The organism is Nannocystis bainbridge (assembly GCF_028368995.1).
Lineage (GTDB): Bacteria > Myxococcota_A > Polyangia > Nannocystales > Nannocystaceae > Nannocystis > Nannocystis bainbridge.
Genome location: NZ_JAQNDL010000004.1, coordinates 114676 through 345361 on the forward strand (window position 1 = coordinate 114676; position 230686 = coordinate 345361).

General features: G+C 72.3%; 185 protein-coding genes (1 of these 185 cut by a window edge). 77 read left to right on the forward strand and 108 right to left on the reverse strand.

All coding sequences use genetic code 11. The annotated features are described in order from the left end of the window. The 8 genes from POL25_RS37835 to murE form a co-directional block, all read left to right on the forward strand. A protein-coding gene (locus POL25_RS37835; RefSeq protein WP_272091253.1) for a serine/threonine-protein kinase crosses the window boundary here: on the forward strand, nt 1-2280 show its 3' portion. 717 nt of this gene lie to the left of the window's left edge; 2280 of the gene's 2997 nt are visible here — the last part of the coding sequence; its start codon lies beyond the left edge, outside the window; the stop codon is at nt 2278-2280. A gap of 225 nt (nt 2281-2505) precedes the next feature. Beyond that, complete coding sequence (locus POL25_RS37840) at nt 2506-3141, forward strand: hypothetical protein (RefSeq protein ID WP_272091254.1); 636 nt, start codon at nt 2506-2508, stop codon at nt 3139-3141. A 171-nt stretch (nt 3142-3312) separates the two neighbouring features. Next, nucleotides 3313-4908: an anthranilate synthase component I family protein gene (locus POL25_RS37845; RefSeq protein ID WP_272091255.1), complete on the forward strand. Its 1596-nt coding sequence runs from the start codon at nt 3313-3315 to the stop codon at nt 4906-4908. Between the two features lie 68 nt (nt 4909-4976). After that, nucleotides 4977-5615, forward strand: coding sequence for an anthranilate synthase component II (locus POL25_RS37850; protein WP_276594762.1), 639 nt, complete (start codon nt 4977-4979; stop codon nt 5613-5615). Then, nucleotides 5612-6679, forward strand: a complete 1068-nt coding sequence (gene trpD, locus POL25_RS37855) for an anthranilate phosphoribosyltransferase (protein ID WP_272091256.1) — start codon at nt 5612-5614, stop codon at nt 6677-6679. The genes POL25_RS37850 and trpD overlap by 4 nt, the downstream gene beginning before the upstream one ends. A gap of 8 nt (nt 6680-6687) precedes the next feature. Further along, nucleotides 6688-7494: an indole-3-glycerol phosphate synthase TrpC gene (gene trpC, locus POL25_RS37860; protein ID WP_272091257.1), complete on the forward strand. Its 807-nt coding sequence runs from the start codon at nt 6688-6690 to the stop codon at nt 7492-7494. 16 nt (nt 7495-7510) lie between these two features. Then, nucleotides 7511-8185, forward strand: coding sequence for a phosphoribosylanthranilate isomerase (locus POL25_RS37865; RefSeq protein WP_272091258.1), 675 nt, complete (start codon nt 7511-7513; stop codon nt 8183-8185). 383 nt (nt 8186-8568) lie between these two features. Continuing rightward, nucleotides 8569-9804: a UDP-N-acetylmuramyl-tripeptide synthetase gene (gene murE, locus POL25_RS37870; RefSeq protein WP_272091259.1), complete on the forward strand. Its 1236-nt coding sequence runs from the start codon at nt 8569-8571 to the stop codon at nt 9802-9804. Nucleotides 9805-10053: 249 nt separating this feature from the next. Here the strand turns inward: murE and POL25_RS37875 are convergent, their stop codons facing one another. The 7 genes from POL25_RS37875 to POL25_RS37905 form a co-directional block, all read right to left on the reverse strand. Further along, nucleotides 10054-10671, reverse strand: coding sequence for a hypothetical protein (locus POL25_RS37875; protein WP_272091260.1), 618 nt, complete (start codon nt 10669-10671; stop codon nt 10054-10056). Between the two features lie 78 nt (nt 10672-10749). Next, complete coding sequence (locus POL25_RS37880) at nt 10750-11250, reverse strand: hypothetical protein (protein ID WP_272091261.1); 501 nt, start codon at nt 11248-11250, stop codon at nt 10750-10752. A 74-nt stretch (nt 11251-11324) separates the two neighbouring features. Further along, nucleotides 11325-12413 (reverse strand): aldo/keto reductase, encoded by a 1089-nt coding sequence (locus POL25_RS37885; protein ID WP_272091262.1) that lies wholly within the window; start codon nt 12411-12413, stop codon nt 11325-11327. A 378-nt stretch (nt 12414-12791) separates the two neighbouring features. After that, complete coding sequence (locus POL25_RS37890) at nt 12792-13394, reverse strand: TetR/AcrR family transcriptional regulator (RefSeq protein ID WP_272091263.1); 603 nt, start codon at nt 13392-13394, stop codon at nt 12792-12794. Between the two features lie 122 nt (nt 13395-13516). Further along, the gene (locus tag POL25_RS37895) at nt 13517-14860 is read right to left on the reverse strand and encodes a hypothetical protein (RefSeq protein WP_272091264.1); all 1344 of its coding nucleotides are present in this window, start codon (nt 14858-14860) and stop codon (nt 13517-13519) included. Between the two features lie 237 nt (nt 14861-15097). Then, the gene (gene typA, locus POL25_RS37900; RefSeq protein ID WP_272091265.1) at nt 15098-16963 is read right to left on the reverse strand and encodes a translational GTPase TypA; all 1866 of its coding nucleotides are present in this window, start codon (nt 16961-16963) and stop codon (nt 15098-15100) included. 102 nt (nt 16964-17065) lie between these two features. Then, nucleotides 17066-17383 (reverse strand): hypothetical protein, encoded by a 318-nt coding sequence (locus POL25_RS37905; RefSeq protein ID WP_272091266.1) that lies wholly within the window; start codon nt 17381-17383, stop codon nt 17066-17068. A 682-nt stretch (nt 17384-18065) separates the two neighbouring features. Here POL25_RS37905 and POL25_RS37910 point away from each other — a divergent pair. Next, a complete protein-coding gene (locus POL25_RS37910) occupies nt 18066-18275 on the forward strand; it encodes a hypothetical protein (protein ID WP_272091267.1) in 210 nt (69 codons plus the stop codon). Between the two features lie 96 nt (nt 18276-18371). Here POL25_RS37910 and POL25_RS37915 read toward each other — a convergent pair whose 3' ends face one another. The 4 genes from POL25_RS37915 to POL25_RS37930 all read right to left on the reverse strand — a co-directional run bounded on the left by POL25_RS37915 (nt 18372) and on the right by POL25_RS37930 (nt 21407). Then, complete coding sequence (locus POL25_RS37915; protein ID WP_272091268.1) at nt 18372-18992, reverse strand: SAM-dependent methyltransferase; 621 nt, start codon at nt 18990-18992, stop codon at nt 18372-18374. A 97-nt stretch (nt 18993-19089) separates the two neighbouring features. Continuing rightward, on the reverse strand, nt 19090-19761 hold the full coding sequence (rplC, locus tag POL25_RS37920) for a 50S ribosomal protein L3 (protein WP_272091269.1): 672 nt from the start codon (nt 19759-19761) through the stop codon (nt 19090-19092). Nucleotides 19762-19928: 167 nt separating this feature from the next. Then, a complete protein-coding gene (locus POL25_RS37925; RefSeq protein ID WP_272091270.1) occupies nt 19929-20741 on the reverse strand; it encodes a TatD family hydrolase in 813 nt (270 codons plus the stop codon). 3 nt (nt 20742-20744) lie between these two features. Further along, entirely contained in the window at nt 20745-21407 is a 663-nt protein-coding gene (locus tag POL25_RS37930; protein ID WP_272091271.1) for a class I SAM-dependent methyltransferase, read from the reverse strand. 88 nt (nt 21408-21495) lie between these two features. On the opposite strand from POL25_RS37930, the gene POL25_RS37935 reads away from it, so the two are divergent. After that, nucleotides 21496-22299: a YIP1 family protein gene (locus POL25_RS37935; RefSeq protein WP_272091272.1), complete on the forward strand. Its 804-nt coding sequence runs from the start codon at nt 21496-21498 to the stop codon at nt 22297-22299. Nucleotides 22300-22417: 118 nt separating this feature from the next. On the opposite strand, the gene POL25_RS37940 is transcribed toward POL25_RS37935, so the two are convergent. Then, nucleotides 22418-23119 carry a hypothetical protein gene (locus tag POL25_RS37940; protein ID WP_272091273.1) on the reverse strand — a complete coding sequence of 234 codons (702 nt, stop codon included), beginning with the start codon at nt 23117-23119 and terminating at the stop codon, nt 22418-22420. A gap of 290 nt (nt 23120-23409) precedes the next feature. Here POL25_RS37940 and POL25_RS37945 point away from each other — a divergent pair, with 290 nt between their 5' ends. Then, the gene (locus POL25_RS37945) at nt 23410-24087 is read left to right on the forward strand and encodes a hypothetical protein (RefSeq protein WP_272091274.1); all 678 of its coding nucleotides are present in this window, start codon (nt 23410-23412) and stop codon (nt 24085-24087) included. 67 nt (nt 24088-24154) lie between these two features. Here the strand turns inward: POL25_RS37945 and POL25_RS37950 are convergent, their stop codons facing one another. Continuing rightward, complete coding sequence (locus POL25_RS37950; protein WP_272091275.1) at nt 24155-25567, reverse strand: NHL repeat-containing protein; 1413 nt, start codon at nt 25565-25567, stop codon at nt 24155-24157. Between the two features lie 546 nt (nt 25568-26113). Here POL25_RS37950 and POL25_RS37955 point away from each other — a divergent pair. The 3 genes from POL25_RS37955 (at nt 26114) to catB (ending at nt 30081) form a co-directional block, all read left to right on the forward strand. Then, the gene (locus POL25_RS37955; RefSeq protein WP_272091276.1) at nt 26114-27745 is read left to right on the forward strand and encodes a TldD/PmbA family protein; all 1632 of its coding nucleotides are present in this window, start codon (nt 26114-26116) and stop codon (nt 27743-27745) included. Next, nucleotides 27742-29091, forward strand: a complete 1350-nt coding sequence (locus POL25_RS37960) for a TldD/PmbA family protein (RefSeq protein ID WP_272091277.1) — start codon at nt 27742-27744, stop codon at nt 29089-29091. Before POL25_RS37955 ends, POL25_RS37960 begins: the two co-directional genes overlap by 4 nt. A 363-nt stretch (nt 29092-29454) precedes the next feature. Further along, nucleotides 29455-30081 carry a type B chloramphenicol O-acetyltransferase gene (catB, locus tag POL25_RS37965; RefSeq protein WP_272091278.1) on the forward strand — a complete coding sequence of 209 codons (627 nt, stop codon included), beginning with the start codon at nt 29455-29457 and terminating at the stop codon, nt 30079-30081. A 7-nt stretch (nt 30082-30088) separates the two neighbouring features. On the opposite strand, the gene POL25_RS37970 is transcribed toward catB, so the two are convergent. The 9 genes from POL25_RS37970 to gcvT all read right to left on the reverse strand — a co-directional run bounded on the left by POL25_RS37970 (nt 30089) and on the right by gcvT (nt 40542). Next, entirely contained in the window at nt 30089-30490 is a 402-nt protein-coding gene (locus POL25_RS37970) for a DUF6841 family protein (RefSeq protein WP_272091279.1), read from the reverse strand. Between the two features lie 566 nt (nt 30491-31056). Then, nucleotides 31057-32358, reverse strand: a complete 1302-nt coding sequence (locus tag POL25_RS37975) for an RNA polymerase sigma factor (protein ID WP_272091280.1) — start codon at nt 32356-32358, stop codon at nt 31057-31059. Further along, entirely contained in the window at nt 32355-33419 is a 1065-nt protein-coding gene (locus POL25_RS37980) for a hypothetical protein (protein WP_272091281.1), read from the reverse strand. The genes POL25_RS37975 and POL25_RS37980 overlap by 4 nt, the downstream gene beginning before the upstream one ends. A gap of 265 nt (nt 33420-33684) precedes the next feature. After that, nucleotides 33685-36282, reverse strand: coding sequence for a cytochrome c peroxidase (locus POL25_RS37985; RefSeq protein WP_272091282.1), 2598 nt, complete (start codon nt 36280-36282; stop codon nt 33685-33687). A gap of 206 nt (nt 36283-36488) precedes the next feature. Continuing rightward, a complete protein-coding gene (locus tag POL25_RS37990; RefSeq protein WP_272091283.1) occupies nt 36489-36809 on the reverse strand; it encodes an MGMT family protein in 321 nt (106 codons plus the stop codon). Between the two features lie 6 nt (nt 36810-36815). Further along, a complete protein-coding gene (locus POL25_RS37995; RefSeq protein ID WP_272091284.1) occupies nt 36816-37985 on the reverse strand; it encodes an aminotransferase class V-fold PLP-dependent enzyme in 1170 nt (389 codons plus the stop codon). Beyond that, nucleotides 37982-38953, reverse strand: coding sequence for a hypothetical protein (locus POL25_RS38000; RefSeq protein ID WP_272091285.1), 972 nt, complete (start codon nt 38951-38953; stop codon nt 37982-37984). The genes POL25_RS37995 and POL25_RS38000 overlap by 4 nt, the downstream gene beginning before the upstream one ends. A 5-nt stretch (nt 38954-38958) precedes the next feature. Then, on the reverse strand, nt 38959-39345 hold the full coding sequence (gene gcvH, locus POL25_RS38005) for a glycine cleavage system protein GcvH (RefSeq protein ID WP_272091286.1): 387 nt from the start codon (nt 39343-39345) through the stop codon (nt 38959-38961). An 81-nt stretch (nt 39346-39426) separates the two neighbouring features. Continuing rightward, complete coding sequence (gcvT, locus tag POL25_RS38010; RefSeq protein ID WP_272091287.1) at nt 39427-40542, reverse strand: glycine cleavage system aminomethyltransferase GcvT; 1116 nt, start codon at nt 40540-40542, stop codon at nt 39427-39429. Between the two features lie 158 nt (nt 40543-40700). Between gcvT and POL25_RS38015 the strand changes: the two genes are divergently transcribed. Beyond that, the gene (locus POL25_RS38015; RefSeq protein WP_272091288.1) at nt 40701-41732 is read left to right on the forward strand and encodes a hypothetical protein; all 1032 of its coding nucleotides are present in this window, start codon (nt 40701-40703) and stop codon (nt 41730-41732) included. Between the two features lie 511 nt (nt 41733-42243). After that, a complete protein-coding gene (locus POL25_RS38020) occupies nt 42244-42513 on the forward strand; it encodes a hypothetical protein (protein WP_272091289.1) in 270 nt (89 codons plus the stop codon). A 985-nt stretch (nt 42514-43498) separates the two neighbouring features. Here POL25_RS38020 and POL25_RS38025 read toward each other — a convergent pair. The 6 genes from POL25_RS38025 to POL25_RS38050 form a co-directional block, all read right to left on the reverse strand. Continuing rightward, nucleotides 43499-44032, reverse strand: coding sequence for a carboxymuconolactone decarboxylase family protein (locus tag POL25_RS38025; RefSeq protein ID WP_272091290.1), 534 nt, complete (start codon nt 44030-44032; stop codon nt 43499-43501). Nucleotides 44033-44241: 209 nt separating this feature from the next. After that, a complete protein-coding gene (locus POL25_RS38030) occupies nt 44242-44943 on the reverse strand; it encodes a protein-L-isoaspartate(D-aspartate) O-methyltransferase (protein WP_272091291.1) in 702 nt (233 codons plus the stop codon). A gap of 462 nt (nt 44944-45405) precedes the next feature. Continuing rightward, nucleotides 45406-47382 carry an NAD(+) synthase gene (gene nadE, locus POL25_RS38035; protein WP_272091292.1) on the reverse strand — a complete coding sequence of 659 codons (1977 nt, stop codon included), beginning with the start codon at nt 47380-47382 and terminating at the stop codon, nt 45406-45408. Nucleotides 47383-47404: 22 nt separating this feature from the next. Beyond that, complete coding sequence (gene prs / locus POL25_RS38040; RefSeq protein ID WP_272091293.1) at nt 47405-48352, reverse strand: ribose-phosphate diphosphokinase; 948 nt, start codon at nt 48350-48352, stop codon at nt 47405-47407. After that, entirely contained in the window at nt 48349-50217 is a 1869-nt protein-coding gene (locus tag POL25_RS38045) for an IucA/IucC family protein (protein ID WP_272091294.1), read from the reverse strand. The genes prs and POL25_RS38045 overlap by 4 nt, the downstream gene beginning before the upstream one ends. Nucleotides 50218-50373: 156 nt before the next feature. Beyond that, a complete protein-coding gene (locus POL25_RS38050) occupies nt 50374-51165 on the reverse strand; it encodes a sulfite exporter TauE/SafE family protein (protein WP_308477918.1) in 792 nt (263 codons plus the stop codon). 587 nt (nt 51166-51752) lie between these two features. Between POL25_RS38050 and POL25_RS38055 the strand changes: the two genes are divergently transcribed. From POL25_RS38055 to POL25_RS38065, 3 genes are all read left to right on the forward strand, one after another. Then, the gene (locus POL25_RS38055) at nt 51753-52541 is read left to right on the forward strand and encodes a potassium channel family protein (RefSeq protein ID WP_272091295.1); all 789 of its coding nucleotides are present in this window, start codon (nt 51753-51755) and stop codon (nt 52539-52541) included. A 122-nt stretch (nt 52542-52663) separates the two neighbouring features. Then, a complete protein-coding gene (locus tag POL25_RS38060) occupies nt 52664-54988 on the forward strand; it encodes a TAXI family TRAP transporter solute-binding subunit (RefSeq protein ID WP_272091296.1) in 2325 nt (774 codons plus the stop codon). A gap of 139 nt (nt 54989-55127) precedes the next feature. Then, nucleotides 55128-56252 (forward strand): CAP domain-containing protein, encoded by a 1125-nt coding sequence (locus POL25_RS38065; protein ID WP_272091297.1) that lies wholly within the window; start codon nt 55128-55130, stop codon nt 56250-56252. Nucleotides 56253-56360: 108 nt separating this feature from the next. Here the strand turns inward: POL25_RS38065 and POL25_RS38070 are convergent, their stop codons facing one another. Beyond that, nucleotides 56361-56810, reverse strand: coding sequence for a DUF1579 family protein (locus tag POL25_RS38070; RefSeq protein WP_272091298.1), 450 nt, complete (start codon nt 56808-56810; stop codon nt 56361-56363). Nucleotides 56811-56881: 71 nt separating this feature from the next. Here POL25_RS38070 and POL25_RS38075 point away from each other — a divergent pair, with 71 nt between their 5' ends. Next, the gene (locus POL25_RS38075) at nt 56882-58009 is read left to right on the forward strand and encodes a M28 family metallopeptidase (protein WP_272091299.1); all 1128 of its coding nucleotides are present in this window, start codon (nt 56882-56884) and stop codon (nt 58007-58009) included. A 45-nt stretch (nt 58010-58054) separates the two neighbouring features. Here the strand turns inward: POL25_RS38075 and POL25_RS38080 are convergent, their stop codons facing one another. After that, nucleotides 58055-59020 (reverse strand): gluzincin family metallopeptidase, encoded by a 966-nt coding sequence (locus tag POL25_RS38080; protein WP_272091300.1) that lies wholly within the window; start codon nt 59018-59020, stop codon nt 58055-58057. 126 nt (nt 59021-59146) lie between these two features. Between POL25_RS38080 and POL25_RS38085 the strand changes: the two genes are divergently transcribed. Continuing rightward, on the forward strand, nt 59147-59992 hold the full coding sequence (locus tag POL25_RS38085) for a hypothetical protein (protein ID WP_272091301.1): 846 nt from the start codon (nt 59147-59149) through the stop codon (nt 59990-59992). A 10-nt stretch (nt 59993-60002) separates the two neighbouring features. Here the strand turns inward: POL25_RS38085 and POL25_RS38090 are convergent, their stop codons facing one another. From POL25_RS38090 to POL25_RS38100, 3 genes are all read right to left on the reverse strand, one after another. Continuing rightward, nucleotides 60003-60539 (reverse strand): methyltransferase family protein, encoded by a 537-nt coding sequence (locus tag POL25_RS38090; RefSeq protein ID WP_272091302.1) that lies wholly within the window; start codon nt 60537-60539, stop codon nt 60003-60005. 142 nt (nt 60540-60681) lie between these two features. Next, nucleotides 60682-62778 carry a hypothetical protein gene (locus tag POL25_RS38095; protein ID WP_272091303.1) on the reverse strand — a complete coding sequence of 699 codons (2097 nt, stop codon included), beginning with the start codon at nt 62776-62778 and terminating at the stop codon, nt 60682-60684. Between the two features lie 113 nt (nt 62779-62891). Next, on the reverse strand, nt 62892-63761 hold the full coding sequence (locus POL25_RS38100; protein ID WP_272091304.1) for an acyl-CoA desaturase: 870 nt from the start codon (nt 63759-63761) through the stop codon (nt 62892-62894). A 186-nt stretch (nt 63762-63947) separates the two neighbouring features. Between POL25_RS38100 and POL25_RS38105 the strand changes: the two genes are divergently transcribed. Both POL25_RS38105 and rpiA read left to right on the forward strand, forming a co-directional pair. Further along, nucleotides 63948-65135 (forward strand): hypothetical protein, encoded by a 1188-nt coding sequence (locus POL25_RS38105; protein ID WP_272091305.1) that lies wholly within the window; start codon nt 63948-63950, stop codon nt 65133-65135. A gap of 4 nt (nt 65136-65139) precedes the next feature. Continuing rightward, nucleotides 65140-65784 carry a ribose-5-phosphate isomerase RpiA gene (gene rpiA, locus POL25_RS38110; protein ID WP_272091306.1) on the forward strand — a complete coding sequence of 215 codons (645 nt, stop codon included), beginning with the start codon at nt 65140-65142 and terminating at the stop codon, nt 65782-65784. Nucleotides 65785-65862: 78 nt separating this feature from the next. On the opposite strand, the gene POL25_RS38115 is transcribed toward rpiA, so the two are convergent. From POL25_RS38115 to POL25_RS38125, 3 genes are all read right to left on the reverse strand, one after another. After that, on the reverse strand, nt 65863-66816 hold the full coding sequence (locus POL25_RS38115; RefSeq protein ID WP_272091307.1) for a hypothetical protein: 954 nt from the start codon (nt 66814-66816) through the stop codon (nt 65863-65865). A 116-nt stretch (nt 66817-66932) separates the two neighbouring features. Then, nucleotides 66933-67313, reverse strand: coding sequence for a GFA family protein (locus POL25_RS38120; RefSeq protein WP_272091308.1), 381 nt, complete (start codon nt 67311-67313; stop codon nt 66933-66935). Between the two features lie 155 nt (nt 67314-67468). Further along, the gene (locus POL25_RS38125) at nt 67469-67897 is read right to left on the reverse strand and encodes a tetratricopeptide repeat protein (protein ID WP_272091309.1); all 429 of its coding nucleotides are present in this window, start codon (nt 67895-67897) and stop codon (nt 67469-67471) included. 541 nt (nt 67898-68438) lie between these two features. On the opposite strand from POL25_RS38125, the gene POL25_RS38130 reads away from it, so the two are divergent. Then, nucleotides 68439-69068, forward strand: coding sequence for a hypothetical protein (locus tag POL25_RS38130; RefSeq protein WP_272091310.1), 630 nt, complete (start codon nt 68439-68441; stop codon nt 69066-69068). Nucleotides 69069-69102: 34 nt separating this feature from the next. Here the strand turns inward: POL25_RS38130 and POL25_RS38135 are convergent, their stop codons facing one another. Continuing rightward, complete coding sequence (locus POL25_RS38135; RefSeq protein WP_272091311.1) at nt 69103-70377, reverse strand: site-specific DNA-methyltransferase; 1275 nt, start codon at nt 70375-70377, stop codon at nt 69103-69105. A gap of 110 nt (nt 70378-70487) precedes the next feature. Continuing rightward, the gene (locus POL25_RS38140; RefSeq protein ID WP_272091312.1) at nt 70488-70994 is read right to left on the reverse strand and encodes a hypothetical protein; all 507 of its coding nucleotides are present in this window, start codon (nt 70992-70994) and stop codon (nt 70488-70490) included. 80 nt (nt 70995-71074) lie between these two features. Between POL25_RS38140 and POL25_RS38145 the strand changes: the two genes are divergently transcribed. From POL25_RS38145 to POL25_RS38155, 3 genes are all read left to right on the forward strand, one after another. Next, the gene (locus tag POL25_RS38145) at nt 71075-72145 is read left to right on the forward strand and encodes a phosphatidylethanolamine N-methyltransferase family domain-containing protein (RefSeq protein WP_272091313.1); all 1071 of its coding nucleotides are present in this window, start codon (nt 71075-71077) and stop codon (nt 72143-72145) included. A gap of 31 nt (nt 72146-72176) precedes the next feature. Continuing rightward, nucleotides 72177-72911, forward strand: coding sequence for an ATP-dependent Clp protease adaptor ClpS (locus POL25_RS38150; RefSeq protein WP_272091314.1), 735 nt, complete (start codon nt 72177-72179; stop codon nt 72909-72911). Nucleotides 72912-73125: 214 nt separating this feature from the next. Then, a complete protein-coding gene (locus tag POL25_RS38155; protein WP_272091315.1) occupies nt 73126-74649 on the forward strand; it encodes an alpha/beta hydrolase family protein in 1524 nt (507 codons plus the stop codon). 165 nt (nt 74650-74814) lie between these two features. Here POL25_RS38155 and POL25_RS38160 read toward each other — a convergent pair whose 3' ends face one another. The 3 genes from POL25_RS38160 to POL25_RS38170 all read right to left on the reverse strand — a co-directional run bounded on the left by POL25_RS38160 (nt 74815) and on the right by POL25_RS38170 (nt 77705). After that, nucleotides 74815-75624, reverse strand: a complete 810-nt coding sequence (locus POL25_RS38160) for an SDR family NAD(P)-dependent oxidoreductase (protein ID WP_272091316.1) — start codon at nt 75622-75624, stop codon at nt 74815-74817. A 185-nt stretch (nt 75625-75809) separates the two neighbouring features. Continuing rightward, nucleotides 75810-77183 carry a hypothetical protein gene (locus POL25_RS38165; RefSeq protein WP_272091317.1) on the reverse strand — a complete coding sequence of 458 codons (1374 nt, stop codon included), beginning with the start codon at nt 77181-77183 and terminating at the stop codon, nt 75810-75812. Between the two features lie 138 nt (nt 77184-77321). Continuing rightward, on the reverse strand, nt 77322-77705 hold the full coding sequence (locus tag POL25_RS38170; protein WP_272091318.1) for a hypothetical protein: 384 nt from the start codon (nt 77703-77705) through the stop codon (nt 77322-77324). Here POL25_RS38170 and POL25_RS38175 point away from each other — a divergent pair. After that, entirely contained in the window at nt 77700-78500 is an 801-nt protein-coding gene (locus POL25_RS38175; RefSeq protein ID WP_272091319.1) for a hypothetical protein, read from the forward strand. The two genes, POL25_RS38170 and POL25_RS38175, sit on opposite strands and share 6 nt — an antisense overlap. 100 nt (nt 78501-78600) lie before the next feature. On the opposite strand, the gene POL25_RS38180 is transcribed toward POL25_RS38175, so the two are convergent. The 3 genes from POL25_RS38180 to POL25_RS38190 all read right to left on the reverse strand — a co-directional run bounded on the left by POL25_RS38180 (nt 78601) and on the right by POL25_RS38190 (nt 81975). Further along, nucleotides 78601-80244 carry a hypothetical protein gene (locus POL25_RS38180; RefSeq protein ID WP_272091320.1) on the reverse strand — a complete coding sequence of 548 codons (1644 nt, stop codon included), beginning with the start codon at nt 80242-80244 and terminating at the stop codon, nt 78601-78603. Between the two features lie 178 nt (nt 80245-80422). Further along, nucleotides 80423-80572, reverse strand: a complete 150-nt coding sequence (locus POL25_RS38185) for a hypothetical protein (protein ID WP_272091321.1) — start codon at nt 80570-80572, stop codon at nt 80423-80425. 71 nt (nt 80573-80643) lie between these two features. Next, nucleotides 80644-81975: an erythromycin esterase family protein gene (locus POL25_RS38190; RefSeq protein ID WP_272091322.1), complete on the reverse strand. Its 1332-nt coding sequence runs from the start codon at nt 81973-81975 to the stop codon at nt 80644-80646. Nucleotides 81976-82172: 197 nt separating this feature from the next. On the opposite strand from POL25_RS38190, the gene maiA reads away from it, so the two are divergent. Beyond that, nucleotides 82173-82805 (forward strand): maleylacetoacetate isomerase, encoded by a 633-nt coding sequence (gene maiA, locus POL25_RS38195; protein ID WP_272091323.1) that lies wholly within the window; start codon nt 82173-82175, stop codon nt 82803-82805. Nucleotides 82806-83088: 283 nt separating this feature from the next. After that, nucleotides 83089-83475: a hypothetical protein gene (locus tag POL25_RS38200; RefSeq protein ID WP_272091324.1), complete on the forward strand. Its 387-nt coding sequence runs from the start codon at nt 83089-83091 to the stop codon at nt 83473-83475. A gap of 173 nt (nt 83476-83648) precedes the next feature. On the opposite strand, the gene POL25_RS38205 is transcribed toward POL25_RS38200, so the two are convergent. The 6 genes from POL25_RS38205 to POL25_RS38230 all read right to left on the reverse strand — a co-directional run bounded on the left by POL25_RS38205 (nt 83649) and on the right by POL25_RS38230 (nt 88532). Then, complete coding sequence (locus POL25_RS38205; protein ID WP_272091325.1) at nt 83649-84401, reverse strand: hypothetical protein; 753 nt, start codon at nt 84399-84401, stop codon at nt 83649-83651. After that, nucleotides 84398-84961, reverse strand: a complete 564-nt coding sequence (locus tag POL25_RS38210; protein WP_272091326.1) for an RNA polymerase sigma factor — start codon at nt 84959-84961, stop codon at nt 84398-84400. Before POL25_RS38210 ends, POL25_RS38205 begins: the two co-directional genes overlap by 4 nt. Before the next feature lie 33 nt (nt 84962-84994). Further along, nucleotides 84995-86380 (reverse strand): hypothetical protein, encoded by a 1386-nt coding sequence (locus POL25_RS38215; protein ID WP_272091327.1) that lies wholly within the window; start codon nt 86378-86380, stop codon nt 84995-84997. Between the two features lie 173 nt (nt 86381-86553). Further along, entirely contained in the window at nt 86554-87453 is a 900-nt protein-coding gene (locus POL25_RS38220) for a hypothetical protein (protein ID WP_272091328.1), read from the reverse strand. A gap of 228 nt (nt 87454-87681) precedes the next feature. Then, complete coding sequence (locus POL25_RS38225) at nt 87682-88026, reverse strand: hypothetical protein (RefSeq protein ID WP_272091329.1); 345 nt, start codon at nt 88024-88026, stop codon at nt 87682-87684. A gap of 158 nt (nt 88027-88184) precedes the next feature. Beyond that, nucleotides 88185-88532 (reverse strand): hypothetical protein, encoded by a 348-nt coding sequence (locus tag POL25_RS38230; RefSeq protein ID WP_272091330.1) that lies wholly within the window; start codon nt 88530-88532, stop codon nt 88185-88187. Nucleotides 88533-88984: 452 nt separating this feature from the next. Between POL25_RS38230 and POL25_RS38235 the strand changes: the two genes are divergently transcribed. Beyond that, complete coding sequence (locus POL25_RS38235; RefSeq protein WP_272091331.1) at nt 88985-89620, forward strand: response regulator; 636 nt, start codon at nt 88985-88987, stop codon at nt 89618-89620. A gap of 93 nt (nt 89621-89713) precedes the next feature. Here the strand turns inward: POL25_RS38235 and POL25_RS38240 are convergent, their stop codons facing one another. The 4 genes from POL25_RS38240 to POL25_RS38255 all read right to left on the reverse strand — a co-directional run bounded on the left by POL25_RS38240 (nt 89714) and on the right by POL25_RS38255 (nt 95280). Beyond that, nucleotides 89714-91498 carry a chemotaxis protein CheB gene (locus tag POL25_RS38240; protein WP_272091332.1) on the reverse strand — a complete coding sequence of 595 codons (1785 nt, stop codon included), beginning with the start codon at nt 91496-91498 and terminating at the stop codon, nt 89714-89716. 57 nt (nt 91499-91555) lie between these two features. Beyond that, complete coding sequence (locus POL25_RS38245; protein ID WP_272091333.1) at nt 91556-92563, reverse strand: chemotaxis protein CheB; 1008 nt, start codon at nt 92561-92563, stop codon at nt 91556-91558. A gap of 217 nt (nt 92564-92780) precedes the next feature. Beyond that, on the reverse strand, nt 92781-93374 hold the full coding sequence (locus POL25_RS38250; RefSeq protein ID WP_272091334.1) for a hypothetical protein: 594 nt from the start codon (nt 93372-93374) through the stop codon (nt 92781-92783). Nucleotides 93375-94113: 739 nt separating this feature from the next. Beyond that, a complete protein-coding gene (locus tag POL25_RS38255; RefSeq protein ID WP_272091335.1) occupies nt 94114-95280 on the reverse strand; it encodes a glycosyltransferase in 1167 nt (388 codons plus the stop codon). Nucleotides 95281-95664: 384 nt separating this feature from the next. Here POL25_RS38255 and POL25_RS38260 point away from each other — a divergent pair, with 384 nt between their 5' ends. After that, entirely contained in the window at nt 95665-95988 is a 324-nt protein-coding gene (locus POL25_RS38260; protein WP_373372143.1) for a KGG domain-containing protein, read from the forward strand. 156 nt (nt 95989-96144) lie between these two features. Here the strand turns inward: POL25_RS38260 and POL25_RS38265 are convergent, their stop codons facing one another. Continuing rightward, on the reverse strand, nt 96145-96648 hold the full coding sequence (locus tag POL25_RS38265) for a hypothetical protein (RefSeq protein ID WP_272091337.1): 504 nt from the start codon (nt 96646-96648) through the stop codon (nt 96145-96147). 424 nt (nt 96649-97072) lie between these two features. Continuing rightward, nucleotides 97073-98392: a cytochrome P450 gene (locus POL25_RS38270; RefSeq protein WP_272091338.1), complete on the reverse strand. Its 1320-nt coding sequence runs from the start codon at nt 98390-98392 to the stop codon at nt 97073-97075. A gap of 125 nt (nt 98393-98517) precedes the next feature. Between POL25_RS38270 and POL25_RS38275 the strand changes: the two genes are divergently transcribed. The 4 genes from POL25_RS38275 (at nt 98518) to gntA (ending at nt 101519) form a co-directional block, all read left to right on the forward strand. Next, the gene (locus POL25_RS38275; RefSeq protein ID WP_272091339.1) at nt 98518-98688 is read left to right on the forward strand and encodes a hypothetical protein; all 171 of its coding nucleotides are present in this window, start codon (nt 98518-98520) and stop codon (nt 98686-98688) included. Between the two features lie 516 nt (nt 98689-99204). After that, on the forward strand, nt 99205-99396 hold the full coding sequence (locus POL25_RS38280; protein ID WP_272091340.1) for a CsbD family protein: 192 nt from the start codon (nt 99205-99207) through the stop codon (nt 99394-99396). Nucleotides 99397-99575: 179 nt separating this feature from the next. Next, nucleotides 99576-99851: a hypothetical protein gene (locus POL25_RS38285; RefSeq protein ID WP_272091341.1), complete on the forward strand. Its 276-nt coding sequence runs from the start codon at nt 99576-99578 to the stop codon at nt 99849-99851. Nucleotides 99852-99953: 102 nt separating this feature from the next. Next, nucleotides 99954-101519 (forward strand): guanitoxin biosynthesis heme-dependent pre-guanitoxin N-hydroxylase GntA, encoded by a 1566-nt coding sequence (gene gntA, locus POL25_RS38290; protein WP_272091342.1) that lies wholly within the window; start codon nt 99954-99956, stop codon nt 101517-101519. Nucleotides 101520-101594: 75 nt separating this feature from the next. Here gntA and POL25_RS38295 read toward each other — a convergent pair whose 3' ends face one another. Next, complete coding sequence (locus POL25_RS38295) at nt 101595-102485, reverse strand: hypothetical protein (protein WP_272091343.1); 891 nt, start codon at nt 102483-102485, stop codon at nt 101595-101597. 98 nt (nt 102486-102583) lie between these two features. Between POL25_RS38295 and POL25_RS38300 the strand changes: the two genes are divergently transcribed. Both POL25_RS38300 and POL25_RS38305 read left to right on the forward strand, forming a co-directional pair. After that, the gene (locus POL25_RS38300; protein WP_272091344.1) at nt 102584-103063 is read left to right on the forward strand and encodes an SMI1/KNR4 family protein; all 480 of its coding nucleotides are present in this window, start codon (nt 102584-102586) and stop codon (nt 103061-103063) included. A gap of 24 nt (nt 103064-103087) precedes the next feature. Continuing rightward, nucleotides 103088-103768: a NusA N-terminal domain-containing protein gene (locus POL25_RS38305; protein WP_272091345.1), complete on the forward strand. Its 681-nt coding sequence runs from the start codon at nt 103088-103090 to the stop codon at nt 103766-103768. A gap of 105 nt (nt 103769-103873) precedes the next feature. On the opposite strand, the gene POL25_RS38310 is transcribed toward POL25_RS38305, so the two are convergent. The 5 genes from POL25_RS38310 to POL25_RS38330 form a co-directional block, all read right to left on the reverse strand. After that, nucleotides 103874-105043: a zinc-dependent alcohol dehydrogenase gene (locus tag POL25_RS38310; RefSeq protein WP_272091346.1), complete on the reverse strand. Its 1170-nt coding sequence runs from the start codon at nt 105041-105043 to the stop codon at nt 103874-103876. Between the two features lie 98 nt (nt 105044-105141). Continuing rightward, on the reverse strand, nt 105142-106614 hold the full coding sequence (locus POL25_RS38315) for a hybrid sensor histidine kinase/response regulator (protein WP_272091347.1): 1473 nt from the start codon (nt 106612-106614) through the stop codon (nt 105142-105144). Next, a complete protein-coding gene (locus POL25_RS38320) occupies nt 106611-107207 on the reverse strand; it encodes a chemotaxis protein CheB (RefSeq protein WP_272091348.1) in 597 nt (198 codons plus the stop codon). The genes POL25_RS38315 and POL25_RS38320 overlap by 4 nt, the downstream gene beginning before the upstream one ends. A 3-nt stretch (nt 107208-107210) precedes the next feature. Next, nucleotides 107211-108029: a CheR family methyltransferase gene (locus POL25_RS38325; protein ID WP_373372144.1), complete on the reverse strand. Its 819-nt coding sequence runs from the start codon at nt 108027-108029 to the stop codon at nt 107211-107213. Then, the gene (locus POL25_RS38330) at nt 108029-111442 is read right to left on the reverse strand and encodes a response regulator (protein WP_272091350.1); all 3414 of its coding nucleotides are present in this window, start codon (nt 111440-111442) and stop codon (nt 108029-108031) included. Before POL25_RS38330 ends, POL25_RS38325 begins: the two co-directional genes overlap by 1 nt. Nucleotides 111443-111918: 476 nt before the next feature. Between POL25_RS38330 and POL25_RS38335 the strand changes: the two genes are divergently transcribed. Next, on the forward strand, nt 111919-112119 hold the full coding sequence (locus POL25_RS38335; protein ID WP_272091351.1) for a CsbD family protein: 201 nt from the start codon (nt 111919-111921) through the stop codon (nt 112117-112119). A 1117-nt stretch (nt 112120-113236) separates the two neighbouring features. Further along, nucleotides 113237-115150: a choice-of-anchor L domain-containing protein gene (locus POL25_RS38340; RefSeq protein WP_272091352.1), complete on the forward strand. Its 1914-nt coding sequence runs from the start codon at nt 113237-113239 to the stop codon at nt 115148-115150. A 151-nt stretch (nt 115151-115301) separates the two neighbouring features. On the opposite strand, the gene POL25_RS38345 is transcribed toward POL25_RS38340, so the two are convergent. Next, entirely contained in the window at nt 115302-117389 is a 2088-nt protein-coding gene (locus POL25_RS38345; protein WP_272091353.1) for an ATP-binding protein, read from the reverse strand. 224 nt (nt 117390-117613) lie between these two features. On the opposite strand from POL25_RS38345, the gene POL25_RS38350 reads away from it, so the two are divergent. Next, nucleotides 117614-118438, forward strand: coding sequence for a helix-turn-helix transcriptional regulator (locus tag POL25_RS38350; protein ID WP_272091354.1), 825 nt, complete (start codon nt 117614-117616; stop codon nt 118436-118438). Between the two features lie 200 nt (nt 118439-118638). Here the strand turns inward: POL25_RS38350 and POL25_RS38355 are convergent, their stop codons facing one another. Continuing rightward, a complete protein-coding gene (locus POL25_RS38355) occupies nt 118639-118971 on the reverse strand; it encodes a hypothetical protein (protein ID WP_272091355.1) in 333 nt (110 codons plus the stop codon). 401 nt (nt 118972-119372) lie between these two features. On the opposite strand from POL25_RS38355, the gene POL25_RS38360 reads away from it, so the two are divergent. From POL25_RS38360 to POL25_RS38370, 3 genes are all read left to right on the forward strand, one after another. Further along, nucleotides 119373-120638, forward strand: coding sequence for a lipase family protein (locus POL25_RS38360; RefSeq protein ID WP_272091356.1), 1266 nt, complete (start codon nt 119373-119375; stop codon nt 120636-120638). Between the two features lie 160 nt (nt 120639-120798). After that, nucleotides 120799-121617, forward strand: a complete 819-nt coding sequence (locus POL25_RS38365; RefSeq protein ID WP_272091357.1) for a hypothetical protein — start codon at nt 120799-120801, stop codon at nt 121615-121617. 139 nt (nt 121618-121756) lie between these two features. Then, entirely contained in the window at nt 121757-122722 is a 966-nt protein-coding gene (locus POL25_RS38370; RefSeq protein ID WP_272091358.1) for an alpha/beta fold hydrolase, read from the forward strand. 90 nt (nt 122723-122812) lie between these two features. Here the strand turns inward: POL25_RS38370 and POL25_RS38375 are convergent, their stop codons facing one another. Next, nucleotides 122813-123052, reverse strand: a complete 240-nt coding sequence (locus tag POL25_RS38375) for a hypothetical protein (protein ID WP_272091359.1) — start codon at nt 123050-123052, stop codon at nt 122813-122815. Nucleotides 123053-123332: 280 nt separating this feature from the next. Between POL25_RS38375 and POL25_RS38380 the strand changes: the two genes are divergently transcribed. The 3 genes from POL25_RS38380 to POL25_RS38390 all read left to right on the forward strand — a co-directional run bounded on the left by POL25_RS38380 (nt 123333) and on the right by POL25_RS38390 (nt 124032). Further along, nucleotides 123333-123467, forward strand: a complete 135-nt coding sequence (locus tag POL25_RS38380; RefSeq protein ID WP_272091360.1) for a hypothetical protein — start codon at nt 123333-123335, stop codon at nt 123465-123467. 100 nt (nt 123468-123567) lie between these two features. Beyond that, nucleotides 123568-123894: a glycosyltransferase gene (locus POL25_RS38385; RefSeq protein ID WP_272091361.1), complete on the forward strand. Its 327-nt coding sequence runs from the start codon at nt 123568-123570 to the stop codon at nt 123892-123894. Nucleotides 123895-123903: 9 nt separating this feature from the next. After that, complete coding sequence (locus POL25_RS38390) at nt 123904-124032, forward strand: hypothetical protein (RefSeq protein WP_272091362.1); 129 nt, start codon at nt 123904-123906, stop codon at nt 124030-124032. Nucleotides 124033-124180: 148 nt separating this feature from the next. Here the strand turns inward: POL25_RS38390 and POL25_RS38395 are convergent, their stop codons facing one another. The 3 genes from POL25_RS38395 to POL25_RS38405 all read right to left on the reverse strand — a co-directional run bounded on the left by POL25_RS38395 (nt 124181) and on the right by POL25_RS38405 (nt 127953). Continuing rightward, nucleotides 124181-126076: a DUF4215 domain-containing protein gene (locus POL25_RS38395; protein ID WP_272091363.1), complete on the reverse strand. Its 1896-nt coding sequence runs from the start codon at nt 126074-126076 to the stop codon at nt 124181-124183. A 270-nt stretch (nt 126077-126346) separates the two neighbouring features. Next, nucleotides 126347-126592 (reverse strand): hypothetical protein, encoded by a 246-nt coding sequence (locus POL25_RS38400; protein WP_272091364.1) that lies wholly within the window; start codon nt 126590-126592, stop codon nt 126347-126349. A gap of 452 nt (nt 126593-127044) precedes the next feature. Then, nucleotides 127045-127953 carry a LysR family transcriptional regulator gene (locus POL25_RS38405; protein ID WP_272091365.1) on the reverse strand — a complete coding sequence of 303 codons (909 nt, stop codon included), beginning with the start codon at nt 127951-127953 and terminating at the stop codon, nt 127045-127047. 101 nt (nt 127954-128054) lie between these two features. Here POL25_RS38405 and POL25_RS38410 point away from each other — a divergent pair, with 101 nt between their 5' ends. Together POL25_RS38410 and POL25_RS38415 are read left to right on the forward strand one after the other, a co-directional pair. Beyond that, on the forward strand, nt 128055-128384 hold the full coding sequence (locus tag POL25_RS38410; RefSeq protein WP_272091366.1) for a nuclear transport factor 2 family protein: 330 nt from the start codon (nt 128055-128057) through the stop codon (nt 128382-128384). Further along, the gene (locus POL25_RS38415) at nt 128381-129169 is read left to right on the forward strand and encodes an SDR family oxidoreductase (protein WP_272091367.1); all 789 of its coding nucleotides are present in this window, start codon (nt 128381-128383) and stop codon (nt 129167-129169) included. The genes POL25_RS38410 and POL25_RS38415 overlap by 4 nt, the downstream gene beginning before the upstream one ends. A gap of 138 nt (nt 129170-129307) precedes the next feature. Here the strand turns inward: POL25_RS38415 and POL25_RS38420 are convergent, their stop codons facing one another. Then, nucleotides 129308-130093, reverse strand: coding sequence for a hypothetical protein (locus tag POL25_RS38420; RefSeq protein ID WP_272091368.1), 786 nt, complete (start codon nt 130091-130093; stop codon nt 129308-129310). 1083 nt (nt 130094-131176) lie between these two features. On the opposite strand from POL25_RS38420, the gene POL25_RS38425 reads away from it, so the two are divergent. Then, entirely contained in the window at nt 131177-131542 is a 366-nt protein-coding gene (locus tag POL25_RS38425; RefSeq protein ID WP_272091369.1) for a hypothetical protein, read from the forward strand. Here POL25_RS38425 and POL25_RS38430 read toward each other — a convergent pair. From POL25_RS38430 to POL25_RS38445, 4 genes are all read right to left on the reverse strand, one after another. Next, nucleotides 131529-132107: a DUF6892 domain-containing protein gene (locus tag POL25_RS38430; protein ID WP_272091370.1), complete on the reverse strand. Its 579-nt coding sequence runs from the start codon at nt 132105-132107 to the stop codon at nt 131529-131531. The two genes, POL25_RS38425 and POL25_RS38430, sit on opposite strands and share 14 nt — an antisense overlap. 137 nt (nt 132108-132244) lie before the next feature. Next, entirely contained in the window at nt 132245-137245 is a 5001-nt protein-coding gene (locus POL25_RS38435; RefSeq protein ID WP_272091371.1) for a tetratricopeptide repeat protein, read from the reverse strand. Beyond that, entirely contained in the window at nt 137242-142071 is a 4830-nt protein-coding gene (locus POL25_RS38440) for a tetratricopeptide repeat protein (protein WP_272091372.1), read from the reverse strand. Before POL25_RS38440 ends, POL25_RS38435 begins: the two co-directional genes overlap by 4 nt. Nucleotides 142072-142113: 42 nt before the next feature. Further along, a complete protein-coding gene (locus POL25_RS38445) occupies nt 142114-142770 on the reverse strand; it encodes a hypothetical protein (protein WP_272091373.1) in 657 nt (218 codons plus the stop codon). 49 nt (nt 142771-142819) lie between these two features. Between POL25_RS38445 and POL25_RS38450 the strand changes: the two genes are divergently transcribed. Both POL25_RS38450 and POL25_RS38455 read left to right on the forward strand, forming a co-directional pair. Next, on the forward strand, nt 142820-146830 hold the full coding sequence (locus POL25_RS38450; protein WP_272091374.1) for a hypothetical protein: 4011 nt from the start codon (nt 142820-142822) through the stop codon (nt 146828-146830). Continuing rightward, complete coding sequence (locus POL25_RS38455) at nt 146830-147564, forward strand: metallophosphoesterase family protein (protein WP_272091375.1); 735 nt, start codon at nt 146830-146832, stop codon at nt 147562-147564. The genes POL25_RS38450 and POL25_RS38455 overlap by 1 nt, the downstream gene beginning before the upstream one ends. Before the next feature lie 66 nt (nt 147565-147630). On the opposite strand, the gene POL25_RS38460 is transcribed toward POL25_RS38455, so the two are convergent. Further along, nucleotides 147631-148053, reverse strand: coding sequence for a hypothetical protein (locus tag POL25_RS38460; protein ID WP_272091376.1), 423 nt, complete (start codon nt 148051-148053; stop codon nt 147631-147633). A gap of 86 nt (nt 148054-148139) precedes the next feature. Between POL25_RS38460 and POL25_RS38465 the strand changes: the two genes are divergently transcribed. Continuing rightward, the gene (locus POL25_RS38465; protein WP_272091377.1) at nt 148140-148598 is read left to right on the forward strand and encodes a protein-tyrosine phosphatase family protein; all 459 of its coding nucleotides are present in this window, start codon (nt 148140-148142) and stop codon (nt 148596-148598) included. A 262-nt stretch (nt 148599-148860) separates the two neighbouring features. Here the strand turns inward: POL25_RS38465 and POL25_RS38470 are convergent, their stop codons facing one another. The 4 genes from POL25_RS38470 to POL25_RS38485 all read right to left on the reverse strand — a co-directional run bounded on the left by POL25_RS38470 (nt 148861) and on the right by POL25_RS38485 (nt 150791). Continuing rightward, entirely contained in the window at nt 148861-149727 is an 867-nt protein-coding gene (locus POL25_RS38470) for an MBL fold metallo-hydrolase (protein ID WP_272091378.1), read from the reverse strand. Next, a complete protein-coding gene (locus POL25_RS38475; RefSeq protein ID WP_272091379.1) occupies nt 149724-150140 on the reverse strand; it encodes a DUF6691 family protein in 417 nt (138 codons plus the stop codon). The genes POL25_RS38470 and POL25_RS38475 overlap by 4 nt, the downstream gene beginning before the upstream one ends. 85 nt (nt 150141-150225) lie before the next feature. Continuing rightward, the gene (locus tag POL25_RS38480) at nt 150226-150360 is read right to left on the reverse strand and encodes a hypothetical protein (protein ID WP_272091380.1); all 135 of its coding nucleotides are present in this window, start codon (nt 150358-150360) and stop codon (nt 150226-150228) included. Further along, nucleotides 150360-150791, reverse strand: coding sequence for a YeeE/YedE family protein (locus tag POL25_RS38485; protein WP_272091381.1), 432 nt, complete (start codon nt 150789-150791; stop codon nt 150360-150362). Before POL25_RS38485 ends, POL25_RS38480 begins: the two co-directional genes overlap by 1 nt. Before the next feature lie 152 nt (nt 150792-150943). Here POL25_RS38485 and POL25_RS38490 point away from each other — a divergent pair, with 152 nt between their 5' ends. Both POL25_RS38490 and POL25_RS38495 read left to right on the forward strand, forming a co-directional pair. Further along, nucleotides 150944-152008 carry an SMP-30/gluconolactonase/LRE family protein gene (locus tag POL25_RS38490; RefSeq protein WP_373372145.1) on the forward strand — a complete coding sequence of 355 codons (1065 nt, stop codon included), beginning with the start codon at nt 150944-150946 and terminating at the stop codon, nt 152006-152008. Between the two features lie 415 nt (nt 152009-152423). Next, nucleotides 152424-153050 carry a hypothetical protein gene (locus POL25_RS38495; RefSeq protein WP_272091383.1) on the forward strand — a complete coding sequence of 209 codons (627 nt, stop codon included), beginning with the start codon at nt 152424-152426 and terminating at the stop codon, nt 153048-153050. A gap of 135 nt (nt 153051-153185) precedes the next feature. Here the strand turns inward: POL25_RS38495 and POL25_RS38500 are convergent, their stop codons facing one another. Next, nucleotides 153186-153719 (reverse strand): hypothetical protein, encoded by a 534-nt coding sequence (locus POL25_RS38500; protein ID WP_272091384.1) that lies wholly within the window; start codon nt 153717-153719, stop codon nt 153186-153188. 217 nt (nt 153720-153936) lie between these two features. Between POL25_RS38500 and POL25_RS38505 the strand changes: the two genes are divergently transcribed. Next, the gene (locus tag POL25_RS38505) at nt 153937-154287 is read left to right on the forward strand and encodes a hypothetical protein (protein WP_272091385.1); all 351 of its coding nucleotides are present in this window, start codon (nt 153937-153939) and stop codon (nt 154285-154287) included. A 301-nt stretch (nt 154288-154588) separates the two neighbouring features. Here POL25_RS38505 and POL25_RS38510 read toward each other — a convergent pair whose 3' ends face one another. The 4 genes from POL25_RS38510 to POL25_RS38525 all read right to left on the reverse strand — a co-directional run bounded on the left by POL25_RS38510 (nt 154589) and on the right by POL25_RS38525 (nt 160432). Beyond that, nucleotides 154589-155746, reverse strand: coding sequence for an RAD23 family protein (locus POL25_RS38510; protein WP_272091386.1), 1158 nt, complete (start codon nt 155744-155746; stop codon nt 154589-154591). A 5-nt stretch (nt 155747-155751) separates the two neighbouring features. After that, the gene (locus POL25_RS38515) at nt 155752-156357 is read right to left on the reverse strand and encodes a hypothetical protein (RefSeq protein WP_272091387.1); all 606 of its coding nucleotides are present in this window, start codon (nt 156355-156357) and stop codon (nt 155752-155754) included. A 49-nt stretch (nt 156358-156406) separates the two neighbouring features. Continuing rightward, on the reverse strand, nt 156407-158341 hold the full coding sequence (locus POL25_RS38520; protein WP_272091388.1) for an SDR family oxidoreductase: 1935 nt from the start codon (nt 158339-158341) through the stop codon (nt 156407-156409). 531 nt (nt 158342-158872) lie between these two features. Continuing rightward, complete coding sequence (locus POL25_RS38525; protein WP_272091389.1) at nt 158873-160432, reverse strand: hypothetical protein; 1560 nt, start codon at nt 160430-160432, stop codon at nt 158873-158875. Nucleotides 160433-160884: 452 nt separating this feature from the next. Between POL25_RS38525 and POL25_RS38530 the strand changes: the two genes are divergently transcribed. Then, nucleotides 160885-162663 carry a glycoside hydrolase family protein gene (locus tag POL25_RS38530; protein ID WP_272091390.1) on the forward strand — a complete coding sequence of 593 codons (1779 nt, stop codon included), beginning with the start codon at nt 160885-160887 and terminating at the stop codon, nt 162661-162663. Nucleotides 162664-162709: 46 nt separating this feature from the next. Here POL25_RS38530 and POL25_RS38535 read toward each other — a convergent pair whose 3' ends face one another. Further along, entirely contained in the window at nt 162710-164911 is a 2202-nt protein-coding gene (locus POL25_RS38535; RefSeq protein ID WP_272091391.1) for a beta-propeller domain-containing protein, read from the reverse strand. Between the two features lie 495 nt (nt 164912-165406). Between POL25_RS38535 and POL25_RS38540 the strand changes: the two genes are divergently transcribed. From POL25_RS38540 to POL25_RS38550, 3 genes are read left to right on the forward strand one after another with little or no spacing between them, the layout of a single operon-like run. Continuing rightward, nucleotides 165407-165991: an RNA polymerase sigma factor gene (locus POL25_RS38540; protein WP_272091392.1), complete on the forward strand. Its 585-nt coding sequence runs from the start codon at nt 165407-165409 to the stop codon at nt 165989-165991. Nucleotides 165992-165999: 8 nt separating this feature from the next. Continuing rightward, a complete protein-coding gene (locus POL25_RS38545; protein ID WP_272091393.1) occupies nt 166000-168819 on the forward strand; it encodes a protein kinase domain-containing protein in 2820 nt (939 codons plus the stop codon). Between the two features lie 23 nt (nt 168820-168842). Further along, on the forward strand, nt 168843-170090 hold the full coding sequence (locus POL25_RS38550) for a hypothetical protein (RefSeq protein WP_272091394.1): 1248 nt from the start codon (nt 168843-168845) through the stop codon (nt 170088-170090). Nucleotides 170091-170151: 61 nt separating this feature from the next. Here the strand turns inward: POL25_RS38550 and POL25_RS38555 are convergent, their stop codons facing one another. From POL25_RS38555 to POL25_RS38595, 9 genes are all read right to left on the reverse strand, one after another. Continuing rightward, nucleotides 170152-172125 (reverse strand): CotH kinase family protein, encoded by a 1974-nt coding sequence (locus POL25_RS38555; RefSeq protein ID WP_272091395.1) that lies wholly within the window; start codon nt 172123-172125, stop codon nt 170152-170154. Nucleotides 172126-172395: 270 nt separating this feature from the next. Continuing rightward, nucleotides 172396-173235, reverse strand: coding sequence for an HAD family acid phosphatase (locus tag POL25_RS38560; protein WP_272091396.1), 840 nt, complete (start codon nt 173233-173235; stop codon nt 172396-172398). A gap of 148 nt (nt 173236-173383) precedes the next feature. Continuing rightward, a complete protein-coding gene (locus POL25_RS38565; RefSeq protein ID WP_272091397.1) occupies nt 173384-174232 on the reverse strand; it encodes a patatin-like phospholipase family protein in 849 nt (282 codons plus the stop codon). A 742-nt stretch (nt 174233-174974) separates the two neighbouring features. Further along, nucleotides 174975-175778 carry an MnmC family methyltransferase gene (locus tag POL25_RS38570; RefSeq protein ID WP_272091398.1) on the reverse strand — a complete coding sequence of 268 codons (804 nt, stop codon included), beginning with the start codon at nt 175776-175778 and terminating at the stop codon, nt 174975-174977. Then, nucleotides 175775-176920 carry a tRNA guanosine(34) transglycosylase Tgt gene (tgt, locus tag POL25_RS38575; protein WP_272091399.1) on the reverse strand — a complete coding sequence of 382 codons (1146 nt, stop codon included), beginning with the start codon at nt 176918-176920 and terminating at the stop codon, nt 175775-175777. Before tgt ends, POL25_RS38570 begins: the two co-directional genes overlap by 4 nt. 150 nt (nt 176921-177070) lie before the next feature. Then, nucleotides 177071-177853 (reverse strand): hypothetical protein, encoded by a 783-nt coding sequence (locus tag POL25_RS38580; protein WP_272091400.1) that lies wholly within the window; start codon nt 177851-177853, stop codon nt 177071-177073. A gap of 311 nt (nt 177854-178164) precedes the next feature. Continuing rightward, nucleotides 178165-178767 (reverse strand): glutathione S-transferase family protein, encoded by a 603-nt coding sequence (locus tag POL25_RS38585; protein ID WP_272091401.1) that lies wholly within the window; start codon nt 178765-178767, stop codon nt 178165-178167. Between the two features lie 19 nt (nt 178768-178786). Continuing rightward, entirely contained in the window at nt 178787-183913 is a 5127-nt protein-coding gene (locus tag POL25_RS38590; RefSeq protein ID WP_272091402.1) for an AAA family ATPase, read from the reverse strand. A gap of 336 nt (nt 183914-184249) precedes the next feature. After that, a complete protein-coding gene (locus tag POL25_RS38595) occupies nt 184250-185752 on the reverse strand; it encodes an FG-GAP repeat domain-containing protein (protein ID WP_272091403.1) in 1503 nt (500 codons plus the stop codon). 134 nt (nt 185753-185886) lie between these two features. Here POL25_RS38595 and POL25_RS38600 point away from each other — a divergent pair, with 134 nt between their 5' ends. After that, on the forward strand, nt 185887-187338 hold the full coding sequence (locus POL25_RS38600) for a carotenoid oxygenase family protein (RefSeq protein WP_272091404.1): 1452 nt from the start codon (nt 185887-185889) through the stop codon (nt 187336-187338). 89 nt (nt 187339-187427) lie between these two features. Here the strand turns inward: POL25_RS38600 and POL25_RS38605 are convergent, their stop codons facing one another. Together POL25_RS38605 and POL25_RS38610 are read right to left on the reverse strand one after the other, a co-directional pair. Next, nucleotides 187428-188291 carry a sulfurtransferase gene (locus tag POL25_RS38605; RefSeq protein ID WP_272091405.1) on the reverse strand — a complete coding sequence of 288 codons (864 nt, stop codon included), beginning with the start codon at nt 188289-188291 and terminating at the stop codon, nt 187428-187430. A 94-nt stretch (nt 188292-188385) separates the two neighbouring features. Beyond that, nucleotides 188386-189522: a hypothetical protein gene (locus tag POL25_RS38610; protein ID WP_272091406.1), complete on the reverse strand. Its 1137-nt coding sequence runs from the start codon at nt 189520-189522 to the stop codon at nt 188386-188388. Between POL25_RS38610 and POL25_RS38615 the strand changes: the two genes are divergently transcribed. The 5 genes from POL25_RS38615 (at nt 189521) to POL25_RS38635 (ending at nt 199235) form a co-directional block, all read left to right on the forward strand. After that, entirely contained in the window at nt 189521-189709 is a 189-nt protein-coding gene (locus POL25_RS38615) for a hypothetical protein (protein ID WP_272091407.1), read from the forward strand. The genes POL25_RS38610 and POL25_RS38615 overlap by 2 nt on opposite strands. Nucleotides 189710-190649: 940 nt before the next feature. Continuing rightward, nucleotides 190650-193424, forward strand: coding sequence for a S8 family serine peptidase (locus POL25_RS38620; protein WP_272091408.1), 2775 nt, complete (start codon nt 190650-190652; stop codon nt 193422-193424). 643 nt (nt 193425-194067) lie between these two features. Beyond that, nucleotides 194068-194979 (forward strand): FHA domain-containing protein, encoded by a 912-nt coding sequence (locus POL25_RS38625; RefSeq protein WP_272091409.1) that lies wholly within the window; start codon nt 194068-194070, stop codon nt 194977-194979. A 529-nt stretch (nt 194980-195508) separates the two neighbouring features. Further along, nucleotides 195509-196270, forward strand: coding sequence for an alpha/beta fold hydrolase (locus POL25_RS38630; protein ID WP_272091410.1), 762 nt, complete (start codon nt 195509-195511; stop codon nt 196268-196270). Nucleotides 196271-196553: 283 nt separating this feature from the next. Beyond that, nucleotides 196554-199235 carry a serine/threonine-protein kinase gene (locus POL25_RS38635; RefSeq protein WP_272091411.1) on the forward strand — a complete coding sequence of 894 codons (2682 nt, stop codon included), beginning with the start codon at nt 196554-196556 and terminating at the stop codon, nt 199233-199235. A gap of 319 nt (nt 199236-199554) precedes the next feature. Here POL25_RS38635 and POL25_RS38640 read toward each other — a convergent pair whose 3' ends face one another. Beyond that, complete coding sequence (locus tag POL25_RS38640; protein ID WP_272091412.1) at nt 199555-200103, reverse strand: TlpA family protein disulfide reductase; 549 nt, start codon at nt 200101-200103, stop codon at nt 199555-199557. 749 nt (nt 200104-200852) lie between these two features. Further along, nucleotides 200853-201155: a putative quinol monooxygenase gene (locus POL25_RS38645; protein WP_272091413.1), complete on the reverse strand. Its 303-nt coding sequence runs from the start codon at nt 201153-201155 to the stop codon at nt 200853-200855. A 104-nt stretch (nt 201156-201259) separates the two neighbouring features. On the opposite strand from POL25_RS38645, the gene POL25_RS38650 reads away from it, so the two are divergent. After that, entirely contained in the window at nt 201260-202204 is a 945-nt protein-coding gene (locus POL25_RS38650) for a GlxA family transcriptional regulator (protein ID WP_272091414.1), read from the forward strand. Nucleotides 202205-202463: 259 nt separating this feature from the next. On the opposite strand, the gene POL25_RS38655 is transcribed toward POL25_RS38650, so the two are convergent. The 3 genes from POL25_RS38655 to POL25_RS44720 all read right to left on the reverse strand — a co-directional run bounded on the left by POL25_RS38655 (nt 202464) and on the right by POL25_RS44720 (nt 206096). Beyond that, a complete protein-coding gene (locus tag POL25_RS38655) occupies nt 202464-203180 on the reverse strand; it encodes a hypothetical protein (protein WP_272091415.1) in 717 nt (238 codons plus the stop codon). Nucleotides 203181-203356: 176 nt separating this feature from the next. Then, nucleotides 203357-204787 (reverse strand): RNA polymerase sigma factor, encoded by a 1431-nt coding sequence (locus POL25_RS38660; protein ID WP_272091416.1) that lies wholly within the window; start codon nt 204785-204787, stop codon nt 203357-203359. Nucleotides 204788-204821: 34 nt separating this feature from the next. Then, nucleotides 204822-206096, reverse strand: coding sequence for a hypothetical protein (locus tag POL25_RS44720; protein WP_272091417.1), 1275 nt, complete (start codon nt 206094-206096; stop codon nt 204822-204824). A 533-nt stretch (nt 206097-206629) separates the two neighbouring features. On the opposite strand from POL25_RS44720, the gene POL25_RS38670 reads away from it, so the two are divergent. The 7 genes from POL25_RS38670 (at nt 206630) to POL25_RS38700 (ending at nt 211326) form a co-directional block, all read left to right on the forward strand. Then, nucleotides 206630-207232, forward strand: coding sequence for a hypothetical protein (locus POL25_RS38670; RefSeq protein WP_272091418.1), 603 nt, complete (start codon nt 206630-206632; stop codon nt 207230-207232). 321 nt (nt 207233-207553) lie between these two features. Then, entirely contained in the window at nt 207554-207952 is a 399-nt protein-coding gene (locus POL25_RS38675; RefSeq protein WP_272091419.1) for a hypothetical protein, read from the forward strand. A gap of 96 nt (nt 207953-208048) precedes the next feature. Next, entirely contained in the window at nt 208049-208714 is a 666-nt protein-coding gene (locus tag POL25_RS38680; protein ID WP_272091420.1) for a histidine phosphatase family protein, read from the forward strand. Nucleotides 208715-208794: 80 nt separating this feature from the next. Continuing rightward, entirely contained in the window at nt 208795-208929 is a 135-nt protein-coding gene (locus POL25_RS38685; RefSeq protein WP_272091421.1) for a hypothetical protein, read from the forward strand. 153 nt (nt 208930-209082) lie between these two features. After that, on the forward strand, nt 209083-209484 hold the full coding sequence (locus tag POL25_RS38690; RefSeq protein ID WP_272091422.1) for a MerR family transcriptional regulator: 402 nt from the start codon (nt 209083-209085) through the stop codon (nt 209482-209484). Continuing rightward, entirely contained in the window at nt 209481-210413 is a 933-nt protein-coding gene (locus POL25_RS38695) for an alpha/beta fold hydrolase (RefSeq protein ID WP_272091423.1), read from the forward strand. Before POL25_RS38690 ends, POL25_RS38695 begins: the two co-directional genes overlap by 4 nt. Nucleotides 210414-210537: 124 nt before the next feature. Further along, the gene (locus POL25_RS38700) at nt 210538-211326 is read left to right on the forward strand and encodes an alpha/beta fold hydrolase (RefSeq protein ID WP_272091424.1); all 789 of its coding nucleotides are present in this window, start codon (nt 210538-210540) and stop codon (nt 211324-211326) included. Between the two features lie 148 nt (nt 211327-211474). Here the strand turns inward: POL25_RS38700 and POL25_RS38705 are convergent, their stop codons facing one another. From POL25_RS38705 to malQ, 8 genes are all read right to left on the reverse strand, one after another. Further along, on the reverse strand, nt 211475-211933 hold the full coding sequence (locus POL25_RS38705; RefSeq protein WP_272091425.1) for a hypothetical protein: 459 nt from the start codon (nt 211931-211933) through the stop codon (nt 211475-211477). Nucleotides 211934-212935: 1002 nt separating this feature from the next. Beyond that, the gene (locus POL25_RS38710) at nt 212936-214765 is read right to left on the reverse strand and encodes a hypothetical protein (RefSeq protein ID WP_272091426.1); all 1830 of its coding nucleotides are present in this window, start codon (nt 214763-214765) and stop codon (nt 212936-212938) included. A 58-nt stretch (nt 214766-214823) separates the two neighbouring features. Next, on the reverse strand, nt 214824-216269 hold the full coding sequence (locus POL25_RS38715; protein WP_272091427.1) for a hypothetical protein: 1446 nt from the start codon (nt 216267-216269) through the stop codon (nt 214824-214826). A gap of 296 nt (nt 216270-216565) precedes the next feature. Continuing rightward, nucleotides 216566-217660, reverse strand: a complete 1095-nt coding sequence (locus tag POL25_RS38720) for a hypothetical protein (protein ID WP_272091428.1) — start codon at nt 217658-217660, stop codon at nt 216566-216568. A 17-nt stretch (nt 217661-217677) separates the two neighbouring features. Then, nucleotides 217678-219477 carry a bifunctional metallophosphatase/5'-nucleotidase gene (locus tag POL25_RS38725; protein ID WP_272091429.1) on the reverse strand — a complete coding sequence of 600 codons (1800 nt, stop codon included), beginning with the start codon at nt 219475-219477 and terminating at the stop codon, nt 217678-217680. Between the two features lie 456 nt (nt 219478-219933). After that, the gene (locus POL25_RS38730; RefSeq protein WP_272091430.1) at nt 219934-220878 is read right to left on the reverse strand and encodes a ribulose phosphate epimerase; all 945 of its coding nucleotides are present in this window, start codon (nt 220876-220878) and stop codon (nt 219934-219936) included. A 399-nt stretch (nt 220879-221277) separates the two neighbouring features. After that, a complete protein-coding gene (locus POL25_RS38735; RefSeq protein ID WP_272091431.1) occupies nt 221278-222330 on the reverse strand; it encodes a DUF6263 family protein in 1053 nt (350 codons plus the stop codon). 82 nt (nt 222331-222412) lie between these two features. Further along, a complete protein-coding gene (gene malQ, locus POL25_RS38740; protein WP_272091432.1) occupies nt 222413-224047 on the reverse strand; it encodes a 4-alpha-glucanotransferase in 1635 nt (544 codons plus the stop codon). Between the two features lie 190 nt (nt 224048-224237). On the opposite strand from malQ, the gene glgX reads away from it, so the two are divergent. From glgX to POL25_RS38755, 3 genes are all read left to right on the forward strand, one after another. Further along, a complete protein-coding gene (glgX, locus tag POL25_RS38745) occupies nt 224238-226385 on the forward strand; it encodes a glycogen debranching protein GlgX (protein WP_272091433.1) in 2148 nt (715 codons plus the stop codon). A gap of 662 nt (nt 226386-227047) precedes the next feature. Beyond that, nucleotides 227048-229021, forward strand: coding sequence for a 1,4-alpha-glucan branching protein GlgB (gene glgB / locus POL25_RS38750; protein WP_272091434.1), 1974 nt, complete (start codon nt 227048-227050; stop codon nt 229019-229021). 274 nt (nt 229022-229295) lie between these two features. Then, a complete protein-coding gene (locus POL25_RS38755; protein ID WP_272091435.1) occupies nt 229296-230684 on the forward strand; it encodes an alpha/beta hydrolase in 1389 nt (462 codons plus the stop codon). The last annotated feature ends 2 nt before the right edge of the window (nt 230685-230686 follow it).

A 230686-nucleotide genomic window follows, 5' to 3' on the forward strand; every position in this document is an offset into this window, starting at 1 on the left:
CCGGGGGCGTCGGCCAGCCTGTCGCCGTTCGCGACCACCGACCGGGGCAACGAGCTGGCGCCGCTGGCTGACACCGACCCGGGGGCGGCGCGGCTGCAGGCGGCCGCGCTGGCCCCGCCGAAGCCGGAGCAGGGGCTCGAATCGGCGATCGCGGGGCTGTCGTCGCTGCGATTGACGCGGACCGGGGCGCTGGTCGGGACGCCGGCCTACATGGCGCCGGAGCAGCACATGGGCGCCCGCGTCGACGCGCGCGCCGATCAGTTCGCGTTCGCGGTGGCGCTGTTCGAGGCGCTGTTCAAGGCCCACCCGTTCCCGGCCAAGAATTACGTGCAGCTGACGACCAGCGTGCTCGGCGGCAAGATCGACGCGACGCCGGTGCGCACGTCGGTGCCGCTGCACGTGCGGCGTGCGATCCTCCGCGCGCTGTCGGTCGAGCCGAACCACCGGTTCGAGTCGATGGACGCGATGCTGGTCGCGCTGGTGCCGGCGGATCGGCGGCGGCGCACGATCGCGGGGGCGGTGGCGGTCGCGGGCGTGGCCGCGGCGGTGACCGGCGGGATCGTGTGGGCGCAGGTCAAGCCGCCGGGCTGCGAAGGCGCCGATCGTCACCTCGTCGGCGTGTGGGACGAGGCGATCAAGGACCGCACGCGCCAGGCGTTCCTCGAGACCGGGCAGCCCTACGCCGCGCGCGCGGCCGAGACGGCGAGCGCGGCGCTCGACCAGTACGCGGCGAGTTGGGTCGACATGCGCCGCGAGGTGTGCACGGCGTCGCTGGTGCACCACGAGCAGTCGCCGCTGCTGCTCGACCGCCGCATGGCCTGCCTCGATCGCCACCTCGAGCAGCTGCAGGCGACCGCGGCGGTGTTCGCCGAGGCCGACCGCGAGGTGGTGCAGCGGGCCGCGGTCGCGGTCGAGGCCTTGCCGGATCTGCGGGCCTGCGCCGACGCCGAGCAATTGATGCTCGGACCGAACCGCTCGCTGGCCAGCCGCGAGGAGGTCGCGCGGCTCGACGGCATCCTCGCCCACGCGGTGGCCAAGCGGCACGCGGCCAAGTACGCGGCGGCGCAGGGGCTGGCCGAGCGCGCGCTGCAGGAGGGCAAGGCGATCGGGGCGGCGGCGATCGAGGCGCGCGCGCTCGTGACTCTCGGGCAGATCGCCGCCGATCAGGGGCGGTTCGCCCAGGCGGTCGAGCTGCACACGCGGGCGATCGCGGCGGCGGAGGCCGGGGCGATCGACCCGGTGCGCGGGCTGGCGATGGCCGAGCTCGGGCTGGTGCTCGGGGCGCTGCAGCAGCGCCACGCGGAGGGCGAGCGCCTGCTGCTGCTGGCGGCCGCGACCGACATGCGCGTCGGGGCCGGTGCGACCGAACAGGCGCGAAGGGACATCTCGCTCGGCATCGTCCAGACCGCCCGCGGCCAGCACGACGTGGCCCGCCAGACGCTGCTGGCCGCGGTCGAGGTGCTGCGCGCGGCGCCGAATTCATCGCGGCTCTTGCAGCTCGCGGCCTTCAACGCGCTCGGCTCGCTCGAGGACAAGAGCGGGCGCGACGAGGCGGCCCGCAAGTACTTCGGCGACGCGCTGGCGCTGGCCGAGGATCGCCTCGGGCCGGACCATCCTGACGTCGCGTCGGTGCTCAACAACATCGGCGTGCTCGAGTGGCGGGCCGGTCGCGGCAGCGAAGCGGTCGCGGCGCTCGAGCGGGCGCTCGACATCCGCGTGCGCACCCTCGGGCCCGACCACCCGGAGATCGCGTCGTCGCGGATGAACCTCGGCAACGCGCTGCTGGCGATCGGCGACTACGCGCGCGCGAGCGGCTACTTCGAGGCGGCCGCGGGCGTGCTGCGGCGGGCGTCGGGGCTCGAGCCGCGGCTCGTCGACGCGCTCTACAACCTCGCCAACAGCCACCACCTGCAAGAGGACTACGCGCGGGCGGTGCCGATCTACGAGGAGGCGCTGGCGCGCAGCCAGGCCGTGTTCGGCGCCGAAGATCCCGAGGTCGCGTATCCGTTGCACGGCCTCGGCGTCGCGCTGGTCGAGCTGGGTCGGCTCGAGGAGGCCAGGCCGCTGCTCGAGCGAGCGTTGACGATCCGGACCCGCAAGGACGTGCAGCCGCTCGACCTCGGCGAGCTGCGGTTCGCGCTGGCCCGTGCGGTCGCCGGCCGCGACCGTCCGCGTGCGCTGACGCTGGCCTCGCAGGCGCGGGCCGACTACGCCGTGGAGCAGATGGACGACGAGGTGTCGCGGGTCGACGCCTGGCTGCTGGCCCACGTCGCTCGCTGAGGCTGCGTGGTTCGAGGACATGTCGCATGAGACATGTTCGATAGAGCATGTTCAATGGGTCATGGGACAGCGCCACGGGCGCCTCGCGCGGGCGATCCTGCGCCGGCGCGCCAGCGCGCGCGCGACGTAACGCGATTGTATGGACGCGCGACTGATCCATTCCCCGGTCGAGTTACGCTCAATCGGTGGGGGATCCGGGCGACGAACACCCGGGCGATAGACACCATGCCGACACCGAAGATGAGGCGAGATCTGGTCCTGAAGACGGGGGTCACCGCGGGTAACGTGGCCCAGCTCGACATCGACATGATCGGGTCGTTCACGACCGCGCTGACCGGGACGACGATCAAGTGGGAAGACGAGAGCTCGGGCAACCCCGAGGAGAAGTCCAAGTTCAAGATGGCCTTCCTCAACGTCGGCGGCGCCAACGTCGGCGCGCTCACCGTCAGGCTGGTCGGCAACCCGTGCCCCGACGTGCCGGCGACGGTGACCAAGACCGCCCGCCAGGCCTGCGACCCGACGGCCACCACCGGCAGCGTGACCCTGCTCGACCCGGCCGATCACAGCTTCGAGCGCGTATGGCGGCAGGCGGTGAGCAACGCGCGGGTGCAGGTGCTCGACAACGTGGCCAAGATCGACGTCCGCGTGAAGGCCGAGACCGGCTACACGGTGAACCAGTCGGTCGGGACCGCCACCGACAACCAGCTGATCGTCAACTACGCGTTTGTCGACGCGACCGGGACTTCGGTGGTGGCGGGTAGCGTCCGGTTCGACACCGTGGCCACCGCCGCCGCGGGCTACACGCTCGGCAACATCCGGATCGTCGACACCGACTCCGGCCAGCCCACCCGGCGCCGCTAGCGTCGGCGCGGGCGGACCTCGGCGGCTGCGCGATCGGACAGGCTCCGATGCGCGGCCGCGCGAGGGCGCCTGGGCGGCGAGGACACGTGTCCTACCTCGGGGCTCGATCTGCGCCGTCGATCGCGTCGGCCCGCGCGGTGTATCCTTGCCGGGATGATCGCGGGCCCGCCCTTGATTGAGCCAGCGTCCCCGCGGCTGGTGCCGGTGTGGCGCGAGCTGCTGTGTGACGGCATCACCCCCATCGAGGTCTACGCCCGCTTGCGGGCCTACGCGCGCGGCGGCGGCTCCGGGCCGCCCGACCTGCCGGGCGTAAGCTTCTTGCTCGAGAGCGCGGGCGGGGCCGGCGAGCGGTGGGCCCGCTACAGCGTGGTCGGCGTCGGCGCGCGGGCCCACGTGCGCGGGGTGTGGAACGGCTACGACCTCGACGTGACGATCACCCCGGGGCCGGGCTTCTCGCTGCCGCCGGGGGTCGAGGCCAAGAGCCGCGGGCTGGCCGGCATCGCCGCGCTGCAGCGGGCCTACGAGAGCCCGCCGCGGCCCGATCTGCCGCGCTTCTGGGGCGGGCTCGTCGGCGTGTGGGGCCACGACGCGGCGCGGGTGTTCGATCCGATCCCGGCCGTACCTGGCCTTTCGGTCATGTCGAGCGATCTGCCGGCGGTCGAGCTGGTGGCGAGCGACACGCTGGTGGTGTTCGACAACTTCTCCAACCGCGTGCGCGTGCTGGCGACCGCCTGCGCCGACAGCGAGGGCGGGCCGGAGGCGGCCGAGGCGGCGGCGCGGGCCCGCGTCGACGCGGTCGCGCGGGCGCTGCACGGGCCGACGGTGCTGGGGCCGCGGCGCGTGCCCGAGGTGGCGGCGCCGGCGACCGAGGTGGCGGCGCCGTGGTCGCGCGAGAAGTACCGCGCCTCGGTGGCGGAGGCGCGCGAGCACATCATGGCCGGCGACATCTTCCAGGTCGTGCTGTCGCAGCGGTTCGTCAGCCGGCGCGACGGCATCGACCTGCTCGACGTCTACCGCATGCTGCGGGTCGGCAACCCGGCGCCGTACATGTACCTGTTCGACCTGCCGGCCGCGGCGCTGACGGGCGCGTCGCCGGAGGTGCTGGTCCGCTGCGACCGCGACGCGCTGGCGCCGGCGGTGACGGGGGCGGCGAGCGGCGAGGTGCCGCCGCAATCGGGCCTGCGCGTGACCGTGCGGCCGATCGCGGGCACGCGCCGGCGCGGCGCCGACGCGATCGAGGACGAGGCGCTGGCCAGCGAGCTGCTCGCCGATCCGAAGGAGCGCGCCGAGCACCTGATGTTGGTCGACCTCGGGCGCAACGACCTCGGGCGCGTCAGCGTGGCCGGCAGCGTGCGGGTGTCGGAGTCGTTCTCGATCGAGCGCTACAGCCGGGTGATGCACATCGTCAGCGAGGTGCAGGGCGAGCTGCGGCCGGAGCTGACGGCGCTCGACGCCCTGCGCGCGACCTTCCCGGCGGGCACGCTGAGCGGGGCGCCGAAGATCCGCGCGCTGCAGATCATCGACGCGCTCGAGCCGGCGCCGCGCGGCTGGTACGGCGGCGCGGTGGGCTACCTCGGCTACGACGGCGGAGCCGACTTCGCCATCTGCATCCGCTCGCTGGTCGCCGTCGGCGAGGAGTTCCGGGTCCAGGCCGGCGCGGGGGTCGTGTACGACTCGTCGCCCGAGGGCGAGGACAACGAGTGCCACGTCAAGGCGAGCGCGGTGCTGCGCGCGATCGCGGCGGCGGCCGAAGGAGGTGCAGCGTGAGCGCGAGCGACAACACCGCGGGCCCGGCCGTCGACACCGCCGCCCCGCCGCTGCCGGGCGGCCAGCGCCTGCGCCCCGGCGGCGCGGCGCGGCCCGGCTGCCGCGTGCTGGTGATCGACAACTACGACTCGTTCACCTTCAACCTGGTGCAGTACCTGCTGCAGCTGGGGGCGGTGGTCGATGTCCACCGCAACGACGCGGTCCAGCTCGAGCAGGTGCTGGCCGACGCGCCGAGCCACATCGTCCTGTCCCCGGGGCCAGGTACGCCGGCCGACAGCGGGGTGTGCCAGGACCTGTGCCGCCGGCTGGCCGAGGCAGACGCGCCGGCGATCCCGGTGCTCGGGGTGTGCCTCGGCCACCAGACGATGTGCGAGGTGCTGGGCGCGCGGGTCGAGCGGGCCGGGCGGATCATGCACGGCAAGCTGTCGCCGATGCTGCACGACGGCACCGGGGTGTTCGCCGGGCTGCCGTCGCCGTTCATGGCCACGCGCTACCACAGCCTGGTCGCGGTCGAGAGCACGCTGCCGGCCTGCCTGATCCCGAACGCGCGCACCGACGCCGGCGAGCTGATGGGCGTGCGCCACGCGACGCGGCCGATGCACGGGGTCCAGTTCCACCCGGAGTCGGTGCTCAGCGAGCACGGTCACGCGATGCTGCGCACCTTCCTCGAGATACATGTCCCATCGAACATGGCGGTAAAGACATGACCGAAGGGGCAGGGGCAGGGGCGCTGCGGCGCGGGCTGGGCCGCCTGACCCGCGGCGAGGCGCTGGACGAGGCCGAGGCGCTGGCGATCTTCCGCGAGATCGTGGCCGGCGCGGCCGACCCGGCGCAGATCGGCGGGCTGCTGGTCGGACTGGCGATCCGCGGCGAGACGGCGGCGGTGATCGCGGGCGCGGTGCGGGCGATGCGAGAGGCGGTGGTGCCGGTGCCGCTGCGCGAGGCCGGGGCGATCGACACCTGCGGGACCGGCGGCAGCGGGGTGGCCCGGCGCAACGTGTCGACGGCGGTGGCGATCGCGGCGGCGGCGTGCGGGGTCCGGGTGGCCAAGCACGGCAACCGCGGGATCTCGAGCCCGTGCGGCTCGGCGGACGTGCTGGCGGCGCTCGGCGTCGACATCACGGCCCCGCCCGAGCGCGTCGGCCGGTGCGTCGACGAGGTCGGCGTCGGCTTCATGTTCGCGCCGAACCTGCACCCGGCGATGCGCCACGCGGCCGGCCCGCGCAAGGCGCTCGGGCTGCGCACGCTGTTCAACCTGGTCGGGCCGATGTGCAACCCGGCGGGGGTGCGCCGGCAGGTGATCGGCGTGTTCGACCCGGGCAAGGTCGAGGCGATGGCGGCGGCCCTGGGCGCCCTCGGCAGCGAGCGGGTGTTCGTGGTCCACGGCCGGTTCGGGGGCGCGGACCGGCCCGGGATCGACGACCTCAGCCCCGAGGGCCCGAGCACGATCGCCGAGTGGCACCGCGGCGCGCTGCGCACGTACACGCTGCGCCCGGCCGACGCCGGACTGCCGGAGGTGCCGATCGCGGCGATCGCCGGCGACGACGCGGCCGGCAACGCGAGCGCGCTGCGGGCCCTGCTGGCCGGCGAGCCGGGGGCCTACCACACAAGTGTGCAGTACAGCGGCGCGCTGGCCCTGCTGGCGGCCGGGGACGACGATATCTCGACGCTGCCGGCCAAGGCGGGGGCGATCGGCGCGGCGCTCGAAGACGGGCGGGCCGCGGCGGTGCTCGACCGACTCGTCGCCGCCAGCCGCGCTGCGCTACCCTGAGGCAGGTCATGAGCGACAAAGGCAGCACGTACCTCGACAAGATCCTGGCCGCCAAGCGGGCCGAGCTCGCCGCCCCCCGGGCGACCCGCTCGGGGGCGCTGACCGACCGCGAGCTGCTCGAGCTCGGGGCCCGGCTGCCGCGCCCGCGCGACTTCATCGGCGCGCTGCGCGAGGGCCCGCGACCGGGCATCATCGCCGAGTTCAAGCGCGCGTCGCCGAGCGCGGGGGCGCTGCGCGAGGGCGCCGACGCGCGCCAGATCGCGATGCTCTACGCGGCGGGCGGCGCGGCGTGCATGAGCGTGCTGACCGACAAGCACTTCCAGGGCTCGCTCGACGATCTCCGGTCGGTGCGCCAGAGCGTGTCGCTGCCGCTGCTGTGCAAGGACTTCATCCTCGAGAAGACGCAGATCGTCGAGGCCAAGCGGGTCGGGGCCGACTGCGTGCTGCTGATCGTGGCCGCCCTGCCGGTGCCGCAGCTGCGCCAGCTGATCGAGTTCGCCCACACGCTCGAGCTGCAGGTGCTGTGCGAGACCCGCGACGAGGCGGAGATCGATCGCGCGATGGCGGCCGGGGCCAAGCTGATCGGGGTCAACTCGCGCGACCTGCAGACGTTCGAGCTCGACCCGGACCGCGCGGCCAAGCTGCGCAAGTACGTGCCCAAGAGCTTCACGTACGTGGCCGAGAGCGGGGTGCGCAGCATCGACGACGCGCTCCGCCTGCGCGACTCGGGCGCCGACGCGCTGCTGATCGGCAGCTACTTCATGACAGCCGAGGAGCCCGGCGAGGCGCTGCGCGAGCTGGTGATGGCGCTGTGAGGCTGGCGCTGGGGACATGTTCGCAAGGACAGGCCCTGCGGGACAGGTCGGTGCCGGCGTGGCGGTGAAGCTCAAGGTGTGCGGGGTGACCCGCGCCGAGGACCTGGCCGCCTGCGTCGAGCTGGGGGTCGACGCGGTCGGGATCAACCTGTGGAGTGGGTCGCGCCGCGGGCTGACGCTGGCCGAGGCGCAGGCGCTGCTGCAGGCGGTCGATCCGCCGCGCTCGCTCGAGCGGGTCGGGGTGTTCGTCGAGCCGACCGCGGAGGAGGTGCGCCGCGCGGCCGAGACGCTGGCGCTCGACCTCGTGCAGATCGTCGGAGCGCAGGAGGTCGCAGGCTTCGGGCTGCCGTACCTGTGGGTGGTCCGCGGGACGCCAGCGCTGGCAGAGCTGCTGCCGCCGTCACCAGGCCCGGCGCGGGCGCTGCTCGACGCCGCGGTGCCGGGGTACGGGGGCGCGGGCCAGACGACCGACTGGGGCTGGGCCGCGGCGGCGGTGCAGCAACTGGCAGGGCTCGAGGTGTGGCTAGCGGGCGGGATCACGGCCGAGAACGCGGCGCAGGCGATCGCGCAGGTCCGCCCGGCGGGGCTCGATGTGGCCAGCGGGACGGAGCTGCCAGGAGCCCGCCGCGGTGAGAAGGACCGCGTCGCCATCGCGGCGCTGCTGGCAGCCTGTCGCGGCGAGACGGGCTGAGCGCTGGACATTCTTTAAAAAGGGGCATGCCCGAAAGGGAATGTCTGAATGAGCATGTCTGAAAGGGAATGTCTGAAAGGGCATGTCTGAAAGGGCATGCTCGTCTGCACATGTCCGGATGGGCATGAGGTTTGAACTGGGCGAGGGTCGGTCGTGGCGCGAGGCGAGTGGCGAGGTGCGATCGCGCGATGTGAACCACGAGCGAGGCGCCGAGTGCCGAGCGCCGAGGTGCGGTCGCGCGACATGAGCGGCGCGGGCGAGCGAAGGAGCCGCGAGCGAGGGGCGGGCTGCCGTTGTTCGAGGCGCCACGAGTCGATTGCAGGCGCGCTCGGCGGTCTGGGCCGCGCGAGACGGGCGGCGGGGGCTCGGGCTATGATCGGCGGGTGACGAGCTTCTCGCGACCGATCGCGGCGGCGGCTCCGTGGGCGGAGTCGATGTTCTCGTTCGGGGTCACCGGCACCAACGGCAAGACCTCGACGACGTGGATGATCGCGGCGGCGGTGCGCGCGGCCGGGCTGTCGGTGCTGCGGGTGTCGACGCTCGGGGTGGCGTTCGACGACGAGGCGTGGCCGCGCGGCAAGCGGTTCGCCGACTTCGTCGCCACGCTCGAGCGGGCGGCCGCGCGCGGGGCGAGGCACGCGGCGATCGAGACGACCAGCCACGCGCTGGCGCAGGGCTACGCACGCAGCTGGCGGTTCGACCTCGGGGTGTTCACCAACCTGTCGGTCGACCATTTCGGCACGCACGGCAGCTGGGAGCACTATCTGGCGGCCAAGGCCCAGCTGTTCATGCACCTGGGCCCGGGGCACACGGCCGTGCTCAACGCGGCCGACAAGCACGCGCTGTTCATCGACCAGGCGATCCCCGCCGATGTCGAGCGACGGTGGTTCGCGGCGCCGGGCCGCGGGCCGCGGCTGCGCGCGGCGGACCTCGAGGCGGAGGCGATCGAGGTCGGGCCGACGGGGACGCGGGTGACGCTGCGGCCGTCGCCCGTGGCGGCGGCGCTCGGCGGGCAGCTGACGACGCGCATGGTCGGCGAGGTGTTCGCCGAGAACGCGCTGGCGGCAGCGCTCGCGGGGCTGTCGGCGGGGCTGCCGGGCGAAGCGGTGGCGCGCGGGATCGCGGCGTGCCCGGTGGTGCCGGGAAGGTTCGAGGTGCTGGCGCATGGCGAGGGCCGGCCGACGATCGCCGTCGACTACGCGCACTCGCCCGACGCGCTGACGCATACGTGCGCGACGGCGCGGCGGCTGGCAGGGCCGCAGGGGCGCGTGCTGGTGGTGTTCGGCGCCGGCGGCAACGCGACGCCGGAGAAGCGCGCGCCGATGGGCGCTGCCGTGGCCGCGCTGGCCGACGTGGCAGTGGTGACGAGCGACAACCCGCGCGACGAGGCGCCGGAGGCGATCGCGGCGGCGGTGGTGGAAGGCTTGCGCGGGGGCCGAGCGACGTGGACGACGGAGCTCGATCGCGGGCGGGCGATCGCGGCGGCGATCGCCGGGGCGCGGGCGGGCGACGTGGTGGTGATCGCCGGCAAGGGACACGAGGAGGGGCAGACGGCCGGCGGACAGACGCGGCCGTTCTCCGACGTGGCCGAGGTGCGGCGGCTCGTCGGCGACGCGTAGAGCCCAGGGCCGCGGTGGCAGGGTGAGCGGAGGCGGCGGGACGCGAGCGGCACGGATGGGGCAGGTCCCCGGCACTGGTGACGCGGAGGACGCCGGCGGGCGACAGGCGCAGGGCTGCGGAACAGATCGGACCGGCCGCGCGGGACATTTTCGAGAGGACATGTCCGCGAACTAGTCATAAAGGACATGCTCGAGAGGACATGCTTTTACGAGCATGTCCTCTCGAGCATGTCCGAAACTGAAAAGAGGTCAGCAGTCGAGCTCGTCGGAGCCGTCGGGGCAGTCCGGGGCCATGTCGCACTTCCAGGACGCCTGGATCTCGGTGCCGTCGGTGCAGGTGAAGGCCTCGAGGCCGCAGCCGGTGACCTCGTCGGAGCCGTCGGCGCAGTCGGGGACCTCGTCACAGGCCCACGCCTCGGGGATCTCCTTCTTGTTGTCGCCGGTGCAGGTGAAGGCCGCGAGGCCGCAGCCGCTGACCTCGTCGGAGGCGTCGGGGCAGTCGGGGTTCTCGTCGCAGACCCAGGCGGGGTTCTCGAGCAGGGTGCCGTCGCTGCAGACGAAGCCCTCGCCAGTGGTGCCGGCGGTCGCGTCGGTGGAGGAGTCGGTCGCCTCGCTGGTGCTGGTCGGCGCGTCGGTGGTGGTCGGCGCGCTGGTGCCCGAGTCCGTGCCGGTCGAGTCGTCCGTATCGGCGCTGGTGCCGGTGGTCGCTTCGTCGGTGGTGCCGGAGGTGCTCGTGGTCGTGCTGGTCTGCGGGCCGATGTTGGTATCGGTGAATCCGTCACCGAGGTTGATCGTGCACCCGGCTGTCGCGAGGCCCTGGCTCATGAGGGCGGCGACGGACAAAAATTTGGCGAGGTCGATGTTCATCGTGGCGGGGAATGTGCCACGGGCCGGCGCGCAGGGGCGCGCGCGGCCCACGAGCACACGCCCGCACGCGCGCGCGATTCAGGCCGGTACGAGGCGGACGGTGACCTCTGCGCTCGGATCGAACGGCGAGCCCTTGACGTCGGCGATGCACTTGACGACGAGCCGCACGCCCGGGTCGCGCGTGGCAGCGTTGGGGTCGGGGAAGCCGTTGCTCGCGAGGATCTTGGCGAGGTCGACGTCGCTCACCAGCCACGGCTGGGTGATGACCTGGCCAGGCTTGAGGTCGCACGGCATCTTGAGGCAGCCGTCCGAGTAGCTGACCTTCGGATCGGGATCCTTCTCGGCGACGGCGAGGAAGGGCGACTCGACGTCGTCCTTCTTGATGTACAGCCACACCTCGTATTTGGTCGCCAGCAGGGTGCAGTCCTGCTGGGCGGTGATCACCATCGTGCCCTTGAGCACCGAGTCGGTGACCGGGAAGGTGGCGGTCGCCGCGGGTTGACGCTCGATGACGGTGATGGCGACGCTCGCCATGTTCTTGCCGCCGAGGAACTGCTTGGCCTTGTCGAAGAATCCCATGGCGCCGAGAGGTACCACGCGGGACGATTCCGCGCCGCGGCCAGGCAGCGCGCTTCGCCGCGGTCACGCGCCGCTCAGCCGAGGGCCACGCGGATCGGCGGGGCGTAGGCGGGCGATCGGTCGCGGACGTCAGCGCCGTGCAGGAAGCCCTGGTAGCGGTCGCCGAACATCGTGTAAGGGGCGAGCACCGCCGGTGCGCTGGCCTCGTCGAGCCGCTGCAGGAGCGCGGCGGGGATCTGGAGATCGAGGGCGCCGAGGTTGTCGTCGAGCTGCTCGGGCCGGGTGGCGCCGACGATCACCGAGGTGACGCCGGGTCGCGTGAGCAGCCACTGCAGCGCGACCTGGGCCATGCTGCGCCCGAGCTCGGCGGCGACGCCCTCGAGCGCCGAGACGATCCGCCACTCGCGTTCGCCGACGCCCTCGACGGTCGGGCCGACGCCGGAGGTGAGCCGGCCGGTAGCGGTTTGGCCGGTGGAGGGGCGGTACTTGCCCGAGAGCAGGCCGCTGGCGAGCGGACTCCAGGCGGTGATGCCCATGCCGAGGTTGGTAGCGAGGCCGGAGAACTCGGCCTCGATGCCGCGCTCGATCAGCGAGTACTGCAGCTGCAGGTTGACGAAGGGCGTCAGGGCGTGCGCCTCGGCGAAGGTCTGCGCCCGCGCGGCGTACCAGGCGGGCACGTCGGAGAGGCCGGCGTAGCGGATCTTGCCGGCGCGCACGAGGTCGTCGAAGGTGCGCACGACCTCCTCGGCGGGGGTGATCCGGTCCCAGGTGTGCAGCAAGTAGAGGTCGAGGTAGTCGGTGCCGAGCCGCCGCAGCGAGGCCTCGACGGCGCGGATCATGTTCTTGCGCCCGTTGCCGCCGGCGTTGGGATCGCGCTCGGCGAGGTTGTAGCTGTACTTGCTGGTGAGCACGAGGCGGTCGCGGCCGGACTCGGCGATGAACTCGCCGAGCAGCGACTCGCTGGTGCCGCGGGTGTAGAGGTCGGCGGTGTCGATGAAGTTGCCGCCGGCGCCGACGTAGCGGTCGAACACGGCGCGCGCGGCCTGCTTGTTGGAGCCCCATGCGCCGTGCGTGCCGTCGGTGCCGAAGGTCAAGGTGCCGAGCGCGAAGGGGCTGACGCGCAGGCCGGAGCGGCCGAGCAGATAGTATCGATCGAGAGACATGACGAAGGACTCCTGACGACGACGGCCATGAAGGTCGTCGCGGGCTTGCATGCGGATGGAAGGACGACCGCGCAGGTGCGGGCGTCGCAGGTTGCTGACGAGGCGAGGATGACGACGGCCGCGTAGGGGCGGACGTCGCGGGTTGATTTGAGTCGTGGATGACGACGGCCGCGTAAGTGCGGAAGTCGTAGCGGGGACGGCCGCGAAGTCGCGGACGCCTGGTGCTGTCAGAAGGGTGGACGACGACGGCCGCGCAGGTGCGGCTGTCGCGGGATGCTATGGGCCGCGCACGACCGCGAAGTTGCGGCGCGTCGGCGGGGAAGTCGTGGCCGGGGGCCGCGGACTGCGGGCGTCGAGGACGAGTTCAGGACTACGCAGTCAAGAACTGGCGGAGGGCGGTGTGGGCCGGAGGGCGGCGATGGCGAAGCCGGCGACGGCGCGCAGAGACTCCGGCGCGGCCCCGGTGCGGGCGCTGATCCGCAGGCCCTGCAGGGTGGTCAGGAGGAAGCGGCCGGCGTTGCGCTCGTCGACGTGCGGGCCGACCTCGCCGCGGCGCTTGGCCTCGGCGACCATGCGCTCGAAGGCGGCCTCGCACAGGGCGGTGCCGCTGCGCGCCAGCAGCACGACGTCGGGGTCCCGGCCGGCCATCTCGACGATCGACTGGATGCCCATGCAGCCGCGTGCGCGGCCCTCCGGGGCGTCCGCGGCCACGGCGAGCAGGATGTCCTCGATAGCGGCGAGCGGCGAGCTGACGGCGCGCAGCCGCTCGAGCAGGGCGGCGTTCTGGCGCGCCTGGTAGCGCTCGAGCGCGGCGAGGTAGAGGCCGTGCTTGTCGCCGAAGGCGGCGTACATGCTCTGACGACCGATGCCCATGGCCTGGAGCAGCTGCTCGGTCGAGGTGGCCTCGTAGCCGTGCTCCCAGAACACGCCCATGGCCCGCTCGATGGCTTCGTCTCGATCGAACTCTCGCGGGCGGGGCATGGAGAGGTTGTAGTTATTCTTGACTGACCTGTCAAATATAAATAGACGACGCGGAGAATGCGCGGACGCGTCGCGGTGACGCGGAGGTCGCAGCGTCGACGATGGGGCGCGACGAGGTCGGCTCAGCGAGGGACCGGGCCGGGGCGGAACGAGTCGACGAAGCGGCGGAGCTCGGCCGCGGACTCGCGGGCGCGGGCCAGCGGGACCTCGATGACGACGACGCAGGTGCTGTCGCCGACGGCGACGACCCGCACGAGGGCATGGGCGCGATCGGTGGTGAGGGCGCCTTCGAGGCCCCGGGCGCCGCCGACTTCGATCGCGCGCGGGGCTTCGAGGTGCATGGTGTCGGCGATCTGGCGCACCTCGTCGGCGGGGGTCCGGCCGGCGATCGGTCGGGCGCGGGCGCTGCAGGTGACGAGGCGCGAGGCGTCGCCGGGCAGCTTGAGGGCGAGCATGCGGGTGGTCATGGCGACGCCGTCGGCGGTGACGAGGCCCTGGCGCTGCGCGTTGGGCCGGCGAGGAAACACGGCGGAGAAGCCGGCGTCGGGGAAGGCCCAGCGGACCTGGCCGCCCTCGCCGCCGACCTCGAGCGGCTCGACCGCGCCGGCCGCGACGGCGGCGAGCAGCTGTTCCTGGCGCTCGGCGTGCTCGCGGATGTCCTCGGCGAGGGCCTCGACGCGCGGGGCGGGCTCGCGGTCGGGGGCGAAGGCGGTGCGCACCGCGCCGAGGTCGGCGGGCGCGACGGGGACGGCGGCGAGGCGATCGGCGAGGTCGAGGATCCGGTCGCGCTCCTCGGGCAGGAACCACGGAGCGAGGCGGTCGGCGATCGGGGCGAAGGTGGCGGCGGCGAGCGCAGGGCGGACGACGGCGGGCAGCGAGAGGGCGCTGGCGAGGACGTCGTGGACGCCGCGGGCGAGGTGGTAGCGGGCAGGGATGAAGGCGTCGCGCGAGGCGTCGTCGCCGCTGAGTCGCTCGAGGCGCACGCGGGAGAGGACAAAGAAGGCGGCGGCGACGGCGAGGTACTCGGGGCCGCGATCGCCGGGGCCGAGGGCGCGGCCGGTGTAGAGCTGGAGGATGTCGGCGACGGCGAGGTGGAAGGCGCCGAGCAGGTCGAGGTCGTCGGTGCGGCGGGCGGCGGCCTCGATGTCGGTGAGCGAGACGAGCCGCTGCATCCAGGCGGCGTCAGGCCCGGCGAGCCGCGGGAGCAGGTCGGGTCGCTCACGCTCGAGGCGGACGAAGACGTCGCGGGCCTGCTGGTAGTCGTGGGCCGTCCAGGCGGCCTCGTCGGCGGGCAGGTCGTAGGTGGCTCGCAGCTCGCTCGGAGCGGCGTGGGCGGGCGCGTCGGCGGTCGGAGGGGAGGTCTCGGCGCTGCGGCGACAGGCGGCGAGCAAGGCGAGGAGGAGCACCAGGCCGCGACGCGCGGCGAGCGAGCGATGACGCGGAGCGAGCGAGGGCGAGGCGATCATCTGCGCATGACGATACCTCGGGGCGCACTGCGGCGCACGGCGCGGCGACCGAGGACGGAGCGACGAGGTTACGTGCAGCGGACACAATCAGCGCGACTGACGAGGACGGTCGCGTCGCGCGGCGGGAGAGAGCAAGGAGCGCGACGAGCGAGGTCGGTCGCGGGGCGCGGCGGGAGAAAGCAAAAAGCGCGACCATCGAGGATGGTCGCGCTTCGTCGCGGGGTCAGGCGGAGCGGCTCAGCCGGCGACGGCCTTGGCCTCGCGCTTGCGGCGGTTGTGGTCGAGGTCGCGCTTGCGCAGGCGCAGGCTCTTCGGGGTGACCTCGAGCAGCTCGTCGTCCTCGATGTATGCGAGCGCCTGCTCGAGGCTGCGCTCGAGCGGCGGGGTCAGGAAGATCTTCTCGTCCGCGCCGGCGCTGCGGATGTTGGTGAACTTCTTGGCGATGCACGGATTGACGACGAGGTCGTTCTCGCGGCTGTGCTCGCCGAGGATCTGACCGGCGTAGACCTGGACGTGATCGCCGATGAAGAGCACGCCGCGGTCCTGCAGGCGACCGAGGGAGTAGGCGAAGGTCTCGCCGGACTCCATGACGATGAGGACGCCGCGCGGACGGGTCTTCCGCGGGCCGAGGTAGGGGCCGTAGCCGGCGAAGGTGGCGGCCATGATGCCGGTGCCGCGGGTGTCGGTGAGCATCTCGCTGCGGTAGCCGATGAGGCTCCGCGTCGGGGTGCGCATCTCGAGGCGAGTGCGGCCGGGGCCGGCGCTGTCCATGGCCCGCAGCTCGCCGCCGCGCTGGCTCAGCTTGTCGATGATGGAGCCGCTGTAGTCCTGATCGCACTGGAGGATCAGGTTCTCGTAGGGCTCCTCGAGCTCGTCGTTCTCGTTGCGGCGGAGGATGACCTTGGGCCGCGAGACGCACAGCTCGTAGCCCTCGCGCCGCATGGTCTCGATGAGGACGCCGAGGTGGAGCTCGCCGCGACCGGCGACCTCGAACTCCTCGGCGGTCTCGCCGGGGCTGACGCGCAGGGCGACGTTGGACCGCACCTCGCGCTCGAGCCGCTCGGCGAGCTTGCGCGAGGTGACCCACTTGCCCTCGCGGCCGGCGAACGGGCCGTCGTTGACGCGAAAGCGCATGGTCATGGTCGGCGGGTCGACGTCGAGCCGCGGGAACACGTGCCGCGTGGAGGGATCCTCGGTGGTCAGCGTGTCGCCGACCTGCAAGGACTCCATGCCGGCGACGGCGATCAGGTCGCCCGCCTCGGCGTACTCGCGCTCGAGTCGACGCAGGCCCTGGAAGCCGAGCAAGCGACGGACGCGGAACACCTCGGCGACGACGGGCGGACCGGCGGTCTCGCCGAGCGCGGGCCGGGGCGGGTGACGCAGCTGAGCCAGACGATCGCCGACGGTGAGCCGACCGCTGCGGATCCGGCCGATGGCGACGAAGCCGAGGAACGGATCGTAGTCGAGGGTCGAGACCCACAACGCGGCGCCGCCCTCGTGCACCACCGGCGGCGGGGCGTGCTGGACGATGAAGTCGAGGATCCGCGACATCGGACCCTTCTCTTCGTCCGGGTCGCTCATCGCGTAGCGCTCGCGCGCGCTGCAGAAGATGACCGGGAAGTCGAGCTGGTCCTCGCTGGCGCCGATGCCCGCGAGCAGGTCGAAGGTGGCGTCGACGGTCTTGTGCGGCTCGGCGCCGGGACGGTCGATCTTGTTGACGACGAGGAGGATCTTGAGCCCGAGCCCGACGGCCTTCTCGGTGACGAACCGCGTCTGCGGCATCGGCCCCTCGAAGGCGTCGACGACCACGAGCACGGCGTCGACCATGTTGAGCACGCGCTCGACCTCGCCGCCGAAGTCGGCGTGTCCGGGCGTGTCGACGAGGTTGATCCGCACGTCCCCGTAGGTGACGCTGGTCGGCTTGCTGGTGATGGTGATGCCGCGCTCTTTCTCGAGATCGCCGCTGTCCATCGCGCGCTCGAGCTGACCTTCTCCGCGGTCGAGCGCGCCTGCTGAAGTGAGTAGGGCGTCGACAAGCGTGGTCTTGCCGTGGTCGACGTGGGCGATGATCGCGAGGTTACGAATCTGCTGCGGGGCGGCCATAGACGCCGTTTTGGGCGGCGGCGGGAAGTAAACCCGGCGGCGACGCGCTGGCAAGTCGCGCCGATGTGAGCGGCGCGGGCTTATTCGCGAGCGACAGGCCGGTCACAGGAGTGAATCGGCGGCGAACACGGGGCGGTTCGGCGGCCGTGCGGCCAGGTAGGCGGCCCTCCGGCGGCGATCGGCGTCGACCTTGGCCCGGATGGCCGCCCACAGGTGAGGCTCGGTCCAGGACGAGGCGAGGCAGTCGCGGGGATCGCGCGGCGGGACGGGGGCGGGAAGATCCGGCCCGGTCGGCTCCGGCGGGGCGCGCGGCGGGTCGGAATCCGGCCTCGGAGCCACGTCCGGCAGCCCCGGGTCGTCCGGAGACGGGAATTCACGGACCGGTGTGGGGGTGATCCGCAGTCGGCGACGGCGTTGCATGGGTTCGGATCTGCACTGAACACCCAATCAGTGTCCAGCGATCACCGAGCTTGCCCTGAACTCTTGATCAGAGGCGGATAAACCAAATCGCGCGGCGCAGAACTGCGCGGAAGGCCAGATAGAGGGCTGTAGCGGCCCGCGGGCCGTTCTGTCGGCCGGGCGAAGACGCACGCGGCGCGGCGCGGAGGGCGACGGGCGGCAGCGCGCGAGGCTGGCCTTTCGGACAGGGAGATCGCGTCACCGGCGAGGGCGACGCCGGGCCAAAGAGGTGCTCGGTGGGGCGACTCCGAAGCGGCGTCAGGCGAGACGAAATTCGCGTCTGTGAAGCCCGTAGCGGCGAGGGCGCCGGGCCCGGTGAGCATCGCGGCGATGGTGATGAAGAAGGTAGGGAAGGTGATGGGCAGGTCGGGGACGGCGGTGGCGATGGCGGCGGCCTGGCTGGTGCTGGGCTGCGGCGACGACGGGCGGGCCGACAGCGGGACCGCGGGGAGGCCAGCTCCACCGTGCCGGCGACCGCCACGGGGGAGTCGACGGGGCCGACGAGCGCGGCGACGACGAACCCGACGACCTCGGCGGGCTCGGAGAGCCTCTCGGCGAGCGAGGCGACGAGCACGACGGAGACGACGACGCCGACGACCACGGAGGCGATCGGCTGCCAGGCGTGCACGCAGCCGCATCAGCAGTGCGTCGACGGCGAGTGTGTGAGCGGCTGTCAGGGCCAGGCGGAGACGGCGGCGACGGCTGCACGCTGGCGGGGCCGAGCACGAGCTGCGGCGAGGCCGAGTGCGGGCCGGGCAGCGCGGTCAGCCCGAGCGGGGCGCTGTGGTTCACGCCGGTGAAGTACCTGAACCCCGGCGCGCTGCAGTCGTGGCCGCTGCCGAGCTCGTTGTGAGCGGCGGGCCTTCGGGACATGTCGTGGAGGACATGTCCTGAGGGCGAGGTGCTCGAGGACATGTCGCAGCGGACATGTCCTGAGGGACAGTCGCGGTCAGGGCCGGGGGACGATGGCGTTGGACCGGAGGCCGCGGCCGACCAGGTACTGCTCGGTGCTGGTGGTCCGCGAGTTCTTGGCGTGGTACGGGCGGGCTTCCTGGAAGCTGGAGCGGAAGCGCTTGAGCAGCTCGCCGAAGCCGCCGCCCTGGAACACCTTGACGACGCAGTGGCCGCCGGGGCGCAGGACCATGCAGGCGATGTCGAGGGCGCGCTCGGCCAGGCCCTCGCTGCGGACGACGTCGGTGTGCCGGTCGCCGGTGGTGTGCGGGGCCATGTCGCTGAGGACGACGTCGAACGGGGCGAGCGCCGGGTCCGGGGTCCACTCGAACACGTCGGCGACGCGGTGCTCGACGTGGGCCGGGAAGCTGAGCACGACCGGCTTGAGGTCGATGCCGAGGACGTAGCCGCTGTCGGTCACGCGGTCGCCGGCGTACTGGATCCACGAGCCGGGCCAGCAGCCGAGGTCGAGCACGCGCGCGCCCTGACGCAGGATGCGGAACTTCTGGTCGATCTCCTCGAGCTTGTAGACCGCGCGCGCGGCGTAGTTCTCCTGCTTGGCGCGGAGATAGGCGGCGTCGTTGCGGTGGGTCTTGTCGCTGAGGCGGTGACGGGTCATGTCGTGCGGCTTAAGCAGCCGAGCCGGCGCGTGGCCGGCTCGAGCGTGGTGGCTTTAAGGGCATGTCTCGAAGGACAGGGCCTTCGAGACAACGACCTCAGGCCTTGTTCTTGCCGGCCTTGATGGCGGGCTTGACGGCGGCGCGGATGGTCACGAAGCCGTTGTTGGGGCCGGGGATCGGGCCGCGCACGAGGACGAGGCCGCGCTCGGCGTCGATCTTGACGACCTCGAGGTTCTGCAGGGTGACGCGCTCGTGGCCCATGTGGCCGGTCATGCGCTTGCCGCGGTGGACGCGGCCGGGGGTCTTGCGGCAGCCGATCGAGCCGCCGTGGCGGAAGAACTCGTGCTGGCCGTGGCTGTTCTTCTCGCCCTCCATGTTGTGGCGCTTGATGACGCCCTGGTAGCCCTTGCCCTTGGAGGTGCCGGTCACGTCGACGCGGGTGCCTTCCTTGAACACGTCGGCGCCGAGCTGGCTGCCGACGGGGTGGGCGGCGAGCGCGTCGACGGGGACGCGGAACTCCTTGTGGACGTAGAAGGTGCCGACCTTGGCGGCCTCAGCGGCGCCCTTCTCGGGCTTGCTGGCGCGGTTGGCCTTCTTCTCGGCGAACCCGACCTGCAGCGCGTTGTAGGTGTCGCGCTCGGTGGTGCGGTGGGCGGTGACGGTGTTGCCGGTGACCTGCAGGACAGTGACGGGGACGCGGTCGCCCTCGTCCTTGAACACCTGCGTCATTCCAAGCTTTTTGGCGATGAGACCGATCTGGAAATTCATCTGGCTCTCCAGGCCCGAACGGGCCGTGCTGTGGCTTTCTCCGGCGCGGCTTCCTTCACGTTGGAATCAGCGAAGAGCGAGGCGCCGCAGGGACGGGGAAGGTGCCCGCGATCGCGCCGGGCGTCAACCTGCGGGGGCGCCGGGGTCAGGCAGGCGGCGGATTTGCCTCACGCGCCGGCAGGCGCGGGCAGGCGGAAGAAGGCGCGGGCGTTGGCGCCGGCCTGCACGGCCAGGACGGCGGGATCGTCGCCGCGCACGCCGGCAAGGTGGGCGCAGGTGAAGGCGACGTTGGCCGGCTCGTTCTTGCGGCCGCGCACGGGCACGGGGGCGAGGTAGGGGGCGTCGGTCTCGAGCAGGATGCGATCGGCGGGGCACAGCCGGGCCGCCTCGCGCAGGCCGTCGGCCTGGGGGAAGGTGGCGATGCCGGAGAAGGACAGGAGGTAGCCGCGCGCGAGCCACTGCTCGGCCTCGGCGGGGGTGCCGGTGAAGCAGTGGACGACGCCGCGGCGAGGCAGCGGCGGGGCGTCGTCGAGGACGGCGAGGGCGTCGGCGTGGGCGTCGCGGATGTGGAGGACGAGCGGCTTGCCGAGCTCGCGGGCGATCTCGCGTTGAGCGGCCAGGGAGCGCTTTTGCGCCTCGGGCGGGCTGCGGTTGTAGTGGTAGTCGAGGCCGGTCTCGCCGACGGCGACGACCTTGGCGTCCGCCGCGAGGACGGCGATCTCGGCCAGAGCGGCGTCGTCGGCCTCGCTGGCGTCGTGCGGGTGGATGCCGACAGCGGCGAACAGGTGGGCGTAGGGGGCGACCAGGGCGACGGCCCGCGGGGCGCTGACCCGCGAGCAGCCGATGTGGATCATCTGCTCGACGCCGGCGTCGGCGGCCCGCTGGAGGGTGGCGCCGAGGTCGTCGCTCATCGGCGCGTAATCGAGGTGGCAGTGGGTGTCGACGAGGCCGGGGAAGCGAGGCGGGCGCGGCGAGGGCATAGGTCAGGGCTTCATGGCGAAGATGAGGAAGTACTGGTGCGGGAGGAAGTCCTCCTCGCGCTCGAGGGTGAAGCCGGCCTGGGCCAGCTCGGCGACGATGGCCTCGCGCGAGAGCCTGTACTTCGGGTCAGGTGCGAACTTCGGCGGCGGCTCGGCGTCGGGCCGGAAGTCGACGATCGCCAGGCGACCGCCGGGCTTGAGCGCGTCGTGGACGTGCTTGAAGTAGCGCACGCGGTCGCGCAGATAGGCGTAGGTGTTGGCGACGAACACCAGGTCGACGGCCTTCTCGGGCAGCGCGGGGTCGTCGTAAAAGGCGAGGTGCGGCTGGATGTTGGGGGTGCCCCAGCCCTCGCGCTGCGACTCGATGTGGGCCCGGAACTCGTCGTCGATGTCGACGGCGTAGACGGTGCCGGTCGGGACCTGCTGGGCCAGGCGGCGCGAGAAGTAGCCCGAGCCGGCGCCGATGTCGGCGATCACGGCGCCCTTGTCGGGGATCGGGAGGCTGCGCACGATCCGGTCGGGCATCTCCCACGACTCGCGGCCCTCGCTCTCCATGGTGGCGATCGCCGCCTTGGGGTCGTCGTAGTCCATGTCGGCGACGACCTCGCGCTTGCGACACCCGACGGCAGCGACCACGAGCACGGCGGCGAGGAGGGGGCGGTACATGTCCGTCAGCTTACGCGCGAGCGCGGCTCCGCGGGAAGTGGCGGCGGCCAGTTCGACGCCGGCCCGAGTCGGCTACACTCCGCGGCCGATGGCTGAGCCCGGAACAGCGAGCGCGGCGCGCGTCCGCCAGGAAGCGAAGGGTCGCGAGCTGCTGGCCGATTCGGGCGTGCTGTGGAGCGCGCTGCCGGTGGAGTGGCCGCGCGAGGCAGAGGGCGGGTCGGCCGCGGCGCTGCCCGGGTGGGGCTGGCGGGTGCGTCGCTCGCTGGCGGCGCTGCTGGTGCGGCCGCGACGAAGCTTTCAACACGTCCATGAGCCGGTCGACCACGGAGCGGCGCTGCGGCTGCTGCTGACGGTGCGCTTGCCGTTGTGGGCGGCGCTGCTGGTCGCGCTGGGTGTTGCAGGCCCGACAGGCGCGGCGCTGGAGGGGATCCCGCTGTTCGACGCGCACCTGACCGAGGCGCTGTCGCTGTGGTTGTTGCTGATGGTGCCGGTCGGGGTGCCGCTGCTTTACGCGAGCCTGGGGGTCGCCACGCACGTGGCGCTGGCGCTGACCGGCGGGGCGCCGCGCTCGGTGGCGGCGACGATGCGGGCGGTCGGCTACGCGGTGGCGCCGGCGCTGCTCGGGGTGGCGCTGCTCGACCTGCCGCTGTTCCTCGGGGTGCTGCCGCTGGCGGCGTACCTCGGAGGGCTCGGGGCGCTGACGCTGCTGACGTTCGTGGTCGCCGGCAACGCGCTGACCGGGACCCACCAGATCCCGGCGATCCGCGGGTTCGTGGTGGCGCTGGTGCCGGCGGTGATGTTCGCGGCGACGCAGGTGCTGCGCGGGGTGCTGGCGCTCGGCGAGCTGCCGGGCTATGCGCCGCCGCCGGGGCTGCCGTACCTGGTGCCGTGAGGCTGTCCCTCGTGGCATGTCCGTGGGGGCATGTCCAAAGGGGCATGGGTTAAACGACATGTCGCCAGGGACAGGGCCCCGGCGACATGTCGTGGAGAGCAGCCTGGCGGCCGCGCGGTCAGCCGGCCTTGGGCGCGGCGGCGGCGTCGGCGGGCACGCCGAGGACCTCCTGGATCGCGGTGTTGAGGCCGGCGAGGTCGGCCGGGGCGACGCCGGAGTACTTCACGGCGTTGCGGCCGTCGGCGAACATGACGGTGCGGCTCTTGGTGATGTTGTACCAGCCGTCGAAGGCGTCGTTCTTGCCGCCCTCGTCGGCGGGCACGACCAGCGGGATGGTGACGCCGAGCTCGGCGCGCAGGGCCTTGACCTTGGCCTCGAGGGCGGCGCGGTCGGCCGTCGGGGTGGTGGCCTTGCCGTCCTTGATGTCGGTGATGACGGCGAACGCCTTGAGCTTGTCCTCGCCGTACTTCTGGACCAGGGCGTCGAGGTTCTTGAGGTCGTTCTTGAAGGCCTCGTCGTCGATGGTGCCGACGGCCATGATCTTGGGGCTGCCGCCGAACTTGCAGACCTGGCAGTACTTCTCGCCGCTGTCGCAGTTGACGATCTCGAACGGCTTGAACTTGCCGCCGACCCCGAGGCCGCTGTCGGCGAGCACGGGCGCCTCGGCGGGCTTGGCCGGGGCGGCCTCGACGGCTTTGTCGGCGGGCGCGGGCGCGGCCGGCTTGGCGACCTCGGCGGGGGCAGGCTTGGTGGCCGCCTCTCCGCCGCAAGCTGCGGCGAGGATCACGGCGAGGGCGAGGCTCGAGCGAGTGGTGAGCATGGCGGCCATTCTGGCCGCCCGCGCCATGCAGCGCCAGCCGCTCGCCGGCAATTCGCGGCCTGGCGCCGGGCACGCGCGGGGGCCCGGGGCCTCGAGTCGCATCGCGCGGTTCGTGGCGGGCGGGCCTCGATTCGCATCGCGCGGTTCGTGGCGGGCGGGCCTCGATGTGGGGACCCGGCGGCTCACGCGGGCGATCGCGGGGCTGCCCCCTTCACGGACACAGCGGTCTCGACGGGTCGGCGCCCGACGATCTCGACGCGACGGTGGACGCGCGGCAGATATTGTGGGGCATGCGTCGCTCTTGGTTCGTCGGGGTCTTCGTGGCGATCGGTTGCACGGGAGGGTCGGGGTCGTCGGGCGGGAGCGAGGCCACCGGCGCGGACACGACGAGCACCAGTGAGGCGACGACGGGCAGCGGGACGAGCGCCGAGCCGACGACCGAAGCGCCGACGAGCGCGACCGGCGAGACCACGTCCGTGTCGTCGACGACGGAGGCGCCCGCAGAGTACTGCCATGGCTTCGACCGCGACGCGCCGGCGCCGTTCTTCGAGCTGACGGTGAAGGGCGGGGCGCCGCTGGCCGACGGGGTGACGTGGCCGCTCGAGTGCGGCGGGCAGGGGCTGTGGATGTTCGGGCTGTACCCGTCGCTCGGCGGCTTCGAGCCCGGCGGGGACTACACGCTGGTGAAGGTGGTGGTCGACGTCGCGGGCCTCAACATCGGGCCGAGCGGGTACTTCTATCTCCGCGAGGACGAGGCGTATTACATCGGCTGCGAGGAGCTGGACGGCGGGGTGCCCGGGGTGGTGCCGGCGTTCCCGCCCGACGAGCTGGCCGAGCTGTCGGCGGTCGACGGGCTGCCGGCGCAGGTCCACGTCGAGGTCGAGACGCCCGACGGCCCGCTGGCCGTCGACGCGACGGTGATGCTGGCGGCGCCGCCGGACGTGGTGGCGCTCGGGTGCGGGCTGTGATGCGTGCTTTGAGGGACATGTCCCGGGGGGCATGTCCCTCGATGCAGGCGCGCGCGGGCGCGGTGGATCAGCCCGGCGGGGGGGTGACGCTCTTGAGCTGGCCGCCGGTCATGTCGCTGTAGACGTAGTGGTCGCCGGCGACGGGGATGTTCTGCATGGCGGGCACGTTGAGCGGGTCGATCTTCCAGGCCCAGCCGCCCTGGTCGACCAGCCAGACGAAGCCGTCGACGTCGACGCTGACGCCGATCGGGGTCGAGCACTGGGCGAGGGTGTGCTGAGCGACGAGGGTGCGGGTGGGGACGTCGATCTCGACGAGGCCGCAGGGGCCGTTGGAGGCGACCCAGGCGTGGTCGTCGTGGTCGATGGCCATGCCGCGGTGGCAGGCGTTGGTGCCGGGCACGGAGATCCACTGGTTGGTGGCGACGTCGTAGGTCGAGACCGGGCCCGAGCAGCCGGCCAGCCACGGGTTGCCGTTGCGGTCGACGGTCATGCCGTAGCTCTGGATGTTGCTGGGCTGGGGGATCCGCGTGAGGGTGATCGGGTTCTCGTTGGCGTTGACGCGCACGAGCTCGCCGCGCAGGCCGGTGAACCAGGCGTTGCCGAGCGGGTCGAGGGCGCCGCCGTAAGGGGCGTAGCCGCTGCCGTCCCAGGCGACGGCCTCGAGCGACTGCTCCATCACGCCGGTGGCGCCGTCGACCCGGACCATGTTGGCAGAGCCGGGCTGGAGGGCGCCGAAGCCGAGCCAGACCTTCTGGTTCTTGTACGTGCAGGTGGCCTTGTCGTAGTCGCCGATGGTCCAGGTGATGCCGCGCGGGCCCTCGGTGTAACTGCCGGACCAGTTGGCGTGGACGAGGGTCCAGACGACGCACTCGTCGCTGCCCCAGGGGAGGATGTCGGCGACGCCGGTGGAGGTGGTGATCTGGCCGTCACCGTTGGCGTCGATGCAGTCGGCGATGTTGGCGGCGACGGCGGTGGAGCGACCGGTGCCGCGGGCGTTGACGACGACGAAGCGGCCGTCGCCGGAGACGGCGGTGCGGGACACGCTCTCGGTGGCGCCGCTGGGGCCGGTCAGGTAGCGCGCCTCCTCGACGAGGGTGCGGGTGTTGATCTTGGAGACGAGGCCGTCGCTGGTGGCGGGGATCCAGATGAAGCTCTCGTCGATGTCCATGTCGCCGGCGCAGCCAGTGCCGCCGTCGGGCGTGACGCCGAGGTCGAACTTGGGGCCGCCGTTGGTGGTCACGGAGGTGACCGTGGGGTTGCTGGTGGTCGGCGGGTCGCTGCTGGCGCTCTCGGTCTGACTGGCAGTGCCGTCGGTGCCCTCGGTGGCGCTGGCCGTACCCTGGGTCGGGTCGGTCATGGTGGTCTCGGGCAGGGTGAGGCTGCCGACGCTGGCCGTGACCGTGGTCGGGGCGGTGGCAGTGGCGCTGGCCGAGTCGGCGCGACCGCTGTCACCGCAACCGACGAGGAGACAGACGGCCATGGACGCGCCCGAAAACCGAGGGGAAACCATGGGGCGATGAACGCACGGTTCCACGCATGAGGGCAAGTCCCCGACGGCGAGGGAACCCCGGGGGGTCGGTGCGAGCGTCGGGGGAGCGCCGAGGGCCTCGCATGCGGGGGTCCAGCGCGTCGCGGCGAACGCGGGAGCGAGCGAGGCGCGGGAGTGACAGCGGAGGCATGGGGTCGGGCGAATGCGCGGAGCGGCTCGATCGGGTCGTGTGAGGGTCGTGGGGGCGTCGCGGGTCGATGGTGAATGCAGGGAGCACGGGCGGGCGATGCTTCGCGGGGGCGGCGTCGGGGGCGCGTCGAGACTGCGGGGATCTCCGCAGGGACTGCTGCCGGCGTGAGGGGGCGCGCGGGGAGAACACCCGCAGGACGGTCGGAGAGCCCCGCGGCTGGAGAAGCGGGGGACAGCGACCCGGGGCGGCTCGAGTCGATGGCGGGCCCGGAGGCGCGAGGCGGGGGCGCCGGCGAGGTCATGCATTTCCGGCGCGGCGCGGGAGGCGGGATGGGTATCATCGCGCCGATGTCGAGCTCTCGCCGCTCCTTCCTCGCGCTCACGGGGCTCTGTGGCGCCGAGGCGCTCCTCCACGGCCCGCCCGCGGCGTGGGCCGGGCAGCCGCCGAGCCGGATCCCGGCGCCCAGGTCGGCGCCCGCGAGCGCGGACGCGGGCATGGCCCTGCTGGCGGCGAGCCGCCTGCTGGCCGACGAGCACCTGCTGCGCACGGCCCTGGCGGCGGCGACGAAGGCGGGGGCGAGCTACGCGGACGCGCGCCTGGTGTCGATGCGGCGCGAGCGGGTCGGCGTGCGCGACGATCACGTGAGCGGGATCGGTCGCAGCGAGGATTACGGCGTCGGTCTGCGGGTGATCGCGGACGGCGGCTGGGGCTTCGCGGCGACGGCGGAGCGCAGCGCGAAGGCGGTCGAGGGGATCGCCCGGACCGCGGTGGCGATGGCCCGCCAGAGCGCGCTGCTGATGCCGCAGCCGGTGACGCTGGCGCCGGCGCCGGTGCTGCAGGGCGGGTGGGTGTCGCCGTTCGAGATCGATCCGTTCTCGGTCGCGCCGGCCGAGAAAGCGGAGCTGCTGCTGGCGGCGGCCCGGGCCGCGCTGGCGGTGCCCGGGGTGGCGCACGTGGACGCGAACGTGGCCTGCGTGCGTGAGGAGAAGCTGGTGATGACGAGCGAGGGCTCGCGGGTGCACCAGATCTTCTTCCGCGTGGTCCCGGGGCTGACGGCGACGGCGATCGATCGCCGGCGCGGTCGCTTCGCCGGCCGCGACCACGAGGTGGCGGCGATGCTGGCCGGGTGGGAGCACGTGAAGGCGGCCGACCTGGTGGGCAGCGCGCCGAAGATCGCCGAGGAGGCGCTGCAGAAGCTGCACGCGGCGCCGGTCGAGCCGGGCAAGAAGCACGCGATCCTGGCGCCGTCGAACCTGTGGCTGACGATCCACGAGAGCATCGGCCACTCGACGGAGCTCGACCGGGCGCTCGGCTACGAGGCGAACTACGCCGGGACGAGCTTCCTCGGGCCGGACAAGGCGGGCAAGTTCACGATCGGCAGCGAGATCGTCAACCTCGCGGCCGACCGCACGCAGCCGGGCGGGCTGGCGACGACGGCGTGGGACGACGAGGCGGTGGCGAGCCAGCGCTGGGACCTGGTGAAGAAGGGGAAATTCGTCGGCTGGCAGACCACGCGCGACCTGGCGGCCGCGGCCGGGGAACAGGCCAGCCGCGGCTGCAGCTACGCCGACAGCTACGCCAGCGTGCCGTTCCAGCGCATGCCGAACGTGAGCCTGCAGCCGGGCAGCGAGGGCTACACGACCGAGGACCTGATCGGCGCGACGGAGGACGGCGTGCTGATCACGGGCCGCGGCAGCTGGTCGATCGATCAGCAGCGCTACAACTTCCAGTTCTCGGGCCAGTTCTTCTGGGAGATCAAGAAGGGGCGGCTGACGCGGCCGCTGCGGGACGTGGCGTATCAGGCCAACACGGTCGAATTCTGGAGCTCGTGTGACATGCTCGGAGGGACAGACACGTACCGCCTCGGCGGCAGCATGAGCGACGGCAAGGGTGAGCCGTCGCAGAGCAACTCGGTCAGCCACGGGTGCCCGCCGGCGCGCTTCGTCGTCAACATCCTCAACACCGGGGGTGACAAGTGAGCGCGACGTCTCCGCTGAGCCCGGCCGAGGCGCGGGCGCTGGTCAAGTCGGCGCTGGCGGCCGCGAGCTTCGAGGACGTGAGCCTGCGGGTATCGGCCCGCCGTTCGGCGTACCTGCGGTTCGCCGCGGGCGCGCCGACGACGTCGGGCGAGGCGGCGCGCTTCGAGGTGGCGGTGACGGCGGCGAAGGACGGCCGGGTGGCGACGGTGTCGGGCACGGGCCGCGACACGGCGTCGCTGCAAGCGCTGGTGCGCGAGGCGGAGGCGCTGGCCAAGCTGGCGCCGCAGGACCCGGAGCACGAGCCGCCGCTGGGGCCGCAGCAGTACGCGAAGGTGGCGGCCCGTGACGCGAAGACGGCCGAGGTCGGGCCCGAGGGCCGCACCGAGGTGGTGGCGCGGGTGCTGAAGGTCGCGCGCGAGGCCAAGCTGATCGCGTCGGGGTTGGTCGAGCACGAGGACGCGGTGACGGTGCTTGCAAATCGCAAGGGGCTGTTCGCGCTGCACGCGGCGACCGAGGCGTCGCTGACGACGACGATGCGCACGGCCGACGGCAAGGGCAGCGGCTGGGCCGGTGGGTCGTCGTACCGGCTGGCCGACCTCGACGGGCCGACGCTGGCGCGGCGAGCCGCCGACAAGGCGACGATGTCGAGCCAGGGCGCGGAGACGCTGGCGCCGGGGGCCTACACGGTGGTGCTCGAGGCGCAGGCGGTGGCCGACCTGCTGGGCTTTTTGGTGTCGACGCTGCAGGCCCGCGCGGCCGACGAGGGCCGCAGCTTCTTCAGCCGGCCCGGCGGCAACGCGATCGGCGAGGCGCTGTTCGACCCGCGGGTGACGCTGCGCTCCGATCCGGCCGACGCGCGCTTTCCTTCGAGCCCGTTCGCGGGCGACGGGTTGCCGCTGCCGACGACGACGTGGATCGATCACGGGATCCTCAAGGCGCTGGCCTACAGCCGGTTCTGGGCCCGCAAGCAGGGCAAGTCGCCGCTGCCGGGGCCGCGCTCGATCTTCCTCGCGGCCGCCGATCCGGGCGAGGGCAAGGACCTGCTCGAGCTGATCCGCGGGGTCGAGCGCGGGGTGCTGGTGACGCGGTTCTTTTACAACCGCATGCTCGATCCGCGGCAGATCCTGGCGACGGGGCTGACCCGCGACGGCACGTTCCTGATCGAGCAAGGGAAGGTGGCGCGGCCGGTGAAGAACATGCGCTACAACGACAGCCCGGCGGCGCTGCTGAAGAACCTGGTGGCTCTCGGCAAGCCCGAGCGCACGGCCGGCGACGGGATGGTCACGGTGGTGCCGCCGCTGGTGGCCAAAGACTTCCACTTCGCCAGCGTCAGCGACGCGGTGTAAATTCGGGTGTCCTCGCGGACATGTCCGGAGGGGCATGTTTGCGGGGGCATGTTCGTTCGGGCATGTCTGTTCGGGCATGTCCGTGCGAGCATGTGAGACCACGCGCCGATCGGCTATGCTCGCGGGCATGTTCGTGATCTCGAGCGCGCTGTTCTTCACGGCGAGCCTCGGCGCGAGGCGGCTCAGGCGGAAGCGGGTGCAGTGCGACCCGGGCGGCTGCGCGCTGCGGTTCTGAGGCTGAGGGGTCGACGCGGCGCGAGCGGCAGCCGTCGGTGCGGGGCGAGCGGAGGCAGGTTCGGTGCGAGCCGTGCCGCGCCGACCCGTGATTGCGGCGAGGCCGGGCGGCGGGCAGACTGCGCGCCCATGCAAAATTACTTCGAGAGCCCGTTCAAGGGCCGACTGCTGGCGGAGCAGGTCACCAACCGCAACATCGTCGTCGGCCGCTTCAGCTACTACTCGGGGTATTACCACGGGCACTCGTTCGACGACTGCGCGCGGTTTTTGATGCCGGACCGCGACGACGTCGACAAGTTGATCGTCGGCAGCTTCTGCTCGATCGGCAGCGGCGCGGCCTTCATCATGGCGGGCAACCAGGGCCACCGCAGCGACTGGGTGTCGACGTTCCCGTTCCACTACATGCCCGAGGTCGCGGCCTTCGCCGGGGCCCGCGACGGGTTCCGCGGCGCCGGTGACACGGTGATCGGCAGCGACGTGTGGATCGGGTCCGAGGCGATGATCATGCCGGGGGTCCGGGTCGGGCACGGGGCGGTGATCGGCAGCCGGGCCCTGGTGGCCAAGGACGTCGAGCCGTACACGATCGTCGGCGGCAACCCGGCCCGGCCGATCCGCAAGCGCTTCGCCGACGAGCAGATCGCCATGCTGCTCGAGATGGCGTGGTGGGACTGGCCGCTCGAGCGGCTCCACGAGGCGATGCCGCTGCTGTGCGACGGCGACATCGCGGCGCTGTATCGGTTCTGGAAGGCCGCGTGAGCGCGGCTCAGTCGCGGTGGGGCAGGACGACGCGGATCCGCAGGGCGCCCTCGTCGTCGCGCCGCAGCGCGTAGGTCGAGCGCTCGAGGCCGACCTCGCGGCCGTCCTTGTCGACGAAGGGCCAGCACACGCGCACCAGCACGACGCGGTCGCCGACCCACTCGCGCGACTCGACCTCGGGGCGCGTCATCGTCACCCCGCGGTCGAGGTACTGCGCCCGCGCGGCCGCGAAGAAGCGCTCGATCTCCTCGCGCCGGGCCACCGCCTGCGCCCCGGAGTCGGCCAGCACGAAGGCCGGCGTCTCGTACAGCGTCGCCACCGTGAGGGCGTCGCCTTCCACCAGCGCCCGCCCGAGGAGGTTCAGGAACGCGTCGACCTCGCGGTCTCGCTCGGGGTTCGTCGTGGTCATGATCGAGGCATTGAGGGTGCTCCTGGACGGGGCAAGCTCGGGCGGGCCTGCGCGGGCGGCAGGGCGGCTATATTGCCGCGGAGCGCGGTTCTGGGGGGCCGAGCGCAAGGGGCGCGGGGCGGACCAGCGCGCCGCGAGCGAGGTCGTCGGGGCGCGCGGCCGGGGTCGCTGCGGGGGGCGTGTCCGCGAGGACATGAGGGGGAGGTGCGAAAGGACATGTCGTGGTGGACATGTCGTGATAGACATGTCGTGATGAACATGCCTGATAGGGCATGTCTGAGAAGACGTTCTCGTGACGATGCGTTCTGCGGCCGGGGGCGGGCGGCTTCACGGCTCGCCGAGACCGAGCCTGGCGGATTCTTCCGGGCAGGCGAAGCGGCGAAGGGGACGGCTTCACGACTCTCGGGGCCGGGCCTGGCTGAATCTTCGGCAGCTGAAGCGGGCGAAGCGGGCGGCTTCACGGCTCGGCGCCGGGCCTGGCGGGTTCGTCGGGCACGCGAAGCGGCTGACTTCACGGCTCGGTGGGGCCGGGCCTGGCGTTCTACGGCCGGGCGGAGCGGGCGACTTCACGGCTCGGCGGGGCTGGTCCTTGCGGGTTCGTCCGGGCAGGCGAAGCGGGCGAAGCGGCGGGTGAGCACCGAGTCGGGCAGGCGGGCGGTCAGGCGGGCGGCGGCGGCGGCGGCGTCGGCCGGGCGGCCTTGCAGGCACAGCAGCTCGATCGCGGCGGCCTCGCGGGCGTCGACGAGGGCGCCGCGCGGGAACTCGCGGGCGTGGCTGTCGAGCAGCAGGGCGGCGGCGGTCGGGTCGCGGGCGTCGAGGCGAGCGCGGGCGCGGTCGAGCAGGCCGACCTCGCGGGCGAGGTCGTCGCGGGCCCGCGCGCGGGCGGCTGGCCCGGGGGACAGGTCGGATCCCGTGGCTGTCCCTGCGGACAGGTCTCGCGCGGCTGTCTCTGCGGACAGGTCTCGCGCGGCTATCTCTGCGGACAGGTTCGACGCTGCTGTCTCTTCGGACAGGTCGGAGGGCGCAGGGTCCTTCGCGGCGGGCTCGTGGGCACGGTCCTTCGCGTCTGTCTCGTGGGACAGGTCCGAGCGCGCCGGGGCGCCGCGGCCGGGGGCCTGGCGCGGGGCGGCGACGACGACCGCGGCGGTCCCGGCGACCAGGAGGGTCGTCATCACCCCGGTGCGGGCGGCGGTCCAGGCGGCGGCGACGGTGGCGAGCTTGCCGTGGCCGAACAGCGGGACGATCGCGGCCCAGTTGCGCGGGGCGGCCTCGGGCGGGGGCTCGGCGCGGCGGCGGTCGGCGGCGATCTCGGCGACCAGCGGCTCGGGGCCGGCGGCCAGCTCGAGCAGGCGGGCGCGGGCCAGGCGGAGCCGCGAGTAGACGGTGTTGAGCGGCAGCTCGAGCTCGGCGGCGATCTCGGGGCCGTTCATGCCGAGCAGCTCGGTCATCTCCCACACCTCGCGGGCGCCGCGGGGCAGGCCGGCGAGCAGGCGCTCGACCTGGCGGGCGGCGTCGTGGCGCTCGTGCGGGGCCTCGCCGACGTGGCCGGTGAGGTCGCCGAGAGCGGCGATCCGGCGGGTGCGGCGGGCGACGCCGCGGTGCCAGTGCGAGGCGACGCGGCGGGTGACGCCGTACAGCCAGGCGCGCGCGGACACCTGGTAGTGGACCTGCTCGAAGCGGCGGTAGGCGGTGAGGAAGACGTCCTGGATCACGTCGTCGCGGGCGGCCGCCGGGACGCCGAAGTAGCGGGCGGCGGACCAGACGAAGTTGAACTCGCGGTCGTAGATGGCGCGGAAGCGCGCTTCGCGGTCGGTGGCGAGCAGCATGGGGCCGGAGGTGGTGTCCCCGGTCGAGATGGATTCCGTCATCGCGGGTCTCCGAGGTGCAATTCGAGGCCGAGGAGCAGGCGCAGGCTGACCGGGGCGCTGTTGAAGAGGCCGACCGGCTCGACCGGGTCGGCGAGGTCGAAGCGGGGCGAGGTCAGGCGGACGAGGCCCTGGGCGGCGAGCAGGAGGCCGAGGCGGGGGTGAAAGCGCCAGGTGGCGCCGGCGGACACGAGCGCGGCCGCCCACAGGCCGGTGGCGGCGCGGGCGCCAGGGCCACGGCCCTCGCCGCGCAGGCCGCCGAGCTCGAGGCCGCCGCACAGCGGGAACTCGAAATCGCCGCGAAACAGGCGCGCGCAGCCGCGGACGCCGCCGCCGAGCAGGTAGACGCGGACCGCGTGGGGCGGGCGCGACTCGGTCTGGGGCACCAGGTGGAGGCCGTGGAACTCGAGGCGGGCCCGCCGCCACAGCACGCCGAGCGCGAGATCGACGGTCGCGGTGGGCGCCGGCAGGGTGCCGACCTCGAGGCCGCCGGCGAGGCGGAGCAGCATCCCGGGACCGCGCCGGCGCGGCGGTGAGGGCGGGGCCAGCGGGGCCTCGGCGGTGACGGCCGGGTCGGGCGGCGGCGGCGATGGGGCGGGCGCGGGCGGTTCGAGGCTGGCCTCGGGGCGTGGTGCGAGATCGGGCGCCGGGTCGATCGCGGCGTCGCCAGGTACCGGGTCGGGCGCGAGCTCGCCGGCTTCGGGCGCTTCGAGGTCGACCGGTTCGCCGCGGGCGGCGACCGTGGGGTCGAGCGCGAGGGCGGCCAGCAGCGCCGCGGCGTCGACAAGGGCGTCGCAGCGGCGGGCGCCGAGGCGGCGGGCCTGCGTGTGGCCGGCGACGGTGAGGCGCAGGTCGAGGCGGAAATGGGTCGCGCCGGACCGCTCGACGCGGCCGTCCAGCGCGAGCTCGTCGGGGCCCGGGTCGCGGCCGAGGCGGCGGGCGATCGCCGTGGCGAGCGCGTCCCGGTCGGGGCAGCCCGCCGGGGCCTGCCACACGGCCGCGGACGCGGACGGGGGCGGGGGCACCTGGAGCGCGAGCGCTGCGGCGAGGAGCGCGGACGGCATCGACGGCTGCATCCTAGCGCAGGAGGTGTCGGCCGGCTCCGGACCGATCGCGTCGCGCGGCGTGCGCTCGGCGAGAGGGCGCGCGGGCTCGACCGGGCGGCCGATGAGCATGACCGAACGGACATGTCTCGAAGGACGTGTCCGATCGGTCATGCTCGATCGCGGGGTCGCATGTCCTCGGGGACAGGCGCCCCGCGATTCCGAGGATCGCTCGCATGTCCTCAGGGACAGGCGGAGTCAGAACCGCGCGGCGCGGCAGGCCCTGTCACGGCTTGGGCAGGTCGTTGCCCTCGAGGTTGAGGAAGGTGCGGATCGGCTTGTTGCTGCCGCCAGCGCCGACCGCGGGGATCTCGAGTCCGTCCTTGATCGGGTCGTCGTCGGCGCGGCCGTCGGCGGGGGCGACGTCGACGACCTTGTCGAGGCCGTTGGGGACGAACAGCTGCGGGTGGTCGAAGGGGGCCCGCTGGAAGACGACGTCGGGGTCGGTGAGCGACTGCAGGAACAGCACCAGGTCGGCGCGCTGCTGGGCGTTCAGCTCGAGGCGGGTGATGTCCGGGTCGAGCTCGCGGTTGCGGTGGAAATCACCGCCGCGGTTGTAGAACTCGACCACCTGCTCGAGGGTCGACATGCCGCCGTTGTGCATGTACGGGGCCGTGAGCTGGGAGTTGCGCAGGGTCGGGACCTTGAAGGCGCCGTTGACGGCGGTGCGCAGGTTCTTGATGAAGCGCTCGTTGGCCTTGTTGTCCTTCGGCTCGCCGGTCGCGGTCTTGAGCTTGCCGTCGCATTTGGTCTTGTCCCTGAACCCGCCGGGGAACAGCGGGCCGTCGACGACGACGCTCCACGGGACGTCGAAGGTGCACGGGTCGACCTCGAACGGGTCGCGCACGTCCTTGCCGAGCAGCATCTGCACGTACTGCTCGGTGAACGACAGCGGGTTGCCGAACGGGTCCTCGCCGCCGACGCCGATGTCCTCGGCGGTCGGCCGCACGCCGATGTTGTAGAAGCCGTTGTCGTAGAGGGCCGGCTCGCGCAGGTCGAGCAGGCTGCTGGGGCCGTAGCCGACGAACTCGAGCTCGCCGCCGCCGTCCTGCACGAGCACGAAGTCGAGGAACTCGCCCTCGACCTTGAAGTCGTCGCGCAGGAAGATCCGCAGCTTGGACGGGCAGCCGCTGCCGCTCTTGCGCTCGGCGTCGATCCGGATGTCGCGCGAGGGCGAGTCGTCTACGCCGAAGGTCATGGACTCGGGGTCGTAGACGCAGCTGTCGTCGTCGTCGACCTTGCTGAGGACGATCTGGCCGATGGCGGCGCCGGGCACGATCTTGTCGCCCTTGGCGGTCGGCGTGGCCTCGACGTCGAGCGAGAGGGTCCGCTCGCCCTTGCCCTTCTTCCACAGGGTGAACGGGCGCACCTTGAACGGCGGGTCGGTGCGGACGCCGTAGTTCTGGTCCTCCTCGGTCATGAGCATGCGCTCGACCAGGCCCTCCTCCTCGAACTCGTCGATGAGGTGCAGCGTGGAGGCGCTGGTGAACATGGCGGTCTTGTGGCAGTTGACGCACTTGCCCTGGTTCAGGAAGATGTCGAGCCCGGCCAGCTGGTGCTTGCCGAGCGCGTTCTTGTCGCGGCCGTCGCGGAAGCGGTCGAACGGGGTGTTGGCGGACACGAGGGTGCGCTCGTAGGCCTGGATGGCGAGGCCCCAGAACAGGCTGAAGTTGGTCTCCATCAGGGTGAAGCGCTGATCGGCGGGGACCTTGTTGGGGTCGGCGAGCACGTTCTTGTCGGCGTCGAAGTAGAGGTCGGACTTCCACAGCTTGGCGGCGAAGGCGGCCTCGATCATCTTGGCGTAGGTGGTCTCCAGGCCCTTGTTCGGGGCGGCCAGCGGGCCGAGCACCGAGTCGTCGGGCAGGACCTTCTGGAACCCGAGCGGGATGGTGGGCGCGCGCACCAGCTTGCGGCCGACGTCGGTCAGGGTCCGGCCCTGGCACGAGGCCTCGAACGGGCTGACCACCGGGCCGGTGGCCTGCGAGGCGAGCGAGCCGTTGACGATCTCGAGCTTGCGCTTGACCGGCTTGTTGCCCTTGACCTCGAGGATGAAGGCGTCCTTGTTGCGGCGGCCGAACGGGTCGACGCCGTTGAACCAGCGATTGGCCCGACCGTCCCAGAAGTTGCGGAAGTTGAAGGCGGCGTTGATCACGGTCGGGGCGTTGCGCGGCTCGACGCGGCGCACGTTGATGCCGTCGACCTGGAACGGCGGGTCCGGCACGGTCTCGCACTTGTCGTTGATGAAGCCGGGCTTGACGGCGATGAAGTCGGCCCGCCGCACGCCCTGCGAGGAGGTGACGTCGTCGCTGTCGAACAGCACCTTCGAGTTGCGATCCTCGGGGTCCTTGAGGACGTGGAAGGGATAGTCGGCGGCGACGAGCTGGAGGTTCGGCCCCTTGCCGCCGGTCCGGGTCTTGTCGAACTTGCCGTTGCCGCCGAGCAGGCCCGGACTCAGCTGATTGCGCGAGCGGTTGTCGGCGCCGGCCGAGAAGTGACAGCTGGCACAGGCCTGACCGTCGCTGCCGCTCTGCATGTCCCAAAAGAGGGCCTTGCCGAGCGCGATCGCGGCGTCGTTGTCGACGATGAGGTCCGGCTCGATATCCTTGCCGGTGATCCGGTCGAACAGCGGCGGGAGCTTCTCCAGGGCCAGAGAGCCGGGGATGTCGTGCTTCTCCTCCTCGACGCCGCTCGGCGGCGGGACGACGCCAGGGTCCGAATCTCCGCCCCAGATGAACTCATAGTCACATCCGGCCGCCGACAGGACACCGAGCCCTATGCCCATGCCCGCGAGCGTGGCGAACCATTCACAAAGGCGATTGTGCATGGCCTGGTTCATTGATTGCGCGGCCCACGGGTGTTGTGATCCCGTCGATGTCGGCGAATCCCCCCAGGGCGGTCGCAGGGTGAACGACGTAATCGGCCATGCGTCCGCGGCGACGCGCGCACGGAAACGTGGATTGCGGCCCCGGCGCCACGTTCGGCAGGATCAGGGCCGGGGCGCGGCGGGAACGGGATGTCCCGAAGGACAGGTCAGCGGCGCCGCGGCGGGCGTGGGCGCCACTGGTACTCGCCGAGATCGATGCGGCCGTCGTCCTTGAACTCGACGCCCTCGGCGGTCAAGAGGGCGCGCTGGCGGTCGCCGGCGTGGCCGGGCAGGCTGATCTCGCCGCGGGCGTTGAGGACCCGCTGCCATGGCACGGGGGCGCCGCCGGGCAAGGCGTGGAGGGCGTAGCCGACCTGGCGAGCGCGCCCGGGCAGGCCGGCGAGCTCGGCGATCTGGCCGTAGGTGGCGACGCGGCCGCGAGGGACCCGCTGGATGGTGACGTAGATCCGCTCGTAGTCGGGGTGCATGGCCGACTACGAGCGACCGGCGAGGGCGACGACGCGGTCCATCAGGCGCTCGACCTCGGCCTCGGTGTTGTAGAAGTGAGGGCCGAGCCGCAGGCCGCAGTTGGGCCGCCAGTCGAGCTTGTAGCGCTCGTCGATGAGCCGCTTGCTGGCGTCTTCGCTGCCCTCGAAGTCGACGGCGACGAAGCCGGTGCGGCGCTCGTGCTCGATCGGCGAGTGGACGACGAGGCCGGCCTCGTGGGCGCGGTCGATGATCCGCTGGCACAGGGCGAGGTTGTGGGCCCGGATCCGCTCGACGCCGATCTCGTGCAGGTTGTGGTAGGCGGCGAGGGCCACGTAATAAGCGGGGATCGAGGGCGTGCCGGCGAGGAACCGGCGGTGGTCGTCGGCGTAGCGGATCGGCGGCGGCTCGAAGGCGAACGGGTCCTGGTGGCCCATCCAGCCGGTCATGCGCGGGCGCAGGCGCTCGCGCAGCTCGGGCTTCATCCACATGAAGGCGGTGCCGGGCCCGCCGCACAGCCACTTGTGGCTGCCGCCGACGACGATGTCGGCGTCCCACTCGGCGACGTCGATCGGGACGGCGCCGGCGGTCTGGTAGACGTCGACCATGACGAGCGCGCCGACCTCGTGGGCGCGGCGCGTGATGGCGGTGATGTCCTGCAGCGCGCCCGAGACGTAGATGCCGTGCGACAGCGGGACGATGGCGGTCCGCTCGTCGATGGCCGCGAGCATGCGCTCGGTCGGGATGGTCATGCCGTCGTCCGACGGCACCAGCGCGAGCTCGGCCCCGAGCTCGCGGAAGCGCTCCCACACGTAGAGCACGTTGGGGAACTGCAGCGACTCGACGACGACGCGGTTCTTGCCGCCTGTGTAGTCCAGACAGGAGGCGATGGCGGCCTGGAAGTAGGCGACGTTCTGGTTGAGGATCGTCTGCCCGGGCGGCGCATTGAGGAAGCGCGCGGCGCTGTCGGCGGCTTCACGCATGACGTCGAGCCAGCGCGGCCACACCTCGACGCCCTCGCTGGCCCAGTCGTCGGCGTACTTCTGCAGCGCTTCGGCGGCCTGCCGCGGCATGGCCCCCATGCTGTTGCTGTTCATGTAGGTCGAGTGGGCGAGGATCGGGTAGTCGTCGCGATAGCGAGCCAGCTGCGGCTGGAGTTCGGGGCGGATCGAGTTCACGGGGCGGTCCTCTTGGTCGCTTGGATGTCGTAGGGGCGGAACTCTTGCCGGCTGGTGCGGCGACCGTTCATGTCGGTCAGCTCGCGCTTGCTGTAGCCGTTGGGGCCGGACCGCGGCAGCTGGCGGCGCACGAACGTCTCGATGATCCGGCGCGCCTGCTCGGCGACGTCGGCGCGGGTGCGATCGATCTCCGACATGGCCTCCTCGGGCACCTCGCCGGCGAACTCGACCCGGTAGGTCTCGTCGCACTCGTCCCAGCGCTGGAACAGGAGCTCGCGCCGCTTGGCCGGCTCGCCGCCGGCGCTCCACAGCTCGAACAGCTCGCGCTCGAGAGTGCCGAGGCGGTAGGTCAAGACCTGCAGGGTCCACTCGATCGCCAGCTGCGTCCGCAGCTCGCGCGTGCGGTTGAGGAACTCGCGCTTGGCGGCGGCATCGGTCTCGGGGCCGCCGAGCAGGTCCTGCAGCTTGACGAGCCACTCCGACGGGCCCGACATGCCGAGCCCGGACATGTTGATCTGGCGCAGGGCGGCGCGCGAGCCCTTGACCTTGTTGCCGTTCTGGTCGCGGTTCCAGCGGTCGCCGAAGCGCACGCTGCCGTCGGCGTTGAACACCGCGGTGAAGCGCTTGCCGGCGTCGACGTACATCATGGTGCCGTCGCGCTGGCGCTTCAGGCCGAGCGAGCCGAGGGTGTCCTCGGAGACAGGTTTGAAGGCCCCGGTCCCGTAGGTCCGGAGCGAGCGCGGCGACGGGATCTTCGGCACGCCGCCGGGCGCCTCGGCGCGCTCGTTGCCCTCGGCCTCGACCTCCTCGGGCACGGCGACGGTCGGCGGGGCCGGGCTCGCGGGCGCGGGCCGCGGGCCCTCGGGCGCGGTGGTCGGGCGCGGGTCCGCCGGCGCCGGGCCCTCGGGGCCGGACACCGCGGGCGGCGCGAGGCCGATCGCCGCGACGAGGGCGAGCCAGGCGACCACGGCGACTACTCCTTGATGAGCTCTTCGTACTGCTCGGCGGTCAGCAGGCGCTCGAACGCGGCCGCGTCGGTCGGACGGATCTTGACCATCCAGCCGTCGCCGTAGGGGTCGGTGTTGACGTCCTCGGGGGAGGCGTCGAGCTCGCCGTTGACCTCGACCACCTCGCCGTCGAGCGGGGCGTACAGCTCGCTGACAGCCTTGACCGAGTCGACCGTGCCGAACTCCTGGCCCGCGGTGAGCTGGGTGCCGCCGGTCGGGAGGGTGACGAGGGTGACGTCGCCGAGGGTGTTGCTCGCGTGCTCGGTGATGCCGACGACGATGGAGCCGTCATTCTCGAGGCGGGCCCACTCGTGGTCTTTGGTGTAGCGGAGGTTGCTCGGGATCTTGCTCATGGTGAATCTCGGGACAGGTTGTCGGAGACAGGTGCTTCGGGACAGGCGCTTCGGGACAGGTTCTCGAGGACAGGCGAGAGATCAGGCCTCGGGGCGGCGGTAGAACGGGCCCTTGACGACCTCGGCGGTGAAGGTCTTGCCGCGCTGGGAGATCGTGAGGGCGGTGCCGGGGGCGGACAAGCCGACCGGGACGTAGGCGATGCCGACGGCGCCGCCGACGGTCGGGGCCGGGCCGCCGCTGGTGACCTTGCCGACCCCGGCGCCGCCGGCGTCGACGATGTCGGCGCCGGGGCGGGCGATGCTCTTGGCCTCGGTGACGCGGAAGCCGACGAGCGCGCGCTGGAGGCCGGCGGCCTTGATCCGCGCCAGCGCCTCGCCGCCGACGAACTCGTCGCCGCGGGCCCGCTTGTCGAGCTTGACGACCCACCCGAGCCCGGCTTCGAGCGGGTTGGTGGTGGCGTCGATGTCGTTGCCGTAGAGGCACAGCTTGGCCTCGAGGCGCAGGGTGTCGCGGGCGCCGAGGCCGATCGGGGCGGCGCCTTCAGCCAGCAGGGCGTCCCACACGGCGACGGCGCGGGCCGGCTCGACGAACAGCTCGAAGCCGTCCTCGCCGGTGTAGCCGGTGCGCGCGGCGACGATCGAGGCGCCGGCGACGGTGGCCGAAGCGAAGCCGAACGAGGGGACCTGGAGGAGCGCGTCGTCGCCGGCGAGGCGGGCGACCAGGCCGCGGGCCTGCGGGCCCTGGACGGCGATCAGCGCCACGTCGTCGGAGTGGTTCTCGATCGCGCACAGGCTGCCCGCGTGCTCGCGGAAGTGGGCGAAGTCCTTGGCGATGTTGGCGGCGTTGACGACGATCCGGTACCACTCGGGGCCGTGGCGGTAGACGATGCAGTCGTCGACGATGCCGCCGTCGGGGTAACAGACGGCGGTGTACATGGCCTTGCCGTCGGTCAGCTTGGCGGCGTCGTTGGTGATGAGCTTCTGGATGGCGGCCAGAGCGCCCGCGCCAGTGAAGTCGACCTCGCCCATGTGAGAGACGTCGAAGATCCCGACCGCGGTGCGCACGGCGCGGTGCTCGGCGAGGATGCCCTCGTACTGCAGCGGCATGTGCCAGCCGCCGAAGTCGACCATCTTGGCGCCGCGGGCGACGTGGGCGTCATGAAGCGGTGTGTGCTGGAGCGAAGACGTTTCGGCCATGGTGCTGCCCCGTTCCCATAGCCAACTTCGGCCGCCGCGGGAAGGGCCGCGCCGTGCTACACCCCGGGGCGATGCGCTCCGAGAGGGAACCCGGAAGCAAACCGCGTCGCGGCGCGGCGCATTTCGCGCCAGTCGCGCTGGCGTCCTGCCTGGCCCTGGTGGCCCCCGCGTGCGCGGCTCGCAACAAGGGCGCCGCGCCGACCGGCCATAACTCGTTCGGGCAGGGCACGCGCTACATCCAAAAGGCGGTCCGCAGCAGCAGCGAGGGCGTGATCATCCTGCCCTCGAAGCGCGCGGAGAACCTGTTCGACCTGGCGCGCCTCAACGAGATCGCCCAGGCCCTGCGGCCGCCCGCCGCGGCGTGCTTCGTCAACCGGGCGATCGACACGATGAAGCGAGGCAAGCGCGACGGCGAGGACGCGTACGTCGACGTGCCCGAGGGCCAGGTCAAGATCCGCACGCGGCTGTCGCCCGACGGCGAGGTGCTGCGCACGGAGGTGCTCGACACCGGCTTCAAGGACCCGGAGATCGAGCCGTGCATCATGGAGGCGATCCAGGCCCGCAAGTGGATCAAGAACCGCAGCGGGGTGGTGCAGTACCTCGACGTGATCTACTGGGTGAGCCTCGGCGACGGCTCGGAGGACAAGTCGCCGGAGGCGAAGGCGGAGCTGCGCCGGCAACAGGCGATGGTGGCGATCCGCGGCAAGGGCTGCCTCGAGCGCCGCGTCGGCGCCGGGACGTACCCGGTCGAGGGCCTCAACCTGGTCGACCGCGACGGCAATACGCTGGTCAGCCGCGTCGAGCCGAGCTCGCTGCCGCAGAAGGTCCAGGACTGCCTGTCGGTGGTGCTGCGCGAGATCCAGATGCCGCGCGCGCCAGGCTCGTTCGTGCGCCCGATCTCGCCGCAGGTCGAGTACACGGTGGCGACCGACGGCACGGTGTCGTTCGCCGACGAGCGCTGGATTAATTTGATTCTGATGGAAGAGAAGGCGGCCCGCGAGGACCGCCTGGCAGAGGTCGACCGCGGGCTCGGGATCGCGGAGCCGAAGCCGGAGCCGACGATCGAGACCACCGAGCCGCCGGCCGGTGAGGAGCCGGCGAGCGAGCCGGAGACGCCGGCGCAGGACCCAGGGCAGGGCGGGATCAAGCTCAAGCTCGGCGGGCACCGGCGCGCTGGTTCGCCGCGCTGAGCGGGGCCGCGAGCGGGTGGCGCTCGGGACATGTCGTGGCGGGCATGTCCGATGCGGCATGTTCGAGTGGACATGTTCGATGGGACATGGCCTGGACTGCGGGTGCGCGGCGACGGGTGCCCGTCGAGGAAATCGCGCGGCCGAGGACGCGGGGCCTGGAGAGCTGGGTGACGGCGGGCACGGCCTGTCCAGGAAATCGTGCGGCCGAGGACGCGGGGCCTGGAGAGCTGGGTGACGGCGGGCACGGAGCGGCGGAGCGGGTCCCTCGCCACGGCGGGGCCCTCCCAGGCAACGTGCTCGGCGCCCTCGGGCTTCGATGGTGTTCTGTCTCTTGAGACAGGTGTGTGTGCTTCGCGGACGATGGCGCCTGCGCGCGGTTGCCTGCGGCCCCTCCCGCCTGCGTCCCACTCCGCCGCTCCGTGCCCGCCTGAGGAGAGCGTCGCCGGCCCCGCTTGTCGCCCCGCGAGTTCGTTGCAACGCATGGCGCGGGTAGCCGCCGTTCCACCCGGCGATGATGACCGCGCGGCTCCTGGACGCGTACTCGCAGGGCGTGTTCTCGTCGTGGAAGAGCGAGCCGCGGGTCGACTTCATAGCCGTGACGGCGCGCCAGCGATCGGCCCACCGTACGATCGACGACTTTCGCCGCCGGCACCTGGCAGTCCTCGGCGGTCTCTTCGGACAGGTGCTCGAGCCAGGCCAGCGCGCCGGGCCGGTGAGGCTCGGACACGTCGCGCTCGACGGACGAAGATCAAGCGAACGCCTCGAAGCACAGGCGATTTAGCTGCGCGCGGATGAAGGAGGTCGAGCCGGAGCTCGCGGCCAAAGGCCGGCGCGCTGGTTTGCCGAGGCCGACGACATCGATCGCCGCGAGGACGACCGGCACGCTGATGCTCGCGGCGACGAGATACCGGCATGGGTGCAGAGCAAGCAGGAGCGCCTGGCGAAGAGCCACGCGGCGATGGCGGCCCTCGAGGCCGAGGCTGCCGCCGAAGCCGCTGGCCGTGAAAAGGACCGGCGCGCCGCCGAGGAGTCCAGGGCGCGCGACGAGGCGCGGCCGATGCCCACGGGTCGAGACCTCGTCACATAGCCGATGGGACACCTTCCGAAAGTCGCAGCGCAACTTCGCCGATCCTGAGAGCAAGCTGATGATGACTACGGACGGCTTCGTACAGGGCTACGACGCCCAGGCCGTGCCTCACAGATGATTATCGCCGAGATGGTGATCCGCGAGCAGAACGACTTCCAGGTGCTCACAACCTGCGAAAGAGAGTGTCCACAGTCGGTCGAGCCGCACTCGCCGCTGCTCGGTGAGGCTCCCCGCGCGGCGACGAGCGGGGCCGGCGACGCTCTCCGCAGGCGGGCTCGGAGCGGCGGAGTGGGACGCAGGCGGGAGGGGCCGCAGGCGACCGCGCGCAGGCGCCATCGTCCGCCAAACACACCCACCTGTCTCAAGAGACAGAACACCATCGAAGCCCGAGGGCGCCGAGCACGTTGCCTGGGAGGGCCCCGCCGTGGCGAGGGACCCGCTCCGCTGCTCCGTGCTCGCCGTCACCCAGCTCTCCAGGCCCCGCGCCTTCGGTTGCGCGATTTCCTGGACAGGCCGTGCTCGCCTCTCCAGGCCCCGCGTCCTCGGTTGCGCGATTTCCTGGACAGGCCGTGCCCGCCGTCACCCCGCGTCCTCGGTTGCGCGATTTCCTGGACAGGCCGTGCCCGCCGTCACCCAGCTCTCCAGGCCCCGCGTCTTCGGACGCATTTATCACAGGCTCCTACGCCGTCTCGGCGAGCGCGGGCTCGAGGTCCACGTCCGTCGTCTCCATGATGCGGGCGAGGGTCATGTAGAGGCCGATGGTCACCAGCAGCTCGAGGACCTCCCGCGCGGTGAACCGCTGGACCATGGCGGCGAAGGTGAGATCCGTGGCTCGCACGTCGCGCAGCACCTCGGTGGTGAATCGCAGCACCAGCTGCTCGCTCTCGTCGAAGCATGGGACCTCGAATTCGCCGCGCTCGAGCGCTTCGATCTGCTCGCGCGCGACGCCGGCATCGAGGGCGATCTGCACGTGGTGGGCCCACACGTAGCGCGCCGGCGACAGCCGGGCGACGCGGAGGATCGCCAGCTCGCGCAAGCGGGCGTCGAGCACCTGCTGGACGAGCACCGCGTCGCCGAGGGCGACGAGCGGGCCGAACAGGGTCGGCGCGTGGGCCACGATGCCGAAGATGTTGAGCCGCCCGGACAGACCCGCGAACACCTGGCGAACGACCTCGGGCGCAGTCTCGGGATCGACGTACGGGAGGCGGGCCATCTCCCAGCGATATCCATGGCGCGAGTACAGCGTCAAGCCACGGGCTGCGCCAGCGTCCGACATGGACCTTCGATGCGCTGACTGTGTTCCTCTGGCCGCAGAGGGGTTTTCGCAAGGCGGGCCCGGAGCTCCGGATCACGGCCTGGCCTGAGCCGCGGGCTTTCGCAGGGGCGGCATTTCGCTGCGAGCGTTGCGGCGCGTGCTGCCCGTCAATGGCGCGGCTGCGTCTCGACCTCGCCGACCATCGGCACGAAGCGGACGGGCAGGATCGTCTCGACATGGAGGTCGCCGCGTGGGCCCTTTTCGAGCACCTTGAGGTCCTGCACGAATTGGCCGACGGGGATCACCAGGCGGCCGCCGGGCGCAAGCTGTTCGGTGAGCGGGCGCGGGAGGGTCGGGGCGGCGGCGGCGACGATGATGGCGGAGAACGGGCCGGCCTCGGGCCAGCCGCGGTAGCCGTCGCCGGCGCGCACGTGGACGTTGTCGTAGCCGAGCTCGTCGAGGAGCGCGGAGGCCTGCTCGGCGAGGTCGGTGACGACCTCGATGCTGTAGACCTCGGCGCCGAGCTCGGCGAGCACGGCGGCCTGATAGCCGGAGCCGGTGCCGACGTCGAGGACGCGGTCGCCGGGCTTGACGTGCGCGAGCTGGGTCATGAGCGCGACGATGTAGGGCTGGCTGATGGTGGCGCCGTGACCGATCGGCAGCGGGTGATCGCCGTAGGCCTGACGCTGGTCCTCCTGCGGCACGAAGCGCTCGCGCGGGACCCTGCGCATGGCGGCGAGCACGTGCTCGTCGGTGATATCGCGGGCGACGAGCTGCTGCTCGACCATCCGGCTGCGGGCGTGTGACGGTTCATCCATGGCGGCAGCGCACGCGACGACCGTGCACAGCAGGAGGCTCGCTCGACGCATGACGAGAAGGTAGCGCCGTGGTCGAGTCAGGCCCGCGCAGAGCCGGGAGCGCGGCCAGGCTCAGGCGTGGCGGGTCGAGGCAGCGGCGGTCGGACGGCGGGTCCCCGGGGACATGACGGAGAGGGCAGGCAGGCTCGGCCGTGACCCGCGGCGGGGCGCGCGAGCAGGTGGCTCGGCGTGGGCAGGCGGGCTCGAGCGCGCGCCCGCGCCATGGGTCTGTGCGGCCCTGAAGCGCGCGTCGGCTTCGCGGCGGGCTCTTCCGCGTGACGGGCCTGCGCAGCCCTGAAGCGCGTGGCTTCGCAGCGAGACCCTCGAAGCGCTGCGCCACCGCGAAGGGCGGCGACCGGTGGGAGCGCTCCGACGGCGAGGTGGCTCGCCGTGCTGCCGTGTGTCCTCGAGGACATGTCTCCGGGAGCATGTCCTCGAACCCATGTCCCCGGGGACATGCCCCGGGGGCCAGGCTCACTTGCCGCCGACCGCGGCCTCGAGCTCGGCGAGCTCGTGGGAGAAGCCGCCCGAGAGGATCGGGAAGCGGCACCCCGTCTTCGGGTCGAGGTTCTGGTCGTCGAGGTGGAAGCTCGGGGCGTAGCGCTCGCGCTTCCACTGGTTCTGGCTCCACAGGCGGAAGAACCGCTTGACCCACAGGAGTAGCTGGGCGCGGCCGTGCTCGGGGTAGCGGCTGGCGAGGACGCGGAAGACGTCCTTGGGCGTGAGCTTGTCGCGGATGGCGGCGCGCTCGATGACGTCGAGGATCGGGTACGGCATCAGGTCGTCCTCGTCGGTCTGATGGGCGCTGGCGGGCCGCAGCTCGGCGGTCGGGGCCTGGACGTTGACGGCGCTCAGCTCGGGGGTAGGGCCGACGCCGGCGGGGCCTTCGAGCTCGACCCACCGCAGCCACTGGCGCAGGAAGGCCTTGTCGATGCCGGCGATCGGCGACAGGCCGCCGCAGGTGTCGCCGTCCATGGTGGCGTAGCCGACGGCGGCCTCGCTGCGGTTGCTGGTGGCCAGCAGGAGGGCGCCGCGCAGGTTGGCCAGCAGCCACACGCCGGGGGCGCGGGCGCGGGCCTGGATGTTCTGCAGGGCGATGTCGTCGCCCTTCCAGCCGAGCTCGCGGCCGATCGCGCCCTCGACCGTGCGCACGTAGGCGCGCACGAGCGGGTCGACGTCGAACTCGAGGAACTCGGCGCCGACGGCCCCGGCGACGGCGCGGGCGGCGTTGCGCGTGGTGTCGGAGCTGTTGTGCGTCGACTGATAGACGCAGGTGAGCAGCGAGCCCACGATCGCCCGCGTGGTGGTGCAGGTGCCCTCGGCCAGGCCGAGGCGGGCGCAGGTGGCCTCGACGCCGAGCTCCTGCACGGCGAGGGTGACCATGAGGTGCACGAGGTAGGCGACGGCGGCCGAGTCGGCGCCGCCGCTGAGCGAGACGACGAAGCCGCGCGACCGGCTCTTGCGCAGGTAGTCGAACAGGCCGAGAGCGACGGCCCGCGAGAACTCCTCGCGCTTGTCGCCGGGCCACGGCGGGGTCGGCAGCGGCTGGTGCGGCGGCAGGTCGGCGACCGGCAGCTGCATCTCGAAGCGGGTGATCCGGCGCAGGTGGTCGTCGACGGTCGGGGCGGCGGTCCGGCTGGCGTGGATCATGCGCGCGAGGTCGACGTCGATCACGGCGCTGGTGAGGTAGACGTCGTCGTAACCGAGCCGCGGGCCCTCGGCGATGAGGTGGCCGGAGGCGGCGATCATGCACTCGCCGTCGTAGATGACGCGGCCGGCCTCGTTGCCGATGAAGTTGGAGTAGACGTAGGTGGCGCCGAAGCTGCGCGAGGCGCCGATGACGATCTGCTTGCGCACCTCGTGCTTGCCGAACGCGAAGTGGCTGGCGCTCGGGTTGCAGATGACGTCGACGCCCTGGGCGGCGAGCTCGACGCCGGGGCGGTTCGGGACCCACGCGTCCTCGCAGATCTCGAAGCCGATCCGCAGGCCGCCGACCTCGAAGATCTGGTCGCCCAGCGGGTAGCTGTGGCCGTCGTGCTCCCACTGCACGAACTTGCCGGCCGGCCAGCCCTTGAACCACCGCGGCTCGTAATGGATGCCGTCACCGGCGAGGAAGCGCTTGCCGACCAGGCCGACGATCTGGCCGTCGGCGACCAGGCAGACGGCGTTGTAGTTGGCGGCGCGGTGCATGATCGGGACGCCGAGGGCGACGATCATGCCCTTCGTCTCGGGCAGCAGCTCTTGCAAGATCCGCCACGATTCGAGCACGGTGCCGCGGCTGAAGAACGCGTCCTCGCAGCCGTAGCCGGGGATGCAGAGCTCGGGCAGGCACAGCACGGCGACGCCCTGCTGGCGGGCCAGGCGGATCGCCTCGAGGATCCGGGCCTGGTTGCCGTCCCAGTCGAGCGGCGTCTGGTTGAGGGCGGCGGCGGCGACGCGGACGAGGTGCATTCAATGTCTCCGGGGACAGGGTCTAAAGGACATGTCCTGTGAGGTGAGGCGCGAGCAGCGGGGCGATCGAGGCGACCTTCAGCGGCGGGGCGGCGCCGGCGTCGATGCTGGCGAGGGCGCGCGCGCGCGGGTGGCTGTCGGTGCAGGCGATGGCGGAGAACAGGCCGGTGGCTTGCAGCTTGTGCAGGGCGTCGCCGGGGAACACGCCGTGGGTGGCGACGGCGGCCAGGCCGACGGCGCCGGCGCGCTGGTAGGCCCGGGCGGCGCCGATCAGCGAGCCGCCGGTGCGGATCATGTCGTCGTAGAGGATGACCAGCTTGCCGGCGACCTGGGCGTCGATGGCGGTGATCTCGGTGCGCTCGCCGTCGTGGCGGCGCTTGAACACGAAGGCGGCGGTGACCCCGAGGTCGTTGGCCAGCGACTCGACCCACTTGGCGCGGCCGGCGTCGGTGCAGGCGAGCACGAAGGGCCGGCCGCCGGCGATGTCGAGGATCATGTCGCGGATGACCGGCTTGGCGTAGACGTGGGTGGCGACCAGGCCGGCCTCGAAGTAGTGCGGGATGCCCTCGGCGTGGAGGTCGAGCAGGAGCACGCGGTTGCCGTAGGAGGCCGGCGGGATGGCCGAGAACAGGGCGGCGCGGGTCTTGGCGGTGACGACCTCGCCCGGCTTGGTCGCGCGCTCCATGGTCGCGTAGCCGTAGTACGGGACGACGAGGGTGAGGCGGCGGGCGCCGTAGTGGACGGCGCCGCAGGCGAGGTCGAACAAGGTCAGCGAGGCGGCGTCGTCGACGGAGCCGCCGATCAGGACGACGTCGCGGCCGTCGACCGGGGTGACGAGCCGGAGGTAGCGCTCGCCGTCAGGGAAGGCGAAGGTGTCGATCTCGCCGCCCTCGAGCGCGGCCGAGCCGCACAGCGCGGCCTGCAAGTAGCCGTACTCCGGGGTGGCGAACACGAGCGGGCGAGTCGTCATGCGGGGGAGGAAGAGTACCCCTCGGCGAGCGCGTTGGCGACCTCGGTATAGGCGTAATCGCTGACGCGTTCGTCGATGCGCATGCGCAGCAGCGCCTTGCTGCGGCAGGCGGCGGCGAAGAAGAACGCGCGATCGTCGGCGCAGGCGCGCGCGAGCGCGGGGACGGCGGCCCAGCGATCGAACAGGCGCTGGCAGATCCGCCGCACGCACGGCCACAGCTCGGCCTGGTCGGGCCCGCCGGCGTCTTCGATCCAGGCGATGACGGCGGCGAGGTGGGCGTGCACGAGGGTGTGGAGCAGCTTGCCCTGGGCCTCGGCGAGGTCGGCGGTGAGGGTGAAGGAGTCGGAGGCGAGCGCGGGTGCGTGACCGGCGGCGGCGAGCCGGCCGCGGTGGAGCCGGATGCCGCCGAGGTCGCGCACGATGAAGCCGCAGGGGCGGCCGGCGTGGACGAGCAGGGTGTTCTGCAGGTGGGCCTCGAGGGCGACGCCGTGGGCGGTCAAGAGGCGCAGGGCCGGCGGGACGAGGACTTCGAGGTAGTCGCTGAAGAAAGCGGCGAGGCGGGCGCGCAGGTCGCCGGGGTAGTCGGCGGCGAGCTCGCGCACGAGGAGGTCGCCGCCGGGGCGGCGCTCGCCGAGCGCGGCGCAGACGAGGAGCTGCGGGCTGCGCGAGGGGACATGTCCGTGAGGGAAGGTCCTCGGGGACATGTCGTCGGGGGCATGTCCGGAGGGGAATGTCTCAAGGGACATGTCGGCGGGGCGGGACGGAGCGAGGCGCGGGTCGGCTGTCGCGAGGGACAGGTCGGCGTGGAGGTCGCGGGCGAGGGCGGCGGGGTCGGGGCGCAGCACGACGCCGAGCTGGCCGGCGCGGTCGCCGTGGCGCGGGTGCATGCCGGCGGCGGCCACGTCGGCCTGGATCCGCAGGCCGCGGCGCGTCTCGGGATCGGCGGCCTGGATCGCGGCCAGCAGGGCGGCGATCGGCGGGCCGTTGTGGACCGAGGCGGGCGAGACCTGGCGGCGCGCGCTGGTGGTGTGGATGTCGACGGCGAGCTTGAGGTGCAGGGCCGGGGCGGCGAGGGCGACGGTGCGCAGGCTCAGGAGGGCGCGGGCGGGCAGCGGGGGCAGGTCGACGGGGTGGGCGACGCTGCGCCACAGCGGGCCGAGCAGGCGCGGCAGGCGGCGCAGCTGGAGGGCGTGCACGGGCAGGCGGACCAGGCCGGCGGGCGCGGGCGGGAACAGCTCGCGGGCGAGGTCGGCGTAGAGGTCGGGCGCGGCGAGCTGGGCGTGGTCGGCGGCGAGGTCGACGGCGTGCACGGGGGCCTGGGCCAGCAAGTCGGGGCCGTGGCGCAGGTTCTCCCAGGCGCGCAGGCCGAGCCGGGTCTTGCTCATCGGGTGCCAGGGGTGACCGTCGACGACGAGGTTCTCGGGGTCGAGCGGGGCGGGCCACGCCTGGCCTTCGGAGCATGTCCGATGGCGCAGGTCGGCGACGAGGCGGGCGAGGGCGAGGTTCCAGCGGCTGTCGTCGAGCTCGCGGGCGAGCCGGGCGCGGGGGGCCGGGGCGAGCGCGGGTAAGAGGCGCGGGAGGAGCTGGGGGAGGTCGGGCAGGTCGCTGGCTTCGAGGTCGGGGGCGTGGAGCTCAAAGGCGCGGCGGCGTCGCAGCGGGAGACTCAAGGAACATGTGCGAAGGGACATGTCCTGAAGGTCAAAGGCGAGGAGCCGCTCGCGGGCGCAGGCGAGGAGCAGGCGGGCGCCGATGGCCTGGGTGGCGGCGCGCCAGTGACAGGCGAGGTCGGCGGGCTCGGGCCGGACGCGGAAGGCGAGGGGGAGGGCCCGGGCGGCGAAGGCGAAGAAGCGGTCGCGCTCGGGCACGCCGCGAAAGGTAGCGCGCGGATCGGGAGGGCGAAAGCTCGGGGCTGTAGTGGCGATGAGCTCGCCGACCGTGGAGCTCGCTGAGGGAGCGGGCAGGGTCGACGAGGCCGACGAGCGTGCGGGCGCCGAAGGCCCCGGTCGGGGACGGCGAGAGGCTCAGCCGGCGCGCCAGTGGGCCACGGCGAGCTCGCCGAGCATGAGGGTGGCGGACAGGAGGAGGACGGCGGCGATCCAGCGGCGCAGGCTGTCGGGGTCGAGGCTGCCGGTGCGGCGGGCGCCGAGGTTGGCGCCGAGCAGGGTGAGCGGGGTGACGATGGCGAAGGCGGTGAGGTCGACCTGTCCTTGGAGGAAGGTGGCGACGCCGGCCGACAGCCCGGTGACGGCGCCGATCGCCATGTTGGTGCCGATGGCCACGGGCGGGGCGACGCGGGCGTAGCGGATCATGGCGGGCAGGCGCAGGCTGCCGAGCAGGAGGCCGACGAGGCCGGAGATCGCGCCGAGCACGGCGCCGACGACGACCTCGGCGAGGACGGCGAAGGTGCGCGAAGGGACATGTCCGGAAGGACTGGTCGGATCGGGCGGGCGGCGCAGCATGCTGGCGCCGGTGAGCAGGAGGACGCCGGCGATGACGGCCTTGAGCAGGCGCGCGTCGACGCTGCCGGCCCAGCGAGCGGTGGCGAAGGCGGCGAGGGCGGAGGGGAGGCCGACGCTGGCGAGCAGCCACAGGTCGACGCGGCCGTCACGGGCGTGCCGCCAGGTGCCGGTGAGGGTGCCGGCGGTGGAGATGGCGAGGCTGGTGGCGGCGCCGGCGACCGGGCTGCCGAGGACGTAGACGAGGAGGGCGACCCGCAGCTGGCCGAGCACGAGCCCGACGGTGGCGCCGATGTAGCTGAGGCCGAAGGAGACCAGCGCAATGAGCGCTAGCGCGAGGATCTCGGTGGAGCGCAGGCGCCGACGCTAACACGCGTGACGGGGGAGTGAGCCTGGAGGGATCGCCGCGCGGTGGCGCGAGGGCGCGCGGTCGCGGAGGACCACGAGAGAGGTGGTGCGGGGGCGATGCGTGAGGGGGCCGCTGCGAGGGCTCGGTGATGCTCTCGCGCGGTGCTGTCTCGCGGATGCGGCGGCGATCGCAGGGGACGAGTCGACGGCGATGGCCGGGCAGTTCGAGGCAAAGTGGGTGGCACACGCGGCGCGGCGATGTTGGCGAGGGCCTCGCTGTCGCGGTGTCGATGGCCGCGTCGCGGATGTGGCGGGGATGGTGCTGGTGGCGGTCCGGCGAGTCGTGGCGATGCTGCCCTGCGTGTCGGATGGTTTGCGAGGCGCGAGCGATCGCTTCGTCGGGCCTCGGGCGTGCGGGCTGTCGGAGGGCCGCGAGGATCGGCGGTGTGAACGTGAAGGTTCGTTCATCACGGTGCGCTGGGTCGGACGGTGATGGTCGGCTCGAGTCGGCGAAGGTGTCGCGGGCGAAGGTGTCGCGGGCGAAAGGCGGGGCGGCGCTTGACAGGCGGGCGGGCCGGGGCGGACGCTGCGGCGGCGTGATGGAGCGCGGGGACACGACGGCGGCGGAGGCGCTCGCAACGGGGCTTCCGGGGTCGCCGCGGCCGCGCTGGGTGGTGATTCACTGGACGCTCGAGGCGCTGGGGCTGGTGCGCGCGATCGCGGCGGCCGACGGCTCGCCGGAGCTGACGCTGATCGGGCCGGCGGCCGCGGACGAGGTCGCGGGGGCGCTGGCCGAATTGCCCGAAGGACATGTCCACAAGTACTGGCAGGGCTCGGCGAGCGGCGGGGTCGAGGCGCTGGCGCGCTTCTTCGCCGAGACGGCCGGGCTGCCGGCGGCCGACGCGATCATCGTGCTGCCGCTGCGCGGGCACGGCGAGACCGACGCGTTCTCGCGCCTGGTGTGCACGGCGATCCAGCGGGCCTGCAAGGGCAAGCCGCCGCACGTGGTGGTGGCGGTCGAGGACCCGGAGGCGACCCACGAGTTCGAGGGGCTCGGGGTGGCGACGATCTTCTATCCGGGCTTCCTGCGCGCGGCGCTGCTGGCCCACGCGTGCGTCGATCTGGGGGCGTTCCGCTTCATGCTGGCGCTGCTCGGCGGGCGCCTGCGGGTCGAGACCTGGCCGGTGCCGCCGGAGCTGCGGGCGGGGACGTTCCGCGAGGCGTGCCTCGGGGTGGAGGTCGATCGCCGCGGGCGGCCGGTGACGCTGATCGGGCTGTTCGCGCCGGCCGAGGGCGGGCAGGACTCGATGCTGCTGAGCCCGCCGCCGGGCCGTGCGCTGCGCGACGCGAGCGCGCTGCTGGTGCTGACGGGAGAGGCCGAGTGAGGCGAGGGGCGCGTGCGGCCCGCGCGGGGGGCACGATCGGCAGCGCTGCCGGCGAGGCGGAGCGGGTCTTCGGCGAGGCGGCCGCTGTGACGCGGCTCGCAGGAGGATCTGGCTTTTGGGGCATGTCCGTGCGGACATGGCTGATCGGGCCTGTACTCCTGGGCATGTTCCTGCAGACAGGTGCCGCGCGGGCCGGCGAGCCGATCACGATCCGGTTCGGGTCGGGGGCCAAGAAGGGCGGGTTCGACGTGACCGCCCACGCGCTGGCCGAGGTGGTGCGCGGCGAGGGGCGAGTGACGATCGCGCCGGAGTCGACGCGGGGCTCGTGCGAGAACGTGCACAAGCTGCTGTCGGGCGAGCTCGACGCGGCGCTGGTGCAGTACGACGTGGCGGCCGAGGCGTTCAAGGCCGGGCAGGCCGACGCGGCGGCGGTCGACAGCAAGACGCCGCGCGGCGGGTGGATGTGCAAGCTGTCGCCCGAGGAGGCCGACAAGGCGGAGCTGCGGGTGATCGCGGCGGTGTCCGACGCGGCGGTGCACGTGCTGGTGCGCCGGCCGGTGCGCCTCGACGAGTTCACCGACATCGGCCGCGAGCCGCTGTTCATGGGCAAGGACGGGTCGGGCAGCTACGAGACGGCGAAGGTGATCCTCGGCGCGGCCGGGCACACGGCGGAGCATCTGCCGCTGTTCATGGGCACCGCCGACGAGGCGCTGGCGGCGATGAGCCGGCGCGAGCTGCTGACGATGCTGCGGACCACCGAGCCCGGGCACGCGGAGATCGGCGCGGTGCTGGCGTCGGGCCTGGCGACCCTGAACCCGCTGCCGGAGGAGGTGCTGAACCGGCTGATCGACGGCTATCCGTATTACCGGATCTGCCCGATCGAGCCCGGGACCTACGCGGGGCTCGAGTTCAGCATCCCGACGGTGTGCGTGAGCTCGGTGGTGCTGGTGGCGACGCCGCGCCAGCGGCTGGACGACGAGGGCTTTTTGGCCGACCGCCGGCTCGCGGTCGAGGCGATGATCGTCGGGCTGCAGAAGCTGGCGCGCGAGGAGCAGCACGCGAGCCTCGGGGTCCGCGTCGAGTGGCGCGGGTTCGCCGAGCGCGAGCCGATCCCGCTGCACCCGGTGGCGGAGGTGCACGAGACCCGCGAGCGGCGGACGGCGTGGCTGCAGGCAGGGGCGGCCGCGGCGGCGCTGGCGGTGGTGCTGCACCTGGTGCGCCGGGCGCTGCGGCGGCGGCGGGTCCCGGGGGCCGGGATCGAGACCCAGCTGTCGAACCCGCTGGTGCCGTTCGCGGCGTTCGCGTGCGTGGTGACGCTCTCGACGTTCATCGTCTGGTCTTTGGAACATGACTCGAACGCCAGGTTGCGGACGCTGAACGACTCGTTCTGGGAGATGAACACGTTCGCCACCGGCAACTTCACCACCGAGACGCTGAAGACGCCGACGGCGCGGGTGGTCGGGGCGGCGGCGACGATCCTCGGGCTGGGGCTGCTGGCGTGGTTCACGGCGACGCTCACCAACATCTTCGCGCAGGAGCAGACGCGGCTGTGGCGGCGGCTGAACCGGCACCTGGTGGTGCTGAACTTCCGCGAGGACATGCTGCCGCTGATCCGGCTGCTGCGCAGCCCGGGGCCGACGCGCCACCGGCCGCTGCACGTGGTGGTGTCCGACGCGCTGCCGCGGCGCGTGCGGCTGCAGCTGGCGCGGGTCAAGGCGCTGACGATCCACAACGCCAACCCCGAGGTGCCGGAGGACCTGGCGGGGCTGCGGCTGCCGCGGGCGTCGCGGGTGATCGTGCTCGGCGACGGCGAGGCGGCGGGGGCCAGCTACGATCCGCTGCGGATCGCCCGCGCGGTCCATCAGGCGTGCGCGCGCGACCCGATCGGCGGCGGGCAACGGGCGCGGCCGCTCGGGGTGGCGGCGACTTCGGTCGAGATCGCCCGGACCGCGCCGGCGCTGCCGGTGACGCTGGTCGAGACGTCGGAGGGCGAGCGCGACGAGGTGTTCTCGCCGTTCGCGGCCTGGCTGGTGCCGGTCGACTGCCAGACGCTGGCGCACCGCTGGCTGGTGATGGCCTGCCGCGACCGCGCGTTCGCGGAGCTGTTCAACCGGGTGGTCGCGTTCGCCGACGACAACGCCGAGGTCTACACGGCGACGGCTCCGACCTGGCTCATCGGACAGCCGTGGCGATCGGTCCGCCGCGCGCTGCTCGAGGTCCAGGGGCGCGGGGGCGCGGTGCCCCTGGGGCTGTATCGCACCGCCGATCCGGGCGGCAAGACGCCGGTGGGCGGGACCTCGCACGCGGAGCTGCGGCGGCGGCTGATCGTCAATCCGCGGCCGGACGAGCCGGTGGCGCCGGGCGACCTGATCGTCGCGCTGTGCGAGGATGAGGCGGACCTGGTGCGCATCGTCGCCGAGAGCCGCAAGGCCGTGCCGATCGGCTGACGCGGCCGCGCGCAGCGAGGACGCGGCCGCGCCCGCGAGGGGCTCGATTGTGGCTTCAAAGCCACGGCCGGCCCGGTTGACGGCGAGGGGCGGTGAATCGTATTCGGGCGAGATGCGGTCCCGTCGTGTCGTCCTCGCGTTGTCTTCCGCGCTCGTCGCCGGCTGTTATGCGGGTGGAGCGCAGATGACCGAAAGTACAGGTGAGACCGGGACCGCGAGCGAGGCGACGACGGGCGGTCCGGGCGAGACGACGGTCGAGCCCGCGACCGGGGACACGGGCGCGCCGACGACGGCGGCGACGACGACGACGACCGGGGTGGGGCCGACGAGCACGGAGCCGGCGGGGCCGACCAGCACCGGGCCGGACGCGACGACCGCGGAGCCGGAGACGACGCTGGGGCCGGAGACGACCGACGCGACCACGAGCGAGACCACGACCGGGGCGCCGATCGACCCGGTGGCGGAGGTGTGCGCGCGCTGGACGGCGGACCGTTCGGACATGTCCGAAGGGACATGGAGCGGGGCGGTCGCGGGCTGTCAGGCGGGCGACACCGGGGCGCCGGGCCGCGACAACGCGCTGCGGCTGATCAACCTCTATCGCTGGCTGGCCGGGCAGCCGGCGGTCGGGCACGACGCGGGCCTCAACGCCAAGGCGCAGCAGTGCGCGCTGATGATGCAGGCCAACGGGCAGCTGTCGCACAGCCCGGGCATGGGCTGGGACTGTTACACGGCCGACGGGGCGCAGGCGGCGATGAACAGCAACATCTCGTCGACGCCGGGGGTGGTCGCGGTCGACCTCTACATGGTCGACCCCGGCAACGCGACGACGTTCGGCCACCGGCGCTGGATCCTCTCGAACAAGCTCGGTCCGGTCGGGCTCGGCTCGTCGGCGGTCAACTCGTGTATGTGGGTGATCGGCGGGCAGGGCGGCGGCGATGCGGCGTGGACGGCCTGGCCGCCGCCCGGGGTGGTGCCGATCGAGGCGCTCCACGTGCCCGAGGTGCCGTGGGCCAACGTCGACGAGACGGGCTGGACGATCCAGAGCGACAGCCTCGACCTCGGCGGGGCGCAGGTCTCGATCACCGAGAGCGGGATCGAGATGCCGGTCAAGCTGACGCCCCTGATGGGCGGGTTCGGCTCGGCCAGCGCGATCGCCATGACGCCGCAGGGGTGGGAGTCGGAGGCGGGCAAGACGTACGCGGTGCAGGTGAGCGGGGTGCCGCAGCCGTTCAGCTACGAGGTGCAGGTGGTCGGCTGCGAGTGAGGGGTGGTCACGCGCCGGCGTGGACGCGGCGCGTCGCCGCGCGGAGGTATCTCGGGACATGCTCTCCAGGACATGCTCGGACGGGCATGTCCTATTGAGCATGTGCGATCAGCCAGCCGAGGTCGCGCGGCTGAGGCGGACCTCGACGGCGTGGTCTTCGCGGCCGGAGGGGAAGATGTTGGTCGCCTCGATCACCAGCAGGTCGCCGTCGCGGCGGAAGGTGGTGCGCCAGCCCCAGGTCTCCGGGCCGGCGCGGTAGCTGCCGCGGACCGCGATGTCGGGGCCGGCGGGCCCGGTCGACCACAGCGCGGAGGCGCCGGTGTGGAAGCTGTCGATCCAGTACATGGTGTGCTCGTGGTCATCGAGGCCGAGGGTCATCTCGCCGTGGTGCGGCTTGCCCATGCAGGTGCCGTCGTAGCGGAGGCGCGTGTAGCGGCCGTCCAGCAGCGGCTCGATCTCGACGCGCCAGGTGCTCTCGTCGGGCGCGCCCGAGGGGTCGAGCCAGGTGCGTGCGGGGCCGGTCCATGAGCCTGTGAGTTCGCTGAGGGGGTGCGCCATGGCGGGTGTCATAGGTCATCGGCGGCGAGCGGTCCACCGGTGACGGGCGCGGCGGGTGCTACAGTGCGGCGATGCGAGCGGTCCGCGGGGCGGTCTTGGTGGGGCTCGGGCTCGCGGCGTGTTCGGCGGCGACGAACGCGGGTGGCGGCAGCGAGGCCACGACGTCGAGTGGTTCGGGCGAGAGCGGCGGGCCGGGCAGCACGGGCAGCACGGGCGGCACGAGCGGCGGGACGACGGCCGCGCCGACGACGACGACGGCGATGCCTGCGCCGGATCTCGGGGTGATGAACGACTGTCGCCACGACAGCCCCGAGGCGTTGATGGATTGCATCGATCCGGGGCGGTGGGCGGAGGAGGTCGCCTTCATCGCCGCGTCGCGGCCGCCCGGGTCGCCGCACTGGCACAAGGTGCAGGACCGTTGCGCGGCGCGGCTCGAGCAGGCGGGCTTCGTGGTGCAGCGGCAGGACTACGGCTCCGGGGTCAACGTGATCGGCACGCGCGAGGGGGTGACCGATCCGGGCGAGGTGGTGTTGCTGGCGGCCCACTACGATCACATCAGCGGGTGCCCCGGCGCCGACGACAACGCGAGCGGGGTGGCGGGGGCGCTCGAGGTGGCGCGCGTGCTCGGGCAGGCGTCGCTGCCGCGCACGCTGGTGGTGGCGTGCTGGGACGAGGAGGAGCTCGGGCTGCGGGGCTCGCGGGCGTTCGCGCAGACGTTCACGGGGGCGAAGCTGGCGGTGGCGTTCAACTTCGACATGATCGGCTACGCGAGCGCGGCGGAGCAATCGCAGGTGTTCCCGGGGCCGCTGGCGGAGCGCTTCCCCGGGCTGGCGGACGAGCTGGCGGCCAACAAGGGGCGCGGCGACTTCATCGCGGTGGTGGCCGACGCGTCGGCCGAGCCGTTCGCGCTCGAGCTCGAGGCGCAGGCGGAGGCGCTGGGCCGGCTGACGGGGGTGATGACGCTGACGGCGGTCGAGAAGCTCGACGACGACGCGTTCGGGGTGCTGAGCATGTCGGACCACCGCAGCTTCTGGGAGCTCGGTCTGCCGGCGCTGCACGTGTTCGACACCGGGCTGTTCCGCAACCCGACGTATCACTGCACGCTCGGGCTCGACACGGCCGACACGCTCGATCACGCGTTCGCCACCGATGTGCTCAAGGCGACGGCGGCGGCGGTGGCGGCCGCGGCGGGGCTGTAGCGGCGGTTTTCAGGAGGATATGTCCCGAGGGACATGTGCCGCGCGTCAGCTCCACTGCAGGTCGAGCACGAAGCGCCGCCACTCGCGCTCGAAGCGGGGCATGTCGCGGTGGCCGAGGATCTTCTGCAGGGTGGTGTAGCCGCCGGGATCGAGGTCGGCGCCGGCGACGAAGGCGTGATAATAATCGCGCAGGCGATCCTGCTCCTGCAAATAATAGCAGAGGTAGCGCGCCTGGGCGTAGTTGAGGCCGGAGCGGGCGCCGTAGAATTCGTCGGAGTCGGTGGCGCACAGCTCGGCGAACGAGCGCAGGCGCCGGGCGCGGATGGCGGCCTGCAGGCCCGGGAGGCGCCAATTGGGGTAGCCGACGATCCGGCCGGCGTGCTCGCCACATTGCTCGTAGAGCGAGGCCAGGCCCTCATTGAACCACGCCGGACAGGCGGGGAAGTTGCTGGCCATGAACGGGTGGACGATCTCGTGGACGAGGGTGCCGCCGCCGGTGCCGATGTTCATGATCAGGGCGGCGTGGCGCGGCGAGTAATAGCCGTAGGGCGTGTCGGGCTCCTCGCCGAAGATCTCCTGGGTGTTGCGGCCGTAGCTCAGGCGATCGGCGAACAAATAGACGTCGATGATGCGCGCGGGATCGCGGGCGAAGTAGTCCTGCCGCAGCCGCAGCACCGACCAGTGGATCGTGCGATCGGCCCGGCGCTGGACGTCGGCGGCCGGCTCGTCGCCGAGGATGACGAACGGCGGCTCGACGAGGACGGTGAAGCCGCGATCGGCGTGGCGCTGGCGCAGCGCGTCGGCGCGGGCGTCGAGGGCGGCGCGGGGGATGCGAGCGGCGGCGAGCTCGGAAGCTGCGACCGGCGGGGGTGGCGGTCCGGGCGAGGGCAGGTCGGGCTCGGGCTCGAGCGAGAGGCGCGGGGCAGGACGGGGCGGCGCGGAGGCGGGGCGATCGCCGCAGGCCCACATTCCGGCGGCGGCGAGCCCGAGGGCGAATTCTCGGCGGTGCATGCAGCGGTGGAGACGCGCGTGGGCCGGGGACGGGTCTGGCGTGCGTGCTGGCTCGCGGCGGGAGCGTAGAGCCTGGTGTGGGTGCCGGCTTGCGGCGCGGGGGCGGGTAGTCCATGGTCGCCGCCCATGGCCCGCAAGCCGCTTCGCCGCCTCGTGGTCGACGGTCGACTGTACCTGTACTCGATGGGGTGGACCTACGACCTCGACGGCGAGCGCGTGGTCGCGGTGGCGCTCTATCACGCGGAGACCGGGCAGGAGAACCGTCCGCGCGGTCAGCCGATGCGGGCCAAGTTCCTCACGCGCGAGGCGGCGGTGGTCGACACCTCGATCGCGTTTCCGGCCGACGCCCGCGCCGTGCTCGAGCGGGCGCTGACCCTCGGCTGGGACGGTCGGCGCGAGGGCTGGCTGCTGCCGGCGAGCGGGCTGGAGCGGCCGGGGCTGGTGCTCAGCGGGCCGACGCGGCTGCGCGAGTGGGCGGCGGGAAAGCCGGCCTATGTGCTCCACTTCGAGGACACGACGCTGGCGGAGCGCATCGCGGGCGACCTCGGGATCCCGGCGGTGCCCGCCGCGCGCGGGGCCGCCGAGGCGCAGTGGCGCGACGAGACGCGCTATGTGCTGCGCTCGCGGTGGGGCCGACTGGTGCACGTGTACACGCGCAGCGTCGCCGAGCTGGTGGCGGCGCTGGCCGCCGTGGCGCGCCGGGCCCCGCGGCTCGGCGGGTCGGTGGCGGGGCTGGCGAGCGTCACGCCCGAGGCGGCCGGCGAGGTCGTTCCGCCCGAACACTGGGCGACGCAGCCGGAGGCGCGCCAGTTCCCGGGGGTTCGTGAGCGGGACGTGGTGTGGACATACGCCGGACCCGACGGCCCGCGCGTCGAGGCCTACGAGTACCACCCGGACGCGCCGGAGCATCTGTGGCGCTGGACCAGCCTGCACGAGGGCGGATCGGTCGAGCGCCGGTTCCCGCGCGCGTGAACCGGGCCGGCTAACGGCGCGGCCACCAGCAGGGCACGGAGTCACGGTAGCGCGCGTAGGGCTCGCCGAATCGGGCGTGTAGATCGCGCTCCTCGATCGGGCGGACGAAGCGGTCCCAGAGCACGCCGCCGGTGATCGCGTAGAGCATGGTGAAGCTCGAGCCGAGGTAGAGGCCGATGGCGAACGCCGCGCCGAGGCCCCCGATCGCCATCGGGTTGCGCACGCGGCGATAGGGGCCGACGACGACGAGCGCGTTGGCCATGTCGAGCGGGAGCGGGGTGCCGCGGCCGTGGCGGGCCATGGCGAGGCCGCTCGCCAGGTTGAGGGCGGCGAACGCCGCGAACAGCACGAGGGCCGCCGCGGTCTGCCCGGGGAGCTGCCAGGGGCTCATGCCCAGCGCGCGCTCGAGCTGGACCAGCAGCCACGGGCCCGCGACGAGGAAGACGAGCCAGAAGACCGCGGTCTGGCAGGCGGTCTTGGTGAGGTTCCAGGCGGCGCTCGCGGGTCGGGCGCTGCGGAAGGCAGGGTGTCGGGACGGCGCGCCCACGCGCGCACGGTCGCACGATTCGCGCGCCGCGGGAAGGTCGGGCGGGCCGCGAAATCGACCGGTCGAAACGAGATGTCCCCGGGGACAGATGATTCTGTCTCCGGGGACATGTCCTAACGTGGCTGTCCCGAGGGACAGGCCATCAGCCGGGCTGGATCGAGCAATAGCCGGCGATGCAGGTGCCCTCGCCCTCGCAGCAGGCGGCGTCGACCTCGCAGGAGTCGCCGATGTGCGAGCAGGTGTCGGGCTTGTCGGAGCAGACGGCGGGCTCGCCGTAGCAGAAGCCGTCGCAGCAGTCGAAGCCGGCGTTGCAGCCCTCGCCGAGCTGCTTGCACGGGGACAGGGCCCACTCGCCGCGCATGTTCTGGTTGTTGAGCTCCTGGCCGGGGAGCCAGAAGGCCGGGTGGCTCGGGTCGGTGCCGGGGGTGATGTTGCCGTCGATGGCGGTCACCCACAGCTGCTTGGTCCGCGTGGCGGGGTTGGTGTCGGTGAGCGTGTTGCCGTACTTGCGCTCGGAGCCGATGATGAGCCACGAGTAACCGCCGACCGAGACGGGCAGGAAGGTCGGCTCGTAGGTGGTCTGGTCCTGGCCGGGCTCGACGATGCCGAGGCCGTTGGCCTTGTCGAGGCGCACGACCGCGGCGCCGTCGAGGCTGGTCAGCCAGACCTCGGTGATCGCGGCGCGGGTGCGGGCCTGGTTGAGGCGGTTGAACGCGATCCACTGCGAGTCCGGCGAGAAGGTCGGGAACGTGGTGGTCGTGAGCCCGGGGATCTTGTCGACGATCTGGTGGGCGTTGGCGAACGAGTTGGTCATCAGGTCGATGTCGACCAGCCACAGCTCGCTGTTGTTGAAGTCGAGCCAGTTGCCGTCGGTCTTGCGGGCGAACGCCAGCTTGGTGCCGTCGCTCGACCACACCGGGTGCTGCGGCTTGCCGCCGGGGACGGTGAGCTGCGCGAGCGTGACGGCGCTGTCGAAGGTGGTCAGCTTGAGCGCGCCGCTCTCGTCGGACTGACCCCACACCACGTGCGAGCCGTTGGGCGCGATGGCCTGGAAGCCCGAGGCGATGTCGGGGTAGTAGAGGACGCTGCCGGAGGCGGCGTCGATGGTGCTCCACGGGCTGTAGCCGCCGTGGAAGCTGGCGGCGATGCGCGAGCCGTCCTTGGACACGCTGTGACAGGCGACGCACTCGACGCCGGGCGGCTTCTGCACGAACGGCTCGGGCGCGGTGGCGCCGATGTTGAGGCGCACGACGTTGCCGTTGTTGACCTCCCAGTAATAGACGGTGCCGGTCAGGTTGGCCGGGGCGATCGTCCAGGTCTGGGTCTTGGCGAGGTAGGCCTTTTGCCCGTCGAAGCGGGCGATGTCGACCTTGACGTCACCCTCGGTCGAGGCGGTCAGCTTGAGCCAGACGTCGGTCGGCAGCTTGGGGAAATCGAAGCGCGAGGGCGGCGGGACGTTGTGATAGCCCTTGTACTCGAAGAACTCGCTGTAGGCGTGGACGTAATAGAGGTCGTTGGCGCCGCCGCCGTCCCATTGAATGGTGGGACCGATGAGGCCGCGCGGGAACACGGTCTTGTCGTACGGGTAGAGCAGGACCATCGCCGGATCGGGGTCGACGGCCATGCCGAACAGATCCTTGGTCTCGGGCGGGACGGGGACCGGCTCGGCGTTGAAGATCAGCTTGACGGTGGCGTTGGTGGTGGCCGCAGGCAGCGGGCCGGCGCCCTCGAAGGTGACGGTGCCGACGCCGCCGGCGAAGCCGGTCGCGCTGAAGCTGCCCGAGAGGCCGCCGATGCCGGCGAGGTCGAGCTTGTCGTACGACCAGGTGCCGTCGACGGGGATCTTGATGCCCTTGTCGGTGATGCCGACGGCGGTGTACTGCGTCGGCGCCGGGATGACGCCGTCGATCACGGTGACGGTGGCGTCGAGCGGATCGATCTCGATCGAGACGACCATGCCCGGGTCCTCGCCGGTGGTCGCGGTGGTGGCAGGATCGACGGTGGTGCCCTCGGAGGTGCCGGTGACCGGACCGGTCGGGTCGCCCGCCGTGCCGCTGCCGCTCGCCTCGGTGGTCGTCGGGGCAGCGGTGTCGGTGGAGTCGCTGCCGTTGCCGGTGTTGCCGGCGGTCAGCGTGGTGGAGGCGGAGATGACGGAGCTGTCGCTGTCGGCCGGTCGATCGGGGTCGCCACAGGCGAGCAGGCCGACGACCGGGAGGAGCGCCACAAAATTCCAACGCATGGCCGCGATTACAGCGAAGTTCGCCGGTCGCGACTAGACGGAAATCCCTGGTGCGACGCGAGCCCACGCCAGGCCCGGCGGCCGGCGCCGTCTGCAGGCGCGCACGCGGCTGCTCAGGACTTCAGCGGCTCACGCGGGGCGACGATGTCGCGCGCGAGGCCGACGCGCGCGAGGCCGCGGATCATGAGGTAGGTGAGGTCGAGCTCGAACCACCGCCGACCGTGGGCCGCGGCGCGCTGATGGGCGTGGTGGTTGTTGTGCCAGCCCTCGCCGAAGGTCAGCAGGGCGACCCACCAGTTGTTGCGCGAGTCGTCGCGGGTCTCGTAGTTGCGGTAGCCCCAGCGGTGGGCGGCGGAGTTGACGAGCCACGTCGCGTGATACGTGAAAACGAGGCGCACCGGGACGCCCCACACCAGCCAGCTCAAGCCCTGGCCGGCCCACGCCTCGCCGACGACGTAGAGCAGGGCGGCGAGCACGAACTGCGGGATGTAGTGCCAGCGGTCGAACCACCGCATCACGGGGTCGCGCAGGAGGTCGCGGGCGAACGCGCGCTCGGTGTCCTCGTCGGCGCGCATGAAGACCCACAGCATGTGGGACCAGAGCAGGCCGCGACGCGGCGAGTGCGGGTCGTGCTCCTGATCGGACCAGCGGTGATGGAGGCGATGCTTGCCGACCCACAGCACCGGGCTGCCCTGCCAGCTGAGGGTGCCGAGCAGGACGATGACGTACGACAAGAGCCGCGGGACCGCGAAGCTGCGGTGACACAGCAGGCGGTGATACCCGAGGCAGATGCCGACGCCGCCGGCGAGCCACCACAGCGCGAGGGCGACGCCGAAGCCGCTCCACGAGAAGGTGAAGGGGGCGGCGACGCAGGCCAGGTGCATCAGCCCGGCGCCGATCACGTGACTCCACATCAGGCCGCCGACCTCGGGCGTGCGGGTGACCGGCGGGGCGCTGTCTTCGAAATCGATGGCCGTGGACAAGACCTGAGCAGGCTACCAGCGAGGCGCGCAGGTCCAGAGACGGGGTCCCCGGCGAGGGTGCGCGTCGACGCACGTCGGCGCCCCCGCCCCGGCGCGCCGGCTCGGGCGCGCCGGCGATGAGGGACCTCCGCCGCGGCCGACGCCTCGCGCGCCCGATGCCCGCGTCGGCGGGTTATCGTGCCGTTCATGCGAACTTTGCCCTTGCCCGCGATCGCCCTCTCTTGCCTGCTCGCTTGCGGCGACGACGGCGCGGCCCAGACCGACGGGGCCTCGATGTCGGCCAGTGACACAACCATGACGAACACGTCGTCGACCTCGACGAGCGCCGGACCGACGAGCGCGACCTCGGAGGACGGGACGATGGGCGAGTCGGAGTCGGGCACGCCGACGACGACGACGCCGACGACGAGCACGAGCACGAGCACGAGCACGAGCACGAGCACGACGGAGCCCGGCACGAGCACGAGCACGAGCACGACCGACCCGATCGACACGACGACGACCGACACGAGCACGAGCACGAGCACGACCGATCCGATCGACACGACGACGACCGACACGACCACCGGCGATCCGGAGCCGTGCGCCTGTCCCGACGACATCGAGGTCCCGCTCGACGACGGCATCTTCGTCCTGTCCGACGACGCCGAGCTGTGGAAGTACTTCCCCGAGAGCAACAGCTTCACGATGCTGGGCCAGATCGGCTGCGGCATGACCAACACGTTCTCGATGGCGGTCGACCGGCTCGGCTACGCGTGGGTCCAGTTCAACGGCACCGGCCAGCTGCGCAAGGTCGACGTCACCAACGTCGCCGACTGCAGCGACCCGGGCTTCGTGGCGGCCCAGAACGGGGTCGTCAACTTCGGCATGGCGTTCGTGTCGAACAGCGCCAGCGACAAGTGCGACCGCATCTACGGCAACACGTACAGCGGCTTCGGCGGCTACTCGGAGGGCCCGAACGCCGGCGACTTCGTCACCATCGATCCGAACAACCTGGCGCTGTCGAAGCTCGGCAAGACCAACTTCGACGGCGCCGAGCTGACCGGCACCGGCGACGGGCGGGCGTTCATCTTCGGCGGGGCGTTCCCGTCGAAGCTGGTCCAGGCCGACAAGGACACCGGCGCGGCGCTCGAGGTGCTGCCGCTCAACGGGCTCGAGATCAACAACGGCGCGTTCGCGTTCGCCTTCTTCGCCGGCGACTTCTACTTCTTCACCGACAGCGACAACGACCTGTTCAACTCCGAGGTGACCCACCTCGACTACGACGACAGCGACATGAACGGGATCCAGGACCTGACGGTGCTGACTCAGGACGCGCCGCTGCTGGTGGTCGGCGCCGGGGTGTCGACGTGCGCCCCGGTGCTGCCGATGTGAGCCGATGACGGAGGACGCGAAGCGACGGGCGGCCCGGGCGGCGCTGGCGTACGTGACGCCGGGGGCCGTGATCGGCGTGGGCACCGGCTCGACCGTGGCCCAATTCATCGCCGAGTTAGGGCCGTCGCAGGTCGCCGGCGCGGTCGCCAGTTCGGAGCAGACCGCGGCGCGCCTGCGGGCCCGCGGGATCGCGGTGCTCGACCTCAACGAGACCGGGCCGCTGCCGCTCTACGTCGACGGCGCCGACGCCTGCGACCCGCAGCGGCGCCTGGTCAAGGGCGGCGGGGCGGCGCTGACGCGCGAGAAGATCGTCGCGGCGGCCAGCGAGCGGTTCGTCTGCATCATCGACCCCGGCAAGCGGGTCGACCGGCTCGGCGGGGCGCCGCTGCCGATCGAGGTGGTGCCGATGGCGCGCGAGCTGGTGGCGCGCACGATCGCCAGCATGACCGGGGGCACGCCCGTGTGGCGCGCGGGCGTGACCACCGACAACGGCGGGTGGATCCTCGACGTCCACGGGCTGGCGATCGGCGAGCCCGAGGCGCTCGAGGCGGCGCTCGACCAGATCGCCGGGGTCGTCAGCGTCGGGCTGTTCGCCCGCCGGCCGGCCGACGTGGTCATCGTCGGCGACGACCCGCCGTGGTCGTGGTGAGGCGGCTGTCCGTTCGGGCATGCGCGAACAGACAGGTCCTCCGGGACATGCCCCATGCGGCATGTCCCCGGGGGCATGTCAGTCGGGGTTGGCCTTGCGCCAGCGCTCGTACTCCTTGAGGTCGACGTCGCAGACCTTGGCGTACTCGCCGGTGACCTGCTTGCGCTCGTAGGCGCGGTCGCTGTCGGCGCGGTTCTGGCCCTCGCGCAGGGCCTCGAGGGCCTCGAGCACGTTGCGGAAGTAGATCCACCGCTTGGGCTGCTCGGCGGTCGGCGGCGGGGTGCCGTTGCAGTAGCGGCCCAGCCAGGCGTGGGCCTCTTCGACCTTGCCCTGCTCGCGCAGGGCGGTGGGCATGGCGGGCAGGCAGCTCTGCATCATCAGCGTGACGCGGTCGGGGCCGCGGGCCTGCTCGGCGAGGCAGCGCTCGCTGAAGCGGGCGTGGTCGCCGGCGAGGAAGGCGTCGCGCACGTAGGTGTCGCGCTCGAACTCGGAGCGCGACGGCTGGGCGCGGTCGCAGGCGTACATGTCGACGAAGACCTTCTTGGCGCCCTCGGGGCACGGGACCTCGTACAGGTCGATGACGTGGCCGTCCTTGTTGGGGCCGACGTTGCCGCGGCGGGCCTTCATGCCGCTGGGGATGTCGCCGTCGAACGGGCGGGTGCCGTCCTCGCACTCGCTGTCGGCGACGGCCACGTAGGAGCCGGTGGTGCCGCAGGCGGCGATCGGGCGGTCCTTGGACGAGCCCGGCGGGCCGGCCGGCGCGGTGGTTTCGGGGGCGCGCACGTCGCCGATCCGCGGGCGATCGCCGGCGCGGGCGTCGTGGCCGGGCCGCGGACCGCCGGGGTTGGCGAAGGCGCCGGAGGAGGAGGTCTTGAGGTCGAACGGCGAGGCGCCGGCATCGGAGCCGGGGCCGGCGATCGGGGTGCCAAAGGCGCCTGACTCGGTCGCTGCGGGGACCCTGGGCCGGCCCGACGTGGTGGTCTTGCAGGCGAACAGGCCGGCGAGGGCGAGGAGCAGGAGCGGACGGCGCATGCGCGAGGCGAACGTATCACGGGGCCGGGCGGTTGGTCGTGATGCGCTTCGAGGTCGGGGACGCGGTCCCGCGGCCGGGCAGGCGCTCGGCGAGGCGGTCGCGCCCGGCGGCCGGCTCAATGGGGGTGCTGCGGCAGGTCGTCGGCGATGTCGTAGTAATCGCCCTTGTCGGCGACATGGATGTGCATGGCGAGCCGGACGTGGGTGGGGGCATCGAAGGCGCCCATGGCGACGGCGATGGTGCCCTTGCCGATGGGGTCCCAAAACAGCCACGAGCCGCAGGTCGAGCAGAAGCCGCGGCGCACCTTGGCGGAGGCGTGGAACCATGTGAGGCGGTCGTCGCCGGCGATCGTCAGGGCGGCGCGCGCGACGTCGGTCGAGGCCCAGTAATGGCCCGACTGCTTGCGACACTGCGAGCAATGACAGGCGTTCGGCGGGGGCAAGGGGCCGGTGACCTCGAAGGTGACGGCGCCGCACAGACAAGAACCCTTCGGCATGGCGAATCCTCGCGGGCGACGCTAACACGGGGGGCGTGTTAGCGAAGCGGTGGACCGCCGTCGGCAGAGCGGTCGAGATCCGTCACGACGCGAGGATAAGGATCTCGGCCGGGTGTCCGTGACACGCCGCGCGCGAGGTTCGCCTGGCCTCGACCTCAGCCTCGTTCGACGCGCGCGCAGGCGGGCGCGTGGTCCAGCTTGCAACCCTTGTGGAAGCTGACCTTCGCCGCCTTGTCGTCCCGCCCGGTGCCGCGTCCCTCGGCCTGCATCACGCCCAGGTTGAAGCAGCCCTGGCCCACGCCGGCGCCGCAGGCCTTCTTGTAGAGCGCCACGGCGCGCTCGACGTCGTGCTCGACGCCGAGGCCGCGCTCGACGGCCCACCCGAGGTTCAGGCAGCGGCTCCCGAAGTTCGGGCCGCCCTTGTCGCAGACGTCGCGCAACCTCACCACCGTGCGCGACAGCTCGTCGCAGCCATCTTCGTCCGCGAGCACGCACGCTTTGTAGAACAGCTCGATCGCGTTCGCCTCGTTGACGCCGGGCTGTCGGCCATCGAGCCAGCTGCGCCCGAGGTTGAGGCAGCCCACGGATGCGAGACGCTCATGGAGCGCGCGCCAGCGCTTGTGACAGTGAGGCTCACGCTCGCGCTCTCATCGGCCGGGCTGGGTGTGGTGCCAGTACGACTCCATGATCTCCGCATGCCGGGGCTGGTCGAGGCGCCGGTCAGCGAAACACCTGGCTCTTCGGACAGGTGTAGGACGAGCCAGCGCGGGCCGCGAGCCGGCAGGTTCGGCGCCGGACCAAGCCGCGGGTACCAGCGATCTCCGTCGGGCGAGCACGAGATCGACGCCGGTTTCGACGGCCCGGAGGGAGAACACCTGCCCGATTCGCGGACACCCCGGACAGGCGGTCGAGGAGGTTCGCGGCCGCCATTTCGTCCGATCGTCGGCCGATCCGCGCCGCCGCGGGCAGCCGAGGGCGCAGGCACGTGTCCGCGGACCGGGGCCCAGGAGACGCCGGGTGCGGGCGCAGCCCTGTCCCTTATCCGGCGAGCGCACTCGGTCCCGCGGCGCGGGCAGGCTGGCGGGTCTGGCCAGGCGGTCTTCGTTTCTTTAGTGTCCGCGCCGCGTGACCCCCCGCATTCCATTCCTTTCATGCATCGCTCTGGCCGCGTGCCTGGGCCTCGCCTGCGCCGACGACAAGGACCCGCTCGACTCGGTGACCAACCCGACGGCCGCGAGCGACGCGAGCAACGCGTCGAACGCCTCGAACGCGTCGAACGCGAGCAACGCGTCGAACGCGACCAACGCGAGCAACGCGACCGACGACGGCACCGACACCGGTGAGACCAGCGACACCGGCGTCGACGAGACGACCGGGCCGACGTCGGGCGAGCCGACCACCAGCACGACGTCGGCCGAGACGACGTCGGCCGACACGACCGCGGCCGAGACGACCAGCACGACCGAGCCGCCGCCGACCGACGGGCCCGGGGTGCTGCCCGGCGAGGACGGGATGCAGGCGTTCTGCCGCCGCTACAAGGAGTGCGGCGGGACCTACTACGGCGATCAGCAGGAGTGTCTGGACGAGACGTACGGCTACTGGGGCGACTGCCCGTCGCGCAAGGCGGCGCTCGACGAGTTCGGCGCCTGCATGTCGGAGCTCGACTGCGGCGAGTGGAACCCCGACGCCTACAACCCGAACAGCACGCCGTGCGCGCGGCAGTGGGCCGGCGTCCAGCAGGCCGAGTCCTGCTGAGTTGCTGAAGGGACATGTCCCCCGGGACCTGCCCTCAAGGGCATGGCTCCGGGGACATGTCCGATAGATCCTCTTCGACGCTGAAGTAGCGGAACCCGCCGCCGCCGGTCCAGCCGGCGGCCGCGGTGACGCCGCTCGGATCGCGGCCGTCGACGACGGCGCGCAGGCGGGCGGCGACGAGGCCCTCGCAGTGCTCGCCGCGCTCGACGAGGATCCACGGGCGCCGCAGCTTGTGGGCGACGGCGCCGGTGGTGCCCGAGCCGGCGTAGACGTCGAGGACCCAGTCGCCCGGCCGGGTCGAGAGCTCGAGCACGCGCCGCAGCAGGGCCTCGGGCTTCTTGCCCTTGGGGAAGGCGACGCCGCCCTCGGCGTGCAGGTTGTTCGAGAGCAGGTCGTCCCAGATGGTGGTGAGCGGCTCGCCGGCGATCCGCTGGCCGTCGATGAGCTTGAGCTTGGCGGCGTAGAAGAGGATCCGCTCGCCGCGCACGAAGTAGAAGTCGTCGTGGTCGTCGCGCTCGAGGCGGTGGACGACGTCGGGCTCGGCCTTGCTGCGATCGATCATGGCCCGCGCGGCGGCGCTGACGGCGTTGTAGTCGGGCCGCGCGAGGCGGACGACGGCGTCGGCGCGGGCCAGCACGAACTCGTCGAGGCGCGCCGGCTCGGCCCGCGCCAGCCGCTGGGCGGCGCGCTCGCCCAGGCCGCAGGCGTCGGCGAAGGCGCGCAGCAGGCTGACGAGCCGCCACTCGCGGAAGGGGGCGGCGCGGTCGACGATGAACTGGGCGTACCGGGGGTCGCGCTCGCGGGCGGTGTAGAGCCGCTGCGGGGCCCAGTGCGCGCGGTCGCGGGCGTAGATCAGGACGAAGTTGGAGGTGCTGACGCAGCCGGGGTTGATCGCCTTGTGGCCGGTCGGAGCGCCCTGCTTGAAGGTGACGACGGCGGCCCGGTTGGCGCGGCCGAAGATGTCGTCGAGCAGGACGATCAGGTAGCCGAGCTCGTTGTCGTCGATGTGCACGAACAGGGTGCCGTCGGCGGCGAGCAGCCGGCGCAGGACCTCGAGGCGGGCGCGCATGTCGGCGAGCCAGCGCGCGTGCTCGATGCCGTCGTCGTAGTGGGCGAAGGCGCGGCCGGTGTTGTACGGCGGGTCGATGTAGACGCAGCGGATCCGCCCGGCGAACTCGGGCTCGAGCGCGCGCAAGGCGTCGAGGTTGTCGCCGCGGATCAGGCGGTTGTCGTAGAGGTCACCCGCGACCGCGGGGCCGGCCGCGCGGTGCGACAGCGCGGGCTGCTCGACCAGGCGGCGCGGGTCCACCGGGCGACGCTAGCGCCCCGCGGCGGGAATTTTCAAGCCTCTCGCGCTGGCGCCGCGGCGGGGCGCTCCGCGGGCGTCGGGGCCGGCATGGAGCTGGCCTTGAAGACAGGTCAGGGGATGACGACCTGCGCGGTGGCGCCGCGGCAGACCGGCTCGCAGCCGGGGCCGTTGGGCTGCGACTCGACGTAGGTCGGGGTGATGTTGCCGGCGTAGACGGCCTCCTCGCCGCGGCGGATGGTCAGCTCGACGACCGCGGGGCTGCTCGGGATCAGGACGTCGGCGAAGCCGTGCTGCTCGGGCGGCAGGGCGCAGCCGGACTCGCCGATCTGCACGCGGTCGGCGACGTCGCAGGTCACCGAGGGGCCGGCGTCGCAGGCCCGCAGCGGCAGCGCGCCCTTGCAGGTGACGGGGACGCCGTCGAGCGCGAAGCCGAACGTGTAGTCGCCCGCCGGCCAGCCGCTGCTCGGCTCGAGCGAGATCCGCAGGCCGCCGATGCAGCCGATCTCGGTGCACACCTTGCCGCCGCCGCCGGGGTCGGTGGGCTCGACCTGACCTTTGGAGCATGCTCCAAGGAACAGGCCGAGGGCGAGCTGGACGGGGGCGCGGAGTCGGAGCATGCCCGAGCTTGGCACGGTTCGCGGCGGTGCGCGCGCGGCGAGGCTTTACAGGCGCGGGGCCGGTCCCGTAGCCTCTCGCGGTGCTGCCCGCGTTCGCGCTGATCGCCCTCTACGGGCTGGTGTTCGTGCTCCACCTGATCGTGCCGGCCCGCCGCGTGACCGGCTACGTGCGCGACGAGGCCAGCGGGGCGCCGCTGCGCTACCGCCTCAACGGGCTGCGGGTGATGGCGCTGATGGTCGCGCTGTACTTCGTCGCCGGCGCGACCGGGCTGGTGGCGTGGGACTGGCTGTACGTGCACCGCTGGGACACGCTGGCGACGGCGTGCGGGCTGGGGCTCGCGTTCACGCTGGCGATCGTGCTGCCGGCGGCATCGCGGCGCGGCCTGCTGGCCGATCTGTACCTCGGGCGGCTGGCCAACCCGCAGTGGATCGAGGGCCACGTCGACGCCAAGATGTTCTTGTATCTGATCGGGGCGGTGATGCTGCAGCTCAACCTGCTGTCGTTCGCGGCCCATCACCTGCTGCTGTACCCGGGCGATCCGTCGCCAGGGGTGCTGCTGCACGTGGCGCTGTTCTCGTTCTTCCTGTGGGAGTACCTCAACTTCGAGGAGGTCCACCTCTACACCTACGACTTCGTGGCCGAGCGCGTGGGCTTCAAGCTCGGGTGGGGCTGCCTGACGTTCTATCCGTTCTTCTACGCGGTCGGCCTGTGGACGACGGCGGCCCTGCCGAACCCGCACACGCCGGGGCCGCTGCTGGGCCTGTGCGCGCTGCTGTTCTTCACCGGCTGGACGCTGGCCCGCGGGGCCAACCTGCAGAAGTTCTGGTTCAAGACGCAGCCGAACAAACTGGCGTTCGGATCGATCAAGCCCGAGGTGCTGACGGACGGCGAGAAGACGATCCTGGTCAACGGGTTCTGGGGGCTGTCGCGGCACATCAATTATCTCGGCGAGATCGCGATGGCGTCGGCGCTGGCGCTGTCGCTCGGGCACCCGGGACAGTGGGGGCCGTGGCTTTATCCGCTGTATTATTTGGTGCTGCTGGTGCCGCGGCAGATCGACGACGATCGCCGCTGCCGCGCCAAGTACGGGGCGCTGTGGCATCAATACGAGCGGCGGGTCCGCTGGCGCATCGTGCCCGGGATCTATTGAGGCAGGGGGCGCGGGGGTGGATCCGCTGACCGTGGCCTATGTCGTCGGCGCCGGCATGTCGGCGTGGCTGCTGCATCGCTATCAGCGTGCGGCGGCGCGGCAGCGGCTCGGGCTGGCGCCGCGCTTCGCCGAGGACGCGGAGAGGGTGATCGCGGCGGCGAGCGGGGCGAGTCGCGCCCGCGGTCACCGCTTCCTGGGGTCGCTGCACGTGCTGTACGGGCTGCTGCAGGACCCGCGGATCGCGGCGGCGCTCGGGTCCGCGAGCGCGGCGATCGAGGCGGCGGTGGTGGCGGCGCTCGATCGCGCCGAACCATCGCGGGCGGACGCGGAGGCGCTGGCGCAGACGCTGGCGCAGGCGGCCGCGGTGGCGCGCGCGCGCAGGCGGAGGGTCTCGAGCGTGGACCTGTGGGCCGCACTGACGCGCGCGGACACGGCGGCGTCGCGCATGCTGGCCGACCGGGCGGTCGAGGTGCTGACGATCCTGTGCCACGGGGCGGCGGTGGCGGACTTCGAAGGGCCGGCGAGCTCGATCGTGGCGGTGTTGCGCGACGACGATTACACGCCGCAGGAGTTGGTGGTCGAGGTGCTGACGCGTCACTTCGCGCTGTCGCGCGAGAACGCGGTGGCATGCATGCAGGCGGCCGAGGCGGACGGTCGCGTGATCGTGGGGCGGTTTCCGTCGGCGGAAGGACGGCAGCGGGTCGCGGCGGCGCGGCGATTCGCGCGACAGCAGCGGGCGCCGCTGTGGATCGCGTCCGAACCCTGACGGGGCGGGCGGAGAAACCCGCGAGGTCTCGCGGGTGATGGCGAGGCGTGCGTGCGACGGGTCGTGGTTCGTCGACCTCGCCACGGGGCGATGCGCACGTGGGCCCCAGGGTGCTTGCAGTCGTCCTGTGAAAGCGAGCGATCGTCGGCGCGAACACGTCGGTTGACGGCCGCGATCGGGCCTCGCTAGCGTGGCCGACGGGATGGGATTGTCCGTGAAAAACAACGTATTCGGCCGCGTCGCGCGGCTCTGTCTGCTCTTGCCGGTGGGCGCGTGCGTGTGGACGCCGAACAGCCGCACGTCCCACGAGTCGAGCGCCGCGATCTCGATGCAGGGCTACGCGGCGACCTCGGGCTCGGCGGTGCAGCTGCTGGCGAGGAACTGGAACTCCGGGGCGTTCGAGCTGGTGGACACGGCGACGGCGTCGACCTCGGCGTCGTTCACGGGGCCTGACATGTACGCGTGGTCGAAGACGCTGTCCCTGGCGGCGAAGTTCTGGCGGCCGGATCAGGCCGGCTGTTCGGCGGGGCGCGCCGAGATCCGGGCGGTGGCCGGCGGCGATCCGTTCAGGACGTTCACGGACCCGGCGGGGCGATGCGCGTTCGATAAGGTCGTCATCGACGGCGAGCACCCGGCCGCGGCCGGCAACGCGTGCTCGGACGGCGACGAGGTGATCCTCTTCGACAACAACGGGACCTGCGGGGTGGCCGAGACGGGCGGGCTGGCGACGGTGTACGGGCCGGTCACGGGACCGATCGACGGGGTTTCGGTGACTTGGGAGGTCGTCAGTTATCCGGTGCAGGGCAACACGATCTACGGGCTCATCTGTCGCCCGAGCGCGGCGGGGGCCCATCCGGTGCAGATCTTCAACCACGGCGGTTGGTGGGGCCTCGGCTACGGCGGCGAGCCGGAGGCCTGCGGCAAGTGGGCGGCGAAGGGCTGGGTGGTGGCGATGTCGAGCTACCGCGGCGAGCGCCTGCACCTGGGGCCGAGTCACAGCTGGAAGTCGGGCGGCAGCGTGGAGCTCTGCAACGGCGAGGTGACCGACGTGCTGCGCATGACGGATCTGGTGCTGGCCAAGCCGTACGCCAATTCGTCGAAGGTGTTGATGCACGGGCTGTCGCACGGCGGCTGCATCACGACGCGGGCGGTCCAGCGCGGGGCGCCGGTGCAGGCGGCGATCGACGTCGCCGGGCCGAGCGAGTGGGCGTCGCTCTACGCGTCGCTCGGGTGGTGGCTGGTCGGGGCGTTGCCCACCGATCCGCCGACGACGCCGTTCCCGACGCTGATGGCGGGCTGGGTCGGGACGCCGTCGCTGGTGCCGCGCGCGTACGAGTGGCGCTCGAGCAAGTTCGTCGCGGAAGACCTGGCGGCGCGGACCGACGTCAAGTACCTGCGCATGCAAGGGACGGCCGATACGATCGTGCCGCCGGAGCACGCGTGCAAGCTGGCGAAGGCGGCGTTCGGCTCGGCGGGCAGCAAGAACTGGCACTTTAATAATGCCGCCGGGGTGACGCCGGTGGCGCCGACGGGGTGCACGGCGACGGACGCGAGCCTGACGTGGCAGAGCGGGGCGAAGCCGACGACGAGCTGGCCGGACAACCGCTATGTGTTCGTGTACGACGCGCTGCCGCACGTGGTGGTGCCGGGCGACGGCACGCCGCCGGCGGTGGCGAACGCGTTCGGGGTCGATTACACCAACTTCGTCAATGCGCTCAATTGGGGCGTGGTGTACTGATTCGCGCGAGATGAGCGATCGCGGCGCGGCGCGCGAGCGGAGCGTGGGCCGCGAATCGTGTGACGGCATGATGCATGCGACCACGAGGCGCGGCGAGGGCTGCTGATCCGTGGGCTGCTCGAGCTTCGCAGTCCTCCGCGTCCGGCGGATCCTTGCCGTACGGTGCTAGGATTCGCGGCCGGTCAGGCGGGCCGTCTGCGAGCCCATGAGGGCGACGGCGCGCCGGCGCGGGAACAGGCGCCCGAGCACGAACGCGGCCACCTTGTTGAGGCCGCCGGGCACGGCGCTGGGCGGGCCGCCGAGGGCCTCCAGGGCCTCGGCGACGACGGCGTCGGGCTCCATCGCGCGCGGGCCGTCGGGGCCGCTCGAGCGCTCGAAGCCGGGGGTGCGGGTGGCGCCGGCGCAGCAGACGAGGACGTCGACGCCGCGCGGGCCCAGCTCGTACCACAGAGCTTCCCCGAGAGACAGGTTGAAGGCCTTGCTGGCGCCGTAGGTGGCGACCAGCGGCGAGCCCCAGAAGGCGGTGAGCGAGGACATGAGCAGGAGGCCGCCGCGACCGCGCTGGACGAGGCGCTCGCCGAACACGTGGGCGGCGATCAGGGGGCCGCGACAATTGACGTCGACGATCTTGAGCTTGTCGGCGAGCGGGACGCCGAGGAACGGGCCGACCTGCGACAGGGCGGCGTTGTAGACGCAGAGGCCGACGTCGAGGTCGCGGGTGAGGGCGGCGAGGACCTCGGCGAGGTCGGGGGCGGCGAGGTCGAGGGCGGCGGTGCGGACCTCGACGCGGGCGCGCAAGGGCGAGGCGACGGCCTCGAGGGCGTCGGCCCGGCGCGCGAGCAGGAGGAGGTTGAGGCCGCGCTCGGCGAGGCCGCGGGCGAAGGCGGCGCCGAGGCCCTCGGAGGCGCCGAGCACGACCGCCCAGGGGCCGTACTTGAGGGCGAAGGCGGAGTGGTCGATGGTCGGGTCGGACACGCGCGGGCAGGAGAACACGCCGAGGGGAGGCAGGGCAAGCCGGAACGCGTGGCTTCGAGGATATGTCCCGAGGGACAGGTCATCGCAGGTCGATTGGCTTCAAGGTCATGCCCTGAGAGACATGTCCGTGCGGCGCGAATCGCGTAATGACATGTCTTGAGGGACATGTCCTTCAGGGCTAGCCGTCAGGTCGAGACGACGACGAGGAGGAACATCTGCTCGGTGACGCCGCCGTTGCCGTCGTCGACGCTGAGGACGACGGGGTGCTCGCCGATGTCCTCGCTGGTGACCGACCACGAGAGCACGTTGGAGACGGGGTCGAGGAGCATGTCGGGCGGGCCGGACACGAGGGCGTAGGTGAGCGGGTCGCCGTCGGGGTCGGAGGCGACGAGCTGGTAGAACCACGAGACGGGCGGGTCGCCGGCGAGCACGGTGCCGGAGATGGCGAGGCCGAACGGGCCGAACAGGCCGGGGTCGTTGGCCGAGGTCAGCGGCTGGCCGTCGGGCGCGAACTTGAAGATGTCGGCGGGCAGGGTGCCGCCGCCGTTCTCGTAGTCGGAGGTGTAGATGTTGCCCTCGTTGTCGACGCGCAGCGGGACAGGGAAGGCGTCGTTGGGCTGGTCGAAGGTGCCGAGCTTCTCGGCGGTGGCGACGTCGTAGCGCACGAGGTCGCCGGCGGCGGCGACGAGCTCGCCGTTGGCGTTGAACTGTAAGCCCTCGAAGTTGCCCGGGTTGCCGGCGCCGCTGAGCGTGCCGATCCACGGGAACTGATCGAAGTCGGCGAAATCGGCGACGTGGATGGTGTTGTCGGTCTGGCTGGCGAGGTAGAGCCGACCCTTGCCGTCGAAGGTGATGCCGGTCAGCTGGCCCGCGCCGGGCGGCAGCGGGATCTGCTGGGCGAACGCGTAGTCCATCGCGTCGTATTGATTGAGCTTGTCGGTGCCGCCGGTGGCGGTGGTGGTGTAGAGATTGCCGCGCGGGTCGAAGATGACGTTCTCGGTCGCCTCGCTGGCGACCTTGGGGTACACGGCGTATTCGACGCCGTAGTCGCTGAACTCGACGAAGCTGCTGTAGCCGGCGACGACCAAGTTGCCGCGCGAGTTGAAGGAGGCGCCGTTGGGGCCGTAGGTGTAGAGGTCCGAGTCGACCTCGCTGAAGGCCGGGTGAGTGAAGGCCTGGATGAAGGCGAGGCTGTTGCCGTCGTAGACGCGGATCTCGTCGGTGCGCGAGGAGGCGAGGAAGATCTGGCCCGGGGCGAAGTTGCTCTGGAACAGCTCCTCGATCACGATCTCGGGGACCGGCTCGGACTCCCACACCGGCGGTTGATTGACGCCCGGCTCGGTGGCAGTGCCAGGATCGGTGGTGACGGTGCCCGTGGTGCCCGGATCGGTGGTGCCGGTCATCGTCTCGCCGGCGGTGCCGGTGGGCGCTTCGGTGGTGGTGGGCGCGTCGGTGGACGCTTCGCCGGTGGTGGTCGGGCCGGGCGGCGACGTGGTCGCCATGGTCGCGGTCCCGCTGTCGCTGGTGCGGCCGCCGTCGTCACCACATCCGCCGAGCATCACGCCTGCACACACCCACGTTCCGATCGATCGCCTCACCATCACGAGTCCCTCCGCGGTCGGCAGGGTACAGCATCGTGCGCGAGGGCGGCTGCGCAGCGGCTTGCGCGACCCGCATGCTGGGGCTCAGGAGCAGGCCTAGGCGGTCGGTGGCGCGAGGTCGCCGAGCGGGGCGTGGTCGAGCCAATTTTCGATGCAGGCCAGCAGCTCGGCGAAGCTGTCGGTGGCGAAGCTGGCGAGCTGGTGGTCCCAGTCGGGATCGAGCAGGACGAGGCGGTAGCCGGTGCGATAGAAGCCGGCGTCGAGGTGGAGCTCGCGCGCGGGATCGTCGGGACCGGGCGGGTAGGCGCCGTCGAGCGGCGGCAGCCGGACGAGCCACAGGAGGTCCTCGCTGTCGTTGATGTCGAGGCTGCCGTCAGGCAAGCGCCGGGCGAGGAGGGCGTTGTGGCGCACGGCCCATCCGCTCGGGATCCGCAGAGGAACGAGATGCCACTCGGGGCCGACGAGGTCGAGGACGTGCACGCGGCGAGCGTAGGGCGCCCGGCGGCGCGCGGCGAGGAGCCTGCGCCCGCGCCGGGCCCGGCGGCGGTCGTCGAGGGCCGCGCGGGCGCGGAGGTGCGCGCGGCGATCGAATGCGCGACACTGCGGTCCGGAGGCCCGATGACGCTCATCACCCCACGCGTACGTGCGCGCGGCCGGCGGCTCGGCACACGCTGGCCGCGGAGCATGGGGGTCGAGAGCTGCGATGTTACGATGGCGGAGGAGATGGCGCGGTCGGGCATTCGCGGTCGCCGTGAGGTGGATGGAATGACCAGGAAATTTTTCGGCGTGATCTGCTTCCTCGCGCTCGCGTGCCGGGGTGAGGCGCCCCGCGAGCCCGCGACGGCTGACGGGCGGGCGGGGCGCGGGCAGGCGGCGGCGCCGGGAGCGAGTCGCGCCTCGATCTGCCCGCTGGTGCCCGCGCGCACCGAGCCTCACGGTGTCGCGGGGGACTACCAGCGCCGGCGAGACGAAGTGAGCGGGACGGAGATCTGGGAGCACCGCGCCACGGGGGCGCGGCCGACCGGTCCGGAGCTGACGGCGCGCCTCGACGACGCGCAGCGGGATCGTCTGAGCGCGGTCCAAGGGGTCAACGGGCACGGGATCGCGATGTGCTGCGAACCGGGGCTGCAGGTCGGCTATGCGTGCCTGCTGGTGACGGCGGAGCCGGCCGAGCTCGACGCGGAGGAGCTGGCGCGCGAGCTGGCGGCCATGTTCGCGCGGGCGAGCGACCTCGACTACGAGGTCATCGTGTTCCCCGAAGGGCTGGGGCGCTGAGGGGCGGTGGCTTCCCGAAACAATGGCCCTTGGGTCATGTCCAGTCGGACATGTCTTTTTTGACATGTCCTGAGGGGCATTTCTTTTCGGACATGCGGCGTCACTGCCCGAGGAACCACGGGGTGGCGACGGCGGAGCGGCACTGCCAGTTGAAGCTGCGCATGTGCGGGACCTCGGCGTTGTCGCGGAAGCCGAGCACGAGGTCCTCGGCGGTCTGGCGCAGGGCGTCGTCGCCGGCGCCGTCGTGGTGATACGCCATGGCGACGACGTAGGCGCTCTCGCCCCAGTGCTCGTCGTAGTCGTCGACGGCGCCGTTGCCGTCGCCGACGCCCATCCAATAAAAAGGCTTGCCGTCGGGGTCGAGGCCGTCGCGGGCGATGACGCGGCCGAGCTTGACGATCGCGGCGCGGGCGGCGTCGGCCTGAGCGCCGGGCGAGTCGGTGGCGTACTGATCGAGGCCGTCGGCGAGGATGGCGCTGAGCCACGGCGAGCAGCCCCAGAAGCCGAAGTCCTCGTCGGCGGCGCCGTCGGTGTGGGCGAAGCAGCGGGCGTCGGGGTCGTCGTAGCCGGGCGGGTAGCTGGCCTGGATGTCGAGGTAGGCGGTGACGGCAGCGTCGGCGAGGTCGCGGAATTGCTGGGCCCGATCGTCGGAGACGTTCATGGCCCAGACGTGGGCGAGCAGGCCGAAGCCGGCGTGGCGCTCGGTCCAGAAGCCGTCGTCGCCGGCGTACGCGGGGTCCCACAGGTCGGCGAAGGCCTCGGCGACGTCCTCGGCGCTCTCGCGGAAGCGGTCGTCGCCGGTCATGAGGTAATGCAGGGCCAGGTTCTGCGAATAATAGTACTTGGCGTCTCCGGTCTTGCCGGGCACGCCGATGGTGGTATTCGGGCCCTGGCCGGCGAGGCCGTCGCGATAGATCGTGGTCTCGAGGTAGGCCGAGCGCAGGGTCGAGAGGTCGCCGCGGCGGGCGTGGCCGCGATAGTGGATGGTGCCGCGATCGTAGAGCCAGACGTCGGCGGAGCCCATGGCGCCGAGGAAGGCGTCGTGACCCCATTGATCGTGGTCGCAGGCGTCGGTCCAGGCCTGGGCAGGGGTGCCCGCGACGGCGGCGGCGGTGGCGAGCGGGCCGGCAAACCCGCTGGCGGTCAACCATTCGGCGGGCAGCAGGGCCCAGACGCGCGGGCCGGTGGCGTCGTCGACGAGGGTGTCGGCGACCGGGACGGGATCGAGGCTGCCTGCGGTCGGGGCGAGGTCGAGGGAGACCTCGAGGTCGGTCTCGCCGGCGAGCGAGAGGTCGAGCTGGATCTGCATGCTGCGCCAACTGCCGTCAGGGTGACGCGCCAGGCCGCGCAGGGCGGTCGCCAGCTCGGTGCCGGCGTGCCGGACCTGGACCCGGGTGTCGTCGGCGAGGACGCCGGGCGCGAGCGGGACGGCGAAGTTGATGCGCTGGTCGCCGCTGACGCCAGGCTGCGGGACGAGGTGGACGACGATCGTGGTGGCCTGCCCGCCGGTGGTGGTGTCGTCGGTGGTGGTGCTGTCGGTGGTGGTGACCGGGGCGTCGGTGGGATCGACGGTCGAGCTGGTGGTGGGATCGGGTAGATCGCCGGTGGTCGAGGCGGTCGGGTCGTCGGTGGCGGCGCCGGTCGGGGCGTTCGTGGTGGGTCCGGGATCGGTGGTGGCGTCGGTGCCGGTGCCGGTTTCGCTGGTGTCGCCGGGATCGCCGGGGCAGGCGGAACAGACGGTCATTGCTGCGACGAGGATGCCCATTGCAGGCAGGGAACGGACTGGCATGATTCGCCTCCGCGCGGCACCGTAGCCGATCATAGGACGAGGCGCGCGGGGCCGCGGGCCCCCGAGGGCGGATGGGCGCGGCTGTGGCGAGGATGGGAGCGAGGTTGAGGGTCGAGGCGCCACCGAGCGATCATCACCGCGCGAGCGGGAAGGCTCGCGCGGTCGCGTTGGCGAGCGGGAGGTTCGAGCCGCGCACGTCGGTGGGCGCGCGCTGGCGGCCGTGTTGGTGCGGGCGAGCGACCTCGACTACGAGGTCCTCGTGTTCGCCGAAGGGTTCGCGCACTTCCGGGGCCGGAGCGATCGGTAGGCGTGGCTTTCAGGACATGTCCTTGGGGACATGACTCAAAAGCACTGTCACAGCGGGACGACCGGGCTGACGACCGGGAAGTGCAGCACGAGGTCGTAGGCGAGGGCGGGGCTGAGGCGGGACCAGACGACGCTGGAGAGCGGCCAGCGGGCGAAGGCGGGCCGGTAGGCGACGCCGAGGTTGCGCACGTGCTGCTCCCATTCGAACCACCGCGCGACCACGCTGTCGGCGGGGAGGCGGCGCAGGTCGAGCAGGTATGGGTCGCGCGGGCCGGCCAGCGTGGCCTCGAAGGTGCCGCGCGGCGGGGCGGGGACGCGGTACACGCCGAGCGGGTTGGCGAAGCCGGGCTCCTCGCTGCCGATCCGGCCGGCGCGGTAGGCGGCGAACGAGCCTGTCTGAAAGGTCATGTGCATGGGGACATACGCGGGTCCGAACCGGCGCCGCAGGTGCTCGCCCATGCTCGGCGGGCTGCGGCGGCCGTTGGGCAGCAGGGTGGTGCTGGCGGCCACGTGGCCGCTGTGGGCGACGAGCGCCAGGGTCTCGCCGGGGCGGGCCCGCTCGCGGAACCAGGCGACGTTGTCGGCCATGACGCGGTCGCGGTCGGTGGGCGCGGGGAAGCTGCCGAGCGCGCGATCGATGCTGGCGAGCAAGAGGTCGAGGCGGTGCACGGCTTCGCCCCAGGCGTCGGGGTCGTACGCGCGGGTGTAGGCGTCGCGGTGGGCGAGGAGGTGGGCGCGCTCGGCCGCGACGGCGGCGCGCAGGCGAGCGCCGTCGTCGGCCTGATGGTCGGCCCACGGGGCGCGCAGCAGGGCCAGCGCGGCCTCGGTCTGCGCGGCGTGGGGCGGATCGACGGCGCGCACGTAGGCGAGGACGTGCTCGCCGCAGCCGATGCTGCAGGACACGTCGAGGCCGCCGAGGCGGACCTGCCGCGCGGGCGGGAGGTCGCGGTTGTGGGCCCGGACCCACTCGAGCAATTCGTCGAGGTCGCGGGTGGCGACGACGTCGCTGCCGAGCTCGGGGCGCGCTCCGCCGCGCACGTAGGCGTCGAGCTGCGCGATCCATTGGTAGGAGGTCTCGAACAGGACGGTGAGCGGCTCGGGCCGGGCGGCGAGGCACTTCACGACGGCGAGCTGGGCGGCCCGCAGCTCGTGCACGCCGTGGCTGCTCTCGCCGAGGCCGAGGATGGCGCCGGGCGGGACGGCGTCGCAGACGGGGGCCATGGCGAGGCGGCCGTCAGCGTCGACGACAGGGACGGCGTGGTCGGCGATCCAGCCGGCGATCTCGGGCTGCACGGGTCGCCAGGGCCTGTCGGCGCCAGTCCACGGGGAGCACGCGAGCAGCAGCGGCAAGCACCCGGCGAGCAGGCGAGGCGAAGACATGCGGGCCGAGGACCGCAGGTGTGGTGAATTATTCCCTCGCGGGGGCGGGCGCGGAGGCGTGACGCGGGGACGACGAATCATTCCCGCACCGGCGTGACGTGCGGCCGCTGGCGCTGCGAAATTTCCTCGCGCGCAGGCCCGGGCGCACGCGCTTCGCGGCTGGTGGCGGCGGCGAGCGGGGTCTATAAGAGCAGAGCATGAAGCTCCACGGATTTTGGCGCAGCACGTCGACCTGGCGGGTGCGGATCGCTCTGGCGTACAAGAACCTGGCCCACGAGTATGTGCCAGTCGACCTGCTGGCGGGCGAGGGGGCGCAGAACTCGCTGGAGCACCGCCAGCTCAATCCGATGGCGCAGGTGCCGGTGCTCGAGCTCGAGCAGGGGCTCTACCTGACGCAGTCGATCGCGATCCTGGAGTACCTCGAGGAGCGGTGGCCGAAGCCGCCGCTGCTGCCGCGCGATCCGCTGGCGCGGGTGCGGGTGCGGCAATTGACGGAGGTGGTCAACGCGGGGATCCAGCCGCTGCAGAACACGGGGGTGGAGCGGCATGTGGCGTCGCTCGGGGCCGACCCCTCGGCGTGGATCCAACGCTTCGTCGGCCGGGGGCTGGCGGCGCTCGAGGCGATGACGCTGCCGCTGGCGGGGCGGTACAGCGTCGGCGACGCGCTGACGTTCGCCGATCTGACGCTGGTGCCCGAGCTGGCGTTCGCCCGCCGGGTCGGGGTCGACCTGTCGCGCCTGCCGACGCTGCTGCGCGTCGAGGCCAACTGCGCGCAGCTCGACTGTTTTAAAAAGGCCCACGCGGACGCGCAGCCGGACGCGCCGCGCTGAGCGGAATTCTCGGGGCAGGACGACATGCCCCGAGGGGCATGTCTCATGGAGAATGTCTGAACGGGCATGTCTGAACGGGCATGGTCTAAGAGACATGTCGTGAAGGGCAGCCCGTCCCGCGGGGCGCGTCGTGCGGGCGTGGCGGGGGCTCAGGGCGAGCTTCGTGGGACTCGATAGCGTGGGGCGTCCCGTGGTCCATGGCTGGGCTAGTTCGCGCCGGTCGCCTCCGCGCGCCCGCGCCCGCCTGGTGACGGGCTCGCGTTCGCGGTATCCCATGTTCGCCATGCATCAGCCCGACTCGCTCGAAGCCCGCCTTCACGTCCTGGAGACGACGGTCCGTCGCCTCCGCCTCTCCACGCTGGGCCTGGTGGGTCTGCTGTTCGCGCTCGTGACCTGCGGCAGCGGCGGCGGGTACAGCGAGAGCAGCACGCGGGAGCAGCTCGGTGTCTTGATGGCGCGGGAGATCCGCGTCGGCGACGAGCGGGCCGCCGTCCACATCGTCGGCCACGAGATCCGCATGCAGCGGCCCGACAGCGGGACCGTGACGATCGAGGCCAACCGGATCCGCTTCCTCGCGGCCGACGGCAGCGAGCGCGCCACTTTCATCGTCGACGGCACGGCGCAGCTGGTGGCACAGCAGCCCGAAGGGCCGGCCAAGGTCTGGCCGTGAGCGGCAGGCTCCGTGCGCGCGAGTTCCCGGGGGGAACCACGCGTGGAGGAGCCGCCGTCGTCGCGCTGCGGCCGGCCGCACGGAGTCTCGCCACGTCGAGCGCCGGGTCCTGCGGATGCTTCGGCCGGGCTCGCGGGCCACGGGCGGCCGGGCGCGCCGGGTGAAGCGAGCGCTCATTCGCCGGCGGGCTTGGGGCGCAGCAACGGGGCCAGGCGCTCGCCCACGCACGAGCTGCGCAGGCGCGGCAGGAACAGGCCCGGGCCGCTGGTGCGCAGGAGGGTCTGCGCGGTGGCTTCGGCCGCGTCGGGCCGGCCGTCGGCGCACAGCGCCAGCACGCGCAGGACCTCGCGTTCGTCGGCGAGCTGGCCGTGGGCGAAGCGGAGGGCGTGCTCGTCGAGGCGGGTCAGCGCGGCGGCTGGGGCGTCGCGCTGCAGGGCGGCCTGGGCCGCCTCGAGCAGGCGTCGCTCGGCGGCGGGATCGGGGGCGTCCTCGGGGGGCGCCGCGGAGGTGCGGCGCGGGGTCGGTCGGGTCGGTTGCGGTTCGGGCGGGGGGCTGACCGCGAGCGCGGGCGGCGGGGTCGAGGGCGCGATCGGGGCCGGCTCGCGCGGGGCTTCGATCGGGGTCACGGGGGTCGCGAGGACGGCCGGCTCGGGGCGGGTGAGCCAGCGGCCGCCGACGACGACGGCGCCGATCACCGCGGCGGCCGCGATCGTCTTGAGCCCAGCGGCCACGGCGGCCTTGCCGACGAGGGCCTCGGTCGCGTCGGCGAGGGCGGACGGATCGGGCACTTCGACGCCGCCGTCGTCGGGCCCCGCGGGCGGCGGCGCTTGCAGGCGCTGCCACACGCGCGCGAGCGCGTCGGGGTCGGCCGGGGCGCGGCGGGCCTGGCGGACGAGCCGCTGGATGTCCTCTTGTTCCTGGCTCATCGAACATCCCTCCCGAGCAGCCGGCGCCGCGCGTGGGCTTTGGCGAACGCCTTCTTGGCCTCGCGCAGCCGCGAATAGACGGTGTTGACATTGACCTCGAGGATGGCGGCGATCTGCGGCGCCGACAGCTCCTCGACCTCGTGCAGCACGAACACCTCGCGCTTGGCCTCGTCGAGCTCGGCCAGCAAGGCGTCGAGCATGCGCAGGGCCTCGGCGTCGAGCAGCGCCTGGTCGGGCCCGCGCTCGCCGCTCGGCCACTCGACGGTCGCGGGCTCGAAGCTGTTGCGGCGGGCCCGGTCGCGGAACTTGCGGGCGATCCGCACGGCGATGGCGTACAGCCAGGTCCGGATCGCCGCCCGGTGCTCGAACTCCGGCAGGCGCCGCTGGACGACGATGAACAGCTCGTGCAGCGCGTCCTCGACGGCCGCCGGCTGGACGCCGAGGCGGCCCAGCGCGCGCCACAGCTCGCGCGCGTGGGCGCGGTAGAGCGCGGCGACGGCCTCGCGGTGCGGCGCGCCCGGGACGAGCGGGGCGGCGGTCAGCGGGGGAGCGGCGGGCATCGCTGCGTGGGTCCTGCGAGGGCGGCGGATCCGTCAGTTTTTCTCGCGGCCGAGGTGCACCTCGAGGCCGACCGCGGCGCGGAAGCCGACAGCGCCGATCCGGAACAGCTCGGGCAGCGGGTCGACCGCGAACGATTCGCGGGTGATCGGCACGACCAGGGCGACGCTGCCGGCCAGCGCCAGCCGCCGGGTGAACCGCCACACGACGCCGGGTTGCAGCTCGGCCGCGGCCCACAGGGTCCGGACGGTGCGCGCGCCGGCGAACCCGAGCCCGCGCACCACGAGCCCGCCGAGCTCCACGCCGGCGCACAGCGGCAGCTCGACGAGGCCGGCGCCCGTGCGGCCGGGTCGGCGCAGGCGCGGGGTCGGGCACACGCGCAGCGCGACGGCGCCGACCTGCGCGCGGGCGCCCACGCCGGGCGGCTCGGCGTAGTCGCGCCGGCGCCCCGGCCACCAGCCGGCGGTGAGCTCGAGGCGCACGCCGGGGAGGCGCAGGGCGTAGCCGCCCAGCAGGCCGGGGCCGATGCCCGGCAGCGCGCCGACGTCGAGGCCGAGCGCGAGCCGGAGGGCGTGGCCGACCGGGAGGCGCGGCGGCGCGGGCCCCAGCGGGCCGTCGGGCGGCTCGATCGCGCCCGGAGCGGGGGCGGGTTCGCGCGTCGGGTCGGCGGGGACGAGGTCGGGCCGCGCGGAAGCGGGCCGGGCCGGCGCCGGGTCGGGTTGCAGGGAGGCGGGGCGCTGACTGGGGGGCGCGGAGGGCTGGGCGGGCTGCGGGCCCGTGGGGGGGACCGGGGCGGGCTGGGCGGCAGGCTGGGCGGGCTGCGGAGGGGCGTGGCCAGGCTGGGTGGCAGGCTGGGCGGGCTGCGGAGGCGCGGGGACCTGGGCGGGCTGCGGAGGCGCGGGGACCTGGGCGGGTGCGGGAGGCGGGCCTGGCGGGGCGGGTGGCGGCGAGGTCGGGCTGGGCGGGACCGGAGCGGGACCGGCGGGCGGGGACCCCGACAGGGCCGGCTCGATGGCGATCGCCAGCGCCAGGGCCCCGGAGCGCGCGAGCTCTTCGCAGTCGCGGCCGCGCAGGGTCTTCTCGCCGCGGGCGCCGTCGCGGGTGATGACGAGGCGCAGGCGCCAGCCGGCGCCGTCGCGCGCGAGCACGCCCTCGCCGGTGAGCCCGGGGTAGCCGGCGGGGTCGGCCGCGGTCCCGAGGTGTCCCGAGAGCCAGGTGCGGAACTGGTCGCGCTGCGGGCACTGCGGCGGGGCGCTCCAGTGCAAGGTGAGCTGCGCCGGGGCGGCGGGGGCCTGCAGGCTCGCGGAGGTCGGCGGGGACCACAGCGCCGCCACCAAGGCCGCGCAGGCGCACGGGCCGGGGCGCCGTCGGCCGGGCGGGCGGAGGCCGGCGCTGCGGCGGTGCGGGCGAGCAGCGAGCACTGGAGGCGCTTCTTATCGTCGAGGCGGGGAGCTGTCCATCGCGGGCTGCGAGCCGCGGGATCGGGCGAGCGCGCGACGGCTCGCCGCCGGCTCGGGGCCCGGTGCAGGGAGGGCGGTGGCCCGGGCTCCCTGGTGACGGGAGCCCGGGAACGCGTTGCTGTGCGGTTGATCGGTCAGTCGCAGGCGCAGTCGCAGCCGGCGGGGCTGTCCTCGTCGGCCCAGCACGGCGAGTAGTCGAGGGGCTCGAACTGGCACGACACGTCGTCGAGGAGCTCGAGCTCGACGCCGGTCGGCACGCCCTCGCCCACGGGGCCGAAATACGGGGTCTTGCCGGCGTGGGCCGGATCGCAGGAGGCGGGCGGCGAGGTGTCGAAGCAACCGCCGCTCTGCCGCAGGTGCACGGGGATGCAGCGACCGACCGGCGGCTCGGCGCTGCAGGCGGGTTCGGCGGCCACCTCGTGCGTCGATTCTACCCACAGGCAACCATTGAGGCCGGGGTCGCCCTGGAATTGATCGCAGCTGGCCTGGTCGGTGAGCGATTCGCAATGGTCGGTGAGGGCGCCGCAGGACTGGGGGCCCAGGTTGATGGCATATCGATAGCAATCGAGCGCCAGGCCCTGGACTTCGCAGCTGCAGTTGCCCCAATCGGCCGGGATGTTGAGGGGGTCGAAGCTGAAGACGACGGGGACGCCGTCAGGGTCGCAATGGATGGCCGGGGATTGGCTGCCGCCGGAGATGCTGGCGCAGAAGCCGAGGGCCTGGTCGCCCCAGTGGCAGCCGTCGACGTCGGCCTCGAGCGCGCCGCCGCCGACGAATTCGCAGCCGGCATCGACGCAGGTGGCCTCGTCGGTGTGCTGGGCGCACGGGTCGTTGCCCTCGGTGGTGGGCAGCTCGCCAGTGGTGCTGGTGGAGGGATCGCCGGAGGGATCGGCGGAGGAGCTGGAAGGATCGCCGGAGGAGCTGGAAGGGTCGCCGGCGCTGACGGTCAGCTCGCCGAGAGAGTGCTTTTCGCCGCAGGCCGGCGAGAAGACGAGGAACATCAGGCTCAGGGGATAATGGATAAGCGAACGCAAGGTACACCTCGATGGTAGTCAGGCGTGGCGCGCGGCGGCGATTCGAGTCGCCGTCGGTCGTCACGGTCATGAAGTCCGACCGGCAGCGTCGATCCATCGAAATTTTTTCGCGCTCGGGGATCGCGGGACGCGACGATGCGCACCGCTCGCGGGAGCGGCCAGCGGGTTCGTTCCCGCGGTCGCTCCGGCGAAGGGTGCGCGTTGTCCGACGAGCGAGCGTGTGACCCGCTACTTGGCCGGGTCGGCGGCCTTGGCGTCGTGATGGCCCGGGTCGTCCGCGGAGGGCTTCGCGCCGGCCGCGACGCCGCCGGGCGGCTCGTAGCCGGGCGCGGGCGGGTGGGTGCCGGACGGATTGGCGGCGCCGCTGGAGGGCCCGGGGGTCGGGCTGTTCGCGGACTGGCCCGTGGGGTGCGGGTTGGTGCGGGTGTCGGCCGGGGCGGGGGCGCCGGCCGGTGCGGCGGCTCCGGCCGGAGTGGCGGCGCCGGCGGTGGGCGCGGGCTCCTTGGCGCGAGAGCCACAGGCGGCGAGGGCGAGCAAACAGGCGAGGCCGAGGGTGTGATGAAGGGTCTTCATGGTGAGAGCGATGGGTTCGTGGGTGAAAGGGAGGTGAGAGCGCGGCGGTCGGCGCCGCGTGGGAATGGTTCGGTGAGGTGCGGAGATTCGCGGTCCCCGCACTGTCATTTGGGGGTGAGCGACGCGCGAATGTCGGGACGCGGCAATTCGCGGACGGATCAGGACGAAACCGGGGACTGTCGCTCGCTGGCGGCCTGGCTGGCGCCGCCGTGGCGGGCTTCGTCGGGATCGGTGGGGCTGGCGCGGCCGGGTTCGCTGTCCGGGCGGCCGCCCATCGAACCGTGGCGCAGGACCCGGGCCAGATGGAGTGTGGCCTGCTCGACGTGGCGGGCGTCCTGCTCGAAGATCTGGCGCAGGAGGTCGACGCATTCGGGCGAGTTGGCCCGCTGGGCGTCTTGAATGTATTGCGCGTAGGCGCGGAGGGCCTCGGACTTGCGCTGGACGATGGTGATCCAGTCGTAGGCGAGGTCGCTGAGCGGCTCTGGATTGCGCAGGGCGTCGGTCATGCTGAGATTCTCTCGACGCGAGGACTCTGATCGAAGCGGCAGGCGGGGCCACCCGGGAATTGACCCGGGGCCTGACCGGCGCGGCGCTCGCCCGGGCCGCACGCCTGGCCTCGCTGGCCCCTCGCCCGCCGCGGAGGAGGCGCACGAACGCCGGTTGCGTGGCGGGCGGGGCTTCGGTGGAGGGCCTCGACGATGGGAGACTTTGCCATCGTGCCAGCGAGAGGTCGGCGCCGGCTCTCGTCGCATCGTCGCTGCCACGAGTGACGGGCCGGCGGGACCAGCGTGGCTCGGGGGGCGCGGCCGGCGACCCGGCGAAAGGCCGCGTCGGTCGGGGGTGGCGCGGGTGATTCAGGGTTTTTCCGGGGTGAAGGATTGGGCCATGTTTGTTATTGTCGCCGGCCAAGACTGCGTCGAGGATTGATATGAACGAGGTCGCGGCTCTTCAGGGGGACGTGAAGACTCAGCGCCCGCGGGTGCTGGTGGCCGAAGATCACACGCTGGTCCGCGAGGGCCTCGTGCGCCTTTTGGCAGACGAAGTCGATATTGTGGGGGCGGTGCCCGACGGTCGGGCGCTGGTGACCGCGGCCCAACAGTGTCGACCCGACGTGGTGCTCGTCGACGTGACGATGCCGCTGCTCAACGGGTTCGACGCGGCGCGGCAGCTGCAGCGGCTGCACCCCATGGGGCGGGTCATCTTCGTCACGGTGCACGCCGATCCGGACTACGTGCAGGCGGCGTTTCGCGCCGGGGCGCGGGGCTACGTGGTGAAGACCGCGGCCTCGGCCGAGCTGCTGCTGGCGATCCGAACGGTCCTGGCGGGCGGCACGTTCGTGTCGCCGGCGCTGACCCACGAGCCGTGGGTGGACGGGCCCGAAGATCGGTTCGGCGACGAGCTGTCGGCGCGTCAGCGCGAGGTCCTGCAGCTGGTCGCCGAGGGTCGGCCGGCTCGCGAGATCGGGGACATCCTCGGCATCTCGCGCAAGACGGTCGAGTTTCACAAGGCGCGGCTGATGCGGGCGCTCGGGCTGCGCACGGTCGCCGAGCTGACGCGCTATGCGGTCGAGCGCGGGCCGCTCTCGGGTCGTTGAGAGGCGGCCGCGCTCGTGGGGATCGGGGTCCTGCCGGCGCTTGCCCTTCCCGGTCGATCGGATCGCTCTCGGGGTCGTCCGACGACGAGCGGGTCAAGCAGCTACAGGAGGAGCTGGCGGGGCCGAGGTGACCTCGTGGGCGGCTTCGCTGGTCCCCGCGGTCTCGAACAGGACCAGGAAATGGCGCCCCTCACCGGGCGCGGACAGCGGGATGACGTGGAGGACGAACTCGTGGCCGGCGCCGTTGAACTCGACCCGCAGGCCCTCCTTGCGGACCGGCCTGTCGGACTTGCGGGCGCCGTAGAGCGCGGTCTGGAGCCCGTGGAGCAGGCCCTCGCGCGCCATCTTCAGCAGGTTCAGGCTCTGGGCCGCGTCGCCCGGGGCGGGCTCGAGGTAAAGGCCGGTCTTGCCGCGGAACTGGACGATCTGGAAGTTCTCGTCGACGATCACGCCTGGCGGCCCGTAGCGATCGAGGACCAGGCGGTTGGCCTCGTTCTGGAAAGAGTGGGGCGTGTGCATTTCGGCGGGCAGGCGCGGGGCTCGGTGAGACGAGCGGCTGGGGTTGTACTCCACGGGGAACGGGAAGTCGGAAGGAGTCTCGATCGGCCGCTTGACGAAGATCCGGTGCTTCTTGTCGATGACGGCGAACAGGTCGGCCTGGGCGCCGACGGTCTCGGCGCCGCCGAGCATGAGGAAGCCCGACGGCTTGAGCGCGTAGTGAAACACGGTCATCAGCTTGCGCTGCAGCACCGCGCCCATGTAGATGAGCACGTTGCGGCAGAGGATGAGGTCGAGCTTGGAGAAGGGCGGGTCGCGGGTGACGTCCTGGCGGGCGAACACGCATAGATCGCGCACGGCCTTGGCGATCCGGTACTTGCCGCCGTCGGTCTTGGTGAAGAACCGGCGCAGCCGCTCGGGCGACAGGTCGGCGGCGATGCTGTCGGCGTAGAGGCCGTTGCGCGCGTGCTCGATCGCCGTCTCGCTGACGTCGGTGGCGAAGATCTGGACCGGCACCGCGCTCGACTCCTCGCCGAGGCACTCGAGCAGGGCGATCGCCACCGAGTAGGCCTCCTCGCCGGTCGAGCAGCCGGGCAGCCACAGCCGGATCGTCGGCGGCCTGTAGTGCGTGAAGTCGACGCCGCTGGTGTTGCGCAGCATCGTGAAGATCCGCAGCAGGTGCTCCTGATGGATGACGAGCTCGTCGCCCGGCCGACGCGCATACGCGGCGCGCACGTAGGGGTGACGGCCGATCCGCTGCAGCTCCTCGGCGATCCGCGGCGGGGTCAGGACGAGGTCGACGCTGCCGGTGGCGATCGCGGCCCGCGGCATGCCGTCGTAGCGGGCGGTCTCCGGGTCCTGGGCGATGGTGATGCCGCCGACGCCCTTGATCTCGCGCAGGCCCGTCGAGCCGTCGACGCCCGTGCCCGACAGGACCACCCCGACGGCGCAGGTCTCGAGCGCCTTGGCGAGGGAGCTCATGAGCGCGTCGATCGGGGTGTACTGGGTGCGGTCGGTGGGGCGCGGGGTCGGCACCAGGTGCAGGCCGAGCACGCTAAGCTGGATCCCGGGCGGCGCCAGGTAGACGTGGTCGGGCTGGAGCGGCAGCTCTTCGTTCACGACCACGGCGGGCATGGCGGTGTGCATGCGCAGGATCTCGGCCAGGCCGCTGTCGCGCCCGCTGGCCTGATGGACGACGTAGACGTAGGCGATGCCGAGGTCCGGCGGGAGCACGTCGAGGAGGTCGGTGAAGGCCTCCAGGCCGCCGGCGGACGCGCCGATGGCGACCACCAGCAGGCGGCCGGACGCGGGCGGGTGGGTCTCGGCGGGGGTGACTTCGTCGTTCTCGTCGACGGCCTCGACGGTCTCGGGAGGCGGCATGGGGAGGGTCGGCATGGAGCGCTGGCGGCGTGAGCGGTGACGCGGCGAAAGTTCGCGTCACTTCTCGGCGGCGGCATCGGGCGGAGGCGCGGTCGGGGCCGGAGGCGTCAGCCGCGGCGAGTTCCGGTGCACGAGCGGCCGCAGGGTGTCGGCGTAATCCTCGATCTCGAGGGCGCTCTTCTCGTATTGCTGGGCCAGCCCGGCGTACCCGGCCTTGCCGCTGCGCTCGGCCTGCTGGCGGTAGAGGGCGGCGTTCTCTTCGAGGGCCCGCAGGGCGCCCCACAGCGCGCCCTCGAGCTTGGCGCTCTGCCCGGACAGCAGGGCCTCGGCGGTGAAGCCGTGGCCGACGTGGCAGCGGAAGCGCAGCAGCTTGTCGGCCCCGGGCGCCTCCCACAGCGCGCCGCCGCATTCAGGGCAGGTGTACGGCGAGCGGGTGCCGGCCGGCTCGCCCTCCTGCAACACGGTGCCGCGTTCGGCCTCGTCGTCGCTCGGCGCCGGGCCCAGGCCGAGCGGGTCGGCGACCCGCTCCTGCACCAGCCGGAGCAGGAGCTCGGGGATGGCGGCCGCGGGCAGGACGCCGTGGACCTCGACGTTCTGGATCGCGCTGAGCGGCATGCTGGGGATCGTGGCCTCGGCCGGATCCTGGGCGATCGCCAGGCCGCCGGCCTCGGTGATCCGCAGCAGGCCCTCGGTGCCGTCGTCGAGGCCGCCCGAGAGGACGACGCCGATGACGCGCGCGCCGTAGGCCGCGGCGGCGCTGCGGAACAGCGGGTCGACCGCCGGGCGGAAGCCGTTCTCCTTGGGCCCGCGAGTGACTCGCACGTACGCGCGCTTGATGAGCAGGTGATGGTCGGGGCGGGCGACGTAGATCCGGCCGCGCTCGATGGCCTGGCGATCCTGGGCCAGGCCGGTCGGCAGCCGCGACACCCGGCGCAGCAGGTCGGACAGCACGCCCGGGTTGTCGGGTGACATGTGCATCGCCACGAACACCGCGGCGGGGAAGTCGCGTGGCAGCCCGCGCACGATGTCGAAGAGCGCGGTGAGGCCCCCGGCGGAGGCTCCCATGACGATGATGTCCCGCGGCGCGGTGTTCGCTCTCGACAAGGTCCCGCCTTCTTCATTCCGCGGGGCTCCAGGCAAGTCAAATCGTCGGAATCGAGCGGGCGGGTGTCGTAATCCGGTTCACGGCTTCGTCTATCGCTGCGACCTCGACCGCGCGCCGCGCTCGCGCGGCACGCATTTGCCAATCTAGGCAGGTGGCCGAGGTCCCTCAATCACCCGATCACGACGACCGCGGGGTCCGCCGACCGGCGCTCCCCTCGTCGGTCTCGTCCTGCAGCGACTTGTTGGCGCGGCCGCCCATGTCGCTCTGACTCGTGCCGCCGCCGACGCCGGTCTGACCCATGCGGTTCGGCTCGCCCATGCCCTGACTGCGGGTCTGGCTCATCCGGCCCTGACCGCCCTCGCCCTGGCTCATGCTGCCGGAGCCCTGGCTGGCGGCCTGGCTGGTGCCGCCGCGGCCGGTCTCGCCCTGGTTGCCGCTCATGCTGCCCTGGCCGGCGCCCGCGCGGCCGCCCTGGCCCTGGCTCATGCCGGCGCGACCGCCCTGGCTGCTCGCTTGTCCGGCCTCGCGGCGGCCGCCCATCGAGCCGTGGCGCAGGACCTCGACGAGGTGGCGCGAGGCCTGCTCGATGTGGCGGGCGTCCTGCTCGTAGATCTCGCGCAAGAGCTCGACGCATTCGGGCGAGTTGGCCTGCTCCGCGTCATGAATGTATTGCTCGTAGGCGCGGAGGGCCTCGGACTTGTGCTGGACGATGGTCACCCAGTCGTAGGCGAGGTCGCTGAGCGGTTCTTGATTGCGCTTGTCTTCGTTCATGATGGAATCCTCGGTTGCGCTGACCTTGAACCATTTCCTCGCGCGAACCACCCAATGGCGTGAGCCGGTCCCGGCGGCGGCGAAGGAGCCACGGGTCGCGCACCTGGCCTCGCTGGCCGCGGCGGTCCGGCGGAGGGAGCGCGCGAAACGGGCTTCGCCGCGGCCGATGCCGGCAGGGCGAATGCAACGGTCCCGGCGGTCGAACGCCCGCGGTCGAGCTGGACCCGGGGCGCGGCGCTGCTACGTTGAAAGGCTCTCGGCGCGAAGCAGGCAGCCGGCGGGCCGACCACCGGGGACGGCAGGCCGGACGCCGGGCTCGGTGCCCGCATTCGGGAGTTGCACGCGCGACAGGCCCGGGACGCCGGGCCCGGTGCCCGCATTCGGGAGTTGCACGCGCGACAGGCCCGGGCTGCCGGGCCCCGTGCCCGCATTCGGGAGTTGCACGCGACAGGCCCGGGACGCCGGGCCCGGTGCCCGCATTCGGGAGTTGCACGCACGACAGGCCCGGGCTGCCGGGCCCCGTGCCCGCATTCGGGAGTTGCACGCGACAGGCCCGGGACGCCGGGCCCGGTGCCCGCATTCGGGAGTTGCACGCACGACAGGCCCGGGCTGCCAGGCCCGGCGGGGGGCGAACATGCCAGACGGCAGACGCGCGAGAGTGCCGCGGCGAGCGGCGCCCCTGCGGGACGCTGCGCTCGCCGCGGAGTGGGGGTGCGTTCGGGCGGTGCGCGGCGACGGCTCAGGTCGAGGCGCCGCAGGCAGAGGAGGCCAGGCCCGCGAGCACGGCCTCCATCGCGGTCCAGGTGTGGTCCCAGGAGCTGCCGCGCAGACAGGAGTCGACGCGCTGCAGCCAGCGGCGCCGGTCGCCGCGGTGGAGCTCGCAGGCGACGGCGATCACGAAGTCCTCGGGCTGATCGGCGATCGCCACCAGGCCCTGGATCGCGTAAGGATTGATGACGTCGCGGATCGGGGTCGACACCACCGGCTTGCCGGCGGCCAGGTATTCGAGGGTCTGCGTCGGCTGGATCCGCCGCCTCGCCGCCTCGTGGCCGTAGGGGAGCAGGGCGACGTCCCAGCCGGCGAGGTAGGCCGGCAGCTCGGCGTACGCTTTGCGCCCGAGCTCGTGGATGTTGGGCCGCCGGGGCAGGCGCGGCCGGTCGGGGCCGCTGCCGTGATCGAGCAGGATGATGTGATAATCGGAGCGCAGGTCGGCGACGGCGACCAGGAGGTCGACGTCGATGTCGTCGAGCGGGCCGTAGAAGCCGAGGCGCCGCCCGGGGATGTCGCGCTGGTCGGCCGGGTCGGGGCCGCCGTCGCGGGCGCGGGTGAAGTGGGGGGCGTCGACGCCGTTCGGCAGCAGGTGGGCGCGCGCGCCGAGGTCGCGGGCGAGGTAACGCCCGGGCGCGTCGACGAACACGGCGTCGGCCCGGCGCAGGGCCTCTTCGCGCAGGAGGTCTTCACCGTCGTGGGGCGTGCGCGGCCCGTCGGCGCAATCGTAGTAGATGACGGCGGCTGGCTTGAGGTGACGACACGCCGAGAGGGCCCGCGGCGAATCGTGCCAGAGGAAGAATCCACCGAGGTGCAGCTCGCGGACGACGCCGTCGAGCAGACTGCGCAGCAGGGCGTCGCCCTCGTCGCCGGTCAGGCCGCGGGGCAGGTAGGGGGTGGCGACCACGAGGCCGTCCTTCGGTTCGAAGTCGATGCGCGGGGGTCCCGCAGTCGGGACGGCGGCCTCGACGAAGACGACGCGCCGCTGCCGCCCGCTGCGAGAGAGGAGGTGGCGGAGGCGCGGATGGGCGTCGTCCCACGCCTGCTGCGAGACGCAGAGGAGCGGGTGGTCGGCTGCGTTCGGGATCGGCGGGGGCCGATCGAGTTCGTTGACCAGAGTTTCGAGGCCGGCGCGCATACGCCAGGTATGGTCGGGCTCGGAAATGCGGCAACCTCGGATTTTCCCTTGCACCTGGTGGGGTCGGTCGGGCCCGCCGCCCCCCGCTCCCGCGACCCAGTCTCCCGCCGGTGGGACGCCTGAAAGTGTTATGATTTGCTGTGACAGGTAAATCGTCACAGTCGAGCTTGTCGCGGCGCGCATACGCGCCATCATGTCGGCAACCTTGCGGTCCGGGCCCCTGCTCGATGTCGAGGAGGGTCGCGGCCCGCGCCAAAGGAATGTGAGGACGATATGCCGACCAGAGACGACAACCGCAACGAGAACAAGGGCGGGAACAAAGGCCAGCGGGGCGGGGCCGGCGGCGGGGGCGGCGGCGGGGGCGGCGGACGCGGCTTCGCCGGGATGGACGAAGAGAAGCAACGCGAGATCGCCAGCAAGGGCGGCCACGCAGCCCACGAGAAGGGCACGGCCCACGAGTTTACGTCGGAGGAGGCGCGGGAGGCGGGCCGCAAGGGCGGCGAGGCGGTCAGCCAGGACCGCGAGCACATGGCCGAGATCGGCGCCAAGGGCGGCCACGCGTCGCACGGCGGGGGCCGCCGCAGCGAGGGCGGCCGCGAGGAGAGCCGCAGCTCCGATGAACGCCGGAGCGAGCGCGGCGGTCAGGGCCAGGGCGGCGGCCAGGGCCAGGGCGGCGGCGGGCAGGGCGGCGGCCATCGCCAGCGCTGATGCCCGCGGCGGGGCCGCGATCGCCGGGGCCGGCCTCGGCGATCGCGTGAGACGCGAGGCACGCTCCATCGCCGTTTCTTCGAGCCCGACGAATCCTGGCAGGGCGGGGCTCCGCCGTAGCGACGCAATGAACGCTCGGGCGAGCGGTCGTCGCAATCAGGATCGGGCGCTGGTCAAGGCCTGACGGGCGAGCGGGCCCTGGCCGATGTATTCGCTGGACCTCGGCCGCGCAGGCGGGCCCGGGAGGTCGCCGGGGGCGAAGCTGACGAGGACGCTCGCCGCCAGCTCGGCAGGCTCGCGCTGCGCCCGCTCGGCGGTGGCCCGGAAGCCGGCCAGAGCGGCGGCGGTCGGAAAGCGGACGACGAGGCTTGAGCGATCGGGCAACGGCGGCGCGGGCCACAGATGCTCGCAGGCGAGGCCGTCGAGGCTGAGCCGGGCGATGAAAGGGTCGCCGTCCAGGCTGAGCTCGCGGTAGCGCCGCTGGGCCTTGAGGAGAGGATGCGGCCCCATCCGCGCCTCGACGGCCGCGACGTCGAGCTCGTGACCGGCCCGCAGCGCCGGCTCGAGCGCCGCCTGCCACAATTGCTCGAAGCTCGCCTCGACCTGAGAGCGCAGCGGCTGGACCTCCGGATCGGTCGCGGGCTCGCGGCGGCGGTCCAAGAATCGGCGGGTCTGATACGACAATGCACATTGCACGACCGCAGGCTCGGGTCGCCGCCGGGTTGCAGGATCGCCGTCGAACATCCTATCCAACTAAATCGAGTGGGCCGAACGGGTCAACTGGCAAATACCCGCGAGGGCGACTCACCCGCGAGCGAGGCGGGCTCGGCCCGCACAGCAGATTCAGCAGTGCGGATCGCTGGTATGGAGAGGTATTGGCGGGATCCGCCGCGGTGTATCCATGGTCCCCCTGGCAGGGATTCAGGGGGCCCGGGGTGGCCGGTATGCGGGCGGCCGCGGGTTTCTCCGCAGCGCGCTACGATCAATGTCGGGGGCCCGCGACCTCCTCCGAATCGGAGGTGTGCTCGCCAGGCCGGAGATTGCGGCGAGGACAGCATTCGCAGGTTCGAGCTCGAACCTGCGTTCAGCCGCTCGTCGCTCGTCGCATGCGCACCCCGGTGGCCGGGCCGAGGGTGATCCGGCGGCGGACGATCGGGACCGGGCCGGGCTCGCGCAGCTGCAGGATCGCCGCGCGCAGCGTCACGGCCAGAGCGATCCGCAGCTCGTACAGCGACAGGGCGGCGCCGAGGCAGCGGCGGTTGCCGCCGCCGAACGGGACGAACTCGGAGGCGCCCGGCTTGCGGTCGAGCATGCGCTGCGGCTCGAAGCGGGTGGGGTCGGGATAGAGGTCGGCGCGCTGGTGCACGAGCGGCAGGGCGACGCCGACCGCGGTGCCGACGGGCAGCTCGTGATCGCCGAGGCGCCACGGTCGCTTGAGGCGGCGCAGCACCATCTCGACGACGGGGTGCAGGCGCAGGGTCTCGTCGATCACGGCGCCGAGGTAAGGCAGGCGGGCCAGCTCCTCGGGCGCGTCGGAGGCGGCGGCGAGCTCGGCCAGCAGGCGGGCGCGGACGTGGGCGTTCTCGGGCCGGTGGAGCTCCTCGAGCGCGGCGGCGAAGGTGGTGGCGGTGGTCTCGTGGCCGGCGATCAGCAGGGTGCGCAGCTCGTCGCGGATGTCGCGGTCGGCCATGCGCGAGCCGTCGTCGTAGCGCGCGGCGAGCATCATCGAGAGGATGTCGTCGCGCTCGCCGGCGCGCTCGCGGACGCGATCGATCTGCGCGTAGAGGAGGCTGTCGACGGCGTCCGAGCGGCGCAGGAACCGGGCCCACGGACCGAGCCCGAACGGGGCCCGCTGGAAGGCCTCGGCGGCCATGAAGATCGGCAAGGCGGCGTCGAGCATGGCCACCAGCGCCTGCGTGTGCCGCTCGACCAGCGCCCGCTCCTCGACGCCGTAAACGGCGCGCACGATGACCTCGAGCGAGATCCGCAGGCCCAGGTCGAGGGCGCGGAACTCCTGGCCCGGGGCGATGGCGGCGACGGCCTGGTGCGCCGCCTCGGCCATGGTCTCGCCGAAGGCCCGCATGCGCTCGCCGTGGAACGGCGGCATCAGCAGCTTGCGCTCGCGCCGGTGCGGCTCGCCGTCCATCAACAGCAGCGAGCGCTGGCCGAACAGCGGGACCAGAGTGGTGCTGCCGAAGCTGTCGAACAGGTCGATGTCGTGGATGGCGAAGATCTCGCGGGCGAGCCGCGGATCGGCGGTGAGGACCAGGTTGCCGTGGGCGAGCGGGAGCGTGAACGGGTCGCCGTATCGATCGCGCGCGCGCGTCATCGCGTCGATCGGATCGCGCATCACCGCGAAGCTGGTCCACAAGGTCGATCGCGGCCCGGGCGGGAGTGCGGCCATGGCGAATGGTCGCGGATGCGGCCGCGGTTGCCAATGGCCCGAGATCGCGCGAGCTCGAGTCCGGCGCGATCGCAGGGAACAGCGGTATTTCGCAAGTCGCGGCGCGCCCTGGGTATCGTCGAGGGATGCGACCGACGACGCGTGAACCAGAATCTGCGAGCATCGACACGAGCACGACCGCGGGGCCGCGCCCGGAGGCAGGGAGCCCACGGACGCAGCGCCTCCGCCTGCGAACCGGCATCAAGGCCGGCGACAAGACGGACAGCGAGCAGGCAGGCAACGAGCACTCCTCGTGAGCCGGGCGGCGCGGGGCTCGGGCGAGCCCCGCGCCGAGATTGTCGAGCTTCCTTCAGAGGTCGGAGCGGCGCCGGGAGCAGGAGCCCGGTGCCGAGAAATTTTTTTGTGGGGCCAGCCATCCTTCAAGAGGCCGGATCTCGCAGGGCGAACAGCGACGACGAGCGAGCTCGACAGCCACGGTCGAGGCCCGCAGCCCCGGCGTCACGAGCGTCCGGGCGAGCGAACGGCCCTGACGCCGCGCTCTCGTGAAACGTGGCCAGGCTGAGTCCGGTGACCGGGCAGGCCGCTCGGGGGCGCCGAGGAGGGTCCCGCGCCGTCGACGAATTCGACGCGCGAGCCCGGCAGAAACAGTGAATGGCGCGCGCCTTGTGCGCGATCGAGGCCCTTCGATTTGCCAGCGCGAAACGAACTGCCACGAATCGCCCTGCAGAGGCCGATCCTGCGGCGCTTGCGACGCTTAGGCGGAAGGACGGCCGGCGCAACTGCGACAAAGATGTGCGCAGGAGAAAATCCAGATGAACCGCGACCAACTCGAAGGCAAGTGGGAGCAGCTCAAGGGCAAGGCCAAGGAGCTGTGGGGCAACCTGACGGACGACGATTTCCTCAAGGCCGAGGGCAAGCGCGACAAGCTGTGCGGGATCATCCAGGAGCGGTCCGGCGAGCGGCGCGAGGACATCGAGCGCAAGCTCCAGGACCACAACCTGTAGACCGCATTCCCCGGCACCCACGGTGCCACGCCCCCGATCGGGGGCGGATTGCCGAGACACCCACCCGAGAGGCGCTGCGTCGATTCGCAGAACGACACGCCGGCATCACGCGGTTCCCCGCGGGAGCCAGGCCGGGCGTCGCAGAGCCTCTCACTCGAACCACGACAACGAGGATCACGATGAACTTCAAGACTCCCATTCTCATCACCCTGGCGTTCTCCTTCATCCCCGCGTTCGGCTGCGCCAACAGCAAGATCGCCCGCAAGGATCAGGCCGAAGACGGCATGGTTCGCCAGGAGGAGCGCATCGACAACCGCCAGGAGAACATCGACGAGAAGCAGGCCGACCCCGACAACTCCGCGAACAAGGAAGAGCGCCTCGAGAACCGCGAGGACCGGCTCGAGGAGCGTGAGGACAAGCTGAAGGCCAACGACGGCCAGCCCAACACGCCCTGAGCTCCTTCGTGAGCGTCGCGGAGGCCGGCTCGTCCGTGCCTCCGCGGCGGCGTTTCAGCCCGGCGCACCGCGCCACGAGATTTTGGCGCGACGAGGACGAACATGTCCGAATTTCACTCCGGCATCGAGCGAGCGAATTTTTTAGTGTCCGAGCCGACCTTCGCGCGGCCGCCCGAGGCGGTCGAGGCGACCCCGGCGGACCGCCCGAGTCGCTACTACCAGCCCGACCCGACCCACCCCGAGCGATTGCTGCGTGTCGACGCCGACGACCGGGCGCCCGCGCAGGCCGATCTGACGGCGACGGCGATGCACGGGGCGTTCCGCGCGTTCATCCTCGACCCGCATTACCCGTGCGTCGGGGCGCGCAGCGCTGTCAACAACCATGCGTATCGCCTGGGCATCTACGACCCGCTCGGCGGCCCGGAGGCGACGGCGGCGCTGGCCCGCGATCTGGCGGCGTTCACCCGCGGCCTCGACGACATGGACGCGTCGTTCGCGACCTTCGTGGCGATCTTCGACGGCCCGCAGGACTGCGACGAGCAGGCGTTCGAGCGGGCGCTGTGGACCCAACTGCAGGCGCTGCACGAGGCCGACGCGGCGCCGTGGGATTCGTCGGTGAGCAGCGATCCCGACGACCCGCACTTCTCGTTCAGCTACGCGGGCACGGCGTTCTTCATCGTCGGCCTGCACCCGGGCAGCAACCGCCTGAGCCGCAAGTTCCCGTGGCCGGCGCTGGTGTTCAACCCGCACGCGCAGTTCGAGCGCCTGCGCGAGACCGGCAAGTACGCCCGCATGCAGACGGTGGTGCGCAACAAGGAGCGCGCGCTGCAGGGCGACATCAACCCGGTGCTCGGGGATTTCGGCGGCAACAGCGAGGCGCGGCAGTACAGCGGGCGCCTGGTCGAGCCGGACTGGCGCCCGCCGTTCCAGGTCCGCGGCGAAGACGACGCGGCCGTCCAGGACGAGCCCGCGGCCCCCGCCGGCTGTCCGTTCCATCACCATTCCCGGAGCGCGAACCGGAGCGATACGCCGGAGGGTCCTCGCATGCTGCCGACACCGACCGCCCAGCCGCGGCCCGGGGTGCGTTACCGGATCCCGGCGCACTCGGGCGTGGCCTTCACGATCACGCGCGGGCAGTTGCTGCGCATCGTCGACCCGCAGGGCCGGCAGGTGTGTGACCTCTACAGCCTGGCGCGCGAGGAGCTGCGCGAGCACCTGAGCTCGGGCCGCAGCATCGACTACGCCGACAAGCTGTACCTCTCGACCGGCGACGTGCTCTACAGCAACCGCGAGCGGGCGATGTGGACGATCGGGCGCGACGACGTCGGGCGCCACGATCTGGTGCTCACGCCCTGCAGCCCGGAGATGTACCGCCGGCTGCGCGGCGACGACGGCACGCACCCGAGCTGCTACGAGAACCTGCGCGGGCCGCTGTCACACTTCGGCGTCGAGTCCGACAGCATCGGCTCGACCTTCAACATCTTCATGGACGTGCGCTTCGATCCCACGAGCGGCAAGATGACGATCGCGGCGCCGCCCAGCCGGGCCGGCGACTGCATCGAGCTGCGCGCCGAGATGGACATGGTCGTCGGCCTGACCGCGTGCTCGAGCGAGGTCACCAACGACGGCAGCCTCAAGCCGATCGACTTCGAGCTGGTCGTCGAATGAGCTGCGAGTGAGGCCGGCGCGCGCCGGCCCGAGCGCGCCGCCGGAGCGCGTGCCTGCGGGCGCGCGGCCCGGCGGTTATCGCTTTTTCGGGCGCTCGCCGAACATGGCGACCAGCTGCTGCTCGGCGGCGTCGGCCAGGACGTCGCGGCCGAGCCGGCTCTCTTCGCCGAAGAAGGCGTTGGCGGCCCGGGTGTCGAACACGTGGGTGGCCAGCAGGGCGAACGCGGTCTCCTCGTCGGTCGCGTCCTCGGAGGTGATGACGCGGCGCCCGGGGTCCTCGTCCTCGCGCTCGAACCGGCCCTCCCAGCGATCGCCGAGGGCGCGGCTGAAGTACTGCGCGGCCAGGTTGCCGGTGCGGGCCATGTGACCCGAGCCGATGACGACGCGCAGCTGCGACCACTGCTCGGCGTCCATCTCGGCCACCCAGGCGCCGAAGGTGGCGTGGGTGGTCTGCAGCTGATCGGCGGCGGCGTCGGCGATGTTGGCGCGGATGTCGTCCATCTGCGCGCGCAGGAACTCGCGCAGGCGGGCCTGGGTGACGGTGCCGGCGGCCAGCACGGCGGCGATGAACTCGCGGGAGGCGACCAGCAGCCGGCGCTGACGCGTGGTCTGGTCGGCGTCGAGGCCGGCATCGGGGAGCACCTTCGAGGCCTCGTCGGCGCGGCGGGCGAGCTCGGTCAGGCGCTCCCGCGATTCGTCGTCGAGCTCGCCGCCGCTGTCGCCGAGGATGGTCTGGATCGCCAGCGGCAGGTGGCAGATGGTCTTGAGCTGGTGATAATGGCGGGTCCGCGCCGGGCCGACGCGACGCCGGCCGCCGCTCCGCAGGTACAGCGAATCGCCGACGTGGACCAGCGACGGCCCGAGCCCGGCCAGCACGGCCCGCTGACGGGCGGCGTAGTACTCGAGGAAGGCTTCGTTGAGCTGGGCGATCGGGTCGCTCGGGTCGAGCGCGGACGGGGTGGCCATCGGGGGAGGCTGAGGCATTGCGACTGGGCCGATGCATGGCATGGTTCGCCGCGGACGCACCCGGGCGCGCGGCGAGGCGGGCTTCGTGGGCTTCGGGGGTGGTCGCCGGCGCGGGCGCCGACGGCTCGCGCTCGATGCACCGCGCGGGGCTGGTGGCCGCCCCGTCGCGGGCGTTAGGATGCTTCATGGATCTGCAGGGACTGCTCGACCGCCAGCCAGAGCTCGCCGCGCTGTTCGCCCCACCGGCGGAGCCGGGGGCGGTCGCTGCGTTGCAGCGGGAGCTCGGGCTCGCTGTCCCCGACGCCTTCCATGCGCTGTTCGGGCTCGCCGATGGGTCCGTCGGTTGGGAGTCGCCGTACGACGCGCGCCACCTGCTGGCCGACGACGGGCTCGTGCTGCACTCGCTCGCGGAGGTGCGAGGCTGGAAGCGATTCTGGGACGACCTGGCACGCGATTTCGCTGCGCTCGACGAGGCCGCGCGGCAGCTCGTGTTTCACCACGCGTTCTGGCACCCCGACTGGATACCGCTGGCGCAGAGCGGGATGGGCGACGTGTACGCGCTCGCCACGACGCCCTGATTCGGCGGCCCGGCGCACCAGGTCGTGCGCTTCGACACCAAGGGCGACGTTTGGTGGGAGGTCGTCAGCCCGTCGCTCGCGGCCTTCGTCGGGCTGCTCGCCACGCTCCTCGAGCGCGGCGAGCCGGGCCTGCCCTCGTGGAAGCTGGCGCAGCTGTCGCCGTACGCGCGGCGCGTCGAGCTGCTCCCGATCACCGCGGACCGGTTCGAGCGCGAGGGCGTGCTCCTGGCCGACGTCGCCTGTCCGCCGCCACGCCCGCCGACGCCCTCGCTCGGAGCGCTGGCGAGACGGGCGGCCGAGGAGCACGGCGTCGACGAGGCCGCGCTGATCGAGCGAGTCACCGCCGCGGCCCGCCGTGCGATCCCGATCGTGTTCGGCGAGGGTCGTCGGGTGGAGGCCGGCTTCGAGGACGAGACCGGCGAGCTGCGATTGTGGTGCGTGGTGATCGTCACCGACGATCTGCAGCGCCCGGGGCTCGAGATCGAAGTCGCGGCCGCGAGCGAGGTGCTCGGTCCGCTCGATGTCGGCGACGAGCTGTCACTGGTGGTCCCGTTCCGTGACGATCCGACCGAGGAGGCGGCGGCCGCGGAGCAGTCCCGGATGTATGGCGCGCTGCTGGCGTGGGATGACGACTGGGCGCGGCGGCTCGACGAGTGGCGCGCCGCCTACCGCGAGATCGTCGCCGGGGCGCTGCGACAGCCCTGACGAGGGGAGCGATGCTGCGGGCCCGGCGGTCCGTACGGACATGTTCGCATGGGCATGTTCGATGGGACATGACCCGAGGGACCTGTCCCTTCGAACTTATCATTCTCAGGGCCTCAGGACCACCTTGATGCAGGCCTCCTTCTTGTGCTGGAAGATGTCGTAGCCCTTCGGCGCCTCCTCGAGGTGGAGCCGGTGGGTGACGATGAAGGACGGGTCGATCTCGCGGGCGGCGATGCGCTGCAGCAGGGCCGGGGCGTAGCGGTGGGTGTGCGTCTGGCCCATCTTCAGGGTCAGGCCCTTGTTGAAGGCGGCGCCGAACGGGAAGTGGTCGATGGGGCCGCCGTAGACGCCGGGGACCGAGACGGTGCCGCCCTTGCGGCAGGCCATGACCGCCTGGCGCAGGGCGGTCGGGCGGTCGGGCTGGAGGCCCACGGCCTGCTTGACGCGGTCGTACCAGAACTCGAGGCCGTGGCCGTGAGCCTCCATGCCGACGGCGTCGACGCAGATGTCGGGGCCGCGCCCGCTGGTCATCTCCTTGAGGACCTCGATGACGTCGGACTTCTCGTAGTCGATCGGGACGGCGCCGCACTGGGCCCGCGCCAGCTCGAGCCGCTCGGGGAAGCGGTCGATGGCGACCACCCGCTCGGCGCCCAGCATCTTGGCGCTCTTCATGGCGAACAGGCCGACCGGGCCGGCGCCCCACACCGCCACGAGGTCGCCCGGCTGCACGCCGCACACGTCGACGGCCATGAAGCCGGTGGCGAAGATGTCGCCGATGAACAGCACCTGCTCGTCGCCGAGGTCGCTCTCGATCTTGAAGTGATTGACGTCGGCGAACGGCACCCGCACGTACTCGGCCTGACCGCCGGGGTAGCCGCCGAACATGTGCGAATAGCCGAACAGGCCGGCCGGCGCGGCGCCGAATTGCTTGGTGGCGAGGGCGGCGTTGGGGTTGCTGCGGTCGCACAGCGACCACAGCTGTCGCTTGCAGAAGTAGCAGTCGCCGCAGCTGATGTTGAAGGGCACGACCACGCGGTCGCCCGGCTTCACGTCGCGGACCTCGCGGCCGACCTCGACGACCTCGCCCATGAACTCGTGGCCGAGCACGTCGCCCTTCTGCAGGGTCGGGATGAGCCCCTCGTAGAGGTGGAGGTCCGAGCCGCAGATGGCGCACGCGGTGACCTTGACGATCATGTCCCTGGGCTCCGAGAGCTGCGGATCGGGGACGGTCTCGACCCGCACGTCGCGGGCCCCGTGGTAGCGCAGTGCTTTCATGGCCCGAGGGCATGACTCGAGTGCCGCCGGGGCGGTAGCGCGGCCCGTGATCCCGGTGCGGGCTCAGGCATGCACGCGCCGACGCGCGCGAGGCGGGCTCAGGGCGAGCGGATCAGGCGGGCGGCGGTGTCGAGCAGGCGGGCGAGCTTGACCGGCTTGGGGATCAGGATCGTGCCGGGCGGGACGCGCGTCGGGTCGGAGGTCGAGACGATGACGGGGATCCGCGCCAGCTCGGGCACGGCCTGCATGGCGTGATAGACCTGCGCGCCGTCGAGGATCGGCATCACCATGTCGAGGATGACGAGGTCGGGCTTGGCCCGGCCGTGCAGCAGCAGGTCGAGCGCCGCGCGCCCGTCGGCCGCGGTGCCGGCGTCGTAACCCTCGCCGGCGAAGGCCTCGCGCAGGCTCTCGCGGGTGGCCTCGTCGTCGTCGACGATCAGCACGCTGCGCGGGCGCGGCTCGGGCTCGGTGCGCGGGTGGTCCGACGAGACGCGCGGCAGGCGGAGCGTGAACACGGTGTCGGTCTCTTCGCTCGAGGCGACCGCGACGGTGCCGCCGTGGGCCTGGGCGATCTGCTGGGCGATGTAGAGGCCGAGGCCGAGGCCGCGGGAGTTGGCGCGCGAGGGGCCGTGCTCGCGCCCGCGGAACGGGTCGAACAGGACCGGCAGCAGCTCGGCCGGGATGAGGCCGCGGTTGCGGATCTCGACCGCGATCTGGTGGCCGTCGTCGAACACGCGGATGGCGATCGGGCCGTCGGCGCGGCCGTGCTGGATCGCGTTGCCGATCAGGTTGGACAGCGCCTGGACCAGCCGGTCGGGGTCGCCGGCGGTGTTGGCGTCGCCGTAGGCCTCGACCCGGACGTCGCGCTGCGAGTGGGTGGTGCGCAGCTCGTCGACGGCGCGCTGGACCAGCTCGCACACGTCGACCGGCTTGCGCCCGCGCGCGAACCCGAGGCCGCCGGCCAGGCGGGCCCGCGTCAGGTCGAGCAGCTGCTCGATCATCTCGTTCATGCGGTGGCCCGAGACGAACATGCGCCGCAAGATGCCGAGCTGGTCGTCGTCGGTGACCAGCTGCTCGAGGATCTCGGTGCCGGTCTGGATCGCCGACAGCGGGGTCCGCAGGTCGTGGCCGAGGATGCCGACGAACATCTCGTTGAGGCGCAGCGCGTGGGTGCAGTCGCGCCGCTGCTTCGACAGCTCGAAGAACACGTCGGCCTTGCTCCGCAGCACCCGCGGGTCGATCGGCTTGTGCAGGAAATCGACGGCGCCCGACTCGTAGCCCTGGAACACCCGCTCGGCGTCGCGCCCGCCGGCGGTGACGAAGATGATCGGGACGTGCTTGGTGCGCTCGGTGCCCCGCATCAGCTCGGCCAGCTCGAAGCCGTCCATGCCCGGCATCTGCACGTCGAGGAACGCCAGCGCGACGTCGTGCACGAGCAGCAGCTCGAGCGCCTCGAAGCCGCTGCGCGCGGTGAGGATCTCGAGCCCGTCGCGCCGCAGCAGCGCCTCGAGCGCGACCAGGTTCTGCGCGGTGTCGTCGACGAGGAGGAATTTGATGGGCTCGAGGTTCATGATGCCTCCACGGGGCGCGGGGTCGCGGCGAGCCGGGCGAGCAGCTTGCCGAGGTCGGCCGCGGGCGCGCTGTGAGCGACGGCGGTCCGCTGCAGGGCGGCGGCCGGCATGGTGCGAACCGCGGCGGTGGCCGGCGATTCGACGAAGGTGAGGCCGCCGGCGCGGGCGATGCACTCGAGGCCGCGGGCGCCGTCCTCGTTGGCGCCGCTGAGCAGGACGCCGGCGAGGTGCGGCCCGTAGGCGGCGGCGGCCGACTCGAACAGGACGTCGATCGAGGGCCGCGAGAACAGCACCGGCAGGTCGACCGAGAGGGCGAAGCTACCGCGGCGCTCGACGAGCAGGTGGTAGTTCGGAGGGGCGACGTAGATCGTGCCGGGCATGATGGGCTCTTTGTCGTCGGGCTCGCACACGGGCAGCCGGGCCTGGGCGCGGAACACCTCGACGAGGTGGCTGGGTTGAGTCGGCGGCAGGTGCAGGAGCACGGCCAGCGGCAGCGGATAACCGGTCGGCAGCGCCGGCAAGATCGCGCGCAGGGCGTCGATCGCCCCGGACGAGCCGCCGATCACGATCATATGAACCTCGCGGGCCGCCATGGCTCACCGGCGCTGGTAGATGCGGTCCTCGGGGACCGCCTCGGTGAACGCCTCGGCGTGCGGCGAGAACCGCAGGGTCTCCTTGGCCCCGAGGCCGAGGAAGCCCTTGCGCCGCACCGAGTCGCGCAGGACCCCGATCGCCCGGTCCTGCAGCGGGCGGTCGAAGTAGATCAGGACGTTGCGACACGACACCAGCTCGACCTCGGCGAAGGCGACGTCGGTGGCGAGGCTGTGGTCGGAGAACAGGATCGACTGCTTGAGCTTGCGGTCGAGGATCGCCGACGAGTACTGCGCGGTGTAGAAGTTGGCGAGCGAGCCGTGGCCGCCGGCGAGCCGGTAGCTGTCGGAGAAGCGGGCGAAGCGGTCGAGGGCGTAGACGCCGGCCTCGGCGACCCGCAGGCTCTCGGGGTGGATGTCGGTGGCGTAGATGAGGGTGCGGTCGAGCAGGCCCTCCTCGGCGAACACGATGGCGAGCGAGTAGGCCTCTTCGCCGGTGGCGCAGCCGGCGACCCACACCTTGATCGAGGGGAAGGTGCGCAAGTAAGGGACGACCTTCTCGCGGATCGATCGAAAATACGAAGGGTCGCGGAACAGGTCGCTGACCTGGACGGTGAGGAACTGCAGCAGCTCGCTGAAGCAGCGCGGCTGGGCCAGCACGCGCGCGCGCAGCTCGCCGACCGAGGCGCAGCGCAGATGGGTCAGGGCCGAGGCGAGCCGGCGGCGCAGCGAGGCCTCGGCGTAGCCGCGGAAGTCGTAGTGATAGCGGTGGTAGACCGCGTCGAGCAGCTCGGCGAGCTCGGTGTCGCTGGGGGTCGGCGAGATCACTTGGGCATCCACACGCGCGCCAGCGACAGCAGCTTGTCGACGTCGAGCGGCTTGGCGATGTAGTCGTTGGCGCCGGCGGCGAGGCAACTGGCGCGGTCGTCGGCCATGGCCTTGGCGGTGAGGGCGATGATCGGGATCTTGGCGGTCGCAGGGTCGGCGCGGATGGCCCGCGTGGCGGTGAGGCCGTCCATCTCCGGCATCATCAGGTCCATGAGGATCAGGTCGACGCCGGGCTTGCTGCGCAGGTGGGCCAGCGCCTCCTTGCCGTTGCGGGCGATCTCGACCTTGGCGCCGCGCGGCTCGAGCACGCTGGTCAGCGCGAACACGTTGCGCACGTCGTCCTCGACCACGAGCACGCGCCGACCCTCGAACACGGCGTCGCGGTGGCGAGCGTCCCGCAACATGCGCTGGCGCTCGGGCGGGAGGCTGGTCTCGACCTGGTGGAGGAACAGGGTGACCTCGTCGAGCAGCCGCTCGGGCGAGCGCGCGCCCTTGATGATGATCGACTGCGAGAACCGCCCGAGCTCCTGCTCCTCGGCGCGGTTGATGGCCCGCCCGGTGTAGACGATGACGGGCGGGAACCCGTACTGCTGGCCCTGGGCCATCTCCTGCAGCAGCTCGAAGCCCGACCTGTCGGGCAGGCTGAGGTCGAGGACCATGCAGTCGAAGGTGGTGGTCCGCAGGGCGGCGAGGGCGTCGGCGGCGGTGCCGACCGGCACGGTCTCGACGTCGTCGCCGGCCAGCAGCTTGCAGGTGCTCTCGCGGTGCACGAGGTCGTCCTCGACCACGAGCACGCGCCGCAGCGACTGGGTGGCCTTCGACTCGAGCCGGCGCAAGGCGTCGACGAGCTGCTCGCGCACGACCGGCTTGATGGCGTAGGCGACGGCGCCCATCTCGAGCGCGGTGCGGGTGTGATCGCTGGCGCTGATGACGTGGACGGGGATGTGACGGGTGTTCGGGTCGTGCTTGAGCGCGTCGAGCACGGTGAGGCCGGAGCGGTCGGGCAGCTGGACGTCGAGGACGATGGCGCTCGGCCGATGCTGCCGCGCGAGCTCGAGGCCGGCCTCGGCGGTGTCGGCGAGCAAGGCCTGGAACTCGAGCTCGCGCGCGAGGCCGGCGAGCACGGTGGCGAAGGCCGGGTCGTCCTCGATGACGAGGATCGAGCGCGTGTCGGTGGCAGGGGTAGGCGCGGGCGGCTTGGCGGCGGGCGGGCGACGCAGCGGCGGCGGTGCGGGCGGGGCGGCGGGCGGGAGCGGGAGCGCGGGCCCGGTGGTCGGCGCGAGCGCGGGCGAGGTGACCTGGCCGGGCGCGGTGAGCTGCGCGGGGATGGTCAAGGTGAAGGTGCTGCCGCGACCGACGGCGCTGGCGACGGTGAGCTCACCGCCGAGCAGGCGCGCCAGGTCGCGGGAGATCGAGAGGCCGAGGCCGGTGCCGCCGTACTTGCGGTTGGTGGTGCCGTCGGCCTGACGGAACGCCTCGAAGATCATCTCCTGCTGATCGGCGGGGATGCCGATGCCGGTGTCGGTGACCGCGAAGGCGACGTTGCCGGCCCCGGCGGCGCGCACGGTCAAGCTGACGCCGCCCTGCTCGGTGAACTTGAGCGCGTTCGACAGCAGGTTGCGCAGGATCTGGGCCAGCCGCGTCGAGTCGGTGTGCAGCGCGGGCGGGGCGTCGCGCTGCACTTCGATGTCGAGCGCGAGCCGGCGGTCGCGCGCGATCGGGCGGAAGGTCGTCGCCAGCTGATCGGTGAGGCGCGCCACGGTGACGGCCTCGGGCCGCACGTCGAGCATGCCGGCCTCGATCTTCGAGAGATCGAGGATGTCGTTGATGAGGGTGAGCAGGTCGTTGCCGGCGGAGTAGATCGTCTCGGCGAACTTGATCTGCTCGGCGTCGAGGTTGCCCTGGCGGTTGTCGGCCAGCAGCCGCGCGAGGATCAGCGAGCTGTTGAGCGGGGTGCGCAGCTCGTGCGACATGTTGGCGAGGAACTCGGACTTGAAGGCCGAGGTCCGCCGCAGCTGGACCTGCGCCTGGGTGAGGCTGTCGCGCTCGCTCTGCAGGGCCTGGGTCTGCTCCTCGAGGTGAGCGTTGATCTGCTCGAGCTCGGCCTGTTGATTGCCGAGGCGCGCGCGCGACTCCTCGAGCGCGCGGGTCTGCTGCTCGAGCTCCTCGTTCTGGACCCGCAGCTCCTCTTGCTGGGTCTGCAGCTCCTCGGCCTGGCGCTGGGTCTCCTGCAGCAGGGCGGCGAGCCGCTCCTTGTGCTCGGAGCTGCGCACCGCGAGCGCGACGGTCTCGCCGATCCGCGCCAGCAGGTCGAGGACCTGCGGCCGGGGCGGGCGCAGAAAGCCGATCTCGAGCACGGCGACGGAGACCCGGTCGATGCGCGCCGGGGTGACGTAGACGTGCGAAGGGGCCCGCTCGCTGGTGCCGGAGCGGATCGGCAGGTCGCTGCCGTCGCTCAACTCGACGATGCGGCCGTCGTCGGCGGCGCGGCCGACGACGCCCTCGCCGGCGGCGAAGGTCTCGGGCCCGCCGATGCGGGTGTCGAGGCCGAGCGCGGCGCGCCGGGCCCAGCCGGCGCCGTCGCGGACAAAGAAGGCGCCGACGTCGGCGCCGACGTGGGTGGCCAGCGCGGTGAGGCAGTCGCGGCCGACCTGCGCGGTGCTCTTCTCGCCCTGCATGGCCTCGGCGATCCGCGTGTGACCCTCGCGGACCCACGCCTCGCCCTCGAGGGTGACGCGGGCCTGCTGCTCGGCGTCGAGGGCCGAGCCGAAGGTGCTGGCGATCGCCGCCAATTGCCGGCGCGAGAGGAAGGCGAGCAGCACGGCGACGCCGGCCAGCAGCAGGACGAAGGCGTTGCGGGCGATCGCGGTCGAGCGCTCCGAGGCGACCGCGCGCGCGGTCAGCAGGTCCCGCTCGACGTCGAGGGCGGCGGTCATGGCCTCACGGACGCCGTCCATGCGCGACTTGCGATCGCGCAAGCCCTCGGAGCTGCGGGCGTACTCGAGGTCGCTGCTGACCTGCGCGGCGGTGCTGGCGGTCAGCCACGACTGGTAGCGCGCGTGGGCCTGCTCGAACTGGGCCTGCTGCGTGGGGTCGTCGGCGACCAGTGCCTGCAGCCGCTCGAACTTGTCGCCCGGGTTGGCGCGCTCGAACGGGGCGAGGTACTGGCGGTCGGCGGTCAGCAGGTAGCCGCGCAAGGCGGTCTCCTGGTCGACGACCTCGAGCATCGTCGCGTTGGCGAGCGAGAGGACCTCGTTGCTGTGGTTGACCCACGCGGCGTCGTCCGCCATCAGGAGGATCTGCCGGCCGAGCACCACGCCGAGGAACAAGAGGAGGGCGATCGGCGTGGCGATCGCCACGGTGAGCCGCTTGGTGAGCGACCTGCGCTGCGCTTCCCTGATCTGCGTCACCCGTGTCTCCTTGCAGCCGCGTCACCGCGCCTGGCTCGCTTCAGCGGCCGACGCCCAGGTGCGCCGAACCGTACGTGCGTGCGAAGGTACCTCAAGCGCGCGAATCGTAGGTCGCCGGGAGCGGCGGGGAACCGCCCGCAGGCGCTTCGCGGGTGACTTTTCCCATGGAGAGGCGGAGGCGAATCGCATCGATCGATGGACCTCGCGCTTGCGGGCCAGGTGAGCCCCCGTCCTCACGAACGGGCGCCGTAAAGCGGCGCCGAGGGCGGCGTCCGGGCGCCGCCACGGCCGGGCTCGCTGGGACGCGAGACGAACGAACGCGTCGCGTCGGGCGCGCGAAGGATGGAGCGGCGCTTCGACGATCCGGATCGATGGGTGACAGGCGCCGGAGTTCCGCGCTTTGGAGCGCTTCACGCCGCTAGTCCGGTGGGCGCGCGGCGCAACCGAGATCAGACTGACGAGCGGAGAAACCCGACATGAACCGCGATCAGATCCAAGGAAAGTGGGAGCAGCTCAAGGGCAAGGCCAAGCAGATGTGGGGCGACCTGACGGACGACGATTTCCTGAAGGCCGAGGGGAACGCCGACAAGCTGTGCGGGATCATCCAGGAGCGCTCGGGTGAGCGCCGCGAAGACATCGAGCGCAAGCTCGACTACAAGAACTACGGCAATCAGTAGTTCGCTGCTCCACGCTCTGCGATGATTCGACGCGCCCCCGATCGTGGATCGGCGGCGTGTCGAATCGTATTTGGGTCGCGGGGCGGCGGCCCGCAGGGATAGGGACGCCGAGAGGGGCGGCGACGCAGGACCCTCGAGGATATGTCTGCATGGACATGTCCTTGGGGACATTGTCCGCGCGATCCGGGCGGACCTGTCTCGGGTGACATGATCGGTGCACGAGCGGTCGCGGATGCTCGTGAACGCTCCGCTCGCGGCGTTCGTCGATGGCGACGGAGACGGGCGCAGCGGGGGCCGCGGGGGCGTTGCGCGATCTCGAGGGGCGGCGGCGGGCCGCGGCGGTGCGGTACCCTGGGAGGCGGAAGAGACGTCGGTGTCTCGACGATCGCGTCAGGAGATTCGACGATGGTCCGGTTCGATCGCTGCGCAGCTCTCGTGTCGTGCTTCTTCGCCGCCGCGCTGGTCGGCGCCTCGCCGGCGTCCGCGGGCAAGTCGCCCAGGGCGGGCGGCCAGGACCCGAAGGGCGCCCCTGCGGCGCCGGCGGAGAAGGCCCCGCCTCCGAACGAGACTTCGAAGGATCGCGACAGCCGGGCGGCGCCGGTGGACAAGCCCGCCGAGCCGCCGAAGACCGACGCGCCCGAGGACGGGCTCGCAGCGAGCTCCAGATCCGCGGGTGAGGCCGCGAAGGGCGGGCCTGCTGCGAGCTCCAGATCGCAGGGCTCATGCGCCGGACGGGGTGGGCTCATGAGCGCCGGATTACGGCCGCGAAGGGGCAGGGCTTGCACCGCGAGAGCGCGGGGACCCTTCGACGTCGGCGGCCGTACCCGGCCGGCCCGCAGGGGGACTCCCGGGCATCGGGTTACGAAAGCGACAGCGCGCGTGGCGTCGGACCCGCGGTTCCTGGGACAACGGACCTCGGTCCGTCGCCTCGGGGCGTCCCGGTCCTCGATCGCGCCCTTGCGAAGGCTCGTTGCAGCGCCCCCGCGCCTCGGCCTATCTTGAAATCATGCGTGTTCGCTTTCTTGGCTTCGTCCCGCTCGGCTCCGCCCTCGCCTTGATGTCCTCCGCATGTGTCGATGATGGGCCACAGGCGACAGGTGCCACCGACACCGCGCCGATGACCTCGATCACCGGCGTCACGGCCACGGACGCGCTGACCTCGACGACCGACCCGGGCACGACCGCGCCGACGACGACCGACGGCACCGAGACCGGCGAGCCGTCGACCGACGCGACCTCCACGCCGACGACGACCATGAGCGGCTGCGTGCCCGACTGTCCCGAGGGCCAGTACTGCGCCGGCGACAGCTGCCAGCCCGGGTGCGACGGCGACGAGGACTGCGTCGCGCCGGCCACCTGTGACCTCGCCGAGCACACGTGCAAGGGCTGCGAATCCGATGCAGGCTGTCCTCTGGGACAGGTCTGCAAGGACAGCGCCTGCGTGCCCGGCTGCAGCGACATGCAGCCGTGCGAAGGCGGCCTGGCCTGCTGCGCCGAGGCCTGCGTCGACCCGCTGAGCGACCCGGACCACTGCGGCGGCTGCGACCCGTGCCCGGCGCTGCCGAACGCCGAGGCCAGCTGCGCGATGGGCCAGTGCGGGCTCGGGGCCTGCGCGGCCGGCTTCGCCGACTGCGACAACAACCCCAACAACGGCTGCGAGACCCAGGGCCAGTGCCAGTGCACGCCGGGCGCCACCGAGGCCTGCTACGGGGGCCCGGACGGCACCCAGGACGTCGGCATCTGCAAGGGCGGCATGCACACCTGTAACCCCGAGGGCACCGGCTGGGGCCCGTGCGACGGCGAGGTCTTGCCGAACGCGATCGACATCTGCAGCAACGGCCTCGACGACGACTGTGACAATCAGGTCGACGAGGACGCCGACGCCGACGGCGACGGCTGGACCGTGTGCGGCGGCGACTGCTGCGACGAGATCGGCCCGACCTGCCTCAACCCCAACCTGGTCAACCCGGGCGCGTTCGAGGTCCTCGGCAACACGGTCGACGACGACTGCGACGGCATGCCGGACAACGCGATCCCGGCGTGCGACGGCGGCCTCCCCAGCAACTCGAGCGACGCGCTGCAGTACGCCCGCGCCATCGACCTGTGCCAGTTCACCACCGAGAACCCGCCGATCCAGGAGAAGAAGTGGGGCGTGATCTCGGGCGGGTTCAGCCGCTCGAACGGCGCCGGCGCCCCGGCGGCCGCGGCCAAGTCGATCCGGCCCGGCTTCGGCACCGTGCTGGTGCCGCAGAAGAACGCCAGCCTGGCGGTGCTGTCGACCGGCCACGCCGCCGACTCCAACGACGCGAGTCCGGCCTTCTCGGCGTTCCAGGGCGGCACCCAGCTCGGCACCTCGGCCGCCGTGCCGGCCGACTGGCTGGCGGCCAACGGCAACAACTTCCCCAACGCGCCCGGCTGCCCGGCGCCGCAGGGCGGGGCGACCGGCCAGGACACGATCCAGCTCAAGCTGCGGGTCCGCGTGCCGACCAACGCGCTATCGTTCAGCGCCCACGTGTACTTCTTCTCGAGCGAGTACCCCGAGTGGGTGTGCAGCCCGTACAACGACTTCTTCCTGACGCTGGTCGACGGCCAGGGCGTGGGCAACCCGGCCGACAAGAACGTCGCCATCTACAAGAACCAGAACAACCAGCTGTTCCCGCTCGGCGTCAACATCCTCAAGGGCGCGCCCGGCCTGTTCGCGCAGTGCAAGAACGGCCAGATCAGCTGCGGCTCCCCGCCGGCCAACAATTACAACAGCTGCACCGGCAACGACGAGCTGGCCGGCACCGGCTTCCACCTGCTGAACCCGTTGCCGCAGTTCGCCGACGACCCCGGCTATTGTGGCGCCAACAATCAGGTCGGCGGCGGCACCGGCTGGCTCAAGATGTCGGGCAACGTCAAGCCCGGCGAGACGATGGAGATCCGGTTCGTGCTGTGGGACACCGGCGACCCGTGGTACGACTCGCTGGTGCTGCTCGACAACTTCGAGTGGTCGCTGCAGGCCTCGGAGCCCGGGGTCAAGCCCGGCTGAGGCGTCGAATCACGGGACATGTCCGGGAGGTCATATCCTGTGATTGTGCGAGGCGCCCGTCGGCGGCGCCTCGCCGAGTGACTTCGGATTCGTTGTACATGTCTGAAGGGACATGGATGTCGATTGACGCTCGTCGGCGAACGCTGCCGGCTCACCGCTGTCGGGCGCGGCACCGGGCCTCGGCGGCGCGCGCTCGTGCGGCCTCCTCGTGGCGGCCCATCGCCTCCATCAGGGCCGCGGCGCGCGCGTAGTGGTCGGCGGCCTGCTCCGGCGGCAACATCTGCTCGTCCGCGTGGGCCGACGCGAGCAGGAAGGGCAGCGCGCGCTCCACCTCGCCCGCCTCCATCCAGTGGTGGGCGAGGTGGATGGGCGGGGCCCCGTCCTGCTCGAGCGCGTGGGCGAGGCGAATGTGCAGGGCGCGGGCGGCCGCGGGCGGCGTGCTGGCCAGCACCTCCTCGAGCACCAGGTCATGGCTGAAGCGCTCGCCCATCAGCACCTGGGCGGCCTCGAGCTCGGCGAAGGCGCTCTGGAGGGCGGTGGGGGTCACCTCGAGCGCGCCGGTCACGAGCGCGGCCCGGAACTGCGGCCCCGCCAGGGCGGCGAGCTGGGCGATCTGCAGGGCCAGCGGCGACAGCCGCTCCAGGCGGCGCTGGATCAGCGGGCCGATCCGGCCGGGGGGAGGCAGGCGCTGCGGCCATTCCTTGTGCAGCGCGTCGGTCTCGATCAGGTGCTTGAGGGTCTCGATGATATAGAGCGGGTTGCCGCCGGTGTAGCGGGCCAGGGCGTCGGCGTGCAGGTCGGCGCCGGGCAGCTCCAGGCTGGCCACCATCTGGCGCACCTCCTCGGCGGAGAGCGGGCCGATGTCGACGAGGCGCGCCGCCCCTGATCCCACCAGCCCACGGACGATGGCCTCCGAATAGGGGGGCATCTCGCCGCGGCGGTAACAATCGATATAGCAGGGCATGGGGCTGTCGGCGGCGCGGGTGTCCATCATGCGCGTGAAGGCGTAGGTGAAGGTCCTGGCGCTGGCCTTGTCCCAGTACTGCACGTCATCGACCACGACGGTGTTGGCGCCGGCGTTCATGCGCCGCATCGCCTCCACCTGGGCCTCCTGGAAGCGCAGCTCGTCGATCTCGGAGACGAGCGGCGGCAGCCCGCGCGGGTCGCCGAGCTCGGGCATGATGCGCGAGACCTCGGCGCGCACCCACTCGGGCAGCGTCAACCCGGGTCGCTGTCGCATGTGGCTGCGGTAGGCGCGGGCCTGGGCGGCGAACGGGACCTCCTGGTCGCCCAGGCGCCCCTCGATGCGGAGCCACGGCCCCTTGGAGGCGGCGAACTCCTCGGCGAGGCGCGACTTGCCGCTGCCGGGGTCGCCGGTGATGAACAACATCTGGCCGGCCTTCCAGCCGTCCTCGAGCTGCCGCCAGGTGGCCTCGCGGCCGGCGAGCACCGGCGGCCGCAGCACCGACAGGGGCAGGGACGGGCGGGGCGCGGCCTGGGGACGGGGGAGCTGGGTGCCTCGCTCGATCTGCCGCACCAGGGCCAGCGTCTCGGCCATGGGGGCGACGTCGAGCTCGCGGGCGAGGATCGAGCGCAGCCGCTCGAAGGCCGCGAGGGCGGCGCCACGGTCTCCCCGCAGGTAGTGCAGGCGGATGAGGTGGCGGCCGGCCTGCTCGGACTCGGGCTCCTGCTGCACCCAGGCCAGGGCGAGGGTGAGGGCGGCCGTCCAGTCACCCTCGGCCATGTGGCGCTCGATCTCCGCCTCCCGGGCCTCGCGCACCCAGCCGTCCACGGCGGCGCGGGCTCCGTCGAGCCAGCGCGCCAGCTCGGGGCAATCGTCGAACTCGAAGCCGGCCAGCAGCGGACCCGCGCCGTCGGGGGGCAGAGCTTCGAGGGCCCCGGCGTGGTCACGGGCCAGGGCGGCGGACTTCAGCAGCGCGACGTCGACCCGCAGCGAAGGCCCGAGCGCCAGACGCTCGGCGTCCGCCTCGACCACCTCCGTGCCCCCGCACGCCAGGCGCAGGCGACGCAAGAGCTGGCGCATGTTGTTGCGGGCGGTGGCGTGGGGCGAATCGGGCCACAGCAGGCCGGTCAGGGTCGCCTTGGGGGCGGGTCCTTCCAGCCCCAGATAGGCCAGCAGCGTGGCGGCGCGTCGCTCCAGCCTCGCTCGCGACTGCGCAGGGCCCTCCAGCCGCGCCAGCCCCAGCACCCGTGCCGTCCATGCCTCCGTCCTGACCACCGTCGGCTCTCCTGGCGGGCGTCCCGCGGCCGTCACGCTCCCGTCACCCCCCCCTCTGCATATAGACCTGCCCGCAATGCATCAAGCATTGCCGCGCAGGAAAACTCTCATAGAGGGCCGGGGCGCGCCTCCGGTCGGGAAGGAAGCCCGCTTTGAAGCAAGCGACGGGACTCGCCGAGTATCGAAGCTCACCCACCGGCTCGTACGTGGTTTCGACCTCGTTCATGGTCTGGTGCGCGGATCCGGGGTTCCACGGGATGGCCCTCTGGGGTCGCCCGGGCGAGCCGGAGATCCGGCATCTGTGCCGGTTCCTGGACGTGGAGGTGCGTCGAGAGGCCGTACCGCACGCCTCGCTCGTCGACCTGCGCCGGCTCGAGAGCGTCGATCCGCTCGCGTTCGTGGCGTTCGTCGACCACCTGCAGGCCCGCGCGCCGCTCTACCGCGAGCTCGTGACGTGCCAGGCGCGGGTCCGCCCGAACGGCCTGCCCGACGCGCTGGTGGCCGGCTTCGACAAGCTCGTCCGCCCCTCGCACCCGGTCGCGGTCCACGCGTCGCTCGGCGAGGCGCTCGCGTGGCTCGGCCGCGGCGATCGTTCGGGCCTGGCCGAGGAGCTCGACGCGATCGTGGCCGCCGCCATGGGCGAGCTGAATTGCGGGCAGCGCCTGCGGCGAGTGCTGGTGCCGCCGCTATCGGAGGTGACGCTCGACAGCGCGGCGCGGCAGCTCGGGCTGTCCACGCGGACGCTGCAGCGCCGGCTCCGCGACGAGGGCACGAGCTTTCAGGCGGAGCACGCTGCCGCGCAGGTGCGGGCGGCGCAGGCGATGCTGCGAGACCCGGCGCTGACGCTGACGACGATCGCCCTCGAGGTGGGGGCGAGCTCGCTCGCCAACTTCAGCACGATGTTTCGCCGGCGGACCGGCGAGGCGCCGAGCGCGTGGCGACGACGCGTGCGCGGAGCCGCGGAGGCGGGCGCGAGAGGGGCGCCCGCGGGGGCCCGCGATGCCGGCGCTGGCGCGATCGAAGATCGCGGGGGTGGACGACGTGCGTGACTCGTACTCGTGTCATTCGCCGATCCATGCGAGACGAGAAGAGTGCGGCGGCGGACGACGTGCGTGACTCGCACTCGTGCCATTCGCCGGACCGATGCGAGGCGAGCAGAGCCCGCGGCCTCTTCGCTCTCACAGCGCGAGACGCCCCGTGTCCGGTCGTCCCGGCCACGGAGCGTCTGGCGCTCACCTCGGAGCGAGCGTCAGGGCCAATCGTCCCTGCACTTGTAGCATTGCGTCAGGGTCGCGCACGGACCCGGCGTGGCTTCGGGATCCTTACAAGTGATAAAGACGGTCTGGCAAAGACCGAACGGGGGGGTCCACTGCTCGCAAGTCTGCGACAGCGCGAGGCTGCTGCCGCTGACCACGTCCAGCTCGGTCTCGAAGGCGCTCTCGCGGACCTCGTCGTCGCTCTGGGCCTCCTGGGCCTCGGCGAGGAGCTCGAGCTCCGCGTCGTCGAGCTGGAGCAGCGCGTCCTCGGCCTCGAAGCCTTCGTTCGCGTCGCAGCCGGTGAAGCACGCGACCGAGAGCATCATGGCAAGCAAAGTATGCATGGCTTTCATGAATGATAGCACTTCTCGCTCACGCCGATCACGGGGGCTCGCGTGAGCGCTGGTTGTGATTCCCCGTTGCATTGGATATAGCAGGCCCCTCGCCGGCACCGCTTCTGCGATCCCGCCAATCGCTTCTGCGAACGCGCCATTCGGGGCCGGTCGCTGCATTCGGCGGGCACGGCCCTGGCGAATGGACACCTCGCTCGCGCGTGCCCGCCGGTCCGAAGTCCGCGGCGCGGGGCCGACCGCTCTCGGAGGCGCGAAAACAGCCCGAAGGTTTTTTGGATCGCAAGCGGGGGGTCGCGGCTCTTCACCCTGCGTCGAGCGACCCGCGGCGACCACCGCGGCCGCTCCAACCCTCTTCAACGATTCAAGACGCCATCATGTCCACCACCGCTACCATCGACACCCCGACCCAGATCCAGACCTTCGCGCTGACGCAGTTCGCCGGCGCCGCCCAGGCGCAGTCGCTCCCGGATCTCGGCCCCGCCGCGTCCGAGCAGATCACCCAGGCCCTCCGCAACGCGGCCTCGACCATCGGTGAGTGGCAGATCGTCTGGGGCCCCGCCGTGCTGACGATGGGCAATCCGCCGCACAGCGTGAACCTCATGTACGTCGTGAAGAACGCCGCCGATCCGTCGCAGTACGTGATCGCCATCGCCGGCACCAACTTCAATTCGCTGATCGATTCGGTCCTCGAGGACCTGTTCGTGTTCGCGCAGGTGCCCTGGTTCTTCAACCCGCTCGCGGTGGGGGCCCAGATCTCGCTCGGCGCGGCGATCGGCCTGCTCAACCTGCAGAACATGAAGCCCGACGCCCAGCTGCCCGGCGGCGGCCGCACGCTCGTCGAGTTCCTCCGGACGATCGTGAGCCAGAAGGTGCAGATCACCGTCGCCGGCCACAGCCTCGGCGGCGCGCTCGCGCCGGTGGTCGCGCTGTGGCTCGCCGACACGGCCCAGGGCCAGCAGTCCGCCTGGGATCCGCAGCGGAACGCGACGATCGGCGTGGACACGTTCGCCGGCCCGACCCCCGGCAACCTCGCGTTCTCGCTGTACGCGGGCCTCCGGTTCGGCAAGCGCCTCCGGCCCGTCTACAACACCCTCGATTGCGTCCCGCACGCGTGGCAAGAGTTCGGTGAGCCGTCGCTGTCCGAGCTGTTCTCCATCTACGCGCCCGACATCGCGCCCAAGATCGACGTCTCCTACGGCGCGCTGGCGGTGCTCATCGGCGTGTTCCAGCTGCTCGCCGCGAACCGCGGCTACACGCCGCTGCCCAACCTCGTGGCGATCCAGGGCACGTACACCACGGCGATCTACCAGGACCCGAAGCTCGACGCCTTCCACAAGTTCCTGCTTCAGGTCGGGTACCAGCATATCATCGGATACTACGGCCCCTTCCAATACCAGGCGAAATGGATGAAGCCGTCGACGCCGACGAGCATCTCCCAGGATCTCGCCGACCTCGCCAGCAACTCCGCGTCGGCCCAGGAGTTCGTGCAGGCGCTGCAGAACCGCCAGCCGAAGCAGATCCAGGTCGGCGGCGTGGTCGTCGACGCGCCGCGGGGCCCGGACGACCCGCAGACCGCACGCGTCTCGGCGATGGTCCAGGCCGCCCTCGCCGCGCAGGCGGGCGTGTCCGCGGCGCAGTGAACCCCGCCGGCCCCGCCCCCGCGCCGGGGGCGGTCGGCGTACGCTTTCGGCCCGCCGCGATCCGCGAGCGGGCCGCCTCGCGATCGAGCACCGTGGCTCACCGCATACACGCGCGGGCCGTGATGGCAGGGCGCAGCCGGCGGGTGTAGGCTCGCGCGGCATGAGCGATCGGGGCCGGAACGTCAGGAGCGCGTGGATCGTCCACGGGGTCGCGGTGGCGCTGTGGCTCGCGCTTTACTGGTACTTGTTCGGCGAGGCGCTGTTCCCGAAGGAGAAGCCGTGGCTCGACCTCGAGGGGTTCGGCGCGGTGATCGCCCTGGAAGTGTTGCTCGGGTACCTGGTGGTGAGCTCGGTGGTGGTGCTGTTCGTCGGGCGCTGGCCGCTGGTGCCGCTGGTCATCCACGGGTTCGCGTTCACGATGTTTTGGGCGGGGACGGAGTCGATCGAGCAGGACAAACGCGAGCGGGCAGAGGCGCACGCGCTCGCGCAGGCGCGCGCGCGGGCGGAGGCGCAGCAGGAGCGAGAGCGCGAGGCGCAGGCGAAGCTGGCGTACGAGGCGGAGCAAGACCGCCTGGAGGCGCTGGAGCGCCAGCCGGAGGGGTGCCTGCACGTGCGCGAGCTGCGGGTGCAGGACGGGAAGAAGAAGCTGCGCGCCGAGGTGACGTTCGCCAACACGTGCGACAGCGAGGTGGAGGTCGACGACCTGACCTTGCTCGGGCAGGACCTCAAGGACGGCGAAGATGTCATCCGCCGGTGGGACGGGGACCGGGTGACTGTGCCGCGCGGAGGGACGGCGACGATGACGATCGAGGAGGTCGTGAGGCGCGGCGGCGATCGGTCGATCGCGCTGGCGAGGTGGGGCTGGGAGCTCAATGTCGAGGCCACGGCGCCGCGCTCGACGAGCCTGTGCTTCACCACGGGGAGCCCGGCGGTCGGGGAGACTTGCGCGCGCATCGAGAAGGTCACGGCCGCACCGTAGCGGTCGCTCGTCGGGGTCACCAGCGTGCCGCGACGGACGCGGCGGCGGCTCGTCGGGAGCGGCTTGCGAGCCAGGAGGAAGGAACATGAGAGGGACACTCGGGAGCCGCGGAAAGGGGCTCCGCAAGCTCGGTCTCGGCGTGCTCGCGGTGCTCGCGGTGCTCGCGGTGGTCGGTGCCGTATACCAGCAGATCGGGCAGGCGCTCGATCGACGCGCGGTCGTGCGGCCGGGACGCATGGTCGCGGTCGATGGCGCGGCGATGCATATCCATTGCACGGGAGCGGGCGCGCCGACAGTCGTCCTCGAGGCGGGTGCCTTCGGGTTCGCGCAGGTGTGGGCGCGGGTGCAGCCGCTCCTGGCCGAACGCGTCCGCGTCTGTTCGTACGACCGCGCCGGCCTCGGCTGGAGCGAGGACGCCGCCTCCCATGACGGCATCGCCGCGGTCACGCGACTCCGGACACTCCTCGCGGCTGCAGGCGAGCCCGGACCCTACGTGCTGGTGGGCCACTCGCTGGGCGGCGCACTGATTCGGATCTTCGCCGCCCGCTACCCCGACGATGTCGTCGGCCTCGGCTTCGTCGACCCCTCACATCCCGACCAGCTCGAGCGCTTCCCCGCCGAGGCGCGCGAGGCCCACGAGCGCGTCACCAAGATCCTCGCGGTCGCCGCGAAGTTGTCGCACTTCGGCCTGCTGCGCCTGACCAACCCGCTCGGACGGCTGCACGCCGGCCTGCCCGCGGATGACTACCGCGCCGCCCGTATGTTCAACTCCGCGGCCCGCCACCTCGCGAGCTCGGCCGCCGAGTTCGGCGCATGGGACGCGACGATGCGCGCCGTCCGGGTCAACGACACGCTCGGCAATCGTCCCGTCGTGGTCATGAGTTCGAGCGAGCCGATGGAGGGGATGTCCCAGGACATCTTCGATCGCGGCCAGCAGATGCACGCCGAGATCGCGAGACTGTCCACGCGTGGGCAGCATAGGATCGTCGAGGCCAGCCATCACATGTCGCTATTGACCGAGCCCGAGCACGCACAGCGCGTTGCGGAGCTGCTCGGGGAAATGATCGCTGAGGCCGCACTGTCGCCCGATCAATCGCCTCCCTGAAGGAGGCACGGAGCTCGAGAGGCCCCCAAGACCGGCCTGTTCTGAGCTCGTCTGTGTCTGTTGCTGCAGCGATTCCGCGGCGTCGCAGTTTCACTGGGCCGGCGCAGCCCCGGGCGCAGGCTTGCCATCGACGGTGAGGCGGCCGTACTGGTCGGCGAGGGTGTCGCGCCTGGCGCCGAAGATGCCCTGGAAGGCGAACATCACCATCCACCCGAACAGGCCCGCAAAGAAGCCGATGATGAGTATCTGGAGGATCCCTCCGGTGGTGCGGACCGGTGGCCTGGAAGCTTCGAGCTCCCACTTGTTGTCGGCGATTTCGGCGGCGGACATGGCTAGCACTCCTTGCGCCCGAACGCGAGCACAACCCCTCCTTGCACGAGGATCACGCGCGAAACAAGCATTCTGCGAATTTTGACGGCTCGTGCCCTATGAACATTGTTGCACATCACATTTATTGCATCCTGCGGCGCCACCGCAACATTCCTGGGGGCGGGCGTACCTCCAGGATGAGTCCACTCCGGCGTTGGACCCGCGATCCGGTCCTGGTGGTGAGCATGGGGAGCGCAGCGCGCGTCAGCTCCCGAGGCCAACTTGCAGAGAGCAGGCGGCGGTGCGGCGCGAGCTGGTGATCATGCACCACGAGGACGACCGCGAGCACCACCGCGCCCGCGTCGAGGCGGCAGGCGTTCGGCTCGCGGTGCCAAGCCGCGTCTACGACCTCGTGCTCGGCCAGCGCGTGGCGTGACGAGGAGCGAGGCCACGCGTGAGGCGGAGCGCGACCGGGCAGATTTCGCGTGACGCCGCCGGGCGGGACGTGCGATGCCGTGGTGGGTCACGCGGCCTCGATGAAGATCCTGATCGCCACTCTCGGCTCGCACGGCGACGTGCAGCCCTACGTCGCCCTCGGCCAGGGCTTGCAGGCGGCCGGCCACGACGTGAGCCTGTGTACCTGCGAACACTTCACGGGCTTCATCCGCGAGCACGGGCTCGACTACCGGCCGATGAACAACGACTTCGTGGACCTGGTGGCGTCGATGGAGGGCCGCGCCGCGCTGGAGGGCATGCAAAACCTGTGGGGCACGGTGAATCGCGGCATACGGGCCTCGGCCCCGTGCTCGCCGGCCGGCGTCCCGCTCGTCGGCTCCGCCGGATCCGGAGTCGAAGTGTATTGATTCAATCGGATGTCGCTCGAGACCGGCGCGCACGAGCTTGGCGCCACGGCGATGATTCACGCGCTGGCGACCGATCGCGGCGAGTGCACGCTCCTCGGGACGATCACCCATGCACACGTCAGCCGCGCTGCACGGTGAAGCGGCGCGCTCGATGGCCTGCGGCTCGGGCGTCCTCGGGCCGCGCCAGCCCTCGCGCCGAAGGTCGGCTCCTCGCCTCGTTCACCATCGCCGTCAGGACGGCGATTTGGATTGCGAGCGCGATCGAGGGGGTGGCAAAGTCCGGGTCCTATTGCATGAAGCAGTAGATCGGCTTCTTCCACGTGCACGATTGCTGGCAGACGAACTGCGTCCACAGGCCGTCTGCTTTATTAAACTGGCCGCCGCCGACGATGCCGGCGGCGTTGCTGGTCCAGTTCTGGCAATCGGTGAAGTTGGCGAACATCGTGCCGTCGATGATCGTGTTGGTGAAGGTGAGCTGGGAGATGCCGCCGCAGACGTTGGCGTCGGCGCCGGGCGGGGTCTTGAGCTCGGACAGGTTGATGGCGGCGGCGTGGTTGCCGTCGACGAGGTCGTTCCAGTTGTTGGCGATGAGGACGCCGTCGCGGCGGGCGTAGGGGATCGTGGGCTTGGTGAAGCGGGTGACGGGGGTGCCGGTGTCGTCGCTGAGCCAGGCGCGGTAGGTGCCGGGGAGGCCGGCGGCCTGGGCGGCGGCCTGGCACTTCATGTCGGCGCCGAGGAGGCCGCCGAGGTTGCCGTCGAAGCCCTGGCTGGTGGCGAACACGACCTTGTGGGCCTTGCACTTCGAGCTGCAGCCATCACCCTCGGCGAGGTTGCCGTCCTCGCAGTTCTCGCCGGCGGCGCTGTTGATGACGCCGTCGTTGCAGGCGGCGAAGGTGCAGTCGATGTCGCAGGTGGCCGACTGACCGCCGTGATCGCAGGCCTCGCCGGCGGCCTCGTTGAGGACCTCGTCGCCGCAGACGACGGCGGTGCAGTCGTCGTCGCAGGTGGCGGTCTCGAAGCCGTCGTCGCAGGTCTCGCCGGCGGCAGGGTTGACGGTCTTGTCGCCGCAGACGGCGAGGGTGCAGTCGGCGTCGCAGGTGGGGCTGGGGCCGCCGGTGTCGCAAGCCTCGCCGGCGGCGGGGTTGGGGTGGGCGTCGCCGCACTGGGACGGGGTGCAGTCGCTGTCGCAGGTGGCGCTGTTGCCAGCGGTGTCGCAAGCCTCGACGCCGGCGAGCACGAAGCCGTCGCCGCACACGGCGAGCTTGCACAGACCGGTGCAGGCGTCATCGTCGAGGTCGTTGCCGTCGTCGCACTCCTCGTCCATCTGCAGGATGCCGTCGCCGCAGGTGGCGAGGGCGCAGTCGTTGGTGCAGGCGTCGTCGTTGATGTCGTTGCCGTCGTCGCAGGCCTCGAGCACGGCGTGCACGATGCCGTCCCCACATTCGGCAGGGATGCAGCCGACCAGGCAGTCGTCATTGTCGAGGTCGTTGCCGTCGTCGCAAGCCTCGACGCCGAGCTGCACGATGCCGTCGCCGCACACGGCGGTGATGCAGGCGTTGGTGCAGTCGTCGCCGTCCTCGAGGTTGCCGTCGTCACACTCCTCGGGGACCTGGACGATGCTGTCGCCGCAGATGGGCAGGCGACAGCCCGCCGAGCAGCCGTCATCCTCGATGTTGTTGCCGTCGTCGCACTCCTCGCCCAAAAGCTCGTGGAGGACGCCGTCGCCGCAGGTGGCGGCGATGCAGGCGTTGGAGCAGGCGTTGAGATCGACCAGGTCGCCGTCGTCGCACTGCTCGCCCGGATCGAGCTGGCCGTCGCCGCAGATCGGCGGTTCGCCGGTGGTGCTGTCGGTGTCCGTGGTGGTGGTCGAGGTCGTCGAGGTGGTGGTCGAGGTCGTGGTGTCGGTGGTGTCGGTGACGGCGGTGTCGGTGCCCGGATCGGTGGTGGGCCCGGCGGTGGTGCCAGTCTCGGTGCCGCCCATGGTGCTGGTGGAGGTGGTGGGCAGGCTGGTGGTGGGCAGGTCAGGCCCGCTGGTGCTGCCAGCCGTGGTGGTGCCGTCGGTGTCGGTGGTGCCACCGGCAGAGTCGGTGGTGACGGCGGTGTCGGTGCGACCGCATGCGCCGAGCGCCGCGGCGAGCACGACGAGTCCCAGCGAACGACAAGCGAAGCTGTAAGCGAGCATGCCCGCCAGAGTACGAGAGTCGCGGGAAGGCCGGCAACTCGCGCAGGCGGAGACGTATGCGGGCGAGCGGGTGCGAAGATGGCCCACCCGCAGGCGACCGGGGCGGGAAACTCCGGGCGCCGGTGAGCCAGGTGTTACGCGGACGTCATGTCGGCGGCGAAGGGTCGGCGCGCGCGCGACGGCGGACGGGCGACCGCGCGTCGCGTGTGCGAAAGCCGAGGTCGGGTGGATGCAGGCAGGGAGCCCGCAGGAGCGCGGACAGGAGGCCGATCAGGCGGGCTCGTCGCGCCACTCGATGTCGATGCCTTCACCCTCCTCGGGGACGTGCTTGCGCAGGAGGGCGAGGAGGTCGGCGTCGACCTGGTTCTCTTGCAAGTAATCGAGGGTGTCGCGGTCGATGTAGTAGTCGCGGTCGTCGGCGCTCTCCTCGACGAGGAGATCGATGAGGTCGCGCAGCTGGTCGTCGTTGATAGGTCCGATCAGGGCGCCGGTCTGCTTGTTGTAGAGGCGAGTCACGCGGGGATGGTAGCCGGTTCGAGGCGACGGCGCGAACGCGCCCGGACAGGGGCCTTCGCCAGGCGCCCGGCGCAGAGCTCGCTGCGCTCCGATCGCGGGGCGTTGTGGTTGCATCGCATGCCCCGTGTTCAGCGAGAGCGCGGGTCGCGTGACCGCGGGTTGTTCAGCTCGCGCCGGAGGACGTCGCGGGTCCGCGGGGGCGGGGCGCGGAGATCGTCGAGGGGCGGGCGAGGGGCGGCGCAGCGAGTCACATCGCGACGGGAGACCTGCCATGCCGCACGAGCACCACCAACTAACTGCTCGAGCGATGTGCCACCGCGGAGTTGCTCGCGGATCCAGCTGGCGCTCAACCGCCCACGGCGGCCACAGTGCCCTGGGCGTGTCCTCCGCCGGCACGGCGCGGCGCTGGCCGACGAAGCTGCCGCCGTCGCGCCTTGCCGCGACGGCCCCCGTCACGCGTACTTTTTGCCGCGCCCTCTACCTTTCTTTAGAAAGTCGATCAGCACCTCGAGCTTGGGGGCGAGGTTCAGCCGGCTCGGGTAGTAGAGAAAATAGCCCGGGATGTGCGGGCAGTACCCGTCGAGCACCCGCACGAGTCGCTTCTCGGACACGAGCCCGCTCACCATGTCTTCGAAGACGTACGCGAGGCCGACGCCCTCGACGGCGGCGTCTACCAATACCGATCCATCGTTGGTCACGACGCGGCCGACGACGGCCAGCTCCAACTCCTTGTCGCTCTCGACGAACTTCCACCGGGCGACTGCGCCCGTCGACATGCGCAGACCAATGCACTCGTGCCCGTGAAGCTCGCGCGGATGCGTGGGCTTGCCTCGGCGCGCGAAGTAGTCCCGTGAGCCGACGACCACGAGGCGCTGGTCCGGGCTAACGCGAACCGCGATCATCTCGCGATCGAGGCTGTGGCCGAGGCGTATCCCCGCGTCGAAGCCTTCGGCTACGATGTTGGACAGCGCCTCCTGGAGACAGATGTCGATTCGGATGTCGGGGTAAGCGGCGAGAAAGGCCGCGAGCTTCGGCTTGATGACGTCGTTGTAGCCGGTTCGGAGCATCGTCAGGCGCAACAGACCCGACGGGCGGCCGTTCATGGCCCGGAGCGACTCGAACGCGACGTCGATGCCGTCGAATGCCGGCCTGAGCTGCGCGATGAAGTGCTCACCGGCCTCGGTCAAGCCGACGTTGCGTGTGGTTCGCTGAAGCAGGCGCACACCGACGCGCTCTTCGAGGGCGCGAACGATCTGACTCACGGCAGATGGCGTTACCCCCAGCTCGGCGGCCGCCGCCCGGAAGCTGCGCTTTTCGGCCACGCAGAGGAGGGCCCGAAGCCCGGATAGGTCGTCACGCATTGTTTAGCCTGGCTACCTATAGCATGCACGATTCAGCGTATTTTCTTTTTTTTGGGCGAGTCTAGTTTCTCCGAAACGAACCAACGCAGAGGAGAACACTGATGGCGCCCGCACTCCCCAAACCCATCGCCGCCTATGTCGCGGCCAACGCAGAGCTCGATGTGGACGGCATGCTGAAGCCTTTCGCGGCCGATGCGGTCCTCTCGGACAACGGAAAACGTCACGAGGGCCACGCCGAGCTGCGAACCTTGTTTGAAGACGAAGTGATCGCCGTCAAGGCGATCTTCACGCCGGATGCCGTTCGCCACGAGGACGGTCAGGTCGTGGTCGAAGGCCCTGCCCATGGCGACTTCAAGGGCAGCCCGATCCGCTTCACCTATCGCTTCACGCTCGAAAACGACGCCATCAAAGCACTGGAGATCACGACATGAAAATCAAAATTGATCCCACGGAGTTCGCTGGAAAGCGTGTGCTCGTCAGCGGCGGCAGCAAGGGTCTGGGCCGCGCCACCGTCGACCGCTTCCTGGCCGGGGGCGCCCGGGTGATCACCGCGGCCCGCGGAACCCTGGAGCCCATCGACGGCGTCGAGTTCGTCCGGGCGGATCTGACGACGCCCGAAGGCTCGCAGACCCTGGCCAGGACGGCGCTCGAGCGTCTGGGCGGCGTCGACATCCTCGCCCACGTGATCGGCGGCTCGGCCTCGCCGGGCGGCGGCTTTCTTGCCCTGACGGACGATCACTGGCTTGCCGAACTGAACCTGAACCTGATGGCCACGGTCCGCCTCGATCGCCTGTTGGCACCGCAGATGATCGAACGGGGTGCCGGCGCGATTGTGCATGTCACGTCTATCCAATCGATCCTGCCGCTTCCCGAATCGACCACGGGCTACGCCGCCGCAAAGGCCGCGCTCAGGACCTACAGCAAGTCGATCTCCAAGGAGCTGGGGCCGAAGGGCGTGCGGGTCAACGCCGTCTCCCCCGGCTGGATCATGACCGAGTCGTCCGTCGACCTGCTGAAGCGTCTGCAGGCCGCCAATGGCGGCACGGTCGAGGAGGCGCGGCAAGTTGTCCTTGATGCTCTGGGCGGGATCCCGATCGGGCGTGCGGCCGAGCCCGACGAGGTTGCCGATCTCATCGCCTACTTGGCCTCGGATCGCGCCGCCGCGATCCACGGCGCCGAGTTCATCATCGACGGCGGCACCGTCCGGACCGTCTGAGGTCATCGCCCCGACGTTTGCGCAAAGTGCTGGGGCGGCACGCCTGGCCGCGGTCCTTGGCCAGCGGTGAGGAAGGCGCGGCGGCGGCTACTTTCGCCGTCAGGCAGTCCATATGGACCGCCACGGCCTGGGCTTCGACTACCGATCCTCGAGGTCGCCGTTGCCGTACGGCTGCTCGATGTCGTGCACGCCGTCGAAGCTGATATCCATCAGCACGACATTCCCGCGCCGAACTGCGAGGTTGTCCCGCCCGTCGCCATCCCAGTCGCCGACCAGATATTCGTCTTCCGCGTTGCCGTTGCCGAACCCCTGATCGAAGTCGTGCACGCCGTCGAAGTTGAAGTCCATCAGCACGTGGTTCCCGCGCCGAACTGCGAGGTTGTCCCGCCCGTCGCCATCCCAGTCGCCGACCAGATATTCGTCTTCGCTGACGCCGTTACCGTACCCCTGGTCGAAGTCGTGCACGCCGTCGAAGTTGAAGTCCATCAGCACGTGGTTCCCGCGCCGCACCGCCAGGTTATCCCGCCCGTCGCCGTCCCAGTCGCCGACGAGATACTCATCCTCCGCGCTGCCGTCGCCGTACCCCTGGTCGAGGTCGTGCACGCCGTCGAAGTTGAAGTCCATCAGCACGTGATTCCCGCGCCGCACAGCCAGGTTGTCTCGCCCGTCGCCGTCCCAGTCGCCGACGAGATACTCATCCTCCGCGCTGCCGTCGCCGTACCCCTGGTCGAGGTCGTGCACACCGTCGAAGTTGAAGTCCATCAGCACGTGATTCCCGCGTCGCACCGCCAAGTTGTCCCGCCCATCGCCGTCCCAGTCGCCGACCTTGTAGCGGGTCTTGTCGCGTCGCACGCGCCCGTCGGAGTCAGCAGCAGCGTCGGTGGCTGTGAAGCCCATGCCGCTCGTCAGCGACAGGGAGAACAAAACGGTCAGGGTACTTTTCAACAACGTCTACACCTCTGGTCCGGGAGAGTCTTATCGAGCCTTCCAGTGCGTCGAGCGAGCGCCCGGACGACCCGTGTTTGCAACGACAGCGCCGTTCGAATCCACACGCCGGACATCGCCCGATGCCGTGAACCCTGGCCAGTTCAGGCCGCATCGCTCGACCGAGCGCTCGGCCGAGCAGGCGATTCAGGCCGCATCGCTCGACCGAGCGCTCTGCCGAGCAGGCGATCATAGCGACGGATGATTCGCGGGTCGCGCCTGGCCGCAACGGCAGGCGACCGAGGTCAGTGGAGGCAAATCCTTGGTCTCACTGTCAGTGGCACGCTTGCGCAGTCGCGCCCCCCCTGCACCGACCATGCGGCGGCGCGACGGTGGGCGCCCGCTCGAGCGCGACTTGCGAGCGTAATCTGTCTCTTCGGACATTCTGGGCGATGCTCCCGGGCGGCAACCTCCGGGGCTCGCGGGCATTAATCGGTCTCTTCGGACATGCTGGGCGAAGCTGCCGGGCGGCGCTCAGGCGGGGCCACGACGTTCTTCTCGGGCGGGCGAGGGGCGGCGCAGTGGGACGCAGGGAGGGGCCCCATGCCTCACGCGCAAGCGCGGGATGCAACGCCGGACAGGCCCCGTCGCACCTCCGCGCCGAGCATGTGGCATGGCAGGTCTCCCGTCGCGACGGGACCCGCTGCGCCGCCCCTCGCCCGCCCGCTCGATAATCTTCGCGCCCCGCCTCCCACGGACGCGCGATGACATTCGCGCGACGACCGCGAGGCGAACCCAGCAGCTCGCCAGCAAGACATGCGGTGCCCCGCTCGACGATCCTCGTGTCCGCCTGCGAGCCGTACCCCGACCCTTGAAGGCCGCGTGCGCGGCGGGCCACGAGTCGCCGGGTCCCGGGCGGGGTGACGGAGCTCCGGGGAGTGCAGTGACCGGCGCGGCAGGATCAATTGCGGGGCGCGAGGATTCGCCCGGGATGGCCCCGCGGCGGCAGCTGCGAGTTTGCTCGGGGCGGGCAATTGAACGTCGTCCGTCGCCCACCAGGAACTCGAGAGGTGGACCAGTCGCGTGGGCCGGCTTGATTTCATGACGCGAACCTTGACCGTATTTGTTGCTTCGCTGGGCCTCACGGCCTGCTCCACGAACGACGAGACCGCCTCGGCGACGGAGACGTCCGCCGACACGATGGCGACGGTCACCGGCGACGGGCCGGGCACCGAAGGAGGCTCGGAGCCGACGGCGGGCGGGCCGACCACGGAGAGCGGTGGCTCGACGGCGGGGGACAGCACCGCCACCACCGACGACGAAGGGATTCCCACCGGGACCTCGGTCGCTCTCGCACCCTTGGCGGACGCGGGAGAGCAACATGGCTGGAAGGACATGTCGCCCTCGTCGCCGTGGGTCGGCTTGCGCGGCGGCTTCAGGGCTTCTTGACCGTGACCCCGCGAGAGATCAGCCGCAAGAGGGCGTTGGGCTCGATGTTGCGCGGCGTCGCGGTGAGCTGCCGGAGCGCTGGCAAGCTCTCGAGCGCGGCGGCGTCGGTGCAGCGGCCCGTGAGGATCAGTTCGGCCAGCTTCGGGTGGCCGCGCAACGGCCCGAGGTCGAGGTCCTGGGGGCGATAGCCGTGGCCGTAGAGCGAGAGCGAGGTGAGCGCGCCGAGCCGTTCGATGCCCGCCAGCGAGTGCAGGTCGTAGGGACACGCGTCGTCGCTGCCGACCTCGAACCCGAGGGCGCGATCGATGAGCCTGTAGATGTCGTTGCTGTCGTCGAAGTCGAGCTCGGTGATGCGGGCGACCTCGGCGGGGTCGAGCGGGAGGGCGTGTACGCGGGCGATCGCCGCGTGGGCGCGAGTGTCTTCGTCGCCGTCAGGGTCGAGGTCCGCCAGCGCCCGGACGATCGTTTCGACCTCGATCGCGCCGGCGCGGAGCAGGGCGTCGACGACGGCGAGGTGCAAGCCAGGGTCGGGGAATGGGCCGGCGGACTCCGTTACCTCGGTCATGGCCGCGATCGCATCACATCGGCCGGCGACGGGCAACCCGGCGCCCACGCGGGCTCCGCTCGATGGAGCATGCCTGATCGGACATGTCCCCGGGGACATGCCCCATCGAGCATGTCCCCGCGGGCATGCCCCTCAGGTCAGGAGACGGCCTTGCGGAGGGCCAGGTAGGCGTCGCTCAGCATCCACACGCACAGGTCCTGGGCGTTGCGGCTGAGGACGATGCGCTGCTTGATGTTGCCGTTGGCGAAGCCGTCGAGCAGGCAGGCGGCCGACAGGACGCCGGCGACGTCGCCGGACAGCAGCAGGGCCATGCGCAGGTCGGTGGTGAGGGTCGCGCGGGCGGTCGCGGCGGGCTCGAAGTGGTGGCTCGAGAGGGCCTGGCAGACGCGCAGGAGCGGGCGACGCTGGCGGCGGGGCAGGTTCTTGCCGAGGTTGTTGGCGACGTCGCGGAGGCGGCGGGCGTCGGGGTCGGCGGTGATGGCGTTGAAGACCTTCGTGACCTCGAAGCTGGCGGCGATCATCAGGTCGAGCTCGACCGGGACCAGCGAGCGCACGCGGCCGCCGCCGAGGGCCCGGCGGGCCAGGGCGAGGGCTCCGAGGCCGCGCCAGCTGATCGGGTCGCCGCGCAGCCACAGGTTGACGCCGAGGCGGAAGGTCGGCTCCTCGCCCTCGTCGAGCACGGCGACGGTGTTGTTGATCGAGGTGGCGCGCATGGCCATGTCCTCGATGCCGAGCAGGCGACACCACTGCTGCAGGTTGTTGCGGATGGCGCCGGTGTCGACGTTGGGCGGGACCGGCACGGTCTCGTCGCCGTTGAGGCCGGTGAACTCGGGGAACATCCGGTCCATCGCCGTCTCGACGCAGGTCAGCAGGTCGTTGATGTCGGGCAGCTCGCCCGGGGCGAACAGCAGCTGGCGCAGGGCCGGGGTGGCGAAGGCGGCCTGCAGGCCCTGGGCCGAGGCCGGGCGCATGAAGCCGTCGGGCAGGCCGATCGACTCGCCGGGCTCGAGCGCGTGGACGAGCAGCCGCGCCATCTGGGCCAGGCCGGGGTTGGGCCGGTTGGCGACCTCGGCGAGCAGGCGGATGTCGCTCGGGTTGAGGGCGCCGCGGCCGATGCCGCCGAGCATGGCGAGCCGGATCGGCTCGAGGAAGGTGCTGACGCGCTCGGTCTGGCCGAGCCGCTCGAGCAGGCGAGTGAGCAGGAGGATGGTGGTGCGGTTGCCAGGCCCGAGCTCGGCGGCCCGCTCGACGGCGGCGAGCGCCTGGGCCTCGCGACCTGGCACTTCGGCCAGCAGGCTGGCGCGCCGGAAGTAGAGCTCGTGCAGGCGATCGGGGTCGCGCTCGCGGGCGCACAGGCGATCGAGCAGCTCGGCGGCCTCGGCGGGCTGACCTGTCCGTTCGAGCAGGCCGGCCATGAGGGTGATGGCCCGCGGGTCGTCGCCGCGCGAGGCGAGGACGATGCGGCCGTGCTCGAGCGCGCGAGCGAGGGTCTCGGGGGCGCGCGCGAGGTAGCCGGCGAGGATCAGGCGCAGGTCGACGGCGGACGGATCGGCGGGGTCGTAGAGCGCGAGCAGCTGCTCCATGACGCGGGCCGACTCGGCCTCCTTGCCGAGCTGCTGGTAGCAGCGCACGAGGCCGCGGAGGGCCTGCTTGCCGTCGGGCCGGGCCTGGGCCGCGACGGTGAAGTAGGCGAGCGCGTCCTCGTCGCGGGGGCTCTGCTCGCCGAGGTAGACGCCGAGCTCGTAGCGCAGGCCGGCGTCGCTGATCCGGCCGAACACGGTGCGCAGCAGGTCGAGCGCGGGCTTGGGCTCGGGCAGCTGGCTGGCGAGGGCGCGGGCGAGGCCGATGGCGTCGCGGTAGTGAGGATCGCGGCCGAGGATCTGGCCGAGCAGGCCGAGCGCGACCTCGGCGTCGGCGGGCTTGCCGGTGTTGCCGGCCCGCACGGCGGCGTCACGCGCCTCGGCCATGAGGGTGTGCACGCTGACGGCCTTGGTCTTGGGCGCGGCCGACTCGCGGGCGGCGCCGGAGGAGACGCGCTGGAGGCCGAGCTCGGCCGGGGCGAGCGAGGGCATGGCCCGCAGGGCGGCGCGATAGGCCCGCTGGGCCTCGTTGACGGCGCCGGCCTGTTCGAGCAGCTCGGCGCTCTCGAGGTAGAAGATGGCCCGCTCGCCGTCGCTCTGGGCCCGCACGGCCCGCGCGCCGACGGCGTCGGTCATGGCCAGCGGGTTGTTGGGATCGGACAGCAAGCCCTCGAGCAGGCGCACGGCGTAGGGGTTGCCGGGATCCTCGCGCAAGGCGCCGAGGATGGCGTTGGCGGCGAACTCGCGATCTTCGGGGGCGGCGGAGCGCAGCAGGACCTCGGCCGACTCGACCAGCAAGGTGGCCTTGTAGTGGGTGTCCTCGCTGACGCGCGCGAGCCGGAGCCGCTGGTTGGGCAACGACTCGGTGTCGCCGACCTTGCGCAGCAGGTTCTTGTACTCGCGCAGCAGGATGGCGTCGTCGGGGGTGTGCTCGATCGCCTCTTCGTAGTTGCGCCGGGCCTCGTCGAGGTTGCGCTCGGCGAGGTGCAGGCGGGCGAGGTGGACGAGCACGCCGGCGCGCGCCGGGCCGGTCAGGTGCTGGCTCTGATCCTCGAGCAGGCGCACGAGGTTGGGGACGTCGCGGTTGGCGACCAGCAGCCGACGCGCGCGCTCGCTGGCGAGGCCGTGCTGCGGCTGCACGGCGAGCGCGGCCCGGTAGTGCTGCAGGGCCCGATCCTCGTCGACGAAGGCGGTCTCGGACTCGGGCTCGTCCTTGCGCGCGAGGGTCTCGGCGAGCAGGCCGAGGCGGTAGTGGTAGTCGGCCAGCAGCGCGGGGCTGTGCGGCAGGTCCTGGGCGCGCAGGAGGTCGTAGGCGTCGCGGACGCGGCCGTTGGCCGAGAGCAGCTGCAGCAGGGCCTCGCGCGCGGGCACGAGGTCGGGGTTCAGGCGGTAGGCGCGGCCGAGGTAGTCGATCGCGCGGTCCATGTCGCCGACCTCCTCGAAGCAGATCCGGCCGGCCTTGAGCGCGAGCACGGCGGGGTCGCTGGTGGGGTCGACCTCGGGCTCGTGCAGGCGCAAGAGGTCGTCGAGGTCGCCGCTGTCGCGGTAGATGCGGGCGAGGGCCCGCAGCGCGGGGGTGTAGCCGGGCGACAGCGACAGCGCCCGCTCGTAGGCCTCGCGGGCCGCGGCGCGCTGCTTGAGGTGGAACTCCTGGGCCTCGCCGAGCTCGACGAGGATCGCCGTGCGGGCGGTGTTCTCCTCGAGGCGATCGACGAGCAGCTGCAGGGTGCCGATCAGCACCGGGGTGCGGCCGTGGGTGCGGCACAGGCCGGCGAGCTGGTAGAGCGCGAGCACGTCGTCCTGATCGAGCTGGGCGATCTCCTGCAGGGTGGCGATCGCGAGGTCGACGTCGTGGAGCTCGTTCTCGGCGATGGCGGCGATCCGGCGCAGCGCGGCCAGCCGCTCGCTGCCCTCGGACGACTCTCGCGCCTGCCGCTGCAAGGTGGCCGCGGCCTGGGCCCAGCGCCGCATCTTCTCGTAGACGCTGCCGAGCGCGCGCAGGCAGTGGGCGCTGCGCGGGTCCTCGGCGACGGCGAGCTCGTAGACCTCGGCGGCGCGCGGGAGGTTGCGCTCGAGCTCCTCGTGGACGAAGCCGAGGCGCACGAGGATGGCGGCCCGCTCGGCGCCGTGCGGCTGGTGCTGGGCCCACTCGGTGAGGTGCGAGACGAGGCCGGCGATGTCGCCGGTGGCCCGCAAGATGTCGGCCAGCGCCTGCCACACCCAGCGCTGCTCGGGCAGGTGAGTGCGCACGAACCGGAGGTCGACCTCGAGCAGGCGATAGGCGGCGGCCTCGTCGTCGGTCAGCGGGTCGGGCTGCAGGATGTCGTCGTCGCCGGTGTCCTGCAGGCGCCGCAGGGTGCCGTCGTCGCTCATGGCGCTCTGACGGGCGGCCAGCGGGGTGGCGAGCCAGCGCATGCGGGCGATCTGCTCGCGCACGATCGCCTGCTCGCGGGTGTCGTCGAGCAGCGGCGCGAGGCGGGCCAGGATCTCGAGGTAGTTGGGGTCGGGCTCGTGGCCGGGGTGACGCGCGAGGGCCTGGCCGGCGAGGGCGTAGGCGAGGGCGTCGAGCAGGCCCTGGGCGGCCGACTCGTCGGTGCTGCGGTCGAGCCAGGCGCGCACGTCGGCGAGCAGCGGCGCGGGCACGGGCTCGCTGCCGAGGACGACGACAGCGAGCTGCAGGGCGGTGGCGGCGGTGATCGGATCTTCGGCGAGGCCGGCGAGCCGGCGGTACAGCTCGGACAGCGCGGTGGGGGTGCCGCCGCCGTCGTGGCGGATGGTGCGGATCAGCCGGCGCAGGGCGGTGGCGTTGTTCGGGTCGTCGGTGTGCGCGAGCTCGAGGTAGCTCCGGCGCTGGCGCGGATCGTCGGTGACGTGGGCGAGGTCGAGGCGCCGCGCGGAGCGCAGGCTGGCCATGTCGATCTTGCGGACGTTGGTCGAGAGCAGCCGCTGGGCGTCGGCGTGGCGCTTGAGCAGGATGGCGGCGTCGACGGCGAGGGCGACGGCGATCGGGTGATCGGGGACGGCGAGCAGCGCGGCCTGGTAGCTGGCGTAGGCGCGGCCGACGTCGCCGGTCGCGTCCTCGATGCGCTGGCCGTGCTCGATCCACGCGGCGGCGCGCATGGGCGCCGGATGACTGTCGTCGCTGGCCTCCTGGAACAGCTCGGTGAGCTCGGTCGCGAGGTCGGCGCGCACGGTGACGACGGCGGCGGCGGCCTGGCGCACCGCGGGGCTGCCGTTGGTCAGCGCCTCGTCGCCCTCGACCAGGCCGAGGCGCTCGCGCTGGACTCGACCTGTCTCTCCGGTCAGGGCGGCGCGCAGGTCGGGGCTCTGCTCGCGCGCGGCCTCGGCGGCCAGCACGTCGGCGAGCAGCCACCAGTCGACGGCGGGCAAGGCGAGGGCGCCGGGGGCCAGCGGGAGGTCGAGCGGCCAAAAGGCGTCGGGCAGGTCGAGCAGCGAGGGCGGCGGGCCGCTGCCGGTGACGCGCTCGGCCGGGGCGGCGCCCAGGTCGAGCGGGCGACCGCACTCGTCGAGAGGGAGAGGCTTGCGCGGGCCGGTCATGCGGGGAGCTCCTCGACGTCGCTCAGCTCGAGCTCGAGCTCGACATTGTAGCCGAGGGCGCGGCGCAGCGCGAGGTGCTCCTCGGACACGAGGTAGGCGACCAGGGCGGCGGGCCGCGAGGCGGCGAGGGTCGGCGCGGGCGCGGCGTCGCCGGGCGGCCGCGTGGTGAGGCGGCGCAGCGGCACCCGCGGATCGCCGCAAGCGATCGCGCCGGCCCGATCTTCGCCCTGACGCAAGGTGTCCCGAAGGACAGGATGCGAGAACTGCTGGAGGTTGCGCGCCAGGATCTCGGCGTCGTCGCCGAAATCGACCGCCACGCCGGCGCCGGCGAGGCCTTCGATGATCGCGTCGGAGACGCTCTCGTCGCGCGGGTGGATGTCGTCGAGCTCGACGCCGGCGCAGCTGGCAAGGCCGTGGAGGACGGCCATGATGCCGATGTCGTCCATGACGTGGTGGAGGTGGTCGCCGCCGGTCGACAGGCGGAACAGCGCCCGACCGATCGCCTCGCGCGAGGCGGGCGAGAACGGGGCGCCGTTGATCCTGCGGCCGATCAGCAGCACGGGGGCGGTGCCGACGTGGGCGACCACGCCGTCGTCGCCGGTCGGGTTGAGGAACAGCAGCGGCTCGCCGACGCCGAGAGTGCGAGCGAGGGCGCGGGTGACGACGGCGACCGAGCTGGCGGCCGGCAAGCTGTGACGCTGGGCCAGGTTGACCGGCGGCGGCGGGGCGCCGGGGATGCCGGACATGTACTTGACGCCGGCTTGCAGCAGGTGCACGGCGGCGGCGGCGGCCGGATCGTCGACGGTGAAGAACGGCTGCGGCTTGTCGGGCGCGGTCGGCAGCGGCCACGGGGCGGGCTGCAGGACCTCGCAGCGGCGGGTCGCGGGCACGAGGTCGGGGTCGACGGTCTCGAGCACGGCGGCGCACACGTAGACGCCGCCCGACTCCTCGGCGGCGTCGAACAGGCGCAGGAGGCCGGCGATCGGGCCTTCGCCCTCGCCGTCGAATTCGGGGCGGCCGGGCTTGTGCGGGCGCCCGTGGCCGCGGTCGCGCAGGAGGGCCCGCTGGGCGGCGATGCCGGCCTGGAGGGCGACGCGGGCCTCGTCGCCGCGCCCCAGCTCGATGAGCAGGGCGTGCAGCTCGAGGATGACCTCGGTGTTGGCGGGGCGCAGGCGCAGCAGCTCGCGCAGGAGCGCGGCGGCCTCCTCGGGCCGACCGCGGACGCGGCGATCGATGTCGGCGAGGGCCCGCAAGCTGCGGACGCGCTCGTCGGCGTCGCCGAGCTCGAGCAGGCGCTGCAACACTTCGACGCGCTGATCGACGGTGCCGATCGCGGAGGCGATCCGGTCGGCGGCCCGCAAGGCGACGAAGGCCTGGAAGCCGCCGCGGCTGGCGGCGAGGTAGTGCTCGAAGGCGGCGTCGGGGGCCCCGTTGCGCTCGTGGGCGTCGGCCAGCAAGAACTCGAGCACGGCCCGCAGCTCGGGCGAGGCCTCGCGCTTCAGGGCCTCTTGCAGCTGGCCGACGGCGTCGCTGCCCCGACCGGCGCGGGCGTAGAGGCGGGCGAGGTCGACGCGCAGGGCGACGTGATCCTGGAACGAGGCGACGGCGCGCTCGAGCAGGCCGGCGGCGGCGAGGTTGCCGTCGCTGATCTCGACGACGCGGGCGAGCGCGCGGGCGGCCTCGGGGGTGAGCGTGCGAGCGGCGGCGAGGGCGTCGAAGCGGCGGGTGAGCGGGCCGACCAGCGGCACGGCGCCTTCGCGGCCGTGCTGCTCGCGGGTCCGCCACAGCGCCGAGAAGGCCGGATCGGAGGCGGGCTCGATGTCGAGGGCGCGGGCCAGGGCGCGCCAGGCCCGGGCCGGATCGCGGGCCCGCACGGCGAGCAGGCCGGCGCGCACGCACAGCGCGTGCTGGTGGGCCGGGTCGCCGACGAGCAGGGCGATCTGGGCCAGCAGGTCGGCGGCGACCACGAGGTCGGCCGGGCTGCCGCGCTGCTCCATCAGGCAGGCCTTGGCGTGCAGGGCAGGCAGGTACTTGGGCCAGGTGACGAGGGCGGCGTTGAGGCGCGACAGGGCCTCGTCGAGGTCGCCGGCGCGGACGTAGAGGTCGGCGCTGCCGCACAGCAAAGCGGCCCGCTCGACGTAGTCCTTTTCGCCGGCGGCGGCGGTGTTGAGCTCGGCGGCGGCGCGGCGGGTGGGCACGAGGTTGCGGCGCATGCCGATGCGCGCCTGGGCCCGACGGGCCGGCTCGTAGCGCGCGTCCATGGCCAGCAGCTCGGCGTAGCCGGCGTCGGCGGCGTCGAGGTCGCCGGCCGACTCGGCGGCGCGGGCGGCCCGGTAGCGCAGGCTGTGGGTGAACGGGTGGTCGGCCGACTCCTCGGCGGTGATCGACAGCGCGGCGGCGGCCCCGGAGCGCACGAGGTCGGGGCGGCGGCTGAAGCGGGCGGCGCGGGCCAGGCGGAGCTGGGTGTTGAGGTCGCGCGGGCGGGCCTCGGCGGCGGCCTCGAGGTACTGCACGCCGAGCGCGGGCGAGTCGGACATCTCGGCCAGCAGCAGCGCGGCGGCCTGGCGGTTGCCGATGCCGCGCTCGTGGGCCAGCGCGCCGCGGGCGGCCGACAGCAGCTCGCCGGCGCTGCCGTTGGCGGCGCAGTGCTCGAGCAGGGTGGTCCAGCCGCCGCCGAGGCTCGGCCACTGCGCGAGGGCCCGCCGCAGCTCGCCGGTGGCCTGCTCGGCCTGGCCGGGGTCGGCCCAGATGCCGGCGGGATCGGAGGCCCGCACCAGCGCGGCGCGGTAGATCAGCAGGGCGCGAGCCCGCTGGCCGCGCGACAGATCGAAGTGGCGCCCGAGGTAGCCGAGCAGCGCGTCGGTGCGGCCGAGCGCGGCGGCCAGGCGCTCGCCGGTGTGCAGCAGCGAGAGGTGTTCGGGCCAGGTCTGAAGGACCAGGTCGACCTCGTCGAGCGCCTGCGGCAGCTCGCCGAGCGCGAGCAGACGGTGGAGGATCTCGAGGTGCAGCGACAGCCGCTGCGCCGGGTCGACGGCGCGCTGCAGGCGGCGGCGCAGCAGGTCGATGATGCCGACGTCGTCGCCGCGGTCGCGGAGGATCCGCTCGAGCAGCGCGAGCGTCGGCGGGTGGTCGGGGACCTCCTCGAGCGACTCCTGCAGGCTGGCTTCGGCGTGGCCCGTGTCGCCCATCTGCAGCGCCAGCTCGGCGCTGCGGAACAGCAGCTTGGCGCGCCGCAGCGGGCTGATCGTCAGCTTGATCTCCTGCTCGGTGACCTGCAGCAGCTCGCGCGCGCGGCCGGCCCGGGCCAGCAGGCGGGCCAGCTGCTGCAGCGACGGCAGGTGCTCCGGGAACTCCTTGAGCAGGGCGACGAGGCACTTGATCGCGGCCGACGGATCGCCCTGGCGCTCGTGCAGGCGGGCCAGGATCGACAGCAGGAACACGCGCCGCGGGCCGCCGACGCCGCGCTGCAGCTCGCCGCTGTAGAGCTCGCGCAGGCCGTCGAAGCGGCCGAGTTGCAGCAGGACTCGCTCGAGCCGATCGAGCGCGGGGCGGTAGGTCTGCGACGAGGCGACGGCCTCTTCGTAGAGCTGGCGGGCGCCCTCGAGCTCCTTGAGGTTCTCCTCGAGCACCTGGCCGGCGCGCAGCTGGGCCTGGGCCCGCTCCTCGGGGCTGAGGCCGGCGGCCTCGGCGGTCGCGACCTGGAGCTTGAGCAGCTCGAGCAGCTGGTGCCAGGACTCGTTGGCGATCAGGTAGCGGCCGGCGTCCTCGAGCGCGGGCGTGTGGCCGGGGAACAGCTTGAGCGCGCGACGCATGGCGCCGAGGCCCTCGCTGACGCGGTCGAGGCGGATCATCGCCAGCTTGCCGAGGCGGTAGAACAGCTCGGCCTCGGTGCCGGGGTCGGAGCCGCCGATGGCCTTGAGCTGGCCGGCGCACGCCTCGACGGCGACGTCGTAGCGCGCGGTCGCCATCGCCAGCTCCTCGAGGTTGCGCCACAGGCTGAAGTTGTCGGGCTGCAGCTTGGCGGCGGCGTGCAGCAGCGAGACGGCGGCGGCGCGCTCGCGGACCTCTCGCAGGACCAGGCTGGCGCGGGCCAGCGGGCCGGCGCGCTGCTCGGGCGGGCGAGCGTCGGCCTCGGCCTCGAGCGCGCGCAGCATCAGCTCGGCGTTGCCGGCCGCCTCGGCGACGCGGAACAGGTCTTGAATGAGGAGGAGGTTGCCGGGCTGCTCCTCGCCGGCGGCGATCAGCAGCGCGGCGGCGAGGTTGAGGTCGCCGCCCTGGCGGGTCTCGAGCACGGCGAGGTCGCGCGCGACGGCGGCGACGGCCCGCGGGTCGTGGAGGACCTCGAGCTGGGCCTCGAGGTTGGCGACCAGGGCCATGAGGTTGCCCTGCACGAGGGTGACGGCCTCGACCGAGCGCAGCACCGCGAGGTCCTTCGGGGTGGCGCGCAGGGCGGCCTGGTAACACTGCAAGGCGGCGGCGCGATCCTTGAAGTGGGTCTCGACCAGCTGACCTCGCTCGCGGTAGAGCGCGGCCGCCTCGCGCGGGTGGCGAGTGGCGCGGATCTCGAGGTCGAGGTAGCGGACGGAGTTGCGGATGTCGCCACGCCGGAGAAAGATCCGGTAGAGGAGGCGCATCGCCGGCCGCAGGTCCGGCACCAGCTCCAAGGCGTGGGCGAGCAGGCGCTGGGCCTCGCCGTCCTCGCCGCGCACGACACACCAGCGCGCACACGTGACGGCGACCACGGCCCGGAGTTGCGGCTCACTCGTCGGTGTCCGCGACAGCACCTGCAACATCTCGAGCAGGGGCATCTCGGCGGTTTCGGGCATCGCTCGGGCGGCAGTCTACACCGGGGCGCGCGGCCGGAATACCTAGGACAGGGCGTGGGAATAATCGCCGAGCGTGTAGGTGTGGGGCTCAGACCCGCCCTGCGCCCGCCGCTGCGCCAAAAGATCGACGATGAGGGCGATCGTCTCGAAGCGGGTGGTCAGGGTGTAAAATTGATCCTCGGGGACCGGCGGGACCGCGATCAGCCGCTCCTCGATGAAAGCGGCGTCGCTCGCCCCGTCGGGCTCGGACCCGCCCCGGATGTCGAGGTGCAGGCCGCAGTCGATGTCCTCGTCGTCCGGCTCGCTGCCGAGGATCGCGGACAGCGCGAGCGCGACCGGCGTGAAGTGGAGGTAGGCGGCCCCGAGCAGCAGGCGGAAGCCTCGCGGATCGCCGGCGCGCCCGACCCACGTGCCGCCGAACTCGCGCCGCACCAGCTCGCCGAAGTACGCCCCGGCCGAGGCGGCCAGGAGATCGAGGATCGGCGCCCGCGTCTCGCTGCGGGCCAGCGAGAGGTAGTGATCGAGGAAGGCGAGCGAGGTGACGGAGCCGTCGAGCTCGACGCCGAGAGCGCGCTTGACCTGGTCGCGCAGCTGTCGTTCGAGATCGCCCACGGCGGCGTCGAGCGCGGCGGCGTCGGGGCCGGCGGTCCGGGGGGTCGCGTCCGGTGGGACCGGTGGGGTCGAAGGCGTGTCGGTCATCGGCGCGGCAGCTTTACACCGTCCGCGGGCGGACGCTATGGTCGCGCGAGTGTCGAATCAAGGCGACTGGAGCTGGTCCGAAGAGGCCCTCTATGCGTGCCCGTGCGGCTCGCTGGTGGTGGCCCGAAGGTGGCGCTGGCTCGATCGTCAGGCACGGCCCGAGCTGGTGGCGACGCTGCGGGCCAGCGGCCCCCTCGTGGGCGCGTGTTCGCGCTGCCGCCGCCCGGCGACCGGCGGCGGGGCGTGGCTCGAGGTCGACGCGGATCGCGGGGCCGCGACGCTGGTGCTCAGCGCCGATCGCCGCGGAGATCTGATCGCCGCGCTGCAGGCCCACCTGGTCGCGCTGCAGGCCCGGCCCGAGCAGGCGGCGCCGTGGCTGCTGCAGCCGGAGGTCGCGTTCGTGCCGGTGCCGCCGCCGTGGGCCGAGGAGGCCGGCGAGGCGGCGCCCGAGCTGTCGCCGTGGCCGGGCCCGGCGCTCGGCTCGCGGGCCCAGGACTCGGGCGTGCGGGTCAGCGAGCCGGCCCGCCTCGGCGACGAGCCGGCTGGCGCGGGGGCCAGGGCGGAAGAGACAGGTGCGAAGGGGCATGTCCCCGGGGCCAGGGCCGAAGAGCCAGGTTCGAAGGGACATGTCCCGGTGGCCAGGAGCGCAGGCTCCGGCGAGGCGCCGCGGGGCGCGGGCTCGGGGCCGAGCGAGGCGGCGCGGGGCGACGCAGTGCAGGCGCGGCGGCGCGAGGGCTCGGGCGCGGTGACGGCCGCGGGCCGCCGGCGCGAGGGCTCCGACCCGGCCGCGGCGGCCCAGGCGCGGCGGCGCGAGGGCTCCGACCCGGCCGCGGCGGCGCAGGCGCGGCGGCGCGAGGCTTCGGGGCCGAGCGAGGCGGCCCAGGCGCGGCTGCGCGAGGGCTCCGGGCCGAGCGAGGCCGAGGCCCGGGCGGTCCGGGCCAGCCGCGGCAACAGTGAGTCGGCGCTGCAGGACACGTTCCCGGGCCGTCGGCGCGGGCGCTCGGCCGAGGACGTCGGGCTCGAGGAGCAGGGCAGCCTGGTGTCGGCGGCGCGGCGCTCGTTCGAGGCCAGCGGCCAGGGCAAGCCGGGCGAGCCGGGCGGGCGGCGGCCGGGGGCGGTGCTCGAAGGGACAGGTACGAACGGACAGGACGCTTCGGCCATGTCCTCCGGGGCAGGTCGGCGCGACGAGCCGGGCGGCGGGCGGCGAGCCGACGCGGCCGCGGCGGGCCCCGGGGAGGCCGGTGGCGCCGGTCGGCGCGCGGGCGCGGAGGCGCGGCCCGAGGCGGCCGGCGCGAGCGGGCAGGACGCCGCGGGGCAGGCCGCGGGTCGGCGGCCGGCGGCGGTGCTCGAGCCCGGCGACGCGGTCCGGCGGCCGGGGGCGGTGCTGGAAGGTACAGGTTCGAACGGACAGGACGCTTCGGCCATGTCCGCAGGGACAGGTCGGCCGGGCGACGCGGTCCGGCGGCCGGCCGCGGTGATCGAGCCGGGCGACGCGGTCCGGCGGCCCGGGGCGGTGCTCGAGCCGGGCGACGCGGGGTCGCGCCGGGGCTTGCCCGAAGGGACAGGTTCGAACGGACAGGATGCTTCGGCCATGTCCTCCGGGGCAGGTCGGCGGCCGGGCGCGGTGCTGGAGCCCGGCGACGCGGCGCGGCGGCCGGGGCTCGAGGGCGCGAGCGGGCCGGACGCAGCGGCCTCCGGCCGGCGGCCCACGGTGGCGCTGGAGCCCGGCGACGGGGTCCGGCGGCCGGGGGCGGTGCTGGAGCCCGGCGAGGCGAACCGGCGGCCCGGGCTGAGCGAAGGGACAGGTGCAAACGGACAGGATGCTTCGGGCATGTCCTCAGGGCCAGGTCACCGCGCCGACGAGGGCGCGCGGCGGCCGGGGGCGGTGCTCGAGGGCCCGGGCGAGGGCGGCGCGCGGGCGATCGAGGATGCGACGACGCGGCGACCCGGGGCGGTGCTCGAAGGGACAGGTGCGAACCGACAGGAACCCGCGGCCATGTCCGCAGGGACAGGTCGGCGCGACGATCCGGGCGGCCGACGGGGGCCCGAGCCGGGCGCCGAGGGCGACCCGGAGCGGTCGGCCCTGCGCGCGGCGGTGGCCCGGGCGTTGACGCCGGCGGCGCCGCCGGAGAGCGGGCCGCCTCGGCCAGCGGCGGTGCTGCCAGGGCCGGCGGAGGCGAGCGCGGCCGAGAGCAGCGGGACGTGGTCGCGGCGCCAGGTCGAGGCGGCCGACGCGGCGGCCCGGCGCAACCTCGAGGGCAGCGACAGCCGGCAGGTCAGCGAGGCGGCGATCACCGGGACCTGGCCCAAGCGCCAGATCCTCGAGGGCCCGGCCGACAGCGGGCCGGGCTGGCGCCGCGAGGAGGAGCCGCGCACGGGGCGACCGAGCCGCGCCCCGGCGCCGCCGCCGGTGCGCCTCGGGGCCGATGTCCAGCGGACCGCGCTGGGCAGCCTCGGTCGCGACGGCGGGGTTGTGCAGCTGACGGCCAACGTCAACGAGGCGACGGCGCGGGTGTGGGCGACGGCGCCGGTCAAGGTCCGGCCGATCCACCTGCGCGGGCTCGGCTATCCGCTGGTTGGCGTGCGCGCGGTGGCCGAGGCCGGCGGCGAGCCGCTGGTGATCGACGCGGTGGTCGATGTCGGCGAGCCGATGACGCTCGACCTCTTCAAGCAGCTGACCCGCGAGTTCAAGATCCGCCTGGCGCTGCCCGGCACGCATCGCGAGCTGGTGGCGCCGGAGCTGCAACGCAACGCGGCGTCGTGCCTCGAGAGCGCGCAAGCGCAGCTCGGCACCGGCGAGTTCCCGCCCGACGCGTACCGCACGGCCCGCGAGCTGCTGACCGGGCAGAGCGCGGCGCAGCGGCTCGAGCCGGCCCGCACGCCGATCGGCGAGTCGCTGGCCGAGACCAGCCGCGAGTCGGCGGCGGCGGCGTGGCTGGCGCTCGAGCGGCTCGACCAGGGATCGCGCAAGGACAACCTGGGGCGTCTGCTCGAGGTCGACGGGCTGGGGGTCGAGACGTACGAGAAGATCCGCTCGACCGTGCTCGGCGCGGCGATCGAATTCGGGCTGCCGGCCCCGGCCCGCTTCTGGCGCCGCTGGCTCGGCTCCGACCAGGCGCGCGACGTGGGGACCTTCGTGCAGAAGCTCATCGCAGCGCGCACGGCGTCGATCGCCCGCGGGGAGGACCTCGACGCCGACCAGGCCGAGGCCGCCTGGCGCGGGATCCTCGACCTGTGCCAGCACAAGAACCTGACCCCGCCGCCGGAGCTGTCCAAGGCGCTCGGGCTCGGCAAGGTGACGACCGGCCGGCGCGCCAGCCAGCCGCAGATCAAGGCGGCGGCCGAGGTCCGGGAGGCGGCGCCGGTGCAGGAGGCGCGGTCGCAGGCCCGTCTGCGCGAGCTGACGGCCCGCCTGCGCGGCGCCCCGGCGGACAGCGATGTCCGGGCGGTGGTCGGCAGCTTGCCGGAATTGGCCGAAGCCGACGTCGCCAGTCTGATGCCGGTGCTGGCGGAGCTCGGTCCGCGCATCGGGCCGGAGCTGCTGGCCTGCCTGCGGGCGCCGCAGAGGCACGTGCGCCAGGCGGCGGCGATCCTGCTGGGCCACCTCGGCGAGCGCAAGGCCGAGGGTCCGCTGGTGACGATGCTCGGCGACGAACCCAGCGGCGGGTGGGTCGATGCGGCCCGCGCGCTCGGCAACCTGGGGCCGCGGGTGGTCGGGCCGCTGTGCAACCTGCTCCGGAGCACCCCGAGCGGCCGCAAAGAGGCGGTCGGGGCGCGGGTCGCCCGCGCGCTGGCGGAGCTGATCAAGGCCGAGGGCGCGGGGCCGGGCGGGTCGGGCCGGGTCGCGGTCGAGAATTTGCTGGAGGTCGCCGACCCGTCGGTATCCTCCGCGGCCCGCCGTGCGCTTGCTACACTGGGCGCCGTGCGGGACGAGGTCGACGGCGAAGAGGCCGAGGCGTCACGCCGGTTCTCTCGGCTGGCGTCCGACGCGATCGCGCCGGAGCTCGACGCCGCCGAGGACGACGAGGTCGACGAAGTCGAAGTGGAAGTCGGGGACTGATGCGCTACGGGATCTTCAGTGATGTCCACGCCAACCTGGATGCCCTCGAGGCGGTCCTCCGCTCGTTCGAACGCGAGAAGATCGACGCGCTGGTGTGCCTCGGCGACACCGTCGGGTACGGCTCGCAGCCGAACGACTGCTGCGACATCGTCAAGCGCGTCACTCGCTACACGATCCTCGGCAACCACGACGCGGCGGTCGCCGGCCGCATGGACTACAGCTACTACTACGACGCGGCCCGCGAGGCGCTCGACTGGCACTCGCGCCAGCTGACCGCCGAGAACATGGGCTGGCTGCGCAAGCTCAACTACTTCGAGCGCGACGGGGCGACCCACTTCTGCCACGGCTCGCCGGTCGACCTCGAGGAGTTCGAGTACATCTTCAGCGTCGAGCAGGCGGCCACGTGCATCCCGATCTGGGACAGCCTCGGCCAGATCACTTTCATCGGCCACTCGCACCTGTGCAAGGCGTTCGCCATCGGCCGCGAGCGCGTGTACGAGGTGGTGACCAAGGAATTCGAGATCCACCCCGAGTTCCGCTACATCGTCTCGGTCGGCTCGGTCGGCCAGCCCCGCGACCACGACCCGCGCGCGAGCTACACGATCTACGACTCGGGCCGCGGCAAGTTCGAGTTCAAGCGCGTCGAGTACGATGTCGGCGCGGCGGCGCGGAAGATCTTCAACGACGCCCGCCTGTCCGACAGCTTCGGCGCGCGGCTGTTCGCCGGGGTGTGAGGCTGTCCCCGCGGACATGTCCGCGGGGTCATGTGTGAGCGCTCGCGCCGCGCGGGCCGCCCGCGCTCAGTCGTCGTCGTTCGTGCCGCAGGGCTTCAGCGCGGCCTCGACGTCCGCCGGCAGCCTCGGGCACGCGTCGGGCCGGAGGAGCGGCTGGCAGCCCTCCCACGAGTCGGCTTCGTCGCAGACGAGCATGTCCTCGAGGCAGTCGTTGTACTCGCGGTGCTGGTCGACGAAGCACTCGAGCGACTTCTTGGAGGCCTTCTTGTCGACGGCGAGGGCGTCCTCGAGGCACTCGCGGTCGAACGGGCTGAGGAAGGAGCCGAACTGCGCCTCGCAGGCGGCGCGGTCGGGGAACACGTTGGTGCAGTCGCAGATGAGGTCGATCGACTTCTCCGACTCGGCGTCCATCTGGTTCAGCAGGGAGTTGACCGAACAGCCGGGGGCGAGCGCGACGAACAGGGCGAGCGTGGAGGCGCGGCGCTTCATGCCGGCATGGTAGGCGACGGGACCGGGCGATGGCGCGCCCTCGCGGGCCGACGCGGCGGGCCCGGGCTTGTTAGGCTGGACGGCGCATGGGCAGCTACCGCCTGACCTGGCGGCCACTCGCGGGCGGCCACCTCGCCATCGGTCACAAGCCAGGACGCGACCTGCGACAGGCGCTGGCGGAGACCGGCTGCACGCACGTGCTGAGCCTGCTGGCCGACCACGAGGCGGGCGTGCCGGCGAGCGGGGTGCAACTGCGGCTGCCGCTGGCCTCGGCCGAGCCGCCAGGGCCGGAGCGCAGCGCGGAGGTGCGGGCCTGCTTCGCCGAATTGCAGGGGCTGCTGGCCGGCGGGGCGAAGATCTACGTCCACTGCTCGGCCGGGCTGCACCGCACGGGCATGGTGGCGCACGGGTTGCTGCGCTACCTGGGCCTGGGGCCCGCGGAGGCGCTGGCGCGCCTGGGGGAGCTGCGCGAGGCGACGGCGCAGGCGGCCACGGAGCCACGGCTGCGCTGGGGCGAGCAGTTCGCGGCGGACGAGCCGGGCTGAGGCGGGGTCGAGCGCCTCGCGGACGTGGGCGCGAGGGCTCGCGGCAGGCTGAGCACGCCGCCATGTCGGCGATGTCGAGGCGCCTGCCAGATAACGGACGCAGGCGAGGCGTGAAGTCCGACCGTCGGCGGACCGGCGTCGAGCGGCTTCGCGGGCTGCGATATCGTGGTGACCGATCGGGCATGTCTTCGGCGACATGCTCGTGAGGACATGCGCATACGGACATGTCAAAGAGGGCATGTCCCTGCGGACATGCTCGCGCTCACGCGTCGCCGAGGTTGAGCGGAATCTTCAAAAAGCTGCGGCCGCTCGGGCCCGGGCTCGGCAGGCGGCCGCCGGCGATGTTGACCTGGACGCTGGGGTAGAGCAGCTTGGGGGCGTCGAGGGTGGCGTCGCGGGCGGTGCGGAAGGCGACGAAGTCGTCCTCCTCGCGGCCGGCGGGCAGCTGGATGTTGTCGGCCTTTTGCTCGCCGACGGTGGTCTGCCAGGCGAGCGGGCGGCCGCCGGGCTGGTAGTCGTGGCACACGAACATGCGCGTGACGTCGGGGAGGGCGTAGAGGCGGCCGGTGATCGAGCGCCACAGGGCGCGCGCGCTGCCGGCCGGGAAGTCGCAGCGGCCGGCGCCGTAGTCGGGCATGAACATGGCGTCGCCGACGAACACGGCGTCGCCGATCCGGTAGCTCATGCAGGCGGGGGTGTGGCCGGGCGTGGCGATGGCCTCGACCTGGAGGGCGCCGACGGCGAAGCGCTCGCCGTCGCCGAGCAGGCGGTCGAACTGGCTGCCGTCGACGGGGAACCCGGGGCCGAGATCGTAGATGTCGCGGAAGACGGCCTGGACCTCGGTGATGGCGGCGCCGATCGCCAGCGGGACGCCCGGGAACCGCCGCTTCAGCACCTGCGAGCCCGACAGGTGGTCGGCGTGGGCATGCGTCTCGAGCAGCATGCCGAGCCGCAGATCGAGGGCGCGGATCCGGGTGGCGATCGCGGTGACCGACTCCTCCCACACCTTCGAGCCGACCGGCTCGTAGTCGAGGACGGGATCGATGACGAGGGCGTCGCGCGTGCGCGGGTCGTACACCAGGTACGAGAGGGTGTTGGTGCGAGCGTCGTAGAAGTGCTCGATCTTCATGGCGAGGGCGCCTCCACGCGGGTGAAGAGGAACATGCCGGCGAGCATGGCGGCGACGAACAGGGCGAGGTCGCCGCTGCCGCCGGCGAGGCCGACGAGGGCCGGGCCGGGGCACAGGCCGACGAGGCCCCAGCCGAGGCCGAACAGGGCGGCGCCGGCGAGCAGCGAGCGGTCGACGCGGCTGCGCTGCGGCAGGTGAAAGCGCGGGGCCAGGAGCGGTCGCCCGCGGCGGAGCACGAGCGGGGCGGCGAGCATGTAGAGGCCGGCGGCGCCGCCGAGCACGAGCATCAAAGCGGGGTCCCAGGCGCCGGCGAGGTCGAGGAAGGCGAGCACGTTTTCGGGCCGCGTCATGCCGGCGAGGCCGAGGCCGAGCGCGAACACGAGGCCCGAGAGCAGCGCGACGAGGACGGTCATGGGATGCCTCCGAGGATCACGGTCGTCCGGAGGATGACGATCGAGCGCGCGGCCTGACCGAAGAGACAGGTGATCGTCCGGGCCGTCACCGGATGCCTCCGAAGCCGAACAGGTAGAAGCACAGGGGGCCCGCGAACACGGCGAGCAGGGTGAGGCTCGGGCCCGCGGCGAGAGCGACGGGGACCATCAGCAGGCCCGGGAGCAGGAGGACGAGCATCATCACGAGGCACCTCCGAGGACGTGGCGGGTCAGAAAGACGGTGACGAAGGCGACCGTCATGAAGGTGAGGACGGCGGCGAGCGAGCGCGGCGAGCGGCGGCCGAGGCCGCACACGCCGTGGCCGGAGGTGCAGCCGCCGCCGAGGCGGGCGCCGAAGCCGACCAGCAGGCCGGCGAGGGCGATGGTGAGGCCGGAGCCGGGCAGGTCTTTGGGCAATGTCTCGGAGGACAGGACCCGAAGGACAGCTCCGCCGGCGAGCAGGCCGAGCACGAAGGCGAGGCGCCAGGCGAGATCGCCCGCGCGAGGGCGGAGCGCGCCGCCGACGATGCCGCTGACGCCGGCGATCCGGCCGGCGCCGGCGAGCAGGAGGACCGCGGCGGCGCCGATCATGAGGCCGCCGAGGAGGGCGAGGAGCAGGGGAGAGCTGGCCATGCGTCACGTCGGCGCCGCGGCGCCCGGGCCGACGTGGGCCCGCCTCCGAGCCTACGCGATGGGGACGCGCGGCCGTGCGTGTCGCACCCGCGACCGGCGTGCGCCGACGCGCGTCGCTCGGCCGGCGAAGATGGCCTACGATGGCGATCCCCATGAAGCTGCTGCTGCGCCTGCTGTTGTTGCTGGTCCTCGGGCTCGGGCTGTTCGCGGCGTATCTGGCGGTGGCGCCGGCTCCGATCGATCCGCTGGCGTGGGAGCCGCCGCCGGTGCCGGCGATGTCCGGGCCGCTGGCGCCGAACGAGCGCCTGGCCGGGGCGACGCTGCTGGCCGCGGGCAAGATCGACGGGCCCGAAGACGTCGAGACCGACGCCGCGGGCCGCGTGTACGGGGGCACCAACGCGGGCGAGGTGCTGCGGCTCGACGGCGACGCGCTCGAGGTGTTCGCCAACACCGGCGGTCGGCCGCTCGGCCTCGAGTTCGCGCCGTCGGGCGCGCTGATCGTCGCCGACGCGAAGAAGGGCCTGCTGTCGATCGACGCCGACGGGCAGGTGTCGACGCTGGTCGACACGGTCGACGGGGTGCGGCTCGGCTTCACCGACGACGTGGCGGTCGCCGCCGACGGGACGATCTTCTTCACCGACGCGAGCGACAAGTTCGGCTTCGGCGATCACATGCTCGACCTGCTCGAGGCGCGGCCGCACGGGCGCCTCATCAAGTACGACCCGCTGACCAAGACCTCGACGGTGCTGGCCAAGGACCTCTACTTCGCCAACGGGGTGGCGCTCAGCGGCGACGAGTCGTTCCTCGCGGTCAACGAGACGTACCGCTACCGGATCAGCCGCCACTGGCTCAAGGGCCCCAAGGCCGGCACCACCGACGTGCTGATCGAGGGCCTGCCCGGCTTCCCCGACGGGGTGGCCCAGAGCGGTCGCGGGACGTTTTGGATCGCGATGTTCACGGTGCGCAACGCGGCCGGCGATTTCCTGGCGCCGCGGCCGTTCCTCAAGCGCATGGTCGCCAACCTGCCGCGCGCGCTGTGGCCGAAGCCGGAGCCGTACGGGCTGGCGATCGAGATCGACGAGGACGGCAAGGTGCTGCAGAGCCTGCACGACACGGCGGGCGCGTCGGTCTATCAGGTGACGAGCGTGCACGAGCGCGACGGGGCGCTGTACCTCGGGCACCTGCACCGCGACCGGATCTCGAAGGTCGCGCTGTAGCTCGCGGGCGGCGACCGGGCGCCGGCTCACGGCGCAGCTCGGTCGCGGCGTCCGCGAGCACGCGAGCGGCGAGCTCGGTCGCGGCGTCCGCGAGCACGCGAGCGGCGAGCTCGGTCGCGGCGTCCGCGAGCACGCGAGCGGCGAGCTCGGCGGTCGGTGCTCGTGGACCGGCGCCCCCGGGCGGCCGCGCCGTCGCAGCGGCCGGACCGATCGGACATGCCGGAGAGGACATGTCGCGGAGGACAGGTTGCGGCAGCGGGCTCGGCCATGGCCGGCTGTCCGCTGCAGGCCGTGCGAGCGTGCTATCGGCGCGAGTCGAGGCGGAGCGGACGAGGGGGCGCGCCGACGCGAGGAAATGCGAGGCATCGCGGCGGCCCGGGCGGCGGGTCGGGCCGACCCGTGCCAGCCTTGGCGCGTGACCCCGAGACGCTGCTCGTCCGTCCTGCTACTTGTTGCCGCCTGGTCCTGTGCGGCGCTGGCGAGCCCGCGGGCGCTCGCCGCCGACGGCCTGTCCGGCGTGGGGGGGCGCGTCGACACGCTGGTGAACAAGCAGGAGGGCCTGCGCGCGACCGGGGTGTACCTGCACCTGTCGCCGGCGCTCGGCTTCGACGTGCGCGCGCCGAGCTTTCGCGTGTACGGCTGGGGCGTCGGCGTGGGCCGCTACTGGACCCTGCGCAAGCGGCTGGCGCTGGCCTTCGGCGGCTTCTTCGAGCACTTGCTGTGGGTCAATACGATGAGCTCCGGGGCCAGCTGGAGCCCGAGCACGCTCAACTTCGTGCGCTTCGGCCCGGAGCTGCGGGTCGGCGCCAGCAACGAGCGGGTGTTCGCCTACGGGCTGGCCCGCGTGGGCCTCGATCTGTCGATCTCGACGCCGGCGGCTTCGGTGGCGCGCATGTTCCTCGCCGAGGCCGGCGTCGGCCTGCAGGGCGCGCCGGGCAAGGGGCGGCGGCTGCTGCTCGGGGTCGAGCCGACGTTCGACGTGTCGGTGCCGAACCCGTGGCTGCTGTTTCGCGTGCGGGCGATCGTCGGCGTGCGCTTCTGACAGCGAGTGCGTGACGGCTCGATCCGCCGCTCCTGGATCGAGGTCGACCTCCGCCACGCCCCGCCGACGAAGCGGCCTTTCGACTCGCATCGGCCCACGTGAAATTGCTGCGAGATCGCCGGGCCGCGGGCGCGATCATTCGCCGAACCAAAACTCGCACGCGTGCGATTCGCCGGCGCGCTCGGGGGTGAAGCCGAGGACCGCGGCGAAGGCTTCGCCGCGCCAGGACGGCCACACGGCGGCGGCCCATCCGTCGTCGACGGCGAACAGCGCGAGGCCGGCGGAGAAGTCGGAGGACGCGTCGAACTCCTCGTCGAGCTGCTCGTGGGTGAAGCGCAGGTCGGCGACGATCCATTCGGCGCCGCCGAACCAGCGGCCGCTCGCCCGGGCGTTCCAGGTGCCGAGCAGCGGGGCGAACACCGGCAGGCGCGCGAGCCGGCGCGCATCGGTGAGCACGCCGGGCGGCGGCGCATCGAGCTCGGCGAGGGCGCAGTGCGGGGGAGGCCGGGGCCAGGTGTCGAGCGGCCCGAGGCCGAAGGCCCGGCGCGCGCCGTCCAGCGGCTGCGCGGGCGGCTGACGCCCGATCAGGGCCGAGAACGCGGCGAGGCAGGTGGCGAAGGGCCGCACCGCGAAGGTGGCGGCGAGCGGGGCAGGGTCGAGGGTCGTCATGGCGATCTTCGCGGGCCGCGGGTCGGCCGCGTCCCCTGCAATGCTCGCAGGCGGGCGGTCGCATCGGTGCGAGCCATGATTGCAGATCTGCGACGGGCCCGTCCTGCTCGCTGGGCGATCACGGGCGGACGGACCGCCGCGATTGTCGTCTGCCGCTCGCTGGACGGGGTATTGCCTGCGGCCATAGTTGCGGGACGAGGTGACCATGATGTTGCAGATGTTGCTGAGTGCATTGTTGACAGTGCTGGCGGGGCCCGCCGACGAGGTGGCGGCCGAGCCCGAGGCGGCGGCCGAGCCCGGCGAGGCGCTCTCGGAGGCGCCGAACGCGACGCGCACGTGGGAGTGCGTGGTCGGGGACGAGGACGGCGCGGTCTCGACGTTCGGCGAGGGCGAGGTCCAGATCTACTGTCTGGCCTACTGTGAGGGGTTCGAGGAGTACCGGCGCGCGTGGCGGTACCCGGTCGATCCGGTCGACAAGCCGTCCGGATGGTGCCGCAGCAAGGCGAATCGATACTGCCACCGCTACAACCTCGACTACGGCGATTCTTGCTACGGCGAGAATTATTGACGGGAGTCGCCCGGGCGGCCGTCAGGGCGTGCCGCCCTGGCGGGCGACTGTCATGATATGTCCTCGAGGACATGCAGCCGGGGTCGGTGCGCGCCCGGGTGAGGATGTCCTTCGGGACATCTTTTTTTCATCGGGGCGCTGCGACGGCGCCGGGTTGAGATGTCCTTCGGGACATTTTTTTGCGAGCGGGGCGCTGCGACGGCGCGGGCTGGATGTCCTTCGGGATGTCTTTTGCGATCGGACGCTGCGACGGCGCAGGCTGGATGACCCGGAGGACATGTCTTGACGCACCCGGGCGGCGTCAGGGCGAGGACGGCGTCGCGCTCACGACGAGGCGGCGCATGTCGTCGCCGAAGGCGGCGTGGAGGCGGGCCTCGAGGGTCGGGCCGGGCGGCAGGGCGATCTCGAGGGTCTCGTCGAGGCCGGCGAAGCCGCACGCTTCGCCCCTGCCCGAGTGGTAGCGGAGGTTGACGGCGAGGGCGAGCTCGGCGGACGCGTCGGACGGGCGCGGGGCGAGCACGAGGGTGTGGCAGCGCGCACCGGGCCGGACCGGGCAGCTCGCTTGCAGGTGGCTGACGGCGTCGAAGAGCCGGGCCGCGCGCGGGGCGGCGCGCCGCAGCTCGGCGTCGGTCGGGTACTCGGTGTGCGCGCGCGGGCCGGGGCGGTTGCGCAGCGAGCGGCCGAGGAGCCCGAGCGAGGCGATGCCGACGACGACGCCGCTGACGACGCCGACGACGTGAAGCGCCGACTCGACGGCGCCCGGCCCGACGGTGCGAGAGCCTGGCAGCCGCTCGCCGAACACCGCGGCGAGCTGCGGCAGGTCGGCCGGCTGCAGCGCGACGCGCTTTTGGGCCTGGGCGGCGAGCAGCGGCGAAGCGCCCGATGGGTCGGCGGTGGTCGGGCCCGTGGACGTGTCGCGCATCGCGTCGGTGGTCGGGCCGATGGACGGGTCGCCCTTCGGTTCGGTGGTCGGGCCGCCCTTCGCATCGGCGGGGGTCGAGCCTGGCGGTGCGTGATTCGTGGTAGCGACGGCGGCCGACGAATCACTGGTCGCGTCGGCGGGGGTCGGGCCCGGGGGGGTCGCGTTCGTCGGCGTGGGTTCGCCGGCAGCGTTCGGCGTGGCGCCGAACGGGCGATCGCTGCGCAGGGTGAAGCTCGCGGTGAAGTAGTCGAGCGGGATGGTGTTCGAGTCGTGGGTGATCCGCAGCAAGACGAACCGCTGCAGCTCGGGGGCGTCGTCGCCGAGGGCGGCGACGAGCTGCGCGTGCGGGACGGCGGCGACGTGGACGGCGGGGTCGAGCGCTTCGCGGATGACCTTTGCGACCTGTCCTTCGGGGAAGGCGCCCTCGCGCGCGCCGCAGATCGCCTCGCCGTAGTGGTGCCCGCGTTCGAGCTGCGCGAGCGAGGGGCCGCAGGCGAGCGCGGGGACGAGGGCGAGCGAGGTGGCGCGGCGCAGCATGGCGATCACCTGGCCTTGAAGATCCGGATCAGGTCCATGCCGAACATCAGCCGCAGCTCGTGGCGGGGGCCGGTCGGGAGGTCGAGGTATTGATGGGCGATCTCGGGCACGAGGCCGAGGCGGCCGACGTCGAGCAGCAGCGAGGTGCGCACGCCCAGGACGAGCTGGCGCTCGGCGGCGCCGACGACGAGCGCCGGGACGACCGCGATGCCGGCGTCGTCCTTGCCGATGAAGCCGAGGCCGAGGCCGGCGAGCAGGAGGTGCTCGCGGGTGAATTTGCCGGCGCCGAGGCTGTAGCCGATCGTGGGGAACAGAGCGGCCTGGTTGCGGCCGCGATGGAGGCCGGCGCGGGCGAACAGGAGGCCGTCGAGGGCGAAGTGGGCGGTGTCGCTGCGCTGGCCGGCGAGCCGCGCGCCGAGGCCGAGGCCGAGCCGGAAGCCGAGCGAGACGCGCCGCCTGGAGAGGCCGTAGTAGGGCCGGCGCGGGGCTTCGGTGAGGGTGACCCGAGGGACAGGTCGCGGCTCGGGCAGGTCGATGCGCGCGGGCGCAGCGGGCGAGGGGTCGGCCGGTGCAGCCGCGACGACGACGGCCAGGAGCTGCGCCGCGAACATGCGGCGACACTACCACGGCGGGTCGCGGCCGGCGCCGCCGGTCGCCGGCTCAGCGGGCGGGCAGCTGGGCGGCGGGGGTCGGGCTCGACCTGGGGCGGCGCACCGATGGCAGACGATCGGCGGCGAGCCAGCGCCGGAGGTACTTGGCCATCAGCAGGCGATCGATCGGGGGGAACTCGATGTCGCTGCCCGACAGCGCCCAGGCGGCGTTGGCGACGTCATAGACCGGCGTGTCCTCGTGGAGCTCCCAGCGGGTCAGCTCGTCCTTGTAGACGCGCTCGGACAGCATCGGCAGCAGCGGATAGAGCGGGTTGTCGCGCTCGCGGCAGTCCTGGATCACGCGGTCCAGCCATTGATGGTAGGGCCAGCGCGACAGGCGGTAGCCGAAGCTGGCGACCAGGGCGAAGAAATCATTGATGTCGACCGAGAGCCGCGGGTCGCTCGGGAGCAAATGGTGGGCGCGGTTTTGATGCCCAGGCTGGCCGGCGATATGCAGGATCGCGCGGCTCACCTGATCGACCGGCACGAACTCCATGCGCTGACGCGGGAGGTCCGGGAAGGCGCCGAGCTGGATCGCGCCGCGCACCAGGCGGCCCATGAAGTCCTCGGGGTTGCCGGCGCCGGTCCGGCTGTCGCCGACGACGAGCCCGGGGCGGTACACCGTGACCGGCAGGCCCGCGCGCGCGGCCTCCCACACCATCGCCTCGGCGACCCACTTGCTGGCGGCGTGGCCGAAATCGAAGCTCAGGAGCTGCAGGTAGTCGTCGAGGTCGTCGTCCTCGTGCACGCGCGCGGCGCCACCGAAGAAGCCGCTCGGCCCGAACACGGCGATCGAGGACACGTGGTGCAGCGGCTTGGGCACGCCGGTGGCGGCCAGGCGCAGCACCTCGGCGGTGCCGCCGACGTTGGTCGCGCGGTGGCTCAGGTAGGGCTCGACGAAGTTGAGGTGGTCGCCGGCGTGGAACACGGCGTCGACGGTGTAGGCGAGCGCCTCGAAGCTGGCGGCGTCGAGGCCGAAGCGCGGCCGCCGGAGGTCGCCGGGCACGACGCGGATCCGCCGGGCGAACGACTCGTGCCACAGGCCGTAGCGGGCGAGGGCCTGGCGCAGTCGCAGCATTCCGACCTGCAGGTTGTCGCCGCGCACCAGACAATGCACACAGGCGGTGGTGGTGGTGAGCAGGTCCCGCAGCATGAACGAGCCGAGGAAGCCGGTCGCGCCGGTGAGGAACACCTCGCCGGTCCGCCAGGCGTCGACCGCCGCGCGGGCCCGTTCGGCGGTGCCCGCGAGCGTGGCGCGGATGTCGGCCGGCAGGCGCGCGTCGGCCAGCCAGCGCTCGGGACCCGTGCCGCTCAGCGCGTCCTCGCCGCGCTGCGCCCGCTGCACCACCGCCGCGCACGCGCGCAGCGTGCGGGCCTCGTAGAGCGCGTGGACCGGGAACTGGACCCGGTAGGCCGCGGCGATGGCGAGGACCAGGCGCGCGGCCTTGAGCGAGTCGCCGCCGAGGTCGAAGAAATCGTCGTCGGGCAGGACCACGGCGACCCCGAGAGCCTCGGCCCACAGCGTCGCCAATTGCGCCGCGAGCGGGTCGTAGGTGGCCGCGATCATCGCCGTGGAGCTGAACATGCCCGACTGCGGCTGACCCTCGACGAGGGCCCGGCGATCGACCGCGCCGGCCGCGTCGAGCGGGAGCGCGTCGAGCAGGACGAACCGCGAGGGCTGCGGGCAGCCCGGGAGCTCGGCCTGCAAGCGCTCGAGCAGCGCGGTCGGGCGGAAATCGGCGGGCGTGGCCGGGACGAGGTGGGCGACGAGGATCGGGCCGCCGTGGGCCCCGTCGTGGACGGTCACGGCGGCGGCGGCGAGCAGACCGCTGGCGAGCAGCACGGTCTCGATCGCGTCGAGCAGGACGCGAGGGTCGTCGAATTCGAGGCGATCGGAGGCCGAACGCCAGACCGCTTCGATGGAATTATCGCTCGACCTCGTCATCGTCGTCCTCCTCGCGCCGGGGAGCCGGAGCGGCCGTGAAGGTGTTGGCAATGCGCGTCCAGACGCCGCGGGGAGCGGCGGGGGCTGCGCTGATCTTCGAGCTGACTATGATGATACACGTCCGTTTGAATATTGGTAGACACAAATTGCCGTGGCGCGGCGAAACAGCCCTGCCACCGCCACCCCGGTGTGGGTGCGCCGCCCGCGACCGTGCATGGCGATGATTCGTCATTGGCCACACCGGCGCACCCACGCTGTCACAGGCTTCGACCGAGGCCTCTTCCGTGGGACGCGAGGACGATGGACCCCAATCACGCCGGTGCGAGGCGCCCGCGCCGCGCGGACCCCCGGGCGCCGCCGGAGGTGCTGACGCGTGGATTGGTAGAATGTCCCGAAGGACAGGCGACGCGGGCCGCGATTTCGCCCGCGCAATTGAACCTCGACCGGTGACCCCGGTTCAACAGCGGCGCCGCGTGCTGCGATTCGCCGCGAAGAACGATGTGCGTCCGCGGCGAATCGTCGATATCGTATTCACTGCAGGCGGATCAGCCGGATGTCTTCCTCGCCGACGTTGACCCACACGAGCGCGTGGATGTCGGGGAAGTACTCGAGCTTGGTCTCGGTGTTCCAGTTGACCTCGACGGGATAATCACCCGCGATCTCGGCGCGCTCGAGCGTCCAGGTGGCCTCGTCGATCCAGGCCCACAGCATGCCCTCGCCGATGGGATAGAAGTTGGTGAGGTACCGGCCGGTCTCGGCGATGTGGGCGAGGGTGCCGCCGTCGGAGCCGCCCTGCGGATCGAACATCAGCCCCTCGGTCGAAGGGCCGTAGGTGAGCTCCTGGTAGGTGACCTCGCGGGTGTCGAGATCGGTGAGGAGCATGGTGTGCGGCCGGCCGCCCTCGTACACGAGCGAGTGGAGGGCCTGACCGCGCTGATCCTGGGCGGTGCTGAGCGCTCCCCATCCGCCGATCGGGTAGCCGCCCTCCCAGCGGAATTCGCCGCCTCCGGCGAGCACCGACCACGTCTGTGATTGATTGTAGTTCTGCGTGGCCGCGACGTAGTAACGACCCTCGGCGGCGTTCCACCAGCCGTTCATGTTCTCGCCGGTGTAGCCGGTCTCCCCCGAGTAGTCGGCGGCGGCGTCGAACGGGAATTTGGGCAGGGACCAGGTCGCGGTGGCGATGTCGTACTCCCAGTAACGGCGACAACCCATGAGGATCTTGCCGGCGTCGCCGAGCTCGGGGACGAACACGGTCGAACCATAGGTGTGGCGCGAGGTCGGGGTGCGGGTGGAGATGTCCGGGTTTTCGGGGTCGAAGAACTCGTCGCTGTACACGCCCTCGAGGTTGGCAGGGTCGTTCTCGTAGTAGGCGATGGCGGGGTTGAAGTTGGTGAAGCTGGCGCTGTACTCGGCGGGCCACTTGCTGCTGTCGCTGGGCAAGCGCTCGATGCTCCACTTCATGGCCCGTACGTCGAGCTTGTACACGCCGTCGTTGGACGAGCCGTCGTGGCCGCCGCCGACGGTGACCCAGCCGCGCTCGCTGCCCTTGCGCGTGTCCCAGGCCATGCCGACCCAGTCGGCGAGCACGCCGTTCCAATCCTCGTTGCCGCGGTCCTCCCAGCCGGGGATGGCGGCCTTGACCTCGGCGTCGAGGGCGTCGAGCCGGGTGCCGACGACGCGGACCCACCGGTTGAGCGGGACGGTCTGCCACGAGACGCAATTGACGCGGCCGTCGCGGTCGCGCCCGGGGGTCCAGGCGTCGCCGTCGAGGTCGCCGACGTCGTCGCCGAGGCCCCAGGCGCTGTCGACCTCCCCGTCGCAATCGAAGCCGGGCACGCCGGTGGTGCCGGTGGTCGGCTCGGGGCCGGTGGTCGGGGTGTCGGTGGTGGCGGCGCTCGTGGTGGTGCCGGTGGTGCCGGTGGTGCCGGTGGTGCCGGTGGGGAGTGGGTCCGCGGTCTCGCTGCCACCGCTGGTGCTGGCGGTCGAGGTGGCGTCGGTGCTGGCGGTGGTGGCACCACCGCCGCCGTTGCACGCGGCCGTCAATCCGAGGACCAGGCTCCACGCGCGTCGCGATGTTTCATGGTTCATGGCCCGACTGTCCCGCAGGCAGGCGGAGATCGGGCGCGGCGAGGATGTTGGCCGGCGCGGGGGCCCGGGGCCTCGCGGACGATGGTGGTGGCACGATTGCGCCCGGCCGCAAGCGGCGGCGAATCGACGGCGCGAATGTAAGCACCGGGCATGGCCCGCGAATTGGGGCGTGACGGGTGCGGGGCGGGTGCTGCCGCAATTCCCGAGGGGGGTCGGGCGCGGGCGCATGCGTTCGCGGGGCGGAGGCGAACCCTGGCGCGGGGGCATCACAATGGGTGGAGGATCGACGGCGAGGCGAGCGCGGCGGTCGGCGCGATATCGAGGATTCGCTGTGATCGTCTCGCGCTCGCGCGTGGCGCCGGGTTGTGGGCAGGCGCACCGCGGCTAGCCTGATCGGATGGATCCGGGGCGCGCGTGCGGGCTCGCAGCGCGGCCGGCGGCGAGGTCGAAACATGCGGCGTCTCATCTTCTCGCGAGGGCACTCGAGCATGGGCTGCAGGGCGAGGCGGCTGGCGCTCGCGGCGTCGCTGGCGACGGGCTGTCCGGCGGGGGAAGGCGAGGGGCTGGCGCCCGCGGGCAGGAGCTCGCCCGAGGCGCTCGAGGATCCGCTGGCCGGGCTCGACAACGACGGGTTTCGCGACCGGGTGATCGGATTCGTGCGCCAGGTGGCCGAGGGTGAGCCGGAGGCCGGATGCAGCGTGCCGTGGGTGGCCTCGCAGCCGCTGTGGGTGACCGTGAAGATGTTCTACGGCGGCGCGGCGGTGGGGCGCGGGACTTCCATCGGCGCCGCGCTGTGCCCGGCGCTGGCGGAGGCGACCGTGCGGGCGATCGCGGCGGCGGGGCCGGAGGCGAAGCACGTGGTCCAGGCCCGCTTCGTCGTCGAGCTCACCGATCGCCGCTACGACATGGTCGAGTACGCGGGCGGAGGCATCGAGCTGGTGCACGGGCTCGTGCCCGTGCGGATGCTCGATCGAGCGATGGTGGCGGCGCGCATCGACGAGGGCCGGGAATACCTGGTGCGCGTCACCGATCCGGCGCTCGGGGGGGTTCACAAATACTACGATGCGCCGACCGACAAATTCGAGCGCCGGTTGCACACCATCTATACGGCGTCGACGATCTTCACCTGGCTGGCGCTGGCGGACGAGGGGCTGCAGGCGCCGATCGATCGCGCGGCGGGGTTCTTGCTGGCGATGCAGAGCGTGGCGCCGGGGCAGCCGAGCCACGGCGCGTTCTATTATTCGCTGGACCTGAACCTCGACGAGGCGGATCCGAGGTTCGTGGTCGGGACCGCGGCGAAATCGATCTTCAGCCTGATCGAGCTGCACGCGCGCACCGGTCGGGAGGAGTTCATGGCGGCGGCGCGGCTGGCGGGGGACTGGCTGCTGACGATGCAACGACCCGACGGCAGCGTGCGCCCGGAGCTGCGCCGGCTGCCGGACGGGACCTGGAAGGTGACCGAGAAGGCTTCGATCCTTTACACGGGGCAGGTGCTGTCGGCGCTGTCGCGCCTGCACACGGCCACGGGCGAGGCGAGCTACCTCGAGGCGGCGGCGCTCACGGCCGGACACCTGGCAGGCAAGGTCGAGGCCGAGGGCTGTTATCTCGGCGACGACTATCGCACGCCCAACCCGATCTCGAGCTCGTGGGCGATCCTGGCGCTCTTCGACTTCGCGCGCGCCAGCGGCGACGAGGCGCGGCGCGAGCAGGCGTTCGCGTGCGCGGACGAGCTGCTGGCGCGGCAGATCGTCGAGCCCGGGGATGTCTATCGCCACGGCCGCTGGCCCGATTCGCTGTCGAGCAGCGGCGCGGGCTGGCTGGCCGAGGTGCTGGCGACGCTGCACGGCGATTGCCGCGAGGACGAGGCCGAACGACGCGACCGGCTCGCCGCCGCGGTGATCTTGCTGCTGCGCCAGTTGATGCAGTCGACGTACTCGCCGGCCAACGCGTTCGTGGCCCGGGACCCGGCGATGGCCACGGGCGGGCTGTTCTGGACCACGCAAGACCGCTACGTCCGCACCGACTCGGTCTGTCACGCGATGAACGCCTACGCCATGATGATCGAGGCGCTGCCGGCCGGGCCGCTGATCGAGCTGCCCGAGCCGCCGCTGGCGGAGCGCCTGGGGCTCGCGGACCGGGCGCGGCGGTGGCCGGGCGGCGAGGACGAGGACGGCGTGGGCGGGCCCGGCGAGCTCGACGAGCCCGACGCCGACGACGAGCCCGGCGCGTGACGGCCCTCCCGCCGCCGGGGCGGGAGGACGCGCGCGCCGAATGCCGTCACAGCGGGATCGAGGCGACGGGGTGGGCGAGGTCGTCGATGTGCGCGACGTGGATCATGTCGCGGGCGATCGAATAGACCCAGTCTTCCATGAACACGGACCGCTGCACCTTGGAGTTGGAGTCGGTCCACCAATTGTTACACTTGCCGCTCGCGGTCTCGGGGGTCTCCGGGGCCTCGTGCGGCACGCCGCCGAGCAGCTCGAAGCCGCCGGCGATGGTCACGCGATAGACGAGCAGGCCGCTGAAGGTCATGAGGTCGCCGAAGTCGCCGCCGCTGCCGCCGGCGCAGATCGTCATCGGCACCGCGAGCAGGTCGCGGGAGCGGAAGTAGGTGAAGGCGAGGTGATTGGTGGCAGCCTCGGAGGTGGAGCCGCGGGTGCCGATGACCTCCTTGTCGAGCACCACGGGCTGGGAGAGGTCGGTGGTGTCGATGATCTGCAGCTGGAGGCCCTCGAACCACGCGAAGTCGCCTTGATCGGCGGCGTCGTAGCCCATGGTCAGGAGGTGGTCGTCGTCGAGGATGTGCATGTAGGTCGAGAAGCCGGGGATCTTGAGCTCGCCCGCGACGCTCGGGGCGCGCGGGTCGGACAGGTCGAGGACGAACAGCGGGTCGGTCTTCTTGAAGGTGACGACGAACCCGATGTCGCCCTTGTAGCGCACGGAGCGGATGTCCTCGCTCGGGGCCAGGTGGTCGACGCGGCCCTCCTCGCGCAGCCGCGAGCCCTTCTCGCGCAGCACGATCACGGTGCTGTGCACGTCGGGGTCGGGGAGCCAGCCGCTGGTGGTGGCGACCCGCAAGGCGCCCTCGTACTCGTCCATGGCGAACTGGTTGAGGATCCGGCCCTTGACGGCGCCGCTGGCCGCGTACTCGGAGGTGGCGCCGTCGAGGGCGAACTTGTGCACGCTGGTGGCCTCGTTGACGTCGGCGGCGAGCTCGGGGAACCAGGCGGCGGACTGGGCCTTGTCGTGTCGCACGGCGAGGTACAGCGAATCCTTGGAGGCGTAGACCGGGCCGGGCCGGCTCATGATGGTGGTGGTGGCGAGGGGCGCCAGCTTGCCGACGGCGAGCGAGACCAGCGAGACGAAGGAGCGGCTGTCGCCGGTCGAGGACAAGAAGACCTCATCGCAGGCGCTGAGCGGCCCCTGCATGGTCCAGGTGACGCCGCCGAGGTGCCAGGTGTCGCGCACCGAGGGCAGGAGGTCCTTGATCGGGGCTTGCTCGATCTGCTGGAGGTTGGCGAGGCGCAGCGCCTCGAATCGCTGGAGGACGTCCTGGGTGGTGAAGCCCTGCTGGCCGAGGCCGCACCAGGCGTCGGGCAGGCTCTGGGGCCAGTAGGTCATGCCGCCGACGTCGAGCTCGGGGAACACGAGGGCGGTGTGGACGGCGTCGCCGATCCGCCGCGAGTTGAGGTACGAGCCGTTGAACTCGATCTCGCGCACGAGGCGAGGCTTGGCCCGATCGGCGAGGTCGAGGACGGTGACGAGCAGCTTGCGGCCGTCGCCGGTGAACTCGCAATCGTAGCCGTAGGTACAGTCGGGCTCGACGGCGGCGTCGGACCAGGGATCGCTGCCGAGAGAGGGGTCGACGTACTCGAGCGAGGCGTAAATGACGGCAGTGTCGCCGTGCACGTACATCCGCTTCGGGGTGCCCTGGAGCGGGACGGAGGCGAGCTCGTGGGCCTGGTCCGCGGGCCAGGCGTCGAGGACGCGAAAGCGGCCGCCGGCGAGGATGTAGAGGTAGCTGCCGTCGTTCTTGACGAAGTCGGCCTCGTCGACGTCGGCGACCTGGGTGTTGGTTTCGGAGTAGTCGCTGGCGGCGTCGCTGCCGGTCTCCTCCTCTTCTTCTTCCTCTTCCTCCTCCTCTTCTTCCTCGCCCCAATCGCCGCAGTCGCTGGCGACGGCCTGGAGGGCCATGGTCAGGTTGTTGTGAAGGCTGGCCTCCATCTCCTGAATGGCGGTAGCCTTGAGGGCGGTCGCCAGGTCGTCGCACGAGTCGGCGCGATCGAGGGCGGCGGCGCCCTGGCGCGGGGCGTCGGCCGGCGAGGCGTCGCCGGCGAGGGCGGGCGACGCCGGCGGGCCGAACAGGCCCTCCGCGGGCGCTCCGGCGACCGGGTCGGCAGGCGCCGGGGAGTCGCAATGGAGAGAGATTGGCGTCAGCAGCGCCAGGGTGAGTGCAGCGATTCTTCGTGGTCCACGCATCGTGATCTCCTGCTCGAATCATCGAGCGGGGTCGAGGCGCGCGGGCGTATCAGACCGCGAGCGAGCAGCCGTTCGCCCCATTCGGCAGCGACGCGCGACCCGACCCCATTCGGCAATCGTGAGGAGGTCGGTCCTGTCGGCAAGCACGCTCGGCCACGAAAGGCGCGCGGCTGTCGTCCGGCGTACGCGTCTGCCGGCTCGCTCCTCACCGGCGGAGCGAAGGCGTCGATCTGTCGTCGAGGTCGTGTGGGATGTCCTCGGGGACAGGTCGAGAGCGGGGCGGAGAAGATGCGGAGCCGCCGCTGCGCGAGCAGGCGAGCGAGCGTCGTGGTCGGCGACGGTTCGCGTCGCGAGCGGGAGCGCGGTCGTGGAGCGCGCCTCCCCGGGTCCGCAACGGGCGTCTGGACCGGCGCAGGTAAGTGTGAGAAACATCTCAAATTAAGTGAGCCCATCCGAGAACGATTCTCGGCGAGCTCGCGACGAAGGGCGGGAACCATGACCACGGGCCGCGACCCAGACCTCGACCTCTTGCAGCGCTGGCGCAGCGGCGCGGCAGCGGCCGGCAATCAATTGTGCCGGCGCTTCGAGCCGAAGCTGCGCCGCTTCTTCGCCGCCAAGGTGCAGCCCGCCGACGTCGAGGAGATGGTCCAGCAGACCTGGTTGGCGCTGACCGGGGCCTGCCGCCGGGCCGACCTGCGGCCGGAGAGCGGCGGCCTGGATGCGATTCGCACGACGTTTCGCGCGTACCTGTACGGCATCGCCCGCCACACGCTGCTCGCGTATCACCGCAAGAACTACCGCGGCGGCCGCGACTTCGATCCGGAGGTCGAGAGCCTCGAGACGCTGGCGCCGTCGCTCAGCCAGCAGCTGTCGCTGCAGCGCCGGGTCAAGCAGCTCGAGCTGGCGCTGCGGAGCCTGCCGCTCGAGCTGCAGCTGTTGACCGAGGCGCGCTACGTCGAGGAGCTGTCCGGTCCGGAGCTGGCGGAGATGTTCGCGCTGCCCGAGGGCACGGTGCGCTCGCGCCTGTCGCGGGCGCGACGCTTGATGGACGAGGCGCTCGAGCGCCTGGAGCGGAAGTAGGAGAGATCATGCGCGAGCCGGAGCCCATCACCGAGCACGACAGCGGCGCGAGCGATCGTTTCATGCGCCTGTTCGCCGAGCACCGCGAGCAGGCCGCGACCGCCGATGCGTCGGCCGGGGGTGCCTTCGATTTCCCGGCCGAGGACGTCGCGGCCTTCAGCGCGCTGATCGGCGACCGCTACCGGATCGAGCGCGAGCTCGGACGCGGCGGCATGGGGGTCGTCTTCCTCGGCCACGACCATCGGCTCGAGCGCTGCGTCGCGCTCAAGGTGTTGCCGCGCGCGCACGGCGAGAGCGCGGCGCATCAGCGCCGATTCCTGCGCGAGGCGCGGACGGTGGCCAAGCTGTCGCACCCCCACATCGTGCCGATCCTGCACGCCGAGGAGGCCGGGCCGTTCGCCTACTTCACGATGGCCTACGTCGAGGGCGAGACGCTCGCCGAGCGGATCCGCCGCGCAGGTCGCATGCCGGTCGTCGAGGTGGTGAAGGTGCTGCGCGAGGTCGCGTGGGCGCTGGCGTACTCGCACGCGTGCGGGGTGGTGCACCGCGACGTCAAGCCCGAGAACATCCTGCTCGAGCGGGCCACGGGCCGCGCGCTGGTGTCGGACTTCGGCATCGCCCAGCAGGTCGGCGACGCGGGCATCACCGGCGCCGATCACCTGGTCGGCACGGTCCTGTTCATGAGCCCGGAGCAGGCGCAGCGCGTCGAACTCGACGGGCGCAGCGATCTCTATTCGCTGGGGGTGGTCGGCTTCTGGCTGCTGTCCGGCAAGTATCCGTTCGCCGCCGACACGGCGCTGGCGTCGTTGCTGCAGCGCGTAAATCGGCTCGCGCCGCCGCTGCGCTCGGTCGCCCCCGATGTCGCGCCGGCGATCGCGGCGGTGATCGATCGCTGCCTCGCGCGCGCGCCGGACGACCGCGTGCGCAGCGGCGAGGAGCTGGCGGAGGCGCTCGAGCGGGCGCTGCACGGCGAGCCGAAGAGCGGCCGCGACGAGCGTGCGCTGGGCGAGGCCGAGATCGGCGCGGCGCTGCTGCAGGCCGCCGAGCTGCGGCGGATGCTCCGCGAGCACGCGGAAGCGCCGGCGCCGATCGACCGGGTCTGCCGCGCGCTGGGCGAGCAGCTCGGCGTGCCCGGCGGCGTGGCGATCGACCTGTTCGAGCGGCTCGCGCTCATGTGCCCCGGCGACGCCGACGACCTGCGCGTGCTCGCTGCGGCGCACGGGCAGCTGTTGCCAGATCCGCAGCATTCCACGGCCGCCGACCTCGGCGCCATGTTCGCGACCCGGGACGACGCCTCGCTGTTCGAGCGGCTGCTCGGCCTGAGCCGCGGCTTGCCGCTGCACCACCCGCTGGTCCAGCGCCTGCATCTGCTGGCCGCGCGCGTGCGGGCGCATCGTGACGGGGCCGACGACGGCGAGGTCGCGGCGCGCTTGTTGCTCGAGATCCGCGACCTCGCCGCGCGCCTGCTCGAGCTGCGGCGCGAGGGCTTTGGCGAGCCGGTCGTCGACCACGAGAGCGCGACGCTCGGGCTCTACCAGGAGGTGTTGGCGGAGGTCCGCCGCAACGACGGCGTGCGGGCATCGAAGCGGCTCCTGGACCTCGCGCGGGTGCGTGGGGCCTCGCGCTCGCAGCTCGCGGCGGTCGGCGCCCTCGCCGAGCAGGCGAGCCAGCACGCCGGCGTTCATGCCGCCCGCGGGAGCGACGACGCGTGGTTCGCCTTGCTGGCCGCGCTGCTCGAGTCGGCCGGCAGCCTGGTGTCGGCGGGTCCGGACGAGCTGGCGATCACCGCGCGCACCGACGAGCTGCGACGCGGCGACCTGCAGAGGGCGCGGCGACTGTTCCTCGCGCGCCGCGGCGAAGAGCCTCCGCGAGCGAGCGACGCGATCTTCGTCGCCGAGGCGGTGGGCAAGTCGTACGGCCGCCGCAACCGCGCCGCCGATCAGGTGCTGGGCGACGTCTCGCTGGCGCTGCATCCCGGGACCATCACCGGGGTGGTCGGGCCCAACGGCTGCGGCAAGACCACGCTGCTGCGGATCGTCGCCGGCCAGCTCGCGCCCGATGTCGGCCGCGTCGCCTATCCGCGGCTGGATCCGCCGGGCGTCGCGCGCGGGACGACCGACTGGCAGCGGGTGCTGCCGCAGATCGGCTACGTCGCGCAGCGCCCGGAGCGGTGGTTCGGCGGCCTCGGCGACAACCTGCACCGCTGGGCCGCGCTGCACGGGGTGGTCGGCGAGGACAACGCGATCGAGGTCGAGTTCTACCTCAACCGCCTCGACCTGCTGCGTTACCGCGACGCCCAGTGGCACGAGCTGTCGGGCGGCTATCGCATGCGCTTCGAGCTCGCGCGCGTCATGGTCGCGCGCCCGCGCCTGCTGGTGCTGGACGAGCCGCTGGCGCCGCTCGACATCAATTCGCAGGAGACCTTCCTGCGGGACCTCCGCGACCTCGCCGACATGGACGGGCAACAGCTGCCGATCCTGCTCAGCTCGCAGCACATCGTCGAGGTCGAGTCGATCGCGGACACGCTGTTGTGCCTGCACCAGTCGGGTCGGCCGCGCTTCTGCGGCCCGGCCCGCGCAGTGGCGGGTCGCGGCGACGAGCGGGTGTACGAGCTCGGCGGCGCGATCTCGCAGGACCTGCTCGACGCGGTGCGCCAGCAGTTCGCGCTCACGGCCCATCGCGCGGGCGAGCGCTGGATCGTGCGAGTGCCGGCAGATGTCCCGGAGGACAGGTTGCTGCGGGCGCTGCTGGCCCGCCACGGCAGCGTCGATTACTTCCGCAACATCACGCAATCTTGCGTGCGTTTTTTCAGGGGAGATGCGTCATGAGAGGGACCTATTCACGATATCGAATGGTGGCCGCGTGGGGGCGGCTCGACCGCTATTTGTTGCTCAACCGGCCGCACCTATGGACGATGCGCTTTCATGGGACGGTGGCGCTGGGGCTGCTGGCCACCGCCGCGGCGCTGGTCATCGCGGCGATGGTGCCGGTCGCGGTCGACAGCGTGCCGAGCCTGCGGCCGTTCTTTCTGTCGTTGCTGGCGCTGAGCACGATCGGATCGCTCTATTGGACGTGGCTGCAATTCCGGGTGCTGCGCCACGTCAGCGTGCGCGGCCGCGACGGCGGCGGGCTGACGTTCGTGCTCAACCTGGTGTGCCTGGTGGCGATTCTCCTGCCGCCGCTGGCGGCGACGTCGCTGCTGCGCGCGCGCGTGGTCGAGCGGGTGCCGCAGGCGCAATATCAGGCGGATATGCGGAGCTTCAACGAGGGGGTGAATGCGCTGAGGGCGTTCGATCGTCCGCGGCAGACGTATCGCTGCTCGCCGAGGGACGAGGAGCGCATGTTCGGCAAGGATTTCTGCGCGGGACCGATGCCGTCGCCAGCGACCCTCGTGCCTGCGGAGTTCGTGGCGCTCGAGCGCGATGGTGACGAGTTCAACCGGATCGACTGCGACGAGTGCGGCGCCGTGAACACACGGCTGGAGGCATTCACGGCGGTGGTCGCCCGCTACGGCGAGTCGCGCGCCGGGGCCAACCTGAGCAACCTGCAGGTCGCGCACGGGCTCGGCGCGATCGAGACCTATCCGAGCCGATCTCACCTCTTCTCGGTGTGGTTCATGGCCGTGATCGCGGCCACTGGCCTCACGATCGCCCGCACGTGCTCGCTGCGCCTGCTGCTCGAATCGGCCGCCGCGCTCGGGGCGGTGTGGGTCGCGCTGACGTTCCTCAGCAGCGCCTACGCGGCCCACTCGGGGTTGTCGTCGCTGCTCACGGTGGCGGTGTGCGCGGGCGCGCTGCCGGTCGCGGTGCTGGGCCTCCTGACCCGTCCGACCGGGCTTCAGCTGCGCCTGCTGGTCGCAGCCTGCTTGCTCGCGCCGGCGGCCACGTTGATCGCCGGGATGGCGATCGCCACGTCGCGCGACCTGTTCGATCACACCGACGTAGTGGAGTCGATGAACTACTTCGCCACGCCGTGGTCGAGCCACGGCGATGGGTTCTTCTTCGGGATGATCGGGCTGACCACGCTGGTGGCGATCGCGGCGCTGGCGATGTTCCGCCCGGTGGCGCAGCGCATGGCCGCGATCCCGCGGCGACGCTGATGGCTCACGAAGCTGCGCGCCGCGGCGGCCCGAAACGGCGCGCCGCGGCTCGCTGCTGTGCTCAGGGCGTCTTGCAGATGTACGGCCGCGGCGAGTCGCAGGGCAGGTCGTTCCACAGGCCGGCGGACCAGGCGGGGAGGTTGGCGCAGTCCTCCTCGCCGGCGTTGTTGGGCTCGCCCTCGTTCCAGGCGGTGAAGCCGAGCGCGGTGCCGTCGGTCCACACGAAATCGTCCTCGCTGGCGATGTCGTTGAGGCCGATCCACCAGTCGCTGTTGGCGACCATGAACGCCTCGGCGGCGGCCCAGTCCTGGGTGGCCTGGTCGGGGATCGACAGCAGGTGGCCGCCCTGGGTCACGCAGTCGGCCTCGGCCTGGGCGAAGGGCAAGGCGACGAAGCAGAGCTGGGCGGTGCCGGGGCCGGGCAGGTCCTTCTCGACGCAGTGGGGGCACAGGGGGTCGTCGTCCCAGACGCCGTCGCAGTCGTCGTCGTCGAGGTCGCAGGCCTCCTGGGCGCCGGGGTGGACGTCGGGGTCGTTGTCGTCGCAGTCGTCGGTGCAGGCGGAGAAGCCGTCGCCGTCGAGGTCGACGTCGCTGGGGATCGTGCAAGCGAGGCCGGCCTGGACAGAGGCGGCGCGCTGCATGAAGAAGGCGACGTTGCCGGCGATCTCGTTGGTGTTGTCGCCGTCGCTGCACTCCTTGCGCGGGTCGGCGGCGACGGCCGGGGCGATGCTGGCCCCGAGCTCGGCGGCGGCGCCGGCGAGGTCGAGGGCGTCGACGCGGGCGAGCACGTGGTCGAAGCTGTCGGCGAGCTGCTCGCGGCACGGCTGCGAGGCGGCGCACATCTGCGCCAGCCGCCCGTCGCCGCCGAACGGGTCGAGGTGGTCGCGCAAGATCTGGTCGATGCCCCACGGCATGAAGGTCCACAGCGCGCCGTCCTCCTGCGGGCGATGGACGTAGTAGTTGTTGCGGGTCCAGGCGTAGCCGTCCCAGTGGCCGAGGTAGATCTCGGTGGCGGCGAAATCGAGGTAGCGCCCGAGGTCGAGGACAGCGGCGACGTCGCTGGTAAAGGCGGCGGGGTCGAGCATGCCGTCGAGCGCGGTGGCGAAGTCGTAGAGGTCGGCGAATTCGAGGTCGTCGCCGTTGTCCTGATCGAAGGAGGGCACGAGGTCGGTGCGGATGTCGCTGCCGTAGGCGCCCTCGTAGATGCTGCCCTTGTCGCTGCCGTACCAGTGGTCGAGGTAGGGCTCGTTGTCGACGGACTCGACGGCGGTGTAGAGGCCGTAGGGCTCGCCGTTGACGCGCACGACGACGTGGCCGGCGCGGGGGGCCGCGATGCCGACGTCGCGGAAGAGCGAGTAGCCGAGGATCTCGCGCTGCATGCTGCAGTCCTGGACCATGTTGTTGACGGCGAGCTTCTCGAGGCCCAAGAGCCGCTGGTCGTCGACGTTGCGGTCGAAATTGAGGAGGAAGGCGGCCTTCTGATCGAGGGTGCGATAGGAGCCGTAGTTGCCCTTGAGGCGCACGCCGATCTCGGTCAGCTCGTAGACCTGGCCGTCGATCTTGGCCACGAGGTCGCCCTTGGTGTACTTCTTGCCATCGGCGTCGAGAGCGGCGATCGCCTCGTCGGAGAGGGTGAGGTCGAACTCGGCCATGGCGCCGAAGGCGAACAGCGGCTCGGCCTCGAGGTAGGGGTCCGGATCGCCGGTGGTGCCGCTGGTGGTGTCGGGTTCCTGCGTGGTCGCGGTGGCGTCGGTGGTGGTCGCGGTGGTGGTCGACGTCGCGTCGGTGGTGCTGGTGGTCACCGCGTCGGTGGTCGAGGTGTCGGTGGTGCCGGTGGTCGGGACGTCGGTGGTCGAGGTGGTGGTGCCGGGAGTGCCGGTGGTCGGCGCGGTCTCACTGGCGTCGGAGGTGGCGTCCGTCGTGGTGGCGTCGGTGGTGGTGGCGTCCGTGGTGGCGTCGGTGGTCTGAGCCGTGGGGCTGGTGCAGGCGGCGGCGAGGAGGAGCGGGACGGAGCGGTAAACGGCAGTGCGGGCCATGACCCGCGACGGTACGCCGACTGCAGACGGGTGGGAGGGTCGGCGTTTGCAGGTCCAGGGGCCGCGAGGGCGTGAGGGACGTGCTGGCCGGGGTTCCGCGGGGATCGAGGCGCTACGCAGGCGCGGCTCGGCGCTGTCCTTCGGGACATGTTGCGGGCGGCCGAGGGGCGAGAGAGCGCGCGGGCCGGGGCTGCCTCTCGGGACAGGTCATGGGGCGGGGGCGAGCCGGGGACGGCGGCTGTCTCTCGGGGCAGGTTGGGGCCGCGCGGGTCAGCGGGCGGGGTCGAGCGATTGCAGGCGCAGCTCCTGCTTCTGCGCCCTCGTCTTGTTGCGGTCGTAGTTGAAGAGGGCGTCGTCCCACGAGCCGTACATCGGGTTCGGGATGACGAACCACCGCGCGCCCCACCAGGCGGCGTGCTCGCGCACGAGGCCGGCGCGCTCGGCCAGGGTGGCGTGGTCCTTGTCGACGAAATCGAACAGGTTGTCGCCGAACATGAGGACGATGCGGTGCGTCTTGGCGACCTCGGCGCGGCGCGGGCTCTTCTCCTTCCAGCCGCGCTCGGGGTCGCGGAAGTAGAAGGTGTCGAGGTTGGCAGTGTCGGGGAAGCCGAGCCGCGCGAGGTTGTCGCGGGTGGGCTCGGCCTGCGGGAGGTCGCGGTTCGAGACGTAGAAGACGCGCACGCCCTTGCCAGCAGCAGCAGCGAGGAAGGCGGCGGCGCCCGGGACCCCGGTGGCCTTGCGCTCGTCGATCCAGGCGCCCCAGGTGTCGGGGGCGAACTCGCCGCCGCTGGCGATCAGGCGGGCCTGGTAGGCGCTGTTGTCGAGCACGGTCTCGTCGACGTCGACGATGATGGCGGGCGGGAGGCCGGCGAAATCACCCTGCTGCTCGACGGCGGCGGTCCAGGTGGTGTCGGCGAGGGCCCGCTCGAGCGCGGGGCCGGCGGCGCCGTAAGCCTGCAGCGCGGCGGCCTCGTACTCGGCGCTGGTCTGCAGCCAGGCGACCGCGAACAACATGTCGTTGGCGGCCCCGCCCGCCGCGACCGGGGTGTGCTTGCAGGCCAGCGGCGCAGCGAGGGCGAGGGCGAGGGCGATGCGAGGCAGGAGGGACATGGGTGGCCGGAGAGTAGCGGGAAATGGCCGGCAGACCCACGCTGTCGGGCGCCGGGCGAGGCGGAGCGGTGTGACGGCGGTGGGGCCGAAGCACGACGCGGGCGCTGCGGGATCGTGACGGGCTGCGCGCGAGGGAGGCGCGGCGGTTTCAGGCCGGGCGGACGTCGGCGAGGAAGCGCTCGACGCTGGCGCGCACGGCTTCGCCTTCGCGGCGGCCCATGTCGAAGGCCTTCCGCACGCGCGCGGGGCTGGTGTAGTCCCACTTGTGGATCGGGACCTCTTGCGAGGGCGCGAGGTAGCGGACGTTGCGGGTGCTCGGGAGCGCTTGCGGGCGGTTGAGGAGCACGAGCACGGCGCCGGCGCGGGCGGTGGGGCCGAGCGCGCGCACGGGGGCGGGGTCGACGAGGCAGCCGTCGAAGTAGATGCGATCGGCGGCGCGCAGGACAGGGGTCACCGGCGGGCTGGCCGAGGAGCGCATGACTCGCTCGGACAGCTCGGCGACGTCGGTGGCCTCGTGGGCGGTGTCGACCTCGGCGAGGATGCCAGGGTGCGGGACGTCGGGGCCGTGAAGCTGGCCGCGGCGGCGCCTGTCGGCGTAGGCCCACCAGGCGCTGGCGACGGTGGGGACGACGCGCCAGCCGGGGGCGACGCAGGCCTGGAGGATCCGTACGCGCGGAGCGTCGACGAGGCGCCGCAAGCTGGCGCCGTCGAGCAGCTCCTTCATGGTGGCGCGGTACATGGCCTCCTGCGGGAAGGCGGGACGGCCGAGGATGAGGCGCTCGGGGTAGACGTTGCGCGGGTTGACGGCGGTGCGGGCGCTGAAGGCGGTGACGAGGGCCTCCTCGAGGTCGAGCGCGGCGGCCAGCGCCATGGCAGCGCCGGCCGAGACGCCCGCGAGCTCGACGGTGGTGCCGAGCTCGCGCAGGGCGGCGTAAGCCCCGAGCGCCCAGAAGGTCCGACAGCCGCCGCCCGCGAACACGACCGAAAACTCGCGCATGGGCGGCAGCTAACACCGGGGCGCGGCGCGGTCAAGGGGACGGCGGCGAAGGGCGATGCGGGCTGCGCCGGACGATGCGCGCGATGGCGTGGATGCGAGCGAGCAGCGGGCGGGGCCGGCGATCGTGAAGCGTCGCGCGGCGCGGCGAGGCGAGTGATGCGGAGGCCAGTGACATTGAACTTCGACAGGCGTGATGCGAGTCGACGAAGCTTCAGCATCGACGACGAGAGTTGCGGGCGCCAGTGACGCGACGACATGGCCTTCGCACGTAGGATGCGAATCGGTGAGGGCTCGAGCCGCGACGACAGGAGGCGCTGGAGGTCCGCGATGCAAACGCGAGCGACGAGCGCGGCGCTCCAGCATCTAAGACGGGAGGTGCGGGAGGTCGGCGATGCGATCGCTAACGATGAGGCGCGCGGAGAGAATCGGTGAGGCTCAGCATCGCGAAAGGTCGGCGATGCGGCATCGAACCTCGGAGCACGTGATGCGAATCGGTGGGGCTCCCGTATTGGGGTGCGGATGTCGGCGACGCGACATCGAAACTCGATTGCACGATGTGAATCGACGGGGCTCCCCATCGAGGCGCGTGAGGTCGGCGACGCGGCATCGAACCTCGGAGCGCGTGATGCGAAGCGGCTCCGCTCCGACATCGCGGCGCGGAGGTCAGCGATGGGGCACGCAACCCCTCGACGTTTGCGCGCGTGACAATGTCTTCGGCGCGAGGGGTCACGCCGAGCTGCGATCACGCGAACTGCGGGTGGCTGGCGACGCGCGCGTAGGCGTCGGCGGGCGCGTCGGCGGGGAAGGCAGCGGTCGAGCGGGCGAGGCGGGCGAGCCAGCGTGGGTCGAGCGGGCGCTCGAGGTCGGTGGCGTCGACGCTCGCGCAGGTGGCGGCCTTGTGGTCGCCGGTCGGCTCGCCGACGCCGACGAAGAAGCCGGCCAGCAGCAAGGCGGAGCGGACCGCGGTCGCGCCGCTGTAGGTGTGCACGGTGGCGCCGGGGCGACAGCGGCGGCGCAGGGCGGTGAAGGCGGCGACCGACCACAGCTCGGGGTTGGCCCGCGGCGAGAACGGGTCCCAGAACACGACGTCGGCCGCGGGACCTTCGGCGAGCGAGGCGGGCAGCTCGCCGACGACGAGGCGCCAGGAGGTCAGGGCGGTGTCGTGGTGGCCCGCGCCGAGCAGCGCGTGGGCGGCGACGCCGGCGGGGCCGTCGAGGTCGAAGCTGGCGGCGTGCTCGGGCCGCAGGGCGAGGGTCAGGGCGTCGAGGCTGCGCTCGTAGCTGACGATCGTCAGGCGCTCGCCGCGGTCGCGCGCCTCCGACAGGCGCCAGGCCGCGATCGCGTTGCTGCCGGCGCCGAGGCCGACGTCGAGCAGCACCAGGGGCGCTTGGCCTCGCAGGCGGGCGGCCAGGCGGGCGGGTTCGCAGTAGAGCCGCGTGGCCTCGACGGCGGGGCCGACGACGGGGTGCATGACCTCGCCGACGCGGCGATCGAGGATGGCCCGCGCGCCGCCGGTGGTGGTGACGACCTCGCAGTCGTCGCTCACGCGAGCGCTCCCATGCGCCGCTCGCTGTGCTCGTGGCGATCGATGGCGTCGAGCTTGGCCCTGGCGTAGCTGGAGAACCGGCCGGCCGCGATCGCGGCGCGAGCCTCGGCCATGAGCGCGTGATAGTGGTGCAGGTTGTGCAGCGAGAGCAGGCGCGGGCCGAGCGGCTCGCTGCAGCGGAACAGGTGGTGGAGGTAGGCGCGCGTGTAGAGCTTGCAGGTGCTGCAGGTGCAGTCGGCGTCGAGCGGGCGGTCCTCGCGGGTGGTGCTGGCGCGGGTGAGCTTGACGCGGCCAGTGGAGGTGAAGGCGGTGCCCTGCCAGGCGAGGTGGGTCGGGAGGATGCAGTCGAACATGTCGACGCCGGCGAGCATGGCGTGCAGCAGATCGGGCGGGGTGCCGACGCCCATCAAGTAGCGCGGGCGATCGGCGGGCAGCAGCTCGGCGGCCATGTGCGTGACCTCCTCGCGCTCGGCCCGGGTGTCGCCGACGGCGAGGCCGCCGATGGCGAAGCCGTCGAACGGGTGGTCGGTGAGGAAGGCGGCGGACTCGCGCCGCAAGGCGGGGAAGATGCCGCCCTGCATGATGGCGAACAGCGCCTGCGGGGTGTCGGTGCGGGCGGCGAGGCTGCGCAGGGCCCAGCGATGGGTCCGCTGCATGGCGGTCCGCGTGGTGGCCTCGTCGGAGCGGGCGTCGACGCAGACGTCGAGGACCATCATGATGTCGGCGCCGATCGCCTCCTGCATGGCGATCGAGGCCTCGGGCGAGAGCATGTGGAACCGCTGATCGGTGTAGCTGCGGAACCGGGCGCCGCGCTCGCTGATGACCCGATCGCCGGGCAGCGAGAAGATCTGGTAGCCGCCCGAGTCGGTGAGCATGGGGCCGTCCCAGCCCATGAACCGGTGGATGCCGCCGACGCGGCGGAACAGGTCGGGCCCGGGGCGCAACATCAGGTGATAGGTGTTGCCGAGCACGACCTGGGCGCCGACGTCGCGGAGGTCGGCGGGCGTCAGGCCGGTGACGGTGGCGCGGGTGCCGACGGCCATGAAGGCGGGGGTCTCGACGCGGCCGTGCGGGGTGTCGAGCGCGCCCCGGCGAGCGCGTGAGCCCGGGTCGACGGCGCTGACGTGGAAGGGGAAGCGCATGGGCGGCGGAGTGTAACGGAGGCGGGGGGAGCCGTCGCCGCGGGCACGCCGCCGCGCGTGGGGTGTTTCTTCACGTCGTGCGGCGCGCCAGGACCGCGGGCGGGTGCGTCGATCGTCGACGCCGCGCTCGCGGCCCGCGGGCGCGGCCGATCAGTCGCGCGCGGCCGTCAGGTAGTACTGCCACGGGGTCGGGGAGGTGAGCACCACCTTCGAGCGGTAGTCGCTCGCGGTGATCGAGGTGCTGGTGTACACGACCCACTCGTTGGGGGTCATGGAGATGCTCGTGCCCGAGACCACGCCCCACACGTTGGCCAGCGACTCGACCTGGACCTGCCAGTCCCAGTCCTCGTTGCACGTGGTGCCGCCGAGCCACCGCTGACCCGCGACGCCGGTGTGGGCGTACGCGAGGGAGGCGCTGGCGTAGCTCGAGGCGCAGGCGTCATACCCGCCCTGGTTGGCGTCGATGTCCGGGCAGAAGGCTTGCGACCAGGCGTAACAAGTGACGGTGACGTGCAGCCCGTCGACGGTCTGGGCGAACAGCGGCTCGGGGGCGCGGGCGGCGAAGGCCTCGACCGCCGCGGGGACCAGCGCGCCTTGCTCGAGCCGGAACGCGCGCGGGGTCGGGGAGGCGGCGAGCCGGGCGTGGTCCTCCCACAGCCGCGCCGGGGCGTCGTTCTCGGGCGCGAGCGCCAGGTACAGCTCGAGCGGCGTCAGCTCGAGCGAGTGCACCGCCTCGGCGAAGCGCGGGATCCCGAGCGCCAGCATGCCGATGCCGCCGTCGGCGATCGAGACCCGCTCGTCGACGAAGCGCACGCGCACGCCTTCGGCCAGGACGAGCTCGTCGAGGATGGCGTCGGCGTCGTCGGCGTCGGCGACGAGCGCCTCGTCGGCGACGGCATCGGCCGCTTCGACGACTTCGGGGCCGCTGTCCACGTCACACGCCATTGTCGTCAGCGCGCCGAGAGCCATCAATGTCAGGGTGTATGCATTCGTCCGATTGGTCTTCATGATCGTAGGTCCGTCGTTCGCGGTGCATCGAACGCGGTCGGCGCGGGACATCCGCGCTGGGCTCGTCGATGCTTCCATGGACGGAGCTCGCATCAGCAAGCGACGGGCCCGCGAATTTGTCGTGGAGTTCCGCGAACCGGCGGCGCGGAGTCAGCGCGGGAGCCCCCTCGCTGCCCCGGGGTGCCCCGGGGTGCCCCATGGGGCCGCGGGCGCGCCCTTGCGAGCGACGAATGCCCTCACTCGGCGGCGCGCTGGAACGCGGGCCGCTGGCGCAGGCGGGCCAGGTAGGCCTCGGCGACCGTGGCTCCGCGCAGCTGGCCGCAGGTGTCGGCCCATTCGAGCAGGCCGCCGAGGACGATGTCGGCGACCGTGAATTGCTCGCCGAGGATCCAGCCGCCGGCGATGCGATCGCCGACGAGGTCGAGGTAGCGGCGCAGGGCGGCCCGCTCGTCGTCGGTGGCGGTGCCGCGGCGCAGCTCGGGCGGGCGCGGGAAGGCGCGCAGGTAGGGGCCGTGCACGACGCTGTCGAGGTTCGTCATGCTGAAGAGGATCCATTGATAGTAGTGCGCGCGGGCGATCGTGCCCTCCGCCGGGACCAGGCGCCGCTCGGGGTCCTTCTCGCCGACGTACATGCAGATCGCGGCCGATTCGAGCACGACCTGATCGCCGTCGACGAGCGCGGGGATGCTGCCGAGCGGATGGACCTTGAGGTAATCGGCCGACTTGTGCTCGGCCCGCGCGAGGCTGAGGCGGACGAGCTCGTGCGGCAGTCCGGCCTCCTCCAGGGCCCAGCGGCAGCGAAAGGCCGAGGTCATGGCGGCGTAGTAGAGCCTGAGCATGATCGCAGGATACCCGGTTTCACGCGCTCGCGGGCGCGGCCGGGCCCGCGGCCGGGAGCTCGATCGTGAACACGGAGCCCTGTCCCGGGGTGCTGACGACCGAGACGCGGCCGCCCAGCAGCTCGCACAGGCGCCGGGTGATCGTCAGCCCGAGGCCGGTGCCGCCGGCGCGCCGGGCGGCGGAGCTGTCGGCCTGATGGAAGGCCTCGAACACGCGCTGGGTCTCCTCGGCGGTCATGCCGATGCCGGTGTCGTCGACGGCGAACACCATGCGCTCGCCGTCGCGGCGCACCCGCAGGCTGACGGTGCCGGCCTGGGTGAACTTGGCGGCGTTGCTGAGCAGGTTGAGCAGCACCTGGCGCAGGCGCACCGGGTCGCTGTGCATGTCGCCGAGGTCGTCCGCGACCTCGACGACGAAGTCGTTGGCGGCGCGCTGCATCAAGGGCCGCACGGCCTCGGCGACCTCGTGGACCAGCGGGGCGACGGCGAACGACTGCAGGCTGATCTCGAGCTTGTCGGCCTCGATCTTCGACAGGTCGAGGATGTCGCTGATGACCCCGAGCAGGTGCGAGCCGGCGCGCTGGACCCGGCCGATGTCGGCCTGCAGCTCGCCGTCGCCGCGGTCCTCGGCGACCTCGGCGAGCAGCTCGGCGTAGCCGATGATCGCGTTGAGCGGGGTGCGCAGCTCGTGGCTCATGTTGGCGAGGAAGGTGCTCTTGGCCCGGCTGGCCGACTCGGCGGCCTCGCGCGCCTCCTGCAGGCGGGCGACCAGGCGCGCGTGCTCGATCGAGGTGGCGATCTGCGAGCTGAGGAGGTGGAGCGTCTCGATGCGCGCGGGGGTGAAGGCGCCGGCGGTGACGCGGTTCTCGAGGTAGAGCGCGCCGAGCCGCTGGCCCCGGAGCACCAGCGGCAGGCACACCAGCGACTGTGGGCGCAGCTCGGCGAACACCGGGTCGGCGGCCAGCGCGGCGGCGATGTCGGGGTCGTCGAGGGTGACGATCTCGCCTGTCCGAAAGGCCAGGCGAATGGGGACCGCGGGGACGCGCGGGCTGGCCTCGAGCGGCTGGAGGGCCAGCTGGGTGCGGGCGTCGCCGTCGGCCGCGAACTCGCCGACGACGGCGAGGCCGTGGTGCTCCTGCAGCACGAGCACGCCGCGGCTGGCGCCGGCGGTGAGCACGACGATCCGCATGACGGTGTGGATCAGGTCCTCGAACCGCAGCTCGGCGGCGAACGCCTGCGAGGCGCGCAGGACGCTGCGGAGGTCGAGCTCGGCCTGGGCGGCGCGCGGGACGAAGGCGGCCATGGGCTCGAGCGCGGCGGCGTGGGGCAGCTCGCGCCGCAGCTGCGCGGCCTTGGGGTGCGCGCCCCAGCGGGCGTAGCGCTCGCTGGCGTCGCGCAGCAGCATCTGGCTGACGTGGGTCCTGCCGATCGCGGCGTAGTAGCGACCCGCGAGCTCGGCGGCGAGGGCGGCGTGCCAGGCGAAGCCGTGGTCGACGGCGAGGCGGAGCGCCTGGTCGTAGGCGACGCCGGCGCCGTCGTGGTCGCCGCACAGGCGCGCGCGCTCGGCCTCGACGAGGCGGGCGCGGTGCTCGTAGGTCTCGGGCGCGGACTCGGACCACTCGACGAGCTGCTCGTGGAACGGATCGATCCAGCGGCGCAGGGCCTCGTCGCGGGCGATCGAGCGGCCGGCGGCGGCGGCGGCGACGAGGGCGCCGAACAGCGGCAGCTCGGTGGTGAAGTAGAAGCCGTAGCCGGCCTGAATCCCGGGGCCGACCTCTTCGAGCAAGGCGAGCGCCTCCTCGGTGCGGCCGAACAGCACGCCGAGCTGGAGGCGGGCGAGGTAGTACCAGCGCAGCGCGAAGGTCAGGCTGTCGCGGCGCAGGCGCTCGCAGAAGGAGGTCTCGTCGAAGCCGGGGTCCGACAGGGCGTGCGGGGCGACGGTGTCGCCGACCAGGGCGGCGACGAATTGACGGGCGACGGTCAGCACGGCTCGCGAGGAGGCGACGCGGGTCCGCTCCATCAGCAGCAGCGCCTCGTCGGCCGCGGCCGCGACCTCGGCCAGCGGGCGCCCGAGGCTCAACATGGCGATGATCTGGTGGCTGCAGGCGAAGGATAAATAGTTGTAGTCGCCCGACTCGAGGCCGTCGCGGCGCGAGCGCTGGAGGTCCTCGACGACCTCGACGAGCGGGCGCGAGAAGTGGGTGTAGGAGGCGAACACGAAGCCGAGCCGGCAGCGCAGCTCGGGGCTGCCGCGGCGCTCGTTGAGCTCGCGGGCGAACCGCCCGAACGCCTCGGCCTCGCCGTAGCTGCGGCGCACGGTGGCGAGGAAGAAGCCGAAGATCACGTAGGTGAAGGCCGAGAGGTCGGTGTGGCCGTGATCGATGGTGATCCGCACCTGCTTGGTGATGAGCAGGGCGTAGAGGTCCGGCATCGTCATGTTGGCCGGCGTGAGCAGCTCTTGCAGGATCTCGAGCGCGGCCCGATGACCGGGGTCCTGCAGCGGCGGGGCGTCCATCAGCGCGAGGAAGGGCCGGCTCGAGAGGTCGTCATGCAGCGCCGACAGCTCGCTGGCGATCGCGGCCCGGCGCGCGTCCTCGCCTTCGGGCAGGTCGACGCCGAGCAGCCGCAGGCCCTCGCGCCCGGCCTCGATCGCGGCGTGGATCCGGCCGGCGGTGACGTGCACGGTGACGCGCAGCGCCTGCACGTGGGCTCGCTCGCGCGTGGAGAGCTCGCGGTCGGCGAGGGCGTCGAGGCAGGCGTCGGCGCGGTCGATGGCGCCGCGCAGGTACTCGCAGGTGGCGCGCTCGAACTGCAGATCGAAGCCGAGCGGATCGCCGGGGACCCAGGTCGCGACGTCGACGGGCGATACGCCGTCGGACGGGTCGCCGAGCAGCAGCAGGCCGCCGAGGACGTGGGCGAGCGCGGCGTCGTGGCTGGTGCTGGCGCGGGCGCGGCGGGCGGCCTGCAGGTGGAGCTCGGCGGCGCGGCGGCGCAGGGCGGGGTCGTGAAGGCGCGGCTCGGCGCGGCGGAGGTGAGCGACCCGATCGAACAGGACCTCGCTGGCGTCGCCGCCGTCGCGCGCGAGCAGGACGTGGGCGATGGCGAGGTGCAGCGCGGGGCGATCGTCGGGGTCGACCAGGGCGTCGGCGGTCTGGCGCACGCGGTCGTGGAAGAAGCGCATGAGGCCGGGGCCGGCGGCGGCGACGAGGTCGAGGTCGAGGGCGGGGCGCAGGCGCACGACGGCCTCGTCGCGGTCGCAGCCGAGGACGCTGGCGAGCAGGGCGAGGTCGAAGCGAGCGCCGATGCAGGCGGCGACCTTCAGGGCCTGCAGGGTGGGCGCGGGCAGCTTGCGCAGGGTGGCGCCGAACAGGTCGGCGACGGTCTCGGGCACGCTGGCGGCGTCGACCCCGGCGAGGGCCCAGGTCCAGGCGCCGGCGGCGGCGTCGAAGCGCAGGCGGGCCTCGCGGTGGAGGAAGCGCAGGTACTCGCGCACGAACAGCGGGTTGCCGCCGGTGCGCCGCAGCAGCTCGTCGGCGAGCGGGCGCACGGGACCGCCGCCGAGCACGTCGCGCAGCAGGTGCTCGACCTCGTCGACGCCGAGCGAGCCGAGCGCGACCTCCACCGGCGCCGGCGTGAGGCCGCGCAGCGCGGTCAGGTGGGCGTGCAGCGGCGTACCGGGCGCGGCCTCGTTGTCGCGGAAGGCCTCGATCAGCAGCAGGTGGCGGACCTCGACGCTGGCCGCCAGGGCCTCGCACAGGCGCAGGCTGGCGGCGTCGGCCCACTGCACGTCGTCGAGGAACAGCACGAGCGGGCAGTCGGCGGCGGCGAAGCAGGCGACGAAGCGCTGCAGGGTCAGCTGCAGCCGCTGCAGCCGCTCGCCGGCCGACAGCGGGGCGGGCGGGGGCTGGGCGCCGACGATCGCCTGCAGCTCGGGCAAGAGCTCGGCGATGACCGGCAGGCCAGGGCCGACGCCGCGCCGCAGCCGCTCGCGCCACTTCGCGACCTCGGACTCGCGGCCCGAGAGCGCGTGCCGCAACAGGCCGCCGAACGCCTGGGACAGGGCCGAGAACGGCTCGCTGCTGCGCTGCGGCTCGAACTTGCCGGCGGCGAAGCGGGCCCGCTCGGCCAGCTCGCCGGCCAGCTCCTGCACCAGCGCCGTCTTGCCGCCGCCCGAGGGCGCTGCCAGCAGGCACACGGCGCTGTCGCCCTCGCTCGCGCGGGTGAAGGCCTGCCGCAGCCGCAGCAGCGCCTCGTCGCGCCCGTAGAGGCTGTCGGGCAGGCGCAGCGGCGCGTCGCGGCGGGGCTCGAACGGGGCGCCCTCGGGGTGGGCGCAGGCGGCCCGCAGGTCGAGCAGCAATGCCGCGGCGCTGGCGTAGCGGTCCTCGCGGTTCTTGGCCAGCAGCGTGTGCACGATCGCCGCCAGCGCCGGCGAGACCGTCGGCGCCATGTCCTTCAGCGGCGCGGGCAGGCGGGTCAGGTGGGCGTGCAGCAGCTCGAGCGGATCGTCGTCGACGAACGGCGGGGCGCCGCTCAGCAGGGCGTAGAGCACCGCGCCGAGCGCGTAGAGGTCGGCGCGCGCGTCGGGCGGGTGACGCGTGCGGCCGCTCTGCTCGGGCGCGAGGAAGCCGATCGGACCCGTCAGCGCGTCGGCCGGCGCCGGCCCGATCGCGCCGGCCACCTCGGCGCGCGCGAGCTCGCCGAGCTTGACCGTCCCGCTCGAGTCGATCCAGATGGCCGCGGGGCTCAGGCCGGCGTGGATCGCCCCGGCCGCGTGCACGCGCACCAGCGTCTCCGTCACCGCGATCGCAAGGGCCAGCGTCGCCGCCTCGTCGCGCCAGCGCGGATCTTCGACGCGGACCGGCACCCCGGCGAAGGGCTCGTAGATCAGGGCCAGCCGCGAGCCGTGCCACTCGAGCCCGGGAGTCTGAAGAATGCCCGGATCGGCGAGCACCCCCGCGACGGCGTGCTCCCGCTCGAGCTCGGCGAAGACGCCCGCGCCGGCGTCGCCGATGGACAGCTTGAGCAGCATGAGCGTGCCGTCCTCGCGAGTGGCGCGTACGACCTGCCATTGCGGAGTCGCGACGAGCGACTCGACGACGCGAAATCCCGGCATGCCCAGGCGCTCTTCGGCTCGGCGTTCGTGCACGCGGAACCCCGATTGTGCCATGGAAGGCCCGCCCGCATGCATCGGCGGCGCGGCCGCCAGCAGGTTTGCCGGGCGGGGCTCACGGGGGCGCTACGGCCGAGCCCGAGGCGGGGGCGACGAACCCGAGCGCGCGTGGGCAGATATTGCTGTCGCATACGTCGGCCGGGGTCCCACCTGCGTGGCCCGATCGCGGCGGAGGTGCCCCGGTGGCGCGAAATGTGGCCCGCGGACGCGCATGGCGAATACGAGCGCGGCGCGGTTTGGCCCCGAATCGTGGCACTCGGGACTCGTTGCATTCATCGGCCCGCGGAGCGGGTGCATGCGATCGGCCGATCGCTACAGCCGGAGCACGGTGACGCCCTTGCCGTCGGCGACGCCGGCGACGAGGTCGAGGCGACCGTCGCCGTCGAGGTCGCCGGTGACGAGCAACCCGGGCGAGGTGTCGGCGGCGACCTCGAGCACGATCTCGCAGGTGAAGCCGCCGAGGCCGTCGCCGACCAGCACGGCGACGTCGTCCGAGCCGGTCGCGGCCACGAGATCGAGGGCGCCGTCGGCGGTGACGTCGGCGAAATGCCCGCCCGTCAGCGGCGAGGCGGTGGTGTAGAGGTCCGGTCGCTCGCGCCAGCCGTCGGCGTCGAGGCTGGTCCACACGTGGGCCCACCCGCCGAATTGGTCGGGGCGGACGATCGCCAGCTCGGCGGCGCCAGATCCGTCGAGGTCGGCCGCGAGCGCCGGGCCCCACACGCTGGTGTCGATCGAGAATTCACGCACGAGGCTCCACGAGGCGGCCGGATCGCCGCGCAGCAGCCTGAGGCCGAGGCGCGTGACCGTCGGCGTCAGGAGGTCGGGCACGCCGTCGTGGTCGACGTCGACGACGGTGGTCTCGAGCGCGTCGACGAGGTCGGGCACGAAGGTCTCGCCGGCGAACTCGCCGAGGCCGTCGCCGGACCACACCGACACGCCGAGGAAGACGCCGACGGTGACGAGGTCGGTGTGGCCGTCGAGGTTCACGTCGGCGGCGGTGACCGTCCACGGCGCGTTCTGACCGGTCAGCACCGGGCCCGGCGTGAACGCGCCGTCCTGGCCGAACAGCAGCACCAGCTCGCCGCTGTCGGGCGCGGCGACGGCGAGGTCGCTGTCGCCGTCGCCGTCGAGGTCGGCCGCTGTCGCGTGCATCGCCGCCTGCGGCCCGCCGACTTCGACCAGGGTGCCGCCGGTGAAGCTGCCGGCGCCGTCGTTGAACGCGAGCTCGATCGCGCCGCTCGCCGGCAGCGCGGCGAACAGGTCGAGGTCGCCGTCACCGTCGAGATCGGCGAGGCCGAACGCGCCGGGGTTGTCCGTGAGGTCCCACTGCGCGGCCCGGATCGGCTGCTGCGCGCATGACGGCAGCGCTTGCGGCAGATCGGCGACGCAGGCGCTGTCCTCGCAGACGTAGTCGTAGAAGCAGTCGTCGTCGGTGAAGCACTCGTCCCCGGGATCGGGATCCGGATTGCACCGCGGTCGCTGCAGTCCGGTGGCGTACTGGCAGCACGACTCGACGGGCACGCATTGGCCGGACTGACATTCGTGGCAATAGGAGCAGTCGGCGAACGACTCGCACTCGGGCGCGGGCCCGCCGGTGTCAGTGGTGTCGGTGGTGCCGGTGGTGCCGGTGCTGGTGGGGCCGGTGCTGGTCGGACCGGACGGATCGACGGTGGTGGTCTCGCCGGCGCTGCCGGTGTCGGTGTCGGGGCCGTCGGTGGTGGCGGGGGTCGGACCGCAGGCGAGCAGGCCGAGGCCGGCGAGCCAGGCGCGGTCGATGGCGCGCAAGGTCCAGGTGGGTAACGTTAAGCGACGCATGTTCGCCAGCGTCGCACGCGGCGGCGAGCGCGGCAACCACCGCACGATCGAGGGGCCGCGGGCGAACGGCGTCTCGCGCGAGAGGGGGCTTCCCGGAATCGCGTTCTGCGGCGCATGATGTCGGCGGACGCCGCATGACCGCCACGATCCACCGCACCTGGAAGTCACTCCTCCCGCCCGACGACGCGCACCCGTACCGCACCGGCGCCTGGCGGCCGCAGTGCAACGAGTGGGACGCCGACGACCTCGAGGTGGTGGCGGGCGCCATTCCGCACGACCTCGCCGGGCTCTACGTGCGCAACACCGAGAACCCGCTGGTGCCCGCGTTCGAGCGCTACCACCCGTTCGACGGCGACGGCATGCTGCACGCGATCCGCTTCGCCGGCGGGCGCGCCCGCTACCGCAACCGCATGGTGCCGACGCGGGCGCTGGCGCAGGAGCTCGCGGCCGGCGGGCCGCAGTACGCCGGCATCGCCGAGGATCCGCGGCTGTCGCAGCACCCGGGCTGGGGCGCGCGCGGCGGGATGAAGGACGCCTCGAGCACCGACGTGATCGTCCACCGCGGGCGCGTGCTTTCGACGCATTACCAGTGCGGCGACGCCTATGCGTTCGACGCCGAGACGCTGGCGCCGCTCGGCGCCGAGCCGTGGGTGCCGCAGGACACCGGGGTCTCGGCGCACCCGAAGGTGTGCGCACGGACCGGCGAGCTGCACTACTTCCGCTACGGCAAGGCCGCGCCGTACCTGCATTACGGGGTCGTCGACGGCCGCGGCGAGCGGGTGCACGACGTGGCGATCCCGCTGCCGGGCCCGCGCCTGCCGCACGACATGGCGCTGTCGCAGCGGTTCGTGGTGTTCAACGATTTCCCGATCTTCTGGGACCCGGCGCTGCTGGCCCGCGGGATCCACCGGCCGCGCTGGGACCCGTCGATGCCGTCGCGCTTCGCCGTGCTGCCGCGCCGCGGCAACACCGACGAGGTGCGGTGGTTCGAGGCGGCCGCGACCTACGCGCTGCACTTCACCAACGCGTTCGAGGCCGGCGACGAGCTGGTGCTCGACGGCTACGCCCAGCGCGACCCGATGCCGCGCCCGCAGCCGGAGCTGCACGGCGAGCACGCCTGGCTCATGCGCCAGGTCGACCTCGCCAGCCTGCGCCCGTCGCTGCGCCGCTGGCGGATGAACCTGATCACCGGGGCCTGCCGCGAGGAGGACCTGTCGCCGACGCTGACCGAGTTCCCGACGATCGACCCACGCGCGGCCGGGGTCCGCAACCGCCACGTGTGGTCGATGACGGCCCGGCCCGGGTGGTTCCTGTTCGACGGCATCCTCCACACGGATCTCGAGACGGGCACGGAGCGCCGCTTCGGCTTCGAGGAGGGGGTCTACGCCAGCGAGGTCGCGGTGGCGCCGCGCGGCGCGGGCGAGGAGGGCGAGGCGTGGGTGGTGACGTTCGTCAGCGATACGGTCCGCGATGTGTCGGAGTGCTGGATCTTCGCGGCGAAGGACATCGCGGCCGGGCCGGTGGCGCGCGTGCGCCTGCCGGAGCGGATCGCCAGCGGGACGCACGCGGCGTGGTGCCCGATGTGACGCGGCGATGAAGAGCGAGCGGTGACGCGGACGGGCGTCGAACTCGAGCGGTGGTTGCGACGAGCGACCCGAGCGAGCGGGTGACGCCGTCAGCGCTCCTGCGGCAGGTCGGGGCGCGCGCTCCACTCGTTCCACGAGCCGTCGTACACGCGCACGTCGGCGTGGCCGAGCGCCCGCAGCACCAGCCAGGTCACGCTCGCGCGCATGCCCGAGGCGCAGTACACCGCGACCGTCGGGCTCGTCAGCGCCCGCGCGTACAGCTCGCGCAGTTCGGCGTCGGATCGCAGGCGGCCATCGCTCGCGCGCGCCGCTTGCCACGGCAGGTGCTGCGCGCCGGGGATCCGTCCGGCCGCCCACTCGTCGTCGCCGCGGACGTCGAGCAGCAGCACTTTCGGGTCGCCCAGGTGCGCATTCATCCACGCCGCGTCGACGCGCAGCGCTGGCTCCTCCGCGCCGAGCGGCGCGTCCCCGGGCTGCGGCGCGCCGGGGTCCGAGCTCTGCGGCGCGCCGGCGGCGACCCACGCGGCCCAGCCGCCGTCGAGCACGTGCAGCCGCTCCGGCGCGTGCCCGAACGACTGCAGCGTCCACACCAGCCGCGCCGCCGACGGGCCAGCGTCGGCGTCGATGACGAAGACCTCGTCGCCGATGTCGATGCCCACCGCGCGCAGCGATGCCTCGAGCTGCGGACGCGGGGCGCGCTGACCCTTGACGCCGTCGACCTCCGCCCGCAGCGCGGCGACTTCGAGGTGCACGGCCCCGGGCGCGTGTCCCGAGCGATAGGCGTCGGCAGGTCGCAGATCGACGAGCACGTGGGTGGCGTCGGGGCGCACGCCGCGGACCTCGTCGACCTGCACGAAGGCCGAGGTCCCCGACGCCGCCGGCTCGACGGCGTCCGGGGGGCCGGCGGCGCAGCTCACGAGAGAGACGGCGAGGACGAGCGAGGCAGGCCGCATGCTCGCAGTCTTGCATGTTTTGAGTCCAGCCGTCGGCGGCCGCTGCCGCTCGTGGCGCAGTCGCAAAACACGAAGGTCCCGGGGCACCGTCGAGTCAGGGCATGAGGTCGAGCAGTGAAGCGGGACGCAGCGCCTCGAGCTCGTGGGCATCGAGCGCTCGCTCCCATAGCTGCATCAAGCCCATGTCGCCGGCGAGCGACCACGACCACGGCGCTCGGAGGTGGTCCTCGTCGTCGAGCCAGCGGGGCGCGAGGTCGGTGCGCGCGCTCGAGGCCTCGATGCCTTGAAGCTCTCCGTCGAGCCACAACTCGAGCGCCGCGTCGCCGTCGTCGCCGAAGCGGCGGACCAGCGTGACGTTGTGCCAGCGCGAGTCCAGCACGCCGCCCTCGTGAGGCGCAGGAGCTTCGACGGACCAGGCCCGGCCGGGCCCGGCATCCGCCCCGTCCTCGACGATCCAGCGCAAGCCTCCGTCGACCGTGACGAGCACGGCGAAGCGAGGGGCATCGCCGCACGCCCCGCTGGCGTCGGCGAGGAGCGGCTGTTCGTCGCGCCACCAGCAGTCGTCGGCGTACGGCTCGACGGGCCGCGAGAGCGTCGGCGGATCGATCGCCTCGAACCGAAGGTTGAGAGAAAAGCTGAACTCGCCGAGGCGCGTGCCCTCCGGCAATCGCACCGTGCTGGCGCATGGTTCGTCCCAGCGCGTGCAGTCATGCGCCGATCTCGGCTGCTCTTTGGCGAAGGATTGATTCTCTTCCATGAGAATGAATCCGACCTCCGGGATCGGTGTGCCGACCTGGGGTTCGCCGTCGACGGTGGGGGGCGCCGGCTTGGCGTTGGGCGGCGAAGGGGCGCCCAGGGGCGCCTGGAGGTTGAACTTCGTCTCGGCCCGGGACGGCGCGGTGGTTCGCACGGGGGAAGGTGGCGCGCGAGCGACGTGCGAGGCGACCGAGGTCCCGGTGCCGGAGCACCGATCGAGGGCGCACAGCTTGAAGGCCGCGCCTTCGAAGAGGAGCCGTTGCTCCGGGTCACCGCGCAAGAAATGATCGAGGAAGACGTGGCGCGCAGCGTCGCCGCTGTCGAGGTCGGCAGGGAACGTCACGAGCTCCGCCCGATTCCGCGGGCGCTTCGACGTGACGATGAGCTCGAGCGACTGCTCCTGCGAAGCCGCGTGGACCTCGGGATGCGCGCAAGCTGCCTCGGGCGGCCGCGGAGGCAGAGGGACCGCGGGCATGGTCGCCTGGGGAGCTTCCGCTCGCTGGTTCGCGGTCGTCCCCGTCGAAGCCGGGACCATCGCGGCCGCAAGCATCACCGGCGGCGGTGGGGCGAGCAACGCCTGGATGACCCCGCCTGCGACGTGGGCGACGGCGCCGAGCCCGACCGCGAACATCCCGACCACGAGCAGCGAGGTCGACGTGTGAGTCCGGGGGAGCGGCGCAGGCCTCATGCGGCTCGACCTCCGGGAGCGCGTGGACGCGGCGGACGAGGGGGAGAGCTGGATCTCGAAGCGTCGCGCGACGGCAGCGATGGCCGTGAACTGTCGCGGCCGCATGCGGAGCAGCTCTTCGAACAGCTCGCGGTCGACACCCCGGTGGTGGATCAGCGTGATGAGCTGACCGGCGACGCTGCTCACGCTCCCCCGACCGAGCGCGTGCGCGAGGTCGTCGTCTCCGCAGCGCTCCGCGAGCGCGCGAGCCATTCGATGCAGGTCTTGCGAAGCGAGGGTGGCACACAGCAGTCGCCGCAGCGCTTCGTCACGCGGCCGGGTCGGCGCTCCGGGGGCAGAGTCCTGCATCACTCCGGCATATAGAAAGCCCCGCAAATCAGCAATGGGTGCAATGCTCCTGTCATGCGAACGGAGTTATCGTCGGTATCGGCTTTTGTATGCGCACGTGCTGCAATCTTCGAATGAGGGAACTGAAGGCATGCACAGGGTTACCGGGTGGTTGCATGCGATGCACGAAAGATGCACGACCGCTCGAATCCTGCCACCACGACGCAATTCGGAAGCGCAGAAGCTGCGCATGGTTTGAGTCGCCGAGAAACGGCGGGACCGAACCCATACGCGCCTCGACCGCCCGATAGGGCGTTCCGAGGAAATCGGAGGAGTCCATGCGGCGCGCGCCGCGGCGACGCGTCCGGCAGTCGAGAAGGTCAGGTGCTTCGCCATATCGAGTCGACAGTGGGGGAGCGCGGCGCGCGAGCGCGGGCTGTGGACCGCAGCCTCGGTCGCCGGGCTGTAATTCGCCGGTAAGGATCAACCGGCCGCGCGCGAACCACTCATGGCTCGGGCCGCGACGATGGCCCGGCGCTCGGCACGGGCGTCGGGTCGTCCCTGCGCCCGGAAAGTCACGACCTGACATGACCCGTCTCATCGTCTCCAAGCTCCTCCCTCGCATCGCCTTGCTCTCCACTTCGCTCGCCATCGGCTGCGACGAGCCCGAGGCCGGCGAGACCGCCGATCTCGCCGCCGACCTGCAGGAGTTCGTCGTCGGCGCGCCGGTGGAGGTCTCGCTCGCCCCGGCCGACGCCTCGCCGATCACCCTCATCACATGTCCCGAAGGACAGGCATGCGGCGCCGAGCTGCCGGCGCCGGCCGCCACCTTCGTCACCCCGCAGATCGACGCGCGCCCCGACCTGCGTGCGCGGGTCGGTTACGCCGCGCGCAAGCGCGTGCTCGCGGTCGCCGACCTCGGCGAGCGGTTCAAGAACGCTATCGACATCAAGTTCGTCGAGGGCAGCGGGGTTCAGGCCCGCGGCGGCGCGCTGGTCCTCGATTCCGCGGCGCCCGCCGCGAGTCGGGCCGGCCTCGCCGAGGTCCAGCGGCTGCTCGACGGCCAGGCCCGCGCCGCCGCGGTCGCCATGCACACCGTCGATCCCGAGCTGCTGCGCGCGTGGAAACGCGACGGCGAGCGGGCCACCGGCGAGGAGCTGCCCGACCTCACCTTGTGGCAGCAACTGTTCGTCGAGGCCGCCGACGATCGCGCCTTCGTGGCGCTGATCAACGACCTCAATCGGCTGCCGATCGTCGAGCTGGCGAGCGCCACGCCGTTGCCGGCGGCGCCGCCCGGGCTGGCCGGGGAGGCCGCCGAGGCGTTCGCCGCCGCGGCGCGCGAGCACGATCGGCTGCCGTGGCCCGACGCCGAGCGCTTCACCGCGAAGATCGGCAGCACCACCGCCGCCGTCGGGCCCGGGCTCGTCGATCCGACCCCGCCGACAGCGCTGCTCGCGGACGACGACGACGCGACGCGCAGCGGCCACGCCGGCGCGCCCGCGACGCTCGCCGCTCCCGGAGCCGATCCGAGCGCGGTCGTCGGCGACTACCGACCGCTGCAGACGTACACCGTCTCGGCGCCGTTCGGGATGGACTTCGACTATCTGCGCAGCTCGTTCTGGAACGCCTGGGGCAACGGCTGGGGCTACACCGACGTCGAGTTCAACTGGAACCGCAACCACGCCGATCTCGGGGCGATCGCCGGCAATGAGGTGCTCGCCAACTTGGTGCCGACGCGGGTGTGGAGCGGCTGGCAGAACGTCGTCGATCACGGCACCGGCGTGGTCGGCATCCTCAGCAGCACCGACGACGCCGTCGGCACCACCGGCCTGGTCCCGAGCGCGACCGTGCGGCTGTCGACCGAGGAGAACGTGTGGGGCTGGAACCGCGTCGCCTCGATCACCGCCGCCGCGGCGCAGTTCTGGCCGGGCGCGGTCATCCTGCTCGAGATGCAGACGAGCGCCGGCTTCGACTGCAACTTCAACGGCGCGGCCGACGGCAACGACCTCGTGCCCGCCGAGTGGGACCCCGCGGTCAAGGACGCCATCCGCACCGCCGTCGCCAACGGGCGGATCGTCGTCGAGGCCGCCGGTAACGGCGATGGTTGCGACATCGGCCACTTCGGCTTCAGCGGCGCCTTCTCGGCCACCGATCCGGCCCAGGACTCGGGCGCGATCATCGTCGGCGCCGGCGTGCCGAGCACGCGCGCGCCCGAGGGCTTCAGCACCACCGGCGCGCGCGTCGACGTCCAGGGTCAGGGCTCGGGCATCGTCACCACCGGCTACGGCTCGCTGCACAACAGCGACGGCTACGACCGCGAGTACGCCAACGGCTTCAACGGCACCTCGGGCGCCTCGCCGATGATCACCGGCGTCGCGGTCGCGCTGTCGGGCGTGCTCAACTTCCAGTTCGGCTCGACCTTCGCGCCGCGCGAGCTGCGGGCGCTGCTGCGCCGCGTGGGCACGCCCCAGGGCCCCGGCGCGCACATCGGCCCGCGGCCCGACCTGCGACTTCAATCGCAGTACCTCACCGCGCGCCACGTCCAGATCCGCAACTCCGACTTCGACGGCGACGGCCGCGACGATCTGGTGTCGTGGCGGCCCGAGAACGGCACCTGGTACATCCTGTTCTCTGCCACCGGGCAGACCGCGTCGTACCAGTGGGGCCTGCTGGGCGACATCCCGGTGCCCGCCAACATGGCCGGCGACGCGCGGGCCGATCTGGTGGTGTTCCGCCCGGCCGACGGCACCTGGCACGTGCGCCCGTGGGACGCGCCGGCCTACTGGCTGTCGTACGGCCTGAACGGCGACATCCCGGTGCCGATGGATCACGACGGCGACGGCCTCGCCTCGCCGGCGGTGTTCCGCCAGGCCGTGATGAACGGGACCTCGCTGTCGCGCTGGTACATCCGCACCAGCGCGACCACCTCGACCACGTTCGACTGGGGCGAGCAGGGCGACATCCCGCTGACCGGCGATTTCGACCTCGACGGCCGCGACGATTTCGCCATCTATCGCGGCAACACCGGGACGTGGTGGATCTATCCGTGGACCGGGCAATGGTTCACGAAGAGCTGGGGCCTCCGCGGCGACATCCCGCTCGTCGACCGCGTCGCCAGCCGCGACCAGATCGCCGTGTGGCGCCCGAGCAACGGCACGTTCTATCGCATGAACCTGCAGACGAGCGCCAATTCGTCGGCGCAGTGGGGCGCCGCCGGCGACCTGCCGCGCCTGGCCGACACCGACGGCAACGGCACCAGCGAACGCATCTATTATCACCCGGAGACGGGCGTTTGGTACAACCTCGATCGCTGGACGGGCATCAGCTGGGGCCTGCCCAACGACGTGCCGCTGGCGCGCTGACGCGACCGCGCCGCTCACACGCATTCGGTTGATTGACGATCCATGACGCATGGGGCCTTGCAGGCGTCATTCACGATGAGCTCCAGCCCGCGCGCGGCAAGACGGCCGCGCGCGGGCCCTTGCCATTTGCATTGTCAGCAACAGACATGAGATGCAAGTCGAAGCGGCCGATTTCGTCGTTCGCCGCGGACCTTGCGGGCTGATGTCTGTTGCAATGTCAGCCACGCCCAGTGGAAGTGCGAGCGCGCATCGCCGCGTCGCGGGGCTCACGGAGATCGCCCGGCGACGTCGGCCGCTGCGCCCCGCTCACGCTCGAGGAACGTGCCAGCGCTTCGAGGTGCGTGCCCCTCCCTCGAGGCAGGCTCCTGATCTCGGTGCACGAGGAGGGCACCGGGATGGCTTCGATGACATGGCGTGAAGGACATGTCCAAAAGAACATCACCTGAGCGCCTCGCGGACGCGACAGCGCCGTTCGGCGCGAGCGGCTGCGCGCGGTCGCTCGCGCCGCCGCCGTCCCTTCGCGGCCGGGGCTTGCGGAACAGCTCGCTGACGGATCTCCGACAGGGGCGTCCCCGCTGACCTCGGTGCGGGCGGGCGTGTTAGGTTCGCCGCGCATGCGAAGGGCGCAGCGAGGGGGCGGCTGATGGGCGTCTTGCGCGGGCCTGACGGCGACCTCGAGCTGCCCGATCGCTGCCTTGTCGGCCGCTCGCGCGGCTGCGACCTCGTGCTCGCCGCCCGCGACGTCTCGAGCGAGCACGCGGTGCTGCAGTGGTCGGCGACGCACTGGGAGCTGCGGGACCTCGGCAGCCGCAACGGCTCGTACGTCGGCGAGGTGCGGCTCGGGCCGGGCGGGCGGGCGCCGCTGGCGGTCGGCGCGGTGCTGCGATTCGGCCGCGAGGCGGGGCCGTGGCAGCTCGCCTGTGCCGCCGGGCCGCGGGCGCAGGCGGTCGCGCTGGCCGACGGGGCGCGGCGGATCGCCGAGGGCGGCTATCTGGCGCTGCCGCACGAGACGGAGCCGCGCGCCGCTCTCTACCAGGAGGGCGACGGTCGCTGGTGGCTCGAGCAGGACGGGGCGACGCGGGAGGTCGACGACCGCGCGGTGATCGAGGCCGGCGGGCTGTGGCGCGTGCACCTGCCGCGGGCGGCCGCCGGCACGTGGGAGGACGGCGCGACGCTGCTGGTGGTCGCGCAGCTGCGCCTGCGCTTCGCGGTCAGCCGCGACGAGGAGCAGGTCGAGCTGGTGGCCCAGGTCGGCGAGCGCCGCCTCGACCTGCAGGTGCGCGCGCATCATTACCCGCTGCTGCTGCTGGCGCGTCAGCGGCAGGCCGACGCGGCCGCCGGGGTGGCCGCGGCGGAGCAGGGCTGGCTGCGGCAGGACGACCTGCTGACGATGCTGCGAATGAAGGAGGACCACCTGGGCGTCGCCATCCATCGCGCGCGCGCCCAGCTGGCCCGCGCCGGGGTGGCCGACGCCGCGGCGTTGATCGAGCGGCGCCCCGGGACGCGGCTGTTGCGGCTCGGAGTGGCGGCGATCGAGGTCGTGCCGCTGGCGTAAGCGCCAGCGAGCGCGAGCGTGACCCGCGGCACACTCTGCGAACGGCGGATGGCCGATTGTCGCCAGTTCCGCCGGTGCCAATCAGTGTGGCGACGCACCGGCCGATGCCTCGAGCGCGCACGGCGCCGTCCGCGGCCGTCGTGATTCGCGGACGTCCGACAGACCTGCTGGACCATGGTCACGTGTCCACCGCGAATCATGCGAGCGTCCGCGCCGGCGGGCCGTGCCGCGAATGTCGGCGCCGCGGGGCTGCTGCGCGCGCGCTGGCCCTGCGGGGCGTTCCCGAGCAGACGTCGACCGTCTGCGGCGCGTGAGGACAGGAAAAATCGCAAGTCTCTTCGGACATGTCCGATCTACCAGGTGCAATGTCACTGGTGACAACGACGCGGACGGTGCACCCGCGAGCGTGAGGTTCGGCGGCGCGCAATTGTCGACGCCCCGCTCCGCGATCCGCGACGATTGACAGCGAGCGAGCGCCGACCCTACGGTCCGACTCGTAGCCGTGGCAATCGCTCATGAGGCATCCGGGATGAGGAACGACCAGCGCGACGAACAAGCGAGGGGCGAGGCGAGGCATTTCGTGCTGGTCCACGGGGCCTGGCACGGGGCCTGGTGCTGGGTGACGACGGCCCGGCTGCTGGCGTCCCGCGGCCATCGGGTGACCACGCTCGACTTGCCGTCGCACGGCGCCGACGAGACGGCGCCCGCGTCGGTGACGCTGGACCACTACGCCGGGCGGGTGATCGCGGCGCTCGACGCGATCGAGGGCACGGTCGTGCTGGTCGGTCACAGCATGGGCGGCATCGTGATCTCGACGGTGGCCGAAGCGCGGCCGACGAAGGTCGAGAAGCTGGTCTATCTGACAGCATTCCTGCTGCCGAACGGCACGTCGCTGCTCGACGTGGCGCTGCAGGACGCCGAGTCGCTGGCGACCTCGAACCTGCGCGTCCGGGCCGACGAGGGCGTGGTCGACGTCAACCTCGACGCGGTCCAGGAGATCTTCTACGCCGATTGCGAGCGCGCGGACATCGACCGCGCCCGCTCGCTGCTGAAGCCGAACCCGCTGGCGCCGTTCGCCACGCCGCTGGCCCTGACGGACGCGGGCTACGGCAGCGTGCGCCGCTTCTACGTGTCGTGCGCGCGCGACCGGGCGATCTCGCCGGCGCTGCAGCGCTCGATGCTGTCGGCGATGCCGTGCGAGGCGGTCCACGAGCTCCACACCGATCATTCGCCGTTCTTCTCCAAGCCCGAGCGGCTGCACGACGTGCTGGTGGCGATCGCCCGCTCGTGAGCCGGCGGTGTCGCTGCGCTGCATCGATTCGCAGCGCAGCGCACGACGCGTGTCGTGATTGACGTGGTGCCATTATTCGCCACGCATGCGGTGATTGTCGCGATGCCATGATTGCCGCCGCGAATGAAGGTCGCGCCGAGGGACCGCGATTCATGGCATCGCGTCGCGCGGTGATTCGCGCCCTCGCGGGCACCGCCGCGCGTCGGTGCCCCGCCTGAGGGTGCCCGCGCACGCGCGCGTCGCTTGTCTCGTCGGCGGCGGGCGGCCATCATCGCCGCCACCCGTGGTCACGCCCTCGGCAGACCTCCCGGCCGCGTGCACCTTGCCGACCGAGCCCGGGAGCGACGACGGCGTCGCCGTGGTCGACGACGCCGACGCCGTGTTCGCCGGGCTCGGCCAGGCGCGCCGGCTCGGGCGCTACACGCTGCTCGAGCTGCTCGGGCGCGGCGGCATGGGCGTGGTGTTCAGCGCCTACGACGCCGGGCTCGATCGCAAGGTGGCGATCAAGTTCGTGCGCCACGGCCCCGACGCGCGCGCCCGGCTCATGCTGCTGGCCGAGGCGCAGGCGCAGGCCCGGCTGGCGCACCCCAACGTCATTCACGTGTACGAGGTCGGCGAGCACGGCGACCGCGTGTTCCTCGTCATGGAGTTCGTGCGCGGGCCCAGCCTGCGGACCTGGCTGCAGGCGCCGCGGCGCTGGCCCGAGATCGTGGCGATGTTCGTCCAGGCCGGGCGCGGGCTGTCGGCGGCCCACCAGGCCGGGCTCGTGCACTGCGACTTCAAGCCCGACAACGTGCTGGTCGGCGCCGACGGGCGCGCGCGGGTGCTGGATTTCGGCCTGGCGCGCCGCGAGGACGACGCCGCCGCGCCCGCGCCGTTCGCCGCCGGGACCCCGGGCTACATCCCGCCGGAGCGCTACGAGGACGGGGCCATCGACGCCCGCGGCGATCAGTTCGGCTTCTGCGTGGCCCTGTTCGAGGCGCTGTACGGCCAGCGACCGTTCGCCGGCGAGACCGCGGCGGCGCTGATGCTGCAGGTCGTGGCCGGCGAGGTCCGCGGGGCGCCCGGCGAGGCCAGAGTCCCGGCGCGGCTGCGGCGGGCGGTCCGCAAGGGGCTGGCGCGCGCGCCCGCCGACCGCCACGCTTCGATGGCCGCGCTGCTGGACGAGCTGCGCGAGGCGCTGCCGCGGCCGCGGCGGGCCTGGCTGACCGTGGCGCTGGTGTCGGCGGCGGTGACCTCGGGCGCGTGGGCGCTGCTGCTGCGCGACGACGCGCCGCCGGCCGTGTGCGCGCCGGCCGAGCCGGGATGGGGGCCGGGGCCGCGGGCGGCGGTCGAGCGCGCCTTCGCGGCCACCGGGCTGGCCTACGCTGGCGACGCCTTCGCCCGCACCGCCCGCCTGCTCGACGCCCACGCGGAGGCCTGGACGGCCGCGCGGCGGCGCGCCTGCGAGCTGGCGCTCGACGGTCCGGGCCCGCTCGACCGCCGGCGCGAGCGCTGCCTCGACCGGCGGCGGCGGGAGCTGACGGCTTGGATCGACACGCTGGCGCGCGCCGACGCGGCGGCGGTCGAGCAGGCGGTCGTGGCGACGGCCGAGCTGCCCGGGTCGGCGGACTGCGTCGGCCCGGAGGCGCTGCTGGGCGGCGACGAGCCCGAGCTCGCGGCGGCGACGGCGGCGGCGACGGCGGAGATCGAGGGCCTGCTGACCGGGGCGCGCGCGAACCTGCGCGCCGGGCAGTACGAGCGCGGGCTGCCGGCGGCCGCGGCGGCGCGCCGGCGCGCGCGTGGGCTCGGCCTGGGGCGCCGCGAGGCCGACGCGCTGCTGCTGCTCGGGCTCCTCCACGAGCACACGGGCGCCGGCGCGCAGGCGCAGGACAGCCTGGCCGCCGCGTACTTCGTCGCCGACGCGGCCGGCCACCGCGGCGCGCGGGCGGAGGCGGCGGTGCACCTGGTCCACGTCACCGGCGGACCGCCGCGGGCGCCCGAGACCGACGCGCTGTGGGCCCGCCTGGCCGAGGCCAGCGGGGCGGGGCTGGGCGAGGGCGCGCTCGACCTGCGCGCCAGCCTGCTGCAGCACCGCAGCCAGGCCGCACGCGCCCGCGGGGCCGTCGCCGCGGCCCGGGCCGACCTCGAGGCCGCCCTGGCGCTCGAGACCCGCCGCCTCGGCCCCGAGCACCCGGCCCTGGCCGCCATCCACGAGCAGCTCGGCGAGCTCGAGCGCGCGGCGGGGCGCGACGACGCGGCCCTGGCCCACCACGCGCGCGCGGTCGCGGTCGCCGAGGCCACCCTCGGCCTCGACCACCCCAGCACGGCCCGCCGGATCCTCGCGCGCGGCCAGGTCCACGAGCACCGGGGCGACCTGGCGGCCGCCCTGGCCGACGATCGCCGGGCGCTGGCCAGCTGGGAGCTCGCCTACGGCGACGACCACCCGCGCCTGATCTGGCCGGCGACCTGCGTCGGCCGGGTCCTGGCCAAGGCGGGCGCGCCGGCCGAGGCCGAGCCGCACTACGCGCGCGCGCTGGCGCTCGCGGAGCGCCACCACGGGCCCGGGTCGGCGCCGGTGGCGGCGGCGCTGCTCGAGCTGGCGGGGCTGCGGCGCGCGCTCGGGCGGGCCGGGGAGGCGCGGGCGCTCGACCGCCGCGCGCTGGCGATCCTCGACGCGACCGTGGGCGAGGCGCCGGCGCGCTTCGACCTGGCCGAAGCGCTGCTGGCCGACGGCGAGCTGCAGGCGGCCACGCGCGCGTTCGCGCAGGCGCGCGGCGACCCGAGCCTTTCGGGGTCCCGCGCGGCGCTGGGGCGGCTCGGCTTCGCGCTGGCGCAGGCCCAGGCGGCCGCGGGCGACGCCTGGCAGGCCCGCCGCCTGGGCGAACGCGCGCACGCGGACTACCGCGACGCCGGCGAGGGGCACGCGGCCGCGCGCGAGGAGGTCGCCGCGTGGCTGCGGCAGCCCGACGCGCCGATGCGGTGAGCGCTCGCGCAGCGAGGGGCGAGCAGGCCAGGCGAGCGTGGTCGCGGTGAGGTTGCGGCAGATCGGTGGCCGTGCGCCGACGACACCCGCTCTGCCGGATCTGCCACCGATGGGGCGGCCCGCGAGCCGGCCATAGGCGACGCGCCAGCCCGTGCATGGCCGACCTCGGCGCAGACACGCTGTGAGATGATGAATGACCGAGACGACATGTCGATAGGGACATGTCCTCCGGGCTATGTCATCAGTGCATTCTCGTGCGTGAGGCGACGACGATCGCCTCGCATTGCGTGCGACCTGGCGGTCAGGCCCGGCGACGAAGTCAGGACGACGGGCCGAGGTCGGTGCGGCCGGTGATGAGGCCGGTCTTGCTGCCGTCGAGCAGGGCCAGCAACTCGCGCTCGATGACGCCGCCCGCCACGCTCTCGACGATCCGGCCGACCTCGCGACCTTCGCGCGAGACGATGATGGTCGGGACGTAGCGCAGATCGATCGCGGCCTTGTCGATCTGGGGGGCGGTCTTCTGGGTGTCGACGCCGATCTGCTTGAGCGTGAACGGCAGGGGGGCGCCGGCGGCGTCGAACGCCCGCCACAGCCGCGGGACCTCGCGGCGCGAGTCGCCGCACCAGGTGCCGAAGATGATGGTGACCTCGGCTCCGGGCGGCACGCTGGCGAGCTTCGCCGCCGCCTCGCCGTCGATCTCGGCGTCGCTGATCCACCCGGGGACCTGCTTCTCGACGTCGGCGCGCTCGACCGGTCCGACGAGCACCGGTGGGGCCTGATCCTGGGCGGAGGAGGGCGGGGTCGTCGCGTCGGAGCGACAGGCCGAGGTGGCGAGCACGACGGCGACGGCGAGGGAACGAGGATGCACCACGGACATATCCCGCGGACCGTAGCAGACTCGCGCGCGCGCGCCGAGACGCGACGCAGGGTCGCGGGTCGGCCGACGCGACGCGTCGTCGGGGGCCGGCCGGCGACGAACCGTGTGCCGTCGCTTCGAACGTCATTTCGCTGGTGTCGTCCGTCGCTACGGGGTCGCCGGGCATCGCCCCGGCATCGCGTGGATCCTCGCGTGGCGCACGGGAGGACCCGCGCGGTGTGGAGGTTCGTCGCGGAGATGTCGGGGGCGACGAGGCGTGTCGCGGAGATTGCCGGGAAGACGTCGGATGCTGCGCAAGTACTCGCGGTGCCGAGGCGCAGCCGCCTCGCGCATCGCTGCGTGGCACAAGCGCCAGGGAATTCGTTGCTGCCAGGTCTTCGCGTTGCCGACGCGTGCCGCGCAGACGGGAGGAAGACGGCAGGTGCTGCGAAGGTATCCGTTCCGCCGAGGCATTGCCGTCCGCGAGCATCGTCCCGCCATCGCGCCGCCGCGTCGCGTAGACGGTAGGGGAAATGTCGGGTGCTCGCGTCGCCGCTGCGTGTCGCGCAGACGTGAGCCGGGTGCTGCGAGGGTGCTCGCGCTGCCGAGTGTCGGAGTCCGCGAGATCCGCCAGCGCCCGGACCCTCGCGTCGCCGAGGTGCGCCGCGTCGACCTCGCCGGCTGCGGGCCCGGCGAGGCTGACGACGACGCGGTAGCGCGACCTCGGCGACGCGACGGCCATGGCGCGAGCCGGTCGCGGCTCAGGCGTGCAGCTTGGCCGCCAGCACATCGACCTGGTCGATGCGCGGCGGCTCGGCCAGCAGCTCGCCCGCGCGGGCCATCAGCGCCGCGGCGATCGAGCCCTCGAGGTGGGCGCGGCGGCCGGCGTCGTCGGCGAACGCGTCGAAGATGCCGAACTCTTGCGGGCCGAGGCGGATGGCGAACCACACAGCGGTGGCCTCCTCGCGCTGCGCCAGCGGCAGCGCGCCGGCGAGGAATCCGGCGACCTCCTCTTCCTTGCCAGGTTTTGCGACGATACGAGCCAACAGTCCGACCTTCACCATGTGCGTGCTCCTTTGTGCGTGACGCCCGGTCACGTTCGTCACCGTAGCGATCTGGCACGCAACGCGCTATTGGCGGAACCGACAACGATGGTATCGTTTCCGCCATGCAGGTCCAGGTGCTCGTCCTCGACGGGGTGTTCGACGCGGGGCTCGCTCTGGTGCTCGACACGCTCGACACCGCCAACGCGCTGGCGAGCGCGCCGGAGCAGCGGGCCCGCGTGGCGGTGGTCGGGGTGCGGCGACGGGTCCGGACGCACCTCGGCTTCGGGGTGCCGGTGGTGGAGCGGCCGCGGGCGCGGCCCGACGTCGTGATCGTGCCGGCGCTCGGGGCCAAGACGCCCGACGCGCTCGAGCGGGCGCTGGCGCGGCGCGACGTCGTCGACGCGACGGCGAGGCTGCAGGCCGCGGCCGCCGCGGGCACGCGGGTGACGGCGGCCTGCACCGCCACCTTCGTGCTCGGCGACGCCGGCCTGCTGGCGGGCCGCCGCGCGACCACGACCTGGTGGCTGGCGCCGTTCTTTCGCGCGCGCTTCCCCGCGGTCGCGCTGGACGACGCGCAGATGATCGTCGAGTCCGACAACATCGTCACCGCCGGCTCGGCCCTGGCGCACCTCGACCTCGCGCTGTGGCTGGTCCGCCGCCGCAGCCCGGCGCTCGCGCGCACGGTCGCCAATCACCTGCTCTACGACTCGCGCCCGTCGCAGGCGCCCTACGTGATGCCCGATCACCTGGCTCACGCCGATCCGCTGGTGGCCCGCTTCGAGGACTGGGCGCGCGGCCACCTGCGCGGCTTCACCATGGGCGCGGCGGCGCGGGCCGTCGGCGCGACCGAGCGCACGCTCGAGCGACGCGTGCGCGCGGTGCTCGGCAAGTCGCCGCTGTCGTTCGTGCAGGATCTGCGGGTGGCCCACGCGGTGCATTGCCTGCAGACGAGCGACGCGTCGCTCGACGCGATCGCTACCGAGGTCGGCTACAGCGAGGCGACGACGCTGCGCACGCTGCTGCGCCGTCGCACGGGCCGCGGGGTGCGAGAGCTGCGGCGGGCCTGACAGCAGGCGCGGGGCGGCTCGCTCCGCGATCGTGGCGTGGGGGCTGCTTTCGTTCCGGGCGTGTCACGCGGCGATGCGGCGGGTCGTTCAATCGCTGCCGCTTCGACTCGCATCGGATCGACAATGCGCCTCGCCGGGGCGGACGACGCGAATCGACGACCTCGATGCGGTCGCGGCGGATCGAGCCATCGCGCAATTGCTGGGTCCGCCGATTCGATCGCGCAGCGCCGCGGCTCGTCGCCGCGACGCTCGCTCGTCGTCAGGGCACGTACTTCTCGCGCAGCGCCACGGCCTCCTGGCGCGCGGCCTGCAGCGGCGGGTCGTCGCAGAAGGTCGTCGTCGCGTCGTGCAGCGTGCCGCCGAGCTCGAGCTCCATCGTCTCGAAGACGTCGGACGGCGGGTTGCAAAGCGGCTCGGGGCTGTCGAGCACGGCGACGAGGGCAGGGTCGGTGAACACTTCGAGGGCCAGCGCGAAGTCCTCGGCGCTGATCTCGACCTCGGTCACCGGGTTGCCGAGGTCGCCGACCTTTTCGACCCGCAAGATCCGCGTCGAGAGCAGCTCCACGAAGCCGTCGCAGTCGGCTTCGGGGGGGCACAGGCCCGCGACCGAGCGCACGTTGAAGCGCTCGAACTCGCCGGGGTCGACGGTGGTGCCGGTGGTGTCGTCGGCGGTGGTGCCGGTGGTGTCGACGGCGGTGGTGCCGGTGGTCTCTTCGCCGGTGGTGGAGTGGCTGACCGCGCCGGTGGTGCCGTGGCTGTCGTCACCCGTGGTGGCGAGGGTCTCGCCGCCGTCGTCGCCGGTCTGACTCTCGCTGACCGAAGTGCTGGGGGTCGGATCGTCCGTGGTGGCCGCGCTGGTGGCGGTCGAGTCGCTGTCGCCGCCGAGGGTGTCGCCGATGTTCTTCGAGTCGGGCAAGCAGCCGGCGAGCAGCGTGGTGACGACGAGGCAAGGAGAGAGGAGGCGTGCGAAGTGCATGCGCCTGAGTGCCCGGGTGCCGGGGCGGCCATCACGGGGGCGGCGAATTTTTTCGCAGGTGGGGTCGGGCACGGCGGTTCTCGTCGTGGCGTCGGCTCGTGCTCGCGCTCGGGGCCCCGGTCATGCGTCGGCGCAGGTTCGTGCGCGATGCGGAGCGGTCGAAGCGTGGGGACGCCTCATGGCGTCGGTTCGCGGTCGGGCGAGTTCGTGGCGGGGAGGGTGCAATCGAGGCGCACGCGGGCTGCGAGCGCGCTGTCCGGGTGCGCGTGCAGAAAGGCTTCGCCCTCGCGCTGACCCTCGCGCGTGCGGCCCGACCGGCACAGCGCGATCGCCCGCAGGCCGAGGCGCTCGCGCTGCAAGACGCCGGTCGGGAATTCGCGCTGGTGGCGTCGCAGCTCGGCGAGGGCCTCGTCGGTGCGGCCGGCCTCGATCGCGGCGCGCGCGGCGGTGATCCGCGCCGCTTCGCGGGCGAGGTCCTCTGCGGAGAGGGCGGCGGACGGCTGCGAGGGGGCATGCGCGCGGGTCGACGCGTGCGCGGGGTCGCGGGCATGCGCGGATGAATCACCCTCATCGAGATCGGCGGCGTCGCTCTGTCGGTGCACGTGCCGGGGCGCGACGGCGGGTGGAGCTTCGGGGGACGCTCCGGCGGCGCGCGCATCGGGGGGTGAAAGATCGGCGGGGGGAAGGGGCGCTTCGCTTTCGCCGGAATTCTTGCGAGAGGGAGCAGCGGGCGGTGCTTCGGCGCCGCGTGCATCGACATGAGAGGCAGTGGTGGCGTGGGTGTCGCCGCTATCCGAGCGCGAGTCGGGCCGCGCTGCGGCGTCGCCGGCTCTTGTGTGCGAGGGCGCCGAGCTGCGATCGGCAGCCTCCGCGGTGGTCGGAGCTGCGGGGCGGGCTGCGACGATCACCAGAGTACCGGCGACCGCCAGTCCCAGCGTCCAGGCGGCTGCAGAGTGGCCAGCCGCGGCGGCCCCCTGCGCGAGCGCGGCGCCGGGGGCAGCCGAGGCAGCGCCGAGGGCCAGCAGCAGCGCCGCCCACACGCGCGCCTGGGCGCCTCGCGGCGGGGCCTCGGGGGTCCTCGCGCTCCGCAGCGCGGTCGGGGCGACGGCGGCGAACGTGCGATCGAACTGCTCACGGACCAGCCGGATCCGCGAATACACGGTGTTGACATTCACGCCGAGGGTCTGTGCAATCTCGGTTGCCGACATTTCCTCGTAGAGATGGAGCACGAACACGGCGCGGCGGTCGTCGTCGAGGCCGTCGAGAAATTCGGCGAGCCGCCGCCGGGCCTCGCGGCGCGCCAGCTCGTCGTCGGTGTGCGCGGGCGCGTCGTCGGGGACGGCGGCCAGGCGCGCGTGCCGTCGCAGCCGCCGCGCCTCGGTCCGGCGGTGGCGCGCGGCGACCCGGCGGGCGACGCCGAAGATCCAGGTCTTGAGGCTCGAGCGGCCGGCGAACTCGGGCAGGCGGCGGTAGACGACGAGGAAGAGGTCCTGGACGGCGTCTTCCTGGGCCTCGGGCGGGACGCCGAGGCGGCGCAGGCTGGCCCAGGCGTACTCGAACTGGGCCTGGTAGAGCTCGGGGAACGAGGGCGAGTTCGGGCCGCTCACGGTGCTCCTGGGTGCCCGGCTGCCAGCCCGCCCATCACGGGAATCGGGCTTCGATGCCGAGCATGGGCCGGAGCCCGACGGCCTCGGCGCGCGCGAGCTCGCCGAGGCCGGCGACGTGGAAGCCGGGGCGCCGCAGGGCGACCAGGACGTCGAGGGTGAAGCTGACGGCAATGACGCGAGAGGGCGCCCAGACGAGGCCCGGGCTGAGCTGGGCGGCGAGCCAGAGATCGCCGGCGGGCTGCGGGGCGGCGACGCCACGGGCGACGGCGCGCACGAAGCCGAGCTCGAGGCCGCCGCAGACCGGGAACTCCAGCCGGCGCCAGCGCGGGACGCCGCAGGCGCGCACGGCCCCGGCGGCGAGCAGAAGGCGGGCGCCGACGCCGGCCGGCTCGGGGTAGGCGAGGGCCCGCGCGGCATAGGTGCCGCCGAGCTCGACGCGCCACGGGCCGCGGAAGACGGCGAAGGCGAGGCCAGCGGCGGGCGCAAAGGCCGGGATGCCACCAATTTCGCCGCCGCCGGCGATCCGCACCGCCCCTCGCACCGGGGCGGCCAGGCTTGGGACGGGCGGGTCGTCGGCGAGGTCGCCGGCGAGCGCGCCCTCGCGCAGGGGGGCGGCGGCGGGCGAGAGCGGCGGCTCCGGATCACCGAGGTTTGGCGCGGTGGCGCGCACGGGCGCGGTGCCGGGCGACGATGGCTGCTCGGGAGCGCCGAGGTTTGGCGCGGTGGCGCGCACGGGCGCGGTGCCGGCCGGCGATGGCTGCTGCGGATCGCCGAGGTTTGGCGCGGTGGCGCGCACGGGCGCCGCGTTGGGCGAGGGCAGCGGCTCCGAGTTGCCGATCTCGGGAGTGGCGGGGAGCCGCGAGGTCGCGGCCGCGGCCGTGGGCAGACCCGGCGCACCCGGGCGAGACGCCGGGGCGCCCGACGGGGCACCCGCGGCCGGCGATTTCGGGCCGCGGAGGTCGGCCGTCATGCGCGTGGCGATTTCCTCGGGCGCGACGGCGAGGGCGATCAGCAGCGCCGTCACGTCCGCCAGGCCGCGGCAGTCGCGGGCCTCGATCGTGCGGCGGTCGTCGAGCCGGTGCCCGCGCAGCGTCAGCCGCAGGCGCCAGCCGCCTCGCGGTCGCGGCGTCACGTCGGCCGCGGCGCGCACGAGCGGCCCGGACGGCGGGACGGGCACGAGCTCGCGCAGCCGCTGGTGGATCGCGTCGGCGTCGGGACAGGCGGCCGGCGCCCGCCAGCTCAGCTCGACCCGAGGGGCGTCCGGCGTCGACCCCAGCGCGACGAGCAAGCCTGCGAGCGCCACGAGCACGCGCCGATTCTACGCCGCCGCGAGACCCGCAGGCCGCGAACGTGCGGCGCTCGATGAGTGTGCGACCGCGCTCGGGCCTGCGCCGGAGGCATGCCGGGTGTGACCCCGAGGGAGGGAGCGGGGCAAGGCGAGCAGCAGCACTGCGCTCGATGCATTGCAGGGCGCAGACATTTGCATCGAGGTTTAAGTATAGGAAGAGCCTGCGCGTCGTGGCATCGAACATTGGTTCGGGCAATGCGCAGAGCGCAGGCCGATGCCAACAGGCATTGCGATCCCCGGGCTGATGCCAGCAACATAGCGATGGAACGTACATGATCCGAGCGGCGCGCGGCCGCCGAATCACCGCAGCGCGAGCCGGGGCATCCGCCGAGCGCGACGCGCCCCGCGACATGTCCTTCAAGACATGCATGAACGGACAGCCCAAGCTCCTCAGCCCGCACCCCACGCGCGAAAGCGCAGCCCCCACCCGCACATGCGGGCATGCATTCGCCCTGTAAGCCGCGGGCCCCGGGGCGGCGTTCGCCGGTTCGACGATGGACACGCGCACCCTGAAGATCTCCCGGCCTTGCCCCATCGAGCTCGACGCCGACCGCAGCGGCCGCCAATTCTTCTGCGATCACTGTCAAAAGGACGTCCACGTCCTCGCCAACTGGCCCCGCGCCGAGGCCGAGGCGTTCCTGGCCGCCAACCGCGGGCGTTCGGTGTGCGTCTCGCTCCGGCGCGACGCCGGCGGCGCGCTGCAGTACGCCGATTCGCCGCCGCGAACGCCCCCACCGGCGCTGGTCCCGGTCGCGCGCCTGCGCCGGCGCTGGTTGCCCGAGGCGGCCGCTGCCGCCGGTGTGGCCGCGGCCCTGAGCGCCTGCACGCCGCACGGGCCGACGAGGCCCGTCGAGAGGCTCGAGCCCGAGGTGGACGTCGTGCTCAGCGTCGCCGCCGGCGGGGTCAACATTCCCCACGAGATCGCTCCCCCGGCGCCGATGATCCGGGGCGAGCTGGCTCCGGAGCCGCAGATCGAGCGCGGCGAGAAACCTGCCATCGAGCCGCCCGCGACCCAGCCCCGTGGCCCCGTGAAGGCGCCGAAGCAGCCGGCGAACGAGCCGGAGCCGCAGACCTTCGACGGCGGCCTCGACCTGTGAGCGCAGGCCCCGATCGCATGGGCACCACGGCATCCGCGGGGCACGCGGCGATCGGCAACAGATGCGACATGTCCCGAGAGACATGCGATGGATCCGCGCGGCGTCCGGAAGTCGAGACCCCGCGCGAGCACAGCCCCGGGGCCGCCCGATCGCCCGACCGAAGGTCCGCGCCGATCCACGCCTCACGCGGTTCACGTGGGCGCTCCGACGCGCGCCCGTCCGCTGCGTAGCGACGCCCCGCGGACGCGGTTCGCGGCTCCACCCGGGCTTGTGGTCGCGCGACGGATTGACACGCCGTCTCGAGCCGGCGAAAGCTCGTGCATGGCTTTGCTTCCCGAGACCCGATTGTTCCCGTGCACCGCGTGCCACGAACTGGCGTGCGCCGCCGATCCCGCCTGCCCGCACTGCGGCACCGCGTGGTCTCCCTCCGAGCGCGCAGGCCGGCTCGCGGCGCTCGCCGCAGCGCTGGCGATGGCGGCCTGCAACCTCAGCGACCCGCAGCCGGAGTACGGCAGCCCCGACACGATCACGGAGGGCGGGACCACCGAGACGACGGGCACGGACGCGACGACCACGACGAGCACGACCACGACGAGCACGACGAGCACGGACACGACGGACACCGATCCGACGAGCGCGGGCACGACGCCGACCACCGGCACGAGCACGACGAGCGACGGGACCACCGACACGGACACGACCGACGCGACCGGCCCATAGCCGTTGCGGGGCCGCGAGCAGCCAATTCGGCGCTGCGCTCGCGGGTGGCCGCGTCGACCGCTTGCACTTTGCGCGGAACCGGCGACCCTCGGGTGCATGTCCACCCGGATCTTGCTCATCCGCCACGGCGCCACCGTGCTGTCCGCCGAGGACCGCTTCGCCGGCTCGACCGACGTCGACCTGTCCGACGAGGGGCGGCGCCAGGCCCGGTGCCTCGGCGAGCGGCTCGCCGATCAGGAACTCGCCGCCGTCTACGCGAGTCCGATGCGGCGCGCCCACGAGACCGCGACGCTGGTGTCCGCCGCCTGCGGGCGCGAGCCGATCGCCGAGCCCGGCCTGCGAGAGATCGACCACGGCCGCTGGGAGGGGCTCACGCGCGCCGAGGTCGAGGCGCGCTTCCCCGCGGAGTACGGCGCCTGGGAGGAGGACCCGTACACCTTCGCGCCCGAGGGCGGCGAGCCGGGCCTGGAGGTGATGGCCCGCGCGCTGCCTGTCATCCGCCGGATCGTGCTGCAGCACCCCGACCAGACCGTCGCCGTCGTCTCGCACAAGGCGACCATCCGCCTGGTCCTCTCGAGCCTGCTCGGCATCGACGCCCGCGGCTACCGCGACCGCCTCGACCAAGCGCCTGCGTGCCTCAACATCCTCGAGTTCAAGGACGTCGTGCGCGCCCGCCTGATGCTCTACAACGACGTCTCGCACTACACCGACTACACCGCCCGCCCGAGCGCGAAGCTCTCGAAGTGGTGGGACCACCCGTGAGCGCCGCGACCTGGTGATACGAGCATGTCCGTGAGGGCATGTGCGATCGGCCATGTCTTGAAGGACATGTCCATTCAGCCTTGCTCGTAAGCGATGCGCGGCTGTTCGCAGCGCTCGATGCGCCGCAGGCGCTCGCGCAGTGGCGGGAGCTGCCCCCGGGTTGGCGGGCGGCCGGCGACACCACCCGCGAGCTCGACCGGCGGGCTGGACAGTAAACCACGGCTCGACCTGCGCCCGGGGAAGAGCGCTTGCAGGGCCCTCGCGCTCGTTTGCAGCCGCGAGGAAATTCCGGCGTTGCAAGGCGCGCACGTTTTCCCGCTTGACCTTGACACTGACGTCAAGGTTTAGGGTCTCGTCCGGAGGTGTCGATGAGGATCGGAGAGCTCGCAACGCGGACGGGGGTCAGCCCTCGCGCGATCCGCCACTACGAGAAGGCCGGCTTGCTCAGCGCCGGTCGTCTCTTCAACGGCTATCGCGACTTCGGCGACCAGGCGGTGGCCGAGGTGAAGCACGTCGCGCGCATGATCCGGCTCGGCTTCTCGCTCGAAGAGATAGCGACCTTCCCCGCCTGCATGTTCACCGACGGCGCCGCCGCGCTCTGTCCCGTCGCCTTGCAGGCCCACCGCGACAAGCTCGAGGAGATCGAGACCTTGATCGCGGAGCTGGAGGAGCGTCGTGATCGCCTGCTCGCCACCCTCAAGGCCGCCGCGCAGCAGAGCGCGCAGGCAGCGAGGGTAGCGAGCCGCGACCAGGAGGCGAACGGACCATGAGACGCAGACAATTTTTCACGAACCTCGGACTCGCCGCGGGCGCCGCGGCCCTGACCACCACCCACCAAGCCCACGCGGCCGCACCCGTGCCCGCGACCGCGCCGCGCACCTACGTGCTCATCCACGGCGCGTGGCACAGCGCGTTGCACTGGGCGCGGATCGTCCGGCTGCTCAGCGCCCGCGGCCATCGCGTCGTGGCGCTCGACCTGCCGGGTCACGGCCTCTCGGCCCGGTTCCCGCGCGCTTACCTCGGCGCGGATCGGGCCGCCTTCGCCGCCGAGGTCTCGCCGCAGAAGGACCTCCGCCTCGACGACGCCGCCGACCTCGTGATCGCCGCCCTGCGCGAGCTGCAGGGCCCGTCGCGGCCGATCGTCGTCGGCCACAGCATGGGCGGCACCGTCATCACGCGGGTGGGCGAGCGCGCCCCGGAGCTGGTCGGCCGGCTCGTCTACCTCACCGCCTACTGCCCCGTGCGGCGCGGCCCCACGAGCGCGTACGGTGAGCTGCCCGAGGCCAGGCACGCGAAGGTCGATGGCTTGATGCTCGGCGATCCAGGCAAGACTGGCGTCGTCCGCATCGATCCGCGCGGCGACGCCAATTACCGCGCGCTGCTGCGCGCCGGCTTCTATCACGACGTCCCGGAGGACGAGTTCCTCGCTTTCGCCCTGGCGCTGACGCCCGACCTGCCGCTCGGCTACTGGACCACCGACGTCGGCGCGACGAAGGAGCGCTGGGGATCCTTGCCGCGGACCTTCATCCGCTGCACCGACGATCGCGCCCTGCCGCTCGCCCTGCAGGACCTCATGATCCGCGAAGCCGACGCCTGGACGCCGACCCATCGCTTCGACCGCAAGACCCTCAAGACCAGCCACTCGCCGTTCGCCTCGGCCCCCGAGGCCCTGACGGCGCTGCTCCACGAACTGCCGTGAGCGAAGCGCGGAGCCGAGTCGGCTCGCGCGCGGTCCCGGCGTCGAAGCTCCCGATTTGCGACCACTCCTGCGTCTGCGACCCGCGTCGTTGCTCGTCACGACAGCGGGTGATACTGCTGCGAGCATGATCGGCCTCGAGGACATCGCCATCACCCGCTGGGGCGCTGTGGGACCGCGCATCGTCCTCGTCCACGGCGGGGTGCAGGGCAGCAAGGTCCGCGGCGAGCGTCACTTCTCGGCGCAGGCGCGGCTCGTCGACCGCGGCTTCCAGCTGCTCGTGCCCGACCGGCCCGGCCACGGACGCAGCTCGGCGCCGGGCCGCCCTGACGACGCCGAGGCTGACGGCGAGTGGGCCGCGCAGTTGCTGGGCGACGGCGCCCACCTCGTCGGTCACTCGTTCGGCGGCTGCGTCGCGCTCGCTGCCGCGGCCCGGCGGCCCGCCGCGGTCCGCAGCCTCACGCTCATCGAGCCCGCCATGCTCGCGCTCGCCATCGCCAGCCCTGCCGTCCTCGGCTTCGTGCTCCGCACCGCCCTCACGCTCAAGCTCTCGCGCGATCACGAGGCCCGCGCCCGGCGGTTCGGCGAGCTCATGCACATCCCCGACGGCCTCCACGGCGACGACGCGTCCGAGCTCGCCGCCATCGGCCAGGCCATCGAACACCTCGTGGTCCCGCGCAAGGTCGACCTCGAGCGCGAGCTCGCGGTCATCGCTCAGGCGGGCATCCCCCTGCTGGTCGTCACCGGCGGCTGGGGCCGCGCCCTCGACGTGTCCGCCAGGAGGGCCGCCGTCCTGGGCCGCGGCCGCCTCGTCACCATCGAGAGCCCCCATCACTTCCCGCAGCTCGTCTCCGAAGCGTTCAACGAGCGCCTCGCCGCCTTCGTCACCGCCGCGGAGCGCCGCCTGGTCGCCTGAGAATCCGCGCAGCGGGGGCGGGTGAGCCTCACGCACCCGCGGATGTCTCTCGGGACAGGTCGGTCCGCAACCTGCGGGCGTCCCGAGTCCCGCAGGGCCGTACCGGAGTGCGTCTCCAGGTCGGCTGCTCGACGAGGCTCAACCCCAGTCATTGCCGCATTGAAGGACCCTCGTTCGAGAGCCTGGGTTCGGCCTCGGGTCTGCGGCTCACCAGGCACGCGACGCGATCGATGCGGTCCGCGAACTCGATCGCCGCACTGGCATCCGCGGCCTCCCCCGACACCGAGCGCACGATCTTGCCGCCATCACCGCGAATAACGAGCATCGCCTTCCGCGTCGCCATGTACACGAGGACGAGCACGACGGCAGCGACAGCCCCGAGTGCGATCTTGTCTGCCAACCCCGCGACGACAAGGGTGATGACAGCGAGGACCAGCAAGCCCGGTTCTTCGCGCTTGACGACCTCCGTACCGCTGAGGCAGTGCAGGAGGAGCGTCGTCGAAGTGTTCGTCTCTTGATTGCGATAGACCACGCGGTGCGTGGTGAGTGTCACCGCGTTCCAGGTGCAGAGCTCGTGCTCGTTCGGGAAGTACTTGCGTTGCGTCATGATGCTTCGACGTTTCGGCAGGCCAGGCGGCCCGTATCAGCGGGGCCGGGTCGCGGGGTCCAGGCGCGGAGACCTGCCAGAACTCAGCGCCCTGGGGTCTGAACAGGTAGTGTCGGCAGCCGGCCAGTCCGGTCACGGAGAGCGCTCGTTCGATGGCAGGCGAGGGCACCCGGACCCACCACGACCCGCGGCTGTCCCGAGAGACATACGCGCCACAAACCCAGTCGCCCGGCGACCAGGCAGGGCCATGATGGTCTTCACAGGGCGGGCGAGGGGCGGCGCAGTGGGAGGCAGCGAGGTCCCCATGCCTCACGCGCAGGCGCGGCGGGCCTCTACGGACACGCCCCGTCGAGTCGATGGCAGGCGAGGGCACCCGGACCCACCACGACCCGCGGCTATCCCGAGAGACATACGCGCCACAAACCCAGTCGCCCGGTGACAGGCGGGGCCGCGACGGTCTTCACAGGGCGGGCGAGGGGCGGCGCAGCTGACTCACCACGACAATCGGCTGTCCCGAGAGACATACGCGCCACGAGCCCCTTTGCGCGGTGACCAGGCGGGGCCACGACGGTCTTCACAGGGTGGGCGAGGGGCGGCGCAGTGGGACGCAGCGAGGGGCCCCATGCCTCACGCGCAGGCGCGGCGGGTCTCTGCGGACAGGGCCCCGTCGCACCCTCCGCGCCGAGCATGTGGCATGGCAGGTCTCGCGTCGCGACGGACCCGCTGCGCCGCCCCTCGTCCGCCCGCTCGACAATATCCTGGCCCCGCCCCGAGGGACCCGCGACAGGAGCCGCGCGACGAGACCTGTCCCGAGGGACAGGCGACAGGAGCCGCGCGACGAGACCTGTCCCGAGGGACACGCGACAGGAGCCGCGCGGCGAGACCCCGAGGGACGCGCGACGAGAGCCGCCTGCAGACGACCCTCGAGAGCGAAGCGAGCAAAACGCGAAGAGCCCCCGTGGACGCGCCACGAGAGCTCCTGCGCCTCGGCGTCGAGTCAGCCTACCAGCGAGCCTGCGCCAGCAAGAAGAACCCGAGCCGGTTCGTCACGTTCGGATCCTCGAACACGCGGATCCGGCCCGACTCGTTGCTCGCCTTCACGAACTTCGTCCGGTTGTTGTCGAGCGTATAGCGCAGCTCCGACACCACCACGAAGAACGGCGCGATGTCCCACTTCAGCGTCAGCTTGCCCGACAGGATGTCGAACGGGTTCTGGCCGGCTGGCAGGACCTCCTGGTCCCAGAACTCGCGGTACACGTTCGTCGTGTCGCCGACCTTGATCGACGCCGGCGACTTGTACGCCAGCACGGCGCCGGGCGTCAGCTTCGAGCGCTCGAAGTAGTAGTCGAGGCCCAGCGAGCCCCACAGCTCGGGCGACACCCGCGCCTCGTGGGGGAACGTCTGGTACGGGAACACGCCCGGGATCGACAGCACCACGAACGCCAGGTCGCGGTAGATGGCATTCGCGAACAGGCGCAGCTTCTTGATCCGCAGCTTGCCGAGGAACGCCGCCGCCTTGGCCGGCTGGATCCGCGTCGTATCGGGCTGCTCGAACTGCTGCAGCGTCTGGCCGACCGTCGTAAACTCGATCGCTGCCGAGCCGGCGGTGCGGTTGTCGTAGATCTGGTTCTGCGTCAGCAGGAAGCTGGCGTCCGGGCTGTAGCGGAACAGCTGGAAGTCGATCGACGTGCCGATCGGGACGCCCCAGTGGGCCGTCAGGCGGGTCGAGCCGCCGAACGTCTGCACCGTCTTGCCGCCGATGCGCGAGTTCGGCGAGAACATCGGGAACGCGCCCGACTGGTAGTAGCCGCCGTTGACCTCCCACGCGAGCCACGGCGTGAAGCCGATGCCGAACCCGGCGAGCGCCGAGTAGTACGTCTGCGGCTCGTTGATCTTCTCGTTGAGCAGGCGCGCCGACTTGGCGCCGAGGAACACGTAGCTGTCCTTGCCGGTGCCGACGTTCCAGTCGTAGCGCAGGCGCAGGCCCGGCGTCTGGCCGGTGTTGTTGGGGAACATGCGCTCGCCGCCCCACGTGACCGCGTACGTGTACCCGAGCAGGAACCGCTGCGAGTCGACCGGGAACATCGTCAGCGAGATGTTATCGCCGGTGTAGTCGTTGCGCTTCGTGTAGAAGTTGAGCTTGCCGTACGAGCCGTCGTCGCTGAGCGTCGTGTAGTTCTGGAACGTCTTGCCGTCGTGCCACTGCTCGATCTCGGTGACGAACGCCGCCTCCGCGTCCATCCGCTTGAAGAACGTCGGCATGCGCTTGTAGACGACGAGCTGCGTCTCGGTCTCGAAGCCGCGCTTCTCCTGCTCGATCGCGTCGTAGAACAGGCGGTCGGCCGCCAGCTTGAAGCCGGCCGAGGGCGAGCGGTCCTTCGCGCCGGCGAGCAGGTTGTCGTCGGAGATGGCGAACGTGAGGCGCGTCGCCATCGCGTTGCCGGCCGTCCACTGGTTGTAGCCCGTCGACGGCATCGCCCGCTGGTCGTCGACGCTGCGGCGCTGCTCCTGGGTGGCCAGGCGCTGCTCGGCGCGGTCGACCCGCGTGCGCAGGGCCCGGAGCTCCTTCTGCAGCGCGTCGATGTCGACCGCCTGCGTCGTGCTGGTCGGAGGGGCAGGTCCCTCGGCGCTGGTCGCATCCGGCTCGGCCGGCGGCGGCGCGGCCGACGGGGCTGGCGGCGTCAGCGTCGGCGTCTGGCTGGCCGAGGCAGGCGGCTGGCTCGACCCGGGGGGCGGACCGGAGTCGCCCTGGCTGGGCTGGAGCGACGCGAGGGCGAGGCCGGGCGCGAGCCAGGCGACGGCGAGGACGGCGGCGGGAAGGGGCCACTGCATGGGGTACGTGGTCTCTCGGCTACGGGACCGGAGGCGTCGGCGGGGGGCGAGGTCCGGGTTACTTGACGAGGTCGTCGGCGGTGCGCGGGGCCAGCTTGAAGTTCTCGAAGCTGAACACCAGCGGGCCGGTGATCGACGCGAAGGTGTCGTCGACCGCGGGCTTGGGCCAGTCGGCGGTGGCGAAGAACAGGTCGTCGAGGCGGAGGCCGCCGTCGATCGTCCACTCGCCGAACATGTCGGCCTCGGCGGTCACCGTCACGTTCTCGACGGTGACGAGCACCGACTCGTAGTTCTCGCTCATCGAGCCCGAGGTGGCGACGTCGGCCGCGTCGACCACGATCGGCGAGGGCACGGCGTCGGTGCCGCTGACGATCACGTCGCCGGCCTTGCCGGCGGTGATCTGCGACATCTCGTAGAACTCGGAGTAGAGCCCGTTGATGGTGACGACGTCGCCGGGCTGGACCGCCAGCATGTCGGGGTTCTGGTTGATGTAGACGTAGATGCCCGAGTACTCGCCGCCGGCCGGGTCCTGGACGAAGAAGCCGTCCTTCTTGAAGTTCAGCGGGCTGGTGACGACCACGTTCTCGACCGTGACGAAGCTGCCCTCGCCGACGTTGCCTTGCTGGATGTCGAAGATCGTGACGGCGCCCATCGGTCCGGTCGTGGTGTCGGTGTCGGTGTCGGTCGTGTTGCCGCCCTCGCACTCGAAGCCGACGTAGTCGTCGCAGCTGCGCGGCACCAGCTTGAAGTTGCCGAAGTTGTAGACCAGCGGCCCGGTGAGGGTCAGCGTGGTGTCGACCGGCGGCTTGGGCCCGCCCTCGGGCAGGAAGAACATGTCGTCGATGCGCAGGCCGCCGGTGACCTCGAACTCGCCGAAGCCGAGGTCGGCGTTGGTGACGTCGACGTTCTCGACGGTGACCACCACGCTCTCCCACACCTCGGTCAGCGCGCCGCCGTTGGCGATGTCGGGCGGCGACACGACCGGCGGGGTCGGGGGGGTGGCGGTGCCGGTGATCATGATGTCGTCGGCGAGCGAGATGTTGATCTCGCTGAACGTCTCGGTGCCGGTGTCGTCCATCGCCTTGTACTCGACGTACTCGCCGACGACGGTGAGCTTGTCGCCCGGCTTCGGCACCTTGCCCTGGGCCATCAGCTCGGTGGCGGTGTCAGGGTAGATGTAGAGCTGGATGCCCGAGTACTCGCCGCCGTCGAGCTCCTGGATGAACACCGAGCCAGCCCCGCTGCCGCTGAACTTCGTCGGCGAGACGACGACCACGTCCTTGACGCGCACCAGCGAGTTCGGCGTGACCTTGTCCTGCTGGAGGTCGAAGATGGTGGTGTCTTGCAGGCCACCGCCGTCGGTCGGCTGGTTGCCGGTCGGCGAGGAGTCGCCGGTGCCGGCGGTGCCGTCGGTCGCCGTCGCGTCGTCACCCGCGGTGGTGGAGTTGTTGAACGCGTTGCAGGCGAACAGACACAGCGCAGTGCAGGGGACGAGTCGACGCATGATTCCAGCTCCTTCGCAGCTCGTGGCCTCGAGAGGCCGTGCAGTGATTCGCGGCGCGTGCCGCCAGAAGAGGCGTTCCGTGCGCCCGGACACTTACTTTGCGGCCAAGCGCGATGTCAAGCCTGGCCCCTGTGATGCAGCGAGCGAGGCCGGGTCCCAGGCCCGCCTTTGTGAGGCGATCCCCCAGCGAACGTTGTGACGCGGTCGACAACGGGACGACGTCGGGCCGACGTCGGCGCCGCACGCGGGGCGCCGCCGCGAACGTTGAACCACGGGCGCCGAGGCCGAGCCGCGGGCTACTGCGAGGACGACTGGATGTCGGCGTCGTCGCGGGTGTAGAGCAGCCAGGACGGTCGCGCGGCGGCGTGGTAACGCAGGTCGCCGACGATGTTCAGCTTGCCGCCGACGTGGTCGGCCGGGTCGAAGCCGGTCGCGCTGAGGGCGCTGACGACGTTGACCCCGCCCTTGCCGTTGTTGCAGTTGCCGGAAGGGTCGACGAGCACCACCCACTGGCCGAACGTCGCGTAGCCGTCACCCAGCGGACACACCGTGACGTCTCGCACCTCGACCAGACGGCTCTCCAATTTCTCCATCGCCTGATCGTCGTCGACGAGATCGCTGGTGATTTGCACGGGCACCAGGTTGGACAGCTTGCCGCCGACCCGGTAGGTCGGGAAGCTGAGCTCGGTGAAGCCGTAGAACTCGACCACCGTGCCGATGATGTCCTCGATCACCGAGCCCTGCTCGATGCCCTTCGGCCGCGAGTGCGTGTGGGCGAAGATGGCGTTGTAGCCGGTCGCCATGTCGGTCAGGTCGGTCAAGTAGAAGCCGTCGACGGCGATGCCGGTGACCACCAGCGTGCGACCCTCGGCGTTGACCTTGACGAAGTCGCCGTTGAGCGGCGAGCTGGCCGGGATGTCGGTCTCGTTGATCTCGCGCAGGGTCGGGTGGGCGACGTGGATCGTCGGCGACAGGCCGGTGGCGTAGCTGCCCGGGGCCTCCTCGGTGCCGCGGTCCTCGACCCAGATGTTGGTGGCGCCGTGGGCCCGCATGACCTCGACCGGGACGCCCAGCGCCTGGCCCTCGGTGACGGTGATCGTGGTCGGCTGACCCGCGGCGAGCTGCCCGCGCGGGGCGACGTCGAGAGTGACCTGTCCCGAGAACCAGGTGGCAGTCTCGCCGGCGTCGTCGACGGCGCGGATGTCGAGGACGAACTGCCGGCCGCTGCCGCTGTAGATCAGCGGGGCCTTCTCGCTGCCGACCTCGCCCTCGACTTCGACCTTGAAGGTGAGCGGCGCGACCTTGCCGGTGCTCTTGTCGATCTCCTGGACGCAGGCGGGGCCGCCGGCGAGCAGGAGGGCGAGGACGGAGACGGGGTGCTTCGTGTTCATGGCGGGCGACCTCGTTCCTAGTACTTGGTGACGATGCGACCGTCGGGCACGGCGTACCCGGACTTGCAGAGGTCGAGCGGCGTGTTGGTGTCGTAGCAGGCGGGCAGCTGCGGGATGTCCCGCATGTACTGGATCATCGCCTCGCGGATCGGGATGCCGGTGTTGACCTTGGTGGTGTTGCGCTTGAGCATGCGGAAGCCGCTGCCGCCCCACGCCATGTAGTCGTTGGTGCACATGTCGTAGGCGCGGGCGGACTTGAGCGGCTCGCCGTTGATCTTGATGTCCTCGGCCTTGCCGGTGCGACAGTTCATCGTGAAGCTGATGCCGGAGACCTGGATCTGCGAGTTGCAGCCGCGCTCGGCGCTCGAGCGGGTGGCGAAGTCCAGCAGCTCCTGGACCTCGAGGCCGCTCAGGATCATCGTCGTGATCGTGTTCTCGAACGGCATCACGTTGTACATCTGCTCGTACGTGATCGGGCCGGCGAGGATGTCGGTGCGGATGCCGAGCGAGTTGGTGACGCAGAACTCGGTCTCGATGTAGCGGCGGTACTGCATCGCCTCGGCGACCAGGTTGCCGAGCATGCTGTCGCCGCCGGTGTTGCCGAACCGCCGCAGCGACTCGGTCGCGGTCGTGATCACGCGGTCGAGCAGCAGCGTCTGCGCCATCTCGTTGATGTACTCCTGCAGGACCTCGCGGGTCTCCGGGTCCTCGGGCACGGTGGCGTCGATCGGGAACAGCTTGAACTTGTGCGAGATGATGTGCTTGTCGCGGACGACGATGTCGAGCCGCGAGACGAACTTGGCGAACGCGTTCGGGTGGGCCAGCAGGGTCTGGCGCCGGTGCTCGGGCTTGCACTCGCCGATGCCGCGCGGCGGGTCCTTGCCGTCAGGGTCGGCGCCGGCCTCGGGGTCGTCTTCCTCGCCCTCGCTGTCGACCGTCACGACCTCGGCGTCCATGTCGGGCCGGGCCGAGATGTACTTGGCGTCGGGGTTGTAGTCGATCAGCTTGGGCGGGCTGAGGGCGATGTGGTGGTGGCCGCCGAGGATCAGGTCGAGGCCACAGATGTTGCGCGCCAGGACCTCGTCCTCGGTCAGCCCGAGGTGGTCGAGCAGGACCACCAGGTCGACCGACTCGCGCAGGAAGTTGGTGTAGAACTGGACGGTCTGCAGGGTCTCCTTCGGCAGGACCCCGAGGTTGTTGGTGCCGTCCTCGAGGCTGTTCATCGAGCTGAGGTTGCCCATGCCGATGATGCCGAGCTTGAGGCCGTCGACGTTGTAGACGACGAACGGCTTGACGATGATGTCGAACTTGGTGGCGAACGGCTTGGCGTCGTCCTCGAACTCGTAGTTGGCGGCCAGCAGGTCGAAGTCGCCGAAGCTCGAGAACTGCTCGAGCACGTTCTCCGGGCCGTGGTCGAACTCGTGGTTGCCGAGCGCCATGGCGTCGAGACCGGCCATCGACATCGCCCGCACCTCGGCCTCGCCGTTGAAGATGTTGAAGATCGGGGCGCCCTGGAACAGGTCGCCGGAGTCGACCCAGATCGAGCGTCCGGCGTGCTCTCGCTCGCGCTTGACGATGTGAGCCATGCGCGCGACGCCGCCGTACGGCCCGCGGCCCTTGGCCAGCCCGAGCTGCTGCTCGGTGTAGAGCGGGACGTGGTCGTACGGCAAGATCCGCGAGTGCACGTCCGAGGTGTGCAGGATCGTGAGCCGGACGTCCTGACCGGTGAGGTCGGGGTTGTCGGCCTCGTAGAGGCACGAGCCCAGCGAAAGGGTCGCAAGCAGGCCGAGGGCGATCGAAGGACGCGAGTTCCGCACGGTTGCGGCGAGAGGTAACAGGCCCCGCGCGTTCGCGCAATCCGGACCGGGGTCGCGGCGGTCGTGGCCCAGGTCATGCTCCCCGGGCCCGACCGCGTGCAGGCTCCGCGGGCCGAACGCTGCTCCGGCCGCGGCTCCAGGCGGTGCGTGCGCGTGTCGCTTTAAAGTCACAGGCAGGCGTCGGCAGCCTCGCACGCGGGTCACACCGCGGCTCTGCTTGCTCGGGTTCGGAGACCCCCTCGTCGCCGTCCGCGGGATCGTGACACCGAGCGGGCTCGCCGTCGCCGGTGCCGGACCTCCGACCATCGGCGGCGGGGGTGCAGCCCTGAGCGACGCGGGGTCGGGGCCGCGCGGTCGACCTGCCGCGCTCGCGGTGCAGGCGTGGCGGGCACGTGAACATGACCGCAGGGACATGCCCGAACGGACATGTCCCTGCGGTAAGGTCGGGCGGAGCGATCAGCCCATGGGGATGCCGCACAGGCCGAGGTTCTCGAACCCGGGCGGGGCGGTGCCTTGCTCGTACCAGGTGATGCACTCCTGGCCGGCGCCGGGGCAGTCGGGCGCGGTGATGTCGCAGTAGGGCAGGCAGCAGCCGAGGGCCGAGGAGTCGCACTCGGTGGCGAAGCCGGGGTCCTGGCAGGTGAGGCCCTTGTCGCAGGCGTTGGCGAACTCGCACGGGTCGAAGGCGACGCCGGCGTCGCCGGAGGCGTCGAGGACGCACACGAAGCCCTCGTCGGCGGGGTTCGGCAGGCACAGGTCGCTGCCGGCGCAGTCCTGCAGCAGCGGGTCGCACTGCGGCAGGCACAGGTTGAGCACGCCGTCGTTGGCGATCACGCAGGTGGTCGACTGATCGGCGCAGTCGGGGGCTTCGGGCGAGCCGTTGCAGAGGTCGACGCAGGTGCCCTGGCCGGTGTCGTTGTCGACGTTCCAGCACATCGAGCCGAGGGCGCACGAGTCGATGCCGCTGACGCCGCTGCCCTCGACGGTGCACGGGTCACCCGGGGCGCCGCTGTTCTCCTCGACGGGGACGCACTTGAGGCTGTTCCACGAGGAGCCGCCGTCGTTGGCCCAGGCGGAACACTTCTGGCCGGCGGGGCAGTCCTGGGCCCAGTTGTCGCACTCCACCTCCGGCGGCGGGGTGCCGGTGGTGCCGCACTGGATGAAGCTGCAGGTGGTGTCGCCGTCGGTCTCGGTCTCGCCGTCGGTCTCGCTGGTGGCCGCCGATTCGGTGGTGGTCTGCGGCGGATCGACCGTCTCGCCGGCGCTGGTCGAGGTGCCGCTCTCGCTGTCCTCTTCACCACCGGAGGTGGTGTTGATGCCCGCGGTCGGGCTGACCGGTTCCTTGTTCTCGCACGCCATCAGCAACAGCGCGGCCGTCAGAGTCGTCCATGCTCGCTTCATCTCGCACCTTCCTCGCGTCATTAAGCCGGATGAGCAACGGCATGTCCTTATGGACATGTACATTGCGACATGTCTTTGGGATCAGCCGCCGGCAGCCCGCCTGCGCATCCGTGCGCGCCCATACCCATTGGGGCGTCCGCAACGGAAGATGCTCAGGTGATAAAACTGCAAAACAGTTAATCCTTGCAACAAGTCTTATACAACCTCCGAAACCAACGCAAGGAATTTAAGTTTATCGGTGTCGATTGTTTGTTTTACTCGATCATGAGGGCAGCACCTCGGACGAGCGTCCTTTGCGCGTGGGGCAAATCGCGCTCCGCGGATGCGAGCCGGGGCGCGACCCAACGCAAAACGGCGCCCACGAGGGCGCCGTCCGGCTTCGCGATCGCGGGGCGCGGGCTACTTGCCGCCGCTGATCTGGAGGTTCAGGTCCATGTCCATGGTCATCGGCATCTTCACGCCGTTGGCGTCGGTGGTCATGCCGATCGAGGACTTCAGGTTCATCTCGCCCTTGACCGGAGCGACGCGGGCGAGGTCGACCTCGGTGGTGCCGGAGCCGTTCGACTCGAGGCGGTCGAGGCTGACCTTGGCGCCCTCGGGCATGCCGGGGGCGGTGATGGTCTGCTGGGCGGCCGTCTGGACGATGGTGCTGGCGAGCTGGACGACGGTGCCGTCGCGGCCCTTGAGCTCCCAGGTGGCGATCTGGTCGAGCTTCATGCCCTGCTGATCGAGCTGCTGGGTGACGGTCCACTTGGCGCCGACGCCGAGCGCCTCCTCGGGGAAGGGCACCGACATCTGGTTGATCTGCTGACGCATGCTGTCGACGGTCTGCTTGATCTGCGGGTTCACGTCGGCGGGCATGTTGAAGTCGGCCGACTTGACGATGCCGCGCGGGGTGATGAGCGAGGTGCCCGACATCTTGTTCATGGTGCCGAGCACGCCCTTGAGCTGCTGGACCATGGCGTCGGGGACCTTGGGGTCGGGCAGGACCTCGATCTTGTCGAGGCTGAACTCGCTGCGGATGTCGCCCTCGCCGGTGATCTCGGTGACCTTGAGGTTCATGGTCATCTGCATCGGCGGGATGTCGGTCTTCGGCATCGCGTTGGGGCCGATCTGCATGGCCATGCCCATGCGCATGGTCATGATCATGGCCTGCTCCTGACCGGCGGTGAGCTTGAGCCGCAGCGGCTCGCGCGGCTCGGCGCCAGGCTCGATCAAGGTGACGACCGAACCCTTGCCGGTGGTGGCGGCGGCGTCGGGGGCGACGACCGGGGCGGGCGGGGTCGCGTCAGGCTTGGCGACGACCGGCGCGGGCGGCGGAGCGTCGGTCTTGGTCGGCGCGACCTCGGTCTTGGTTGCCGGCTTGCTGTCGGTAGGCTGACAGCCGAAGAGGTGCAGCGCAGCGGCTGCGAGCGGGACACAGAGGACGCGGAGACGGGGGCGGAGCGACATGCGCGGCGAGGCTACCACAGGCGGCTGTCGCCAGCGTGGCGGCGGCGGGGGGGCCAGGACCTCGCGGAGGCGTCGACGCGGCTCAGGGCAGGCGACGGCCGCTGGCCTCGACGGCGGCCCGCACCCGGGCGAGCGCGGCGAGGACCTGGGGGTCGCTCTGCAGCTTCTCCAGCGGGCTCGGCAGCCGCCAGGTCCAGTTGTGATCGCCGACGGTGGCGGGCTTGTTGATCCGGTCGCGCACGCCGAGGAGGTCCTGCAGGAGCAGCAGCACGAGGTCGCTGCCGGCGGCGAAGACGAGGTGGAGCAGGGCGGCGTGCACGGCCGGGGTGAACTCGCGGCCGAGCGGTTCGGGCATGTCCTTGAGGCCAGGTAGCTTCTGGACCTCGGCCCGCTCGGCGGGGCTCAGCTCGTCCCACCAGACGGCGACGGGGGCGGTGTCGTGAGTGCCGAAGGTGGCGACCGAGAGCGCCGGGTAGCCGGCGGGGTCGCGGAAGGCGTCGCCGTCCTTCTCCCAGATCAGGACCTTGTAGCCGGGGGCGCCGAGCTTGTGCAGCGAGGGGCCGACGTAGGCGGGGATCGATCCGAGGTCCTCGGCGATGAGCCGGGCGCCCCGCTCGGCGGCGCTGGCGATGATGGCCCCGATGACCTTCTCGCCGTGGGCGAGCTGCTCGGGCTCGGTCGGCGGGTCGAAGGTGCCGGGCACGAGCTTGCCCTTGTCGTCGCGCCGCCGCTCGTAGGGCCGCATGTACGTGCGATAGAAGCCGACCAGGTGATCGATGCGGAAGCGGTCGTAGAGGGTGGCGCTGTAGGCCGCGCGCCGCCGCAGCCAGGCGAAGTCGGGATCGCCGGCGGCCATGATCCGCCAGTGGTACGGCGGCAGGCCCCAGTCCTGGCCGTCCTCGTCGAACTGATCGGCGGGCACGCCGACCGACATGTCCATGCGGAACTCGGCGTGGTGGACCCAGACGTCGGCGCTGTCGCGATCGACCATGAACGGGAGGTCGCCCATGAGCTCGACGCCGAGCCGCGCGAGCTCGCTGCGCGCGGCGGCCCACTGAGCGTGGGCGAGCCACTGCACGTACTCGTGATAGAGGACGGCGTCGGCGTGGCGGGCCTGAGCGGCGCGCAGGGCGGCGCGGTCGCGCTCGCGCAAGGGGTCGGGCCACTGCCACCAGGCGGCGCCGTGGTGGGCGTCCTTGATCGCGCGGAAGAGGGCGTAGTCGGGCAACCACCGGCGCTGGGCGTCGCAGAACTCGATGAAGGCGCGAGCCCGCGGCGACTTGACGGTGCCGGCCTGCAGCTCGCGCTCGACGAAGTGCTTGAAGCCGGCGGTCAGCGCCTTGCGCTTGAGCTCGCGGACGGTGGCGTAGTCGATGGTGCTGCGCTTGCGGGCGGCGGCGAGCGCGGTGACGCCGGCGGGCCCGAGCACGTCGCGGGTGCTCAGGTGCTGCAGGTCGACGACGGGACCGAGCGAGATGAACATCGGATCGATGCCGAACGCCGACAAAGCGGCGTACGGCGAGGTGTTGCCGATGGAGATCTCGTTCAGCGGGAGGACCTGGACGAGGGAGATCCCGGCCCTGGCGATGAAGGCCGCGAACGCCGGCAGATCGCCGATCTCGCCGATCCCCCACGACTGCTCGGAGCGCAGCGAGAACAGCGGGACGGTGACGCCGGCGACGCGGCCGGCGGGCGAGGAGGCGGTGGTCTGGCTCATGGCGGGGATGCGCCCGCGCGAGGCCGAGCGCCATGATCCAAGTAGCAGGCCGGACCCGCGCTGCGAAGTCCAAACCAGCGGAACCCGCGCAAATCGGCGGCACAAACGAAGCGGCTGCGCCGATCTCGCCGGTCGCGCGCGGGCCTGTCGGTGGCCCGCGCCCCGGGACGGGTGTTGTAGCGTTCGGCTGGTGTCCTCTGTGATCTGGCCCGGTCGACCGGACCCGCTCGGGGCGAACGCCGACGACGACGGCGTCAACTTCGCCCTGTTCTCCGAGACCGCCACGCGCGTGTTCCTGTGCCTGTTCGACGCGCCGCATCGCCCGCCGGGCGCGACGATCGAGCTGCCCGAACGGACAGGTCGGATCTTCCACGGCTACGTGCCGGGGCTGCGACCGGGGCAGCTGTACGGCTACCGCGTCGACGGGCCCTACGAGCCGCCGGCGGGGCTGCGCCACAACCCGCACAAGTTGATGCTCGACCCGTACGCGCGCGCGGTGGCGTGGAGCGGCAACGCGGCCGAGCTGTACGCGTACCGGGTCGGCGACCCGGCCGGCGACCTGGCGTTCGATCGCGAGGACAACGCCGCCGACGCGCCCAAGGGGGTGGTGGCGAGCGACGCGTTCGAGTGGGGCGACGACCGCCGGCCGCAGACGCCGTGGACCGAGACGCTGATCTACGAGCTGCACGTGAAGGGGATGTCGCGGCTGCACCCGCAGGTGGCGCCGAACCTGCGCGGGACGTACGCGGGGCTGGCGTCGCCGCCGGTGATCGAGCACCTGAAGTCGCTCGGGGTGACGACGGTCGAGCTGTTGCCGGTGCACGAGATCTACGACGAGCCGGAGGTGCGCCGCCGCGGGCTGGTGAACTACTGGGGCTACAGCACGCTCGGGTTCTTCGCGCCGGCGGCCCGCTACGCCGCCGATCCGCGGCCCGGGGGCCAGATCGCCGAGTTCAAGGCGATGGTCAAGGCGCTGCACGCCGCGGGCATCGAGGTGATCCTCGACGTGGTGTTCAACCACTCGTGCGAGGGCGGGCAGGGCGGGCCGACGCTGTCGCTGCGTGGGATCGACAACCGCGCGTACTACCTGCTCGACCCCGGGGCGCCGCGCTACTACACGGACTTCACCGGCTGCGGCAACACCCTCAACCTGCGCCACGCGCAGACGCTGAAGCTGGTGCTCGACAGCCTGCGCTACTGGGCCGAGCACATGCACGTCGACGGGTTCCGCTTCGACCTGGCGCCGGCGCTGTCGCGCCGCGGGGCCGACGTCGATCGTCACAGCCCGTTCCTGGCGGCGATCGGGCAGGACCCGCTGCTGTCGCGGCTGAAGCTGATCGCGGAGCCGTGGGACGTGGGGCCGCACGGCTATCAGCTCGGCGGCTCGCCGCACCCGTGGGTCGAGTGGAACGGCCGCTACCGCGACGCGGTGCGCCGCTACTGGCGCGGCGACCTCGGCCTGGCGGGCGAGCTGGGCTACCGGTTGACGGGCTCGTCGGACCTGTTCGCGGCGACCGACCGCGGGCCGACGGCGAGCGTGAACTACGTGGCCTGTCACGACGGCTTCACGCTGGCCGACCTGACGACCTACAGCGTCAAGCACAACCACGCCAACGGCGAAGACAACCGCGACGGCAACAACCACGAGCACAGCAGCAACTGGGGCGTCGAGGGGCCGAGCGAGGAGCCGCGCCTCGCGGCCGTGCGGGCGCGGACGGTCCGCAACTTCTTGACGACGCTGGCGGTGTCGCAAGGGGTGCCGATGCTCGGCGCGGGCGACGAGTTCGGCCGCACCCAGCGCGGCAACAACAACGCGTACTGCCAGGACAACCCGACTTCGTGGCTGTCCTGGGAGACAGGTCCCGAGGGACAGGCGATGCTGGCGTTCACCCGCCGGGCGCTGGCCCTGCGCTCGCGCTTCGCGGTGCTGCGGCGCTCGCGGTTCTTCTCCGGCACGAGCGGGCCGCACAGCCACCTGCGCGACATCTCGTGGCTGCGCCCCGACGGGCGGGCGATGGGCCACGGCGACTGGGTGTCGCCGTCGACCCGGGCGCTGGCGCTGCTGCTCGGCGGCGACGCGACGGGGCTCCGCGACGAGCGCGGTGAGCCGGTGAGCGACGCGACGCTGCTGGTGCTGCTCAACGCCGACGAGGTGCCGACGTCGTTCGCGCTGCCGTGCCGCGACATGGGCCGCTGGCAGCGAGTGGTCGACACGGCGTCGCCGACAGCCGAGGAGGAGATCCTGCCGGCCTCGACCGAGAGCCACGAGCTGCCGCCGGCGGCGATGGCCGTGCTGATGCTGGTCCGCGTCGAGGCCCCGCCGCAGCGCGCGAGCTGAGGGGGCGGCCCCGCGACATGTCCGCGACGCGAACGACGGTCGGCGCCGCCGACCTCGACCGCACCCGCGTCGGAGGTCGCGGACGGTCGAGGTGCATGCTGCGCCGCGCAGGTCGGACGTCGTGGCAGGGGGACGCGAGGATGCGAGGCGACGCACGCACGGGGGCGCGGAGACCCACGAGAGCGCGCCCCGGCAAGGTCACGCGGGGACGCAAAGTCAGCGAGCCGCGAGCGGTTTGCACGGCGCGCGTTCCTCGGTAAAAGCCGCCGGCAAGGATGTCTCGCCCTCGTAAACCCGAACGCTCCGCGCCGCGCAAACCCACCCCGAGCCGCCGCGACGAGACCCGCGGGCCGGCGTCGCGCGAGGCTCCGCCGGTGCCGAGCGTGCCGGGCAGCGAGGCGGACGCGGCAGTGAAGGCGGGAGCGAGCGACGAGCCGCGCGAGACGACGCCACGCGAGGCTCCGCCGGCGCCGAGCGTGCCGGATCGCGCGGCGGGCGAGGCGAGCGCGACCGACGAGACGCCGGCAGCGGTCGAGGCGGCCGCGGACGCGGTGACGGGCGAGCGCGGGGCGAGCGCGACGCCTGAACTTCAGGACATGCCCGATCGACCCGGTATCGAAGGTCAGGCGCTTCAAGACATGTCGCAAGAGACAGCTGTTTCCGTGGACGCACCGAGCCCGCTGGGCGACCTCGACTATCACCTGCTGGCCGAGGGCACGCACCTGCGGCTGTGGGAGTGCATGGGGGCGCGGCTGGCCCCCGGCGGGGAGGGCACGCACTTCGCGGTGTGGGCCCCGAACGCGCGGGCGGTCAGCGTGATCGGCGGGTGGAACGGGTGGGACGGCGAGCGCGACCCGCTGCACGCGGCGCGCGGCGGGGTGTGGACCGGGTTCGTGCCGGCGGCCCGGCGCGGGATGCTCTACAAGTTCCGCATCGTCGGCGCCGACGGGCAGGTCCACGACAAGGCCGACCCGCACGCGCTGATGAGCGAGGTGCCGCCGGCGACGGCGTCGGTGATCTGGGACCACGCGTACGAGTGGGGCGACGCGAGCTGGCTGGCGCGCCGGGCCGAGCGGCAGGGGCCGTCGGCGCCGATGTCGATCTACGAGGTGCACCTGGGCTCGTGGCTGCGCGGGCCGGGCGGCGAACACCTGTCGTATCGAGCGATCGCGCCGAAGCTTATCGCCCACGTGCGCGCGCTCGGGTTCACCCACGTCGAGCTGATGCCGCTGACGGAGCACCCGTTCTACGGCTCGTGGGGCTACCAGGCGACCGGTTACTTCGCGCCGACGCGCCGCTACGGCGAGCCGCAGGAGCTGATGGCGCTGATCGACGCGCTGCATCAGGCGGGCATCGGCGTGATCCTCGACTGGGTGCCGGCGCACTTCCCCAACGACGGGCACGGGCTGGTCCACTTCGACGGCACGCACCTTTACGAGCACGCCGACCCACGCCGCGGGGTCCACCCGGACTGGAACACGCTGATCTTCAACCTGGCGCGCCACGAGGTGCGGGCGTTCCTCCTCAGCTCGGCGATGATGTGGCTGCAGGCGTTCCACGTCGACGGGCTGCGGGTCGACGCGGTGGCGTCGATGCTGTACCTCGACTACTCGCGCAAGGAGGGCCAGTGGCTGCCGAACCACCTCGGCGGGCGCGAGAACCTCGAGTCGATCGAGTTCCTGCGCGCGCTCAACCAGGCGATCCACCGCGAGGTGCCAGGGGCGGTCTCGATCGCGGAGGAGTCGACGGCCTGGCCAGGGGTGTCGCACAGGGTCGAGGACGGCGGGCTCGGGTTCGACTTCAAGTGGGACATGGGCTGGATGCACGACACGCTGCGCTACTTCGGGCGCGACCCGGTGACGCGCTCGCAGCACCACCGCGACGTCACGTTCCGCATGATGTACGCGTACTCGGAGCGGTTCATGCTGCCGCTGTCCCACGACGAGGTGGTCCACGGCAAGGGCTCGCTGGTCCGTAAGATGTCCCCGGGGACAGGTGGCTCGGCGGCCCGGCTGGCCAATCTGCGCCTGCTCTACGCGTACATGTTCGGGCTGCCGGGCAAGAAGCTGCTGTTCATGGGCGACGAGCTGGCCCAGGTGCGCGAGTGGAACCACGACGGGCAGCTCGACTGGGGCCTGCTGGCCGACGCCGACCACGCGGGGCTGATGCGGTGGGTCGGTCGCCTCGGCCACCTGCTGCGCGCCGAGCCGGGCCTCCACGAGCTCGACCACGACCCGCTGGGGTTCCGCTGGGCTGTGGTCGAGGACTACCAGCGCAGCACGCTGGCGTTCCTCCGCCGACCGCGGCAAGGCGCGGTGATCCTTGTGATCCTGAACTTCACGCCGATGACGTGGACGAACTACACGGTGCCGTTCGAGGCGCCGGGCGAGTGGGTGCGGATGATGTCGTCCGACGAGGGGCAGTTCGGCGGGGCCGGTCACGCGGGGCCAGAGCGGCTGATCGCGGACCACTCGGCCGGCGGGGCGCTGCCGTGCGCGGCGACGCTGGACTTGCCGCCGCTGACTGCCCTGATCTACCGCGGGCCAGAGGTAAAGGCGTACGACGCGGCGGCGCTCGAGCTGCGCGAGGCGCTGGCGGCCGAGGCCGAGGCGGCCCGCACGGACGCGGCGAGCTGAGGCTCGCGCGCCCGTAGGGTGCATGGGACATGTTCTGAGGGACATGTCCCATGGGGCATTTACACATGTCCTGAGAGACATGTGCATGGCGCGCGCTGCGACGGGATGACGCGGCGCGGAGGCGCGACGTGGTGATGCGGTGCCGCGCCGCGCGAGTTCGGACCGAGCGGCAGGGCAGCGATCGGGCGCGGGCCGTGATCGTGGTCAATCGGTGTTCTGGGCCGTCGGAGGGGAGTTGCGTGTCGGACTTCGGGTTCGGGTATGGTTCGCGACCATGCGCGCCGCTCGTCGTTGCCTCCCGCTCGCCGCGTTCGTCCTCGCCTGTCAGCCCACGGGCGCCGGGACGGACAGCGACGACGCGACGACGATGAGCCCTTCGACGTCGTTCGGCGGGAGCTTCACGACCACCGAGGCGACGCCGACGACAGGGACGGAGACGGGCGCGACGACCAGCTCGAGCGAGGGGAGCTCGGAAGCGGGGACGGAGTCGGAGACTTCGGGGCCCGACACAGCCACGGGCGAGCCGGGGCTGTCGGAGGACGAGGCGCTGCTTCGTCAGGCGATCGCCGGCGAGGTCGACGCCGAGGAGGCGATGCGCACGATCGCCGGCCGCGGCGGCTTCCCGGTGGCGGCGGCGTCGGGCGGGTTTCTGTTCGCCTGTCTCTGCGGACAGGGCGCGTGGACGCTGGCCGGCGATCACGACGACTGGGCGCCGGCGCCGATGAGCCAGGCGGGGTCGCTGTGGTGGATCGAGGCCGACATCGCCGCGCCGGACGGCAGCCTCTATAAATTTCACGAGCCGGACTCGGCGCAGTGGATCGCCGATCCGTACGGGCGCCGCCACGGCTACGACGATTTCGGGACGTTCTCGCTGGTGCGCGCGAGCGCGGCCCACCTCGAGCGCTGGTATGCGATCGAGGACGCGGGCCTCGGGCTGGCGCCGCGCGAGCTCGAGGTGCTGGTGCCGCAGGACGGGGCGTTCACGCATGCGCTGTACGTGCACGACGGGCAGAACCTGTTCGACCCGGGGGCTTTCTTCGGCGGCTGGCAGCTGCCCGCGAGCGCGCCGCCGAACATGCTCGTGGTCGGGATCACCAACACGCCGGCGCGCATGGACGAGTACACGCAGGTGCCCGACGAGCTCGACGGTCAGCCGATCGGCGGCGACGGGGCGGTCTACGCGGAGCTCGTCGACTCCGTCATCCGGCCGCGCATGGAGGCGGCGTACGGGCCGGCGGTGAAGGTGGGGACGATGGGCTCGTCGCTCGGGGGGCTCATCAGCCTGGTGATCGCGGACCTGTACCCGGACCGCTACGACATGGCGATCAGCCTGTCGGGCACGGTCGGCTGGGGCTCGCTCGAGCTGCACAACGAGACGATCCTCGAGACGTACGAGGCCGCAGGCAAGCGCGGCTTCGCGATCTACGTCGACAGCGGCGGCGAGGGCACGTGCGTCGACGCCGACCAGGACGGGATCGAGGACGACGCGCCCGACTCGTTCGACAACTACTGCGAGAACGCGCAGCTCTACGCGATCTTGCAGGCGAGCGGCTACACGCCCGAGGTCGACGTGTTCTACGTGCACGCGCCGGGGGCGATGCATAACGAGCTCGAGTGGGCGGCGCGCGTGGGCGTGCCGCTGCAGATCTTCGCAGGGCTGTGACG

Excerpts from the sequence above, each read along its gene's own strand:
- POL25_RS37840 (WP_272091254.1), top strand. The coding sequence starts at position 2,506 with ATGCCGACACCGAAGATGAGGCGAGATCTGGTCCTGAAGACGGGGGTC.
- trpD (WP_272091256.1), top strand. The coding sequence starts at position 5,612 with ATGACCGAAGGGGCAGGGGCAGGGGCGCTGCGGCGCGGGCTGGGCCGC.
- trpC (WP_272091257.1), top strand. The coding sequence starts at position 6,688 with ATGAGCGACAAAGGCAGCACGTACCTCGACAAGATCCTGGCCGCCAAG.
- POL25_RS37865 (WP_272091258.1), top strand. The coding sequence starts at position 7,511 with ATGTTCGCAAGGACAGGCCCTGCGGGACAGGTCGGTGCCGGCGTGGCG.
- POL25_RS37875 (WP_272091260.1), bottom strand. The coding sequence starts at position 10,671 with ATGAACATCGACCTCGCCAAATTTTTGTCCGTCGCCGCCCTCATGAGC.
- POL25_RS37880 (WP_272091261.1), bottom strand. The coding sequence starts at position 11,250 with ATGGGATTCTTCGACAAGGCCAAGCAGTTCCTCGGCGGCAAGAACATG.
- POL25_RS37885 (WP_272091262.1), bottom strand. The coding sequence starts at position 12,413 with ATGTCTCTCGATCGATACTATCTGCTCGGCCGCTCCGGCCTGCGCGTC.
- POL25_RS37890 (WP_272091263.1), bottom strand. The coding sequence starts at position 13,394 with ATGCCCCGCCCGCGAGAGTTCGATCGAGACGAAGCCATCGAGCGGGCC.
- POL25_RS37895 (WP_272091264.1), bottom strand. The coding sequence starts at position 14,860 with ATGATCGCCTCGCCCTCGCTCGCTCCGCGTCATCGCTCGCTCGCCGCG.
- typA (WP_272091265.1), bottom strand. The coding sequence starts at position 16,963 with ATGGCCGCCCCGCAGCAGATTCGTAACCTCGCGATCATCGCCCACGTC.
- POL25_RS37905 (WP_272091266.1), bottom strand. The coding sequence starts at position 17,383 with ATGCAACGCCGTCGCCGACTGCGGATCACCCCCACACCGGTCCGTGAA.
- POL25_RS37915 (WP_272091268.1), bottom strand. The coding sequence starts at position 18,992 with ATGACCCGTCACCGCCTCAGCGACAAGACCCACCGCAACGACGCCGCC.
- rplC (WP_272091269.1), bottom strand. The coding sequence starts at position 19,761 with ATGAATTTCCAGATCGGTCTCATCGCCAAAAAGCTTGGAATGACGCAG.
- POL25_RS37925 (WP_272091270.1), bottom strand. The coding sequence starts at position 20,741 with ATGCCCTCGCCGCGCCCGCCTCGCTTCCCCGGCCTCGTCGACACCCAC.
- POL25_RS37930 (WP_272091271.1), bottom strand. The coding sequence starts at position 21,407 with ATGTACCGCCCCCTCCTCGCCGCCGTGCTCGTGGTCGCTGCCGTCGGG.
- POL25_RS37935 (WP_272091272.1), top strand. The coding sequence starts at position 21,496 with ATGGCTGAGCCCGGAACAGCGAGCGCGGCGCGCGTCCGCCAGGAAGCG.
- POL25_RS37940 (WP_272091273.1), bottom strand. The coding sequence starts at position 23,119 with ATGCTCACCACTCGCTCGAGCCTCGCCCTCGCCGTGATCCTCGCCGCA.
- POL25_RS37945 (WP_272091274.1), top strand. The coding sequence starts at position 23,410 with ATGCGTCGCTCTTGGTTCGTCGGGGTCTTCGTGGCGATCGGTTGCACG.
- POL25_RS37950 (WP_272091275.1), bottom strand. The coding sequence starts at position 25,567 with ATGGCCGTCTGTCTCCTCGTCGGTTGCGGTGACAGCGGTCGCGCCGAC.
- POL25_RS37955 (WP_272091276.1), top strand. The coding sequence starts at position 26,114 with ATGTCGAGCTCTCGCCGCTCCTTCCTCGCGCTCACGGGGCTCTGTGGC.
- catB (WP_272091278.1), top strand. The coding sequence starts at position 29,455 with ATGCAAAATTACTTCGAGAGCCCGTTCAAGGGCCGACTGCTGGCGGAG.
- POL25_RS37970 (WP_272091279.1), bottom strand. The coding sequence starts at position 30,490 with ATGACCACGACGAACCCCGAGCGAGACCGCGAGGTCGACGCGTTCCTG.
- POL25_RS37975 (WP_272091280.1), bottom strand. The coding sequence starts at position 32,358 with ATGACGGAATCCATCTCGACCGGGGACACCACCTCCGGCCCCATGCTG.
- POL25_RS37980 (WP_272091281.1), bottom strand. The coding sequence starts at position 33,419 with ATGCCGTCCGCGCTCCTCGCCGCAGCGCTCGCGCTCCAGGTGCCCCCG.
- POL25_RS37985 (WP_272091282.1), bottom strand. The coding sequence starts at position 36,282 with ATGCACAATCGCCTTTGTGAATGGTTCGCCACGCTCGCGGGCATGGGC.
- POL25_RS37990 (WP_272091283.1), bottom strand. The coding sequence starts at position 36,809 with ATGCACCCCGACTACGAGCGGATCTACGTCACCATCCAGCGGGTCCCT.
- gcvH (WP_272091286.1), bottom strand. The coding sequence starts at position 39,345 with ATGAGCAAGATCCCGAGCAACCTCCGCTACACCAAAGACCACGAGTGG.
- gcvT (WP_272091287.1), bottom strand. The coding sequence starts at position 40,542 with ATGGCCGAAACGTCTTCGCTCCAGCACACACCGCTTCATGACGCCCAC.
- POL25_RS38020 (WP_272091289.1), top strand. The coding sequence starts at position 42,244 with ATGATGACCGCGCGGCTCCTGGACGCGTACTCGCAGGGCGTGTTCTCG.
- POL25_RS38025 (WP_272091290.1), bottom strand. The coding sequence starts at position 44,032 with ATGGCCCGCCTCCCGTACGTCGATCCCGAGACTGCGCCCGAGGTCGTT.
- POL25_RS38030 (WP_272091291.1), bottom strand. The coding sequence starts at position 44,943 with ATGCGTCGAGCGAGCCTCCTGCTGTGCACGGTCGTCGCGTGCGCTGCC.
- nadE (WP_272091292.1), bottom strand. The coding sequence starts at position 47,382 with ATGCACCTCGTCCGCGTCGCCGCCGCCGCCCTCAACCAGACGCCGCTC.
- prs (WP_272091293.1), bottom strand. The coding sequence starts at position 48,352 with ATGACGACTCGCCCGCTCGTGTTCGCCACCCCGGAGTACGGCTACTTG.
- POL25_RS38060 (WP_272091296.1), top strand. The coding sequence starts at position 52,664 with ATGTCCGTGCGGACATGGCTGATCGGGCCTGTACTCCTGGGCATGTTC.
- POL25_RS38070 (WP_272091298.1), bottom strand. The coding sequence starts at position 56,810 with ATGGCGCACCCCCTCAGCGAACTCACAGGCTCATGGACCGGCCCCGCA.
- POL25_RS38075 (WP_272091299.1), top strand. The coding sequence starts at position 56,882 with ATGCGAGCGGTCCGCGGGGCGGTCTTGGTGGGGCTCGGGCTCGCGGCG.
- POL25_RS38080 (WP_272091300.1), bottom strand. The coding sequence starts at position 59,020 with ATGCACCGCCGAGAATTCGCCCTCGGGCTCGCCGCCGCCGGAATGTGG.
- POL25_RS38085 (WP_272091301.1), top strand. The coding sequence starts at position 59,147 with ATGGCCCGCAAGCCGCTTCGCCGCCTCGTGGTCGACGGTCGACTGTAC.
- POL25_RS38095 (WP_272091303.1), bottom strand. The coding sequence starts at position 62,778 with ATGCGTTGGAATTTTGTGGCGCTCCTCCCGGTCGTCGGCCTGCTCGCC.
- POL25_RS38105 (WP_272091305.1), top strand. The coding sequence starts at position 63,948 with ATGCGAACTTTGCCCTTGCCCGCGATCGCCCTCTCTTGCCTGCTCGCT.
- rpiA (WP_272091306.1), top strand. The coding sequence starts at position 65,140 with ATGACGGAGGACGCGAAGCGACGGGCGGCCCGGGCGGCGCTGGCGTAC.
- POL25_RS38115 (WP_272091307.1), bottom strand. The coding sequence starts at position 66,816 with ATGCGCCGTCCGCTCCTGCTCCTCGCCCTCGCCGGCCTGTTCGCCTGC.
- POL25_RS38120 (WP_272091308.1), bottom strand. The coding sequence starts at position 67,313 with ATGCCGAAGGGTTCTTGTCTGTGCGGCGCCGTCACCTTCGAGGTCACC.
- POL25_RS38140 (WP_272091312.1), bottom strand. The coding sequence starts at position 70,994 with ATGCTCCGACTCCGCGCCCCCGTCCAGCTCGCCCTCGGCCTGTTCCTT.
- POL25_RS38165 (WP_272091317.1), bottom strand. The coding sequence starts at position 77,183 with ATGCTCGGCGGATGTGGTGACGACGGCGGCCGCACCAGCGACAGCGGG.
- POL25_RS38180 (WP_272091320.1), bottom strand. The coding sequence starts at position 80,244 with ATGACCGTCTGTTCCGCCTGCCCCGGCGATCCCGGCGACACCAGCGAA.
- POL25_RS38190 (WP_272091322.1), bottom strand. The coding sequence starts at position 81,975 with ATGTCTTCGCCTCGCCTGCTCGCCGGGTGCTTGCCGCTGCTGCTCGCG.
- maiA (WP_272091323.1), top strand. The coding sequence starts at position 82,173 with ATGAAGCTCCACGGATTTTGGCGCAGCACGTCGACCTGGCGGGTGCGG.
- POL25_RS38200 (WP_272091324.1), top strand. The coding sequence starts at position 83,089 with ATGCATCAGCCCGACTCGCTCGAAGCCCGCCTTCACGTCCTGGAGACG.
- POL25_RS38205 (WP_272091325.1), bottom strand. The coding sequence starts at position 84,401 with ATGAGCCAGGAACAAGAGGACATCCAGCGGCTCGTCCGCCAGGCCCGC.
- POL25_RS38210 (WP_272091326.1), bottom strand. The coding sequence starts at position 84,961 with ATGCCCGCCGCTCCCCCGCTGACCGCCGCCCCGCTCGTCCCGGGCGCG.
- POL25_RS38225 (WP_272091329.1), bottom strand. The coding sequence starts at position 88,026 with ATGAAGACCCTTCATCACACCCTCGGCCTCGCCTGTTTGCTCGCCCTC.
- POL25_RS38230 (WP_272091330.1), bottom strand. The coding sequence starts at position 88,532 with ATGACCGACGCCCTGCGCAATCCAGAGCCGCTCAGCGACCTCGCCTAC.
- POL25_RS38240 (WP_272091332.1), bottom strand. The coding sequence starts at position 91,498 with ATGCCGCCTCCCGAGACCGTCGAGGCCGTCGACGAGAACGACGAAGTC.
- POL25_RS38245 (WP_272091333.1), bottom strand. The coding sequence starts at position 92,563 with ATGGGAGCCTCCGCCGGGGGCCTCACCGCGCTCTTCGACATCGTGCGC.
- POL25_RS38250 (WP_272091334.1), bottom strand. The coding sequence starts at position 93,374 with ATGAACGAAGACAAGCGCAATCAAGAACCGCTCAGCGACCTCGCCTAC.
- POL25_RS38255 (WP_272091335.1), bottom strand. The coding sequence starts at position 95,280 with ATGCGCGCCGGCCTCGAAACTCTGGTCAACGAACTCGATCGGCCCCCG.
- POL25_RS38260 (WP_373372143.1), top strand. The coding sequence starts at position 95,665 with ATGGACGAAGAGAAGCAACGCGAGATCGCCAGCAAGGGCGGCCACGCA.
- POL25_RS38270 (WP_272091338.1), bottom strand. The coding sequence starts at position 98,392 with ATGGCCGCACTCCCGCCCGGGCCGCGATCGACCTTGTGGACCAGCTTC.
- POL25_RS38275 (WP_272091339.1), top strand. The coding sequence starts at position 98,518 with ATGCGACCGACGACGCGTGAACCAGAATCTGCGAGCATCGACACGAGC.
- POL25_RS38280 (WP_272091340.1), top strand. The coding sequence starts at position 99,205 with ATGAACCGCGACCAACTCGAAGGCAAGTGGGAGCAGCTCAAGGGCAAG.
- POL25_RS38285 (WP_272091341.1), top strand. The coding sequence starts at position 99,576 with ATGAACTTCAAGACTCCCATTCTCATCACCCTGGCGTTCTCCTTCATC.
- gntA (WP_272091342.1), top strand. The coding sequence starts at position 99,954 with ATGTCCGAATTTCACTCCGGCATCGAGCGAGCGAATTTTTTAGTGTCC.
- POL25_RS38295 (WP_272091343.1), bottom strand. The coding sequence starts at position 102,485 with ATGGCCACCCCGTCCGCGCTCGACCCGAGCGACCCGATCGCCCAGCTC.
- POL25_RS38310 (WP_272091346.1), bottom strand. The coding sequence starts at position 105,043 with ATGAAAGCACTGCGCTACCACGGGGCCCGCGACGTGCGGGTCGAGACC.
- POL25_RS38315 (WP_272091347.1), bottom strand. The coding sequence starts at position 106,614 with ATGAACCTCGAGCCCATCAAATTCCTCCTCGTCGACGACACCGCGCAG.
- POL25_RS38320 (WP_272091348.1), bottom strand. The coding sequence starts at position 107,207 with ATGGCGGCCCGCGAGGTTCATATGATCGTGATCGGCGGCTCGTCCGGG.
- POL25_RS38335 (WP_272091351.1), top strand. The coding sequence starts at position 111,919 with ATGAACCGCGATCAGATCCAAGGAAAGTGGGAGCAGCTCAAGGGCAAG.
- POL25_RS38340 (WP_272091352.1), top strand. The coding sequence starts at position 113,237 with ATGACCTCGATCACCGGCGTCACGGCCACGGACGCGCTGACCTCGACG.
- POL25_RS38350 (WP_272091354.1), top strand. The coding sequence starts at position 117,614 with ATGGTCTGGTGCGCGGATCCGGGGTTCCACGGGATGGCCCTCTGGGGT.
- POL25_RS38355 (WP_272091355.1), bottom strand. The coding sequence starts at position 118,971 with ATGATGCTCTCGGTCGCGTGCTTCACCGGCTGCGACGCGAACGAAGGC.
- POL25_RS38360 (WP_272091356.1), top strand. The coding sequence starts at position 119,373 with ATGTCCACCACCGCTACCATCGACACCCCGACCCAGATCCAGACCTTC.
- POL25_RS38365 (WP_272091357.1), top strand. The coding sequence starts at position 120,799 with ATGAGCGATCGGGGCCGGAACGTCAGGAGCGCGTGGATCGTCCACGGG.
- POL25_RS38375 (WP_272091359.1), bottom strand. The coding sequence starts at position 123,052 with ATGTCCGCCGCCGAAATCGCCGACAACAAGTGGGAGCTCGAAGCTTCC.
- POL25_RS38385 (WP_272091361.1), top strand. The coding sequence starts at position 123,568 with ATGAAGATCCTGATCGCCACTCTCGGCTCGCACGGCGACGTGCAGCCC.
- POL25_RS38390 (WP_272091362.1), top strand. The coding sequence starts at position 123,904 with ATGTCGCTCGAGACCGGCGCGCACGAGCTTGGCGCCACGGCGATGATT.
- POL25_RS38395 (WP_272091363.1), bottom strand. The coding sequence starts at position 126,076 with ATGCTCGCTTACAGCTTCGCTTGTCGTTCGCTGGGACTCGTCGTGCTC.
- POL25_RS38405 (WP_272091365.1), bottom strand. The coding sequence starts at position 127,953 with ATGCGTGACGACCTATCCGGGCTTCGGGCCCTCCTCTGCGTGGCCGAA.
- POL25_RS38410 (WP_272091366.1), top strand. The coding sequence starts at position 128,055 with ATGGCGCCCGCACTCCCCAAACCCATCGCCGCCTATGTCGCGGCCAAC.
- POL25_RS38415 (WP_272091367.1), top strand. The coding sequence starts at position 128,381 with ATGAAAATCAAAATTGATCCCACGGAGTTCGCTGGAAAGCGTGTGCTC.
- POL25_RS38430 (WP_272091370.1), bottom strand. The coding sequence starts at position 132,107 with ATGACCGAGGTAACGGAGTCCGCCGGCCCATTCCCCGACCCTGGCTTG.
- POL25_RS38435 (WP_272091371.1), bottom strand. The coding sequence starts at position 137,245 with ATGACCGGCCCGCGCAAGCCTCTCCCTCTCGACGAGTGCGGTCGCCCG.
- POL25_RS38440 (WP_272091372.1), bottom strand. The coding sequence starts at position 142,071 with ATGCCCGAAACCGCCGAGATGCCCCTGCTCGAGATGTTGCAGGTGCTG.
- POL25_RS38445 (WP_272091373.1), bottom strand. The coding sequence starts at position 142,770 with ATGACCGACACGCCTTCGACCCCACCGGTCCCACCGGACGCGACCCCC.
- POL25_RS38455 (WP_272091375.1), top strand. The coding sequence starts at position 146,830 with ATGCGCTACGGGATCTTCAGTGATGTCCACGCCAACCTGGATGCCCTC.
- POL25_RS38460 (WP_272091376.1), bottom strand. The coding sequence starts at position 148,053 with ATGAAGCGCCGCGCCTCCACGCTCGCCCTGTTCGTCGCGCTCGCCCCC.
- POL25_RS38465 (WP_272091377.1), top strand. The coding sequence starts at position 148,140 with ATGGGCAGCTACCGCCTGACCTGGCGGCCACTCGCGGGCGGCCACCTC.
- POL25_RS38470 (WP_272091378.1), bottom strand. The coding sequence starts at position 149,727 with ATGAAGATCGAGCACTTCTACGACGCTCGCACCAACACCCTCTCGTAC.
- POL25_RS38475 (WP_272091379.1), bottom strand. The coding sequence starts at position 150,140 with ATGACCGTCCTCGTCGCGCTGCTCTCGGGCCTCGTGTTCGCGCTCGGC.
- POL25_RS38480 (WP_272091380.1), bottom strand. The coding sequence starts at position 150,360 with ATGATGCTCGTCCTCCTGCTCCCGGGCCTGCTGATGGTCCCCGTCGCT.
- POL25_RS38485 (WP_272091381.1), bottom strand. The coding sequence starts at position 150,791 with ATGGCCAGCTCTCCCCTGCTCCTCGCCCTCCTCGGCGGCCTCATGATC.
- POL25_RS38490 (WP_373372145.1), top strand. The coding sequence starts at position 150,944 with ATGAAGCTGCTGCTGCGCCTGCTGTTGTTGCTGGTCCTCGGGCTCGGG.
- POL25_RS38500 (WP_272091384.1), bottom strand. The coding sequence starts at position 153,719 with ATGACGACCCTCGACCCTGCCCCGCTCGCCGCCACCTTCGCGGTGCGG.
- POL25_RS38505 (WP_272091385.1), top strand. The coding sequence starts at position 153,937 with ATGTTGCTGAGTGCATTGTTGACAGTGCTGGCGGGGCCCGCCGACGAG.
- POL25_RS38510 (WP_272091386.1), bottom strand. The coding sequence starts at position 155,746 with ATGCTGCGCCGCGCCACCTCGCTCGCCCTCGTCCCCGCGCTCGCCTGC.
- POL25_RS38515 (WP_272091387.1), bottom strand. The coding sequence starts at position 156,357 with ATGTTCGCGGCGCAGCTCCTGGCCGTCGTCGTCGCGGCTGCACCGGCC.
- POL25_RS38520 (WP_272091388.1), bottom strand. The coding sequence starts at position 158,341 with ATGACGAGGTCGAGCGATAATTCCATCGAAGCGGTCTGGCGTTCGGCC.
- POL25_RS38525 (WP_272091389.1), bottom strand. The coding sequence starts at position 160,432 with ATGAACCATGAAACATCGCGACGCGCGTGGAGCCTGGTCCTCGGATTG.
- POL25_RS38530 (WP_272091390.1), top strand. The coding sequence starts at position 160,885 with ATGCGGCGTCTCATCTTCTCGCGAGGGCACTCGAGCATGGGCTGCAGG.
- POL25_RS38535 (WP_272091391.1), bottom strand. The coding sequence starts at position 164,911 with ATGCGTGGACCACGAAGAATCGCTGCACTCACCCTGGCGCTGCTGACG.
- POL25_RS38540 (WP_272091392.1), top strand. The coding sequence starts at position 165,407 with ATGACCACGGGCCGCGACCCAGACCTCGACCTCTTGCAGCGCTGGCGC.
- POL25_RS38545 (WP_272091393.1), top strand. The coding sequence starts at position 166,000 with ATGCGCGAGCCGGAGCCCATCACCGAGCACGACAGCGGCGCGAGCGAT.
- POL25_RS38550 (WP_272091394.1), top strand. The coding sequence starts at position 168,843 with ATGGTGGCCGCGTGGGGGCGGCTCGACCGCTATTTGTTGCTCAACCGG.
- POL25_RS38555 (WP_272091395.1), bottom strand. The coding sequence starts at position 172,125 with ATGGCCCGCACTGCCGTTTACCGCTCCGTCCCGCTCCTCCTCGCCGCC.
- POL25_RS38560 (WP_272091396.1), bottom strand. The coding sequence starts at position 173,235 with ATGTCCCTCCTGCCTCGCATCGCCCTCGCCCTCGCCCTCGCTGCGCCG.
- POL25_RS38565 (WP_272091397.1), bottom strand. The coding sequence starts at position 174,232 with ATGCGCGAGTTTTCGGTCGTGTTCGCGGGCGGCGGCTGTCGGACCTTC.
- tgt (WP_272091399.1), bottom strand. The coding sequence starts at position 176,920 with ATGCGCTTCCCCTTCCACGTCAGCGCCGTCGACCCGGGCTCACGCGCT.
- POL25_RS38585 (WP_272091401.1), bottom strand. The coding sequence starts at position 178,767 with ATGCTCAGGCTCTACTACGCCGCCATGACCTCGGCCTTTCGCTGCCGC.
- POL25_RS38595 (WP_272091403.1), bottom strand. The coding sequence starts at position 185,752 with ATGCGTCGCTTAACGTTACCCACCTGGACCTTGCGCGCCATCGACCGC.
- POL25_RS38600 (WP_272091404.1), top strand. The coding sequence starts at position 185,887 with ATGACCGCCACGATCCACCGCACCTGGAAGTCACTCCTCCCGCCCGAC.
- POL25_RS38605 (WP_272091405.1), bottom strand. The coding sequence starts at position 188,291 with ATGCGGCCTGCCTCGCTCGTCCTCGCCGTCTCTCTCGTGAGCTGCGCC.
- POL25_RS38615 (WP_272091407.1), top strand. The coding sequence starts at position 189,521 with ATGGTCGCCTGGGGAGCTTCCGCTCGCTGGTTCGCGGTCGTCCCCGTC.
- POL25_RS38610 (WP_272091406.1), bottom strand. The coding sequence starts at position 189,522 with ATGCCCGCGGTCCCTCTGCCTCCGCGGCCGCCCGAGGCAGCTTGCGCG.
- POL25_RS38620 (WP_272091408.1), top strand. The coding sequence starts at position 190,650 with ATGACCCGTCTCATCGTCTCCAAGCTCCTCCCTCGCATCGCCTTGCTC.
- POL25_RS38625 (WP_272091409.1), top strand. The coding sequence starts at position 194,068 with ATGGGCGTCTTGCGCGGGCCTGACGGCGACCTCGAGCTGCCCGATCGC.
- POL25_RS38630 (WP_272091410.1), top strand. The coding sequence starts at position 195,509 with ATGAGGAACGACCAGCGCGACGAACAAGCGAGGGGCGAGGCGAGGCAT.
- POL25_RS38645 (WP_272091413.1), bottom strand. The coding sequence starts at position 201,155 with ATGGTGAAGGTCGGACTGTTGGCTCGTATCGTCGCAAAACCTGGCAAG.
- POL25_RS38650 (WP_272091414.1), top strand. The coding sequence starts at position 201,260 with ATGCAGGTCCAGGTGCTCGTCCTCGACGGGGTGTTCGACGCGGGGCTC.
- POL25_RS38655 (WP_272091415.1), bottom strand. The coding sequence starts at position 203,180 with ATGCACTTCGCACGCCTCCTCTCTCCTTGCCTCGTCGTCACCACGCTG.
- POL25_RS38670 (WP_272091418.1), top strand. The coding sequence starts at position 206,630 with ATGGACACGCGCACCCTGAAGATCTCCCGGCCTTGCCCCATCGAGCTC.
- POL25_RS38675 (WP_272091419.1), top strand. The coding sequence starts at position 207,554 with ATGGCTTTGCTTCCCGAGACCCGATTGTTCCCGTGCACCGCGTGCCAC.
- POL25_RS38680 (WP_272091420.1), top strand. The coding sequence starts at position 208,049 with ATGTCCACCCGGATCTTGCTCATCCGCCACGGCGCCACCGTGCTGTCC.
- POL25_RS38690 (WP_272091422.1), top strand. The coding sequence starts at position 209,083 with ATGAGGATCGGAGAGCTCGCAACGCGGACGGGGGTCAGCCCTCGCGCG.
- POL25_RS38695 (WP_272091423.1), top strand. The coding sequence starts at position 209,481 with ATGAGACGCAGACAATTTTTCACGAACCTCGGACTCGCCGCGGGCGCC.
- POL25_RS38700 (WP_272091424.1), top strand. The coding sequence starts at position 210,538 with ATGATCGGCCTCGAGGACATCGCCATCACCCGCTGGGGCGCTGTGGGA.
- POL25_RS38705 (WP_272091425.1), bottom strand. The coding sequence starts at position 211,933 with ATGACGCAACGCAAGTACTTCCCGAACGAGCACGAGCTCTGCACCTGG.
- POL25_RS38710 (WP_272091426.1), bottom strand. The coding sequence starts at position 214,765 with ATGCAGTGGCCCCTTCCCGCCGCCGTCCTCGCCGTCGCCTGGCTCGCG.
- POL25_RS38715 (WP_272091427.1), bottom strand. The coding sequence starts at position 216,269 with ATGCGTCGACTCGTCCCCTGCACTGCGCTGTGTCTGTTCGCCTGCAAC.
- POL25_RS38720 (WP_272091428.1), bottom strand. The coding sequence starts at position 217,660 with ATGAACACGAAGCACCCCGTCTCCGTCCTCGCCCTCCTGCTCGCCGGC.
- POL25_RS38730 (WP_272091430.1), bottom strand. The coding sequence starts at position 220,878 with ATGAAGCGAGCATGGACGACTCTGACGGCCGCGCTGTTGCTGATGGCG.
- POL25_RS38735 (WP_272091431.1), bottom strand. The coding sequence starts at position 222,330 with ATGTCGCTCCGCCCCCGTCTCCGCGTCCTCTGTGTCCCGCTCGCAGCC.
- malQ (WP_272091432.1), bottom strand. The coding sequence starts at position 224,047 with ATGAGCCAGACCACCGCCTCCTCGCCCGCCGGCCGCGTCGCCGGCGTC.
- POL25_RS38755 (WP_272091435.1), top strand. The coding sequence starts at position 229,296 with ATGCGCGCCGCTCGTCGTTGCCTCCCGCTCGCCGCGTTCGTCCTCGCC.